Origin of the sequence: Jiangella muralis (assembly GCF_001270745.1) — a bacterium.
Classification (GTDB): domain Bacteria; phylum Actinomycetota; class Actinomycetes; order Jiangellales; family Jiangellaceae; genus Jiangella; species Jiangella muralis.
In genome coordinates this window covers 55,380-236,505 of sequence record NZ_LFXL01000027.1, presented here as the reverse complement: position 1 = coordinate 236,505, position 181,126 = coordinate 55,380, and the positions used below count along the sequence as shown (strand labels likewise).

161 protein-coding genes and 2 riboswitches (1 of these 163 running past the window's edge) are annotated in these 181,126 nt (G+C 72.9%); of the genes, 88 read left to right on the top strand and 73 right to left on the bottom strand.

Features of this window, described 5'->3' with window-relative positions:
* The 6 genes from ACW62_RS23630 to ACW62_RS23605 all read left to right on the top strand — a co-directional run.
* Positions 1–1,629: DUF885 domain-containing protein (locus ACW62_RS23630; protein ID WP_157574939.1), on the top strand; the 1,629-nt coding region annotated here is incomplete at its 5' end.
* Complete coding sequence (locus tag ACW62_RS23625; RefSeq protein ID WP_053206552.1) at positions 1,630–2,721, top strand: winged helix DNA-binding domain-containing protein; 1,092 nt, start codon at positions 1,630–1,632, stop codon at positions 2,719–2,721.
* A complete protein-coding gene (locus tag ACW62_RS23620) occupies positions 2,718–3,212 on the top strand; it encodes a GNAT family N-acetyltransferase (protein ID WP_053206551.1) in 495 nt (164 codons plus the stop codon). The genes ACW62_RS23625 and ACW62_RS23620 overlap by 4 nt, the downstream gene beginning before the upstream one ends.
* A 10-nt stretch (positions 3,213–3,222) precedes the next feature.
* Positions 3,223–3,912 carry an HAD family hydrolase gene (locus ACW62_RS23615; RefSeq protein WP_205629548.1) on the top strand — a complete coding sequence of 230 codons (690 nt, stop codon included), beginning with the start codon at positions 3,223–3,225 and terminating at the stop codon, positions 3,910–3,912.
* Entirely contained in the window at positions 3,909–4,817 is a 909-nt protein-coding gene (locus ACW62_RS23610; RefSeq protein WP_053206550.1) for a serine/threonine dehydratase, read from the top strand. Before ACW62_RS23615 ends, ACW62_RS23610 begins: the two co-directional genes overlap by 4 nt.
* 39 nt (positions 4,818–4,856) lie before the next feature.
* Positions 4,857–5,468, top strand: coding sequence for a DUF6624 domain-containing protein (locus ACW62_RS23605; RefSeq protein ID WP_053206549.1), 612 nt, complete (start codon positions 4,857–4,859; stop codon positions 5,466–5,468).
* Positions 5,469–5,616: 148 nt separating this feature from the next.
* Here the strand turns inward: ACW62_RS23605 and ACW62_RS23600 are convergent, their stop codons facing one another.
* The gene (locus ACW62_RS23600; protein WP_169792115.1) at positions 5,617–7,494 is read right to left on the bottom strand and encodes a beta-propeller domain-containing protein; all 1,878 of its coding nucleotides are present in this window, start codon (positions 7,492–7,494) and stop codon (positions 5,617–5,619) included.
* A gap of 138 nt (positions 7,495–7,632) precedes the next feature.
* On the bottom strand, positions 7,633–8,880 hold the full coding sequence (locus ACW62_RS23595; protein WP_083460083.1) for a D-arabinono-1,4-lactone oxidase: 1,248 nt from the start codon (positions 8,878–8,880) through the stop codon (positions 7,633–7,635).
* Positions 8,881–8,943: 63 nt separating this feature from the next.
* Between ACW62_RS23595 and ACW62_RS23590 the strand changes: the two genes are divergently transcribed.
* Both ACW62_RS23590 and ACW62_RS23585 read left to right on the top strand, forming a co-directional pair.
* Positions 8,944–9,600 carry a DNA methyltransferase gene (locus ACW62_RS23590; protein WP_083460082.1) on the top strand — a complete coding sequence of 219 codons (657 nt, stop codon included), beginning with the start codon at positions 8,944–8,946 and terminating at the stop codon, positions 9,598–9,600.
* 383 nt (positions 9,601–9,983) lie between these two features.
* Positions 9,984–10,244 carry a hypothetical protein gene (locus ACW62_RS23585; protein ID WP_157574938.1) on the top strand — a complete coding sequence of 87 codons (261 nt, stop codon included), beginning with the start codon at positions 9,984–9,986 and terminating at the stop codon, positions 10,242–10,244.
* Here ACW62_RS23585 and ACW62_RS23580 read toward each other — a convergent pair.
* From ACW62_RS23580 to ACW62_RS23570, 3 genes are read right to left on the bottom strand one after another with little or no spacing between them, the layout of a single operon-like run.
* Positions 10,180–10,497 carry a DUF488 domain-containing protein gene (locus ACW62_RS23580; protein WP_053206545.1) on the bottom strand — a complete coding sequence of 106 codons (318 nt, stop codon included), beginning with the start codon at positions 10,495–10,497 and terminating at the stop codon, positions 10,180–10,182. The two genes, ACW62_RS23585 and ACW62_RS23580, sit on opposite strands and share 65 nt — an antisense overlap.
* Before the next feature lie 10 nt (positions 10,498–10,507).
* Complete coding sequence (locus ACW62_RS23575) at positions 10,508–11,260, bottom strand: ABC transporter permease (protein WP_053206544.1); 753 nt, start codon at positions 11,258–11,260, stop codon at positions 10,508–10,510.
* Positions 11,257–12,237, bottom strand: a complete 981-nt coding sequence (locus ACW62_RS23570; protein ID WP_053206570.1) for an ATP-binding cassette domain-containing protein — start codon at positions 12,235–12,237, stop codon at positions 11,257–11,259. Before ACW62_RS23570 ends, ACW62_RS23575 begins: the two co-directional genes overlap by 4 nt.
* A gap of 74 nt (positions 12,238–12,311) precedes the next feature.
* On the opposite strand from ACW62_RS23570, the gene ACW62_RS23565 reads away from it, so the two are divergent.
* Positions 12,312–13,262 (top strand): helix-turn-helix transcriptional regulator, encoded by a 951-nt coding sequence (locus ACW62_RS23565; RefSeq protein ID WP_083460081.1) that lies wholly within the window; start codon positions 12,312–12,314, stop codon positions 13,260–13,262.
* A gap of 3 nt (positions 13,263–13,265) precedes the next feature.
* On the opposite strand, the gene ACW62_RS23560 is transcribed toward ACW62_RS23565, so the two are convergent.
* A complete protein-coding gene (locus ACW62_RS23560; protein WP_053206542.1) occupies positions 13,266–13,928 on the bottom strand; it encodes an O-methyltransferase in 663 nt (220 codons plus the stop codon).
* Positions 13,929–14,043: 115 nt separating this feature from the next.
* On the opposite strand from ACW62_RS23560, the gene ACW62_RS23555 reads away from it, so the two are divergent.
* A complete protein-coding gene (locus ACW62_RS23555) occupies positions 14,044–14,976 on the top strand; it encodes a DNA polymerase beta superfamily protein (RefSeq protein ID WP_157574937.1) in 933 nt (310 codons plus the stop codon).
* Here the strand turns inward: ACW62_RS23555 and ACW62_RS23550 are convergent.
* A complete protein-coding gene (locus tag ACW62_RS23550; protein WP_053206540.1) occupies positions 14,957–15,445 on the bottom strand; it encodes a GNAT family N-acetyltransferase in 489 nt (162 codons plus the stop codon). The two genes, ACW62_RS23555 and ACW62_RS23550, sit on opposite strands and share 20 nt — an antisense overlap.
* An 85-nt stretch (positions 15,446–15,530) precedes the next feature.
* On the opposite strand from ACW62_RS23550, the gene ACW62_RS23545 reads away from it, so the two are divergent.
* Positions 15,531–16,022, top strand: coding sequence for a glutathione peroxidase (locus ACW62_RS23545; protein WP_053206539.1), 492 nt, complete (start codon positions 15,531–15,533; stop codon positions 16,020–16,022).
* Positions 16,023–16,040: 18 nt separating this feature from the next.
* On the opposite strand, the gene ACW62_RS23540 is transcribed toward ACW62_RS23545, so the two are convergent.
* Positions 16,041–16,991: a hypothetical protein gene (locus tag ACW62_RS23540; RefSeq protein ID WP_053206538.1), complete on the bottom strand. Its 951-nt coding sequence runs from the start codon at positions 16,989–16,991 to the stop codon at positions 16,041–16,043.
* Positions 16,992–17,083: 92 nt separating this feature from the next.
* Here ACW62_RS23540 and ACW62_RS23535 point away from each other — a divergent pair, with 92 nt between their 5' ends.
* Together ACW62_RS23535 and ACW62_RS23530 are read left to right on the top strand one after the other, a co-directional pair.
* Positions 17,084–17,635 carry a PH domain-containing protein gene (locus ACW62_RS23535; RefSeq protein ID WP_053206537.1) on the top strand — a complete coding sequence of 184 codons (552 nt, stop codon included), beginning with the start codon at positions 17,084–17,086 and terminating at the stop codon, positions 17,633–17,635.
* 25 nt (positions 17,636–17,660) lie between these two features.
* Entirely contained in the window at positions 17,661–18,113 is a 453-nt protein-coding gene (locus ACW62_RS23530) for a peroxiredoxin (RefSeq protein WP_053206536.1), read from the top strand.
* A 7-nt stretch (positions 18,114–18,120) separates the two neighbouring features.
* On the opposite strand, the gene ACW62_RS23525 is transcribed toward ACW62_RS23530, so the two are convergent.
* A complete protein-coding gene (locus tag ACW62_RS23525; protein ID WP_053206535.1) occupies positions 18,121–19,008 on the bottom strand; it encodes an ABC transporter substrate-binding protein in 888 nt (295 codons plus the stop codon).
* A 40-nt stretch (positions 19,009–19,048) separates the two neighbouring features.
* Here ACW62_RS23525 and ACW62_RS23520 point away from each other — a divergent pair, with 40 nt between their 5' ends.
* A complete protein-coding gene (locus ACW62_RS23520; protein ID WP_157574936.1) occupies positions 19,049–19,921 on the top strand; it encodes an LppM family (lipo)protein in 873 nt (290 codons plus the stop codon).
* 7 nt (positions 19,922–19,928) lie between these two features.
* Here the strand turns inward: ACW62_RS23520 and ACW62_RS23515 are convergent, their stop codons facing one another.
* The 3 genes from ACW62_RS23515 to ACW62_RS23505 all read right to left on the bottom strand — a co-directional run bounded on the left by ACW62_RS23515 (position 19,929) and on the right by ACW62_RS23505 (position 24,353).
* Positions 19,929–20,615, bottom strand: a complete 687-nt coding sequence (locus ACW62_RS23515; protein WP_169792114.1) for a YceI family protein — start codon at positions 20,613–20,615, stop codon at positions 19,929–19,931.
* Positions 20,616–20,693: 78 nt separating this feature from the next.
* The gene (locus ACW62_RS23510) at positions 20,694–21,833 is read right to left on the bottom strand and encodes a winged helix DNA-binding domain-containing protein (RefSeq protein WP_053206532.1); all 1,140 of its coding nucleotides are present in this window, start codon (positions 21,831–21,833) and stop codon (positions 20,694–20,696) included.
* A 39-nt stretch (positions 21,834–21,872) separates the two neighbouring features.
* Positions 21,873–24,353 (bottom strand): phosphoketolase family protein, encoded by a 2,481-nt coding sequence (locus ACW62_RS23505; RefSeq protein ID WP_083460091.1) that lies wholly within the window; start codon positions 24,351–24,353, stop codon positions 21,873–21,875.
* 160 nt (positions 24,354–24,513) lie between these two features.
* Here ACW62_RS23505 and ACW62_RS23500 point away from each other — a divergent pair, with 160 nt between their 5' ends.
* Positions 24,514–24,822, top strand: a complete 309-nt coding sequence (locus tag ACW62_RS23500; RefSeq protein WP_157574935.1) for a hypothetical protein — start codon at positions 24,514–24,516, stop codon at positions 24,820–24,822.
* Position 24,823: 1 nt separating this feature from the next.
* Here the strand turns inward: ACW62_RS23500 and ACW62_RS23495 are convergent, their stop codons facing one another.
* The 6 genes from ACW62_RS23495 to ACW62_RS23470 form a co-directional block, all read right to left on the bottom strand.
* On the bottom strand, positions 24,824–25,702 hold the full coding sequence (locus ACW62_RS23495; protein ID WP_053206530.1) for a proline dehydrogenase family protein: 879 nt from the start codon (positions 25,700–25,702) through the stop codon (positions 24,824–24,826).
* 45 nt (positions 25,703–25,747) lie between these two features.
* Entirely contained in the window at positions 25,748–26,194 is a 447-nt protein-coding gene (locus ACW62_RS23490; protein ID WP_053206529.1) for a carboxymuconolactone decarboxylase family protein, read from the bottom strand.
* A gap of 272 nt (positions 26,195–26,466) precedes the next feature.
* On the bottom strand, positions 26,467–27,090 hold the full coding sequence (locus ACW62_RS23485; RefSeq protein WP_053206528.1) for a superoxide dismutase: 624 nt from the start codon (positions 27,088–27,090) through the stop codon (positions 26,467–26,469).
* A 114-nt stretch (positions 27,091–27,204) separates the two neighbouring features.
* On the bottom strand, positions 27,205–27,861 hold the full coding sequence (locus ACW62_RS23480; RefSeq protein WP_053206527.1) for an acVLRF1 family peptidyl-tRNA hydrolase: 657 nt from the start codon (positions 27,859–27,861) through the stop codon (positions 27,205–27,207).
* Between the two features lie 374 nt (positions 27,862–28,235).
* Positions 28,236–28,793: a Uma2 family endonuclease gene (locus ACW62_RS23475; RefSeq protein WP_083460079.1), complete on the bottom strand. Its 558-nt coding sequence runs from the start codon at positions 28,791–28,793 to the stop codon at positions 28,236–28,238.
* A gap of 116 nt (positions 28,794–28,909) precedes the next feature.
* The gene (locus ACW62_RS23470) at positions 28,910–29,419 is read right to left on the bottom strand and encodes a DUF1990 family protein (protein ID WP_053206525.1); all 510 of its coding nucleotides are present in this window, start codon (positions 29,417–29,419) and stop codon (positions 28,910–28,912) included.
* Between the two features lie 141 nt (positions 29,420–29,560).
* Between ACW62_RS23470 and ACW62_RS23465 the strand changes: the two genes are divergently transcribed.
* Positions 29,561–30,421 (top strand): RNA polymerase sigma-70 factor, encoded by an 861-nt coding sequence (locus tag ACW62_RS23465; RefSeq protein WP_053206524.1) that lies wholly within the window; start codon positions 29,561–29,563, stop codon positions 30,419–30,421.
* A 481-nt stretch (positions 30,422–30,902) separates the two neighbouring features.
* Here ACW62_RS23465 and ACW62_RS23460 read toward each other — a convergent pair whose 3' ends face one another.
* Together ACW62_RS23460 and ACW62_RS23455 are read right to left on the bottom strand one after the other, a co-directional pair.
* A complete protein-coding gene (locus ACW62_RS23460) occupies positions 30,903–31,832 on the bottom strand; it encodes a phosphatase PAP2 family protein (protein WP_053206523.1) in 930 nt (309 codons plus the stop codon).
* 13 nt (positions 31,833–31,845) lie between these two features.
* Positions 31,846–32,991 carry an epoxide hydrolase family protein gene (locus tag ACW62_RS23455; protein ID WP_053206522.1) on the bottom strand — a complete coding sequence of 382 codons (1,146 nt, stop codon included), beginning with the start codon at positions 32,989–32,991 and terminating at the stop codon, positions 31,846–31,848.
* A gap of 63 nt (positions 32,992–33,054) precedes the next feature.
* Here ACW62_RS23455 and ACW62_RS23450 point away from each other — a divergent pair, with 63 nt between their 5' ends.
* The 4 genes from ACW62_RS23450 (at position 33,055) to dgoD (ending at position 36,955) form a co-directional block, all read left to right on the top strand.
* Positions 33,055–34,032, top strand: coding sequence for a helix-turn-helix transcriptional regulator (locus ACW62_RS23450; protein ID WP_053206521.1), 978 nt, complete (start codon positions 33,055–33,057; stop codon positions 34,030–34,032).
* 130 nt (positions 34,033–34,162) lie between these two features.
* On the top strand, positions 34,163–34,957 hold the full coding sequence (locus tag ACW62_RS23445) for an SDR family NAD(P)-dependent oxidoreductase (RefSeq protein WP_240477396.1): 795 nt from the start codon (positions 34,163–34,165) through the stop codon (positions 34,955–34,957).
* Positions 34,958–35,108: 151 nt separating this feature from the next.
* A complete protein-coding gene (locus ACW62_RS23440) occupies positions 35,109–35,813 on the top strand; it encodes a FadR/GntR family transcriptional regulator (protein ID WP_053206520.1) in 705 nt (234 codons plus the stop codon).
* Positions 35,810–36,955 (top strand): galactonate dehydratase, encoded by a 1,146-nt coding sequence (gene dgoD / locus ACW62_RS23435; RefSeq protein ID WP_053206519.1) that lies wholly within the window; start codon positions 35,810–35,812, stop codon positions 36,953–36,955. Before ACW62_RS23440 ends, dgoD begins: the two co-directional genes overlap by 4 nt.
* Positions 36,956–36,964: 9 nt before the next feature.
* On the opposite strand, the gene ACW62_RS36270 is transcribed toward dgoD, so the two are convergent.
* On the bottom strand, positions 36,965–37,096 hold the full coding sequence (locus ACW62_RS36270; RefSeq protein WP_276202965.1) for a hypothetical protein: 132 nt from the start codon (positions 37,094–37,096) through the stop codon (positions 36,965–36,967).
* Between the two features lie 192 nt (positions 37,097–37,288).
* Between ACW62_RS36270 and ACW62_RS23430 the strand changes: the two genes are divergently transcribed.
* The 3 genes from ACW62_RS23430 to ACW62_RS23420 all read left to right on the top strand — a co-directional run bounded on the left by ACW62_RS23430 (position 37,289) and on the right by ACW62_RS23420 (position 40,032).
* Entirely contained in the window at positions 37,289–38,476 is a 1,188-nt protein-coding gene (locus ACW62_RS23430; protein WP_053206518.1) for a winged helix DNA-binding domain-containing protein, read from the top strand.
* A 143-nt stretch (positions 38,477–38,619) separates the two neighbouring features.
* Positions 38,620–39,741, top strand: coding sequence for an erythromycin esterase family protein (locus ACW62_RS23425; protein ID WP_240477400.1), 1,122 nt, complete (start codon positions 38,620–38,622; stop codon positions 39,739–39,741).
* A gap of 9 nt (positions 39,742–39,750) precedes the next feature.
* Positions 39,751–40,032 carry a DUF2277 domain-containing protein gene (locus ACW62_RS23420; RefSeq protein WP_053206516.1) on the top strand — a complete coding sequence of 94 codons (282 nt, stop codon included), beginning with the start codon at positions 39,751–39,753 and terminating at the stop codon, positions 40,030–40,032.
* Here the strand turns inward: ACW62_RS23420 and ACW62_RS23415 are convergent.
* From ACW62_RS23415 to ACW62_RS23390, 6 genes are all read right to left on the bottom strand, one after another.
* Positions 40,029–40,451 carry an OsmC family protein gene (locus tag ACW62_RS23415; RefSeq protein ID WP_053206515.1) on the bottom strand — a complete coding sequence of 141 codons (423 nt, stop codon included), beginning with the start codon at positions 40,449–40,451 and terminating at the stop codon, positions 40,029–40,031. The two genes, ACW62_RS23420 and ACW62_RS23415, sit on opposite strands and share 4 nt — an antisense overlap.
* Positions 40,452–40,481: 30 nt before the next feature.
* Positions 40,482–41,477 (bottom strand): helix-turn-helix transcriptional regulator, encoded by a 996-nt coding sequence (locus ACW62_RS23410; RefSeq protein WP_157574933.1) that lies wholly within the window; start codon positions 41,475–41,477, stop codon positions 40,482–40,484.
* A 3-nt stretch (positions 41,478–41,480) separates the two neighbouring features.
* Complete coding sequence (locus ACW62_RS23405) at positions 41,481–42,395, bottom strand: helix-turn-helix transcriptional regulator (RefSeq protein ID WP_169792112.1); 915 nt, start codon at positions 42,393–42,395, stop codon at positions 41,481–41,483.
* Positions 42,396–42,592: 197 nt separating this feature from the next.
* Complete coding sequence (locus tag ACW62_RS23400) at positions 42,593–44,407, bottom strand: helicase domain-containing protein (protein WP_053206512.1); 1,815 nt, start codon at positions 44,405–44,407, stop codon at positions 42,593–42,595.
* A 155-nt stretch (positions 44,408–44,562) separates the two neighbouring features.
* On the bottom strand, positions 44,563–45,327 hold the full coding sequence (locus ACW62_RS34300) for an 8-oxoguanine DNA glycosylase OGG fold protein (RefSeq protein WP_157574932.1): 765 nt from the start codon (positions 45,325–45,327) through the stop codon (positions 44,563–44,565).
* 63 nt (positions 45,328–45,390) lie between these two features.
* Positions 45,391–46,143 (bottom strand): 8-oxoguanine DNA glycosylase OGG fold protein, encoded by a 753-nt coding sequence (locus ACW62_RS23390; RefSeq protein ID WP_053206510.1) that lies wholly within the window; start codon positions 46,141–46,143, stop codon positions 45,391–45,393.
* A 266-nt stretch (positions 46,144–46,409) separates the two neighbouring features.
* Here ACW62_RS23390 and ACW62_RS23385 point away from each other — a divergent pair, with 266 nt between their 5' ends.
* Both ACW62_RS23385 and ACW62_RS23380 read left to right on the top strand, forming a co-directional pair.
* On the top strand, positions 46,410–47,720 hold the full coding sequence (locus tag ACW62_RS23385) for an AAA family ATPase (RefSeq protein WP_053206509.1): 1,311 nt from the start codon (positions 46,410–46,412) through the stop codon (positions 47,718–47,720).
* A gap of 206 nt (positions 47,721–47,926) precedes the next feature.
* Positions 47,927–49,117: an MFS transporter gene (locus ACW62_RS23380; protein ID WP_053206508.1), complete on the top strand. Its 1,191-nt coding sequence runs from the start codon at positions 47,927–47,929 to the stop codon at positions 49,115–49,117.
* Between the two features lie 7 nt (positions 49,118–49,124).
* Here ACW62_RS23380 and ACW62_RS23375 read toward each other — a convergent pair whose 3' ends face one another.
* The 7 genes from ACW62_RS23375 to ACW62_RS23350 are packed head-to-tail and all read right to left on the bottom strand — an operon-like array spanning position 49,125 to position 55,934.
* Positions 49,125–50,372, bottom strand: coding sequence for a Zn-dependent hydrolase (locus ACW62_RS23375; RefSeq protein WP_053206507.1), 1,248 nt, complete (start codon positions 50,370–50,372; stop codon positions 49,125–49,127).
* Complete coding sequence (locus tag ACW62_RS23370; RefSeq protein WP_053206506.1) at positions 50,369–51,823, bottom strand: sodium:solute symporter family transporter; 1,455 nt, start codon at positions 51,821–51,823, stop codon at positions 50,369–50,371. The genes ACW62_RS23375 and ACW62_RS23370 overlap by 4 nt, the downstream gene beginning before the upstream one ends.
* A gap of 4 nt (positions 51,824–51,827) precedes the next feature.
* Complete coding sequence (locus ACW62_RS34295) at positions 51,828–51,968, bottom strand: hypothetical protein (protein WP_157574931.1); 141 nt, start codon at positions 51,966–51,968, stop codon at positions 51,828–51,830.
* Positions 51,968–52,774, bottom strand: a complete 807-nt coding sequence (locus tag ACW62_RS23365; RefSeq protein WP_053206505.1) for a hypothetical protein — start codon at positions 52,772–52,774, stop codon at positions 51,968–51,970. The genes ACW62_RS34295 and ACW62_RS23365 overlap by 1 nt, the downstream gene beginning before the upstream one ends.
* Positions 52,771–53,583 (bottom strand): aspartate/glutamate racemase family protein, encoded by an 813-nt coding sequence (locus ACW62_RS23360; protein ID WP_053206504.1) that lies wholly within the window; start codon positions 53,581–53,583, stop codon positions 52,771–52,773. Before ACW62_RS23360 ends, ACW62_RS23365 begins: the two co-directional genes overlap by 4 nt.
* Before the next feature lie 24 nt (positions 53,584–53,607).
* The gene (locus tag ACW62_RS23355) at positions 53,608–54,810 is read right to left on the bottom strand and encodes an amidohydrolase family protein (RefSeq protein WP_053206503.1); all 1,203 of its coding nucleotides are present in this window, start codon (positions 54,808–54,810) and stop codon (positions 53,608–53,610) included.
* A complete protein-coding gene (locus ACW62_RS23350; RefSeq protein WP_053206502.1) occupies positions 54,807–55,934 on the bottom strand; it encodes a CapA family protein in 1,128 nt (375 codons plus the stop codon). Before ACW62_RS23350 ends, ACW62_RS23355 begins: the two co-directional genes overlap by 4 nt.
* A 160-nt stretch (positions 55,935–56,094) precedes the next feature.
* Here ACW62_RS23350 and ACW62_RS23345 point away from each other — a divergent pair, with 160 nt between their 5' ends.
* The 4 genes from ACW62_RS23345 (at position 56,095) to ACW62_RS23330 (ending at position 60,539) form a co-directional block, all read left to right on the top strand.
* Positions 56,095–57,141, top strand: a complete 1,047-nt coding sequence (locus ACW62_RS23345; RefSeq protein WP_169792111.1) for an Lrp/AsnC family transcriptional regulator — start codon at positions 56,095–56,097, stop codon at positions 57,139–57,141.
* Between the two features lie 39 nt (positions 57,142–57,180).
* Positions 57,181–58,410, top strand: a complete 1,230-nt coding sequence (locus ACW62_RS23340) for a dipeptidase (protein ID WP_053206500.1) — start codon at positions 57,181–57,183, stop codon at positions 58,408–58,410.
* Positions 58,411–58,417: 7 nt separating this feature from the next.
* Positions 58,418–59,467 (top strand): zinc-binding dehydrogenase, encoded by a 1,050-nt coding sequence (locus ACW62_RS23335; protein ID WP_053206499.1) that lies wholly within the window; start codon positions 58,418–58,420, stop codon positions 59,465–59,467.
* Positions 59,468–59,588: 121 nt separating this feature from the next.
* Entirely contained in the window at positions 59,589–60,539 is a 951-nt protein-coding gene (locus ACW62_RS23330; protein WP_053206498.1) for a DUF4862 family protein, read from the top strand.
* Positions 60,540–60,544: 5 nt separating this feature from the next.
* Here ACW62_RS23330 and ACW62_RS23325 read toward each other — a convergent pair whose 3' ends face one another.
* Complete coding sequence (locus ACW62_RS23325) at positions 60,545–60,886, bottom strand: nucleotide pyrophosphohydrolase (protein WP_053206497.1); 342 nt, start codon at positions 60,884–60,886, stop codon at positions 60,545–60,547.
* Between the two features lie 19 nt (positions 60,887–60,905).
* Here ACW62_RS23325 and ACW62_RS23320 point away from each other — a divergent pair, with 19 nt between their 5' ends.
* The 3 genes from ACW62_RS23320 to ACW62_RS23310 all read left to right on the top strand — a co-directional run bounded on the left by ACW62_RS23320 (position 60,906) and on the right by ACW62_RS23310 (position 66,146).
* Positions 60,906–61,610 carry a sulfite exporter TauE/SafE family protein gene (locus tag ACW62_RS23320; protein ID WP_240477399.1) on the top strand — a complete coding sequence of 235 codons (705 nt, stop codon included), beginning with the start codon at positions 60,906–60,908 and terminating at the stop codon, positions 61,608–61,610.
* A 75-nt stretch (positions 61,611–61,685) separates the two neighbouring features.
* Positions 61,686–65,066 carry a TM0106 family RecB-like putative nuclease gene (locus ACW62_RS23315; protein ID WP_053206496.1) on the top strand — a complete coding sequence of 1,127 codons (3,381 nt, stop codon included), beginning with the start codon at positions 61,686–61,688 and terminating at the stop codon, positions 65,064–65,066.
* 432 nt (positions 65,067–65,498) lie between these two features.
* The gene (locus ACW62_RS23310) at positions 65,499–66,146 is read left to right on the top strand and encodes a nitroreductase family protein (protein WP_053206495.1); all 648 of its coding nucleotides are present in this window, start codon (positions 65,499–65,501) and stop codon (positions 66,144–66,146) included.
* Position 66,147: 1 nt separating this feature from the next.
* Here ACW62_RS23310 and ACW62_RS23305 read toward each other — a convergent pair whose 3' ends face one another.
* On the bottom strand, positions 66,148–66,549 hold the full coding sequence (locus ACW62_RS23305; protein WP_053206494.1) for a cupin domain-containing protein: 402 nt from the start codon (positions 66,547–66,549) through the stop codon (positions 66,148–66,150).
* 51 nt (positions 66,550–66,600) lie between these two features.
* On the opposite strand from ACW62_RS23305, the gene ACW62_RS23300 reads away from it, so the two are divergent.
* The 5 genes from ACW62_RS23300 to ACW62_RS23280 all read left to right on the top strand — a co-directional run bounded on the left by ACW62_RS23300 (position 66,601) and on the right by ACW62_RS23280 (position 80,487).
* A complete protein-coding gene (locus ACW62_RS23300) occupies positions 66,601–67,563 on the top strand; it encodes a GlxA family transcriptional regulator (protein ID WP_053206493.1) in 963 nt (320 codons plus the stop codon).
* Between the two features lie 116 nt (positions 67,564–67,679).
* Positions 67,680–77,009: a carboxypeptidase regulatory-like domain-containing protein gene (locus tag ACW62_RS23295; protein ID WP_157574929.1), complete on the top strand. Its 9,330-nt coding sequence runs from the start codon at positions 67,680–67,682 to the stop codon at positions 77,007–77,009.
* A 10-nt stretch (positions 77,010–77,019) separates the two neighbouring features.
* Positions 77,020–78,486: an NAD-dependent succinate-semialdehyde dehydrogenase gene (locus ACW62_RS23290; protein ID WP_053206491.1), complete on the top strand. Its 1,467-nt coding sequence runs from the start codon at positions 77,020–77,022 to the stop codon at positions 78,484–78,486.
* A gap of 28 nt (positions 78,487–78,514) precedes the next feature.
* Positions 78,515–79,252: an alanyl-tRNA editing protein gene (locus ACW62_RS23285; RefSeq protein WP_053206490.1), complete on the top strand. Its 738-nt coding sequence runs from the start codon at positions 78,515–78,517 to the stop codon at positions 79,250–79,252.
* 80 nt (positions 79,253–79,332) lie between these two features.
* Positions 79,333–80,487, top strand: a complete 1,155-nt coding sequence (locus ACW62_RS23280) for a Fic family protein (protein WP_053206489.1) — start codon at positions 79,333–79,335, stop codon at positions 80,485–80,487.
* Between the two features lie 3 nt (positions 80,488–80,490).
* Here the strand turns inward: ACW62_RS23280 and ACW62_RS23275 are convergent, their stop codons facing one another.
* Positions 80,491–81,009 (bottom strand): DinB family protein, encoded by a 519-nt coding sequence (locus ACW62_RS23275; RefSeq protein WP_053206488.1) that lies wholly within the window; start codon positions 81,007–81,009, stop codon positions 80,491–80,493.
* Positions 81,010–81,124: 115 nt separating this feature from the next.
* Between ACW62_RS23275 and ACW62_RS23270 the strand changes: the two genes are divergently transcribed.
* Positions 81,125–81,466, top strand: coding sequence for an ArsR/SmtB family transcription factor (locus ACW62_RS23270; RefSeq protein WP_053206567.1), 342 nt, complete (start codon positions 81,125–81,127; stop codon positions 81,464–81,466).
* Positions 81,463–83,133, top strand: coding sequence for a SulP family inorganic anion transporter (locus tag ACW62_RS23265; protein WP_053206487.1), 1,671 nt, complete (start codon positions 81,463–81,465; stop codon positions 83,131–83,133). Before ACW62_RS23270 ends, ACW62_RS23265 begins: the two co-directional genes overlap by 4 nt.
* Here ACW62_RS23265 and ACW62_RS23260 read toward each other — a convergent pair.
* From ACW62_RS23260 to thiO, 4 genes are all read right to left on the bottom strand, one after another.
* Positions 83,118–83,708 (bottom strand): HAD-IA family hydrolase, encoded by a 591-nt coding sequence (locus tag ACW62_RS23260; RefSeq protein ID WP_053206486.1) that lies wholly within the window; start codon positions 83,706–83,708, stop codon positions 83,118–83,120. The genes ACW62_RS23265 and ACW62_RS23260 overlap by 16 nt on opposite strands.
* 61 nt (positions 83,709–83,769) lie before the next feature.
* Entirely contained in the window at positions 83,770–84,555 is a 786-nt protein-coding gene (locus ACW62_RS23255) for a thiazole synthase (protein WP_053206485.1), read from the bottom strand.
* 1 nt (position 84,556) lies between these two features.
* Positions 84,557–84,781 (bottom strand): sulfur carrier protein ThiS, encoded by a 225-nt coding sequence (gene thiS, locus ACW62_RS23250; protein ID WP_053206484.1) that lies wholly within the window; start codon positions 84,779–84,781, stop codon positions 84,557–84,559.
* Complete coding sequence (gene thiO, locus ACW62_RS23245; protein ID WP_053206483.1) at positions 84,778–85,941, bottom strand: glycine oxidase ThiO; 1,164 nt, start codon at positions 85,939–85,941, stop codon at positions 84,778–84,780. The genes thiS and thiO overlap by 4 nt, the downstream gene beginning before the upstream one ends.
* Before the next feature lie 124 nt (positions 85,942–86,065).
* Here thiO and thiE point away from each other — a divergent pair, with 124 nt between their 5' ends.
* Entirely contained in the window at positions 86,066–86,710 is a 645-nt protein-coding gene (thiE, locus tag ACW62_RS23240; RefSeq protein ID WP_053206482.1) for a thiamine phosphate synthase, read from the top strand.
* 84 nt (positions 86,711–86,794) lie between these two features.
* Here the strand turns inward: thiE and ACW62_RS23235 are convergent, their stop codons facing one another.
* Positions 86,795–87,070 carry a GNAT family N-acetyltransferase gene (locus ACW62_RS23235; protein WP_205629546.1) on the bottom strand — a complete coding sequence of 92 codons (276 nt, stop codon included), beginning with the start codon at positions 87,068–87,070 and terminating at the stop codon, positions 86,795–86,797.
* Positions 87,071–87,262: 192 nt separating this feature from the next.
* On the opposite strand from ACW62_RS23235, the gene ACW62_RS23230 reads away from it, so the two are divergent.
* Together ACW62_RS23230 and ACW62_RS23225 are read left to right on the top strand one after the other, a co-directional pair.
* On the top strand, positions 87,263–87,898 hold the full coding sequence (locus tag ACW62_RS23230; protein ID WP_053206481.1) for a VOC family protein: 636 nt from the start codon (positions 87,263–87,265) through the stop codon (positions 87,896–87,898).
* Position 87,899: 1 nt separating this feature from the next.
* Positions 87,900–88,562: an SIMPL domain-containing protein gene (locus tag ACW62_RS23225; RefSeq protein WP_053206480.1), complete on the top strand. Its 663-nt coding sequence runs from the start codon at positions 87,900–87,902 to the stop codon at positions 88,560–88,562.
* An 18-nt stretch (positions 88,563–88,580) separates the two neighbouring features.
* Here ACW62_RS23225 and ACW62_RS23220 read toward each other — a convergent pair whose 3' ends face one another.
* The 6 genes from ACW62_RS23220 to ACW62_RS23195 all read right to left on the bottom strand — a co-directional run bounded on the left by ACW62_RS23220 (position 88,581) and on the right by ACW62_RS23195 (position 92,966).
* A complete protein-coding gene (locus ACW62_RS23220; protein WP_053206479.1) occupies positions 88,581–89,360 on the bottom strand; it encodes an ABC-2 family transporter permease in 780 nt (259 codons plus the stop codon).
* On the bottom strand, positions 89,357–90,439 hold the full coding sequence (locus ACW62_RS23215; protein WP_053206478.1) for an ATP-binding cassette domain-containing protein: 1,083 nt from the start codon (positions 90,437–90,439) through the stop codon (positions 89,357–89,359). Before ACW62_RS23215 ends, ACW62_RS23220 begins: the two co-directional genes overlap by 4 nt.
* Positions 90,440–90,562: 123 nt before the next feature.
* A complete protein-coding gene (locus ACW62_RS23210) occupies positions 90,563–91,429 on the bottom strand; it encodes a fructosamine kinase family protein (RefSeq protein WP_205629545.1) in 867 nt (288 codons plus the stop codon).
* Positions 91,410–91,946 (bottom strand): low molecular weight protein-tyrosine-phosphatase, encoded by a 537-nt coding sequence (locus tag ACW62_RS23205; RefSeq protein WP_053206477.1) that lies wholly within the window; start codon positions 91,944–91,946, stop codon positions 91,410–91,412. Before ACW62_RS23205 ends, ACW62_RS23210 begins: the two co-directional genes overlap by 20 nt.
* Positions 91,947–91,957: 11 nt before the next feature.
* On the bottom strand, positions 91,958–92,395 hold the full coding sequence (locus tag ACW62_RS23200) for a hypothetical protein (protein ID WP_053206476.1): 438 nt from the start codon (positions 92,393–92,395) through the stop codon (positions 91,958–91,960).
* Positions 92,396–92,591: 196 nt separating this feature from the next.
* Positions 92,592–92,966, bottom strand: a complete 375-nt coding sequence (locus ACW62_RS23195) for a phage holin family protein (RefSeq protein WP_053206475.1) — start codon at positions 92,964–92,966, stop codon at positions 92,592–92,594.
* 54 nt (positions 92,967–93,020) lie between these two features.
* On the opposite strand from ACW62_RS23195, the gene hisC reads away from it, so the two are divergent.
* Positions 93,021–94,091, top strand: coding sequence for a histidinol-phosphate transaminase (hisC, locus tag ACW62_RS23190; protein ID WP_053206474.1), 1,071 nt, complete (start codon positions 93,021–93,023; stop codon positions 94,089–94,091).
* 301 nt (positions 94,092–94,392) lie between these two features.
* A complete protein-coding gene (locus ACW62_RS23185) occupies positions 94,393–95,802 on the top strand; it encodes a tetratricopeptide repeat protein (RefSeq protein WP_083460072.1) in 1,410 nt (469 codons plus the stop codon).
* A 72-nt stretch (positions 95,803–95,874) separates the two neighbouring features.
* Here the strand turns inward: ACW62_RS23185 and ACW62_RS34290 are convergent, their stop codons facing one another.
* Complete coding sequence (locus tag ACW62_RS34290) at positions 95,875–96,039, bottom strand: hypothetical protein (protein ID WP_157574927.1); 165 nt, start codon at positions 96,037–96,039, stop codon at positions 95,875–95,877.
* Positions 96,040–96,148: 109 nt separating this feature from the next.
* Positions 96,149–97,111, bottom strand: a complete 963-nt coding sequence (locus tag ACW62_RS23180; RefSeq protein WP_053206472.1) for an EamA family transporter — start codon at positions 97,109–97,111, stop codon at positions 96,149–96,151.
* Between the two features lie 183 nt (positions 97,112–97,294).
* Positions 97,295–97,526, top strand: a riboswitch (cobalamin riboswitch).
* Between the two features lie 171 nt (positions 97,527–97,697).
* On the opposite strand from ACW62_RS23180, the gene ACW62_RS23175 reads away from it, so the two are divergent.
* The 3 genes from ACW62_RS23175 to ACW62_RS23165 are packed head-to-tail and all read left to right on the top strand — an operon-like array spanning position 97,698 to position 102,483.
* A complete protein-coding gene (locus ACW62_RS23175) occupies positions 97,698–100,214 on the top strand; it encodes a ribonucleoside-diphosphate reductase subunit alpha (protein WP_053206471.1) in 2,517 nt (838 codons plus the stop codon).
* A gap of 13 nt (positions 100,215–100,227) precedes the next feature.
* A complete protein-coding gene (locus ACW62_RS23170) occupies positions 100,228–101,214 on the top strand; it encodes a ribonucleotide-diphosphate reductase subunit beta (protein WP_053206470.1) in 987 nt (328 codons plus the stop codon).
* A 6-nt stretch (positions 101,215–101,220) separates the two neighbouring features.
* Positions 101,221–102,483, top strand: coding sequence for an Nramp family divalent metal transporter (locus ACW62_RS23165; protein ID WP_083460071.1), 1,263 nt, complete (start codon positions 101,221–101,223; stop codon positions 102,481–102,483).
* Between the two features lie 219 nt (positions 102,484–102,702).
* Here ACW62_RS23165 and ACW62_RS23160 read toward each other — a convergent pair whose 3' ends face one another.
* From ACW62_RS23160 to ACW62_RS23150, 3 genes are read right to left on the bottom strand one after another with little or no spacing between them, the layout of a single operon-like run.
* Positions 102,703–103,308, bottom strand: a complete 606-nt coding sequence (locus tag ACW62_RS23160) for a response regulator transcription factor (protein WP_053206469.1) — start codon at positions 103,306–103,308, stop codon at positions 102,703–102,705.
* The gene (locus ACW62_RS23155; protein WP_053206468.1) at positions 103,305–104,441 is read right to left on the bottom strand and encodes a sensor histidine kinase; all 1,137 of its coding nucleotides are present in this window, start codon (positions 104,439–104,441) and stop codon (positions 103,305–103,307) included. The genes ACW62_RS23160 and ACW62_RS23155 overlap by 4 nt, the downstream gene beginning before the upstream one ends.
* Positions 104,442–104,449: 8 nt before the next feature.
* Positions 104,450–105,247: a thioesterase family protein gene (locus ACW62_RS23150; protein ID WP_053206467.1), complete on the bottom strand. Its 798-nt coding sequence runs from the start codon at positions 105,245–105,247 to the stop codon at positions 104,450–104,452.
* Between the two features lie 156 nt (positions 105,248–105,403).
* Between ACW62_RS23150 and ACW62_RS23145 the strand changes: the two genes are divergently transcribed.
* The 4 genes from ACW62_RS23145 (at position 105,404) to ACW62_RS23130 (ending at position 110,523) form a co-directional block, all read left to right on the top strand.
* Positions 105,404–106,660 (top strand): Cys-Gln thioester bond-forming surface protein, encoded by a 1,257-nt coding sequence (locus ACW62_RS23145; RefSeq protein WP_053206466.1) that lies wholly within the window; start codon positions 105,404–105,406, stop codon positions 106,658–106,660.
* Between the two features lie 361 nt (positions 106,661–107,021).
* Complete coding sequence (gene pdhA, locus ACW62_RS23140) at positions 107,022–108,161, top strand: pyruvate dehydrogenase (acetyl-transferring) E1 component subunit alpha (protein ID WP_053206465.1); 1,140 nt, start codon at positions 107,022–107,024, stop codon at positions 108,159–108,161.
* Positions 108,158–109,135 carry an alpha-ketoacid dehydrogenase subunit beta gene (locus ACW62_RS23135; RefSeq protein WP_053206464.1) on the top strand — a complete coding sequence of 326 codons (978 nt, stop codon included), beginning with the start codon at positions 108,158–108,160 and terminating at the stop codon, positions 109,133–109,135. The genes pdhA and ACW62_RS23135 overlap by 4 nt, the downstream gene beginning before the upstream one ends.
* A gap of 11 nt (positions 109,136–109,146) precedes the next feature.
* Entirely contained in the window at positions 109,147–110,523 is a 1,377-nt protein-coding gene (locus ACW62_RS23130) for a dihydrolipoamide acetyltransferase family protein (protein WP_053206463.1), read from the top strand.
* Positions 110,524–110,526: 3 nt separating this feature from the next.
* Here ACW62_RS23130 and pcaF read toward each other — a convergent pair whose 3' ends face one another.
* Together pcaF and paaI are read right to left on the bottom strand one after the other, a co-directional pair.
* Entirely contained in the window at positions 110,527–111,726 is a 1,200-nt protein-coding gene (pcaF, locus tag ACW62_RS23125) for a 3-oxoadipyl-CoA thiolase (protein ID WP_053206462.1), read from the bottom strand.
* The gene (paaI, locus tag ACW62_RS23120; protein WP_083460070.1) at positions 111,723–113,618 is read right to left on the bottom strand and encodes a hydroxyphenylacetyl-CoA thioesterase PaaI; all 1,896 of its coding nucleotides are present in this window, start codon (positions 113,616–113,618) and stop codon (positions 111,723–111,725) included. The genes pcaF and paaI overlap by 4 nt, the downstream gene beginning before the upstream one ends.
* Before the next feature lie 94 nt (positions 113,619–113,712).
* Here paaI and paaN point away from each other — a divergent pair, with 94 nt between their 5' ends.
* From paaN to ACW62_RS23070, 10 genes are all read left to right on the top strand, one after another.
* Positions 113,713–115,392 carry a phenylacetic acid degradation protein PaaN gene (paaN, locus tag ACW62_RS23115; protein ID WP_157574926.1) on the top strand — a complete coding sequence of 560 codons (1,680 nt, stop codon included), beginning with the start codon at positions 113,713–113,715 and terminating at the stop codon, positions 115,390–115,392.
* A 169-nt stretch (positions 115,393–115,561) separates the two neighbouring features.
* Positions 115,562–116,926: an ABC transporter substrate-binding protein gene (locus tag ACW62_RS23110; RefSeq protein WP_053206460.1), complete on the top strand. Its 1,365-nt coding sequence runs from the start codon at positions 115,562–115,564 to the stop codon at positions 116,924–116,926.
* 118 nt (positions 116,927–117,044) lie between these two features.
* On the top strand, positions 117,045–117,983 hold the full coding sequence (locus tag ACW62_RS23105; protein ID WP_053206563.1) for a carbohydrate ABC transporter permease: 939 nt from the start codon (positions 117,045–117,047) through the stop codon (positions 117,981–117,983).
* Positions 117,980–118,894 carry a carbohydrate ABC transporter permease gene (locus ACW62_RS23100; protein WP_053206459.1) on the top strand — a complete coding sequence of 305 codons (915 nt, stop codon included), beginning with the start codon at positions 117,980–117,982 and terminating at the stop codon, positions 118,892–118,894. Before ACW62_RS23105 ends, ACW62_RS23100 begins: the two co-directional genes overlap by 4 nt.
* 34 nt (positions 118,895–118,928) lie before the next feature.
* Positions 118,929–119,942: a LacI family DNA-binding transcriptional regulator gene (locus ACW62_RS23095; protein WP_053206458.1), complete on the top strand. Its 1,014-nt coding sequence runs from the start codon at positions 118,929–118,931 to the stop codon at positions 119,940–119,942.
* A 40-nt stretch (positions 119,943–119,982) separates the two neighbouring features.
* The gene (locus ACW62_RS23090) at positions 119,983–122,055 is read left to right on the top strand and encodes a S9 family peptidase (protein ID WP_053206457.1); all 2,073 of its coding nucleotides are present in this window, start codon (positions 119,983–119,985) and stop codon (positions 122,053–122,055) included.
* A 23-nt stretch (positions 122,056–122,078) separates the two neighbouring features.
* Positions 122,079–123,908 (top strand): NHL domain-containing thioredoxin family protein, encoded by a 1,830-nt coding sequence (locus tag ACW62_RS23085; protein ID WP_053206456.1) that lies wholly within the window; start codon positions 122,079–122,081, stop codon positions 123,906–123,908.
* A gap of 57 nt (positions 123,909–123,965) precedes the next feature.
* Positions 123,966–124,610: a TetR/AcrR family transcriptional regulator gene (locus tag ACW62_RS23080; protein ID WP_053206455.1), complete on the top strand. Its 645-nt coding sequence runs from the start codon at positions 123,966–123,968 to the stop codon at positions 124,608–124,610.
* Positions 124,603–125,097, top strand: coding sequence for a PH domain-containing protein (locus ACW62_RS23075; RefSeq protein WP_053206454.1), 495 nt, complete (start codon positions 124,603–124,605; stop codon positions 125,095–125,097). The genes ACW62_RS23080 and ACW62_RS23075 overlap by 8 nt, the downstream gene beginning before the upstream one ends.
* On the top strand, positions 125,094–126,692 hold the full coding sequence (locus ACW62_RS23070; RefSeq protein ID WP_083460069.1) for a PH domain-containing protein: 1,599 nt from the start codon (positions 125,094–125,096) through the stop codon (positions 126,690–126,692). Before ACW62_RS23075 ends, ACW62_RS23070 begins: the two co-directional genes overlap by 4 nt.
* Here the strand turns inward: ACW62_RS23070 and ACW62_RS23065 are convergent.
* Entirely contained in the window at positions 126,677–127,096 is a 420-nt protein-coding gene (locus ACW62_RS23065) for a PPOX class F420-dependent oxidoreductase (RefSeq protein WP_053206453.1), read from the bottom strand. The two genes, ACW62_RS23070 and ACW62_RS23065, sit on opposite strands and share 16 nt — an antisense overlap.
* Before the next feature lie 272 nt (positions 127,097–127,368).
* On the opposite strand from ACW62_RS23065, the gene ACW62_RS23060 reads away from it, so the two are divergent.
* The gene (locus ACW62_RS23060) at positions 127,369–128,904 is read left to right on the top strand and encodes a DEAD/DEAH box helicase (RefSeq protein ID WP_053206452.1); all 1,536 of its coding nucleotides are present in this window, start codon (positions 127,369–127,371) and stop codon (positions 128,902–128,904) included.
* Between the two features lie 220 nt (positions 128,905–129,124).
* Here the strand turns inward: ACW62_RS23060 and ACW62_RS23055 are convergent, their stop codons facing one another.
* A complete protein-coding gene (locus tag ACW62_RS23055) occupies positions 129,125–129,811 on the bottom strand; it encodes a GntR family transcriptional regulator (protein ID WP_053206451.1) in 687 nt (228 codons plus the stop codon).
* A gap of 255 nt (positions 129,812–130,066) precedes the next feature.
* Here ACW62_RS23055 and ACW62_RS23050 point away from each other — a divergent pair, with 255 nt between their 5' ends.
* From ACW62_RS23050 to ACW62_RS23040, 3 genes are read left to right on the top strand one after another with little or no spacing between them, the layout of a single operon-like run.
* Positions 130,067–131,509 (top strand): FAD-linked oxidase C-terminal domain-containing protein, encoded by a 1,443-nt coding sequence (locus ACW62_RS23050; RefSeq protein WP_053206450.1) that lies wholly within the window; start codon positions 130,067–130,069, stop codon positions 131,507–131,509.
* On the top strand, positions 131,506–132,633 hold the full coding sequence (locus ACW62_RS23045) for an FAD-binding oxidoreductase (protein ID WP_053206449.1): 1,128 nt from the start codon (positions 131,506–131,508) through the stop codon (positions 132,631–132,633). Before ACW62_RS23050 ends, ACW62_RS23045 begins: the two co-directional genes overlap by 4 nt.
* Positions 132,624–133,943 (top strand): (Fe-S)-binding protein, encoded by a 1,320-nt coding sequence (locus tag ACW62_RS23040; RefSeq protein WP_053206448.1) that lies wholly within the window; start codon positions 132,624–132,626, stop codon positions 133,941–133,943. The genes ACW62_RS23045 and ACW62_RS23040 overlap by 10 nt, the downstream gene beginning before the upstream one ends.
* A gap of 5 nt (positions 133,944–133,948) precedes the next feature.
* Here ACW62_RS23040 and ACW62_RS23035 read toward each other — a convergent pair whose 3' ends face one another.
* Positions 133,949–134,725, bottom strand: coding sequence for an IclR family transcriptional regulator (locus ACW62_RS23035; protein ID WP_053206447.1), 777 nt, complete (start codon positions 134,723–134,725; stop codon positions 133,949–133,951).
* A 47-nt stretch (positions 134,726–134,772) separates the two neighbouring features.
* Here ACW62_RS23035 and ACW62_RS23030 point away from each other — a divergent pair, with 47 nt between their 5' ends.
* Entirely contained in the window at positions 134,773–136,164 is a 1,392-nt protein-coding gene (locus ACW62_RS23030; protein WP_053206446.1) for an NAD-dependent malic enzyme, read from the top strand.
* 278 nt (positions 136,165–136,442) lie between these two features.
* Here ACW62_RS23030 and aceB read toward each other — a convergent pair whose 3' ends face one another.
* From aceB to ACW62_RS22995, 7 genes are all read right to left on the bottom strand, one after another.
* Entirely contained in the window at positions 136,443–138,038 is a 1,596-nt protein-coding gene (gene aceB, locus ACW62_RS23025) for a malate synthase A (protein WP_053206445.1), read from the bottom strand.
* 94 nt (positions 138,039–138,132) lie between these two features.
* Positions 138,133–138,732: a histidine phosphatase family protein gene (locus ACW62_RS23020; protein ID WP_053206444.1), complete on the bottom strand. Its 600-nt coding sequence runs from the start codon at positions 138,730–138,732 to the stop codon at positions 138,133–138,135.
* On the bottom strand, positions 138,729–139,853 hold the full coding sequence (locus ACW62_RS23015) for an ABC transporter ATP-binding protein (RefSeq protein WP_083460068.1): 1,125 nt from the start codon (positions 139,851–139,853) through the stop codon (positions 138,729–138,731). Before ACW62_RS23015 ends, ACW62_RS23020 begins: the two co-directional genes overlap by 4 nt.
* On the bottom strand, positions 139,850–141,655 hold the full coding sequence (locus ACW62_RS23010) for an ABC transporter permease (RefSeq protein WP_083460067.1): 1,806 nt from the start codon (positions 141,653–141,655) through the stop codon (positions 139,850–139,852). Before ACW62_RS23010 ends, ACW62_RS23015 begins: the two co-directional genes overlap by 4 nt.
* A 2-nt stretch (positions 141,656–141,657) precedes the next feature.
* A complete protein-coding gene (locus tag ACW62_RS23005) occupies positions 141,658–142,824 on the bottom strand; it encodes an ABC transporter substrate-binding protein (RefSeq protein ID WP_053206443.1) in 1,167 nt (388 codons plus the stop codon).
* Positions 142,825–142,852: 28 nt separating this feature from the next.
* Complete coding sequence (locus tag ACW62_RS23000) at positions 142,853–143,686, bottom strand: MurR/RpiR family transcriptional regulator (protein ID WP_053206442.1); 834 nt, start codon at positions 143,684–143,686, stop codon at positions 142,853–142,855.
* A gap of 153 nt (positions 143,687–143,839) precedes the next feature.
* Entirely contained in the window at positions 143,840–145,699 is a 1,860-nt protein-coding gene (locus ACW62_RS22995) for an acyl-CoA dehydrogenase (RefSeq protein WP_053206441.1), read from the bottom strand.
* A 108-nt stretch (positions 145,700–145,807) separates the two neighbouring features.
* Between ACW62_RS22995 and ACW62_RS22990 the strand changes: the two genes are divergently transcribed.
* The 5 genes from ACW62_RS22990 (at position 145,808) to ACW62_RS22970 (ending at position 154,369) form a co-directional block, all read left to right on the top strand.
* On the top strand, positions 145,808–146,302 hold the full coding sequence (locus tag ACW62_RS22990) for an META domain-containing protein (protein WP_083460066.1): 495 nt from the start codon (positions 145,808–145,810) through the stop codon (positions 146,300–146,302).
* Position 146,303: 1 nt separating this feature from the next.
* Positions 146,304–147,089, top strand: coding sequence for an META domain-containing protein (locus ACW62_RS22985; RefSeq protein WP_053206439.1), 786 nt, complete (start codon positions 146,304–146,306; stop codon positions 147,087–147,089).
* Positions 147,090–147,391: 302 nt separating this feature from the next.
* Complete coding sequence (locus tag ACW62_RS22980) at positions 147,392–150,910, top strand: hypothetical protein (protein WP_053206438.1); 3,519 nt, start codon at positions 147,392–147,394, stop codon at positions 150,908–150,910.
* Positions 150,911–151,438: 528 nt separating this feature from the next.
* Positions 151,439–152,005, top strand: a complete 567-nt coding sequence (locus ACW62_RS22975; protein WP_053206437.1) for a GNAT family N-acetyltransferase — start codon at positions 151,439–151,441, stop codon at positions 152,003–152,005.
* Between the two features lie 117 nt (positions 152,006–152,122).
* Entirely contained in the window at positions 152,123–154,369 is a 2,247-nt protein-coding gene (locus tag ACW62_RS22970; protein ID WP_053206436.1) for an FtsX-like permease family protein, read from the top strand.
* Here ACW62_RS22970 and ACW62_RS22965 read toward each other — a convergent pair.
* The 5 genes from ACW62_RS22965 to ACW62_RS22945 form a co-directional block, all read right to left on the bottom strand.
* Positions 154,366–154,743 (bottom strand): VOC family protein, encoded by a 378-nt coding sequence (locus ACW62_RS22965; protein ID WP_053206435.1) that lies wholly within the window; start codon positions 154,741–154,743, stop codon positions 154,366–154,368. The two genes, ACW62_RS22970 and ACW62_RS22965, sit on opposite strands and share 4 nt — an antisense overlap.
* A 71-nt stretch (positions 154,744–154,814) precedes the next feature.
* Positions 154,815–154,997, bottom strand: a complete 183-nt coding sequence (locus ACW62_RS22960) for a YegP family protein (protein WP_053206434.1) — start codon at positions 154,995–154,997, stop codon at positions 154,815–154,817.
* Positions 154,998–155,671: 674 nt separating this feature from the next.
* Complete coding sequence (locus tag ACW62_RS22955; protein ID WP_083460065.1) at positions 155,672–156,997, bottom strand: glycoside hydrolase domain-containing protein; 1,326 nt, start codon at positions 156,995–156,997, stop codon at positions 155,672–155,674.
* 130 nt (positions 156,998–157,127) lie between these two features.
* Positions 157,128–157,952: a glycoside hydrolase domain-containing protein gene (locus ACW62_RS22950; RefSeq protein WP_205629543.1), complete on the bottom strand. Its 825-nt coding sequence runs from the start codon at positions 157,950–157,952 to the stop codon at positions 157,128–157,130.
* 62 nt (positions 157,953–158,014) lie between these two features.
* The gene (locus tag ACW62_RS22945) at positions 158,015–159,079 is read right to left on the bottom strand and encodes a zinc-dependent alcohol dehydrogenase family protein (RefSeq protein ID WP_053206433.1); all 1,065 of its coding nucleotides are present in this window, start codon (positions 159,077–159,079) and stop codon (positions 158,015–158,017) included.
* Positions 159,080–159,176: 97 nt separating this feature from the next.
* Between ACW62_RS22945 and ACW62_RS22940 the strand changes: the two genes are divergently transcribed.
* On the top strand, positions 159,177–159,755 hold the full coding sequence (locus tag ACW62_RS22940; RefSeq protein ID WP_053206432.1) for a hypothetical protein: 579 nt from the start codon (positions 159,177–159,179) through the stop codon (positions 159,753–159,755).
* 62 nt (positions 159,756–159,817) lie between these two features.
* Here ACW62_RS22940 and ACW62_RS22935 read toward each other — a convergent pair whose 3' ends face one another.
* On the bottom strand, positions 159,818–160,303 hold the full coding sequence (locus ACW62_RS22935; protein ID WP_053206431.1) for a hypothetical protein: 486 nt from the start codon (positions 160,301–160,303) through the stop codon (positions 159,818–159,820).
* A gap of 277 nt (positions 160,304–160,580) precedes the next feature.
* Positions 160,581–162,938, bottom strand: a complete 2,358-nt coding sequence (locus tag ACW62_RS22930) for a Tex family protein (protein ID WP_053206430.1) — start codon at positions 162,936–162,938, stop codon at positions 160,581–160,583.
* A 147-nt stretch (positions 162,939–163,085) separates the two neighbouring features.
* A riboswitch (SAM riboswitch) is annotated at positions 163,086–163,197 on the top strand.
* Positions 163,198–163,229: 32 nt separating this feature from the next.
* Here ACW62_RS22930 and ACW62_RS22925 point away from each other — a divergent pair.
* From ACW62_RS22925 to ACW62_RS22910, 4 genes are all read left to right on the top strand, one after another.
* A complete protein-coding gene (locus ACW62_RS22925) occupies positions 163,230–164,522 on the top strand; it encodes an aminotransferase class V-fold PLP-dependent enzyme (RefSeq protein WP_420843615.1) in 1,293 nt (430 codons plus the stop codon).
* 81 nt (positions 164,523–164,603) lie between these two features.
* Positions 164,604–165,335 (top strand): CAP domain-containing protein, encoded by a 732-nt coding sequence (locus tag ACW62_RS35365; protein WP_205629541.1) that lies wholly within the window; start codon positions 164,604–164,606, stop codon positions 165,333–165,335.
* A gap of 39 nt (positions 165,336–165,374) precedes the next feature.
* Positions 165,375–165,752, top strand: a complete 378-nt coding sequence (locus ACW62_RS22915) for a MerR family transcriptional regulator (RefSeq protein ID WP_053206429.1) — start codon at positions 165,375–165,377, stop codon at positions 165,750–165,752.
* A gap of 38 nt (positions 165,753–165,790) precedes the next feature.
* Complete coding sequence (locus tag ACW62_RS22910) at positions 165,791–166,783, top strand: aldo/keto reductase (protein WP_053206428.1); 993 nt, start codon at positions 165,791–165,793, stop codon at positions 166,781–166,783.
* Here the strand turns inward: ACW62_RS22910 and ACW62_RS22905 are convergent.
* Positions 166,738–167,595: a YndJ family protein gene (locus tag ACW62_RS22905; protein ID WP_053206427.1), complete on the bottom strand. Its 858-nt coding sequence runs from the start codon at positions 167,593–167,595 to the stop codon at positions 166,738–166,740. The two genes, ACW62_RS22910 and ACW62_RS22905, sit on opposite strands and share 46 nt — an antisense overlap.
* Positions 167,596–167,630: 35 nt before the next feature.
* Here ACW62_RS22905 and ACW62_RS22900 point away from each other — a divergent pair, with 35 nt between their 5' ends.
* The 12 genes from ACW62_RS22900 to ACW62_RS22845 form a co-directional block, all read left to right on the top strand.
* On the top strand, positions 167,631–168,335 hold the full coding sequence (locus ACW62_RS22900; protein ID WP_053206426.1) for a YggS family pyridoxal phosphate-dependent enzyme: 705 nt from the start codon (positions 167,631–167,633) through the stop codon (positions 168,333–168,335).
* A 160-nt stretch (positions 168,336–168,495) separates the two neighbouring features.
* Positions 168,496–171,117, top strand: coding sequence for a type I DNA topoisomerase (gene topA, locus ACW62_RS22895; protein ID WP_083460061.1), 2,622 nt, complete (start codon positions 168,496–168,498; stop codon positions 171,115–171,117).
* 358 nt (positions 171,118–171,475) lie between these two features.
* Positions 171,476–172,417, top strand: a complete 942-nt coding sequence (locus ACW62_RS22890) for an alpha/beta hydrolase (protein WP_053206425.1) — start codon at positions 171,476–171,478, stop codon at positions 172,415–172,417.
* A gap of 1 nt (position 172,418) precedes the next feature.
* The gene (locus tag ACW62_RS22885; RefSeq protein WP_053206424.1) at positions 172,419–173,807 is read left to right on the top strand and encodes a dihydroorotase; all 1,389 of its coding nucleotides are present in this window, start codon (positions 172,419–172,421) and stop codon (positions 173,805–173,807) included.
* A gap of 24 nt (positions 173,808–173,831) precedes the next feature.
* A complete protein-coding gene (locus ACW62_RS22880; protein ID WP_053206423.1) occupies positions 173,832–174,812 on the top strand; it encodes an LLM class flavin-dependent oxidoreductase in 981 nt (326 codons plus the stop codon).
* Positions 174,813–174,828: 16 nt separating this feature from the next.
* On the top strand, positions 174,829–175,290 hold the full coding sequence (locus ACW62_RS22875; protein WP_053206422.1) for an SRPBCC family protein: 462 nt from the start codon (positions 174,829–174,831) through the stop codon (positions 175,288–175,290).
* The gene (locus ACW62_RS22870) at positions 175,287–176,090 is read left to right on the top strand and encodes an FAD binding domain-containing protein (RefSeq protein WP_053206421.1); all 804 of its coding nucleotides are present in this window, start codon (positions 175,287–175,289) and stop codon (positions 176,088–176,090) included. The genes ACW62_RS22875 and ACW62_RS22870 overlap by 4 nt, the downstream gene beginning before the upstream one ends.
* Complete coding sequence (locus tag ACW62_RS22865) at positions 176,087–176,590, top strand: (2Fe-2S)-binding protein (protein ID WP_053206420.1); 504 nt, start codon at positions 176,087–176,089, stop codon at positions 176,588–176,590. Before ACW62_RS22870 ends, ACW62_RS22865 begins: the two co-directional genes overlap by 4 nt.
* On the top strand, positions 176,583–178,862 hold the full coding sequence (locus ACW62_RS22860) for a xanthine dehydrogenase family protein molybdopterin-binding subunit (RefSeq protein WP_053206419.1): 2,280 nt from the start codon (positions 176,583–176,585) through the stop codon (positions 178,860–178,862). Before ACW62_RS22865 ends, ACW62_RS22860 begins: the two co-directional genes overlap by 8 nt.
* A gap of 50 nt (positions 178,863–178,912) precedes the next feature.
* On the top strand, positions 178,913–179,623 hold the full coding sequence (locus tag ACW62_RS22855; RefSeq protein WP_053206418.1) for a GntR family transcriptional regulator: 711 nt from the start codon (positions 178,913–178,915) through the stop codon (positions 179,621–179,623).
* Positions 179,624–179,775: 152 nt separating this feature from the next.
* Positions 179,776–180,561: an ABC transporter ATP-binding protein gene (locus tag ACW62_RS22850; RefSeq protein ID WP_053206417.1), complete on the top strand. Its 786-nt coding sequence runs from the start codon at positions 179,776–179,778 to the stop codon at positions 180,559–180,561.
* On the top strand, positions 180,551–181,126 hold the 5' portion of the coding sequence (locus ACW62_RS22845) for an ABC transporter permease (protein ID WP_053206416.1). 276 nt of this gene lie beyond the right edge of the window; only the first 576 of its 852 coding nucleotides appear in the window; it begins with the start codon at positions 180,551–180,553; its stop codon lies off the right edge, out of view. The genes ACW62_RS22850 and ACW62_RS22845 overlap by 11 nt, the downstream gene beginning before the upstream one ends.

Below are 181,126 nucleotides of genomic sequence, written 5' to 3'. Positions count from 1 at the left end.
GACGCCAACCCGCTGGAGGCCACGCTGCTGGGCTTCCGCGACCGCGAGGATCAGCTCACCGACTACACCGAGGCCGGCGAGGCGGCGGCCGACGCCCGGCTGGCCGGCATCGCGGCGCGCGCCGAGGCCGTCGACCCGGCCGGGCTCGACGACGCCGAGCGCATCACGCGGGCGGTCATCCTGCAGCAGATCGAGACCGAGCGCGACCGCCTCGCCGTCCGCGCCGTCGAGTACACCGTCACCGACTCCTTCTTCGCGCCCGCGCCGGCCACGCTGTCGTTCCTGCCGATGACCGGCATCACCGAGTCCGCGCACGCCGACGGCTACCTCGCCCGGCTGGCCGCGCTGCCGGCCATGCTCGACGCCATCGCCGAACGGCACCGCGCGGGCATCGCCGCCGGCCGGCTGCCGGTGCGCCGGCTGGCCGAGGCCACCACAGAGCACTTCACCCGCTATCTCGCCAGCCCCGGCGACGACCCGCTCCGCCGGCCCGAGCCGGCCGCCGGCAGCGGGGCCGACGCCGCGGCGTTCCGGGCCGAGCGCGACCGCCTGCTCGCGGAGGTCGTCCACCCCGCCGTCGGCCGCTACCGCGACGCCGTCGCCGCCGACGTCGTCCCGCACGGCCGCCCCGACGACCGCGGCGGGCTGTGCTGGCTGCCGGGTGGCGACGAGTTCTACGCGAAGCTCACCAAGGGCCACACCACCACCACGCGCACGCCCGACGAACTGCACCAGACCGGCCTCGACGTGCTGGCCGGGCTCACCGCCGAGTACGCGGCCGTCGGCGGCCGGGCCTTCGGCACCGGCGAGCTGACCGAGATCCTGCAGCGGCTGCGCACCGACCCGGCCATGCGCTGGGGCGACGGCGACGAGCTGCTGCGGGCCGCACGCTCGGCCATCAAGCGGGCCGAGCAGGTCGCGCCGCAGTGGTTCGGCCGGCTGCCGTCGCAGAGCTGCGTCGTCGAGGCGGTGCCCGCGGCCGAGGCACCGGGCGCACCGGGCGCCTACTACATGCAGCCGGCCATGGACGGCAGCCGCCCGGGCACCTACTTCGCCAACACCTACGAGGCCGAGAAGCGCGACCGCTACGCCGCCGAGGCCGTCGCGTTCCACGAGGGCGTGCCCGGCCACCACTTCCAGCTCACCATCGCCCAGGAGCTGACCGACCTCCCGCTGCTGCGCCGGCTGGCCAACGTCACCGCGTTCGACGAGGGCTGGGGCCTCTACGCCGAACGGCTGGCCGACGAGATGGGCCTGTACTCCGACGACACCGCCCTCCTGGGCATGCTCAGCGAAGACTCCATGCGGGCCTGCCGGCTGGTCGTCGACACCGGGCTGCACGCCAAGGGCTGGAGCCGGCAGCAGGCGGTCGACTTCATGGTCGCCAACTCCGCCACCAGCCGGCTCGAGATCGAGACCGAGGTCGACCGCTACATCTCCGCACCCGGCCAGGCGCTCGCGTACATGGTGGGGCGGCTGGAGATCCAGCGCATCCGCGCCGACGCCGCGGCCGCCCTCGGCGACGGCTTCGACCTGCGCGGCTTCCACGACGTCGTGCTGGGCAACGGCCCGCTGCCGATGAGCGTCCTCGACGACGTCGTCCGCGGCTGGGCCGCGCGGCAGGGCTGAGTGGTGGACGACGCCGAGTTGGTCCGCCGCCGACTGCGCACCGTCGGCCTCGGCGGCCCGCTCGACGCGTCCACGCCGGGCGAGGTGGTCGGCTGGTTCGGCGCGGTGCAGTCGCAGGACTACCACCCGGCGAAGTGGGGTGTCGCGCAGCGCCTCGGCGGCGCCGTCACCGACGCCGACCTCGACCGCGCCTTCGCCGACGGCGAGCTGCTGCGCACGCACGTCCTACGGCCGACCTGGCACTTCGTCACGCCGGCCGACATCCGCTGGCTGCTGGCGCTCACCGGCCCACGGGTGCACGTGCTCAACGGCTACCCGTACCGGCGGTTCGAACTGGACGACACCCTGCTGCGACGGGCGGCCGGCCTCGTCGCCGACGCCTTGGCCGGAGGCGTCCACCTGACCCGGCCCGAGATCGGGGCGGTACTGGAACGGCACGGCATCGTCGCCGAGCGGTTCCGGCTGGCCTACATTCTGATGTACGCCGAGCTCGAGCAGGTCGTGTGCAACGGCCCGTTGCGCGGCAAGCAGCACACGTACGCGCTGCTGGACGAGCGAGCGCCGGCCATCGCCCCGCTCGACCGCGACGAGGCGCTGGTCCGGCTGATCGTGAGGTTCTTCACCAGCCACGGCCCGGCCACCGCGAAGGACCTGTCGTGGTGGTCCAGCCTCACGCTCGCCGACATCGCCACCGGCCTGGCCGCGGCCGGCGACGCGCTCGAGAGCATCGACGTCGACGGCGTCACCTACTGGTCCGCGGCCGGCGCCGCCGGCGCCGTCGTCGACGAGACCGCCGTCCACCTGCTGCAGGCCTACGACGAGTACCTCGTCGGCTACACCGAGAGCAAGCGGCTGCTCGACCTCGGCGACGTCACGGCGGGCGCCCGGCTCGACGTCGCCAACGGAGTGCTGCTGCTCGGCACCCAGGTCGCCGGGCGGTGGCGGCGGACGCTGAAGGCGGGCGAGGTGGTCCTCGACGTCGGGCTGTACGAGCCGCTGCGCGCGGCCGCGACGCCCGGATTACAGGCCGCCGCCGACGGCTACGGCGCGTTCGTCGGGCGGCCCGCGACGGTTGTGGCGAGCCGGCTGTGAGCCGCATCGTCGCCGGCCGGTGCGAGCTGGTCCCGCTCACCGTCGACGACGCCGCCGACATGGTCGACGTGCTGAGCGACCCCGCGCTGTACACGTACATCGGCGGTGCGCCGCCGACGCTGCCGTGGCTGCGCGAGCGCTACGCCCGCCTCGTCGCCGGCCGGTCGCCGGACGGCCGGCAGCAGTGGCACAACTGGATCGTCCGCCGCACGCTCGACGCCCACGCCGTCGGCACCGTCCAGGCGACCATCACCGACGAGGGCCGGCAGGCGGAGATCGCCTGGATCGTCGGCGCCGCGTTTCAAGGGCAGGGCTACGCCACCACGGCCGCCGTCGCGCTGGTCCAGTGGCTCGACGCCCGCGGCGTCCAGACCGTCACCGCGCACGTGCACCCCGAGCACCAGGCGTCCATGGCGGTCGCCCGGCGGGCCGGGCTGCACCCGACCGACCGCTACGAGGACGGCGAACGGGTCTGGATCCGGCCCACGTAGGGTGGGAGACGTGGCTCAGCTCGCGGCGGTGGTGTTCGATCTCGACGACACGCTCTTCGATCACTCCGGATCCGCGGCCCGCGGCTTCGGCAGCTGGTTGTCGTCCATCCACGGGCCCGCGACACCCGAGCTGACCGCCGCCTGGTTCGAGCTGCAGGACCGCCACTACAACGCCTGGCGCGACGGCCTGGTCAGCATGGCCGAGCAACGGCGCCGCCGCATCGGCGAGCTGCTGGAGCTGATCGGCCGCCCGCCGGTCGACCAGTCCGGCCTCGACGCGCTGTGGCGCGACTACTTCGCCTCCTACCGCGCCGGCTGGCAGCGCTTCGACGACGCCGAGGTGGCGCTGGAGCTGGTGGCGGCGGCCGGGCTGCGCACCGCCATCCTCACCAACGGCCCCGAGGACATGCAGCACGACAAGGTCGACGTCATCGGGCTGGCCGGTCGGGTCGGGCCGGTGCTCACCGCCGAGGCGGTGGGCAGCGCGAAACCCGACCCAGGCGCCTACGCCGCCCTGTGCGCCGAGCTCGATCTCGACCCCGCCACCATCCTCTACGTCGGTGACGACCACCACCTCGACGTCGTCGCCGCCCGTGCCGCCGGCCTGCGCGCCGTCCACCTCGACCGCCGCGGCACCGGCCCGGCCGGCGAGCCCGACCGCATCGCGTCGCTGCACGAACTGGCCGGGCACCTCGGGTGAGCGAGGCGCCGGCGAAGCCGCCCGGGCCGGCCGCGGTGGCCGCCGCCGCGGCGACCATCGCCCCGTACATCCGGCACACCCCGCTGCTGCGCGCCGAGGTCGACGGCCGGCCGGTGCTGCTGAAGCTCGAACACCTGCAGCGGAGCGGCTCGTTCAAGCTGCGCGGCGCTCTGACGGCGCTGCTCGGCGGCGACCGGCCGGAGCACGTCGTCACGGCGTCGGGCGGCAACCACGGGCTCGGCGTCGCGACGGCGGCGGGGCTGCTCGGGCTGCCGGCGACGGTGTTCGTGCCGGAGGCGGTGCCGGAGACGAAGGCGCGGCGCATCGAGGAGGCCGGCGCCCGGCTGGTCCGGCGCGGCGGCACCTACGCCGAAGCGGCCGCGGCGGCAACGGACGCGGCCGCCGAGCCGGGCGCGCGGTACCTGCCCGCCTACGACCACCCCGACGTCATCGCCGGTCAGGGGACGGTCGCCGCCGAAGTGGTGGCCGAAGCGCCGGACGTCGACGCGGTGGCGGTCGCAGTCGGCGGGGGCGGGCTGGCGGCCGGCACCGTGCTGGCCGCGGGCGGCCGCGTCACCGTCGCCGTCGAGCCGGAGCACTGCTGCGCCCTTCACCACGCGCTGGCCGCGGGCGAGCCGGTCGACGCGGAGGTCGACTCCGTCGCGGCGTCGGCGCTGGGCGCGACGCGGGTGGGCGAGCTGCCGTTCGCGATCCTGACAGCGGCGGACGTTCACTCGGTGCTGGTCACCGACGACGAGCTGCTGGCCGCCCGGGAACGGCTGTGGGACGAGTTCCGGCTGCTGGTCGAGCCGGCGGCCGCGGTGCCGTTCGCCGCCTGGCTGGCCGGCCGTGTCCCGGGCGAGCTGCCGTGCATCGTGCTCTGCGGCGCGAACACCGACCGCTGAGGCATTCCCCGCGGCGGCCCGCGTCGCCATACTGTGCGGATGATCCGGACGGCGCTGCTGGTCCTCGTCCTGCTGGTCACGGCGTGCGGGGGCGATGACGCAGGCCCGTCGCCGTCGCCGTCGCAGCGCGAGCTGGACGACGAGCTGCGCACCGAGCTGCTGGCGATGAAGGAGCAGGACCAGGCCGAGCGCACCGGCGCGGTCGCCGAGTGGAACGACCAGGAGCGCACCGACCGGCTGGCCGAGATCGTCGACGAGCACGGCTGGCCCGGGTCGGACCTGGTCGGCGCGGACGGCGCCAGCGCGGCCTGGGTGATCGCCCAGCACTCCGACCTCGACCCCGAGTTCCAGCAGCGAGCGCTCGAGCTGATGCGACCGGCCGCCGAGGCCGGCCTCGCCGACGCCGGCGAGCTGGCCTACCTGGAGGACCGCGTCGCCCTGAACACCGGCGGCGAGCAGGTCTACGGCACCCAGATCGCCTGCGTCGACGGCGTGCCGGAGCCGGCGCCGCTCGCCGACCCGGAGACGGTCGACGAGCGGCGGGCGGAGGCCGGGCTGGAGCCGCTGGACGAGTACCTCGCCACCCTGAACGAGGCGTGCGCGGCCGAGGCGGCGGCGTCGGCCAGCGCCACCCCTCAAGGGGGTGGCTGACGGATCTTCGGCGGCGCGGATCGACGCCCAGACGCCGACCAGCTGCGTTGTCGTCGTCGGCCGATGGCTCCGCATCGACCTCCTCCTCCGCCTTGCTGGACCGGCCCCTGGACGCCGCCCGCATCCGCCAATATCCGTCAGACACCCCCTACGGCTGACCGAACGCCAGCCAGCCGCGCGGCTCCAGGTCGGCCAGCCCGTTGGCCTGCACGCCGTCCTGCCACACGGTGTAGAGGGTGTCGCCGACGACGACGGTGCGGCGCAGCCACGCCCAGCCGTCGCGGGGCGACTCGGTGCGGGTGACCTGCCCCTGCTCGGTGACGGTGTCGCCGTCCAGCCGGACCACCAGCGCACTGGGCCCGGTCGTCGACTCGATCGGCACGACGACCTGCCCGGTGTCCGCCCAGAACAGGAACGCCTGCGGGTCCCACTCGGTCTGCGACCACGCGCCCGGGACGACGTGGCCGTCCAGCTTGGCCGGCGCCGCGGGATCGGCGACGTCGAACAGCGAGATCTGCGCGCCGAGGACCTGACCGTCCGCGGACGCCTCCTGGCCGACGCCGAGCAGCCGGTCGTCGCCGGCGTCGTGCAGGTAGGCCGAGTACCCGGTGATCTTCAGCTCGCCGGTGACGGCCGGTGCCGCCGGGTCGGACAGGTCGAGCACGTAGAGCGGGTCGACCTGCCGGAACGTCACCACGTAGCCGGTGTCGCCGAAGTACCGGACGGCGTAGATCTGCTCGCCCTTGCCCAGCCCGCCGACCTGCCCGAGCTGAACCAGCTCGCCGTCGCCCTCCTCGAGCGTGTAGAGCACGCTCTCGCTGGTGTCGGTCTCGCCGCTCCGTGAGTCGATGGTCGTGGCGACGCGGAGCACGCCCTCGTGCTCGGACATCGCGTACCGGCCGAGGATGCGGCCCTCGACCTCGCCGGAGGCCAGATACCGCGCGGGAACGTTGCCGGTGATGTCGAACGCGTGGATGCCGGTGGTGACGTCGCCGGACGCGGGCATCGAACGGATCGCGTCGTCGGACGGCGCGAACGGGTCGCCCCACCGCGTCGTCGCGACGTACAGGCGGTCCTGGCTGGCGTAGACGGTGTCGCCGTCGGTCAGCACGCCGACGGAGCCGTCGGCGCCGAGGCCGTCGTCCGGGTCGAAGGTCAGGACGCTGAGCATGGAGAAGCCGGCGAACTCGTCCGGCCGGCTCACCTGCTCGCAGCTCACCAGCTGCCCGGTCTCCGGCTCACTGTCACCGCTGGTGAAGGTGTAGGACGGCAGCCAGTCGGCGATCGTGGACTCCTCGACGATCGCGCGGTTGCGCTCGGTCAGTTCGTCCTCCGGCCGGTTCGCGTCGGCCTCCGTCATCGGGAACTCGATGGTGGGGTAGGAGCTGACGACCAGCCGGACGGTGTCGTCGACCATGCGGGCGTCGAGGTAGTCGCCGTCGACCTGCAGCCTGGACTCGACCACCGGCTCGGCGGGGTCGGAGATGTCGATCAGCAGGACCGCGGTCGTGGACGTCATCCCGCCGGGGGCGTAGCCGGGCATCATGTCGTAGGCGATCATCGGGTTCTGCCGCACGAGGGCGACGACGCGGTCCCCGGCCAGGAACACCGAGGCGTCGACGGTCTCGGGGGCGAACTCCGGGGCGATCGTCTGGCCGGGCGCCGGTTTCGCCGCCGGGTCGGTGAGCGCCAGCCGGCCGACCTCGCGCGGCGCGTCGCCGGTGACGTCGACGATGCGCAGGTCGCCGCCGGTCGTGGTGACCAGCAGCCGCCCGTCGGTCTTGGCGACGTCCGGCTCGTCGACGCCGGCCTCCTGCACGTTCGTGGTGGAGTGCGACTGGGCGCCCCCGCTGTCGTCGCGGCCCGCGTCCTGCGGCGCGGCGAGGGCGGCGGAGTCCTCGGCTGCCCCTTCGGCCGCGTAGGCCTCGGTCACGCCGCCCAGGCCCCACGGCCCGACCCGTTCGCTCGCCTCCGTCTTCAGGTGGTCCAAGACGTCATCGCACGCGTCGAACGACGTCAGCCCCATGACGGCGATCGCACCGTCTTCGTCGTCAGCACCGATCGAGCAACCGGCGACCATGCCCAAAGTGGCAAGGCCGGCAAACCACCGTTTCATGACCGATTCGACGGCGACGGTGTCCCGCCGGTTCCGTGACTGGCGACGTCATCCCAGGTAACGGGCGGTGAAGGCGTTGCCGAAACACCCGTCGGGGTCGTACTCGCCGCGCAGCCGGCGGACGTCGGCCAGCCGCGGATACCGCTCGCGCACCTGCTCGGGCGCGACGGTGAACAGCTTGCCCCAGTGCGGCCGCGGCTCGTACGGCGCCAGCGCGCGCTCGATCCGCGCGAGCACCGGGGCGACGCCCTCGGGGTCCTTCCGCCAGGTGAAGTGGAAGCCCACGACGTCGCGGCCGTAGGACGGGCTGAGCCACAGCTCGTCGGCGGCGACGGTACGCAGCTCGCAGATCTGCAGCACCGGCGCGATGTGCCCGGCCAGCGCCGCGACGGCGCCGAACGCCGCGACGCCGTGGGCGCGCGGGACCAGGAACTCCGACTGCAGCTCGTCGCCGCTGCTCGGGGTGAACTCGAGCCGGAAGTGCGGCAGCCGGTCGTACCACGGGCCGGGCACGCCGAGCTGCTCGGTGCAGTTGACGGCGGGCATGCCGGGGACCGGGTTGCGCGGGCCGTCGGCCGCCCGGGCGCCCATCCACTCCGGGTCCGGCGTCCAGTCGCCGTCGCCGAGGCGGTGCTTGACCCAGCTGCGCGTCGTCGCGGCCCAGTCGGTGAAGACGCTGACGCTGTACGCGGCGGCGAAGATCTCATCGAACCGCTCGCCGACGGTGTCCAGCGCGAGGTCGTCGTAGACCACCTGCCGGACGTCGAACGCGGGCACGACGTCCAGGGTCACCGCGGCCACGACCCCGAGCGCGCCGAACGCCACCACCGCGCCGTCGAAGTCCGGCTCGCCCCGGCGCAGCGTCACCAGCTCGCCGTCGGCCCGCACCAGGTGCAGCGCCGCGACCGCCGTCGCGAGGTTGCCGTTGCCGTCGCCGGAGCCGTGGGTGGCCGTCGCGACCGCGCCGGCGACCGAGATGTGCGGCAGCGAACCGAGGTTGTGCAGCGCCCAGCCCTGCCGGTGCAGCTGTTCGGCGAGGTCGCCGTAGCGCAGCCCGGCCGCGACCGTCACCGTCCGGGCCGCCGCGTCGACGTCGACCCGCGGCGGCAGCCCGGCGACGGACACCAGCTCACCGGTGGTGTCGGCGACGTCGCTGAACGAATGCCGGCTGCCCAGCGCCCGGATGCGCCCGGTGCGCGCGACGACGTCCTGCAGCTCCTCGACCGACGACGGCGTGTGGATGCGGGTCGCGCCGTAGGTGAGGTTGCCCGCCCAATTCGTCCGCTCCGCGCTCACAGCGAGCAGCGTACGGGCCGGGTCCCGGCACCACCGCGCCGGCCGGGTCGGCAAGATATCCGTATGAGGCCCTGGCTGCAGCAGTGGATGGACGACCTCGTCAGCGAGCGCTACGCGGAGGCCGACGAGAACGTCCACTTCACCGAGAACCTGGCCGAGACGGTCATCGCCGAGTACTCCCTGCCCGGCCAGCTGGTGCTCGACCCGTTCGCCGGGTTCGGCACCACGCTGGTCGTCGCGGAGCGGATGGGCCGGTCCGGCCTGGGCGTCGAGCTGCTGCCGGAGCGGGCGGACATGATCCGCCGCCGGCTCGGCGGGGCCGGCGAGGTCATCGACGGCGATGCCCGCGAGGTCGCGGCGCTGGTGGACCGTCCGGTCGACCTGTGCCTGACGTCGCCGCCGTACATGACGCTGAAGAACCACCCGGAGAACCCGCTCAACGCCTACGAGACCCTCGACGGCGACTACCAGACCTACCTCGGCGAGCTGGACCGGATCTTCGGCCAGGTCGCCGGGCTGCTGCGGCCGTGGGGCCACCTCGTCCTCAACGTCGGCAACATGATCGACGACGGCGTCGCCACCACCCTCGCCTGGGACGTCGGCGCCATCGTCGGCCGGCACCTGGCCTTCCGGCAGGAGACGTTCCTGTGCTGGGACGAGCAGCCCGAATGGCTCACCGGCGACTACTGCCTGGTGTTCCAGCGCACCGGTGAGTCCTAGCCCGGCGCAACGATGCGGGGATCGATGTGAGAACACTGTCGTGTCCGCGACAGTGATGCCGCGTCGTTTCCGCAGCGACCTCACTTCGATCCCGGCCGCAACGACTGCGCGCCCTGGCGCGTCACTGGGTGGGATCACTGTGATTGCTGGGTGGCGTCGCTGTTGTCAGGGGAACAGTGATCCGCCCCACCCGGCGCAGCGAATCCACACAGTGGCGTTGGGGATCGCGTAACGGTTCGCCGTTGTCCGCAGTTCGCCGCCTTGCCGCAGTGGGCCGTCCCCTGCTGCCCATGTTCTCAGCCGCGTGCAGTTATCAGGGGCCCTGATCATGGCCGACGTCCGGCAGCTGGGCGGCGCGCTGGCCCGGCCGCCGGAGCAGCCGCGTGCCCTCGACCACGGCGACGCCGCGTTCAGCTTTGGTCGCCGTCGGGCTGGACCCGTCGCCGGGTGAGACGGCGCTGGCCGCGCTGCTGCCCTGGGGCACCGGCCGGCGATTCCTCAACTTCCTCAGCGGACCGGCCGCGGCCACGCTGGGTCGTGAGGCGTTCACGCCTGCGGCGCTGGCGCGGTTGGCCGAGATCAAGCGGGATCGGGACCCGGCCGGGGTGTTCGCGGCGGCGCACCTCGCGGAGACGTCCCACTGAGCACGTCGAGTACGGCCTGGCGGTGGCAGCGCGACTGGTCCGCCTCCAGGCACAGCAGCGCCACCAGCCGGGTCTCGGACTCCTCGGCCAGCAGGGCCAGCGCCTCCTGACCCTCCGGCAGCGCCAGCCGGTCGGCGTAGCGCTGCCGGGCCGCCGGGTCGCCCGCGGCGAACGGCACTCGGTTGTCCTTCGGGTTGCCCAGCGCGGGCAGGTGCACGTAGTCGATGCCGGCCGCCGCCAGCGCCGCCGCCATGGACGTCAGACTAGGACGAGCGGCGCATCGCCCGCGTGCCGACGGCCAGGCCGAGCGCCGCGACCGCGACCGAGGCGACGACGGCGGCCAGGACGGTCGATGCCGGGAACTCGCCGTTGAACAGGGCCCGTTCCGCGTCGACGACGTAGGTCAGCGGGTTCGCGCTGGACAGCGCCCGCAGCCAGCCGGGACCGTCGTCGACCGGGAGCAGGATGCCGGCCAGCAGCAACAGCGGGAACAACACCGTCTGCTGCACGGTCCAGAACAGCCACTCGGTGTTCTTCGACGCCAGCGCCAGCGTGTACGACAACGCGCCCAGCCCGACCGCCATGACGGCCAGGATCGCCACGCCGGCCAGGACGCCCAGGATGTGCAGGTCGAAGCCGAATGGGACGCAGACCAGCACGATGATCAAGGTCTGCACGATCATCGGGACGATCTCCTTGAGCGCCCGCCCGACGATCAGCGCCGGCCGCCGCAGCGGCGTCACCAGCATCCGCTCGTGCGCGCCGGTCTGGATCTCGAACAGCAGGTTCGACCCGGTGAACGACGTGCTGAACAGGCACGACATCACCACGATGCCGGGTACGAACCACTGCAGCGCGGAGCCGCCCTCGACCTCGGGCAGCAGCGGCGCGAACAGCCCGAGGAAGACCAGTGGCTGGATCATGCTGAACACGACGGAGAACGGGTCGCGCAGGACGGGCCGCAGCTCGCGGCTGAAGACGGTGACGGTGTCGGTGATCATGGTGGTGCTGCTCATGCCGCGACCTCCTCGGTCGACGTGGTGACGACGCCCTCGCGCAGGCTGCGCCCGGTGAGGTTGAGGAAGACGTCGTCCAGGGTGGGCCGGTTGACGGTGGTGGACTCGACGGCGATGCCGGCGGCGTCGAGGTCGCGGAGGATGCCTGGGACCAACCGGGGCCCGCCTTGGGCGCGGACCTCGACCTGCACCCCGTCGGAGCTGACGGCGGCGCCGTCCAGCGCGCCGAGTCGCTGAGCCGCGCGCGCCGCGTCCGCCCCGGACGCGAAGCCGAGCGTGATCAGGTCGCCCGCGTGCTCGGCCTTGAGCCCGGCGGGGGTGTCGTCGGCGATGACGGTGCCGTGGTCGACCACGATGACCCGCTCGGCCATCGCGTCGGCCTCGTCGAGGTAGTGCGTCGTCAGCACGATCGTCGTGCCGTGGTCGGCGCGCAGCTTCAGGATGTGCTCCTGCAGGTTGGCGCGGTTCTGCGGGTCCAGCCCGGTGGACGGCTCGTCGAGGAACAGCAGCCGGGGCGCGTGGATGAGGCCCATCGCGATGTCCAGCCGCCGCTTCTGCCCGCCCGACAGCGACGACACCGGCCGGTCCGCGACGGCGGCGAGGTCCAGCGACGCGACCAGTTCGTCCGCGCGCGCCTTCGCGTCGCGCCCGCTCATGCCGTAGGCCCGGCCCTGGCTGACCAGCTCGTCGCGGCCGCGCTGGGCGTGCGCGGCGCCGTTGCCCTGGCCGATGTACCCGATGACCCGGCGCACCTCGCGCTGCTGGTCGACGACGTCGTAGCCGGCCACCGTCGCGGTGCCGGAGGTCGGCGGGATCAGGGTCGTCAGCATGCGCAGCGTCGTCGATTTCCCGGCGCCGTTCGGTCCGAGCAGGGCGACCAGCTCGCCCTCCGCGACGTGCAGGTCGAGCCCGCGCACGGCCTCGACGACATCCTTCTTGACCGTGAAGTGCCTGGTCAAACCGGTGGTCTGGATCATGGTGTCGTTCATGGGAACCACGTTAGAATCCATTCCGGCCACTTTCTGACCTCAATAGCGAGGACCCTGGAGACATGGCGAACACGAGTGCCCGGATGCTGCGGCTGCTGTCGCTGCTGCAGACGCATCGCTACTGGCCGGGGGAGGAGCTGGCGGACCGGCTCGGGGTCAGCCCGCGCACGCTGCGCCGCGACGTCGACCGGCTGCGCGAGCTCGGCTACCCGGTCGACGCGGCGCGTGGTGTGGCCGGCGGCTACCAGCTGCAGGCCGGCGCCGCGCTGCCGCCGCTGCTGCTGGACGACGAGGAGGCGGTGGCCATCGCGGTCAGCCTGCGCACGGCCGCGGGCGGCGGCGTCGGCGGCATCGAGGAGACGTCGGTGCGGGCGCTGGCCAAGGTGGTGCAGGTGCTGCCGCCGCGGCTGCGCCGCCGGGTCGACGCGCTGCACACGTACACCGTCCCGTCGATCCCCGGCGATGGGCCGCGGGTCGACTCGAACGCGCTCACCGTCATCGCGCAGGCCTGCCGCGACGACGAGCGGCTGCGATTCCGGTACCTGTCACGCGACGGCGCCGCGACCGGCCGGCTGGTCGAGCCGTACCGGCTGGTGTCGCGTGGGCGCCGCTGGTACCTCGTGGCGTGGGACGTCGAGCGGCACGACTGGCGCACCTTCCGGGTCGACCGCCTGACCGAGCCGGTCGCGACCGGCGCCCGGTTCCGTCCGCGCGAACTGCCGGCCGCCGACGCCGCGACGTTCGTACACGAGCGGCTGGCCGCGGTGCCGACCCGCTACCGCGTCGTCGTCGACGTCCAGGCGCCGGTCGCGGACGTGGAGAAGCAGGTGTCGACCTGGGGGACGGTCCAGCCGACCGGCCCGGCGTCCTGCCGGCTCAGCATGAACGTCGACACGCTGGACTGGCCGGCCCTCATGCTCGGCTCGATCGCCGCCGACTTCGACGTCGTCGAGCCGGCCGAACTGCGTGGCTACCTGCGCGACATGGGTGAGCGGTTCCTCCGCTCGGCGTGACCCTCAGACATCGGCGGTCACCACGGCGAGCAGGAAGCCGTCGTAGCCCTTGCCGCCGACGGTCTGGACGGCGGTCGCGGAGAGCCGCGGCTCGGTGGCGACGTACTCGAACAGCCGCCGGGTGCCGTCGACCGCCGCGTCGCCGGTGGTGGCGTCGATGACCCGCCCGCCGCGCACGACGTTGTCGACGACGATGACGGTGCCGCGCCGGGAGAGCCGCAGCGCCCAGCCGACGTAGTCGCGGTTGGACGGCTTGTCGGCGTCGATGAAGACGAGATCGAACGGCCCCTGCAGCTGCGGGAGGGTGTCCAGCGCCGGGCCGACCCGCACGTCGACGCGGTCGAGCAACCCGGCGCGGCGCAGGTTGGCCGTCGCCACCTCGGCGTGAGTGGGGTCGGCCTCGAGCGTGACCAGCCGGCCGTCGGCGGGCAGCGCCCGGGCCAGCCAGATGGTGCTGTAGCCGCCGAGCGTCCCGATCTCGAGCACCCGCCGCGCCCCCGCGATCAACGTCAACAGCTGCAGGAACTTGCCCTGGTTGGGTGCGACGTTGATGGCCGGCAGCCCGGCGGCGTCGCTGTCGCGCAGCGCGTCGTCGAGGACGGGGTCGGGGCCGAGCAGGTGTTCGCCGATGTAGCGGTCGACCGCGTTCCACTGCTGCTCGCTCATACGCTCAACCTACCGGCGGCGCGAGTACCTGCCGATCAAAAATGATCCGGTCCAAACGGTTGAAACCCGATGGATCGTCGGACGGGCGGCCGGGTCGCGGGCGAGAATGGGCGGCATGTCTCGCCTGAGCGCCCCTGCGCGAGTCCCGGTCGGCACGCAGGTCGTCGTGCACGGCACCCCGGCCGACGCCGCCGCGCCGGGGACCGGCCGCGGCCTCGCCGGACGCGTCGTCCGCGAGGCCGGCGGCACGTACACCGTCGCGCTGGCCGGCGGCCGGCTGGTCGAGGTCGCGCCCGAGCAGCTCAGCACGCTCGCCGACCCGCCGTCCGAGCTGCCCGAGCCGGTCCGCTCCGGCGCGCCCGACGACCTCGTCGTCGCGCGCACGCTGTTCGCGGCCGTCGTCGGCCACGTGCCCGCCGATCCCGGCGCCGAACTGACGGTGCGCGCCATCTACCAGGCGCCCACGGCCGCGTTCTGGTCGCTGCGCAAGCCGCCCGAGCAGGTCGTCGGGCCGGGGGCGTCGTGGCTGTCGTGGGAGGTCGAGCAGTTCTGCCGGCTGGCCCTCGACGCCGACCCGATCTGCCTGGAGCTGTTGTGGTCGCCGCGCCGGGTGTGGGTCAGCGACCTCGGCCGCGAGCTGCTCGACCTGCGTCCGGCGTTCCTGTCGCAGACCATCTCCGCCGCCTACGCCGACCACGTGCTGGCCGGCTTCACCCGGCTGGCCGGCGACGACGACCCGGACGACGAGCAGGCGGCGGCCGCGGCCGACCTGCTGCGGCTGCTGGTCGACGGGCAGGCGCTGCTGCGCACCGGCGACGTCGGCGTCCCGGCCGAGGAACATCTCGACCGGCTGGCCGCCGTCCGCTCCGGCGCCCTGCCGTGGGACCAGGCCGACGCCTACCGCGTCGAGTTGCAGCAGCAGCTGGACGAGGCCGCCGCCGCGTCGCACCTGTCGCCCGGCCCCGACATCGCGCGGGTCGACGCCTGGCTCAGCGACCTGCGCCGCCGCGACCTGGAACCGTCCGCCGTCACAGCCGCCGGTGCATGATGTGCAACCCGACGTAGCCGTGCACGGGGTGCTGGAAGCCCTCCGGTAGCGTCCCGATGACCTCGAACCCGAGCGAGCGCCACAGCGCGACCGCGCGGGTGTTGGTCTCGACCACCGCGTTGAACTGCATCGCGCGGTACCCGGCGCCGCGGGCCCAGTCGATGACGTACTCGCCCAGCGCCCGCCCGACGCCCTGGCCGGCGTGCTCCGGCGCGACGATGAAGCTGGCGCTGGCGACGTGCGACGCCGGGCCCATGTGGTTGCGGTTCATCTTCGCCGAGCCGAGCACCGTCCCGTCCTCGTCGACGGCGACGACGGTGCGGTCCGGCGGCTCCAGCAGCCAGATCCGCCGCCCCAGCTCCGCGTCGAGGTCGCGCGGCAGTGTGTAGGTCTCGCCGGCCGCGACGATCTGCCGCAGGATCGGCCAGATGGCCGGCCAGTCCTCGGCCCGGGCGTCCCTGATCTCCATGCCGTCAGAGTAGGCGCCGGAAGAACGGCGCCGGCCGTGTGGTTGTCTTCCGAGGGGACACATCAGCCAGGCGTGAGGAGCCCGCGTGACCAGCCTGTACGACATTCCGCTGCACACCATCGACGGCGCCGGCGGTTCGCTCGCCGACCACCGCGGGAACCTCCTGCTGCTGGTCAACGTCGCGTCGAAGTGCGGCCTGACCCCGCAGTACGAGGGCCTCGAGCGGCTGCAGGAGCGCTACGCCGGACGCGGCTTCACCGTGCTCGGCTTCCCGTGCAACCAGTTCGGCGGCCAGGAGCCCGGCACCGCCGACGAGATCCAGGAGTTCTGCTCCACCACCTACGGCGTGACGTTCCCGCTGTACGAGAAGGCCGACGTCAACGGGCCGGGGCAGCAGCCGCTCTACGCCGCGCTGACCCAGGTCGCCGACGCCGGCGGCGAGGCCGGCGACGTCCAGTGGAACTTCGAGAAGTTCCTGGTCTCCGCCGACGGCGACGTGCTCGGCCGGTTCCGCCCGCGGGTCGAGCCCGAGTCCGACGAGCTCGTGGCCGCGATCGAGGCGCACCTGCCGCGCTGATCCCGGCTCGCCGCTGGTTCAGTGCCCCGCCTCGGGCGGGGCCACCCGGGGCGCGAGGTCGAGGAGCTTCGGCGCAAACGCGGCGGCCAGCCCGACCAGCAGGTCGCGGTCGTCGTCGGGGTCGTGCGGACGATGCCGGACGTACATGCCGACCTGCTGGACGCCCATCCAGCAGTAGACGCCGCCGGTGGGCAGGTACACGCCGTTGTCGCGCAGCCCGCCGACGTCGATCGTCTCGGCGCCCGGTAGTTCGGCCGCCCACATGCGGCCCACCTCGTCGCCGTAGCCGCGGACGGTCACGGACACGACCTCGTGCCCAGCGGCCCACTCGCAGCGCAGCTCGTCGACCGTTTGACGGTCGCGCCGCTCCTCCGCCGGCGCGCCCAGCACCGCCTCGGCCTGCGCGGTGACGACGTCGCAGGCGGGCTCGGTGCCCACCTCGGGCGCCGGTGCCAGCTCCGGCAGCCGCGGCAGCACCAGCTCGGCCAGCCGGATGGCGTTCTCGTCGCCGCCGCCCTGGACCCGCAGCACCTTGCCGTCGTCGTAGACCTGCAGGTGGCCGGCCCCGACGACGTGCGCCGCCTCGCCCAGGCCGGGGACCGGCGTGCTGGAGCCCATGCCGTCGGCGACGTACCGGTCCAGCAGCTCCTGGTAGTCGGCGGGCGAGACGGGGTCGATGGAGACCTGGAGCTGGAACGGGATCAGCGGGCTGGTGGTGGTGCCGTGGTCGACGGTGATCTGGCAGCTGTCGAACGACGGGTCACCGACGGGGCCCGCATAGTCCGTCAGGCTGATGCGCATGCCGGCGTAGATCGAGCGCACCTCGTCCGGGTCGAGCAGGTCGCAGACGCGGGTCGCGGCGGGCGCCGCTCCGGTCTTCGTGCCGGACGGTCCGTCGGCGGTGCCGGACGGGCCACCGCAGCAGGTGAGCAGCACGAGGAGGAATGCCGCACCCGCCCGCAGCCGCATCCGTACCACCATCCTGTATCACCGACGCACATAGAGGATGACGCATCGGTCGGTCAGAACGGTTGCACCAGGTCATGTGCCATGATCGACCCGTGACCAACCCGGTGGTGCTCAGGCACGCGCTGGGTCGCGCCGTGGCCGTGGCCGGCTGGGCCGCCGTGCTCGGATGGCTGGTGGCGGCGTGGCCGCCGGGCGGCTCCGGGCTGCTGTTCGCGGCGGCGGCGAGCGGGCTGCTCTGGGTGGTGTGCTGGCGGCCGGCGGTGGTCATCGACGACGCCGCGGTCACCGTCCGCAACCCGCTGCGGAACGTGCGCATCGGCTGGTCGGCGCTCGACGACGCCAGCTTCGGCTGGTCGCTGCGGCTGCGCGCCGGCGACGTCGACTGCCGCGCCGCCGCGGCGCCCGGTCCCGCGTCGATGTCCGCGCTCTACGACCGTCACGTCACGCCCGGCGGCGTGCTGGAGCGCGACGCCGTCGCCCTGGCCGGACGGCGTCCGGCGCCGGCCCTGCTGGCGGTGCGGCAGCGCTGGGAGGCGCGCCGCTTCGAGGCGTCCGGCGGGGTGGTGGCGGTGCCCGCGGTGGCGAGCATCGCGGTGCTGACGGCGTCGGCCGTCCTGCTGATCGCGGCGGCGCTCACGGCCTGATCGTCGGCGATGGCAGGATGACGGCATGGATGTCGGTGACCCCGTCCACGACTTCGTTCTCCCCGACCAGTCCGGCACCCCGCGCCGGCTCAGCGAGCTGCTGGCCGCCGGCCCCGTGGTGCTGTTCTTCTATCCCGCCGCGATGAGCCGCGGCTGCACGGCCGAGGCCTGCCACTTCCGCGACCTCGCCGCCGAGTTCGCCGCCGCCGGCGCCCAGCCGGTCGGCATCAGCGCCGACGCGGTCGAGAAGCAGCAGGCCTTCGCCGCCGGCAACGACCTCGGGTACCCGCTGCTCAGCGACCCCGAGCGCACGGTCGCCGCCCAGTTCGGCGTCAAGCGGCGGCTGGGCGCGCTACCGGTGAAGCGCCAGACCTTCGTCATCGGCGCCGACGCTCGCGTGCTGGGCGTCGTCCGCAGCGAGCTGGCCATGGAGAAGCACGCCGACCAGGCGCTGGACCTCCTGCGCGCCGCCGCCTGACGGCGCGTCAAGCGATACGCCGGGCCAGCGCCGGGGCCGGCTCGCCGGCGGCGCCGGGATGCAGGATGGCCGCCAGTGCCTCGACACCGTCGACGAGGCGGGGTCCGGGGCGGGCGAACGAGGCGTTCGCGTCGACCGCCCACACCGGCACGGCCGGCAGCCCGCCACCGGCGACCAGCTCGGCGGCCAGCCGCGCGGACTCGTCCAGGCCGTAGCCGCACGGCGCGCAGACGATGACGTCGGCGCCGCAGCCGGCCAGTGTCGCGGCGTCGATGCGGTACGAGCGTTCGCCGGCCGTGCCCAGCACCGACGTGCCACCCGCCGCCGTCACCATGTCCGGGACCCAGTGGCCCGGCGCGAACGGCGGATCGGTCCACTCCAGCACCATCGCCGGCACCGGTGTCCGCCCCGCGACCTTCGACCGGACGACGTCGGGTCGCCCGGTCAGGTCCCGGACCAGCTCGTCGGCCCGCTCCCGTGCGCCGACCGCGGCGCCGATGCGCCGGACCGACTCCAGCACCTCGCCGAGATCCTGCGGGTCGATCGTCAGCACGTCGGCCGTGCAGCCCAGGTGCGTCAGCGCGTCGTGCACCTCACTGACGTCGACGGCACACACCGCACAGAGGTCCTGGGTGACGACGAGATCCGCGTCCAGCCCGGCCAGCGCGCCCTCGTCCAGGAGGTAGAGGTCCTCGCCGGCCGCCATGCGCTGCGCCACCAGCCGGTCGATCTCGGCCGGGCCGATGCCCTCGGGCAGGGTGCTGGTCGAGACGATGCGTCTGGACCGGGCCACGGCCGGGTAGTCGCACTCGAACGTCACGCCGACGACGTCGTTGCCGGCGCCGAGCGCGAACAGGATCTCCGTCGTGGACGGGAGCAATGAGACGATGCGCACCCCTTCACGGTAGCCGGATCGTTGTGCCAGGCTGCGCCCCATGAATCGAACGCGACCTGTGCGCGCCCTGGCGGTGGCGGCCACGGCGCTGCTGCTCACCGGGTGCTTCAAGATCGATATGCAGCTCGACGTGTCCTCCGACGACACCGTCGACGGCGAGATGGTCTTCGCCATCAGCCGCGACGTGTCCGCGATGGCCGAGTCGATGGGCGAAGACCCGGAAGACCTGCTCAGCGGTGGGATCGACGACCTCCCCGAGGGCGCCGAGGCCGAGGACTACGAGGACGACGACTTCATCGGCCAGCGCTACGTCTTCGAGGACGTGCCGCTGTCGGAGTTCGCCCAGGACGGGACGTTCAGCATCGCCCACGAGGGCGACGAGATCGTCGTCGGCGGCAATCTCGACCTGACCGACATGGACCCCGAGGCCATGGCGGAGGAGTTCGACAGCGAGGAGATGCCGTTCGGCGACATGAGCGGGCTGATGGACACCATGGAGCTGCGCGTCGCCATCACCTTCCCGGGCGAGGTCACCGAGCACAACGGCGAGCTCGACGGCACCACCGTCACCTGGTCCCCGGTCGCGGGCGAGACCAACGAGATCAGCGCCCGGTCCGCCGACTCCGGCGGCGGCGGTGGCGGCGACGGTATCCCGGTGTGGATCTGGATCCTCGTCGTGGCCGTGGTGCTGGGCCTCGCCGGACTGCTGTTCTTCCTGTCCCGCAACCGCGACCAGGCCCCGCCCGCCGAGACGGCGACGGCCGGTCCGGTCCCCCCGCCGCCGCCCGGTCCTCCGGCGGGAACGGCGCCGGAGGCCGCCGCGCCGGTGCAGCCGACCACGCCGCTCCCGGCCCCGCCGGAGGCCGAGCCGGGCGAGGGCGACCAGCCGGAGCCACCGGCCGCCCCGCGCTGACCCGGCGTCAGCCGCGGCCGAGCGTCAGCAGGAACTCGACCGTGCCGTGGTCCTCGACCTTGACGAAGCCGAGGTCCGGCGGGCTGACCTCGAAGTCGGAGAACTGGATCTCGCCGGAGCCGGCCACCTGGACGCCGTCGCCGGAGCGCTGCAGGTCCAGCTGGATCTCGATCGAGTGGGTGACGTCGCGCACCGTCAGGTCGCCGGTCGCCGTGACGCTGACCGGGCCGCCGGTGTCGAGCCCGGTCAGCGGCACCGGCGACGTCAGCGTGAACGTCGACGTCGGGAACTGGTCGGTCTCCATGATCGGGCCGCGGAACTGGCCGTCGCGGCTGCCGCTGTCGGTCGTCACGGTGGTCATGTCGACGGTGACCTCGCCCTCCGTCACCTCGTCACCGGCCACGGTGACCTGGCCGGTGACGTCGCTGGTGCGGCCGACGACGGTGTTGTCCTGGCCGTTGAGCACCTCGTCGACCCGGTAGCCGGCCTCGGACCCGCCGGCCACCGTCCACGCTCCGTCGAGGTCGCCGGTGGCGCCGGTGGCGGGCGGCGGCGACGTCTCCAGGGCCAGCGGTTCGGGCGCGTCGCCGCTGATGACGTTGACGTAGAGGTAGGTGCCGCCGATGACGATCAGCACGAGGGCGGCCAGCGAGCCGACGCCGATGACCACGCGGCGGCGGGTGAGCAGAGACATCCGGTCGACCTCCATGCAGTGCGGGTACCTGCTTGTAGTACGGGAAACTCGGCGGCCGGGATGGTGGTTCCGGTCACATCAGCGGGGAAGCACCCGGACCTCCGCCGCCGGCAGCCCGGCCCACCAGCGGTCGTAGCGGCGGTACACCGTCGGGTCGCGCTCGGCGAGCAGCGCGGACAGCGCGGCGGCTTCCTTCGCCAGGCCGTCCCACTCGGCGGCTGAGAGCGGCCGGAACGCCGTGGCCTCGATGCCGTCGTCGACCGGCCGCCACACGCCCGCGACGAAGCCGTCGACCAGCAGCGTGGGCAGGGTGTCGCCGTTGCTGCGGGTGATCAGTTTGCGGAACTCGGGTGGGATGACGCGGCCGCGATCGGCGTGCACGAGCAGCACGCTGTCCCACATGGCCAGCAGCCGCGGCGGCGCCGGGACGTCCTCGTCCGGCCGCGGCGCGCCGGGGAGGTCGTAGAGCACCGTGCCGCCGGGGCCGTCGAGCCGGGTCAGCTCATCGGCGACGGCGTCGACGGCGGCCCGGGCCGGTGCGCGGTAGAGCATGGCGAACTGGGCGAAGTCGGGCATGGACACCGGCCCGAAGGCGGCGACGTAGCGGCGGAACAGTGCCGCCAGCGCGGCCGCGGCGGTGTCGTCGTCGGCGATGCCGGGCGGGTCGGCGGCCGCGACGTGGGCCGGGCGGAGGCCGAACGACCACGGCGGGCCGGTGGGCGCGTGCTGCACGGGCGCGAACTGCCGCAACGCCCACCACAGCCCCTTCATCGGCGCGCCGTGCCGCTCGGTGAGCCAGGCCTCGCAGTCGGGCCCGCTGCGGGGCGTGTCGAGGTAGTCGAGCAGCGCCGGGATGGCCGCCTCGGCGTCGGCGTGGCCCAGCCCGGTGACCCGGAACCGGCGGTCGTTGAGCCGCGACGCCCGCAGCGTCGGCTGCATGGCCTGCTGCCAGCGCGGGTAGTCGGCGGCGGGCACGGCGTGCAGGGTGATGCGCATCAGCGTCGCCTTGACCAGCGTGCGCTCGGCGAACGCGGCGTCGAGGTCGGCCGGGTCGAAGCCGTCGAGCCGGTTCCACAGCGCCAGGTACGGCGACGCCGGGTGCTGCGCCTGCAACGCGACCAGCCGCCCGACGGCGTCGACGACGTCGAGCGACGCGCGCTCCAGCAGCAGCTGCCGGGCCAGCGTGGCGCGGCCCAGCGCCCGGACGGTCATCGCCATGGCGGCATTCTGCCCCGCCGCACCGACAGCCGGACGCCGTCAGCCGTCCGTGCGTTCGCCTTGCACCGGCCCGGGCGCGGCCTCGAAGTCGGCGGCGGTGTCGTCGCCCGTGCGCGCCGGCAGCCCGCGGGCGCGCGCGTCGGGCCAGGCCCACTCGGCCACCTCGGGGAGGTCGGTGCCGTGCTCGCGGGTGTACTGCCGGGCCCGCAGCCGGGCGTCGGCCATCCGCTGCCGCAGCACGGCCTGCTCGGCGGCCAGCCCGGGCACGCGGTCGATGACGTCCATGACCAGGTGGTAGCGGTCGAGGTCGTTGAGCATCACCATGTCGAACGGCGTCGTGGTGGTGCCCTCCTCCTTGTAGCCGCGGACGTGGATGTTGTCGTGGTTGGTGCGCCGGTAGGTCAGCCGGTGGATCAGCCACGGGTAGCCGTGGTACGCGAACACCACCGGCTTGTCCGTGGTGAACAGCGCGTCGAACTCGCGGTCGCTCAGCCCGTGCGGGTGCTCGCCCTCGTCCTGCAGCCGCATGAGGTCGACCACGTTGATGACCCGCACCCGCAGCTGCGGCAGGTGCCGGCGGATGAGGTCGACGGCGGCCAGCGTCTCGACGGTGGGGACGTCGCCGGCGCAGGCCAGGACGATGTCCGGCTCGCCCTCGCCGCCGTCGGTGCTGGCCCACTCCCAGATGCCGATGCCGCGCGTGCAGTGGGCGACCGCCTCGTCCATGGTCAGCCACTGCGGGCCGGGCTGCTTGCCGGCGACGACGACGTTGACGTAGTCGCGGCTCTTCAGGCAGTGGTCGTACGTGGACAGCAGCGTGTTCGCGTCCGGCGGCAGGTACACCCGGATGACGTCGGCCTTCTTGTTCACCACGTGGTCGATGAAGCCGGGGTCCTGGTGCGAGAAGCCGTTGTGGTCCTGCCGCCACACGTGCGACGACAGCAGGTAGTTCAGCGACGGGATGGGCGCCCGCCACGGGATCTCGCGAGTCACCTTCAGCCACTTCGCGTGCTGGTTGAACATCGCGTCGATGATGTGGATGAACGCCTCGTAGCAGTTGAACAGCCCATGCCGGCCGGTCAGCAGGTAGCCCTCGAGCCAGCCCTGGCACTGGTGCTCGGACAGCATCTCCAGCACCCGGCCGGTCGGCGACAGCGAGTCGTCCGTCGGCAGCGTCTCGCCCAGCCAGCGCTTGCCGGCGACGTCGACGGCCGCCCCGAGCCGGTTCGACGCCGTCTCGTCCGGCCCCATGATGAGGAAGTTCGAGGGGTTCTCCCGGACGATTCCGGCCAGCCACCCACCCAGCACCCTCGTCGGCTCGGCGACCGCGCCGCCCGGCACCGGCACGTCGACCGCGTAGTCGCGGAAGTCCGGCAGCCGCAGGTCGCGGGTGAGCACGCCGCCGTTCGCGTGCGGGTTCGCGCTCATCCGCCGCGGCCCGGACGGCGACAGCTCGCGCAGGTCGGCGCGGAGCCGGCCGTCGTCGTCGAACAGTTCCCCGGGCCGGTACGAGCGCATCCACTGCTCCAGCAGCCGGGTGTACGCCTCGTTGCCGCGGACGGCGTTCATCGGCACCTGGTGCGCCCGGTAGGTGTTCTCGACCAGATGGCCGTCGACCTCACGCGGGCCGGTCCAGCCCTTCGGCGTCTTGAACACGACGGCGGGCCAGGCCGGCCGGCCCGCCGCGCCGCCCTCGCGCGCGTCGCGCTGGATCGTCGCGACGTGGTCGAGCACCTCGTCCAGCAGCGTGGCGAAGCGGCGGTGCACGGACAGGTGGTCCTCGTCGTCGAAGCCGCCCTCGAACCAGTACGGCGTGTAGCCGTAGCCAGTCAGCAGCGCCTCCAGCTCACCGCGGGGGATGCGGGCCAGCACCGCCGGGTTGGCGATCTTGTACCCGTTGAGGTGCAGGATCGGCAGCACCGCGCCGTCCGTCGCCGGGTTGAGGAACTTGTTGCTGTGCCAGGCGGTGGCCAGCGGGCCGGTCTCGGCTTCGCCGTCGCCGATGCAGGCCGCCACCGTCAGGCCGGGGTTGTCGAACGCGGCGCCGTAGGCGTGCGACAGCACGTAGCCCAGCTCGCCGCCCTCGTGGATCGAGCCCGGCGTCTCGGGCGCGATGTGGCTGGGGATGCCGCCGGGGAAGGAGAACTGGCGGAACAGCTCGCGCAGGCCCTGCTCGTCGTCGCCGACGTTGGAGTAGACCTCGCTGTACGTGCCGTCGAGCCACGCCGCCGACACCAGTGACGGGCCGCCGTGGCCGGGCCCGGACAGGTAGATCATGTCGAGGTCGCGCTGCACGATCGCGCGGTTGAGGTGCGCGTACAGGAAGTTCTGGCCGGGTGAGGTGCCCCAGTGGCCGAGCAGTCGTGGCTTGACGTGCTCGGCGCGCAGCGGCTCGCGCAGCAACGGGTTGTCCAGCAGGTAGATCTGCCCGACGGAGAGGTAGTTGGCCGCCCGCCACCACGCGTCGATGCGGGTGAGCAGGGCGTCGTCGATGGTCCTGGTGCCGGCCTCGTCGAGCATCGTCGCCGCTCCTTCGGTGGGCTGCTCGTCAAGGACCAGCATGTACCCGGGAGGCGCCGACTCATACCCGTTTCTCAGGACCGTCTCCGGATGTTCTCAGGAAGGACCGGAAGGATCACTAGCACGAACGGACTCGAACCCCCAGACGATGGAGACGGCCATGTACGCGATCCCGACGGCGGCACACATCCTCGGCGTCACCCCCGCGGCCCTGGCGGCCGCCCTCGAGCGCGGCGAGACCATCCGCAGCCTGACGATCGCCTGCGGTCACGACCCGGAGCGGATGACCCAAGCCGTCGTCGACGCCGAGACCGCCGACGTCGTCGCGCTGGCCGGCATCGCCGGCTTCGGCCCCGACGCCGTCGCCGAGTTCGTCGGCGAGCTGCGCGCCTACCTCGTCGCGTTCGTGCGCGACGGTCAGCGCGTGGCGGACCGGCTGTTCGAGACCCGCACCCTGCAGGCGGCGTGAGTCAGGCGCCCTGCGCCTCGGCCACCCGGCGCATCCAGTAACGGAACCAGCGGTCGCCGTACGGCGCGTAGATGCGGACGGGGACGCCGCGGGCGGCCAGCTCGCGGGCGTCGTCCTCGCGGACACCCAGCAGCAGCTCGACCCCGGCGCCGGGTAGCGCCTCCAGCAGCGCCTCGCGCAGCACGCGGTCGTGGGTCGCCAGCACCGGCACCGAACCGGCGGCGTGCAACTGGTGGGCCAGCCGGACGAACGCGACGCTGGCCGCCTCGCCCCACGCGTGCGCGACCTCGGCGGACTCGAGGTAGGCGCCCTTGGCCAGTCGCACCGGGACCCCGGCGGCGAGCAGCCGGTCGACGTCGCCGGGACTGCGGCGCAGGTTCGCCTGGACGGTCGCCAGCACCGGCGCGCCCGCCTCGGCCAGCGCGACGGTGAGGTCCATGATGCGCGGCGTGCGGTGGCTCTCCTCGGCGCTGATCTCCAGCCGCGAGTTCGCCGGCAGCAGCTCGACCAGCTGCTCGACGTGCCGGCGGCAGACGTCCAGCCCGAGGTCCAGCCCCAGGTGCGACGGCACGATCTCCAGGCTCACGTCGCCGCCCAGGCCAGCCAGCGCGGCCGCCGCCTCGCGGTAGCCGCGCACCGTCGCGGCCAGCGCCTCCTCGTCGGCGGCGCCCTCACCGAACAGGTCGAGGCTGACCCCCAGGCCGTCGCCGGTCAGCCGGCGCACGGTCTCCAGCGCCTCGTCCAGCGTCGCCCCGGCGACGTAGCGGCGGGCGGCGTTGTAGGCGAGGTCCTGGACCGGCGGGATCGCGCGAACCGCCGACTCGACCTCCGTGCTGGTGGCGAGGGCGTACAGGGCGCGTCGGGCAAGCGAGGCGATCATGTCGCTGACGGTACATTCCGGTCGCCCCCTGGCCGCCGCTGGTCCTCAGGCCGTTGCCGGCGGGGGTGTTCTGGTGGGGACGTTGATGCGGTTCCACACGTTGATGGTCGCGATCGTCAGCAGGAGGTCGGCCAGTTCCTTCTCGGAGAAGTGCTTCGCGGCCGTGTCCCACACGTCGTCGGACACGCCGCCGTCGTCGGCCAGCCGGGTGACGGCGTCGGTGAGCGCCAGCGCCGCCCGCTCCCGCTCGTCGAAGAACGGCGCGTCCTCCCAGGCGCCGACGGCGAACAGCCGCCGGGCGTCCTCGCCGTCGGCCAGCGCGTCACGGCTGTGCATGTCGACGCAGAACGAGCAGCCGTTGATGATCGAGGCGCGCAACTCGACCAGCCACATGAGCCGGTGGTCGACGTTGGCCTTGACGTAGTCGGACAGGGCGTAGACGGCCCGGTAGCCCGCGGGGGTCGTGGCGGGGAAGCTCAGGCGTTGCGTCATGGTGGTCCTCTCGGTGTCGATGAGCGTGACACCAAGACGACCGAGCGGGGGCCCGCGAGCGTGACGGGGGCCGGATGTGAGGCCGCACACAGGCGGCCGGGCTCAGCGGCCGAGCAGGAGTCCGGCGAGCACGGACGCGTAGCCGGCACACAGCGCGACGAGGGCGATGCGGACGGCGGTGCCGCGTCGACTCGGCTGTGGCGGCGGTTTGAACACGCTGGCCTCCGGACGGTCGAGGGCGCCGGCCGGCTGCCGGCGCCCTCACGAGCGGATCAGGGCGTCAGGAGCCCCGAGGTCTTCGACCGGGCCGCCTCGAACCGCGTGGCGACGTCCGGCCAGTTGACGATGTTCCAGAACGCCGCCACGTAGTCGGGCTTCACGTTCTTGTACTGCAGGTAGAACGCGTGCTCCCACATGTCGAGCATGAGCAGCGGGACGGTGCCGGCGGCGAGGTTGCCCTGGTGGTCGTAGAGCTGCTCGATGACCAGCCGCTGACCGAGGCTCTCCCACGCCAGGATGGACCAGCCGGAGCCCTGGATGCCCAGCGCGGCCGCCGTGTAGTGCGCGCGGAAGCCGTCGAAGGAGCCGAAGAACTCGTCGACCGCGGCACCGAGGTCGCCGTCGGGCCGGTCGCCGCCCTCGGGCGACAGGTTGTTCCAGAACACGGTGTGGTTGACGTGGCCGGCGAGGTTGAACGCCAGGTTCTTCTGCAGCTGGTTGACGGTGCCGAGTTTGTTCGTGGCGCGCGCCTCCTCGAGCTGCTCGAGGGCGGTGTTCGTGCCGGCGACGTACGCCTGGTGATGCTTGGAGTGGTGGAGCTCCATGATCTGACCGGCGATGTGCGGCTCGAGCGCACCGTAGTCGTAGGGGAGATCCGGCAGAGAATAGTCGGCCATGGCTTTTGAGCTTCCTCTCGACGACATCGTCAGGCCCGGGACCTGTCACTTGCTAACCTACGCCTGCCCCTCGGGCGCGACCACCGACGGTCCGGACTCGGTGTGTTGGCCTGATCACGGTGTGACCTCCGGCTCCGTGAGGGTGATCCGGATCGCCCGGAAGGTGGCCGGCGTCGCCTCCAGGACGGCCCGCTTCGGGTCCGGGAGGGCGAGGTGCGGCAGCCCCGCGGACCGCTCGCGCAGCTGCGCGAGCGCCGTCAGCCGGCGGTCGGCGAGCACGTGGTCGACGGCGGCACGGTCGCCACCGGTGACGACGGCGTCCAGCTCGGCCGCGTGCGGCAGCAGCACCCGGGCCGCGACGTCGGCGGCGGCCTCGAACGCCTCGCGGGCCTGCTTCTCGCGGCGCCGGGCGAACCGCTGCTGCGACTGCCCGCCGGCCGCCGTCCGGCCCTGCACGTGTCGCGACCCCACCTTCGACGTCACCAGCGTGGCGCCCGCGAAGACGCCGGCCGCGTAGCCGCCCCGGCGGACCAGCAGCACCCCGACCCGGCGGTCGAGCAGTGCGTGTGCCGGCAGCCCGCCGTACGGCGCGGCGTCGTCCGGCCGCAACGGCGGGAACGGGACCGCGCAGCTCGCCACCGCCCCGTCCGCCGCCTCGACCACGACGGCGTCGGGCCCGGCCCGGTGGGTGGTGGCGCCGTGGCGCCGGGCGAAGCCGGCCAGCCAGGTCTCGAGCCGAACCGGTGAGACGGTGAGCACGCGATCGGGCATGCGTACGAGGATGCCCGATGGATCGGAGGTTGCGACCCCGGCCTCCGCAGCGAGCCGGGGCCGCAACCGGTACCCGAACGTTGCCATGGGCCGACGGGTCGGCGGATCCTGCTTGACTCCGCCGGCGTTCTGACTCCACGGCACTCGTCGAATGGACCCGTGATGTGAACTGGTCTGGGACTCCGGGCGCCAACCCGGCGTCGTTGGACCCTTCGGTCCGGTGGTCGACCGCCGGAAGGGCGAGCCCGTGCCGGCGAACAGCACGATCTCACTTCGATACCTACACCATACCGGACGGATCGTCGAGGTCCACGTCACGTTCACCCGCTGATCATCTCGCCCTGCGGACACACCCGGACCAGCGCGGACGCGCCTCAGCCGAGGAGGGCCGACGGCGTGACCGCCACCGGGTACGGCAGCACCAGCCGTACCTCGTCGTCGCCGCTGCCCCGGGCCACCTCCACGTAGTCGCCGTCGACGAGGTCGTAGGCGACGATCGACGGCCCGCCGTCGGGGTCGACGATCCAGTAGGACGCCACGCCGCCCTCGGCGTACTTCGCGAACTTGACCTTGGTGTCGTAGAGCCGGCTACTCGGCGACAGAATCTCGACGGCCAGTCGCAGCGGCGTGGTGAGCGGCCCGTCGCCGACGTCCTTCTTGGGTACGACCAGGAGGTCCGGTTCCAGCGAGTTGCGCTGGTTCGGCTGCCAGTCCAGCGGGGCGTAGAACACCTTCAGTTCGGCCGGACACGCTCGATCGAGCGCCCGGTAGAGCTCGGTGCTGATCCACTGGTGCTTCGGCCGGGGCGAAGGGCTCACGACGAGCGTCCCGTCGACGAGCTCGTAGCGGTTGCCGTCGTTCTCGAGGAACTGGTCGAGGTCGTCGACGGTCCAGGCGTCACTCGCACGGCGCTGCTCCAGCATGGTTGTCATGGTGCCCTCCTCGGGGCTCGGATGTCACCTGAGGATGAGCGCCGCAACCACTCGGAAACCGGTAGGGCTAACTTCCGGGCTAACCTCTAGCCGGTTGCCCGTTTCGTCGCCGCTGGTCAGCCGTCTGACGCCGAGACCGCTAGCCGGCGGGCGGCCGTCACATAGCGGCGGGTGGCGACGGCCTGGGCGGCGCGGGTGAGCGGCCCGCCCAGCCGGGCGTACCACGCGGCCGGCCGGCTGAAGGCCGTCACCGTGAACCAGACGTCGTCGTGGTCGTCGAGCTCGGCGACGAAGGACTCCTCGCCGCGCGCGGGGTGGCCGGGCAGTGTGCCGTAGCCGAACCCGCCGCGGCGCTCGTCGTCGGCGACCCAGACCACCTGGCAGGGGATGCGCAGCAGCCTGGCCATCGTGCTGGTGACCCGGACGCCTTCGGCGGCACGCGGCGCGGACGACGTCACCCGCAGGCCGGCGCCGCGGTGCAGGCGAAACGTCACGACGCCCTCGACGACGGCGGTGAAGGCGGCCCGGCCGTGGCCGACGCGCTCGCGGACGCGCGCGTGGTGATAGCCGGACGGCAGCGGCCCGCCGTCGCGGGTGGCGCCGACCTCGGCGTAGGTGAAGGACATCACGCGCGACTCTGCCACAGCGCCGTGTCACATCCGCGTCCCGGTGCGTGTCTGATGGGCATGGCACGCACGCACCGGCCTCTACACTGCGTTGGAGGCGACGACCACGCCGGAGGTGACCGACGAGATGGCGCCGGCGCCATGACCGACGACCCGTTCCAGCGGCACCGCGGGCTGCTGTTCACCGTCGCGTACGAACTGCTCGGCAGCGTCGCCGACGCCGAGGACGTCGTGCAGGACACCTGGCTGCGGTGGTCCGCCGACGACCGCTCCGACGTCCTCGAGCCGAAGGCGTACCTCGTCCGCATCGCGACCCGGCTGGCGCTGAACCGGCTGCGCGCGCTGCGCACCCGGCGCGAGACCTACGTCGGGCCGTGGCTGCCGGAGCCGCTGGTGACCGGCCCCGACGCGGCCGGCGGCATCGAGCTGGCCGAGGACGTGTCGATGGCGATGCTCGTCGTCCTGGAGACGCTGACGCCGGTCGAGCGGGCGGTGTTCGTGCTGCGCGAGGTGTTCGGTTTCGCGCACACGGAGATCGCGTCGGCGCTGGACCGTAGCGAGGCGTCGGTGCGGCAGGTCGCGCACCGGGCCCGCGAGCACGTCCAGGCGCGACGGCCGCGGTTCGACACCGACCCGGAGCAGCGCCGCGCGGTCACCGAGCGGTTCCTGCGCGCCGCCTCGGAGGGGAACCTGGCCGAGCTGATGGAGGTGCTGGCGCCCGACGTCGTCATGGTGAACGACACCGACGGGAAGGCGCGGGCCGGTCGTCGTCCGATCATCGGCCGGGAGAAGGTGGCCCGGCTGCTCACGGGCGTGGTGGTCCGCAGCGAGCTAGCCGGCTACCGGTTCGAGTACGCCGAGCTGAACGGCGAGCCGGGCGTCATCGGCTGGCTGGACGGCCGGCTGGACGTCGCCGGTCTCATCGAGACGAGGGACGGCCAGGTGGCGCGGCTGCTGGCGTTCCGGAACCCGGATCGGCTGACCGGCCTGCGGCGTCGGTGAAGAGCGCGCCTCGTCCCGGCCGGCCGGCATGGCGGATATTGACACAACCCGCTGCCGGGCGGCCGGATGCCGAGACGTTTCGGTGAGATTTGCGACTATTTTCGAGAAGGCGACGGCTCAGAGCCGGGTGACCTTCGGGTTCGGCAGGGCGATGCGGCGTACCGCGGTGCCGAAATCAACGTGAACTTCGTGGTCGCCGGGGACACTGACGACGCGGCCGAGACCGTGGCGGTCGTGAGTGAGCAGGTCATCGACGGAGAACTTCTGGACGGGGGGAGGAGCGATGGGGCGGAACGGACTCGAAGGAAAAACAGGCCTCGCGGCCGGTGTACGAGAGGTCATTACGTCAGTCTGCCGCTCTGGAGGTCGGTTGTGTAGCCCTCTTTGGAAGACTATGTCAACTCTTGACCATCAGTTCGGCGGGCAGCGTTGAACACCTGTTCCCCCTCGTCCGGCACGCTGCCACGACAGTACCGAAACCCTAGGAGACGCCTGCCGAGACGGATCGCGCCGACGACGTCCGGGCAGCCTGCGCGGGACGGCTGGCGGCCTGATGCGCGACCAGGATCGCGGCGTACGCGAGCGCCGTCACGGCCACCACGCCGAGCGCGGCGCCGACGTACGCCGTCGCCAGGTCGGACCGCTCGGTGACGGCGCCCGCGGTGTTCAGCACGTCGCGGGTGCGCTGCAGCGCCGAGACGGCCATGACGCCGGTGACGCCGGCCACGACGGCGAACAGGCCGGTGACGACGGCCGTCGGAGTATTGCCGGGCGGCGGCGACGGCATCCGCTCGGGGCTGCTGACCGCGGTGAGCACCGTCGTCAGGCCGGCCCACGCCAGCACGACGGTGATGGCGGCGATGACGTCGGACGGCCGGTGCCAGCCGCCGACCATGGTCGAGATGCCGGTGACGGCGGCGTACCCGGCACCGAGGACCGCGACCGCCGGCCGAGCACGTCGCGGCACCACCAGCACCAGCGCGGCCGCCACGCTGGCGGCGACCGTCGTGTGCCCGCTGGGCAGCGAGTTGCCCAGCGGGCCGGTGTCGTCGGCCAGCCGCGGCCGGTCCAGCACCACGTGCTTGAGCACCTGGGTGGTGAGGTTGGCGCCGCCGACCAGCACGATGACCTGCAACGCCAGCAGCCAGCGCTGCCGCATGAGCGCGATCAGTGCGACGGTGCCGAGCACCACCACGACGAACGGCACCGACACGATGTCCAGCACCCGCTCGGCGCCGGACCACAGCGTGGACCGGCCGATGCCGGAGCCGCGGAACGCGACCTGGTCGAGGCGCTGCCCGACGGCGGTGTCGACGAACCACCGCCAGCTCGCCCAGGTGCCGAGGGCGCCGGCCACGAACATCAGCAGGCCGAGGACGACACCTCCGGGCCGGGGCGAGTAGGGGCGCATGTTCCGAGGGTAGTCAGAGTCGCCGAGAATCCCGGACCTTGGCGAAGAACGCCGCGATGTCGGCGACGTGTCCCGCCGGCTGCTCCATCGCGATGAAGTGGTGGCGGCCCGGATTGTCCTCGGGCCAGTGCACGATCGTGTTGTCCCGCTCGGCCAGCCGCCGCATCAGCGCCGAGCCGCCGCCGTAGACGCCCGACGGCACCGCCTTCTGGCCCGTCGGCCACGCGAATCCGGCGCTGCCCAGCCCTTCGTACATGGGCCACGACGACGTCGCCGCGGTCTTCGTGAACCAGTAGACGCTGACGTTGTCGAGGAACGCGTCGCGGTCGATGACGTCGAGCAGCGGCTGGTCGGACATGGAGAACTCCTGGAACTTGTGCGCGTGCCAGGCCAGCAGCGCCACCGGGGAGTCGTGCCAGCCGTGGCCGAACGTCTGCGGCGCGGCCCGCAGCAGCGCGTGGTGGTCGACGCCGCCGGACATCCACTGCTGCATGAGGTCCCACTCGGCCCGCTCGTCCGCCGTCATGCCGGGCACGTCGTCCTCCGTCGGGAAGCCGAAACCGCCGTCGATGTGCACGCCGACGACGCGGTCCGGGTGCCGCCGGGCCAGCTCCGGTGCGACGTACGCGCCGAGGTCGCCGCCCTGCGTCCCGTAGCGGTCGTAGCCGAGCCGCTCCATGAGCGCCGCGAACCTGCCCGCCACGTCCGGGACGCCGAACCCGGTCGTGCGCGGACCGGCCGAGAACCCGAACCCGGGGACGGACGGGACGACGACGTGGAACGCCTGCGCCGGGTCGCCTCCGTGCGCCCGCGGGTCGGTGAGCAGCGGGATCGTCCGGGCGAACTCGACGAACGAGTTCGGCCAGCCGTGCGCGAGGATCAGCGGCAGCGCGTCCGGCTCCGGCGAGCGGACGTGCAGGTAGTGCACCACCAGCCCGTCGATCTCCTCGATGAACTGCGGGAACGCGTTGAGCCGGGCCTCGCGCTCGCGCCAGTCGTAGCCGGTGCGCCAGTACTCGGCGACCTCGCGCAGCCAGTCGGTGGGCACGCCGCGCTCCCACCCGTCGCCGGGCAGCTGCGGCGTCCAGCGGGTGCGGGCCAGCCGCTCGTGCAGGTCGTCGAGGTCGGACTGCGGGATGTCGATGGTGAACGGTGTCATGCCGCTGACGCTAGGAGGGATCTAGGTCTGTTTGTGTCCTAGTTCTGCGGCATCCTGGTTTCCATGAGCGATACCCCTGGGCGGCTGCTCACGCTGCTGTCGCTGTTGCAGACCCCGCGCGAGTGGCCCGGCAGCGAGCTGGCGCAGCGCCTGGGCGTCACCCCGCGCACCGTCCGCCGCGACGTCGACCGGCTGCGCGACCTCGGCTATCCGGTCGAGGCGACCCTGGGCTCGGCCGGCGGCTACCGGCTGGTGGCGGGCGCCGCGCTGCCGCCGTTGCTGCTCGACGACGACGAGGCGGTGGCGATCGCGGTGGGGCTGCGCGCGGCCGCCGGATCCGCCGTCGCCGGCATCGAGGAGGCGTCGGTGCGGGCGCTGGGGAAGCTGGAGCAGGTGCTGCCGTCGCGGTTGCGGCACCGGGTGCGGACGATCGGGGCGGCGACGCTGCCGGTGGGGGCGGACGGCCCGGTGGTCGACCCGGAGGTGCTGACGGCGCTGGCCGCGGCCGCCGCCAACCGCGAGCGGGCGCGGTTCCGCTACACCTCTGGGGACGAGACGGGCTCGAGCCGGCTGGTGGAGCCGCTCGCCCTGGTGCCGTCGGGTCGTCGCTGGTACCTCGTCGCCTGGGACGTCGACCGTGCGGACTGGCGGACGTTCCGGGTCGACCGGATCGCCCGCGTCCAGCCGACCGGGGTCCGGGTGCGCGAGCAGCGGACGCTGCCGGCGGACGACGCGGCGGGGTATGTGGCGGGGCGGCGGACCGATTGGGGCACGCCCGAGCTGCGGGTCGTGGTGTCGTTCGACGCGCCGGTGCGCGAGGTCGCCGGCCGCCTCGGTGATCAGCCCGGTCAGGTGGTGGCGGACGGCGACGCACACTGCCGGCTGGACGCCCGCCGCGACGACTCGATGGAGTGGCTGGCCTCCCGGCTGGTGGCGCTGGGCTGCGCGTTCACCGTCCACGCGCCGACGGAGCTGGCGTCCGCGGTGCGGGCCCTGGGTGAACGCGCCGCGGCCGCCGCCGCCCCCGCTCCCCGGCGTTGATCTTGGAGAAAGCGCGGAATCAATCCGGCATTTCGCCCGGCAATGCTGCCGATACTCCAAGATCAACGCGCTGCGAGGCTCGATGCAGGTAAATAGTCATACAAGATGACTGAATGGTAGGTTGCGGTGCGTGATTGCGAGCGAGACCGTCCTCGCGCCCCGCTACCGCGGCCGGGTGGCGCTGGTCACCGGCGCCGGGTCCGGCATCGGCGCGGCGACCGCGCAGCGGCTGGCCGCCGAGGGTGCGCACGTCCTGCTGGCCGACGTCGACGAGGCATCCCTGGGGCCCGCGGCCGAGGCGGCCACCGACGCCGCGCGGGCGACGGGGTTCGGCGGCGGCGCGGAGACGGCAGCGCTCGACGTCGCGGCCGAGGAGGGGTGGGCGCGCGTCGCGCGGCAGCTGGAGGACGGTCCCGGCCGGCTGGACCTGCTGCACTCGAACGCCGCCATCGCGGTCGTCGAGCCGGCCGACCGCCTGTCCGTCGCCGACTGGCACCGTCAGCTCGACGTCAACCTCACGGCGGCGTTCCTGGCGGTGCGCGCGCTGGCCGGGCTGCTGCGCCGCGCGCGAGGGTCGATCGTCCTCACGTCGTCGGTGCACGCCCTGCGCGGGCTGCCCGGCCGTCCCGCCTACGCGGCGACCAAGGGCGCGCTGCTCTCGCTCGGCCGGCAACTGGCCGCCGACTACGGCCCGGAGGTTCGGGTCAACACCGTCGTCCCCGGCCCGATCATGTCGCCCGCCTGGGACGACGTCAGCGAGCCGGACCGTGAACGGAGCATCCGCGCCACCACGCTGGCCCGGTTCGGCCGGCCGGACGAGGTGGCCGCCGCGGTGGCGTTCCTCGGCTCCGGCGACGCGTCCTACGTCAGCGGTGCCAGCCTGGTCGTCGACGGCGGCTGGAGCGTGACGGCGGACTCGGCATGAGCGCCGCCTTCGCGCCGGTGCTGCCCAGTTCGGCGCGGGTTCGGCCGGGTTCGGTCCCCGCCCGGCTGGGAGGGAGTCCCACCCTACGGGCGGGCGCCGACAACGTCCGCGACGACGATCGCCGCACGGCCGTGGATCGGGGGCCGTCGGCGTGAGCGTGTTCCGCGGCATCCACGGCGCGGTCGTCGCGCACCTCGGCGAGCTGATCGTCCGCGGCGATGTCGCGCCGGGGGCCGCGCTCGACCCGGTCAAGCTCGAGAACGAACTGGGCGTGAGCCGCACGGTCGTCCGCGAGGCGCTGCGCGTCCTGGCCGCCAAGGGCATGGTCGACGCGCGGCCGAAGCGCGGCACCATCGTCCGCCCGCGCGAGGAGTGGGCGCTGCTCGACGCCGACGTGCTGCGGTGGCAGGCGCAGAACCGCGCCGACGACGCGTTCCTGTCCGACCTCGCCGAGGTGCGCGACATCGTCGAGCCGGCCGGCGCCCGGCTGGCGGCGGCCCGGCGGACGGACGCCGACCTCGCCGCGTTGCGCGACGCGGTCGAGCGGATGGCCGATCCGGACGCCACGGTCGACGCCGTCGTCGCGGCCGACCTCGCGTTCCACCGGGCGCTGCTGACCGCCGCGCACAACGCGCTGCTGCGCCAGCTGGAGGAGGTCATCGCGACCGGCCTGCGCGCCCGTGACCTGCTGGTGCACGGCGACAGCCGGCGCGACGACAGCGTGCCCGCGCACCGCGCCGTCCTCGACGCCGTCACGCGTGGGGACGCCGACGCCGCCGAGCGCGCCGTCCGCGACCTGCTGGCGCGAGCCGACCGCGACGTCCGGGCGATCACGTCCGGGAAGGAGCCCGAGTGAAGATCACCGCCATCGAGACGTTCCAGGTCCCGCCGCGCTGGCTGTTCTGCCGCGTCGCCACCGACGAAGGGGTCGTCGGCTGGGGCGAGCCGGTCGTCGAGGGGCGCGCCGACACCGTCCGCGCCGCCGTCCACGAGTTGGCCGACTACCTCGTCGGGCAGGACCCGCTGCGGATCGAGGACCACTGGCAGGTGCTCTCCAAGGGCGGCTTCTACCGCGGCGGGCCGGTGCTCTCCAGCGCCGTCGCCGGGCTGGACCAGGCGCTGTGGGACATCGCCGGCCAGGTGTACGGCGCGCCGGTGCACGCGCTGCTCGGCGGGCCGGTGCGCGACCGCGTCCGCATGTACACCTGGGTCGGCGGCGACGAGCCGGCCGAGGTCGCCGACGCGATCGCGGCGAAGGTGGCCGAGGGGTTCACCGCGGTGAAGATGAACGGCAGCGCGGCGCTCGGCCCGATCGCCACCGCCGCCGAGACCGACGACGTGCTGCGCCGGCTGGCCGCGGCCCGCGAGGTGCTCGGCCCGGACCGCGACGTCGCCGTCGACTTCCACGGCCGGGTCTCGCCGGCCAACGCGCGCCGGCTGCTGCCGCTGATGGCGCCGCTGCATCCGCTGTTCGTCGAGGAGCCGGTGCTGCCGGAGCTGGGCGCGCAGCTGGCGTCGGTGGTCGCGGCGAGTTCGGTGCCGATCGCGACCGGCGAGCGGCTGTTCGGCCGGTCCGAGTTCGTCGCGCCGCTGGCCGCCGGCGTCAGCGTCGTGCAGCCGGACATCTCGCATGCCGGCGGCATCTCCGAGGTCCGCCGCATCGCCGCGCAGGCCGAGGTGACCGGCGCGACCCTGGCGCCGCATTGCCCGCTCGGCCCGATCGCGCTGGCCGCGAGCCTGCAGGTGGCGTTCGCGACGCCGAACTTCCTGATCCAGGAGCAGAGCCTCGGCATCCACTACAACGTCGGCAACGACCTGCTCGACTACCTCGTCGACCCGGCCGTCTTCCGCTTCGTCGACGGGTTCGTCGAGCGGCCGACGGCGCCCGGGCTCGGCATCGCCATCGACGAGGCCGCCGTCCGCCGCGCCGACGAGGTCGGGCACCGCTGGCGCGGCCCGGTCTGGCGGCACGCCGACGGGAGCTTCGCGGAGTGGTGAGGCCGACGTCTACTCGACGTGGGCGGACAGGCCGCCGAACTCCTGCAGGTCGTCGCCCGGCGATCCGCTGAGGACGAGGATCGCGGCGACCGCGGCGGCCGCGACCGCGAGGCCGATGAGGATGACGACCGCCAGTTCCATGCGGTAGCGGCGTTCTTCCGTTGCCTTGTGTTGACTCACGGTGCCCCCGGAGAAGTCCACGGATCGAGAAGAATTGTCCCGAAACAAACCTTAAGGGTGTTGTCAACCGAATCGCGTAGATCGTTCCCTTTCCGTGGTCCAGTGAATCCTGGACATCCCGACCTTGTCGGACCGCCGTGCCAGGATCGGACCGTGCTCACCATCAGCCCCGGCCAACGCCGCCTCCGGTTGCTGCGCCGGCACCACCTCGCCCGCGAGACGCCGGCCGGGTCGGTCGCCGGGGCCGCCGCCGGCATGGTGGTCCTGCACGCCACCGATCCCGCCACGGTGTACGTGTCGGCGCTGGTCAGAGCGCCCGAGGTCACGCTCGACGACGTGTCGGCGGCGCTCTACGACGACCGCTCGGTAGTGAAACTGATCGCCATGCGGCGCACCATGTTCGTCACGCCCACCGCGTTCGCCCCGGTCCTACACAGCGCCGCCGGGCTGGCCATCGCCCAGCGGCTGCGCCGTCAGCTGGTCCAGCACCTCAGCACGCTGCCCACCGAGCCACCCATCGACGGCGACGTCGCCGCCTGGCTGGCCGACGTCGAGACCGCCACCGAGAAGGCGGTCGACGAACGCGGCGAGGCGCTGGCCACCGAGCTGGCGAAGGCCGAGCCGCGGCTGCGCACCGCCATCCTCCCCACCACCGACAAGAAGTGGGACGTCAAGCAGAACATCACCAGCCGCGTGCTCACCCTCATGGGCGCCGACGGCCGGGTCGTGCGCGGACGACCGGCGGGCACGTGGCTGTCGCGCCAGCACCGGTGGGCGTCGGTGCGCGGCCTCTGGCCCGACGGCGTGCCCGACGTGCCCGAGGCCGACGCGCGGGCAGAGCTGGCCCGGCGCTGGCTGCGGGCGTTCGGCCCGGCCACGGTCGCCGACGTGCAGTGGTGGACGGGGTGGACGCTCGGGGTCACGCGCACGGTGCTGGCCGGACTCGACACCGCCGACGTCGACCTCGACGGCGAACCGGGCCTCGTCCTGGCCGACGACACCGAACCCGAGGCCGACGCCGCGCCGGTCGCCACGCTGCTGCCGGCGCTCGACCCCACGCCCATGGGCTGGCAGCGACGCGACTGGTTCCTCGGCCCGCACCGCGACGCGCTGTTCGACCGCAACGGCAACATCGGGCCGACGGTGTGGTGGGGCGGACGGGTGGTGGGCGGGTGGGGTATGAGCAACGGCGCCATCCGGTGGCGGCTGCTCGAAGACACCGGCGTCGAGGCCACGGCGGCCGTCGAACAGGCGGCCGCCGAGTTGGAGCCGCGGCTCGGCGGCGCGTCGATCATCCCGAGCTTCCGCACGCCGCTGGAGCGCGAGCTGGCCGACGGCTGACGCACGGGGGCTGTCCCCACTACGGGTCCACGTGCCTGCCGGATCGCCGCACCCGGCCAAGCAGTGGGATCGTCGAGGGACCAGCCCACTTGGGAGACACGCCCTAGACGAAGGGACCGGCCACCATGCGGTCGTTGCCACGCGTGCTCGCCTTCTCCGCTGCCTCCGCACTCGTCGCCGGCGCCTGCGTGGTGACCGTCGTGGCGACCGCCTTGGCGGCGGCCGGCGACTCCGTCGTGCGCGGCCTCGACCGGCGCGCGCGCCCGCTCACCGACGCACCCGGCGACGGCGACCTGGCCCCGTTCGGCCGCATGATCGGGAGCGCCGACGTCGTGGGCGTCGACGAGGTGGCGCTCGCCACGACCACGCGGCGGCTGCTGCGCTACCTCGCCGAGCACGAGGGCTTCCGCGCGTTCGCCCACGAGATCAGCTGGAGCACCGGCGTGCTGCTCGACGACTACGTCGTGCACGGCGCCGGCGACCCGCGGGCGATCCTGAGCCGCGAGCCGCGGGACGTGGACCGCTTCGGCGACGCCGGGGGACTCCTCGCGCTGATCGAATGGATCCGCGACCACAACGAGACCCACGACGAGAAGATCCGGTTCGTCGGCGCCGGCCCCGGCCATGCCGGGCCGGTCGTGTTCGACCGCGTCGTCGCCTACGCGGCCGGCGTCCACCCGGACCTCGCGGCGCGGCTGACGCAGCTGTACGCCGGGCTGCGGCCCGCCCCGGACACCGGCGCGTACCCGACGGCGCCGCTGGCCGAGCGGGAGCACCGCCGCGACCGCGCGATCACGGCATACGAGCTGGTCGCGGCGCTGCCGGACGACGGCGACGAGCACGTCTGGGCGGTGCAACACGCGCGCAGCATCGTCCAGCACACGACGGCGTTCGCGTTCGACCTGGCGACGCCCGAAGGGCTCGCCGCCCAGAGCGGGTACCGCGACGAGGTGCTGGCCGCGAACGTGGTCTGGTGGCAGCGGCAGACCGGCCACCGCATCGTGCTCTCGGTGCGGAACAGCGACGTCGGCGACGCGGTCCTGCGCGACACTCTCGGCGACGGCTACGTCAGCACCGGTTTCACGGGCGCCGACGACGACGTCCTGGGCCGCGTGCGGTTCGACGAGTACCTGGTCGACCTGCGCCGGGTCACCGGCCCGGCCCGGCGCTGGCTGGCCGAGCAGGGCGCGCTGGGCCGCGGCCACGACCTGCTGATCCACCTGGACGAGCTGCACCAGTCGCGACGGCGACCGTCATCCGCTTAGGCTCGAATCATGTGCCGCAACATCAGACCCCTCAACAACCTGGCCCCGCCTGCCACCAACGACGAGGTGTACGACGCCGCGCTGCAGTACGTGCGCAAGCTGGCCGGCACCCGCAGCCCGTCGCAGGCCAACCGCGAGGCGTTCGACCACGCCGTCGAGGAGATCGCACACTCCACGCGACATCTCCTCGACGCGCTGATCACCAACGCCCCGGCGCGCGACCGCGAGATCGAGGCCGCCAAGGCGCGGGCCCGCTACGAGGCCCGCATCGCGGCGGGCGCGCCGCGCTAGTCCAGCCGCATCGCGATCGGGGTGCCGAGCTCGACGGTCCGGCTGACAGTGCACAGGCGGTCGTGCGACTTCTTGACGGCGTCGGGCAGCACCTCGCGCGCGGCGTCGCCGTCGGCGCCGTCGGGGAACCGGAGCCTGATCGACACCTCGATGTCCTCGAGGCGGTTGCCCTGGTCGTCGCGGATCTTGTTCGCCGTGGTCGTCAGCTCGAACGTCTCGGGCTCGGCGCGGCGTGACGTGATGAAGTCGATGTCGATGGCCGAGCATCCGGCGATTGCGGTCAGCAGCAGCTCGACCGGGGTGAAGTCGCCGTCGTCGCCCTGCCCGAACGGCAGCTCGCCGCCGCGGGCGTTGGTGGCGACGTAGCGGCGCTCGCCGACTCGTCGGAGGGACACCGTGCGTCGTGCGTTCTCAGCCATGCCCCCAGCCTGACATGCGGTGTCCGGCGGTCAGTGGGTGGCGTGGTGGTGCTCCAGCAGGTCGCGCGCGAGCCGGCGCCCGGCGTCGGCCAGCGCGGGCGGGTCGGTGACGAACGCCAGTGGCCCGGCGCTCAGCAGCAGGATGCCCAGCCGCCGTTCCACCGGCGGCAGCAGCCGGACCCGTACCTTCACCGACTCCTCGTCCTCGGCGAGCAGCTCGGAGCTCTCGGCGAACCGGTCCACCGCCCAGCGCGCGGCCTGCGGCACCACCAGCTCGATCTGCTGTTCGCACCGGTGCGCGGCCAGCCGGTCCTCGACCTCCGGCGGCCGCTCGAACGTCTCGTCCAGCAGCGTCGCGTCCCGGATGCCGTTGAGCAGGAAGCTGCCGACCACCCGCCCGTCGGCCGACATGCCCGCGTCGACCTCCCAGCCGCGGCGGGTGCGCAGCAAGCGGTACGGCGCGATGCGGTGCTCCATGCTGTCGTCGTGCCACACCGGCGTGTACTCGACCCGCACCCAGCGCCGCCGCTGGATCGCGTCGACGAGGAGCGCGGCCAGCTCGGCCTTCCAGTGGTCGTCGACCGGGCGGATGCCACGCAGCATGGTGTCGCCGAGCGTCCGCAGCGCGCCGTCGAGCACGTTGTTGTCCGGCTCCAGCGATAGCAGCGCCTGCCCGGCGCGGTAGATGTGCGCGAGGTCGGCCGGCGCCGTGTGCAGCACGCCGATCTCGGCGGCCGGATGGTCGGTCGACGCCCGCACGACCTCGGCGATCGCCGGGTCGACGTCGTCGGTCTCGCCGTCGGCGCCGATGAACTCGATGCGCACCTGGCGCAGCGGGCCGGTGTCGAAGGCCGCGCTGTCGGCGCAGTAGAACGCGACGATCTCGTCGCGCAGCGTCTGCTCGTCGACGTCCAGCTCGGCCGCGAGCCGGCGCAGCGGTACGCCGTCGGGGTGCATGGTGAGGATGCGAAGCGCGTGCGTCACCCGCTCGAAGCGGCGGACGAACACGGGCGGAGGAACGCTCATGGCTCAGTCCAGAAGTGATTCCAGCTCCAGCAGGAGCTCGCTGCGGATGGTCGCGGGCGCCAGCACACGGACCCGCGGCCCGAGCTCGTAGACCCGGTTGCGGAACGCCGCTCGGTGCGTCACCCGGATCGTCAGCCGGACCACGTCGTCGTCGATCTCGTGGTACGACGGCGTGCCCAGCAGCGTCTCGACCTGGTGGCGGTGCGCGGGCGTCGTCTCGACCGTGACGTTGACCGGCTCGTCGACCGCCCACAGCAGCGGATCGACCTCGTCGCGGAACGGCTCGTGCCGTGGATCGGCCGTGCGCGGGAGATCGACCCGCACGTCGGACATGCGGTCCGTGACGAACTGCTTGTCCTTCTCGCTGCCGTCCTCGTGGCCGACCAGATGCCAGCCCGACGTGCCCGGATAGACGAAGTGCGGGTGCACCAGCCGTTGCCGCCGCCGGTAGAGGAACCGCAGCCGGCAGTGCCGCTCCAGCGCGTACAGCACCTTGTTCAGCGCGTCGTCGTTGCGCTCGGCCAGTGGCGCGGTGCGTAACTCCGGAATCGGCGGCGTGTGGGTGCCCTCGATACCGGCCCGTTCCGCGAATGCGGCATTGCCGGCGATCAGTGCCGCCCTCGCCAACTCGGTCTGCTGTTCCGGCGTCAGGGTGAGTCGCAGCCGATTGTCACCGGCGAACGCCCGATAGACCGCGGTCCGTCCGGGCGGCGCGGTGTTGCGAATGTCCCAGCCGACGCCGTTGAGATCCTCGATCAGCCGCTTCAACTGCCGTACATGATGGTCTTCTCCCCCACCGAAGGCCGCGATCTTCAACAATCGCGGCGTCGGGATGCCCTTCGGCTCGGCCGCGACCAGCGCGACCAGCACCCGCGTCACCCTTTCCAACGGACCCAGTTGGTCCCGTCCACCAGCCATGGCGCCCCTCCATAGCAACATCGGACGATCATGCTATGCCCGTGTCATGAGAAAGGCCAGACTAGTTCGTCAATTCTCATTTGGGGAGAATTACGAGGCTGTAGATTGCGGCTAACACCCCTAGACCGCTTGGAATACGTTAGGCACAAGGTGGTGATAGTTTCACTAGGTGAACTATCTGGCCGATGGGGCCCGGCTCAGTCGTCGCGTTCGAGGGAGTCGCGGACGAGCCGGCGGATCAGCACCTCGACCAGCATGCGGTCGTCGTCGCGGAGGAGCTTGAAGAGGTCGTAGAGGTCCTCGGTGCGGGCGGGGCGCGGACGGTGCTCGACTTCGGGCTCGCGCGACGGCGCCGGGCGCTCCAGATGTTCCATGCCAGCCGGCAGCGGCGCGGCGTGGAAGACCGCCAGCGACTGCGTGCACCGCGTCATCGCGACGTAGAGCAGCCGCCGGCCCAGCTCCGTCCCGTCGCCGATCTCGGCCGGCTCGACCAGTGCGATCGCGTCGAACTCGAGCCCGTTGACGAGGTCGGCCGGGAGCACTGTGACCGGCTGGGCGAGGTCGCCGTCGCGGCCGTCGCCGGCCTTGATGCCGGCCGCCTGGCAGTAGCGCAGCGTCTCGTCGTAGCGGGCCGGGGCGACCACGACGCCGACCTTGAACCCCGTCCCGGCCGCGGCCTCACCGGCGGACAGCGCGACCGCGGCCTCGTCGCCGGGCTCGACCCGGCGGACCAGCGGCACCCCGAGGCCGTCGCGCAGCGACTCCGCGACGTCGAGCGTGCCGCCGTCGGGCAGCTGCCGGCGCGACAGCTCGACGACGGGACGGGGCACGCGGTAGCCGATGCCCAGCGTGCCCTGGCCGAAGGAGGACGCGAAGTAGCTGGTCAGCTCGGTCCAGTCGTCGTGCTTCCCGGGGCCGGTCGAGCACTCGAGGTCGCCGGCCAGCGTGACGTCGCGACAGCGGCGGGCGATGGCGCGGGCCTGCATGGGCGACAGGTTCTGCGCCTCGTCGACGACGGCGTGCCCGTAGCGCGGCGCCGCGCGGCCGAGCAGGTGGGACAGCTCGTCGAGCAGCACGAGGTCGTCGACGGTCCACGGCTCGTCGTCGATCGACGCGGCCGGCTCGCGATACAGCACGTCGCGCTGGCCGACCTTGAGGAGGTCGTCGGCCAGCCGCTCCAGCAGCGAGGGGTCGGCGTACAGGCCGCGGAGCAGCTCTTCGGGCGCCGCCGGCGCGTCGGCCGCCTCGACCAGCCGGCGAAGCAGCATCGCCATGACGGCCGAGCCCTTGACCCGCGCGGCATCGGGCCGGGTGTCGCGGCCGTTGCGACGGGCCGGCCCGTCGTACAGCGAGGCGAGGTCGGTGGTGACGGCGTCGGCGCCGAGCCGCGGCAGGACCTCGGCGACGTAACTGCGCAGCGGCGGCGTCGGCGCGACGACCAGCAGGCCGCCCGCCCGTACGGCGTCGTCGTGGGCGGCCAGCCAGGCGGCGCGGTGCAGTGCGGTGATCGTCTTGCCGGTGCCGGGCCCGCCCTGGATGACGAGGATGCCCCGGCCCGGCCGGCGGATGATGTCGTACTGCTCGGGCCGCAGCGTGGCGGTGGCCTCGGCGAGGGTGCCGGTGCGGAACTGCTCGAGCGCCGCGACGACGACCTTCCCGACGACGGGACGGGGGTCGTGTGCGCTGCTGACGTCGCCGGCGGCGCCGCCGGCAATCTCGTCGTGCACGGCGATGACCTGGCGGTCGCTGACCGTGACGACCCGCTTGAGCGTGACGCCGGCCGGATCGGTGCCGCAGGCCTGGTAGAACGCGCCGGCCTCGGGTGAGTGCCAGGCGACGACGACGGGGTCGCCGGACTCGTCGCGGACATCGTCGAAACCCACATAGCGCGAGCCGCCGGCGTCGTCGACCCGGCCGAACAGCGGCGGCAGGTCAGGCGCGTCGTCGCCCAGAAGGGCGTACGAGCGGTCGAGCTGCTGCTGCTCGTCGTCGAGAGCAGGGTGTGTCGTCACGTCTGTCCTTCCACCACCTCGGTGTGCCGGGTTCGATGTCGACAGCTGGCGACCTACCCCGCGGAACCTCCCGCGCCGTTGCGGTATTTGACCATGATTGCGCAGATCCCCGCGTGGGTCAGGCGAACGACCGGAAAGATGCCTTCCAGTTACTTTCAGGGCGTCGGCTTCGCCCCGCCGTCGTGCTGCCCGAGCACGAACACGACGCGCTCCGCGTCCGCGTCGCGCCCCTCCAGCCGGAGCTCGACGGCCCACCGGTGCACGGCGTCGACATAGGCACGGTAGCGGGCCGCGCGGCTGCGCGAGCTGGCCAGCCGGGCAGTGCCGCCGATCTGTAACGTCCGGTTGAGCGACGCGTACACCCGCTCGTCCAGTACCAGCGGCTGCCAGGCCCGTCCCGCGACGTCGCCCGCGGCGGCCCACCACCGGCTGGCCGGCGACTGGCCGACGCCGCGCAGCGACCACGCCCGGTGGTTGGCCTCCAGCGCGCCGTCGTGCAGCGTCTCGGCGGAGCGCAGGCGGCGCACCGAGCCGGCGAGGATCCGGTGCGCGCGGTCCGGGTCGTGCAGCGCCCGCGCCGTCGCCCGCAACGTCGCGTTCCCCGCGCCCGCCGACGCCCAGGCCATCGTCAGGACGAACGCCTGCAGCACCTCGCGCTGGTTGCCGAGGTCCATCGAGTGGCAGGCCACCCGGACGGCGTCGAGCGTCACCGTGCGGTCCTTCGCCTTCGATCCCGCCAGCGGTGTGGTGTGCGCGCGGCTGCGCAGCAACGCCGTCACCTCCAGTTCCGGCGGCACGCGATAGAGCACTGCCGTCCAATTCGGCGGCCGGAACCGCACCGGCGTCGGCTGGACGTGGCGGTACTTGTCGACGAGCGCCGGCAGTGCGGCGGGCAGGCTCGTGCCGCTGATCGTGCGCATCATGGCCACCCCCGTGGTCTGATTGCGACATTACGCCCAAAGGGGGGCCGATGCTCGGGGGTTTCATCCGGCCGGTGGCGCACCTCCGTTGTGGTGGAACAACACGAACTCGATGCGCCGGGCGTCGACGTCGAGGCCGGCGAGCTGGAGGTCGACCGCCCACCGGTGGACGGTCTCGACGTAGGCGCGGTAGCGGTCGGCCCGGCGCCGTGAACCCGCCAGCCGCGTGGTGCCGCCGATGCGCAGGGTGTCGTTGAGCGTGGCGTAGACGTGGTCGTCGAGGACGAGCGGCTGCCACTCGCGGCCCGGCCGATGCCCGGCCAGCGCCCACCACTTGCTCGCGTAGGACTGCCCGACGCCGGGGAGCGACCACCAGCGGTGCACCTCTTCCAACGCGCCGTCGCGCATGGACCCGGCGTGGCGCAGCGCCTTCGCGGCGTCGCCGAGCACCCGGAGCGCCCGGGCGGGGTCGACGACGGCCTTCGCGGTGTTGGCCTGGTAGCGGCCGCCCGTCAGCCCGGACGCCCAGGCCATGACCAGCACGAACGTCTGCACGACCTCCTTGGTGTCGTCGACGTTCATGGCGGCGCAGGCCGCGCGCACGTCGTCGCGGCCGACCGTGCGATCGTGCGTCTTCGACCCCGGCACGGCCTTGGTGAAGCGGCGGCCGGTCAGCAGCGCGGTGGCCTCGAGCGACTCGGGCACCCGGATGAGCGCGTTCTGCCAGGTGCTCGGCCGCAGGCGCACGGGCTGTTCGCGCACGTCGGCGTACCGGTCCAGCAGATCGCGCAGCACCGGCGGCGGCGACGTGCTCATGGGGGTCACGCTACGGGGCGGGACTGACAGGATCGGCTGCCGTGACGGTCATCCGCGCGGCCCGTCCTGCTCGATGACGCCGGGCAGTTGGTGCTGGTCGCGTCCTCCTGGCGTGTACGCCCTTCGCCGACGACGGCTCGCCGCCCAGGCCGGATAAACCGATGGAGTTCGGACGCCGGCCGCCCGTATCGTCGACGCATGGGACCGGGAATGACCAGCGCCGTCACGGGAGGTGTCGCGTTCCGACGCCGGAGGAGGTGACGCCGATGGACGCTGAGGAGTCGTCCGCGCTCATCGACGACGCGTTGCGGCGGATGCCGCCCGGCGTCCGGGACACGCTGTCGTGGCTGGCGCACGTGCTCGACGCGACCGTGCCGTTGCGGACGGCTGAGGACCACGACGAGTTCGCCCGGCGGCAGTTGGGTGGCGGCGCGACGGGGGTCATCGCGGTGCGAGAGCGGCTCGGGCCGTTCACGGCGCCGCTGGTGGCCCGGGTGCTGGCCGAGGACATGCGCGCGCATCCGCCGTCCGACCTCGCCGGGCTGGAGAGCGACGAGAGCCCGCGCTGGGACCGCCTCCAGCTCGACGACACGGTCGAGACGGTGCCGACGTCGCTGGTGGCGGCGTTCGCGCCGGGCACGCTGAGCGCCGCGCCGCTGGTCGTCGCGATCGACGCGCGCTGGGCCGACAAGGAGCTGATCGTGCACGCCCGCGCGGCCGACGTCGAGGCGGCGGAGCGGTACCTGCAGGACGTCGTCTCCAGGGCGCGCGGGCCGCGCAACTACTTCAAGGGCCGTTGCGTGCACATCCGCGCTGTCCGCAGCAGCTTCGAGGTCGTGCCGGTGCCGGTGCCCGGCGAGTCGCGCGACGGCGTCATCGTCCCGGCCGCCGTCTGGGCCGACCTCGACCTCAACGTCGCCGGGTTGTTCCGCCGCCGCGACCTGATGCGGCGGCTCGGCCTGGGCACCAACCGCGGGCTGCTGCTGCACGGCCCGCCGGGCACCGGCAAGTCGGCGCTGTGCCGGGTGCTCGCCGCCGAACTGGCCGGCGACGTGACGGTGGTGTTCTGCGACGCGCGGAGCATCGCCGACACCATCGAGGCGGTGTACGAGGAGCTGACGCGGCTCTCGCCGGCGCTGGTCGTCCTGGAGGACCTCGACCTCGTCATCGGGCGCCGGCGGCACGGCAACGACCTCGGGCTGCACGGCTTCCTCGCCGCGCTGGACGGCGTCATGAGCCGGCACCAGGACGTCGTCACGGTCGCGACGACGAACGATCCGCGCGTGCTCGACGACGCCGCGGTACGGGCCGCCCGGTTCGACCGGACGGTCGAGCTGCCGCTGCCCGACGGGGCACAGCGGCGGGCGATCCTGCGGCGGTACCTGGGACCGCTCGCGGCGGCGGTCGAGGTCGAGGCGATCGTCGACGGCACTGACGGTGCGTCCGGCGCCGACCTGCGTGAACTGGTGCGCCGCTCGGTCCTGGCCGACGGCGACGCGGTGACGACGTCCACCCTGCAGCGTTTCGCCGGCGACGGCACCTGGGCCCCGGCGACGGGCGCCGGCCTGTACGTCTGATCGAGGCGGCTACGGTATCCACTGGCGTGGCATGAAGCCCGCCGCGGCGAGAAGGGGCGGTTGGACTCCGGCCGACCTGCCCGCACCCCCAAGACCGAGCAGGTCGACCAGAGCGAATGGACCGTACGACAACGCCCGGACAGAACGAGGGGGATGCCGGAGCCGATCCGCCGGACACCCTGGGAGGCCGTAGTGCAGGACCGGCGTTGACAGCCCGCCCGCAGGCCGGCATCTGGTCGATCGGTCCGTCGGTGTACCTTCCGTCGCTCCTGTTCGGCATCGGCCAGGGCGCGATCGCTCCGGTCATCCCGCTGTCGGCGCGGGACCTGGGCGGCTCGGTGGCGACGGCCGGACTGATGGTGGCGCTGCTGGGCGTGGGCAGGATCGTCGGCGACCTGCCGGCGGGGATGCTCGCGGTCCGGCTGGGGGAGCGGCGCGCGATGCTGCTCGCACTGGCCATCGCCCTGGCCGGGCTCACCGGCTGCCTGCTGGCGCCGTCCGTGCTCGTCCTGGCGGCGGCGGTGGTGCTGATCGGCATCTCGTCGTCGGTGTTCGGGCTGGCCAGGCACGCGTACGTCACCGAGGTGATCCCGTTCGAGCTGCGCGGCCGGGCGTTGTCGACGCTCGGGGGGATGCAGCGCACCGGGTTGTTCGTAGGCCCGTTCCTCGGCGCGGCGGCGATGAACTGGCTGGGCCTCGGCGGTGCGTACTGGGTGCACGTCGTGGTCTCGGTCGCGGCGGCGATCGTGCTGGTGGTGGTGCCCGAACCGGCACCGGCCGGCGGCGCGAGCGGCCGGGCGGCGCTACCGCGACAGCCGGACGGCACGGCCCGGATCATCCGCCGGCATGTGCCCGTGCTGCGGACGCTGGGCGTCGGGGCGTTGCTGGTGGAGGCGGCGCGGGCGTCGCGTCTGGTGGCGATCCCGCTGTGGGGCGAGCACATCGGCCTGGACCCGGCGACGGTGAGCCTGCTGTTCGGCGTCTCGGGCGCGGTGGAGATGCTGATCTTCTACCCGGCCGGCTACGCGATGGACCGCTTCGGCCGCCGCCGGATCGTCGTCCCGTCGATGCTGCTGCTCGGCCTCTCGCTGGTGTTGCTGCCGCTGACCAGTGGGGCCGGGACGTACACGGCGGTGGCGCTGCTGATGGGGTTCGGCAACGGGCTGGGCAGCGGCATCATCATGACGATCGGTTCGGACCTCTCGCCGGACGCCAGCCGCGCGACGTTCCTGGGGGCGTGGCGGTTGTTCGCCGACGTCGGGAACGGGGTCGGCCCGGTGCTCGTGAGCGTCGTGACGGCAACGGCCACGCTGGGCGCCGCCATCGCGACCGCGGGGGCCGTCGCCTTCGTCGCGGCGGCACTGATGGCCCGCTGGGTGCCCCGGCACACCGTCTGACCTCGGGTCACTCGGTCGCGAGTGCGGCGACGGTCCGCAACAGGACGTTCGCCCCTCGCTCGACGTCCTCCCAGCTGCTGTGCTCGGCCGGTGAGTGGCTGCGCCCGCCGGTGCTCGGGATGAAGATCATCCCGGTGGGCGCGAGCCGGCTCAGGTTCTGCGAGTCGTGGCCGGCCCCGGAAGGCAGCCGCATCGTCGTGTGCCCCAGGGCCGAGCCCACCGACTCGATCAGGTCCTGGAGGCGCGGGTCGAGCGGTGCGGGGTCGGTGATGCTGTCGCGGGTGTACCTGACCTCCAGGTCATGGGTGGCGGCAGCGCGCCGGGCCGCGCCGACCAGTGCCTGCTCCAGGGCCTCGATCGACGAACGCCGCACGTCCCGGAAGTCGAGCTGCAGCCGTGCGACGGACGGGACGACGTTGGCGCCGCCGGGCTCGACGGCGATGATCCCGCAGGTCGCGACGGCGGTGTCGCTGATCGACGCGGTCACGGCCGGCAGCCCGGCCAGGAACTCGCCGGCTCCTCGCAAGGGGTCGCGACGCAGCGTCATCGGAGTGGTGCCGGCGTGGTCGGCCCGGCCCTCGAACTCCAGCGAGCCACCGCCCATCCCGACGATCGACGTCACGACGCCGATGTCCACTCCCGCCGACTCGAGGACGGCGCCCTGTTCGATGTGCAGCTCGACGAAGGCGTGCACGGACCCGGCCGGCACCGCCGTCCTGGTGGCCGCGTCGACGTCCAGGCCGGCGGCCCCGAGCGCGTCGGCCAGCCGGTCTCCGTCGCGGCCGCGGAGCCGCTCCAGCTCGTCGGGCGCATAGGACCGCACGAGCGCGGTGGAGCCGAGGAGATGGTGGTAGCAGCCCTCCTCGTCGGCGAACACCACCATCTCGACCGGCCGGCGCAGCGGGAGCCGCGACTCCGCCAGCCGGCGGGCGACCTCGAGCGCCGCCATGCTGCCCAGTGCGCCGTCGAAGCGGCCGCCGTCGGGGACGCTGTCGATGTGCGAGCCGGTCCACACCGGCGCCGACTCCGGCGCGTCCGGCGCCGGCACGGTCACGAACACGTTGCCGATGCCGTCGGTCCGCAGCCGCAGGCCGGACGCCTCGCACTGGTCGCGCAGCCACGCCCGCGCCGCGGTGTCGGCGGGGGAGAAGCTGGTCCGGGTCACGCCCCCGGATGCCTCGGCGCCGAAGCCGGCCAGGGTCTCCAGCGTCTGGCGCAGGCGCGCGCCGTCGACGCTCAACTCGTCCGCGCTCATGCCCGCCCCCGGGTCTCGGCCGCCGGTTCCGGCACGTCGTCGCTGAAGTACGGGTCGGTGGCGCTGGCCGGAGGGGGCGCCGTGAGCAGACTGACGACCACCATCAGCACCAGCGAGGCGGCGAAGCCGGGTACGACCGGGTCGACGGAGCCGATGTCGCCCCACTGCCGCCAGCCCACCGTGCCGACCAGCCCGCCGAGCATCGCCGCGATGGCGCCCTCGCGGGTGGCGCGCCGCCACAGCACACCGGCGACCACCGGAACCAGGAACACCGCGCCCATGAGCGCGCTGAACAGGGCCACGATGAACTGCACCAGCTCGCCGGTGCCGAAGCCGGTGAGCACCATGATCATCGGCACGATGCCCACGACCACGGTGCCGATGCGCCCGATGAGCACACGTCGCTGCGGCGACCCGCCCGGCCGGATGACGCCGTAGATGTCGTGCGACAGCGCCGTGCCCGCGACCAACAGCACGGACGAGATGGTGGACATCATGGCCGACGCCACCGCGACCAGCAGCATGGTGCCCAGGAAGACCGGGAGCGCGTGCACGGCGAGCACCGGCATCGCCTGGTCGGCGGTGCTGAGCGCCGGGAAGAGGGTCCGGCTGCCCAGCGCGAGCACGAACACCAGCGTGTGGGCGAGCCCGACCAGGACGATGACGAAGCCGATGCCCTTGCGGATGGTGGCCATGTCCTTCATCGCGTAGAAGCGGACCAGCTGTTCCGGCCGGGCCACCGCGCCGAGGAAGAACGCCAACGACAGCGTCAGCAGCAGCGACGGCGCCATCCCGTCCCAGGTGAACGTGACCGGATTGGCGCTGTCGACGAGGGCGAGCATGGAGTTCAGCCCGCCCGTCTGGCCGAGCACCATCGGTATCGCCGCAGCCGCGCCGACGATCATGATCATCATCTGGAGGAAGTCGGTGTAGACGACGGCGAACATGCCGCCGATGGCGGTGTACGCCAGCACGACCACCGTGAATCCGATCATCCCGGACTCCACGGAGACGCCGAACAGCGCGTTGGCGATCAGCCCTCCGGCGATGACCTGCGCGGAGATGTACACGACGAAGGCGACCAGGATGATCAGCGCCGCGACGACGCGGGCACCCCGGCTGTAGTAGCGGGCCTCGATGAAGTCGGGCAGCGAGATCTTGCGCTGCCGGGTGAAGCGGGGCGCGATGACCGCGACCATGATCCAGTAGGCGAGCGGGAAGACGAACACCACCCAGGCGAACGACCAGCCGACCGCGTACATGATGCCGATGGTGCCGATGAACAGTCCGGAGCTCATCTGGGTGGCGGCGATGCTCGCGCCGCCGACGGCCCAGCCCAGCCCGCCGCCGGCGATGTAGAAGTCCTCGTCGTTCTTCGTCATGCGCAGCCCGAAGTAGCCGAGGGCGAGGGTCAGGACGAGATAGCCGAGGAGTACGACCCATTCGGTCATGGCGTCATCCGTTCTCGCTGTGGTCGCGGGACCGCTGCGACTCGCGGCGGTTGAGCGCGGCCATCCAGCCGAAGTAGGCGAGGGTGAGGACGATGTAGATGGCCAGGTAGCCCCAGAAGACGAAGCCGGCCTCGAAGATCGACATCAGTGCCTCCGTCCGGCGGGCTCGGTGGCGGGCGTCGCGGCGTCCTGCTCCTCGGCCGCGCGGGCCCGTCCGCGAAGGAAGGAGAGCGCCAGGGCGGCGCCGCCGGCCAGCAGGGTCAGGAACAGCGCGAGGTTCACCCAGCCGCCCAGGGTCAGCAACGGTGCGTCGCCCGTGGTCCCGACCGAGCGCAGCAGCGACGGCGCCGCCGGCAGGTCGTACGAGAGCTCGGTGCGTCCGCCGGACGCGGACACGCGCTCGGGATTGGCGGGGAAGCCCTCGACGTAGTCGTAGCCGGGCGCCAGCCGCACCGTCGCCGTGAAGACGCCGGGTTCGGTCGTCGCGGCCGGCAGGTCGAAGACCAGCACGGGGACGTCGGTGGTCATCCGGTCGCCGTCCACCACGCCGGCGTCGGGCGCGGTGTAGGCGAGGGTCAGCGTCGTTTCGGCGCCGGCCACGAGCGGTTCGTCCAGGGTCACCGTCACGGTCGTCTTCAGACCGGCGGCCTCGACGGACGTGTCCAGCTGCTCGCCGCCGGCGGACGTGACCTCGAGCTCGTCGATGGGATCGGCGCCGGCGCCGCCGAAGTCGAGCGCCGAGAACGACAGGCTCTCCGTGGCCTCGGGGCCGTCACCGCCGGCGACAACGTAGGTCAGCTCGACCTGCGCCGCACCCTGCTCGTCCACCTCGACCGTCGCCGTGGCCTCGCCGAGGGCCGGGGCACCTGCCGCGACCCCCGAGGCGACCAGGGGCAGCACGACGGCGGCCACGCCGGCCGTGAGGGCGCGCCGGGCGACCCGACGGGTCACGGCCGGCCTCCGTCGCCGCCGAGGAAGAGCTCGCCGAGCTTCGCTCCGGCCGCGATCTTCGGTGGCGTCATGTAGGCGCGCCGGCTGTGGGTCAGGCCCTGCGCCACCGTGGACTCCGCGGCGTGCAGGCCGGCCCGGGACGGGTTGACGACCGGGACGCCGAGCTCTTCGGTCATCTGCTCGGCGACGTCGAGGAAACCCATGCTCATGCACCCGAGCACCAGGACGTCGGCGCCGTCCTGCTCGACCGCCAGCCGGCCCTGCTCGAGCATGCGGCCCAGGGCGGCGCCATGGTCCTTGTTCACGTCGAGGACGGACGTCTCGATGTACCGTACGGACGCGAGCGCGTCGGAGGCGCCGGCCTCCCACGCCAGGCGGCGCAGGGCCGGAACGATGCTGGCGGTCACGGTGACGAAGCTGAAGCGGTGGCCGAGCGTCGTGGCGAGGGCGATGGACGCCGAGGCCGGTCCGACCACGAGCATGTCGCTGATCTCGCGCAGGCCGTCGAGCCCGGGGTCGCCGAAGCAGCCGACGATCGCCGCGTCGAAGCCGTCGGCCGCGGTGGCGACCAGCAGCTCGGCCATGGCGGGGATGCTCAGGTACTCCTCGTACATGGACTCGATGGAGGCCGGGCCGCGGTCGACGGCGCGGACCTCTATCTCGGTGCCGGGGAACGCCCAGCCGCGCAGCTTGTCCTGGCGGCGCTCCAGCTCGGCGGCGCCGAGCTGGGTCCGGTGCATCGGGCCGGGGACGAGATAGGCCAGGCGACGGGTGCGGTCGCGGGCCGGTTCGCTGGTGTTCGGTGTCATGTCTGCTCCTCGCGGGTACGTCGGTCAGGAGGCCGGTGCCGGGCGGGTGAAGCCGTCGGTGTCGACGACGCGGTGGCCGTCGCGGTACACGCCGGCCACCTCGCGGACGGCGTCGATGTCCTGGAGTGGGTCGCGCCTCAGTGCGACGAAGTCGGCGCGGCGCCCGGGCTCGAGCGCCCCGATGTCGGTGACGCCCATCAGGTCGGCGCCGCGGACGGTGCCGGCGAGCAGCGCCTCCTCGGCGGTCCACCCGTGCGCCACCAGCCACTGCAGCTCGTAGCCGAACAGGCCGTGCATGGAGTCGGTGCCCAGGGCGATGGGCAGCCGCGCCGCGCGGATGCGGTCCACGGCGTCCTCCATGGACGCTCGGGCCTGCTGGACCTTGGCCAGGATGGCCGGCTCGGCGGCGTCGCCCTGCTCGATGCCGGTGGGGTGGAACAGGATGGTGTTGGTGAACACCAGCCAGGTGCCGTGGGCGACCAGAGCGGCGATGTTGCGCTCCGTCAGCAGGGCGCCGTGCTCGACCGATCGGACGCCCGCGGCCGCGGCGAGGTCGACCCCGGCGCCGCCGTGGGCGTGCGCGGACACCATGAGCCCGTGCTCGGCAGCGGTGTCGACGATCGCGGAGATCTCGTCGGCGGAGTAGTTCGACTCCTCCAGCGACGTGTCCGTCGAGGACACGCCGCCGGTGGTGAAGATCTTGATGTGGTCGGCGCCCTTCGCGGCGTTGGCCCGGACCGCCGCGCGGGCGCCGTCGACCCCGTCGACGCCGCCGGCCGCGCTGCCGTGCTTGCCGGTGGGGCTGAGCCCCCGGCCGGCGACCCGCAGCCGTGGACCGGCCACCTCACCGGCGGCGACGGCCGCCTTGAAGTGCACGTCGATGTCGTGCTCCTCGGTCATGACGCGAGCGGTCGTGACCCCGGACGCGAGCATGCGGCGCAGGTTGTCGACGCCGCGCACGGTCTGCCACGCGGCCGGGTGCTGCAGCTGGCCGTGCTGGTCGCCCTCGCCCGGCCTGATGGTGACGTGGGTGTGTGCGTCGACGAACCCGGGCACGAGGTAGGCGGCGCCGAGGTCGACCTGATGCGCGCCGGGCGGGCACGCCTCGTCCGGCGGCCCCACGGCGGCGACCCGGCCGTCGCGCACCAGCAGGCCGGCCCCGGCGCGAAGCCCGGGCCGGACGGCGTCGAACACTCCGGCCGCTCGGAAGAACGTCAGGTCGGTCATGGTTCGATCAGCACCTCACCGATCGTCGTGTCGGGCAGCAGGTCGGCCCGGGCGACGACGGGGCCGCCGGCCGCGCCGTCGCTCAGTCGGTCGACGATCGCCTGGGCACGATCGCCGGTGGCCAGGACCGGTTCGCCGCCGACCATGGTGGCCGGGACGAAGCGGACCGTCAGTCCGTCGTCGCCGGGCGGGGAGACGAGGACGAGCACCGAGTCCAGCGTGACGTCGGATCCGAACGCGCTGCGGTACGGCGCGGCCGGTACCCGCATGAAGTCGCCGGCGAGGTCGGACCACGCGTGGAACAGGAAGTTGCCGACGGAGTACGCGATCAGCCCGCCGCGGTGGCGTTCGACCGGATGCAGTTCGTGCGGGTGGTGTCCGACGACCAGGTGGGCGCCTGCCTCGATCAGGGCGTGCCCGGCCGGGCGCTGGTACTGCGCCAGCAGGCCGTAGGACGGCGCCGCGAACCCGTGCGGCACGCCCCAGTGGACCGCGACGACGACGAGGTCGGCGAGCGCGCGGGCCGCCTCGACGACCGCGCAGGCGGCGTCGAGATCGGCGGCGACGACCGACGTGTGCACGAACGGCGCCATCCCCGGCTGCTCCGCCGCCAGGACCGGGTCGATCGACACCTGCTGCCGGACGCGCAGCGGTGCCGCGCCGGGGTGGCCGGGCGCCGCGGCGAACCCGGGCGGGAGTGCGGCGCACAGGCCGATCAGGGCCACGCGGCCGGACGTGGTGGTCCGGACGGCCGGCGCCCGCGCGGCGGTGTCGTCGGAGCCGGCGCCGACCGTGACGATGCCCGCACGGTCCAGTGCGGCCACAGTGTCGTCGAGGCCCTCGGCGCCGAAGTCGAGCACGTGGTTGTTGGCGAGCGTGGCGACGTCGATGCCGAGCGCCGCGAGGTCGGCCGCCCTGGCCGGGTCCGAACGGTGGACGAACGCCTTCTCGGCCGGGACACCGCGGGTCGTCAGCGGGGATTCGACGTTCGCGAAGGCGGTCTCGGCGGCACGGAGCAGCCCGGAGAGCCGCGGGTCGACGCCGGCGGGCGTGTCCATGACGACGACGTCGCCGACGACGGCGAGCCAGGCGGGTCCGAGGACGTGCGTACCGAGATCGGTCACGGCTGCCTCCTCCCGCTGGTGGTGGTGACTGGGGAGCATTGCAAGATTCCGGCGATCTGACAAGTGGTGGTGGGCGATTGCCTCGCAATATTGGTGCTTCTCTCAGACTTCCGCTGATTCACGCTTGCCGGACGGGCGAGTCTTTGCCACCATGAGCGGCATGTCGAATGATTCGCCCGCCTGGCTGCCGGGCCGGTTGCCTTCTCTGTCATCCGGGAGCGGCCGGCTCGACGACCTCGACCGGGCGATCATCGCGTGTCTGCAGCTGAACGGACGGGCGACCTGGCAGCAGATCGCGGCCGTGGCCGGCGCCTCCGAGTCGACGGTGTCCCGCCGTGCCAACCGGCTGCTCGCCAACCGCGTCGTGTGCGTCTCGGCGGTGCCCGATCCCGCGCGTTGCGGCCTCGGCACGCCGGTGCTCATGCAGGTCGAATGCGCCGTAGGCGCCACCACCGCCGTCGCCGGCGTGCTGGCCATGCGCTCCGACGTGCGGTTCCTGGCCCTGCTGACCGGATCCCATGACCTCGTCCTCGAGGTGATCGTCGGGTCCCGGGCGCATCTCGCCGACGTGCTGGTCGACCAGCTCCGTTCGGTGCCGGGCATCACCCACACCAGCACCGAGACCGTCGTACGCAACTTCAAGACGTCCTACGACTGGAGCCGCGATCTCCTCGGCGACCGCGCGGCCCTGCTGGAACGGCCCGCGGCGCCCGGCGGCGGACGGGTGGCGCTCGACGCCACCGACCTGCAGCTGGTCCAGATCCTCGCGGCCGACGGCCGGACGTCGATGTCCGAGGTGGCCGCGCGGGTCGGCATCGGCGAGACCGCCGCCCGCCGTCGCCTCGACACCTTGACCTCGCGCGGCGCGCTCTGGTTCGCCACCTTCGTCGACCCGCAGGCGATGGGCTTCCAGACGGAGATGTTCCTCTGGCTGGGCGTCGACTTCGCCCGGCTCGAGGAGGTCGCGGCCGAGCTCGCCCGGCATCCCGAGGTGCGCTACCTGTCCGCCACGGCGGGCTACAGCGACCTCGCCTGCGAACTCGTGCTGCGTGACCTCGACGACCTCTACCGCTTCAACACCGAGGTGCTGGGTTCACTGCCCGGCATCCGCCGCGTCGAGATGGGCCAGGAGCTGCAGATCGTCAAGCGAGGGTTCCTGACCAGTTCGACCGTGCTTCCCGACATCGCTCCGTACGTGCCGCGCTGACCCCCGGCGGCCAGGGGCGAGAGAGATGAGGTAACCCGTATGACCGACACCGTCAAGCCGGCCACGCCCTATCGGTCCGGCCGCTACACCGGCTACACGTCCTTCTCCTATCTGGAGGAGGGCCGCGACTACGAGGCGTTCGCGCTCGCGCCCGAGCTCGGCCGGGTGCCGGCCTACGAGCTCGGGCTCGACGACGAGCAGGAGGAGCGCACCCGCCGCCTCGTCCAGGACAACATCATCATCAGCCTGCACGACCACCCGCAGGTCTTCCCCGACGACATGAACGAGGTGCGCAGCTACATCCGCACCGGCCGCGAGCGCACCGGCTACCTGGGCCTGTCGCAGTCGGGCATGACGGCCGTCTTCGACAACATGATGGACGGCACGGCCTGCGTCACCAGCAAGTCCGGCTGGAAGTTCGACGACATCGTCTACGACATCGGCATGCGCACGTCCGACATCGCGCATCAGGACTACGTCACCATCGCCCTCGGTCTCGACGACATCCGCTCCGCGCACGAGAACGACCAGCTGGCCATCGTGCTGTGTCTCGAGGCGGCCACCCCCATCGAGAACGAGGTCGACCGCGTCGACCTGCTCTACGGCCTCGGCGTGCGCCAGATGGGGATCGCCTACTCCGAGGCGAACACGCTCGGGTCGGGCCTCAAGGAGGCCGGCGACGGCGGCCTCACGGTGTTCGGTCACCGTGCCGTGGAGCGTATGAACAAGATCGGCATCGCCATCGACGTCTCCCACTCCGGCGACCGGACCTGCATGGACACCTTCGCGGCGTCGACGAAGCCGGTGCTGATCACCCATGCGGGCGCCCGCGCCCTGTGGCCCACGCCGCGGATGAAGCCCGACGAGGTCATCCGCGGCTGCGCCGAGACCGGTGGCGTCATCGGCATCGAGGCGGCGCCGCACACGACCCTGACGCAGGCGCATCTCGAGCACTCCATCGAGTCGGTCATGGAGCACTTCGAGTACTGCGCCGAGCTGGTCGGCATCGAGCACGTCGCCTTCGGCCCCGACACCCTGTACGGCGACCACGTCACGCTGCACGACGTCTTCGCCTCGAACCTCGGTGTGCACGACGCGCACAAGGGGCCGTCCTACCCGAAGATGCCGTACGTCGACGGGCTGGAGAACCCGACGGAGTGCTTCCACAACATCGTCGGCTGGCTGGTGAAGCACGGCTACAGCGACGAGGACATCGCCGCGGTCACCGGCGGCAACATCATGCGCGCGCTCGGCGAGATCTGGGTCTGACCCGCGTATGCGTGCCGTCGTCCTCGACCGCTACGGCGGGCCCGAGGTGCTCGCCGTCCGCGACATCGCCGAGCCCGAGCCCGGCCCGCACCAGGTGGTCGTGCGGATGGCGGCGTCCGGGCTGAACCGCCTCGACGTGTTCGTCCGCCAGGGGCTCACCGGACCGGGCGTGCGGCAACCGCGCGCACTGCCACACGTGATGGGCGCCGAAGGCGCCGGAACCGTGGTCGCGGTGGGGCCGGCGGCACGTACCGACCTCGCGCCGGGCGACGAGGTCATGGTGTTCTCCGGCCTGTCGTGCGGGTCCTGCCGGTTCTGCCGCCGCGGCGAGACCAGCAGGTGCTCGCGGTACGCGATCCTCGGCGAGGACGTGTGGGGCGTGCAGCGCGAGCTGGTCGCCCTCGATCCCGGGAGCCTGCTCCGGGTGCCGGCCGGCATGACGCTGACCGAGGCGGCCGCGGTCCCCACGACCTTCACCACCGCCTGGACCATGCTCATGACGACGGGCCGGCTGCGCATGGGGGAGCGGATCCTCGTGGTCGGCGCCAGCGGCGGCGTCTCGATCGCCGCCATGCAGCTCGCGGCGTGGGCCGGCGCCGAGGTCTGGGCCGCCACCCGCAGCCCGGAGAAGGCCCGGTACCTCGGCGGGCTCCCGTACGTCCACGAGGTGGTCGACAGCAGCGTCCCGGGCTGGTCGGCGCAGGTGCGCGAGCGGACCGGCGGGCTGGGCGTCGACCTGGTCGCCGACGCCGTCGGCGCGCCGACGTGGCCCGACGCCATCCGGTCCCTGGCTACGGGCGGCCGCCTGGTGATCTGCGGGGCGACGGGCGGCGACCGTCCCGAGATCAGCATCCGCGAGCTCTACCAGGCGCACCGGCAGATCCTGGGCGCGCCGTTCGGCGGCTGGAACGACTTCGTCGACGTCGTCGGCGTTATGGAGCGCACCGGGATCCGCCCGCTCGTCCACGCGACCGTGCCGATGGAGCGGACCGGTGACGGCCACCTGATCATCGAGCGCGACGAGCACATCGGCAAGGTGGTCGTGGACCTCACGTGAGGGCCGGCGTGGACACGCCTCCATGGTGCCCCGTTGCCGCCGAGACGACCCGGCATATCGTTCCATGTCGGCCCGACCTACGCTGAGCGCGACTCGGTCCCACAGCAGCGAGGAGATCGGCATGCCCCTCATCGTCGGTGCGTACGCGGCGGCCCCCCGCGGCCTCGAACCCGGCACCCCGTTCCGGACCTTCGTCGACGACGTGCTGGCGGTGCCGGCGGTCGACGGGCTGGAGGTGCCGTTCCAGGACAACGGCTCGCCCTGGAACGACCCGGCCTACCTGCAGGCGACGGGCCCGGCGAGCGAGCACGTGCTGACGATGATCCCGGCCACGATGATGGCGCTGGCCGGGTCGCCGGCGCAGGGGCTCGCGTCGTCAGACGACGGCGGCCGGAAGCAGGCGGTCGAGCAGCTGCGCCGCGCCTACGAGTTCGTCGCCGCCGTCGGCGAGGGCCCGGGCGGCCGGTTCACCGCCGTCGAGCTGCACCCGGCGCCGCGGCACCCGTACACGTCCGCCGACGCGTTCCGGGAGTCGCTGGACGAGGCGCTGACGTGGGACTGGGACGGCGTCCGGCTGCTGATCGAGCACTCCGACGCGCACAGCGACGCGCACGCGCCGTCGAAGGGATTCCTGCCGCTGGCCGACGAGCTGGACGTCGCCGAGGAACGCGGGATCGGCGTCGTGCTGAACTGGGCCCGCTCGGCCATCGAGACCCGCGGCGCCGCCGGCCCGCGCGAGCACCTCGCCGCCGTCGTGGCGCGGGACCGGCTCGGCGGGCTGGTGTTCTCCGGTGTCTCCGACGCCGCCACGCTGGACGGCGCGGCCTGGGCCGACCTGCACCTGCCGATCCGCGGCTGGTCCGGCGCCCCGGTCGCCGCCGACGCCGCGACCAGCCTGCTCACCACCGACGAGGTGACGGCGTGGGTGGCCGCGGCGGGCGCGCCGGAGCTCGTCGGTGTGAAGATCACGTCACCGAGCAACGCGACCCCGGCCGAGTGCCGCGACCTGGTGCGGGCGCACGTCGCGATCGTCGCCGCCGCGGTCGAGGCGGACCGGGGTCGCCGCGGGTGACGCCGTCAGGCGCCGGGCGGGTAGCGCAGCTCCACCTCGTCCAGCTTGTGGTGCGCGTTCGCGACCAGGTCGACGTCGAGCGCCATCGCCAGGTGGACCAGGTAGGCGGTGACGTCGGCCAGCTCGGAGCGGATCCGCGCGGCCGCCTCCGGGTCCGCCGTCACCACGGCGGCGGACTCCTCCGGCGTCAGCCACTGGAACTCGGCCAGCAGCTCGCCGACCTCGCCGGCCAGCGCCATCGCGAGGTTCTTCGGGGTGTGGAACGGCTCCCACTGACGGTCGGCGACGAAGCGCCGCAGCCGCTCGCGCAGGCCGTCCAGGCTCGAGGTGTCGGTCACGGGGGTCATGATGCCGCCCGTTGACGTGATGGTCGTGCTCGCGGTCGCCGTGTTCCTCGGCGCCGCCGTCCAGGGCGCGATCGGGCTCGGGCTGGGACTGCTGGCCGCGCCCGTCGCGGCGCTGGTCGCGCCGGAGCTGGTGCCGGGCACGCTGCTCTGGCTGTCGATGCTGCTACCGGTGTTCACGCTGGCCCGCGAGTGGGCGCACGTCGACTGGTGGGGGCTGCGCTGGGCGTTCGCCGGCCGCGTCCCGGCCACCGTGCTGGGCGCCTGGATCGTCTCCGTCAGCTCGCCGCGGGTGCTGAGCGTGGTCGTCGGGCTGGTGATCCTGGTCGCGGTCGCGCTGACCGTGCGGACGATCCGGCTGCCGATGCGGCGCGGCGTGCTGGCGGTGGCCGGCGCGGTGTCGGGCATCTCCGGGACGGCGACCTCGATCGGCGGGCCGCCGCTGGCGCTGGTGTATCAGGGCGAGCTGGGCCCGCGGGTGCGGTCGACGCTGGGGATGTACTTCCTGATCGGCGCCGGGTTCTCACTGATCGCGCTGACCGTCGTCGGTGAGCTGGGGCGGGCGCAGATCGTCCCGGCGCTGGGGCTGACGCCGCCGCTGGTGGCCGGGTTCGCGGCGGCGTCGGCGCTGCGGGCGTTCGTCGACGGTGGACGGCTGCGGCTGGCGGTCATGGCGGTGTGCACACTGTCGGCCGTCACGCTGATCGTGCGATCGCTCGCCGGTTAGGGGGTACCTGATGTCGCGCCCCGATTCTGTCGGAGGCATGCGGCAGGCTTGGACCCGAGAGAGAGGAGGTGCGCCATGTACGTCACCGACGGCCGGCTGGTCCTGAGCCCCACCGACCTGGTGGGCCACCTGGAGTGTGCGCACCTCACCACGCTGAACCGCGAGGTGGCGCTCGGGCAGCGGCCGCGTCCGTCCGGCGCCGACCCCGGCGCCGACGTCGTCCGCCGTCGCGGCGACGAGCACGAGGCCGCCGTGCTGGCCGAGATGACGGCGGCGCACCGGGTGGTCGAGATCCCGCGCGGCGTCGGCCCGGCCGACGCCGAGGACCGCACGCTCGCGGCCATGAAGGACGGCGCCGACCGCATCTTCCAGGCCACCTTCTTCGACGGCCGGTGGCGCGGGCACGCCGACTTCCTCGTCCGCAACGACCACCGCCCGTCCGGCCTCGGCTCGTGGTCCTACGACATCGCCGACACCAAGCTCGCGCGGCACATCAAGGCGGCGGCGCTGCTGCAGATGGCCGTCTACGCACAGCGGCTGGAAGAACTGCAGGGCGTGCCGCCGCAGACGCTCACCGTCATCCTCGGCGACCGCCAGCAGGTCGCCGTCCCGTACGTCGACGTCGCCGCCTACGCGCGGCACGCCATGCGCCGGTACGGGCAGTGGCTGGCCGAGCCGCCGCCGACGTACCCCATCCGGGTGAGCCACTGCGCCATCTGCCCCTGGAAAGAACCGTGCGCGCAGCGGTGGCAGGCCGACGACGACCTCGTGCTGGTGCCGTTCCTGCGCCGCGACCAGCGCGACGTGCTGCACGCGGCCGGCATCACCACGGTCGAGCAGCTGGCCGCGGCGCCGCCGGCCGAGCTCGACGCCGTCACACGGGTCGGTCCCGGCGCCAGGCGCAAGCTGTCCACCCAGGCCCGGCTGCAGGTCGGCGCGCGCACGCGGGAGCTGCCGCCGTACGAGCTCATCACACCGGTCGAGGCGCGCCGCGGGCTGGCGCTGCTGCCCGCGCCCGACGACGGCGACCTCTTCCTCGACCTCGAAGGCGATCCGTTCTTCGGCGACCACGGCCTGGAATACCTGTGGGGCGTGTCCGACGCGCGCGACGGGTTCACGTCCTGGTGGGCGCACGACCCTCCCGCCGAGCGGCGCGCGTTCGAGCACGTCGTCGACCACCTCATGGCCGCCTGGCGGCAGCGGCCGGGCATGCACGTCTACCACTACGCGCCGTACGAGCCGAGCCGGCTGAAGGGCCTGTCGCAGCGCTACGGCACCCGGGTCGACGAGGTCGACGCGCTGCTGCGGGGCGAGCGGCTGGTCGACCTCTACGCCGTCGTCAAGCAGGGCCTGCTCATCGGGACGGAGTCCTACTCCATCAAGGCGCTGGAGCGGTTCTACTCGCCCGACGGCCGGGCCGGCGCCGCCGTCAAGGACGCCGGGTCCAGCATCGTCGAGTACGAGCGCTGGCTGGCCGAGCACGACCAGCGCATCCTCGACGACATCGAGGCCTACAACCGCGACGACTGCATCAGCACCCGGCGGCTGCGCGACTGGCTGGAGGAGCGCCGCGCCGAGGCGCTGGCCGCCGGGCTCGCCGTCCCCCGTCCCGACGACGCCGACGAGCAAGACGACTACCTGAAGGAACGCGATCCCGAACTGGTCGCGGTGGAACAGCGGCTGCTGCACGACGTCCCGGCCGACCCCGACGCCCGGACCCCCGACCAGCAGGCCCGGGCGCTGCTGGCCGGGCTGCTCGAATGGCATCGGCGCGAGGCGCGGGCGGAGTGGTGGGAGTACTTCCGGCTGCGGCGGCTCAGCTCCGGTGAACTGGTCGACGACCTCTCGCCGCTGGGCGGACTGGCCGACCCGCGGCTGTTGCGCACCGAGCTGCGCTCCGGCGTGTGGCGCTACTCCATCCCGGTGCAGGACTGCCGGGTCCGGGTCGGCGAGCGGGTCGAGCATGCCGGGCAGGAGGGCCGGTCGAGCGTCGTCGTCGGGCTCGACCTCGAGCACGGCCACGTCGACCTCAAGCGTTCGCTGGCCAACGAGCACCCGCACCCCACCGGCGTGCTGAACGTCGGCCCCATCCCGGCCGGGGTGCAGGAGAAGGCGCTGGTCCGGGTCGGCGGCTGGGTCGCGGCGCACGGCTTCGCGGGCGACGGGCCGTTCCGTGGCGTGCGCGACCTCCTGGCCGGCGCGGCGCCGCGGCTGGCCGGCGGGGTGCCGCTGCGGCTGGCCGGCGAGTCCGCGGCCGACGCGCTGCGCCGGGTCGCGCCGTCGCTCGACGGCGGGCTGCCGGTGCAGGGCCCGCCCGGCGCGGGCAAGACGTACGCCGGCTCGCACGCCGTGGTCGAGTTGCTGCGGGCGGGGAAGACGGTCGGCATCACCGCGCTCAGCCACCGGGTCATCACGAACCTGCTCGACGCCGTGCTGGCCGCCGACGACTCCGGGCTGGTCCGGGCGGTCCAGAAGGCCGACGACGGCAACGCCAGCCGGCATCCGTCGGTCCTGGTGACGAACGACAACCGCGAGGTCGAGGCGGCGATTGCGGCCGGTGCCGCCAATCTCGTCGCCGGAACCGGCTGGCTGTTCGCCCGCCCCGACATCCACGTCGACGTGCTGGTGGTCGACGAGGCCGGGCAGTTCTCGCTGGCCAACACCGTCGCCGCGGGCGCCGCCGCCGGCTCCGTCATCCTGCTCGGCGATCCCCGCCAGCTGCCGCAACCGGCCAAGGGCACCCACCCCGACGGCGCCGGCGTCTCCGCGCTCGACCACGTGCTGGGCGAGCACGACACCGTCCCGCCCGAACGCGGCCTGTTCCTCGACACCACGTGGCGCATGCACCCCGACGTGTGCGCGCCGGTGTCCGAGCTCTCCTACGACTCGCTGTTGGTGCCGCGGGAGGGGCTGTCCGCGCAGCTGGTCGGCGGGCCCGGCGAGCTGGCCGGCGCCGGGGTGCGCTGGGTGCCGGTCGAGCACGCCGGCTGCTCCGTCCGCAGCGACGCCGAGGTGGCCGTCGTGTCGGAGCTGGTGGCGGCGCTGACCGGGCGGCCGTGGACGGCGGCCGACGGCTCCACCCGTCCGCTCGGCCCCGACGACCTCCTGGTGGTCGCGCCGTACAACGCGCAGGTCGGCCAGCTGCTCGGCGCCCTCGACGGCCGGGCGCGCGTCGGCACCGTCGACAAGTTCCAGGGCCAGGAGGCCCCGGTCGTCATCGTCTCCCTCACCACGTCGTCGGCCGCCGACGCCCCCCGCGGCGTCGACTTCGTCGCCAACCGCAACCGCCTCAACGTCGCGGTGTCGCGGGCCCGCTCGCTGGCCGTGCTGGTGGGCAGCCCGGCGCTGCTGAGCGCCCCGGTCCGCAGTCTCGACCAGGTCCAGGGCATCAACACACTGTGCCGCCTGGTCGAGTACGCCACCGGCGGCACCCCGGTGCTCCCGGTCCCTGGTTGAGCACGTCGCGTTGCGGCTCGGTGACGAGTGCGCCGGGGCGCGACCTCCCGGGCTGGTGCGAACCATGATCATGGCGCGATTGGTGCTGCTCTGGCGACACCAATAGCGCCATGGGCCGGTTCGACACGTCCGGGACCGTGAAGCCACCCATCCACCCCCACCGCCCCCACCAGCCCCACCGCCCCACGACCCGAGTTGAGCATGGCCATATCGGGGTTCCGGCGCACGGGGAACCTCGATTTCGCCATGATCAACTCGGTGGGTCAAGCGGTCACCCCGGCGCACGGCCGCCAAGCGGCGCACGGCGCGGGGGATGATGGCGACGCGGGCCGGCCGCTCGCCCCCGTCGTCCCCACCGTGGCGCCCAGCACCGGGCGGGTACCACTCGGCCACCCGAGGATCATTCCCACTCAGTCATCCAGGAGACCCGCGATGGACACCGCCGTCACCGATCACCTGCTCAGCACCACGCGCGCGGTCCGGCGCAAGCTCGACCTCGACCGCGAGGTCGAGCCCGAGGTCATCACCGAGTGCCTGCGCCTCGCCGTGCAGGCGCCCACCCCGGGTGCGGCGCAGAGCTGGCGCTGGCTGGTGGTGCGCGACGAGGAGCTGCGCCGTCAGCTCGGCGCGATCTTCCGCGAGGTCGGCTCGGCGTACATGCAGCGGCGACGCGAGGCAGCCGGCGCCGCGGCCGACGAGCAGCCGATGAAGCGCATCCTCGCGTCCGGGCAGTACCTCGTCGACGTCATCGAGCGGGTGCCGGTGTTCGTCATCCCGTGTGTGCAGGGCCGGCCGCACGGCAGCAACGCCGCCGACTCCGTGTTCTACGGCGGCATCTTCCCGGCGGTGTGGAGCTTCCAGCTGGCGCTGCGCTCCCGCGGCCTCGGCTCCACGTTGACGTCGTATCACCTGGTCAGGGAGGCCGAGGCGGCCCGCATCCTCGGCATCCCCGACGACGTCACGCAGGTCGGGCTGTTGCCCGTCGCCTACACGACGACGCAGGACTTCAAGCCCGGCACCCGGCAGCCGGTCGAGGACCTCAGCTACCTCGACCGCTGGGGCGAGCCGCTGACGAGCTGAGCTACAGCGCGCTGCCGGTGGTGCGGGTGATGTGCTCCGGCACGTCGCCCTCGTGGTCGCCGGTGTTGACGGTGCCGGTCGGTTCGAACATGAGGATCGAGGCGCCTTCGGCCGACGACGGACGGTGCTCGGTGCCGCGCGGCACGACGTACACGTCGCCGCGGCGCAGGGTCACGGCCGACTCGCGGCCGTCATCGGCCGGCAGCCGCAGCGCGATGGTCAGCTCGCCGTCCAGGACCAGGAAGAACTCGTCGGTGTCGTCGTGCGCGTGCCAGACGAACTCGCCGGCCACCTTGGCGATGCGGACGTCGTAGTCGTTGACCCGCGTGACGATGCGCGGGCTCCACAGGTCGTCGAACGAGGCGAGGGCGGTGTCGAGGCTGACGGGGCCGGAGAAGGTCATGTGTCCAGGGTCCCTGGCGGCGACCGGCGGCGCGAGTAGTAGGAATGCCATATGTCGCAAGGATTCTCGCACCGCGTCGCGCTGCTGGTCGGGCCGGGCGCGAACCCGCTGGAGATGGCCGTCGGCATGGAGTTGTTCGGCATCCGCCGGCCGGAGCTGGACGTCGGCTGGTACGACTTCGTGGTCTGCTCGGCGGCCGGCGAACTGGACGTCCGCGAAGGGCTGTTCACCATGCGCTGCCCCGGCACGCTGGACGACGTCGCGGCGGCAGACACCGTGATCGCGCCGAACCGGCCCGACCCGGAGCGCGGTTTCGGCGACGAGGTCCACGACGCGCTGCGGACGGCCGCGGCGCGCGGCGCGCGTCTGGTCAGCTTCTGCACCGGCGCGTTCACGCTGGCCGAGGCCGGCCTGCTGGACGGGCGCACCGTCACCACGCACTGGCGCTGGGCCGACCGGTTCCGCCGCCGCTACCCGGCCGTCGACCTGCGGCCGAACGTGCTGTTCGTCGACGACGGCCAGGTGCTGACGGCGGCCGGCAGCGCGGCGGCGATGGACCTCGGCCTGCACATCATCCGGTCCGACCACGGCGCCGCCGTCGCCAGTGCCGTCAGTCGCCGGCTGGTGTTCTCGGCGCACCGGGAGGGCGGCCAGCAGCAGTTCATCGAGCGGCCGGTGCCGCGGCCCGGCGAGGCGACGCTGGCCGGCGCGATGGAGTGGGCGGCGGCTCATCTCGACCGTCCGCTCACCGTCGCCGAGCTGGCCGGCCGTGCCGCGATGAGCCTGAGTACGTTCCACCGCCGCTTCCTCGCCGAGACCGGCACGACGCCGCTGCGCTGGCTGCACCACGAACGCATCGACCACGCCCGGACGCTGCTGGAGACCACCGCCCTGGACGTCGCCGAGATCGCCCGTGCGGCCGGCTTCGGCACCGCCGCCAACCTGCGGCAACACTTCCGCCGGCACACCGGACTCGCGCCGACGGCGTACCGGGCGGCGCACGCTGTCGGGTAGCCGCCAATGGCAGCAACCGGTCACACGATCGTCACGCTGCGTCCTTTACACCCGCTATGACTGGTCTATACCGTTACGCAGCACTATGTCTGACTTCGTGGTGAAGGGCGGTCACCATGGTTGTGCCGACGTTCGCGCGCACGCTCGCCGTGCTCCTCGCTCCGCTGCTGGCCGCCGGGACGCTGCCACCGACGGCGGCGGCCGGTGCGCTGCCGGGACGAGCCGCCGTCACCAAGGCCGCGGCGGCGACTGAGGAGGTTCCGGCCGACCTGACCGCCGGGCTGCCGATCGACCCGGCCGGCTTCGGCGCCGGCCCGGGCAGCGAGAGCCCGCCGAGCGGGGACGGTGCTACGGGCGTCGAGGACGCCGTCCGCACCGCAGTGGCGGACGAGGGCACCGTCCCGGTGATCGTCCGGCTGCGCGACCAGGCCGACCTCGCCGTCGTCGCGCAGCGGGCGGACGACGCCGCCAGCGCGGCCGCGGCCGAGGCACGCGCGAGCCTTCGGAGCACCGGCGACCCGGCCGAGGCCGAGCGCGCCGTCGCCGAGCGGGCCCGGGCCGCGCGCGCCCAGACCGTCGTCACCGAACTGCAGGACACCGCCGACGCCACGCAGCCGGCCGTCCGCGACCTGCTCGCCGGCCGCGACGCCACCGCCGTCACCCCGTACTGGATCTTCAACGGCATCGCCGCCACCGTCGACGCCGCGACGCTGGCCGCACTGGAGAACCATCCCGACGTCCAGAGCGTCGAGCTGGACGAGGAGATCACGCTCGAGCAGCCGATCGAACCCGCCCCCGGCGAGCCGCTGCTGCCGAGTTGGAGCCTGGAGCAGATCCACGCGCCGGACGTCTGGGGCGAGTACGGCGTGCGCGGCGAGGGCGTCGTCGTCGGCATCATGGACGGCGGCGCCGACGGCGGCCACCCGGCGCTCAGCGCGTCGTGGCGAGGCACGACCGGCGACCCGGCCACCAGCTGGTACGCCCCGACCGGCGAGAACTACCCGACCCCCGGCGACGGCCACGGCCACGGCACGCACGTCACCGGCAGCATCGTCGGCACCGCGCCGGGGGAGCTGACGGGGGTCGCGCCGGGCGCCACCTGGATCGCGGCGAAAATCTTCCGCGACTCCGGCAGCACCACCGAGTCGATCATCCACGACGGCTTCCAGTGGATGCTCGCGCCCGGCGGCGACCCGGCCGCCGCGCCCGACGTCGTGAACAACTCGTGGGGCTCCGACGCCGGTGGCGCGACGACGTTCTGGGACGACGTGGCTGCGTGGGAGGCGGCCGGCATCGTGCCGATCTTCGCCAACGGCAACAACGGCCCGGCGCCGGGCACGGTCGGCTCGCCGGGGAGCTTTCCTCACGCGATCGGCATCGGCGCCACCGACGTCAACGACGTGGTCGCGAGCTTCTCCAGCCGCGGGCCGGCCATCTGGGACGGTGAGCGGTACCGGAAACCGCAGGTCAGCGCGCCCGGTGCGCAGATCCGCTCGACGTGGCCGCGGGACCTCCCGGACGGCGAGGACGGCTACCACACCATCTCGGGCACCTCGATGGCCTCACCGCACGCCACCGGCGTGGTCGCGCTGATGCTGTCGGCGAACCCGGACCTCACCATCGACGACATCAGGGCGCTGCTGGAGGACACCGCGCGCACCGAGCCGCACATGGGCGACCTGCCGAACGACACCTACGGCGCCGGCATCGTCGACGCCTTCGCCGCCGTCACCGGGGCGGCCTACTCGGGCACGATCGCCGGGACGGTCACCGACGGCGACGGCGACCCGCTCGGCGGCGTCACGATCACCGCCGGCGACGACACGACCACGACCGCTGACGACGGCACCTACGCGCTGCCCACCGCGGCCGGCGACCACGACGTGACGGCGGCGGCGTACGGGTACGTGACGGCGACCGCACAGGTCACCGTCGCGATCGGCGAGACCACGACGCTCGACCCGCGGCTGGACACCGCCGCGACCCATGGCGTCGCCGGCACCGTCACCGGACCCGGAGGACCGGTCGCGCACGCCCGCGTCACCCTCGGCGGCACCCCGCTCGACCCCGCGACCACCGGTGCCGACGGCGGCTTCGCGTTCGACGACGTCGCGGCCGGCACGTACGCCGTCCGGGTCACCGCCGCCGGCCACCAGCCGCGGACCCAGGAGCTGACCCTCGACGGCGACGTCCGCCTCGACGTCGCCCTCGACGCGCTGGACCAGCCGAGCGACCCGGGCTGGACGCAGTACCAGAACAACGCCGCCCGCAGCGGCATGAGCGGCGACGCCCTGGCCGCGAGCACCTTGCAGCCGAGCTGGACCGCCGCCGCGGGCAGCGCCGTCACGTTCGCGTCACCGGTGATCGCCGGCGGCCGGGTGTTCCTCGGCTCCGACGCCGGCCGGCTGTCCGCCTACGACGCGGGCACCGGCGAGCGGCTGTGGGCGCACCAGACCGGCGACGCGCTGCGCGGGACGCCCGCGGTGGCCGGCGACCTCGTCGTCACCGGCGGCGGGCTCGACGGCGGACTGGTCGCCCTCGACGCGGCCACCGGCGCGCAGCGGTGGTCGGTCCCGACGCCGGACCGGCTCACCGTCTACACCGCGCCGAGCATCGTCGACGGCGTCGTCTACGCGGCCACCGGCCCGTCGCAGGATCGCGAGGACACCGTGTTCGCGCTGGACGCGGCCACCGGCGAGCAGCTGTGGGCCACCGACGTCGGCACCTCGGTGTTCGCCGGACCCGCGGTCAGCGACGGCCTGGCGATCGTCGGGAACGCCGACGACGGCGAGCTGATCGCGCTCGACGCGGCCACCGGCGCGGTCCGCTGGACGCTGGCCCGCGAGCGCGACTATTTCATCGGCGGCGCGAGCATCGTCGACGGCACCGTGTTCGTCCCGACGACGGACGGCGACGGCGGCGGCAGCCTGCTCGCGGTCGACGCCGCCACGGGCACGCTGCGGTGGGAGGCCGCGACGCACGGCGACGGCCAGGGCAGCACGCCCGCGGTCTACGGCGACCTGGTGATCGCCGGGTCGCACGGCCTCGGGCTGGTCGTGGCGTACGACCGTGAGACCGGCGACCAGGTCTGGCAGTACGCGGTGTCCGGCGCGGTGAGCGCGTCGGTCATGGTCACCGACGACGGGTTCGTGGTCGGCGGCTCGCAGCTGGACCACCGCATCTGGGCGCTCGACGCGTCGACCGGCGAACTGGCGTGGGAGGCCGCGGCCGGCGGCAACGTGACGACGTCGCCCGCCTACGCAGACGGGCTGCTGGTCAGCGCGGACGTCCGTGGCACCGTGTTCGCGTTCCACCCGACCGGCACCATCCGCGGCACCGCCACCGGGCCGGACGGGCCGGTCGCCGCGACGGTGCGGATCGAGGAGACCGGCGCCGAGGCGACGGCCGACCCGGACACCGGCGCGTTCGAGCTCACCGAGCCGCCCGGCACCTACACCGTCACCGTCGCGCACTACGGGCTCAGCACGCACACCGAGACGGTCGAGCTGGCCGCCGGCGCTACCGTCACGATCGACGCCGAGCTGACCGCCGTCGAGACCGGCGCCGTCGCCGGGGTCGTCCGCGACGAGGCGGGCGCCGCGCTGGCCGGCGTCACCGTCATCCTCGCCGGCACCCCGCTCGACCCGGCCACCACCCGCGACGACGGCGGCTACGGGTTTGACGACGTCGCGGCCGGCACGTACACCGTCACCGCCGAGCTGCCCGGCTACGCGCCGCTGCGCCAGCGGATCACCGTCGCCGCCGGCCAGACCGCGACCGCCGACCTCACGCTGACGAAGTACGAGGTGGCCGTCATCGGCGACGACCGCGGGCGCATCCTCGCCGTCCTCGAGGACCTCGGCTTCGCCGCGCAGGCGACCGACTACGCCGACGTCACCGCGCGGCCGGCCGACTTCGAGGTGGTCGTGGCGAACGGCGCGGACGGCACCGAACCGGGCCAGGAGGCGTTCGACGCGTTCCTCGCCGCCACCGACGCGGCCGGCACCAGCGTCGTCTGGCTGGACCAGTGGTCGCTGGGCTGGGGCGCGATCAACCACCTCGTCGACTACACCGGCGACCCGCAGGACGCGCCGGACGAGCTCAGCGGCAGCGGCCGGGTGTCGCTGCTGCCGACCGCGGAGCACCCGCTGACCGCCGGGCTTCCGCTCGGTGAGCGGACGGAGCTGCTGGTCACGGGCTCGGCGTGGTCGGCGTTCAGCGGCTACTCCGGCGTGACGGTCGCGGAGCTGCACACCGACGAGACGGGTGCGGCCGGCGGCGGCATCGGCTACGCGCCGCGCGGCACCGGAAGCGCGCACGTGCTGCTCGGCTCGCTGGCCGCGGCCGCCAGCTGGGGCGTCCCGGACGACGACTGGCTGCCGCCCGCGTTCACCGTCCTCGGCAACGCGGTCCGCTACGCCGCCGCCGCCGAGTTCGGCGCGGTCACCGGCACCGTCACCGACGAGACCGGCGCGCCGCTCGCGGGCGTCACCGCCGCGGCCGGCGGGCAGACGACCACGACCGGCGCCGGCGGCGGCTACCGGCTGCTGCTCGAACCCGGCGACCACACCGTCCGGTTCACCCGGCCCGGCAGCACGCCGGTCGAGCAGGCCGTCACCGTCGTGGCCGGCGGCACGCTCACCGTCGACGCGACGCTGGCCGGCTCCGGCCTCGGCGCGGTCCGCGGCACCGTCACCAGCGGGCGCGACGGCGCACCGGTCGCGGGCGCCCAGGTCGTCGTCACCGGCACCGGCCTGACCGCCAGCACCGACGCGGCCGGGACGTACGCGCTGGCCGACGTGCCCGGCGGAACGTACGAGCTGCGGGTGTCCGCCACCGGGCACTTCTCCGCCACGGCTGCCGTCGAGGTCGTCGCCGGTCAGGAGGCCGTCGCGGACGTCGAGCTGGCGCCGTCGCCGCGGGTCGGCGTCATCGGCGACTACGGCAGCGACGGCATCGTCGCCCTGCTCACCGCCGCGGAGATCGCCGCCGAACCGCTCGCGTTCGCCGACGCCGCTCGCGTCGGCGAGTTCGACGTCGTCGTGTTCAACGACCCGCCGGACCCGGGCGCTGCGACGTTCCTCGGCTTCCTCGACGCGATGGACGCCGCGCAGGTCAGCGGCCTGTTCCCGGACGACCGGTTCAGTTCCGACGGCGGCGTCCGGCTGCTGCGCAAGTACCTCGGCGACCCGGCCGGGACCACACCGATCAGTGACGAGGGCCTGGTCTCGTTCGCGCCGACCCGCCCGGACCACCCGCTGTTCGCCGGCCTGCCCGCGCAGCCGGAGATCCTGCTCGCCGACCGGTTCAGCGCCGCCATCGTCGGCTACTCCGGCACGCCTTTGGCGCACACCGTCACCGAGGCGGGCGGCGACCGCGGCATCGGCGTCGCGTTCACCGCGCGCACCCCCGGCAGCGTGCATCTGCTGGTGTCCGGCCTCGCCGCGACCGTGCTGCAGAACCCGGCCGAGGACTGGACCGACGACGGCCGCGCGTTCTACCTCAACGCGGTCCGCTGGGCCGCCGCGCCCGGCCTGGGCAGCGTCGAGGGCACCGTCCGCGGCGTCGACGGCGTGCCGGTCCCGGCCACGATCGAGGTCGCGCAGACCGGCCGGACGGTCTCCGCCGACGCTGCCGGCGCGTACGTCGTCCCGCTGGAGGCCGGCGACTACACGCTGCGGATCAGCGCGTTCGGCTACAAACCGGCCGAGCACGCCGTCACCGTCGCCCGCAACGGCGTCACCACCCTCGACGTCGAGCTGACCCCGGCCGACACCGGGACGATCCGCGGCCGGATCACCGGCGAGCCGGACATCAGCGGGCCGTCGGCGCTGGGCGACCCGATCGCCGGCGCCACGGTCTCGTTGCTCGGCACGCCGCTGACCACCACGACCGCCGACGACGGCACGTACGCGCTGGGCCTGGTCGAGCCGGGTGACTACGAGCTCGAGGTGGTGGCCGGCGGGCACGTGCGCACGCGCGTGGACGTGACGGTCGCGATCGGTGCCGAGACCGGCGCCGACGCCGAGCTGCGGTCGTCGCCGTCGGTCGGTGTGCTGGACGACTACCAGGGCCGGCTGGCCGCGTACCTGACCTACTGGGGGTACCAGCCAAGGGCTCTGACCTGGGCCGACACCGCCGCCGTCGGCGACCTCGACCTCGTGGTCGGCAACTTCGCGTCGTTCTCCGGGTTCGACCCCGGCGCCGCGGGCTGGGCCGCGTTCGACGACGCGCTGACCCGGGCGAGCGTGCCGGCGATCTGGCTGGACCAGTACGGCCGCGGCGCGTTCCGGTACCTGTCCGGCTACGACGGCGACCCGGGCGTCGAAGGCGAGGGCCGCGACGACGGCGCCGTCACGGCCGCGGCCGCGGTGCCCGGGCACCCGCTGCTGGCCGGGCTGCCGGCGTCGTTCCCGCTGATGGACGCGGACGCGGAGTACTCCTGGTTCGACGACTTCAGCGGCACGACGGTCGCGACCGTCCGCGGCGGCGACGGGTCCGGCGGCGGGCTGGCCGGGGTCCGGCACCGCGGCGCGCGGACGGTCGACGTGCTGCTCGGCACGCTCTCGGTGAGCTCGTACGGCTACCCGGCGTACGGCGACGCGGCCGGGCTGGCGTGGGCGCCCGAGGCGGAGCGGCTGCTGCGCAACGCGCTCGGCTACGCGCTGGACGGCGAGCGGCTCGGCGCCGAGGTGCGCGGCACCCTGACCGACGCCGGTGGCACGGCGCTGACCGGCACCGTCACGGTCGCCGAGACCGGCGAGACGGTTCCCGCGCGGGCGGGTGACGGCAGCTTCGTCGTCCCGCTGGCGCCGGGCACGTGGACGCTGCGCGCCGAGAGCTTCGGGCACGTCACGGCGGAGGCGCCCGTCACCGTGGCCGCCGGCCAGGTGCTGACCCGGCCGATCGCGCTGGCCGCCCGGCCGGCCGGCACCGTCGCGGGCACGGTCGTCGGGCCGGACGGCGCGGCGGTCGGCGGCGCGCGGGTGGCGCTGCCCGGGACGCCGCTGGCCACGACGACCGCCGCCGACGGCACCTTCAGCCTGCCCGGTGTGCCGGCCGACGCGTGGACGCTGCGGGTCACGGCCGCCGGGTTCCAGGCGGCGGAGCGGCCGGTCACGGTGCCGGGCGGGGCGACGGTGACCGTCGAGGTCCGGCTGCGGGCATCGCTGCCGATCGCCGTCGTGAAGGACCTCTCGTCGTCGCTCACCGGGCTGCTGCAGGGCGAGGGGTACGCCGTCGAGCAGGTCAGCGGCGCGCAGCTGGCCGGGCTGGCCGCCCGGGTCGGCGACTTCCGGCTGATCGTGTTCAACGGCACCGTCCTGTCGTCCGAGCGGGCGGCGTTCGGGGCCGTCGCCGACGCCGCGGAGGCGGCCGGGGTGTCGGTGATCTACGCCGGGCAGTGGGGCGGGTACGCCATCGGCGCGCTGTCCGGCCTGCGCGGCGACCCGGCCGCGGTGGAGTACGACTTCGTGCCCGAAGCGGTCGAGGTCGTGCCGTCCGCCGCGCACCCGATCTTCGCCGGATATGCGCCCGGCGAGCCGGTCTCGCTGCTGGTCAACCCCGGCGGCAGCCAGCAGTACCTGACCTGGTCCGGATACAGCGGGACGGCGGTGGGGTCGCTGCGGGCGGCCGACGGCACCGCGCTGGGCGACGCGTTCGGCTACCGGTTCACGTCCGGGACCAGCGTCGAGATCCTGCTCGGCGGCCTCGCGGCCAGCTCCTACGGCCGGCCCGGCGACCGGTGGACCGATGCCGCCGCGGACATCTACCTCAACGCCGTCGCGTGGGCGACCGAGGCGCGGCAGGCCCAGGTCACCGGCGTGGTGACGGCGGACGGCGCGCCCGTCAGCGGCGCGACGGTGACGGCGGCCGAGGCCGCGGTGTCGACGACGACGTCGGCGGACGGCGCGTACGTACTCGGGCTGGCGGCGGGGACGCACACGATCCGGGTCGAGGCGTTCGGGTACGCCCCGGCCACGCAGACCGTCGAGGTCCCGGCGTCGGGGGCGGTCACGCTGGACGTCGCGCTGACGCCGCTGCCGCGGGGGAGCGTCGCCGGCACCGTCACGTCCGCCGGCGGCGACCCGCTGGCCGGCGCCGTCCTCACCGGGACCGGGCCGGACGGCTGGACCGCCACGACCGATGGGGCCGGGGCCTACACGGTCGACGGCCTGCTCGAAGGCAGCTATGCGGTGACGGTGACCGCCGCCGGGCACCTGCCCACCACCGCGTCCGTCACCGTGACCGCCGACGCCACCGCCACCCTGGACGTGACGCTGGAGCCGCTGGACGTCGGCGTGCTCGGCGACGTCGGTGGCGCGGTGACCGGCTTCCTGCGCTCGGAAGGTGTGGCGGCGGCGCCGCTGGACTGGACCGTGGCCGCCGGGAGCCTGGACGGCTACGAGGTGGTCGTGGTGAACGGCGGCGAACCGGACCGCGCGACCTTCGACGGCGTGCTGACCGCGGCCGACGCCGCCGAGACCAGCCTCGTCTTCACCGGCACGTGGGGTGTCGACCAGGGCGGCGTCCGGCTGCTGGAGGCGTACACCGACCGCGTCGTGGTCGGGGCGCAGGGCTACGGCGACGGACCGGTGACGATCACCGGCTTCGACCCGGAGCACGACCTGTTCGCCGGCCTGTCCGACCCGGCGACGCTGATCACCGACGGCGGCTACTACAGCGCGCTGGCGTCGTACGCGGGGCGGCCGCTGGCGTCGCTCGCGTCGCCGGTGGGCGGGATCGCCGCCGGGTACGACTGGCGCACCGCCCGCAGCGTCGAGGTCGTGCTGTCGGCCAGCGCGGTCACCGGCGCCGTCGGTCCCGGTCTCGGCTGGACGGAGGACGGCGGGCGGCTGCTGCTCAACGCCGTCGACTGGGCCCGCGACGTGACACTGACGGCGCCCGGCACGCCGTCGCTCACCGCGCCCGCCGTCACGGTGACCGGGACCGTCGAGGCCGGCGGCAGTGCCGACTGGCCGTCGACCGTGACGGTGCTGGCCGGCGGCGAACCGGTCGCGACGGCGGTGACCGCGGCGGACGGCAGCTGGCACGCGGCCGTGCCCGTCCCAGTCGGGGCGACCGAGCTGACCGCCGTCGCCGCCAACGCCGCGGGCGAGTCGGCCGCGTCGACCCCTGCCGCCGTCGAGCGGTGGGAGCCGGAGTGGGCCGTCACCGGCACCGGCCGGGTCCGCCCGGTCACACTGGCCTTCGACGGTCCGTCCGCGACCGGCGCGCCCGCCGACGCCGCCGTCCTCGTCGTCCGCGACGCGACCGGTGCCGAGGTGGCTCGGCACGACCTGCGCTGGGCTGCCGGTCGGTACCTGCACCTGCTGGCCGGCCTGGCCGGCGGCATATACACGCTGAGCGCCGAACTCGACGTCGACGGCCTGTCCCTCGTCGTCGCCGGGCCGAGCCTGTCGATTCCGGGACCGCCACCGGGGTAGGAATGGAGGCATGAGTGCGGACAGAGAGCGTGCCGTGGTGTCCGGGGTGCCGACCGACCTGCTGATCGGCGGGCAGTGGCGGGCCGCGTCGTCGGGTGAGCGGTTCCCCGTCGAGGACCCGTCCACCGGCGAGGTCGTCACCACCGTCGCCGACGCCACCGTCGACGACGGCCTGGCGGCGCTGGCCGCGGCCGCCGAGGCGCAGGCGTCGTGGGCCGCCACCCCGCCCCGCGAGCGCGGCGAGCTGCTGCGCCGCGCGTTCGAGGCCGTCACCGCGCAGTCCGACGACCTCGCGCTGCTCATGACGCTGGAGATGGGCAAGGCGGTCAAGGAGTCGAAGGCCGAGATCGCCTACGCCGCGGAGTTCCTGCGCTGGTTCTCCGAGGAGGCCGTGCGGGTCAGCGGCGGCTACTCCGTCGCGCCCGCGGGCGGCAGCCGGTTGCTCACCCTGAAGCAGCCGGTCGGGCCGTCGTTCTTCATCACGCCGTGGAACTTCCCGATGGCCATGGGCACCCGCAAGATCGCCCCGGCCATCGCGGCCGGCTGCACCATGGTGGTCAAGCCGGCGCACGAGACGCCGCTGTCGATGCTGGCGCTGGCCCGCATCCTGCGCGACGCCGGCCTGCCCGACGGCGTCCTCAACGTCATCCCGACCTCGTCCAGCGGCAAGGTCTCGGAGCCGATCATCCGCGACCCGCGGCTGCGCAAGCTGTCCTTCACCGGTTCCACGGCGGTCGGGCGCACGCTGATCGAGCAGTCCGCGCAGCAGGTGCTCCGGGTCTCGATGGAGCTCGGCGGCAACGCGCCGTTCCTCGTCTTCGCCGACGCCGACCTCGACGCCGCCGTCGACGGCGCCATGCTGGCCAAGATGCGCAACGTCGGCGAGGCGTGCACGTCGGCGAACCGCTTCCACGTCCACGAGTCCGTCGCCGCCGCGTTCACCGACCGGCTGGCCGAGCGGATGAGCGCCCTGCGCGTCGGCCGCGGCACCGACGACGGCGTCGACGTCGGCCCGCTGGTCAGCGAGAAGCAGCGCGGAACCGTCGAGGAGCTGCTCGCCGACGCCGTCGACCGTGGCGCGAAGGTCGTCACCGGCGGTGGCCGGACCGGCGACGCCGGCTACTTCTTCCAGCCCACCGTGCTGGCCGAGGTCCCCGACGACGCCCGGCTGCTGACTGAGGAGATCTTCGGCCCGGTCGCGCCCATCACCACCTTCTCGACCGACGACGAGGCGGTGGCCCGCGCCAACGCGACGGAGTACGGACTGGTCGCGTACGTGTTCACCCGCGACCTGCAGCGGGCCCTGCGGGTCAGCGAAGCACTCGAAGCCGGCATGGTCGGCCTCAACGCCGGCATCGTCTCCAACCCGGCCGCCCCCTTCGGCGGCGTCAAGGCCAGCGGGTTCGGCCGCGAGGGCGGCGCCGAGGGGATCGAGGAGTACCTCGAGACCAAGTACGTGGCGATCAGCCTTCCCTGACGTGCCGGGCGCGAGTACGTTCGCGTAGGTGCGACACGACCACCACGGACGGACCCACCGGCTGGAACTGGACGACCAGACGCTGCGGGAGTGGGACTGCACGGTTCTCGCCAGCGACCCGGAGGAGGGCCTGGTCCTCGACCGGTCCGCGTTCTACCCGGGCGGCGGTGGCCAGCCGCCGGACCACGGGGTGCTGCTCTGGGGCGGCGTCACCACCCGCATCGCCGGCGTCCGCCCGCGCGACGACCTGTGGCTGGTGCCCGAGCCGGGCGACCCGCTGCCGCCGGTCGGCACTCAGGTGCGCGGCGCCGTCGACGACGACCGGCGCAGCCTGCTCATGCGGACGCACTCCGGGCTGCACGTGCTCTGCGGCGTCATGGCCCGCGACTTCGGCGTGCCGGTGACCGGCGGCAACATGGAGCCCGGCCAGGCCCGCCTCGACTTCGACCTCGCCGTGGTGCCGGCCGGGTTCAAGGACGCCCTGACGGAGAAGCTCAACGCCGAGGTGGCCGCCGACCGCGTCATCGACGTCCGGGTGCTGCCGCGCGACGAGGCCTACGCGCTCGGCCCCATCGTCAAGACGGCGACCGACCTGCTGCCGCCGGACCTCCAGGACATCCGCCTGGTCGACATCCGCGGCCTCGACCTCCAGGCCGACGGCGGCACCCACGTCGCGTCGACGCGTCAGATCGGCCGGGTCGAGGTGGCCAAGGTCGAGAACAAGGGCCGCGGCTTCCGCCGCATCCGCCTCAAGCTGGTCGACTGAGCGCTCCAGCAGAAAAACGGCTATGATACTGAAACTGCGGAAAGGTATCACTGGATCGGCTGAGTGATAAGAAGGTATCGATGCGGCTCGACGGCTTCAGCGTGTGGCAGCGCGCCCATGTCGTGCGGACGCAGAGTGGCTACAACGCGTTCGTGCCACCGCCGTTGCCGCCGGTCGTGGAGCTGTCGCCGGCCTTGGTGCGCCGACTCTCCTCAGCCGATCGCGCTCTCGGCGAACTCGCCGGGATGGCGCGGACCGTCGCTCATCCGGCTCTGCTGTCGCAGCCGATGATGCGGCGCGAGGCGGTTCTGTCCAGCCGCATCGAGGGGACCCGTTCGTCGCTGTCGGATCTCGTGCTGTTCGAGGTCGAGCACCCGTCGGGTCCCGCTTCCGACGACGCCCGCGAGGTCTACAACTACCTGGCCGCGCTGGACCACCTCGTTGCGCCTGATCGCCGGTATCCGGTGAGTCTGCCGCTGCTCAAGGAGGCGCACGCGGTCCTGTTCGACGGTGTGCGCGGCGCGGGAGGCGCCACGCCAGGCGAGTTCCGGCGGTCGCAGAACTGGATCGGGGCGCCGGGCTCCCTGCTCGCCGATGCGGCGTACGTACCGCCGCCGGAGGCGGACATGTGGTCGTGCCTGGACGCGTTCGAAAAGTATCTGCACGCCGAGCACGAGCTTCCGCCGCTGCTGACCTTGGCGGCCGTGCACTACCAGTTCGAAGCGATCCACCCGTTCCTCGACGGCAACGGCCGCATCGGACGGCTCCTCGTGATCCTGCTGCTGATGGAGTGGGGCCTGTTGCCGGCTCCGCTGCTGGACCTCTCCGCGTATATCGAGCCGCGGCGGGACCGCTATTACGACTGCCTGCTGCGGGTATCGACCCGAGGCGACTGGCCGGGGTGGTTCGCCTTCTTCCTCGAGATCGTCGAAGAACAGGCGCGCGACGCCGTCCGGAGGGCCGCTCGGCTGCAGGCACTGCGCGACGACTACCGCGCCCGGGTCGCCACCGCACGGTCCTCGGGGTTGCTCGGGCTGCTGGTCGACGAGGTGTTCCGGGTACCCGGCCTGACCATTGGCCGAGCACGGGACGTGCTGGGCGTGACCCACCGTGCTGCCGGGCTGAACATCGACAAGCTGGTGCGGGCGGGGATCCTCACGGAAATCCCCGGTCGTGCGCGGCCGCGGCTGTTCATCGCAACGGGCATCCTCGGCGTGCTCGATGGCTCTGACTGACGGTCACTGGCCGACGGTGCCGTCGATGGCCTCGCGGAGGAGGTCGAGGTGGCCGCAGTGCCGCCCAGTCTCCTCGATCAGGTGGATGAGCGCGTAGCGCAGGTCGAACTCCATGCCCTCGCCGCGGGCGACGTCGTCGAGAGCATGGGCGGCGACGACCTCGTTGGAGAGGGCGCACTCGGCGAGGTAGGAGCGGACGACCGAGGCGAGGGTCTCGTCGGGGGTGAGCTCGAAGCCGCCGATGTCGTGCTCGCCCCACGGATCGGGCACGTCCGGCAGCGCGGCGAAGTCGAGCGCGAACCACCACCGCTCGACGCACATGAGGTGACGGACGATGCCGGCCGGCGTGAGCGTGCTGGGCGGGCTGGGCGCCGTGGTGGCCTGCGCCAGGCTGAGGCCGGCCACCTTGTTGACCACCGTCTCGCGCAGGAAGTCGAGGCGCAGGACCAGCGCCTCGCGCTCACCAGCGCGCAGCGGCGGCACGACGCGCTCGAGCGGCACCACCGAATCGGCATCGGTCATCGGCCTCACCTCGTGGGACGACCGTAGCGGACGTCGGGGACAGAACACCGGTGAAGCGCCGGGCCGGCCAGATCACGATTTGAAGAATTCTTCAATTGCGCAGATGATGTACCTCATGCCGGTCCCGCTGCACCACGCCAAGGCGGAGTTCTTCCGCATGCTCGGCCACCCGGTCCGCATCCGGGTGCTCGAGCTGCTCCAGGACGGGCCCGTGCCAGTGCGCGAGCTGCTCGAGCAGCTCGACGTCGAGCCGTCGAACCTCTCACAGCAGCTGGCCGTGCTCCGCCGCTCGGGCATCGTCACGTCCACCCGCGAGGGCTCCACCGTCGTGTACGCGATGGCCGGGCCGGACGTCGCCGACCTGCTGCGTGCGGCCCGCCGCATCCTCACCGAGCTGCTGGCCGGGCAGCGCGAGCTCCTGCAGGAGCTGGAAGAGGAAGCCGCCACCGCCCGATGAGCCGGGCGTGGTCCCGGCTGCGGTCGGTCCTGCCCACCCGCGCGGACCTCGCCAGCATGCGCCGTCAGCCCCGGCGCGACCTACTGGCCGGCGCCACCGTCGCGATCGTGGCGCTGCCGCTGGCGCTCGGGTTCGGCATCTCGTCCGGGCTGGGCGCGGCCGCCGGCATCGCGACGGCGGTGGTCGCGGGTGCGGTCGCGGCGTTGTGCGGTGGCTCGAACCTGCAGGTCTCCGGGCCGACCGGCGCGATGACGGTGGTGCTGGTGCCGATCGTGCACCAGCACGGCGCCGACGGCGTGCTGATGGTTGGCCTGCTGGCCGGGCTGTTGCTCATGGCGCTGGCGATCGCGCGCGCCGGACGGTACATGGCCTACGTGCCGGCGCCGGTGGTCGAGGGCTTCACCATCGGCATCGCGGCGGTCATCGCGCTGCAGCAGGTGCCGGCCGCGCTCGGGGTGCCGGTGCCGGACGGCGACCGCGTCGTCCTGGTGGCCGTCGAGGCCGTGCGCGACTTCGCCGCCTCGCCTGACTGGGTCGCGGCGGGACTGGCGACCGGCGTCGCGGCGCTCATGCTGGCCGGCGCGCGCTGGCGCCCGTCCGTCCCGTTCTCGCTGCTCGCCGTCGTTGCCGCCACCACGGTGGCCGAGCTGGCCTCGTTCGACGTCGCCCGGATCGGGGCGCTGCCGGCCGGGCTGCCGGCGCCGTCGCTGGGCTTCGCCGACCCGGCGATGCTGCCCGGCCTGCTCGCCCCGGCCGTCGCGGTGGCGGCGCTGGCCGCGCTGGAGTCGCTGCTGTCGGCCACCGTCGCCGACGGCATGAGCGTCGGCCAGCGGCACGACCCGGACAAGGAGCTGTTCGGCCAGGGCCTGGCCAACGTCGCGGCGCCGCTGTTCGGCGGCGTCCCGGCGACGGCCGCCATCGCCCGGACGGCGGTGAACGTGCGCTCCGGCGCGGCGTCGCGGCTGGCGGCTCTCTCGCACGCGGTGCTGCTCGCGGTCGTCGTCTTCGTGGCCGCGTCGGTGGTCGGACGGATCCCGCTGGCCGCGCTCGCCGGAGTGCTGCTCGCGACGGCGGTGCGCATGGTCGAGGTCGGCTCGGTGCGGGCGATGCTGCACGCGACCCGCGCCGACGCCGTCGTGCTGGTGCTGACCGCGGCCGCCACGCTGGCGCTGGATCTCGTGCAGGCGGTCATCCTCGGCCTGGTCGTGGCCGGCGCGCTCGCGCTGCGCGCCGTCGCCCGCAACGTCCGCCTCGACGAGGTCCCGCTGCACGACGACATCCCCGCCGACCACGGCGACGAGGAGCGGGCGCTGCTGACCTCGCACGTCGTCGCGTACCGCCTGGACGGGCCGTTGTTCTTCGCCGCGGCGCACCGGTTCCTGCTGGAGCTGTCCGAGGTCGCCGACGTGCGGGTGGTGATCCTGCGGATGTCGCGGGTGACGACGATCGACGCGACCGGCGCGCTGGTGCTCAAGGACGCGATCGAGCGGCTGGAGCACCGGCACACCGTCGTCCTGGTGTCCGGCCTGCGCGGCGGCCACGCCCGGCCGTTGGACCGGCTGGGCGTCATCACCCGGCTACGCGACCAGGGCCGGGTGTTCGCGACGACGCCCGAGGCGATCGGGTACGCGCACGGACTGCTGGCGGCGGGTCAGAGCAGCCGGTAGGTCTTGCAGGCGTCGGTGAGGTCGCTCGCCGACGTGAACAGGTGCGCCCGCATGCCCACCGCCGCCGCGCCGCGGACGTTCGGCGCGGCGTCGTCGAGGAACAGCACGGACGACCGGTCGACGCCCAGGACCCGCAGCACGTGCATGAACACCCGCAGGTCCGGCTTGGCCACGCCGATCTCGGCGGAGTTGAACACGTGGTCGAAGTCGTCGGCGATGCGCAGTTCGGCCAACTCGGCGCCGACGCGGTCGGTGCCGTTGGTGAGCAGACCGACCCGCAGGCCCGCCACCCGCAGTTTGCGCACGATGCCGAGCACCTGACGGTCGACGGACGGGCGCTGCGTCGACCAGGCGGTGGCGGCGACCGGGCCGATGGTGGCGGCGACGCGGTCGACCCACTGCGCGCGGGTGATGCCGCCGGTGACGACCGACTGCAGCAGTCGCGGCTCGAACGCCGTCTCGTACAGCTTGCCCGGCGGCAGACCGGATCTCTTCTCGATCGCCTCCGTCGCCGCCGGATCGTAGTGGCGCACCACGCCGTCGAGGTCGAGCAGGAGGACGTCGATCAGACCCATGAGGACGAATCGTGCCAGGAACGATCATCCGGCGACAGCCGGACTCCGGCACACGGGACGGTCACATCGCCAGATCCAGGTTGGCCCGGCCGCCGACCGGCGACGATGCCAGCGCGTCCTCGCGCCGCGGAATGCGCCCGGCGAGTGCGGCATCGCGTCCCGCCTCGACCGCCAGCCGCATCGCCCTGGCCATGCGGACGGGGTCGGCGGCCCGGGTGACCGCGGTGGCGAGCAGGACGCCGTCGCAGCCCAGTTCCATCGCCTGCGCCGCCTCGGACGCGGTGCCGATGCCGGCGTCGAGGATCACCGGCACCGATGCGTCGGCGACGATCGCGGCGATGTTGCGCGGGTTGAGGATGCCCAGGCCGGTGCCGATCGGCGCGCCGAGCGGCATCACCGCGGCGCAGCCGGCGTCGGCCAGCTTGCGGGCCAGGATCGGGTCGTCGTTGGTGTACGGCAGCACGGTGAAGCCGTCGTCGACCAGTTGCCGGGCCGCCGTCACCAGCTCGACCGGGTCGGGCAGCAGCGTGACGTCGTCGGCGATGACCTCCAGCTTGACCCAGTCGGTCTCGCACGCCTCGCGGCCCAGCTTCGCCGTCAGGACCGCCTCGGCGGCGGAGAAGCAGCCGGCGGTGTTCGGCAGCACGCGGATGCCGTTGCGCTGCAGCAGCTCCCAGACCGACCCTTCGCCGTTCGCCTGCACGCGGCGCAGCGCCACCGTCGTCAGCTCGGTGCCCGACTCCAGCAGCGCCGCCTCCAGCCCGAGCAGGCTGGGTGCGCCGCCGGTGCCCATGATCAGCCGGGACGACAGCGGCACCCCGGCGATGACGAGGGGGTCGGCGGACATGTCAGCCTCCTTGGACGGCGGTGATGATCTCGATCTTGTCGTCGGGTTGCAGCGGCGTCGCCGCCCAGTCGGCGCGCGGCACGACGATCTGGTTGACGGCGACGGCGATGCCGCGGTCGCTGAACGTGCCGTCGGGCTTGGTCATGGTGCGCAGCACGACGTCGCCCAGCGTCGCGTCGGAGTCGAACGCGACGACGTCACCGTTGATCGTCACCACCGTGGTCATGTGGGTCCTCCCATCACAGTCGCGGCGAACCGGCGCGGGTCCGCGGCCGCGGCCCACTCGGGCACCGTTCCCGCACCGTATCGAGCCGCGAGCGCCGACGCGGTGAGCGGCGCGAGCAGGATCCCGTTCCGATAGTGGCCGGTGGCCAGCAGCAGGCCCGGAATGCCGGAATCGCCGATCAGCGGCAGGTTGTCGGGGCTGCCCGGACGGGCCCGCGCGGTCAGCTCCGTCAGTGGCAGCTCGTCGATGCCGGGGACCAGCGCCCGCGCGTCGCGGAGGACGGCGAACGCGCCGCCGGCCGTGACCTGCCGGTCGTCGGGCTGCTCCTCGCTGGTGGCGCCGACGACGACCTCACCGCCGGGCCGCGGCACCAGGTACACCGGACGGGCCTGCACGAAGCCGCGGACCACCCGGCCGAGCGCGAACCCCGGCTGCCCCGACGCGTCCAGCCGCAGGATCTGGCCCTTGACCGGCCGGGTCGGCACGCCGGCGAGTCCGGGTAGTTCGCGGGCCAGCTCGCGGCTGGCCCAGCCGGCCGCCAGCACGACGGACCCGGCCCGGTGCCGCGTGCCGCGGTCGTCGACCACGCCGTCCACCTCGCCCGACGGTGTCAGGCTCAGCTCGGCGACCCGGCGGCGGACGACCGCCACGCCCCGGTCGGCCAGGACCGTCAGCAACGCCGCGTGCACCCGGCGCGGGTCGGCCTGGTGCTCGTCCGCCGTCCACGTGGCGCCGGCCAGCCGCGGGCCGAGCAACGGCTCCATGCGCCGGGCGTCGTCGACGGTGATCTCCTCGATCGGCAGCCCCAGCCCGCGGCGCAGCGTCAGCAGCCGGCGCAGCTGCTGCCGGTCGCCGGAGTCGTACGCGACGGTCAGCGTGCCGGTGCGCCGGAACGCGAGGTCGGCGCCGGTGGCGTCGGACAACTCGGCGGCGAACTCCGGCCAGGCCCGTGCGGACGCCACGTTCAGCGCCGTCAGGTGGTCCTCGCCGAAGTCGGCCTCGGTGACGTCGGCCAGCATGCCCGCGGCCGCGTACGTGGCGCCGCCGCCGGGCGCGGGGTCGAGGCACGCGACCGCCAGGCCGAGCTGCGACAGCCGCCACGCGACAGCGGCGCCGATGATGCCGCAGCCGACCACGGCGACATCGACGGACGTCCTCACCGGATGCTCCCTCCGCTGGCATGACCCAGTTCAGGTTCGACGGTCGGCCCGCATGGCCCTCTCAGCCCTGCCGCCAGGGCTCCCGTGCCCTTCCACCGTACTCCGCCCGTGGCAGACTCCGGCTGTGACCCCCGACCCGAGACAGCGGCTGGCCGACGCCCGGCTCTACCTGTGCACCGACGCCCGGCGCGACCGCGGCGACCTCGAGTCGTTCCTGCACGCGGCGCTGTCGGGCGGCGTCGACATCGTCCAGCTGCGCGACAAGTCGCTGGACGCGCGCGCCGAGCTGGAGCTGCAACCGCTGGTGGCGCGCGTCGCGGCGGAGCACGGCGCGCTGGTCGCCGTCAACGACCGCGCCGACCTCGCCGAGCTGGCCGGGGCGGCGATCCTGCACACCGGGCAGGAGGACCTGCCGGTTGCCGCGAGCCGGCGGCTGCTCGGGCCGGACGTGCTGCTCGGCCGGTCGACGCACTCCGCCGAGCAGGCCGCGGTGGCCGAGGCCGACCCGGACGTCGACTACTTCTGCGTCGGCCCGGTCTGGCCGACGCCCACCAAGCAGGGCCGCCCGGCGGTCGGCGTCGAGACCGTCCGCGCCGTGGCCGCGACGGCGCCGGCCACGCCCTGGTTCGCCATCGGCGGCATCGACGAGCGCAGCGTCGCCGAGGTGGTCGGCGCGGGCGCTCGCCGGGTGGTGGTCGTGCGGGCCATCACCGCCGCGGACGACCCGGAGGCCGCCGCCCGGCGGCTGCGCGCGGCCCTGAGGGACTAGAGAGCGTCTGACGGTCGGCCATGATCATCCACCTTTTTGGCTGTCATAGCAGCTCAAAAGCTGGATGATCATGTACAGGCTCACCTAGCCCGCCCGCAGGTCGGCGTACTCGGCATGCCGGTCGAGGTAGCCGGCCACGAACGGGCACTGCGGGACGACCTTCAGGCTGCCTTCCCGGGCGTCGTCGAGCAGGGCCCGGGCCAGCGCGCCGCCGACCCCCTTGCCCTCGGCGGCCTCCTCGACCACGGTGTGCAGCGCAACGATCTCGTCGTCGCGGCGGGCGTAGGTGAGTTCGCCGACCCGGAGCCCGTCCAGGTAGGCGGCGTAGCTGCGGGCGGTCCTGGTGATCTCGATGCTCACGCGCAGTCGCCTCCAGGTGCGCTGGATCGATGCCACAGATGCTGCATGATCATGTCTACTCGTGCCGGCGACCCTTCGTACCGATCTTCCCCGATTCGCAGTGATCACCGATCTGCAACGTTAACGCACCCGCCGGGCCACCCGGCGGGCGTCGGCTCGCCAAACCGGTCCGGAGGCTGCCACGATGCACGGATGCGCCTCGATCACGTCTCGTACGCGGCCGGACCGGACGGACTCGACGCCACCGCGCAGCGGCTGGCCGGTGAGCTGGGAGTCGACCTCGTCGACGGCGGTCTGCATCCGCGCTTCGGCACCCGCAACCGGGTGTTGCCGCTGGCCGGCGGCCACTACCTCGAGGTGGTGGCGGCGCTGGACCACCCCGTCGTCGACAAGGTGCCGTTCGGCCAGGCGGTCAAGGCCCGGTCCGAGGCCGGCGGCGGCTGGCTCGGCTGGGTCGTCGCGGTCGACGACCTCGCGCCGATCGAGGAGCGGCTGGGCCGGCCCGCCGTCGGCGGCCACCGGGTGCGGCCCGACGGCTACGACCTCGTGTGGCGCCAGATCGGCGTCATGGGCCTGATGAACGACCCGCAGCTGCCGTTCTTCGTGCACTGGGAGTCCGACGCCGGCGAGCACCCGTCGAAGGGCGGCCACGACGTCGAGCTGCTCAGCCTCGACATCGCCGGCGATCCGCACTTCGTCACGGCGTGGCTGGGCGAGCCCGAGGACCATCCGCTCGACGACGTCGACGTGCGGTGGCTGCCGGTGAACGGTGGCCCGGGCGTGCGCTCGGTGCGGTTCCGCACCGCGCACGGAGAGGTCACGGTCTGAGATGGTCACCATCACCGTCGCCGGAACTGCGCACCGCCTGGTGCCGCCCGAGCGCGGCACCGTCCACCTGCGCGCCACCCGCGAGGCGCGCCGCTCGTCCGACGTCGTCCCGTTCGTCGCCGACCTGCACGCCCAGCTGTCCGCCGACGCCGAGCGGTACGTCACGGCGGGCGCGGCGACCCGGTGGTCGGCCGACCAGGTGTACGTGTCGACGGTGCAGCGGTACCGCCGCGACTCCGACGTCGCCGAGACGTTCCAGGTGGCCGCCGCCGGGGTCGCGGTGCGGTTCGCCGACTTCGCCGCGCTATCCACCTGGGTCACCGACGCCGGCGCGGTCGACGGCGTGGTGGTCGACGGCGTCGACTGGGAGCTGACCGACGACCACCGCTGCGAGATCGAGCGCGAGGTGCGGGCCGAGGCCGTGCGCGACGCCCAGGAGCGGGCGGCCACCTACGCCGCCGCGCTCGGCCTGGACGTGTCCAGTGTCGACGCCCTGTACGAGCCGGGTCTCCGGCCGCACGAGCAGCCCGGCTGGGAGGGCCGCGGGCCGTTCAAGATCACCCAGATGGGCGCCGCCGACCACGGCGGCGGCCCGTCGGTGTCGCTGCGCCCGGAACCGATCGAGGTGTCGGCGACGATCTCCGCCGACTTCACCGCGTCCTGATCCGGGCGCAGCCGGCCGTCAGGCGTCGCGCTTCTTGAAGAGGTACCAGCCGACGGCCAGGATGATCGCGACGAACGCCGCGAACACGCCACCGGACTCCCAGCGGCCCAGGAAGTCGAACTCCGGGCCGCCGTTGGCGTCGTACGGACCGGTGGCGATGAGCCGGGCGCCGGCGCTGAACGGCAGGAACTTCAGCGCGGGCTGCAGCCAGTCGAGGGCCGACCACAACGACAGCGCCGCGATCAGCGTCTCGACGATCAGCGGCACCACCAGCAGGATCACCAGCGCCGACGGGACGCCACGGAAGAGCTGGCCGAGGGCGACGCCGAGGATGGCGTAGAGCACCACGAAGACCACGTAGCCCGGGATCACCTCGCTCAGCGGCTCGGCGCCGAGGTCGGGCGCGTTCTGCCAGTACAGGCTGCCCAGCCCGATGTTGATCGCCACCGAGACGACGGTGATGACCGCCGCGGTGATCGCCACCATGAGCACCTTGGCCAGCAGCAGCCGGGTGCGCTGCGGGATGGCGGTGAGCGTCGGCTGGATGGTGCCGTGCCGGTACTCGTGACCGGTGGCGAAGATCCCGATGATGGCCAGGAAGATCGCCAGGAACGGCGCCAGCTCGGCGCCGCCGGTGACGATGATGCCGGCGTCCTCGGCGGTGATGAGGTCGTTGCGGGTGGCGAACGCGACGCCGAACGCGATGGCCGTGGTCAGCAGCAGGCCGATGCCGATCAGCCAGTAGGTGGAGCGCAGGGTGCGCAGCCGCACCCATTCGAAGCGCAGGGCGCTGCTCATGCGGCACCTCCGGGCGTGGTGTCGCCGGGCTGGGACGGCGGGACGGGTGGCGCGGCGGGTGGTCCGGCCTGCGGGGTGGCGGGCTGGGGCGCGGCGTCGGCCACCCCGGGGACGTCGTGCGCGACGTACTCCTCGGACGCGCCGGTCGCCGTGATGAACGCCGTCTCCAGCGACGCCGTCTGGGTCGCCAGCTCGTGCAGCAGGATGTTGTTCTGGAAGGCCAGCTCGCCGATCGCGGCGGTCTCGATGCCGGACACCCGCAGCGCGGGCGACGGCGCCGGCGTCGCGACGGGCGCATCGGCGCCCTCGACGGTGACGACGGCCCGGGCGTCGACGGGCACGTCGTCGACGGTGACGCCGTCGACGCGGCGGAGGAGCTCGGCCAGCTGGGCGGCCTGCGGGCTGCGCACCAGCACAGTGGACTGGGTGAAGTCGCGGACGAAGCCGTCGACGTCGCCGTTGTAGATCATGGTGCCGCGGCCGATGACGACCAGCTGGTCGGCCATCAGCGCCATCTCGGGCAGCAGGTGGCTGGAGACGAAGATGGTCCGGCCCTGGTCGGCCAGCGACTTGAGGACGGTGCGCAGCCAGTGGATGCCGCTGGGGTCCAGGCCGTTGGCCGGCTCGTCGAGGATGAGCGTCTGAGGGTCGCCGAGCAGCGCCTGCGCCAGGCCCAGCCGCTGCGCCATGCCGAGGGAGAAGTTCTTCGGCTTCTTGTTCTTGACCTCGGTGAGGCCGACGAACTCGAGCACCTCGTCGACCCGGTGGAACGGGATGCCGCTGCCTGCCGCCAGCATGCGCAGGTGGTTGCGGGCGGTGCGGGTCGGGTGGAACGCCTTGGACTCGAGCACGGCGCCGATCTCGCGCATCGGGTGCGCGATGGTGCCGAACTTGCGCCCGTCGAACAGCGTCTCACCACCGCCGTTGTCGAGGTCGAGCATGAGGCGCATGGTGGTGGACTTGCCCGCGCCGTTGGGTCCGAGGAATCCCGTCACCATGCCGGGACGCACCTCGAACGTCAGATGATCGACGGCGGTCTTCGCGCCGTATCGTTTGTACAACCCCTGGGCCGTGATCATGATCTCCCGATCGTTGGACGGTCGCTGCGAACCTACCGGCTCATCGGCGGCGGCCAGCTCATTCGCACTGTGGAAGGTGCGTGTCCGACCTGCGGAGGAGGGGCAAAGCCCGGCGAACCCGGATCAGCCGGCCCGCAGTGCCTGACGGGCCAGCCGGCCGGCCTGGGCGCCGTAGGATCCGCCGAACAGCACGGCGTGGACGAGCACGGGGTGCAGCTGGTGCAGCGGCAGCCGTTCGCGCCAGCCCGCGGCCAGCGGCCAGGCCTCGTCGTAGGCGGCGAGGACGCGGTCGAGGTGCGGCAGGCCGAACAGCGTGAGCATGGCGAGGTCGGTCTCGCGGTGACCGCCGTGCGCGGCGGGGTCGACGAGGTGCGCGCCGGTCTCCGTCCACAGCACGTTACCGGCCCAGAGGTCGCCGTGGATCAGCGCGGGCGGCTCGTCCGGCCCGGCCAGCCGGGGGAGGTCGGCGATCACCTTCTCGACGTCGGCGACGGTGCGCCGGTCGACGGCGCCGGCCTTGCGGGCCGTGCGCAGGTACGGTTCCAGCCGTCCGTACGCCCACAGGTCCGGCCAGCGCTGCCACGGCCCGTGCGGGAGGTCGAGGCTGCCGATCCAGCCGGGGCCGTCGGCCGAGCCGAAGACGTCGGCGCCGTGCCGGTGCGTGGCGGCCAGCGCGCGGCCGAACCGTTCCGCGGCCGTCGCCGACGGGACGCCCGTCGTGACCCATTCGAGGACGAGGCAGCGTTCGTCGTGTGCGAGCACCCGCGGGACGGGGACGCCGCCAGGGGCCGCGGCCAGCCGCGTCAGTCCGAGCGCCTCGGCCGGGAAGAACCCCGGCGGCGCGCCCGCCCGGGTCTTGACGAAGACGGTGCGGCCGTCGCCGAGCCGGGCCTGCCGCGCTTCGCAGATGGAACCGCCGCCGACCGGGGTGAGCGATTCGACGGCGGTGCCCAGCAACGTGTGCAGATGCTCACTGTCGACTGGGCTCACCGCCCGGCGCGTCCAGCTCGATCTCCTCGCGTACCGCCGCGACGAAGCCGTCGGCGGCCCGCTCGATCATCAGCAGCACGTGGTCGAAGGCGGCGTCGTCGCCGTAGTAGGGGTCGGGCACGTCGGTGTCGTCGGTGGTCACGGCGTCGGGGTCGTAGCTGCGCAGCAACTGCACCTTGGCGCGGGTGTCGTCGTCGCGGGCCAGCGTGCTGAGGTCGGCGAAGTTCTCGCGGTCGAGGGCCAGGACGAGGTCGACGTCGGCGAACCACTCGCGGCGGAACTGGCGGGCCCGGTGGGCACCGCCGTCGTAGCCGTGGTGGTGCAGCGCCGTGAGGGCGCGGGAGTCGGCCTGCTGGCCGGCGTGCCAGCCGCCGGTGCCGGCGGAGTCGACGGTGACGAGGTGACCCAGGCCGACCTCCTCGAGTCGGCGGCGCAGCACGAACTCGGCGATGGGCGACCGGCAGATGTTCCCGGCGCAGACGACGCAGACGCGGTATGGGGTGCTGGGATCCGTCACGGCCAGGCGCCTCAGCGGCGCTGGCGCGCGAGCTCCCCGACGGCCAACGCGAGCTCGGTGGCCAGATCGAAGGACCGCTCGTGGTTGGGGTTGCTGCGCATCCACAGGCAGATCGTCTGCACGACCGCACCGGACCAGGCGGGGTCACGGCGCAGCGCGTGGCGGACGGAGACCGGCCGCGGCGCGAAGGACGTGACGTCGAACCACTGCCCGTCGGCGAAGGCGAGCATGGGATTGCCGTGCGGATCGTCGTAGACGACCTCGTAGACCATCGAGCCCACCAGCGCGTGCCGGTTGGAGTCGGGTTCCGGGTATCCCGGCGGAGTCGTGACCGCGAGCGGCACCGGACGCGACGCGGACGTGCCGCGGTCCGGGTGCCGGGCGCGCTGATGGCCCGAAGGAGGTTGCTCGGTCAGGACCGAACCGACGGGGCCGTAGCCGATCGTCATCTGTTCACCATGCCCACACTGAGTTCAGGGCACAACGAACCCCCGTGGCGCCAGCAGAAACGGGCGCCTATCCGTCGTGCAGAGGATGCTAGGCCAAAGGTACGTCAAACATCGGCCCAGCGGAAGAAGGGTCGTATCAAGTAGGCGTTAAGGGCCACGCCGCGACGACGGATGGACGACCCCGTGCAGCCGTTCGTCAGTTCGGCAACAACAGATTCAGGATCCAGCTGACGAACGAGACCACCAGCGCGCCGAGCACGGCCGACCAGAAGAAGTCGTCGACGTGGAAGGGCACGTCCAGGGCGTCGGCGATCCACGAGGTCAGCTCGAACATCAGCGCGTTGACGATCAACGTGAAGAGACCGAGGGTCAAGATCAGCAGTGGTAGAGACAACAACTGGACCACTGGTTTGATGAACGCGTTGATGAGGCCGAAGATCAGGGCCACGACAAGCAAGGTCAGGATCTCGCTTGACGTGCTGTCAGAGCTGATGGTCACGCCGTCGACGATCCGGGTCGCCACCCATAGGGCGAAGCCGTTGACGAGCAGGCGGATGATGAAGGACGTCACGGCTGCCGAGCGTACACATCCGGGGCCGTCCGCGGGAGCGGCTATCGTGCGGACATGGTGCGCATTCGCAAGGCTCTCGACGGCCTGCCGTCCTACAAGCCGGGCCGGCCGGCCGCACCGGCGGCGGGTGCTGAGCAGGCGTTCAAGATCTCCTCGAACGAGAATCCCTACCCGCCGCTGCCCGGCGTCCTCGAGGCCGTCACGGCGACGGCTGGCACGCTGAACCGCTATCCGGACATGTTCGCCACCGAGCTGGTGGCGGCGCTGGCCGACCGCTTCGGCGTGCCGCCCGAGCACATCGCCACCGGCACCGGCAGCGTCGGCGTGCTGCAGCAGATCGTCCAGGCCACGGTCACCGAGGGCGACGAGGTGGTCTACGCGTGGCGCTCGTTCGAGGCGTACCCGATCGTGGTCGGCATCTCCGGCGCCACGGCGGTGCAGGTGCCGCTGGCCGACGGGGCGCGGCACGACCTCGACGCCATGGCCGACGCCATCACCGACCGCACCCGCCTCGTGCTCGTGTGTACGCCGAACAACCCGACCGGACCGGTCGTCGGGCGCGATGAGCTGGCCGCGTTCGTGCGCCGGGTGCCCGAGGACGTCCTGGTGGTCGTCGATGAGGCGTACCGCGAGTTCGTCCGCGACCCCGCAGCCGCCGACGGCCTCGAGCTCTACCGCCAGCACCGCAACGTGTGCGTGCTGCGCACGTTCTCGAAGGCGTACGGGCTGGCCGGACTACGCGTCGGGTTCGCCATCGCGCACGACGACGTCGCTGACGCGCTGCGCAAGACCGCGGTGCCGTTCGGCGTCTCCGGCATCGCCCAGCGGGCCGCCGTCGAGTCGCTGGCCCGCGAGGCGGAGCTGCTGGAGCGGGTCGAGGCCCTGGTCGGCGAGCGCGCCAGGGTGTATGACGCGCTGTCGGCGCAGGGATGGGACATACCTCACACCGAGGCGAACTTCGTGTGGCTGGCCCTGGGCGAGCGGACCCTCGACTTCGCTCGCTTCTGCGAGGACGAAGGGCTGGTCGTACGGCCCTTCGCCGGCGCCGGCTGCCGGGTCACGATCGCCGAGCCGGAGGCCAATGACAGGCTGATCCGACTGGCCGCCGAATGGCAGGAAGGCTAACGCTTTCCAAAAGGCGCATATCCCCGCTTGCTGGGGGAACAAGCACGGACGGCGTCCTGCGTTCGGGGGGCGAGACGCCGGACGCCGTCCGTGCAGTCTGTGGCTACCGCATCAGCAACAGTAGGATCCGGGGTCGGCGGCCGGTGCGAAAGCGGCCGTCGCGGGTGTGCTCACCGTGAACATGAGTGCGAACGATGCGACAACCGCGATCGCCACTCGCTTGGCGCGCCCCATCTAGATCGAACTCCTAAAGTCGGCATTTGGGCTGGCAAAATGTGACTGACTGTAGTCCAATACTGTCATGACAGAAGACCAGCCAGCAACAGTGGACGAGGCGCCGCTACCGACGCCCGTCGGGCAGCGTATCCGATCCCGCCGGTTGGAGCTCGGACTCTCCCAGGCGGAGATCGCCGAGGGCATGTTGTCCCCCAGTTACGTCTCGCTCGTCGAGAGCGGCCGCCGCCAGCCGGCCTCGTCCGCGCTCTCCCACATCGCCGAGCGGCTGCGCATCGACGTCGAGTACCTGCGCGACGGCGTCGACGCCTCTGTCCGCACCAAGGCCCGCCTCGCCCTCGGCCGCGCCGAGATGGCGCTGCGCGAGGGCCGGGCCGGCGAGGCGTACGAGCAGTTCACCGCGCTGGTCGGGGATCCTGGTCTGAACGACGAGCAGAGCCGCGCCGCCCGCCTGGGCCGGGCGCTGGCCCGCGAGCGCACCGGCGACCTCGAGGGCGCCATCGAGGTGCTCAGCGAGCTCGCCGACGAAGCGCGGCAGACGCCCGCGGTGCAGTCCTGGCTCGACGTCGCCATCGCGCTCACCCGGTGCTACGACCGCGCCGGCGACTACGACATGGCCATCCAGGTCGGTGAAGAGGCCCGTCGCGCGGCCCTCGACATCGGGCTGGAGAACACCGACGAGTACATCCGCCTCGGCTGCACGGTCCTCGGGGCCTACGCCGCCCGCGGCGACATCGTGCGGTCCAACGCGCTCGCGGCCGAACTGGTGGCCGCCGCCGACCGCATCGGCACGCCGCACACCCGTGGCGCGGCGTACTGGAACGCCTCGCTCGTCGCCGAGACCCGCGGCGAACTGGCGCTGGCGCTGAACCTGGTCGACCGCGCGCTGGCGATGTTCGGCGAGGGCGACGACCTCCGCAACCTCGCCCGGCTGCGGCTGGCGCACGCCTGGCTGCTGCTGCAGGGCAGCGAGCCCCGGGCGGCGGAGGCGCTGACCATCCTCGACGGTGTCGAGGCGGCCATCCGGCAGCACGGCAGCGCCACCGACATCGCCAGCTTCAGCACCAAGCGGGCCGAGGCGCTGCTGCGGCTCGGCCGGCTCGACGAAGCCCGCGCCTCCGCCGACACCGCGCTGCGCGAGCTGGGCGACCAGCCGTGGATGGGCGGGGCGCTGGCCCGGCTCACCCTCGCCCGGGTGCTCCGGGCTCAGGGCGACGTCGAGCAGAGCATCCGCGAGGCCGCGCTGGCGGCGTCCGCGCTCGAGTCCATGGGGGCCACTCGCGTGGCCGCCCGGGCCTGGCGCGAGCTGGCCGACCTCTACCGCGACCTCGGCCGTACCGACGCCGCGCTCGACGCCTACGACAGCGCTTTGCGCTCGGTGCGGGTGGGCCCGCACATCGCGTCCGGCCTCGCCGACGAATCCGCCGGCGGGAGCCTCGACGGCTCGCTGGGCCTCACCCCGTCGGCCACTGCCTGACGAGCGACGCACTGTCACACAGCGATGCCCCGGCGCCAGTCAGGCGCCGGGGCATCGCTGTGAGTGCGGGAGTCAGCAACAGTAGTCGGAGCCGCCGTCCGGCGTGTCGCGCACGCCGTCGTCGTTCCACGGGGCCACTTCCCCCGGGGCAGCGCCGACGCCGCCGGTGGCGACCACGGTGGTCCCAGCCAGGCCGGCCACGGCGACCAGCGCCGCGAGGACGATCCTTCGCTTCACGTCACTCGCTCCCTTCCAGGGGTAGGACGCGGTGTGCGCGTCCTATCGGAAACCGTGCCGAATCCTTGCAACCTACCCGGCGAAATGTCAACGGTCGAGCGGGACGGAGTCAGGTGAGCGCCTCGTCCGGGGTGCGGTCGGGGGCGGGGTCGGAGCCGCGACCCTTGGCCGCCGTCCGCTCGCCGTTGACGACCAGAACGACGCCGCCGACCACGAGCGCGCCGCCCGCCAGCACGATCGACGTCACCGGCTCGGACAGGATGGCCCAGCCGAGCAGCACCGCGACCACCGGGTTGACGTACGCGTAGGTCCCGATCAGCGACAGCGGCGCCACCGACAGCAGGTACGCGTAGGCGGTGTACCCCAGCAGCGACCCGAACAGGACCAGGTACGCCACCGCCACCCACCCCTCCGCCTGGATCGCCGAGAGGTCCAGGCCGCTGAGCTCACCGCTGGCCACGGACACCGCGAGCATGACCAGCCCGGCGGTGAGCATCTCGTACGCCGACGCGACCAGTGCGTTGCGCGGCAGCCCCAGCCGTGGCGAGAAGTAGGAGCCGAACGCCCAGGAGATGGTGGCGAACAGCAGCAGCCCCACCCCCCACGCCTCGACACCGTCGATGCCACCGCGCGGCAGGCTGATGATGGCCACGCCGGCCAGGCCGACCAGTACGCCGGCCCACGTGAGCAGCGGCGGGCGCTGGCCGCCGGCGACCTGCAGCAGCACGAACCACAGCGAGATCGCCCCGACGATGAGTGCGGCGAGTCCGCTCGGCACCGTCTGCTCGGCGACCGCGACCATCCCATTGCCGAGCACGAGCAGCAGCAGGCCCATGACCGCCGAGCCGCGCAACTCGCGCCGTCCGACCCGGATGCGGGACCGGCCGTGCCGCAGCCACAGGTAGCCGAGCAGCAGCAGCCCGGCGAGGGTGAAGCGCAGCCCCATGCCGAGGAACGGCGGGACGTCGGCCTCGACCATGACCCGGATGCCGAGGTACGTCGAGCCCCAGACCACGTAGACGACGACGAGCGCGGTCCAGATCATCCCCGGCCGGGCCGGAGCCTGGGTCATGAGTGTCTCCTTCGATCAGTACTGACAGCGCCCATTGTGGCGGATCGCCGGCCAGCGGCGACAGCGAGTTTCGGCCATGTCGCTGCGAGATCGGGACAGGTCGCCGCGGCATCTGTCCCGATGTGGGCGCCAGGCGGCGGCGACACTAGATGTAGGTGACTTGCATCTGTGTAACTACCAGATAGTGTGGGTCTTGCAGCTGGTTCCGCCGGTCAGCCAGGCCGGCGGAGGCAACAGGGAACCCGGTGTGAGTCCGGGACTGCCCCGCAGCGGTGAACGGGAACGACCGCCGTCAACGAAGCACTGGGCCGCCACCAGGTGGCCTGGGAAGCGACGGCCAGTAGAAGGAGCGCCATCCGCCAGGTGGCCCTCCGCGCCCGTGAGTCCGAAGACCTGCCAGCGCACCGCACGCCACACGCGTGCGGTGGTCCGCGGCTCCCGAGGGAGGGGCCAGGGGACGATTCGACGACGTACTCACCGCCGCGCTCGCGCCATCAGCGCGCCCGGCGCGGTGTCGGCGACGCATCTCTCCTGACCCCGGCCTCCGAGCCCGCGGGCCGAGCCAGCCGAGCTCGCGAGGAGAGAGATGAGCGTCAACGTCGTCAAACGTGATGGATCGGTCGAGCCCTACGACGGCTACAAGATCGCCCGGGCCATCGAGGCCGCCAGCGTGGGCCTGGACAACCAGGTCGCCCGGGTCACGCAGCTGCAGTCCGAGCTCGAGATCACCCTGTTCGACGGCATCACCAGCCAGCAGCTCGACGAAGCCGTCGTCCAGGTGGCGCTGCAGAACGTCCGCGACGATCCCGCGTTCGACACCGTCGCGGCGCGGGTGCTGCTCAAGACCGTCTACAAGCGGGTCCTGGGTGACTACGAGACCCCTGACCAGCTGGCCGAACTGCATCGGCAGAGGTTTCCCGGCTACGTTGCGGAGGGCGTGGCCGCCGGACTTCTCGACGCACGGCTCACGACGCACTTCGACCTCGACCGGCTGGCCGCGGCGCTGGACCCGGCGCGCGACGACCTGCTGCGCTACATCGGCGCGGTCACCATGAGCAACCGCTACATGATCAACGACCGCGACGGCCACCGGCTCGAGGTGCCGCAGTTCTTCTGGATGCGGGTCTCGATGGGGCTGTCGCTGAACGAGGCCGACCCGACCGCCGCGGCCGTCGAGTTCTACGCCAAGATGTCCCGCCTCGACTACCTCGCCGCCGGGTCCACGCTGGTGAACGCCGGCACGGCGTACTCCCAGCTGTCCAACTGCTTCGTCATGGAGATGCAGGACGACATCGAGCACATCGCCAAGAGCGTGCGCGACGTCATGTGGCTGACCAAGGGGACCGGCGGCATCGGGCTGTCGGTGACGAAGCTGCGCGCCGAGGGCTCGCCCATCCGCAGCAACAACACCGTCTCGACCGGCCCGATCCCGTTCATGCACACCATCGACTCCACGCTGCGGGCGGTGTCGCGCGGCGGCAAGAAGTTCGGCGCGCTGGCCTTCTACATCGAGAACTGGCACCTCGACTTCCCGCAGTTCCTCGACCTCAAGCAGAACGCGGGCGACCCGTACCGCCGGGTCCGCACCGCCAACACCGCGGTCTGGATCTCCGACGAGTTCATGACCCGCGTCGCGAACGACGACGACTGGTACCTGTTCGACCCGCTCGACGTGCCGGACCTACCGGAGCTGTACGGCGCCGCCTTCAGCCGGCGCTACGCCGAGTACGTCGCGGCGGCCGAGGCCGGCGAGCTGCGTGCGTTCACCCGCATCAAGGCGCGCGAGCAGTTCCGGGCCATCCTGGTGGCCCTGCAGACCACGTCGCACCCGTGGCTGACGTGGAAGGACACCATCAACAACCGGGCGCTCAACGACAACACCGGCACGATCCACCTGTCCAACCTGTGCACCGAGATCACCTTGCCGCAGGACCGCGACAACGTCGCCGTCTGCAACCTCGCGTCGATCAACCTGTCCGCTCACCTCGGTCCGGACGGGTGGCAGTGGGACCGGCTGCGCGACAGCGTCCGGCTGGCCGTCCGCCAGCTCGACAACCTCATCGACATCACCATCTCGTCGGTGCCCGAGTCCGAGCGGTCCAACGAGCTGAACCGCGCCGTCGGCCTGGGCGTCATGGGCTTCACCGACGTCGTCGAGCGGCTGGGCTGGTCGTACGAGAGCGAGCAGGCCTACGACCTCATCGACCGGCTGATGGAGTTCATCAGCTACCACGCCATCGACGAGAGCGCCGACCTCGCCCGCGAGCGCGGCTCGTACGCCAACTTCGACGGCTCCGGCTGGAGCCGCGGCCTCGTTCCGATCGACACCGTCGACCGGGCCGAGCGCGAGCGCGGCGTGCCGATCACCGTCACGCGGTCCAGCCGGCTCGACTGGGACGTGCTGCGCGCCAAGGTCCGCGGCGGCATGCGCAACGCCACCCTGATGGCCATCGCCCCGACGGCGTCCATCGGCCTGGTCGCCGGCACCACGCCGGGGCTGGACCCGCAGTTCTCCCAGCTGTTCAGCCGGGCCACCAGCTCCGGCAAGTTCCTGGAGGTCAACCGCAACCTGGTGGCCGACCTCAAGGAGCGCGGGCTGTGGGAGGACGTCCGCGAGGACCTGCTCCGCGCCCAGGGCGACGTGTCGGCGCTGGACGCCGTCCCGGCCGACCTCAAGGCGATCTACCAGACCTCGTTCCAGCTCTCGCCGTACGCGTTCATCGAGGTCGCGGCCCGGGCGCAGAAATGGATCGACCAGGCGATCAGCCGCAACATGTACCTCGAGACCCGCGACATCGACGACATGGTCGACATCTACTCGGCGGCTTGGGCGAAGGGCGTCAAGACCACGTACTACCTGCACGTCAAGCCGCGGCACACGGCCGAGCAGAGCACCGTCCGGGTGAACAAGGCCGAGTCGCTGGCCGGCGCCGGCGCCTCGTCCGGCGGGTCGCGGCGCGGCTTCGGCGCGGCCCGCGCGGCCGCGAGCCCGGCACCCGAGCCGGCGCCGGCGCAGGAGCTGACGGTCGTCGACACCGGCGAGGAGGCGGCCGCCTGCCCCGTCGATCCGCAGGAACGGCTGCAGTGCGAGTCCTGCCAGTAGGGGGAGGAAGACGATGAGCATTCTCGGCACCGGCATCCAGGAGGGCCTGCTGCTCAAGCCGGTCCGCTACCCCTGGGCCTACGAGCTGTACAACCAGGCCGTCGCGAACACGTGGTTTCCGCACGAGGTACAGCTCGGCGAGGACATGGCCGACTTCAAGAAGATGTCCGACGAGGAGCGGCACGCGCTGACGTTCCTGATGAGCTACTTCAACCCGAACGAGCTGCTGGTGAACAAGGCGCTCGCGTTCGGGGTGTACCCGTACCTGAGCGCGGCCGAGGCGCACCTCTACCTCGCCAAGCAGATGTGGGAGGAGGCCAATCACGTCATGGCCTTCGAGTACGTCCTCGAGACGTTCCCCATCGACCGCGAGCAGGCATATGCGGCGCACGCCACCATCCCGTCGATGGTGGCGAAGGAGGAGTTCGAGGTCCGCTACATCAAGCGGATGGCCGAGCAGACGCTCGACATCACCACCGTCGAGGGCAAGCAGGACTTCGTCCGGAACCTGGTCGCCTACAACATCGTGCTGGAGGGCATCTGGTTCTACAGCGGGTTCATGGTGGCGTTGAGCTTCCGGCAGCGGAACCTGCTGCGCAACTTCGCGTCGCTGATCGACTGGATCGTCCGCGACGAGAGCCTGCACCTGAAGTTCGGCATCAACCTCGTCCTCACCGTGCTGGACGAGAACCCGGAGCTGCAGACCCCGGAGTTCGCCGCCGAGATCGAGCAGATGATCATCGACGGCGTCGCCATGGAGGAGCAGTACAACCGCGACCTGCTGCCCACCGGCATCCTGGGGATGAACGCCGAGTACATCAACCAGTACGTGAAGTACCTGGCCGACCGGCGGCTGGAGGAGTTGGGCTTCGAGCCGCACTACAAGGTCGCCAATCCCGCCAAGTGGATGGCGACTGCCAACGACACGCTGCAACTGGTGAACTTCTTCGAGTCCATCAACACCAGCTACGAGGTCGACGCTCGCGCGGGCGGAGGATAGGGACTCATGTACGTACGGGTGCGCCGTCGCCGGCCAGGCCGCGACGGCGCACCGCTGCCGCCGCTGCCCGGCGCGGGGCTGGGCCTGCTCGGCCCCGCGTTCGTGGCGGCGGTCGCCTACGTCGACCCGGGCAACGTCGCGACCAACCTGTCGGCCGGCTCCGGCTACGGCTACCTGCTGGTGTGGGTGCTGGTGCTGGCCACCGCGATGGCCGGGCTGGTGCAGTACCTGTCGGCGAAGCTGGGCGTCGTCACCGGGTCGTCGCTGCCCGAGGTGCTGCGCGACCGGATGCCGCGCGGCGGCCGGCTGGCGTACTGGCTGCAGGCCGAGGTGGTCGCGATGGCCACCGACATCGCCGAGGTGGTCGGCGGCGCCATCGCGCTGAACCTGCTGTTCGGCCTGCCGCTGTGGCTGGGCGGCCTGATCACCGGCGTCGCGTCGATGGCGCTGCTGACGGTGCAGAACGGCCGCGGGCAGCGCGCCTTCGAGCGGGTCGTGACGACGGCGCTGCTGGTCATCGCGGCCGGGTTCGTGGCCGGGCTGTTCGTGCAGCCGCCGTCGGCGTCGGGCATCGTGTCCGGGCTGGTGCCGCGGTTCGAGGGCACCGAGACGGTGTTGCTGGCGGCAGGCATGTTCGGCGCGACCGTCATGCCGCACGTCGTCTACCTGCACTCGGCGCTGGCCCGCGACCGGTTCGGCGCCACGCCGGAGCCCGGGCTGGTCGGCCGGCTGCTGTCGGCCACCCGGGTGGACGTCGGCCTCGCCATGGTCGTGGCGGGCAGCGTGAACATCGCACTGCTGCTGGTCGCGGCCGCCTCGCTGCGCGGTGTCGACGGCACCGACACCATCGCGGGGGCGCACGCCGCCGTCGAGTCCGGCCTGGGGACGGCGATCGGCGTGCTGTTCGCGGTCGGCCTGCTGGTGTCCGGCCTCGCGTCGACGTCGGTGGGCTGCTACGCCGGCGCGGTGATCATGGAAGGGCTGCTGCTGCGGCGCATCCCGCTGCTGGCCAGGCGGCTGGTGACGCTGCTGCCGGCGGTGCTGATCCTGACCACCGGCGCCGAGCCGACGTGGCTGCTGGTGCTCTCGCAGGTGGTGCTGTCGTTCGGCATCCCGTTCGCGATCATCCCGCTGGTCGCCGTCACCGCGAAGTCGTCGGTCATGGGCCGCTGGGCCAACTCGCGCCTGACGACCGTTCTCGCCATCGGCGTCGCCGTCGTCGTGGTCGCCCTGAACGTCGCGCTGCTGACCCTGACGGTGCTCGGCTGAGGGGCTGAGGTGAGGTGCAGCACGGATCGCTCGCCCATCGGCGGCCGGTCAGACGTGGCCGCGTCCGTATCTCGATGGTCGGCGGTGCCTGCACAGGGATGGTGACACCAGCGCCAACGGTTGGCGGCAGCGTCAACATCCGCGTCGGCATGACCATGCCCGCGTCCGCCTCCCGACCGGCCGGCATCGCATGGCTGACGGGTGGGTGGCCGCCCTCGGTCAGAGCCAGCCGTTCTCGTCGGCGATGCGCACGGCCTCGGCCCGGCTCGACGCGCCCAGCTTGGCGACCGCGGCGGCCACGTAGTTGCGGACCGTGCCGGGCGAGAGGTGGGTGCGCCGGGCGATGACGGCGACCGGGGTGTCGTAGCCGGCCAGCCTGAGCACCTCCAGCTCACGCGGCGTCAGCGGGTTGACCGGCGCGGTCAGCGCGTCGGCGGCCAGCCCGGGGTCGACGTAGCGTTCGCCACCGTGGACGCGGCGGATGACGTCGGCCAGCGTGCCACCCGGCGACCCCTTCGGGAGGAAGCCCTTCGCGCCCGCCGTCAGCGCCCGTTGCAGGTGCGGTGGACGGCCGTGGCCGGTGAGGATGACGACGGCGCACGACGGCAGCGCGGTGGCCAGCTCGGCCGCCACCTCCATGCCGGACAGGCGTGGCATCTCCAGGTCGGCGACGACCACGTCGGGACGGTGCGCCAGCGCGGCGTCGACGGCGGCCCGGCCGTCCGGAGCCTGCGCCACCACCTCGAGGTCCGGTTCGAGGCCGAGCAGGGCGGCGACGGCGGTGCGGATCAGCTCCTCGTCGTCGGCCAGCAGCACCCGGATCACGTCGGCACCACCACCGCGAGCGTGAACGTGCCGTCGCCGGACCGGCCGGAACGCAGCGTGCCGCCTGCCTCGGCCAGCCGGTCGGCCAGTCCGCGCAGGCCGGAGCTGTGCGCGTCGGGCCCGTCGCCCGTCGCGCCGTCGTTGACGACCGTCATGCGCACCTCCGCGTCCTCCTGGCCGATGTCGATCGTGCACCATCGGGCCCGGCTGTGTCGCAGGACGTTGGTGCTCGCCTCCCGCAGGACGGGGATCAGCAGCGCGGCGACCGGCTCGGGCGGCGGCACCGACGGGCCGGTGACGGTGCAGCGGACGCCTGAGGATTCCAGCACCCGGCGGATCGCGTCCAGTTGACCGTCGAGGTCGACCGCCCGGTAGCCGTGCACCACCTGACGCAGCTCGGTGAGCGCCGACGCCGCCAGCGACCGCGCTTCCTCCGCCTCGCGCCCGGCACGCTCGCCGTCGGCGGTCGCCAGCCGGGCCGCAAGCTCCGTCTTCAACGCGATCACCGACAGCGTGTGCCCGAGCAGGTCGTGCACGTCGCGGGCAAACCGCAGCCGCTCCTCGGTCGCGGCCAGCCGGGCTTGCGCCAACCGGCCCTCGCGGGCCTCGACCAGCAGGTCCCACAGCCACATCGGCACCCCGCACAGCGCCGCCACCATGACCGCGTTGATCAGTGTGAGCAGGACGTACGTCGGCACCGATCCGCCGGTCCACCAGCCCACCAGGGCGGAGACGCCGACGACGCCGGTGGCCAGCGCCATGCCGGCGACCCGGCCGAGCAGCAGCGGCGCCGACCCGGCCAGCGGACCGCCCAGCCACGCCCACGTCTGCCAGTCGTCCGCGTCGAGCGGTCCGGCCAGCGGCACCGACACCGCCGCCGCGACCAGGAACGCGACCAGCCACCGGTGCCGGGCCGACTCCGTCGCCCACGGCGTGAGCACGGCGTACACCGCGCCGGCCTGCGTCGTGCAGAACAGTGCGACGCCGAGCGCGCCGAGCGCGGCCACCCGGGCGTCGTCCTCGCCCAGCACCCCGATCAGGCCGCCGGTGAGCGCCGTCGCCACCGCCGCGACCAGCGCGAACAGCAGCACCACCCACCGGGCGCGGCGCAGCCGGGCGTCGGGCGCGGTCATGGACGGGCTCAGGTCACCCGGATGCGGGCCAGCTGCCGGGACTGGGCGACCAGGGCGCCGTCGGCGTCGTACACCTCGGCCTCCTCGTCGAACCAGCCGTCGCGGACCAGCCGGCCGCGCAGGTGCACCGTCAGCCAGCCCGGCGCCGGAAGGCTGCGGGTCAGGAGGCTCAGCTGGACGGTGGGCGCCCAGCCGAGTCGGCCCAGACCGAACACCGTCGGCGGCAGGGAGTCGACCGTGAGCGCCAGCACCACCGGGTCGGGCTGGGTGCCGTCGGCCAGCCGGACGTGCCCGCGCATGGACAGTTGGCCCGCCGGGCGGCCGGAGAACCAGCCCAGGGTCTGTGGGTCCAGCCGCAGGTCGACGTGTTCGAGCAGGCCGACGTGGGTGCCGTCGGGGAGGTCGACGACCGCCGGGATGCACTCGTCGACCGGCGCCACCGGCTCCGGCGGCGGGCCGACCCACTCGACCGGCGACGAGCGCGACAGCGCGCTGGTGGTGACCGTGGCCTCGACCCGCGCCTCGTCGTCCTGGACCAGCGTTGCCCGCAGCGTCTCGATGGTCCGCCCGGTGCGCACGACGTCGACGTGCACCTCCGCCGGGCCGCCCGTGGGTGGGGCCACGAAATGCGCGTTGGTGCTCACCGGGTGCGGGTGCGCCGACTCGGCCAGCACCGCCCGCAGGACCAGGGCCAGCAGGTAGCCGCCGTTCGGCACGTCGCCCACCGACCAGGTCCCGTCGATGTCGACGCCGTGGCGCCCTGGCGCCACCCGGCGCGTAGCCGACGCTTCGTCGAAGTCAGGCACGAGTCAAGACCCTATGCGACTCCGCGCGGCACCGACAGTGCCCCGCGGCGCAACGCCGGACATGTCCAAGTTGCGGGGTGTTCTTTCGGTTCATTCCGTTATCCGATAGCCTGCGGCGGTTCTCGGGGGAGTGCGAACATTCACGAAGGAGAACTCTTGTCCACCCATTCCCGTCGGCGCGTTGCAGGCGCCGGCGTCGCGGCCGCGCTCGGCGCGGCCGTCCTGCTTCCCGCATCCGCAACGGCTGCCGACTTCGAGACGGCCGACGCCGAGGCTCGCGCGATCATCCACCCGGACGGCAACGTCGAGGGCTATCGCGTCAACTACGGCGGCGGCTCGGTCCGGGCCATCCTGCTCGGCCTGCTGGCCGACGACGGCGCGCAGCTGAAGACCTACTGTGTCGAGGTCAACGTCCCGATCAACCAGGATCCCGAACTGAACATGGTCGAGGTGCCCTGGGACTCCTACCCGGTCCCGGACGCCCCGTTCACCGACAACGCCGACCGCATCCTCTGGGTGCTGCAGAATTCCTACCCGGTGCTGCCGGCGGCCGACATCGAGACCGCATTGGACGGCGTCGTGGCGTTCAATGACGGGCTCTCCGAGCGCGAGGCGATCACCGCCACGCAGGCCGCCGTCTGGTCGCTCAGCGACGCCGTGCAGCCGAGCCTCGACGACTTCACCAACGAGGGTGACGACGTCGACGCCGACGTGCGGGCCCTGTTCGAGTACCTGACCGGCGAGGACAACACCGGCATCGGCGAGCAGCCGGCGCCGGCGCTGTCGCTGGACCCGTCGTCGATCTCGGGCGAGGCCGGCAACGTCCTCGGCCCGTTCACCGTCAGCACCAACGCCGAGACCGTCGACGTCACGGCCGAGCTGCCCGAGGGCGTCGAGCTGGTCGACGCCGACGGCGCGCCGCTGGGCGACCAGTTGGCCGACGGCGCCACCTTCGGCGTCGACGTGCCGGCCGACGCGGAGGCCGGCGACGGCACCGTCCGGCTGCACGCCGACGCGCACCTCAACATCGGCCGGCTGTTCGTCAGCAACACCGACGAGATCCGCACCCAGTCGCTGATCCTGGCGCAGTCGGAGAAGACCCAGCTGGACGTCGAGGGCACGGTCGACTGGACCGTCGCGACGGAGACGCCGACGCCGACGCCCACGCCGTCCGAGACCCCGTCGGAGACGCCGAGCGAGACGCCGTCCGAGACCCCGTCGGAGACGCCGAGCGAGACGCCGTCCGAGACCCCCTCGGAGACGCCGAGCCAGACCCCGACCCCGAGCGAGACGCCGGACGAGGACCTGCCGGACACCGGCTCCTCGCCGACGCTGCTGCTCGCGGTCGGCCTGAGCCTCGTCGCCGGCGCCGCGTTCCTGCTGCGTCGCCGCTTCGCCGGGGCCGCCGAGTAGAGACGGTCACCACCTGAGCACCGCCACGAGTCGTCTGCCGTCCGTATTACTCGGACGACAGACGACTTGTGCGTTCAGCGCAGGGTCACCGTGAGGAAGTTTGTCCGGAACGACGAGCCTGTGGGCGATCCCGAGCGGGCAGGCTGACATCAGGTGCTGCAGGATGAGCCCCACCTGCCGCCTCGATGCACCCGTCCGACCCCGGATCTGGGTACCGTGGCGGTAGGAGATCGTGACTCCGGTCACGGTCATGCACCGCGGCGAGGGAGGACCCACCCGTAGTCCCCACCCACGCCGCCGGTGGTCACGAGGAGCAGGCTCCCGCGGCAATCCTGCGGGGCCGACGACGTGAAGGAGACACATGACTGTCGAGACGGCGGCCGGGGCGACCTCGCCCGAACCCGAGCTCGTCCAGCTGCTCACCCCCGAGGGTCAGCGCGTTCCGAACGAGCGCTACGACGCCCTCGTCGCCGACATCACCGGCGACGACGTCCGGTCCATGTACCGCGATCTCGTGCTGGGCCGCCGCGTCGACGGCGAGGCCGTCGCGCTGCAGCGGCAGGGTGAGCTGGGCCTGTGGGCCAGCCTGCTGGGCCAGGAGGCCGCGCAGGTCGGGTCGGCCCGGGCAATGCGCCCGCAGGACCACGTCTTCCCGACGTACCGCGAGCACGCGGTCGCGCTGTGCCGCGGCGTCGACCCGCTGCACCTGCTGGCGCTGTTCCGCGGCGTCGACCAAGGCGGCTGGGACACCGTCGGGTCGAACTTCCACCTGTACACCATCGTCATCGGCGCGCAGACGCTGCACGCCACCGGCTACGCCATGGGCATCCAGCGCGACGGCGCCATCGGCACCGGCGACCCCGACCGTGACGCCGCCGTCGTCGCCTACTTCGGCGACGGCGCCACCAGCCAGGGCGACGTCAACGAGGCGTTCATCTGGGCCAGCGTCGTCAACGCCCCGGTGGTGTTCTTCTGCCAGAACAACCAGTGGGCCATCTCCGAGCCGCTGGAGCGGCAGACCCGGGTGCCGCTGTACCGCCGCGCCGCCGGGTTCGGCTTCCCGGGCGTCCGCGTCGACGGCAACGACGTCCTCGCCTGCCTGGCCGTCACCCGCGAGGCGCTGCAGCGGGCCCGCGACGGCGAGGGCCCCACGCTGGTCGAGGCGTTCACCTACCGCATGGGCGCCCACACCACCACCGACGACCCCACCCGGTACCGCCTCAACGCCGAGCTGGAGCACTGGAAGCTCAAGGACCCGATCGAGCGGGTGAAGGCGTACATGGTCCGCGGCGACCTCGCCGACCAAGCGTTCTTCGACGCCGTCGAGGAAGAGGCCGAGGAGCTGGCCGTGCACCTGCGGGCGGCCTGCCGCGCGCTGCCCGACCCCACGCCGACGTCGATCTTCGACCACGTCTACGTCGAGCCGACCCCCGGTCTCGTCGCCCAGCGCGAGGAGATGTCGGCCTACCTCGACAGCTTCGCCGAGGAGGTGGCCCGATGACGAGCCTCAACATCATCAAGGCGGTCAACGCCGGCCTGCGGCGATCCATGGAGAACGACGCCAAGGTCCTCGTCATGGGCGAGGACGTCGGCAAGCTCGGCGGCGTCTTCCGGGTCACCGACGGCCTGCAGAAGGACTTCGGCGAGGACCGCGTCATCGACACCCCGCTGGCCGAGTCCGGCATCATCGGCACCGCGGTCGGGCTGGCGCTGCGCGGCTACCGGCCGGTGTGCGAGATCCAGTTCGACGGCTTCGTGTTCCCCGGCTACGACCAGATCGTCAACCAGGTCGCGAAGATGCACTTCCGCTCCGGCGGCCGGTTGCGGATGCCGATCGTCATCCGCATCCCGTTCGGCGGCGCCATCGGCGCCGTCGAACACCACAGCGAGAGCCCGGAGGCGTACTTCGCGCACACCCCGGGCCTCAAGGTGGTCACCTGCTCCAACCCGCTCGACGCGTACTGGATGATCCAGCAGGCCATCGAGCTGGACGATCCGGTGGTGTTCTTCGAGCCGAAGGGCCGCTACTACACGAAGGGCGAGGTCGACCTCGACGGCGAGCCGGACCTGCCGCTGGAGTCCGCGCGGGTGGCGCTGCCCGGCACCGACGCCACGGTGGTGGCGTACGGCCCCACGGTGAAGACCTGCCTCGACGCCGCGGCAGCCGCCGCCGACGACGGCCGGTCGCTCGAGGTCATCGACCTGCGCACGCTGTCGCCGCTGGACCTGCGCGCGGTGTACGACTCCGTGCGACGCACCGGCCGGCTCGTCGTCGTGCACGAGGCGCAGCGCACGCTCGGCATCGGCGCCGAGGTGGCCGCCCGCGTCACCGAGCAGTGCTTCTACTCGCTGGAGGCGCCGGTCCAGCGCGTCACCGGCTACGACACCCCGTACCCGCCGGCGCGGGTCGAGGAAGAGTACCTGCCCGACCTCGACCGCGTGCTCGACGCCGTCGACCGCACGTTCGCCTACTGAGGAGGGTCTGCATGAGTGTGTCGCAGTTCAACCTCCCCGACGTCGGCGAAGGGCTGACCGAGGCGGAGATCGTGTCCTGGAAGGTCAAGCCGGGCGACGAGGTGAAGGTCAACGACGTCATCGTCGAGATCGAGACCGCCAAGTCGCTGGTCGAGCTGCCCTGCCCGTTCGCCGGCGTGGTCGAGACGCTGCTGGTCGACGAGGGCCAGACGATCGACGTCGGCACCCCGATCATCGCGGTCCGGACGGGCGCCGGTGCGGCCCCGGCCCCGGCACCGGCCGAGGCGCCCGCGCCTGCCGCGCCGGAGCCCGCCGAGCCGGCCGAGGAGCGGCAGGCGGTGCTGGTCGGGTACGGCCCGCGGTCGACGACGGCGAAGCGGCGCCAGCGCAAGGAGCCGGCGGCCACCGCGACTGAACCGGTGGCGCCCGAGCCGGTCGCGCCGGAGCCGGTCGCGCCGGAGCCCGTCGCCGCACCCGTCGCCCGGGTGTCGGTGCTGGCCAAGCCGCCGGTGCGGAAGCTGGCCAAGGACCTCGGCGTCGACCTCGCCGCCGTCGCCCCGTCCGGTCCCAACGGCACCATCACCCGCGACGACGTCCAGGCCGCGGCCGCCGCGCCCACCACGACTGCCGGGGCGCCGGTCGCGGCACCCGCCGCCGTGCCCACCGGCGCCGGCTGGGACGGCCTGCCGCGGCAGGAGCGCGTCGCGATCCGGTCGGTTCGCAAGGCCACGGCGAAGGCGGTCACGGCGTCGGCCTTCACCGCCCCGCACGTCACCGAGTTCGTCACCGTCGACGTCACCCGCACCATGAAGCTGGTCGAGCGGCTGCGCGGCGCCCGCGAGTTCCGCGACGTCAAGCTGTCGCCGCTGGCGGTGCTGGCGAAGGCGGTCTGCATCGCGGCCCGCCGCAATCCCGACGTCAACGCCCGCTGGGACGAGGCGGCCGGCGAGATCGTCGTGCAGCGCTACGTGAACCTCGGCATCGCCGCGGCCACCCCGCGCGGGCTGGTCGTGCCGAACGTCAAGGACGCCGACCGCCTGCCGCTGCGCGAGCTGGCGGTGGCGATCAACCAGCTGGCCGCCACGGCGCGCGAGGGGAAGACGCCGCCCGCCGACATGCTCGGCGGCACCATCTCCATCACCAACGTCGGCGTGTTCGGCGTCGACACCGGCACGCCGATCCTGCCGCCCGGCGAGGCGGCGATCGTCGCGTTCGGCGCCGTGCGCAAGCAGCCGTGGGTGCACAAGGGCGTGGTGAAGCCGCGCTGGGTCACCACACTCGCGCTCTCGTTCGACCACCGGCTGGTCGACGGCGAGCAGGGGTCGCGGTTCCTCGCCGACCTCGCGGCGCTGCTGGAGGACCCCGGCAACGCCCTCGTCTGGTCCTGAGCGTCAGGGGCGGGCCAGGAGGACGGCGATCCCCTGGCCCACCCCGATGCACATCGTCGCCAGCGCGTGCCGTGACTCGCGCCGCCGCAGCTCCAGCGCCGCGGCCAGCGCGAGGCGCGCGCCGCTCATGCCGAGCGGGTGGCCGAGCGCGATGGCGCCGCCATTCGGGTTCACGTGCTCGGCGTCGTCGGACAGGCCGAGCTGGCGCAGGCAGGCCAGCGCCTGTGCGGCGAACGCCTCGTTCAGCTCGACGTTGCCGACGTCGGCCAGCGCGACGCCGGCCCGGGTGAGCAGCTTGCGCGTGGCCGGAACCGGGCCGAGTCCCATGACCCGCGGCTCGACCCCGGCCGTCGCCGCGCCGGTGACGCGGGCCAGCGGCTCGACGCCGTAGCGCTCGACCGCGGCCGCGCTCATGACCAGCAGGGCGGCGGCGCCGTCGTTGATGCCCGACGCGTTGCCGGCGGTGACGGTGCCGTCCGGCCGCACGACCGGCCGCAGCCGGGCCAGCGCCTCCAGCGAGGTCTCGCGCGGGTGCTCGTCGGTGTCGACGACGACCGGCTCGCCCCGCCGCCGCGGCACCGTGACCGGGACGATCTCCGCCGCGAGCTCCTTGCGCCGGCCGGCCGTGCGCTGCTGGCTGCGCAGCGCGAACGCGTCCTGGTCGGCCCGGCTGACGCCGTGCTCGGCGGCGACGTTCTCGGCCGTCTCCGGCATGGAGTCGGTGCCGTACGCCGACTCCAGCGCCGCGTTGACGAACCGCCAGCCGATGGTGGAGTCGTAGACCTGCGCGTTGCCGCGGTCGAACGCGGCCTGCGCCTTCGGCAGCACGAACGGCGCCCGCGACATCGACTCGACCCCGCCGGCCACGACGACGTCCGCCTCGCCGGTGCGCACGGCGCGGGCGGCGGCGGCGAGCGCGTCCAGCCCGGAACCGCACAGCCGGTTCACCGTGACGCCCGGCACCGTCGCCGGGTAGCCGGCCAGCAGCACGGCCATGCGGGCGACGTTGCGGTTGTCCTCGCCGGCCTGGTTGGCGCAGCCCAGCACGACCTCGTCGACGGCGTCGGCCGGCACCGCCGGGTGCCGGGCCAGCAGCTCGCGCAGGACGTGCGCCGCGAGGTCGTCGGGGCGCACCGACGCCAGCGCGCCGCCGTACCGCCCGATCGGCGTCCGCACGCCGTCGACCAGGAACGCCTCGCTCATGTGTCCTCCTCGTGGGGCACCAGCGTGCCGGGGATCTCCCGCGACCGGCCGCGGAACTCCGCGATGGTCGCGCCGTCGCGGTACACGGTGACGTCGTAGATGCCGTTGCGCCCGCCCCGGTGCCGTTCTCCGGCGACGGCGAGCAGCTGGTCGCCCTCGTGTGCCGGCGCGATGAACGTGACGTCGGCGCCGTACGCGACCGTGCGCCGGTTGTGCGTGTTGCAGGCCACCGCGAACGCGCTGTCGGCCAGCGCGAACACCAGGCCACCGTGGCACACGCCGTGACCGTTGACCATGTCCGGCCGGACCCGCATGCTCACCACCGCGTGGCCGGGCGAGACCTGCTCGACCGTCATCCCCAGCGCCTGCGACGCGGCGTCGGCGGCCCACATCGCCGCGGCGGCCCGCCGGGCGAGGTCGTCGCGCCGTTCGTCCTCGGTGCCCGGCGCGCCGGTCTCGGCGCGGTCGCGCAGCCGCGCCGAGACCCGGTACCGGCCCGGGTCGTCGGCAGCGGCGGCCAGCGCGTCCAGCACGCCGGCGACCCAGTCCCAGCCGAGGGCGGCGCCCCACTCGTACGGCCCGCGCGGGTAGTTGGTGCCGAGGCGCATCGCGGTGTCGACGTCATCGGCGGTCGCGACCCCGGAGTCGACGGCGTCGGCGGCCGCGGCGGCCAGCGTCGCCACCGTGCGGGCCACCACCAGGCCGGGGAGGTCCGGCAGGATCGTCACGGCGAAGCCGTGGCCCTGCAGGAACCCGATCGCGGCCTCGACGTGCTCCTTCGGCGCGTGCTCGGGCGCGGCGATGCCCACCCGTGCCGGCGACCCGTCCAGCGCGAGGTCCACCAGCACGACGGTGCGCGGCCCGCCGCCGGTGTGCTGCGCGGCGGTGCGGCCGTCGGCCGGTCGCAGCTCGACGTCGTCGCTGCTCACGCTCCAGCCGCGGGTGGACGGGTCGAACCCGCCGGCTCCGGCCCACGTCGATGGCGCGTCCGTGACCGGGTCGGCGGTCGGCGGCGCCGGCGGCGGCTCGTCGGCCGCGTAGATGCCGCCGCCGCTCTTGCGGCCCAGGCGCCCGTCGGCGACCAGCCGCTCCTGCAGCACCGACGGCGTGAACCGAGGGTCGCGGCCGAACGCCTCCCACACCGACCGGCTGACCGCGAGGTTGACGTCGTGGCCGATGAGGTCGGCCAGCTCGAACGGGCCCATCCGGAAGCCGCCGGACTCGCGCAGCAGCGCGTCGACCGTCGCGGCGTCGACCCGGCCGGACTCCAGCAGCCGGAACGCCTCGCCGTAGAACGGCCGGGCCACCCGGTTGACGATGAAGCCGGGCGTCGACGCGGCCCGCACCGGCGTCTTGCCCCAGGCCCGCGCCGTGGCCACCAGGACGTCGGCCACCGCGGCGTCGGTGTGCGCCGCGCTGACCACCTCGACCAGCGGCAGCAGCGGCGCGGGGTTGAAGAAGTGCAGCCCGGCGAACCGGCCGCCCTGGGCCAGCTCGGCGGCGATGGCGTCGACGGACAGCGACGACGTGTTCGTGGCCAGCACCGCGTCGGGCCCGCAGACCGTCTCCAGCCCGGCGAACAGCGCCCGCTTGACCTCGAGGTCCTCGACGACCGCCTCGACGACCAGGCCGCAGCCGGCGAGATCCTCCAGCGTCGCGACGGCGTGCAACCGGCTCGCGGCGTCCTCGGCCTCCTCGGCGAGCAGCCGGCCCTTGTCGACCGCGCGGGCCAGCCGCTGGAAGACCGCGTCGACGGCGGCCTCGGCGGCTCCGCCGGCCGCGTCGTAGACCCGCACCTCGTGCCCGGCGGCCGCGGCCACCTGGGCGATGCCGGCGCCCATGGTCCCAGCGCCTACCACGCCGACGGGCACCGAACGAGCGATCGCGTCCATGCTTCGAGTGTCTCCCCTCATGGACGACCGGCGGTCACTGTGACAGAGTAGAGCCAACTGGACGATAGTTTGTCACATGCTGTGGAGGTCCGCGATGTCGCTGGGCAGTCTGATCGATCGGCACCGCGACCTCCTCGGCCGGGCCGAGACCGCCATCGGCGAGCGGACGTTCTTCTCCGCCTACCCGGAGTCGCCGAGCCCGCGAGTGTACGGCGAGACCGCCGCCGCCGAGGGCCAGGCCGCGCACGAGGCGCACCTCGGCGCCGACTTCCCGCTGCGCACGCCCGGCGCCACCGGCACCGTCGCCACCGAGACCAGCCCGTTCGGGCCCGATCTCGGCGTCCGCTACCCGCGGGTGCCGGCCACCGACGAGGCGGTGTCGACGCTGCTGGGCGCGGCCCAGGCGGCCATCCCGGCCTGGCGCGACGCCGGCGCCGACGGCCGCGCGGCGATCTGCCTCGAGGTGCTGTCGCGGCTGCACGGGCGCATCTTCGAGCTGGCCCAGGCGGTCATGCACACCTCCGGCCAGGCGTTCGTCATGGCCTTTCAGGCCGGCGGCGCGCACGCGCTGGACCGCGCGCTGGAGGCGGTCGCGTATGCGCACGCCGAGCAGGCCCGCATTCCCGGCGAGGTGCTGTGGGAGAAGCCGGCCAAGGGCGAGCCGCTGCGCATGACGAAGACCTTCCACGTGGTGCCCCGCGGCGTCGCGCTGGTCGTCGGCTGCAACACGTTCCCGACCTGGAACTCCTGGCCCGGCCTGTTCGCGTCGCTGGCCACCGGCAACGCCGTCGTCGTCAAGCCGCACCCGAACGCCGTCCTGCCGCTGGCCATCACCGTGCGGACGATCCGCGAGGTGCTCGAGGAGTACGGCTTCGACCCCGACCTCGTCACGCTGGCCGCCGAGGACCCGGCCGACCGGCTGGCCGCGGTGCTCGCCGTCCGGCCCGAGGTGCGGGTCATCGACTTCACCGGCTCCACGGCGTTCGGCGACTGGCTGGAGCAGCACGCCCGCCAGGCCGTCGTGTTCACCGAGAAGGCCGGGCTGAACACCGTCGTCGTCGACTCCACCGACGACCTCCAGGGCCTGGTGAACAACCTCGCGTTCTCGCTCAGCCTCTACACCGGGCAGATGTGCACGGCGCCGCAGAACGTGTTCGTCCCGCGCGACGGCATCCGCACCGACCAGGGCACGGTGACCTTCGACGGGTTCGGCCAGGCGCTGGCCGGCGCCATCGACAAGCTGCTCGGCGACGACGCCCGCGCGGTCGAGATCCTCGGCGCCGTGGTCAACGACGGCGTCCGCGATCGCGTCGACGCCACGGCCGGCGACACCGATGTCGTCCTCGCCGCTCGCCCGATCCAGCACCCGGCCTGGCCCGACGCCACCGTCCGCACGCCCGCCCTCGTCGCCGTCGACATCGCCGACGAGGACCGCTACTCGGCCGAGTGCTTCGGCCCGGTCTCGTTCCTCATCGCCGCCGACTCCACCGCCCAGGCGCTGGACCGCTTCGCGGCGTCCGTCCGCGAGCACGGCGGCATGACGGCGTCGGTCTACTCCACCGACCCGGCCGTGCTGGACGCCGCCGAACAGGCCGCCGTCGAGGCCGGCGTGCCGCTGTCGATCAACCTCACCGGCGGCGTCTTCGTCAACCAGTCGGCCGCGTTCTCCGACTTCCACGGGACCGGCGCCAACCCCGCCGCCAACGCGAGCCTCACCGACGCCGCGTTCGTGGCCTCGCGGTTCCGGGTGGTCGCCGCACGGCGGCACTCCTGACACCGTCGAGTGTGTGACGCGTCATACCCGCCGGGAGGCGTGACGTAATCGTTACGGCGAAGTTGCCGATGGGCTCTTGCATTTTTCGAGCGAAAACGTTTTCGTTCAGGCACTGAGATCCGAGCGGCAGGTGCTCGGACCGAATCCCTTCTGGGAGGGAGACAAAGACATGGCGATGAGCAGCGCCCGCAAGGGCTGGGCGGCTGTCGGCCTCGCTGCGAGCGTCTCGCTCGTCCTGGCCGCGTGCGGGGGCGACGACGGCGACGACGACACCGCGGGCGGCGGCGAAACGAGCGGAGGCGGTGGCGACTGCGCGTTCGCGGAGGAGTACGGCGATCTCGAAGGTACCGAGGTCACCGTCTACAGCACGATCGTCGCGCCGGAGAACGAGCCGCTCGAGGCGTCCTTCGACGCGTTCGAGGAATGCACCGGACTGACCGTGACCTATGAGGGCTCCGACGAGTTCGAGGCCCAGCTGCCGATCCGCATCCAGGGCGGTTCGCCGCCCGACCTGGCGATCATCCCGCAGCCCGGTCTGCTGGCCACGCTCGTGCGCGACTACGACGCCGTCATCCCGGTGCCGGACGAGGCCCGGACCCTGGTCGAGGCGTCGTTCGACCCGTCCTGGATCGAGTACGGCACGGTCGACGGGACCTACTACGGCACCCCGTTCAGCGGGAACGTGAAGTCGTTCGTCTGGTACTCGCCGTCTGCGTTCGCCGACGCCGGCTACGAGATCCCGGAGACGTGGGACGACATGATGGCGTTGTCGGACCAGATCGTGGCCGACGGCGGGATTCCGTGGTGTGCCGGCTTCGGCTCCGGCGACGCCACCGGCTGGCCGGGCACCGACTGGGTCGAGGAGGTCATGCTCCGCACGGCCGGCCCGGACGTCTACGACCAGTGGTACAAGCACGAGATCCCGTTCAACGACCCGCAGGTCGTCGAGGCGTTCGACACGGTCGGCGAGATCCTCAAGAACGACGAGTTCGTGAACGGTGGTCTGGGTGACCCGGCCAGCATCGCCACCACCCGGTTCGAGGACGGTGGCCTGCCGATCCTCGACGGCAACTGCTGGATGCACCACCAGGCGTCGTTCTACCAGTCCAACTGGGGCGAGGGCGTCGAGGTGGCCGAGGACGGCGACGTGTACGCCTTCTACCTGCCGGGCATCGACCCCGAGCACGGCAACCCGGTACTCGGCGCCGGCGAGTTCGCGGCGGCGTTCACGGAGCGTCCGGAGGTCCAGGCCTTCCAGACGTACCTGTCCAGCGACCACTGGCACGCTCAGCGGGCCGCCAATGGCAACTACGTGTCGCCCAACCGCACCGTCCCGGTCGACGCGTACGACAGCCCGGTAGACCAGCTGTCGGCCGAGATCATCCAGGACGAGGAGGCGGTGTTCCGGTTCGACGCGTCGGACCTGATGCCGGCCGAGGTCGGGACCGTCGCGTTCTGGACCGGCATGGTCGACTGGGTCATCGGCGCCGAGACGCAGGAGACCGTCGACGCCATCGAGGCAGCCTGGCCGTAAGGGGTCAGGCGTAGGCGGGCGGGCTGCGGCTGCGTAGCCCGCCCGCTTGTGCCTTCCCCGGTGCCCCTCCTTCGCATCAAGGTGGTGACACGTGAACAACTTCGAGAAGTTCGGGCAGATGGCGCTGGCCGTGGCGCTGTTCGTCGGGGTGATGGGTCTGATCCTGCTGCTCGTGGGCCGGACCCGGCGGCGGGCCGACGTGTGGCAGTCGCTGGCGTTCGTGCTGCCGGCGCTGCTGCTGCTCGGCGTGGGGCTGATCTATCCCGGCATCCGCACGACGTACCAGTCGCTCTTCGACCGGACCGGTGATGAGTTCATCGGTCTCGACAACTTCACCGAGATCTTCACCAACTCCGACATGCTGATCGTGCTCCGCAACACGGCGGTGTGGGTGATCCTGGCGCCGATCGTGGCGACCTTCATCGGGTTGGTCTACGCGGTCATGGTCGACCGCAGCCGGATCGAGTCGGCCGCCAAGTCGGTCATCTTCCTGCCCATGGCCATCTCGCTGGTCGGCGCGTCGATCATCTGGCGCTACGTCTACGAGTACCGGCCGGACCAGCAGAACATCGACCAGGTCGGCCTGCTCAACCAGCTGCTGGTGTGGGTGGGCCTGGAACCTCGGCAGTTCCTCGTCGACTCACCGCTGAACACGATCTTCCTCATCGTCATCCTGGTGTGGGTGCAGGCCGGGTTCGCCATGACGATCCTGTCGGCGGCCATCAAGGCGATCCCGTCGGACATCACCGAGGCCGCTCAACTGGACGGGCTGACCGGTGTGCGGATGTTCCGCTACATCACCGTGCCGAGCATCCGGCCCGCGCTGGTCGTGGTGCTGACGACGATCTCGATCGGCACGCTCAAGGTGTTCGACATCGTCCGCACGATGACCGGCGGGCAGTTCGACACCAGCGTCGTGGCGAACGAGTTCTACACGCAGGGCTTCCAGCTGGGTGACACGGGGCTGGCGTCCGCGCTGGCCGTCCTGCTGTTCATCCTGGTGATCCCGATCGTGGCCTACAACATCCGACAGCTGCGAAAGGCGGACCTGCGATGACCGCGGCGATTCCGACCCCCGCATTTCAGGAGGAGCTGGCCGAGGTCGAGCCGGCGACGCTCACCGGCCGGACCCGCAAGCGGCTGACGTCGCGCTGGGCCTCGTTGTTCGCGCTGGTCATCGCGGTGCTGTGGACGATTCCCACGTTCGGCCTGCTGCTGACGTCGTTCCGGCCGGAGAAGGACATCCGGACGTCCGGCTGGTGGACCTGGTTCTCCGACCCGCAGCTGACGCTGGCCAACTACGACGAGGTGCTGTACGGCGGGACGTCGCTGTCGACGTACTTCATCAACTCACTGGTGATCACGATCCCGTCGGTGATCATCCCGATCTCCATCGCCTGCCTGGCGTCGTACTCGTTCGCGTGGATGAAGTTCCCGTTCCGCGACACGCTGTTCGTCGCGGTGTTCGCGCTGCAGATCGTGCCGCTGCAGGTGGCGCTGATCCCGCTGCTGCGGATGTTCGTGAACGCGGATCTCAACGGGACATTCTGGCCGCTGTGGATCTCGCACACGATCTTCGCGCTGCCGCTGGCGATCTTCCTGCTGCACAACTTCATGCGGGAGGTGCCGGGCGAACTGATGGAGGCGGCCCGGGTCGACGGCGCCGGTCACGTGACGATCTTCCTGCGGATCATGCTGCCGCTGGTCACGCCGGCGATCGCCGCGATCGCGATCTTCCAGTTCCTCTGGGTCTGGAACGACCTGCTGGTGGCGATCACCATGGCGACGGGCGCCCAGGACATCCAGCCGCTGACCGCGCGGCTGGCCGAGCTGGTCGGCAGCCGGGGCAGCACCTGGCACCTGTTGTCGGCGGGTGCCTTCGTGTCGATCGTGGTCCCGGTGATCGTGTTCCTGTTCCTCCAGCGCTACTTCGTCCGAGGATTGCTCGCGGGTAGCGTCAAGGGGTGACCCTGGACCATTCCGCGGCCGAGAGAACTCAGCGATGACTGGAATCGTCGACGTCGCCGCCAGGGCCGGGGTCTCGGTGGCGACGGTGTCGCGGGCACTGCGCGGGTTGCCGGGGGTGTCCGCCGCCACCCGGCAGCTCGTGCAGGACATCGCGGCCGAGCTGGGCTACGTCGCGTCGCCCAGCGCGGCCGGCCTGCCCACCGGCCGCACGGGCGCCGTCGCCGTCGTGTCGCCGGTGGCCCGCGGCTGGTACTTCACCGCCGTCCTCGAGGGCGCGCAGGAGGTGCTGGCGCAGCACGGCTACGACGTCCTGCGCTACGACCTGTCCGAGGTCGAGACCAACCGGCGCAAGGTCTTCGACACCCAGCTGCTGCGCAAGCGGGCCGACGGCCTGCTCATCCTGAGCCTGCCACTGGATGCCGACGAGGTCGCCGCGCTGCACACCATGCACCGTCCGGTCATGGTGGTCGGGCCGATCGTGCCGGGCATCCCGACCGTCCGCGTCGACGACGTCGAGGTGGGCCGGCAGGCGACCCGGCACCTGGTCGAGCTGGGCCACCGCAGCATCGGCTTCGCCGGCGGCGACCCCGACGACCACCTCGGCTTCCCGGTCTCGCCGGACCGCCGGCTCGGCTACGCCGAGGTGCTCCGCGAGGCCGGCATCGAGCCGGACCCGCGGCTCACGGTGCCGGCCAAGTTCACCGTCGAGGCCGGCATCGCCGCGTACGAGGAGCTGGCCGCCCGCGGCGTCCGGCCGACCGCGCTGTTCGCGGTCTCCGACGAGGTCGCGATGGGCATCATGTACGCCGCCCGCCACGACGGCGTCCGGGTGCCTGAGGACCTCTCCGTCGTCGGCGTCGACGACCACGACCTGTCCTGGCTGTTCGGCCTGTGCACGGTCGCGCAGAACGTCCGCGAGGAGGGCCGGCTGGCGGCGACGGCGCTGGTCGAGCGGCTGCGCTCGGGAATCGACACCGAGCCGACGGTCACCACCGTCCCGACCCGCCTGATCGTCCGCACGAGCACCGCCCCGCCGCTACGTAGGTAGACCTGTCAGGACGCCTCGTTCCCGTGATAGGTAAGAAACCGTGACAGAGACCACGCCGGAGACCCCGGACCTCCCACCCACCCCGTTCCACGACCTGGACGCCTATGTGGCGCTGCCACGCACCGGCGGGCTGGCGCTGTCACCCGACGGCAGCCGCCTGGTGACCTCGGTGTCGACGCTGAACCCCGAGAGCACGAGGTACGTCACCGCGCTGTGGGAGGTCGACCCCGCCGGCGAGCGTCCGGCCCGCCGGCTGACCCGCAGCGCCAAGGGCGAGAGCGGCGCCGCGTTCCTGCCCGACGGCTCGCTGCTGTTCGGCTCCGCGCGCCCCGACCCGTCCGCCTCCGGAGACTCTGCCGACGACTCCGTTCCGCTGTTGTGGCTGCTCTCGGCCGAGGGCGGCGAGGCGCGCGTCGTCGCCAAGCGGCCCGGTGGTGTCGGCGGCGTGGTCGTCGCCCGCGAGTCCGGAACCGTCGTGGTCGCCTCCAGCACCTTCCCCTCGTCGACCGATGCCGAGTCCGAGGAGAAGCGGCGCAAGGAGCGCAAGGAGAAGAAGGTCACCGCGATCCTGCACGAGCGCTACCCGGTGCGTTTCTGGGACCACGACCTCGGGCCCGACGCGCCGCGGCTGTTCGCCGGCGCGCTGCGCGACGGCGAGTCCCCGCTGGACGACCCCGCGGTCGAGCTGCGCGACCTCACCCCCGACGCCGGCCGGTCGCTCGACGCCGCCGACTACGACGTCAGTGCCGACGGCAGCACCGTCGTCACGGTGTGGAACGTGCCCGAGCTCGGCGGGTACCGCAATTCGCTGGCGCTGATCGACGTCGCCACGGGCGAGCGGCGGCTGCTGGCCGACGACGCCGACTTCGACTTCGAGGCGCCGAGGTTCGCGCCCGACGGCGCCAGCGTCGCGGCCGTCAAGGGCCGTCGCTCCACGCCGGACGAGCCGGTCGACCAGGAACTGGTGATCATCACCGTCGCCGACGGCGCCACCCGGTCGCTCACCGCCGACTGGGACCGCTGGCCGGGCGCCCCGGTGTGGACGCCCGACGGCACGGCCATCCTGTTCGTGTCCGACGACGACGGCCGGTCGCCGATCTTCCGGGCCGACCTCGCCGGCGGCGAGATCACCCGTATCACCGCCGACGACTACGCCTACTCCGACCTCGTCGTCTCGCCTGACGGCCAGACCCTCTACGCGCTGCGCACGTCGTACCTCGAGCCGCCGCGCCCGGTCCGGCTGTCCGCGACCGCCGCCCGGCAGGACTCCCAGCCGCTGCCGGCGCCCGCGCCCGTCCCCGAGCTGCCCGGCACCCTCACCGAGGTCGACACCACCGCCGCCGACGGCGTACGCGTCCGGGCCTGGCTGGCGCTGCCCGACGGCGCGTCGGCGACCAGCCCGGCGCCGCTGCTGCTGTGGATCCACGGCGGCCCGCTCGGGTCGTGGAACGCGTGGTCGTGGCGGTGGAACCCGTGGCTCGCGGTCGCCCAGGGCTACGCGGTCCTGCTGCCCGACCCGGCCCTGTCGACCGGCTACGGCCTCGACTTCATCCGCCGCGGCTGGGGCGCCTGGGGCAAGGCCCCGTTCACCGACCTCATGGCCATCACCGACACCGCCGTCGCCCGCGACGACATCGACGACACCCGCACCGCCGCCATGGGCGGCTCGTTCGGCGGCTACATGGCCAACTGGGTGGCCGGCAACACCGACCGTTTCGACGCCATCGTCACCCACGCCAGCCTCTGGGCCCTCGACCAGTTCGGCCCGACCACCGACGCCGCCTTCTACTGGCTCAAGGAGATGTCGGCCGAGATGGCCGCGGCGAACTCGCCGCACCACCACGTCGACTCCATCACCACGCCCATGCTCGTCATCCACGGCGACCGCGACTACCGGGTCCCGATCGGCGAGGCGCTGCGGCTCTGGTTCGAGATCGCCTCCCGGGCCGAGGGCGAGGACGGCGACCTGCCGCACAAGTTCCTCTACTTCCCCGACGAGAACCACTGGATCCTCACGCCGCAGCACGCGAAGATCTGGTACCAGACGGTGTTCGCCTTCCTCGGCCACAACGTGCTGGGCAAGGACTGGGAGACGCCGGCGATCCTCACCTGACGGCACGCGCGCAGAATTGACCCATGGCATCGACTGGACGGGCCCGGGTCCGCGCTCCTGAGCTGGTGGGTCGCGGCGGCTGGCTCAACACCGGGGGCGCGGACCTCAGCCTCGCCGAACTGCGCGGTCGCTGGGTTCTGCTCGACTTCTGGACCTTCTGCTGCGTGAACTGCCTGCACGTGCTCGACGAGCTGCGGCCGCTGGAGGAGCGGTACGGCGACGTGCTGACGGTGGTGGGGGTGCACTCGCCGAAGTTCGTGCACGAGGCCGGCCACGAGGCGGTCGTCGCGGCGGTACAGCGGTACGGGGTGCACCACCCGGTGCTCGACGACCCGGAGCTGACGACGTGGCAGAACTACGCCGTCCGGGCGTGGCCGACGCTGACGCTGGTGGACCCGGAGGGGTACATCGCGGCGCAGTTCTCCGGTGAGGGGCACGCGCACGCGCTCACGGCGATCCTCGACGAGCTGATCCCGGTGCACGAGGCCAAGGGCACGCTGCGCCGCGGCGACGGCCCGTACGTCCCGCCCGAGCCGGAGCCGACGACCTTGCGGTTCCCGGGCAAGGTCGTCGCGCTGCCGGGAGGTACGTTCCTGGTCAGCGACAGCGGCAACCACAGCCTGGTCGAGCTGGCCGACGACCTCGAGACGGTGGTCCGGCGCATCGGCACCGGCGAGCGTGGCCTCGTCGACGGCGGGCCGGGCGAGGCGCGGTTCAGCGAGCCGCAGGGCCTCACCCTGCTGCCGCCGGAGTTCCACTCGTGGACCGGGTACGAGGTGATCGTCGCCGACACCGTCAACCACGTGCTGCGCGGCGTCCGGCTAGCCGACGGCCACGTCACGACCATCGCCGGCACCGGCACGCCGTGGATGCAGGGCGACCCCAACGGCGACGACGTCAGCGGCGACCCGCGCGCCGTCCCGATGTCGTCGCCGTGGGACGTCGCCTGGTCGCCGGCCGGCACCACCGTCGTCGTCGCGATGGCCGGCATCCACCAGCTCTGGGCGTTCGACCCGAAGGAGCCGTCCATCCAAGTGCTGGCCGGCACCACGAACGAGGGGCTGGTCGACGGCAAGCTGCGCGACGCCTGGTTCGCGCAGACGTCGGGGCTGACGGTGACGGCGGACCGTACGCTCTGGCTGGCCGACTCCGAGACATCGGCGCTGCGCGCGGTCCACGACGGCGTCGTCGAGTCCGTCGTCGGCACCGGGCTGTTCGACTTCGGTTTCCGCGACGGCCCGGCCGGCGAGGCGCTGCTGCAGCATCCGCTCGGTGTCACGGCGCTGCCGGACGGCTCGGTGGCCGTCAGCGACACCTACAACAACGCCGTCCGCCGCTACGACCCCGCGACGGGCGAGCTGAGCACGCTCGCCACGGGCCTGCGCGAGCCGAGCGGCGGGGTCGTCGACGGCGACTTCCTGGTGGTGGTCGAGTCGGCCGCGCACCGCCTCACCCGCGTCCCGCTCGGCTCGGCGGCGACGGCGTCCGGCTCGGCGCACCGCACCCAGCGCCCGCCCCTCGACGTCGCGCCGGGCGACGTCGAACTGGTGGTCGTGTTCGACCCGCCGCCCGGCCAGAAGCTGGACGAGCGGTACGGCCCGGCCACACGCCTGACGGTGTCGTCGACGCCCGCGCCGCTGCTGACCGGCGGCGAGGGCCGCGACACCGCGCTCACCCGCCGGCTGACGGTCGCGCCCGGCGGCGACGGCGTGCTGCACGTCGCCGCCATGGCCGCGTCCTGCGACGACGGCGGCGAGAACGCCGCGTGCCACATCCACCAGCAGGACTGGGGCATCCCGGTCCGCGTCGCCGACGGCGGCAGCAGCCGCATCGAGCTCGTGCTGTCAGGCTGACCTGCGGCGACGCACACACCCTTCCGGATGTCTGAAGCTGTGGCTAGAATCTTGGTCATGCGACCAAGAAATGGAGCGACCGACCAGAAATCCCGGTCCTTCATCGAGGCCGCCCGCCGCGGCCAGATCGTCCAGGCCGCCATCGAGACGCTGGCCGACGTCGGCTACGCCAAGGCGTCGTTCGCCCGCATCGCCGAACACGCCGGCATCAGCGCCGGCCTCATCTCGTACCACTTCGGCCACAAGGCCGAGCTGTTCCAGCAGGTGGTCGCAGACGTCAACGCGCTCATGGACGGCTGGCTCACCGAGCACATCGGCGACGCCGGCACCTACCGCGAGGCGCTGCAGCGGCTGATCGAGGGCTTCGTGCTGTTCTGCGACTCCCACCGCGCGCACGTGCTCGCGCTCGGTCAGGTGCTGGCCGGCATCGGCGGGCAGGAGAACGGCGAGCTGGCACGGTCGCAGCGCGAGCAGTCCGTCGGCCAGCTCGAGCAGATGCTGCGCGAGGGCCAGGAGCACGGCGAGTTCCGCGACTTCTCGCCCCGGCTCATGGCGGTCACCCTGCTCGGCAGCATCGAGGCCATCCCCGCCGAGCTGTTCGCCCGTCCCGGCACCGACGTCGCCGCCTACGCGAAGGAGCTGTCCATGACCTACGACATCGCCGTCCGCCGGTCCCGGCTGAGCCGGATCACCCGTGCCTGAGCCCATCGACCTGCGCCCGCCCGAGCACCGGGTCGAGCGCCGCGCCATCGGCCTGTGGGTGCTGCAGTCGGTCATCGGCTTCGGCGTCCTGGCCGGCCTGCTGCTCGCGGCCTACCTGATCGTCGACGGCGCACGGTCCTGGCTCGGCCCGATCCTCGTGGTCGTCGCCGTCTGGGGCGCCGTCGTCACGCTGGTGATGCCGCTCTGGCGGTACGCCGTGCACCGCTGGGAGGTCACCGACGACGCCGTCTACGCGGCCACCGGCTGGATCGTCCGCGAGTGGCGGGTCGCGCCGATCTCCCGCATCCAGACCGTCGACACCACTCGCGGGCCGCTCGAGCAGGCGCTGAAGCTGGCCACCCTGGAGGTCACCACGGCGTCCTCGCGCGGGCCGATCAAGGTGCCCGGCCTGGACGCCACCGTCGCCGCCGAGGTGGCGGCGCGGCTGGCGACGATCACCCAGCGCACCCCCGGCGACGCGACATGACCACCGAGCCGGACGAGCCGGCCCCGGAGTCCGGCGTCCCGTGGCAACGGCTCGACACCCGCGTCGTCTGGGTCGACACCGCGAAGACGGTGCTCTCGATGGTGCCGGCCGGCGTCGCCATCGCGTTCTTCGGCGCCGAGCTCAGCTGGGGCACCATGGGCCCGATCCTGGTCGCCACCGCGGTCGGCGTGCTCGGCGGCCTGGCCGACCTGCTGCGCTGGGTGAAGACGCGCTACCGCATCACCGACGAGCACGTCGAGCGGCGCACCGGACTGCTGGTCCGCCAGCACCGGTCCATCCGCCGCGACCGCATCCGCAGCGTCGACACGTCGGCGAAGTTCCGGCACCGGCTGACCGGGCTGCGCGTCGTCACCGTCGGGGCCGGTCAGCACAGCGCAACCGGTGAGTCGGCGCTGACCCTCGACGCCGTCCGGGTAGAGATCGCCGAACGGCTGCGGCAGGAACTGCTCTACGGCGGGCCGGTCGAGCGCACCGACGCGGCCGAGGCGGAGCCCGCGCCGGCGCCGCGGGACGAGCAGGTGTACGCCCGGCTGCAGCGGTCCTGGGTCTTCTACAACGTGTTCAGCGTCTGGGCGTTCTTCATGGCGGCCGGCCTGCTGTGGGGCACGTACTGGGCGCTGCGGATGTTCGGCCTCGACCTGCGTGGCTTCGTCGAGGGCCTCGCCGACTGGGACGCGGTCGGCACCGGGTGGACCGTCGCCATCGCGGTGGCGACGGTCGGCGTCATCGGCGTCGTCGGCCTGGCGATCAACTTCTTCGCCGAGAACTGGCGGTTCGTGCTGGTCCGGGTCCCCGGCGACCGCGGCACCGTCCTGCGCACCAGCCAGGGGCTGTTCAAGACGCGGGAGGTCAACCGCGACGACAACCGGCTGCGCGGGGTGTCGATCGACGAGCCGCTGCTGTGGCGGTGGATGGGCATGGCCGACACCTCCGTCATCGCCACCGGCCTGACGATGATGAGCATGACGCCGTCGGCGCAGATCCTGCCGCGCGGGCCCATCGACGTCGCCCGCCGGGTGGCCGCGCAGGTGCTCGGCACCGACCGCAGCCCGCTGGACCGGCCGCTGCGCCAGCACCCGCTCCGCGCGCTGCGCCGCCGGGTCGGCTGGGCGCTCATCGTCACGGCGAGCGTCACCGGCCTGCTGGCCTGGCTGACGACGCTGATCGACGCGATGCACGACCGCGTGTGGCTGGCCGGGCTCGGGCTGCTGCCGATCACGCTGGCGCTGGCCGCGGTGGCGTACCGCTCGCTCGGGCACACCGTCGCCGACGGCTATCTCGTCACCCGGTCCGGCGCCTGGAGCCGCACCACCTCGGCGTTGCAGAGCCGGGCCGTCGTCGGCGTGACGTTCCGGCAGTCGCTGCTACAGCGGCGGCTCCGGCTGGCGACGGTCGAGGTGACGACGGCGGCCGGGTACGGCGCCTACCAGGCGGTCGACGTCGAGTCCGCCGAGGCCGTCGACCTCGCCGATCGCGCGGTGCCCGGCCTGCTCACCGAGTTCATGGCGGCGGCGTCGGCCCCGGCCAGGGACGACGCCGCCGCGGAGCCGGCGCGGGTTCAGGCCCAGCCGTAGACGTGGTCGACCGGCAGCCGCAGCAGCAGCCGCTCGTCGCGGACCATCGCGGCGCGGAAGTCGTCCCAGTCGGGGTGCTCGCCGCGGGCGTCCCGGTAGTGCTCGACCAGCGCCTCGACGGTGTCGTCGTGTGGGTCGCGGGCCACCGCGCTGAGCTGCGCCATGCCCTCCGCGGCCGCCCACGATCCGCCGTCCGGGCCGGTCACCTGCAGGGTCACCCGGGGATCGCGGCGCAGGTTACGGGTCTTGGCCAGCGGGTCGCGGGTCGAGACGCGGACGAGGTCGGGGCCGAGGTCGTAGATGTAGGTCACCACGGACACCTGCGGCCGGCCGTCTCGCTTCACGGTCGCCAGCACGCCCAGGCGCTGCGCGGCGAGGAGCTTGCGGAGGGAATCATCGCTCATGTGCCGAGCAACGTGCCGAGCGGCCGGTGGCATTCCTGGGCAGGGTGATGAGCGTCTCCGTCGTCCGAGGTGTCCGGCGGGGCCGGAACCGGTAGACTGAACGCAAGCCAAGGCCTCGTGTTCGAAGCGAGGCCTGATTTGTGCCCGAATTCTGTGACGGTGGAACGTCGAGGGAGAGTCGGGTACCCCGCGCCCTCGAAGGCTCACCGTGCGTCCGCCCGTTTGCGGACGTGCTGGGGGTGCGTGCTCGCGCTCTACCGATTCGGAGCACAGTGACTTCGTACGATCCTGCCGGCACGTCCGGCACCGACTCCCGTCCCTACCGCCAGCGGCCCGAGCGCCGCGACGGCGGCCACCGGCGTGAGGGCGGGTTCCGCCGCGACGGCGACGGCCGCGAGGGTGGCCGCCCCTACGGCCGCCGTCCGTTCCGTGGCGACCGCCGCCAGGGCGGCCGCCCCAACGACCGCCGCTCCTTCGACCCCGCCCGCAGGGCCGCCATCGAGGCGTTCGACCCGGCCGGCTCGGCCTTCTCCACCATGGGTGTGCCCGACCGCGTCGTGAAGATCCTCGGCGTCGACGGCATCGTCGAGCCGACCCCGGTCCAGGCGGCGGTCATCCCCGACGCCCTGGCCGGCCACGACGTGCTCGGCCGCGCCAAGACCGGCTCGGGCAAGACGCTGGCGTTCGGCCTGCCCATCCTCACCCGGCTCGACGGCAAGCGCAGCGAGCCGAACCGCCCGCGCGCGCTGATCGTCGTGCCGACCCGCGAGCTGGCCGGCCAGGTCACCACCGCGCTCGAGCCGCTGGCCGAGGCGCTGCGGCTGCGCATGGTCACCGTCTACGGCGGCGCGCCGTACGACCGGCAGATCCGCCGGCTCGACCGCGGCGCCGACATCGTCGTCGCCACCCCGGGCCGGCTCAGCGACCTCATCGAGAAGGGCGTCTGCAAGCTCGACGACGTCGAGGTCGTCACGCTCGACGAGGCCGACCACCTGTGCGACCTCGGCTTCTTCCCGGTGGTCGACGAGCTGCTCTCGGCCACGCCCGAGGGCGGGCAGCGGATGCTGCTGTCGGCCACGCTCGACGGTGACGTCGACAAGCTGGTCCGGCGGCACCTGAACGCCCCGGCCAAGCATGAGGTCGACCCCGACGCCGGCTCCGTCACGACCATGGACCACCACGTGCTCGTGGTCGGCCCGTACAACAAGCTCGAGGTCATGACCGAGCTGATGCGGGCCAATCCGCGCAGCATCGTCTTCACCCGCACCAAGGACGGCGCCACCAGGCTGGCCGAGGACCTCGAGGACGCCGGCGTCGCCGCCGTCGACCTCCACGGCGACCTGTCGCAGCGGGTCCGCGAGCGCAACCTCGACCGGTTCCGCTCCGGCCGGGCCAAGGTGGTCGTCGCCACCGATGTCGCGGCTCGCGGCATCCACGTCGACGGCGTCGGCATGGTCGTGCACTTCGACCCGGCCGGCGAGCCGAAGTCGTACCTGCACCGGTCCGGCCGCACGGCCCGCGCCGGCGCCACCGGCGCCGTCGTCACCGTCGCCACCCCGCGGCAGGTGCGCGGCCTCGGCGAGCTGTTCCGCCGCGCCGGCGTCACCGCCAAGAACGTCGACGCCCGCTCCGTCGACGGCCCCATCACCCCGACGGCGCTGGCCGACGCCCCGGCCATGGCGCCGGAGCGCGAGCGGCCGCGGTCGACCGGTAACGGCGGCCGCCCGAACCGCTCCGGCTCGGGCCGTCCCTACAAGGGCGCCGGCGCCGGCCGCGGCCGGCCGAGCTACGGTCGCCGCCGCGACTGACCGCCGCCAGCACCACACCTGCAGCACCAGCACGACACCACGCGCCGTCGTGGCCCGCACCAGGGCCACGACGGCGCGTCGTCGTGGCCCTGGTGCGCCCTGCCTCGGCGCGTCATGGATCGTGTCGAGGGTGTTGACACCGGTGCCAACGGTTGGCGCTGGTGTCACCCATGTGGACCCGACCTCCTCGCGGGAGCTGAGCCGGCGCCGAGACCGGGCGTCAGGGCGTGAGTAGCTCGGCGCGGACGTCGCGGCGGGTGGCGGCGACGTGGTCGCGGGCCAGCCGGCCGGCCGCCGCGCTGTCGCGGCGCCGGATCGCGTCGACCAGAGCCTCGTGCTGGCGTCGCGAGCCGTCCTGCCGCCGCGGCGCGACGGTGGAGAAGTAGAACCGGGCCCGCATGCTCAGCGTGCGGACGAACCCGGCCATGAGGGTGTTCTGCGAGCAGTCGGCCATGGCGCTGTGGAACTCGGCGTTGATGCGGGCCAGCTCGATCGGGTCGGAGGACTGCCGCTGCCGGGCGAGGATGTCGTCGAGGATGGCCAGCTGCTCGCCGGTGCGCCGCTCGGCCGCCAGCGTCGCGACCTGCGCCTCGAGGAACGTGCGGCTCTCGAACAGGTCGGCCAGCTCCTGCTCGCTGCGGGCGCGGACGAACGCGCCCTGGTGCGGCCGGAACTCGATCCAGCCGTCGACGCCGAGGGCGCGCAGGGCCTCGCGGACCGGGATGTGGCTGATGCCGAGCTGCTTGGCCAGGCCGTCGGCGTTGAGGTGCGCGCCGGGTGGCAGCACGCCCTGCAGGATGGCCTCTTCCAGCAGGTCGCGGATGTGCGGCGCGGTGCGTCCGGCGCGGTGCGTGCGATTCAGCGGTGCGAGGACGGCGATGCCGGTGGTGACGGCGCCCGTGGACACGATGCGACTCCCTCCGCGCGAACAGCGAGATCCTATCCGATCGGTCGAGTTGGCCAGAGGGTCGTGAGTGGAGAACTCTGCAGATCAGCCGCGGTCCCAGCGGCGTTACCGGCCGGCAATCGCCAGGAAACGCCGACGTGATCCTATAGGGCCGGGCCGGCGGCGGAACGAGCCCCGGCGGAGTTGGTTGACCACTCCGCGCGACCGGATCTAGGGTATCCGTATGGTGAGGTGTTCTCTTCCGGATCGCGGAATATGAGCTGGTCGGCCGAGCTGACCGAGGCGCTGGGCCGCGCGAACGTCATCACCGACCCGGCCCGGCTGCGCACGTACGAGTGCGACGGCCTCACCGGCTACCGCGTCCAGCCGGCCATGGTGGTGCTGCCGCGGTCCGCCGCCGAGGTGGCCGCGGCCGTCCGCGTGTGCGCCCGGCACGGCGTCCCGTTCGTCGCCCGTGGCGCGGGGACGGGGCTGTCCGGCGGCGCGCTGCCGGTGGCCGACGGCATCGTCATCTCGCTGCAGAAGCTGCGCCGCGTCGTCGAGGTCGACCCGGTCAACCTGCGCGCCGTCGTCGAGCCGGGCGTCACGAACCTCGACATCAGCAAGGCCGCGGCGCCGTATGGGCTCTACTACGCGCCGGACCCGTCCAGCCAGCAGGTCTGCACCATCGGCGGCAACGTCGCCGAGAACTCCGGCGGCGCGCACTGCCTGAAGTACGGCTTCACCGTCAACCATGTGCTGGCCGCCGAGGTCGTGCTCGCCGACGGCACCGTCACCACGCTCGGCGGCGACTCCGCGCAGCTGCCCGGCTACGACCTGCTCGGCGCGTTCATCGGCTCCGAGGGCACGCTCGGCATCGTCACGCAGGTGACCGTGCGGCTGCTGGCCAAGCCGGCCGCCGTCCGCACGATGGTGGCCGACTTCGCGACGGTGGCGGGCGCGGGCGACGCCGTCACCGGCATCATCGCGGCGGGCATCGTGCCGGCGGCGGTCGAGATGCTCGACAACCTCGCCATCCAGGCCGTCGCCGCCTCCACCGAGAGCGTCTACACCCCCGACACCGTCGCCGCGCTGGTGGTCGAGCTGGACGGCCCGCCCGACGACGTCGCCGAGCAGTTCGACGAGGTCCAGGAGATCTGCCGCGAGCACGGCTGCACCAAGATCATGGTGGCCGCCGACGCCGAGCAGCGGAGGCTGATCTGGACGGGGCGCAAGGCCGCGTTCGCCGCCGTCGGGCGTATCAGCCCCGACTACTTCGTCCAGGACGGCGTCGTGCCGCGCGGCCGGCTGGCCGAGGTACTCGGCCGCATCGCCGCGATGGCCGACGACGCCGGCATCCGGGTCGCGAACGTCTTCCACGCCGGTGACGGCAACCTGCACCCGCTGGTCCTCTACAGCGAGGCCGACGGCGAGCACGACCGTGCCGAACGACTGTCCACCGAGATCGCCGAGTTGTGCGTCGAGCTGGGCGGGTCGCTGTCCGGCGAGCACGGCATCGGCGCCGACAAGGCCTGCTCGATGCCGCGGATGTTCGGCGAGGACGATCTCGCGACCATGCTCCGGCTGCGGACGGCGTTCGACCCGGACGGCCTGTGCAACCCCGGCAAGGTGTTCCCGACGCCGCGGCTGTGCGGCGAGCGACCCGGCAAGTACCGGCCGCACCCGCTGGAGGAGGCCGGGGTGATCGAACGGCTATGAGCACCGCGACGACGTACCGGCCGGCGACCCTGGCCGAGCTCCGCGACGCGCTCGTCGACAGCGCGGGCGAGCGGCTGGCCGTCGCCGGGACCGGCAGCGCGACGGCGTGGGGCGGCGAGCCAGTGCATGACGCCGTCCTCGACACCACCGCGATGAGCGGCCTGATCAGCTGCAACCCGACGGACCTGACGGTGGCCGTGCAGGCCGGCATGCCGTTCGCGACGCTGCAGGAGACGCTGGCCGAGCACGACCAGTGGGTGGCGCTCGACCCCGCCCGCGCGGGCACCGTCGGCGGCCTGGTGGCGACGGCCGACGCCGGCCCGGTGCGGCACACGTTCGGCAGCCTGCGCGACAGCGTCATCGGCGTGACGGTGGTGCTGGCCGACGCCACGGTGGCGCGTTCCGGCGGCTACGTCATCAAGAACGTCGCCGGCTACGACCTCGCCAAGCTGTTCCACGGCTCGCTCGGCACCCTCGGCGTACTGGCGGAGGTGGTGCTGCGGGTGCGTCCGCGTCCGGCGGCGACGGCGACGCTGGCGGTCCCGTGCGACGCGGCCACGGCGTTCGACCTCGGCGGGCGGTTGATCCACGGGTCGCTGGAGCCTGTGGCGGTCGAGTGGTGCGATGGCACGCTGCTGGCCCGGTTCGACGGCACGTCCGGTGGCGTCGAGGACCGGCTGCGGCGGGCTCGCGCCCTCGCCGGTTCCGATGCGACCGACGCCCCGGCCGACGCCTGGTCCGTCGTCGCCGACCTCGTGAGCGGCGACGACGGCGACACCGTCGTCCGCCTCGGCACGGCCCCGGACCGCACGCCGGAGCTGGCCGCGCTGGTGGCCCGCGAGGCCGCCGCGCACGCCGTCGACGCCGCGATGACCAGCAGCCCGTTCGCCGGCGCGCACACCGTCCGGCTGCGCGGTGGGTCCGCGGCCGCGCACGCCGCCGTCGTCACCGCGCTGCGCACCGAGCAGCCGGCCGTCACCGTCTGCCGGTGGACCGACGGCCTGCGCGCCGAGCTGCCCGCGTGGGGCGAGCCGCCGCCCGCCGTCGCCGTGCTGCGCGCGGTCAAGCGCGCCTTCGACCCCGACGACCGGCTCGGCCGGGGGAGGTTCGCGCCATGGTTCTGATTCCGGGGGACACCGGCTCGTTCGACGCGCACCACCCGCCGCGGCGTGAGCTGCTGGACGACTGCGTGCACTGCGGGTTCTGCCTGCCCACCTGCCCGACGTACGCGGTCGACGGCGAGGAGATGGACTCGCCGCGCGGCCGGATCTACCTGATCGACCTCGCCCAGCGCGGCGAGATCCCGCTGGACCGCACCCTGGCCGGGCACATCGACTCCTGCCTGGGCTGCCTGGCCTGCGTGCCGGCCTGCCCGTCCGGCGTCCAGTACGACCTGCTGCTGGCGGCGACCCGGCCGCAGCTGGAGCGGCACGTCCCGCGCACGCGCCGGGAGCGGCTGGTGCGCCGGGCGATCTTCGCGGTGTTCCCGTACCCCGCGCGGATGCGGGCCGCCGCGCTGCTCGGCGTCCTGTACCGGCGGCTGGGGCTGCGGGCGCTGGCGCACCGGCTCGGCCTCGTGGACCGGCTGCCGGCCGAGCTGCGCGCCGCCGAGGACCTGCTGCCGCCGGTGCCGGTCCGATCGCTGTTCCGCCGGCCGCCGCCGATCGTCCCGGCTGTGGGGGAGCGGCGGCTGCGGGTCGCGCTGCTGGAGGGCTGCGCCCAGCGGGTGCTGTTCGGCGACGTCAACGCGGCGACGGCGCGGGTGCTGGCGGCCGAGGGCTGCGAGGTCGTCGTGCCGCCGGGCCAGCGGTGCTGCGGCGCGCTGAACCTGCACGCCGGACTCGAGGACGACGCCGCGGCCCGGGCCCGGCGGCTGATCGACACCTTCGAGACGGCGCGGGCCGATGTCGTGGTCGTCAACGTCGCCGGTTGTGGCTCGTCGATGAAGGAGTACGACCGCCTGCTGGCCGACGACCCCGCCTACGCCGAGCGGGCCGCGCGCTTCGCCGCGTCCGTCCGCGACGTCAACGAACTGCTGGCCGAGCTGGAGCCGCGGGCGCCCAGGCACCCCGTCCGCGCCAAGGTCGCCTACCACGACGCCTGCCACCTGGCGAACGCGCAACGGATCCGCCGGCAGCCGCGCGACCTGCTGCGCGCCGTCCCCGGGATCGAGCTCACCGACATCCCGGACGCGGAGATCTGCTGCGGGTCGGCCGGCATCTACAACCTGGTCCAGCCGCGTACCGCCGAGGAGCTGGGCCGGCGCAAGGCCGCGAACATCGAGGCGGCCGAGCCCGACGTCGTCGCCACCGCGAACGCCGGCTGCCTGCTGCAGGTGCGCCGCTTCCTCAGCGCGGACCTCCCGCTCGTGCACCCGATCGAGATCCTGGACGCGTCGATCCGCGGCGTCCCGCTGGAGCGGGCGCGACGATGACCGCGTCAGGCCCGGCTCTGCCCGTACAGCTCCGCGGAGAGGTCGCGGGCGGCCTTGGTCAGCAGCGGGACGGCGCGGGTGACGAGGTCGTCGGTGACCCGCGACGACGGACCGGAGATGGACAGGCCCAGCTTCGACGGCGCGTCCGGCACCGCGACCGCGACACAGCGCACGCCGATCTCCTGCTCGCCGTCGTCGACGGCGTAACCGCGGTCCGCCGTCAGCGCGAGCTCGCGGCCGAACACCGCCGCGTCGGTGATGGTGTGCTCGGTCTGCTGCGGCATGCCGGTGCGCTGCAGCATCTCGCGCACCGTCCGCTCCGGCAGCGTGGCCAGCACGGCCTTGCCGACGGCGGTGCAGTGCGGCCAGACCCGGCGGCCGACCTCGGTGAACATCCGCATGGAATGGCGCGACGGCACCTGTGCCACGTATACGATCTGGTCACCGTCGAGCATCGCGAGGTTCGCCGACTCGCCCAGCTCGTCGACCAGGTGAGTGAGCTGCGGCCGTGCCCACGTGCTGAGCATGGTCGAGGAGCTCTCGCCGAGCCTGATCAGGCGCGGCCCGAGGGCGTATCGTCGCGACGGCTCCTGACGCAGGTAGCCGAGGTCGACGAGCGTACGGACGATGCGGTGGATGGTCGGCAGTGGCAGTTGAGCGGCCGTGGCCAGCTGGGACAACCCCATGCTGCCGCCGTGGTCGGCCATGGTTTCGAGCAGGCCGAACGCGCGCTCGACCGACTGCACGCCACCCGAGCGAGCCCGCGACGACTCGGTTTCCACACAGCAGATACTAACGTCCGCAATACAGAATTTTGGAGAGGTACCGCATGGCAACGCCCAGCCCGGGATACGCGATCACGGTCCGCGTCGAGGCGCCGTCCTCGTCGACGGCCACCAGCGGCCTGGCCGCCGCCGTCAGCGCGGCCGGGGGCGCGCTGACCGCCCTCGACGTCGTCGAGTCGTTCGCCGACCGCCTGGTCGTCGACGTCACCTGCGACGCCGTCGACTCCGACCACGCCGAATCGATCACCAAGGCGCTGACGCAGGTCGCCGGCGTCACCGTCCGGAAGGTGAGCGACCGGACCTTCCTCATCCACCTCGGCGGCAAGCTCGAGGTCAACCCGAAGGTCCCGCTCAAGCACCGCGACGACCTCTCCCGCGCCTACACCCCCGGCGTCGCCCGGGTGTGCCTGGCCATCGCCGAGAATCCCGAGGACGCCCGTCGGCTCACCATCAAGCGCAACACCGTCGCCGTCGTCACCGACGGGTCGGCTGTGCTCGGGCTGGGCAACATCGGCCCGGCCGCCGCGCTGCCCGTCATGGAGGGCAAGGCGGCGCTGTTCAAGCAGTTCGGCGGCGTCGACGCCTGGCCGGTCTGCCTCGACACCCAGGACACCGACGAGATCGTCTCGATCGTCAAGGCGCTCGCCCCGGTCTACGGCGGCATCAACCTGGAGGACATCTCCGCGCCGCGCTGCTTCGAGATCGAGGCCCGGCTGCGCGAGCTGCTCGACATCCCCGTCTTCCACGACGACCAGCACGGCACCGCCATCGTCGTGCTGGCCGCGCTCTACAACGCGCTGCGCGTCGTCGGGAAGTCGCTGGACTCCGTCCGCGTCGTCGTCAGCGGCGTCGGCGCGGCCGGGCACGCGATCATCCGGCTGCTCGCCGCCCAAGGCGTCACCGACATCGTCGCCTGCGACCGCCGCGGCGCCGTCCACGCCGAGAACGGCGAGGGCCGCGACGAATTCCGCCGCTGGATCGCGCAGAACACCAACCCGCGCGCTGCGACCGGCTCGCTGCGCGAGGTGCTGGCCGGCGCCGACGTCTTCATCGGCGTCTCCGGCCCGAACCTGCTCACCGGCGAGGACGTCGCCACCATGGCGCCGGACGCCATCGTGTTCGCGCTGGCCAACCCCGACCCCGAGGTCGACCCCATCGCGGCGCGCGAGCACGCCGCCGTCGTCGCGACCGGCCGGTCGGACTTCCCGAACCAGATCAACAACGTGCTCGCCTTCCCCGGCTTCTTCCGCGGCATGCTCGACGCCGGTGCGCACCGCATCACCGACGCCGTCATGCTGGCCGCCGCCCGCGCCATCGCCGAGGCCGTCGGCCCGGAGCAGGTGAACGCCAGCTACATCGTGCCGTCGGTGTTCGACCCCGAGGTCGCCCCCGCCGTCGCCGCGGCCGTCAAGCACGCGGCCCAGTCGAGCGCCTGACCGCCGAATGGTTGAGGGATCCAAGTAGCCAGGGGTACCCGGATCCCTCAACCATCCAGAATCAACGCGCGACCACTGGCAGGCCCGCCGTGGTCAACCTCCCGGGCGTCTCCGCAACGCGCAAGCAGCCGAACGGCCTCGAGTCGCGAACCGTCACGTTTTCCGTGACGTTCTGCAATTCGAAGTCACGGCACCCAACCCGCCCGAACGAGACCGAAACCCACCGGCCAGCACATCCGGACGGCGGGTCTCGCGTTTTGCAATTCGAACGGACGCGATCAGGGCATGCGCTCGTAGGCGGGCAGGGTGAGGAAGTCGGTGTAGTCGTCGGCGAGGGCCAGGTCGGTGAAGGTGGCCCTCGCCTCGGCCCAGTGGCCGCCGGCGAAGGCGTCGGCGCCGACGCGCTGCTCGATGGTTGTGCACTCTTCGTCGATCAGCCGCTCGACCAGTTCGCGGGTGACCTGCTGGCCGTCGGCGAGTTCGACGCCGTTGTGCAGCCATTGCCAGACCTGGCTGCGGCTGATCTCGGCGGTCGCGGCGTCCTCCATGAGGTTGTTGATGCCGACGGCGCCGAGGCCGCCCAGCCAGGCCGCGAGGTACTGGATGCCGACGGAGATGTTGCTGCGCAGGCCGGCCTCCGTCACCGCGCCCGGGGTCGACGCGACGTCGAGGAGTTGGGCGGCGGTGACGTGGACGTCGTCGCGGGTGCGGGAGATCTGGTTCGGCCGGTCGCCGAGGACGGCGGTGAACGCCTCGCGGCAGACCTCGACCATGCCCGGGTGTGCCACCCACGAGCCGTCGAAGCCGTCGCCGGCCTCGCGCGTCTTGTCGTCCTCGACCTTCGCGAATGCCGCCGCGTTGACCTCGGGGTCGCGGCTGGGGATGAACGCCGCCATGCCGCCGATGGCGTGTGCCCCGCGCTTGTGGCAGGTGCGCACCAGCAGCTCCGTGTAGGCGCGCATGAACGGGACCGTCATGGTGACGGAGTTGCGGTCGGGCAGGACGAAGTCGGTGCCGCGGGTGCGGTGCGTCTTGATGACGCTGAACATGTAGTCCCAGCGGCCGGCGTTGAGGCCGGCGGAGTGCTCGCGCAGTTCGTAGAGGATCTCCTCCATCTCGAACGCCGCCGGGTAGGTCTCGATGAGGACGGTCGCGCGGATGGTGCCGCGCGGGATGCCCAGCGCCTCCTGGCCGATGACGAACGCGTCGTTCCACAGCCGCGCCTCGAGGTGGCTCTCCATCTTCGGCAGATAGAAATAGGGCCCCTGGCCGCGGTCGAGCTGCTTCTGTCCGCTGGTGGCGAGGTACAGCGCGAAGTCGACGAGGCTGCCCGACGTCGGCTCGCCGTCGACGGTGATGTGCTTCTCGGGCAGGTGCCAGCCGCGGGGCCGGACGACGATGGTGGCCAGCGGCTGGTCGGTGCGCAGCGCGTAGTGCTTGCCGTCGGGGTTGGTGAACTCGATCGTGCCGTCGATGGCGTCGCTCAGGTTGAGCTGGCCCTGGACGACGTTCTCCCACAGCGGCGTGTTGGCGTCCTCCTGGTCGGCCAGCCACACCTTGGCGCCGGAGTTGAGCGCGTTGATGGTCATCTTGCGGTCGGTGGGACCGGTGATCTCGACCCGGCGGTCCTCCAGGCCCGGCGCCGGCGGCGCGACCCGCCACGAGTCGTCCTCGCGGACGTCCTTGGTCTCGGTGAGGAAGTCGAGGTCCGCGCCGGCGGCGATGGCGGCGGTCCGCTCGGCGCGACGGCGCAGCAGCTCGAGCCGGCGCGGGTTCAGCTCGCGGTGCAGCCGCTCGATCAGCGCCAGCGCGGCCGGCGTGAGCACCTCGTCGAACCGCTCGTGCATCGGACCGGTGACCTCGATACCCGCCATTGTCGCGCTCCTCCAGAATTCCACCATTCGGAAACTGCTATCTGCATTCCAGAATAGGAGGAGTGCGGAGGCGCGGTCAACCGGCACGGGGACGTCAGTCGGTGCTGTCGCCGACCTCCTCCGGGCCGGGTGCGACGTTGAAGGCGCGCAGCCGCGGCCGCGGGCCGCCGAGGTCGAAGACGGTCAGGCTGCCCGGCGGCACCGGCACCAGCGCGGCCGGCTCGAGCGCCACCAGCAGGTGGCAGGCGGCCCGGATCGGACCGCCATGCGTCACGACGAGGTGCACCCCGCCGCCGATGGCGAGGTCGTCGATCGCCGCGGCCACCCGCAGCCGCAGCGCCGTCAGCGGCTCCGCCCCGGGCGGCTGGTAGGACCCGGCGCGCCACGCGGCGTAGCCGCCGTCGCCGGTGGCGACCAGCTCCTCGCGGGTCCGCCCGGTCCAGCTGCCGAGGTCGGCCTCCTGCCAGCGCGGATCCAGGCCGCTGACGGTGACGCCGAGCAGGTGCGCCGTCTGCCGGGTGCGCAGCAGCGGCGAGCACGTGACGTGGTCGGGCCGGTAGCGCGCCACGTACGGCGCGAGCGCCCTGGCCTGGCCGCGTCCGCGCGCCGACAGCGGACGGTCCTCGCGGCCCTGCAGCCGGCGCTCGGCGTTCCAGTCGGTCTCGCCGTGGCGGACCAGCAGCAGCAGCGTCATGCGGCGTCCATCCGCGCACCGTCGGCGTCGAAGACCGCGTCCGGGCGGTCCGGCACGCGCACCCGCGCCGGGCTGCCGAGGACCGGCTCCGGCTCGTCGTCCTCGACGACGGTGACGCGGTCGTCGCCGCTGGTGCCGGACAGCAGCCAGCGCCCGGCCAGCGGGCTGGACTCGATGACCTCGATCTCCAGGGCGCCGGCCGGGTCCAGCGTGAGCGACTCGGCCCGGTACATCAGCCGCACGTCCGTCCCGTCCGGCAGCGGGCTCGGCCCGAGGTCGACGCCGTCGCGGTGGAAACGGCCACGGGTGACGACCGCGGCCAGGACGTTGGCCGGCGGGGTGCCGACGAACGCCGCGACGAACGCGCTGGCCGGCCGGCGCAGCAGGTCGGCCGGCGACCCGAACTGCTCGATCCGGCCGTGCCGCATCAGCGCCACGTGGGTGGCCATCGTCATCGCCTCGACCTGGTCGTGGGTGACGTAGACGCTGGTGGCGCCGGTGGCCCGGTGGATGCGCAGCAGCTCGGCCCGGGTCTCGACCCGCAGCTTGGCGTCCAGGTTGGACAGCGGCTCGTCGAACAGCAGGATGGCCGGCTCCGGCGCCAGCATGCGGGCGATGGCGACCCGTTGCTGCTGGCCGCCGGAGATCTCGCCGGGATAGCGTCCGGCCAGCTCGGCGATGTCGAGCAGGCGCAGGACGTCGGTGGCTCGCGCGGTCCGCCTCGTCTTGTCCAGCTTGGCGATCTTCAGCGGCCATTCGACGTTGCGGCGGACGGTCATGTGCGGCCACAGCGCGTAGCTCTGGAACACCAGGCCGGCGCCGCGCCGGCCCGGCGGGACGGTGACGCCGCGCTGCCCGCTGGCGACGGTGCGGCCGCCGAGCCTGATCTCGCCGCCGGTGGGGCTCTCCAGGCCGGCGAGCATCCGCAGCGTCGTGGTCTTGCCGCAGCCGGACGGGCCGAGCAGTACGAGGAACGAGCCGACCGGCACGGACAGGTCGATGCCGTCGACGGCGGCGGTGTCGCCGTAGTCGCGGCGCAGGCCGATGAGTTCGATCGCCGGGCCGGTGGCCGGGCCGGCCTCGGTGTCCGGTGGCGAGTCGGAGCGCAGCGCGTGGTTCATCGTTCCACCCAGGGTTGGGCCGCCCCTTGCAGGCGGCGGGCGAGCACGGTCGCGCCGACCGAGATGGCGGCGATGATGACGGTGATGGCGTTGGCGAACTGGGCGAAGCCCTCGGAGGCGTAGCGGTACGTGACGACCGACAGCAGCGGCGTCGCGGGGGTCACCAGCAGGACGACCAGCGAGAGGTCGCGGACCATCTTGACGAAGACGAGGACGCCGCCGGCCAGCAGGCCGCGGGCCGCCAGCGGGACCACGATGCGGCCGAGCCGGCGGGTCATGCCCGCGCCGGCCATGACGGCGGACTCCTCCAGCTCGCCGGAGATCTGCCCGACCGACGTGCGGCCGGACTGCGCCGCGAACGGCAGCGTGTAGGCCGCGCCCGCGATGACCAGGATGGCGAACGTGCCGTAGAGCGCCGGCAGCGGCCCGATCGGGCGGCCGAACTGGGCGATGAACGCGGCACCCAGCGCGATGCCCGGGATGAGGAAGGGCAGGAACGACAGCAGTGTCAGCGCCTGGGTGACCAGTGGCGCGCCGCGCAACCGCGTGACGACGTAGCCGACGGCCAGGCCCAGCACGGTCGCGGCCGCGGCGACCGCCAGCCCGAGCAGGACGGTGGTGGCGGCGGCCTCGATCACCTGCGGGTTGCGCAGTACGCCGCGCTGTCCCTGGGCGAACGCCGGATCGGACGCGCCGGTCCAGAAGTGCAGCGTGAACCCGTCGGTGAAGGAGTTGGTGCGCCGGGCGAAACTGGACAGCAGCAGCACGGCGGCCGGCAGCACGGTCGTCAGTGCCACGGCGGTCAGCGCGACGCCGGTCGCCGCCGGGCGGTACCGGCCCAGCTCCAGCGTGCGGCGCCGTCCGCCCTTGCCGGTGATGGTGGCGTACGAGCGTCGCCCGCCCACCAGCCGCGTGCTCAGGAACAGCACGATCGCCGCCACGGCGATCAGCAGCAGGCTCAGCACGTAGCCGCGCTCGACCTGCCCGGTCGAGATGGAGCCGTACAGGCGCGTCGACAGCGTCTGGTAGCGCACCGGCAGCCCGAGCAGGGCCGGGCTGGCGAAGTTGCTGACGCCTTCGGCGAAGGCCAGCAGCGCGGACGACACCAGCGCCGGCATCACCACCGGCAGCGCGATCGACACCGCGACGCGGGCGCGGCTGGCGCCGGCCACCTCGCCGGCCTCCAGCAGGTCACCCTTGACCCCGGCCAGCGCGGCGGCCACCAGGACGAAGGTGAGCGAGTAGTAGTGGGCGATGAGGGTGGCGCTGATCGGCAGCGCCCCCCAGGCGAGCCAGTCCGGGATGTCGAGGCCCATCCCGTGCAGGAGGCCGACCCGCCCGCCGATCCGGTCGTTGCGGAAGACCGTCTCCCACGCCAGCGCCAGCGCGAAGCTGGGCAGGGCGAACGGGATCGCCGCCAGCAGGCCGATGGTCTTCTTGAACCGGACGTCGGTCATGACGACCAGCCAGGCCAGGCCACCACCCAGGAGCATCGAACCGGCGGCGGTGGCGAACCCGATGACCAGCGAGTTCGTCAGGGGCTCGTAGAACAGGTTGCGCGACAGCGGGCTGGCCACGACGTCGCCCCAGGCCGTCAGCCCGTCGGGGCGCAGCGTGGTGGCCACGAGACCGGCCAGCGGCGCCACCACCAGCACGGCGAGGACGAGCGCCGTGACCGCGCCGAGCAGCACGATCGGCGACCGCAGCAGGGTCAGCCCGCGACCGACCCGCCCGCCCGCTCCGCCTCGCCCGCTCGGGCGCGGCGGCCCGGGCGGGGCGGGCGGCCGCGATGTGACCGCCACGGTCAGCCGAGCGTGAGCAGGAAGTCGGCGACCTCGGCGCGGCGTTCGGCCACGGCCGCCGGGTCGATGATCCAGGCGCCGAGGTCGTCCAGCGCGACCGCGTCGGCGGGCGGGACGACGTCGGTGCGGACGGGATAGTCGCCGGCGACGTAGAACGGCTCGAAGCCGGCGCCGCCGGTCTCGGTGTCGTCGCCCATCAGGAAGTCGATCAGCAGCCGGGCCGCGGCCGGGTGCTCGGCGCCGTCGACGATGCCGAGCAGCGCCGGGAAGGCGATGCCGTTGGCCGGTGCGACGTCCGTCGCCACCTGCAGCGCCCACCCCTCGTCCGCGTTGTCGCGCCGGTCGGAGTACGAGGTGAAGCCGACCGGCGGGGCGTCCTGGCCGATCTGGCCGACCGCGGCGTTGACGTTGTCGGTGTCGTCGACCAGGACCACGTCGTTCTCGTAGAGGTCCTTGAGCCACTGGCTGCCGGCGTCGGGCACGCCGTCGTCGAGCTCCAGCTCGGTGCCGGTGAGCTCCTGGTAGGCGGCGGCCATGTCGTCCGACCGGAGCGTCAGCTCGGTCGCGAGGTCGAGGTAGTCGCCGCGCACCGCGGGGTCGACCATGACGACGCGGCCGGTCCACTCCGGCTGGGTGAGCTCCCAGAGGTTGCCGACCGGCGGTCCGTCCGGATGGGCGTCCTCGTTGTACATAAGCACCTTGGTGGACAGCCGCTGGGCCAGCAGCGGCTCGCGGTACCGGTCGGGGACGGTGTCGTCCAGGCGCGGCGGGACGTAGCCGTGCAGCAGCCCCGCCTCGACCAGCTCGGTCAGGACGACGGGCGCGTCGGACAGGTAGGCGACGTCGGCGCCGGGCGTCCCGGCCTGGGCCTCGGCCTTGATGCGGGCGATCTGCTCGGTCGCGGAGATGTCGTTGCCGATCAGGTCGACACCGGGATAGGCGGCCTCGAACGCGGTCTCGACCTCGGCGATCCGCGACGTGAAGGAGTAGACGACGACGCTGCCCTCCTCCTGGGCCTGCTCGTACAGCTCGTCGGCCGAGGCGTCGTCGAGGGCGTCGGCGGTGGCCGGCGCGGCGGGTTCGGCGGAGTCGGGGGTGCCGCCTCCGCAGGCGGTGAGGGCCAGGGCGAGTGGGGTGGCGACGATCAGGGCCATGCGGGTGCGGGGCATCGTTGCTCCTGATGGGACGTGCCGGTGGTCACCCGTCCAGGCGGTCCAGCAGAGACCGGAGGTCTTCCAGGGCCTGGAGCGTGCGGTCGGGTTCCAGCCGGGCGAGGGTGAGGATCAGTGCGTTGGTGACCGCCATGGGCACGGTGAGCGACTGGAACTCGCGCCCGGAGCCGCGCGGCGCGGCGAGGACGTGGTCCGGGCGCTCATCGAGCGTCGTGAGGGTGTCGGTGATCAGCAGCGAGCCTGATCCGGCCGAACGCGCGCGACCCAGCACGGCGGACAGGTGGCGAGGTGGGTTCAGGAAGGCGAAGGCCACGACCACGTCGCCCTCGCGCAGGCCGACCAGGTGTTCGGCGAGGTCCCGGCCGGAGGTCGGCAGCGGTGTCGAGCGCAGGCCGTACCGGCGCAGCCGGCGGTGCAGGAGCTCGACCAGGACCGTGGCGTTGCCACGGCCGTAGATGTAGACGTGACCGGCCCGCAGGATCAGCCTGGCGGCGGCGTCGACGGCGTCCTGCGCCACGTGCCGGGGCAGGTCGTGCAGCGCCGCGATCTCGTCGGCGATCAACGACTCCAGCGGCCCGCCGGTGCCGGCGTGCTCGAGGCGGCGGCGGACCCGTTCGGCCGGCGTGGCGCCGCCCAGCAGGTCGTGCTGGAGCGCCTCACGCAGCGCCGGGTAACCGGGATAGCCCAGCTTCTGGGCCAGCTTGGTGGCGGTGGCCTGATGGACACCCGCCCGCGCGGCGACCTCGCCGGCCGGCAGGAACGCGGCCTCCGTCGGATGCGACAGGACGACCTCGAGCAGCTGCCGGTCGGCCTGGGTCAGGCGGCCGGCGTGCTCGGCGAGGCGCTCCTGAAGCGTCATGGGGACAGCATTCGGCAAGAAGGTTTGCCAGTCAAGAGATAATGGCAAATCTACTTGCCAAGGTGCGCCCGGCATGGCGACGGCCCCCGGACCGTGGGTGGTGCGGTCCGAGGGCCGACGTGCGGGGCGGCGGTCAGCCGCGCGGGCGACGGGTCAGAAGGCGGCCTCGTCGAGGTCCATCAGCGCGTTGTCGGTGGCCTCGGCGACGGCCCGCTCGGCCGCCAGCCGCGGCAGCACCTGCCGGGCGAAGAACTGCGCGGCCGCCACCTTGCCGTCGTAGAACGCCTGGTCCTTGGCCGAGACGTCGCCGTCGAGCCTGGTGAGCGCCACGGCGGCCTGACGCAGCAGCAGCCAGGCCACGACGAGGTCGCCGGCGGCCAGCAGCAGCCGGGTGGTGTTCTGGCCGACCTTGTAGACGTTGCGGACGTCGCCGCCCTCGGTGCGCTCGTCGGCGGACATCAGGAAGCCGACCATGGTGCCGAGGATGCCCTGGACGTCGGCCAGTGCCTTGGCCAGCAGCTCCCGCTCGACCTTCAGCCGCCCGCCGCCCAGCTCGTCGTCGACGGTCTGCTGGATCTGCTGCGACAGCCAGCCGAGGGCCTGCCCGTTGTCGCGGACGATCTTGCGGAAGAAGAAGTCCTGGCCCTGGATGGCTGTGGTGCCCTCGTACAGGGTGTCGATCTTGGCGTCGCGGACGTACTGCTCCAGCGGGTAGTCCTGCAGGAAGCCCGAGCCGCCGAAGGTCTGCAGCGACTCCGAGCCCAGCAGCACCCACGACCGCTCCGACCCGTACCCCTTGACGATCGGCAGCAGCAGGTCGTTGATCCGCTCGGCGTTCGCGTCGGTCTCGCCCCGTGCCGCCGCGGCCGCGACGGCGTCCTGCATGGTGGCGGTGTAGAGCACCAGCGCCCGCATGCCCTCGGCGTACGCCTTCTGCGTCATCAGCGAGCGGCGGACGTCGGGGTGGTGGGTGATGGTGACGCGCGGCGCCGCCTTGTCGGTGGCCCGGGTGAGGTCGGCGCCCTGGACCCGCTCCTTGGCGTAGTCGAGCGCGTTGAGGTAGCCGGACGAGAGGGTGGCGATGGCCTTCGTGCCGACCATCATGCGGGCGTACTCGATGACCTGGAACATCTGCGCGATGCCGTCGTGGACGTCGCCGAGCAGCCAGCCGGTCGCCGGTTCGCCGTCGCCGAACGTCAGCTCGCAGGTGGTCGAGACCTTGAGGCCCATCTTCTTCTCGACGTTGGTGGCGTAGACGCCGTTGCGCTCGCCCAGCTCGCCGGTCTCGGGGTCGAACCGGATCTTCGGGACGACGAACAGCGACAGCCCCTTGGTGCCGGGGCCGCCGGCGCCCTCGACGCCGACCGGCCGGGCCAGCACGAGGTGGACGATGTTCTCGCTCATGTCGTGCTCGCCGGACGTGATGAACCGCTTCACGCCCTCGATGTGCCAGCTGCCGTCCGGCTGCGGCAGCGCCTTGGTGGTGCCGGCGCCGACGTCGGACCCGGCGTCTGGCTCGGTGAGCACCATGGTGGCGGCCCAGCGGCGGTCGATCATGATCTCGGCGATGCGCTTCTGCGCCTCGGTGCCGTTGCGCCAGATGACGCTCGCGAACGACGGGCCGGACGCGTACATCCAGGCGGCGGCGTTGGAGCCGAGGATCAGCTCGGCGGCGCCCCAGAACACCGAGGGCGGCAGCGGCGTGCCGCCCAGGCCCTCGGGCAGCGCGAAGCGCCACAGCTCGGAGTCCATCAGGGTGTCGAAGCTCTTCCGAAACGCGTCGGGGACGGTGACGGTGTGGGCGGCGGGGTCGAAGACCGGCGGTGTGCGGTCGGAGTCGGCGTACGACGCGGCGAGGTCCTCGCGGCTCATGCGGTCGACCTCGGACAGGATGCTGCGCACCGTGTCGGCGTCGAACTCCTCGTAGCGCCCGCTGCCCAACTGCGCGTCGCTGCCGAACACGTCGAACAGCGCGAACTCGATGTCGCGCAGATTGGACCTGTAGTGGCTCATCGCTTCCTCCGTCAGCCTCTTGCTACCAGCCGGTAACCCCATGGTGCTACTTGTCGGTAACTTCGCGCAACCCAGGAACGGCGATGGCCCCGCGTCCGTCTCACTGACATGCGACGACTAGGAACCCTCGCTGCGGTCGCCGGCATCGCCCTGTTGGCGGCCTGCGGCGGTAACGACAGCGGCGACGACACCACCGCCGTCCCTGGCGACTCCGGCTCCGACGGCTCCACCGAACCGGCCGTGCCGATCGTCGGCAGCCGGTGGGTGCTCGAGGAACTGCAGGCCGCCGGCGCGACGATCGCGGGCCCGGCCGACCCGCAGGCCTACTTCGAGATCGGCGAGAACGGCGACGTCACCGGCTCCACGGGCTGCAACGGCTTTAGTGGGTCGGCCGAGGTGAGCGACTCCAGCATCACCTTCCAGCCGCTCATCTCCACCCGTCGCGGCTGCTCCGGCGACCTCGGCCAGATCGACAACTCGATGCTGGCGGTGCTCAGCGGCGAGGTCACCGTCGAGGTGTCCGGCGACGCTCTGACCATCACCAACGCCGAGGGTGAGTCGCTGACCATGCAGGCATCCGACGCCCCGTCGACCGATCTGTGACATGCGACGCCCAGCGGCCGGCCTCGGCCTGCTGGGCGTCCTGCTGACGCCGGCCGCCTGCGGCGACACCGCCACGGGTGACGCCGCGGGTGGTTCCGGCGCGGGCGCCGCGCTGGCCGGCCGCACGTTCGTCTCCACCGAGAACGTCGGCATCCCCGGCGGCGGCCCGCTGACGCTCACCTTCACCGACGACGGCCGGCTGCTCGCCACCGCCGGCTGCAACAGCACGAACGGCCCGGTCGAGCTGGCCGGCGGCCGCATCACCGCCGCCGACCTCGGCATGACGGCGATGGGCTGCGAGCCCGAGGTCATGGCGTCCGACGAGTGGGTCGGCGAGCTGCTGGCCGCCGAGCCCGCCTGGGAGCTGGGCGACGACGGCGTTCTCGTGCTCACCGCCGACGACCGGGGCGTGTCGCTGACCGACCGCGACGTGCTGGACCCGCCGGTCGAGCTGACCGGCCGGCAGTGGAACGTCGACGGCCTCTCCGACGGCCAGACGGCGTCGTCCGTGCCGGTCGGCGTCACGGCGTTCCTGCATATCGACGGCGACGTCCTGAGCGGCAACACCGGCTGCAACGACCTCAGCGGCACCGTCATGATCGACGGCGACGCGCTCACGGTGACCGATCTCGCGATGACGGAGCTGGCCTGCGAGGGCGCGGCGCAGTACGTCCAAGGCGTCGTGCTGGCCGCGCTCGACGGCGACGTCCGGGTCGCCATCACCAGCGACCGGCTGACACTGGAGGCGCCCAGCGGGTTCGGCCTGCAGGCGGTGGCGGCGGGTTGACAGCCCGCGGAGCTGTTTGTCACGGTTCGGCGCGGCTTTCCACAACTGATCCACAACCTGTGGGTCACGCCGGGTATCGGCGCGTACGCTGCCACGTCGGTGCAGGTGAAGACCCCTCGGGCCCTTACTCCGAGGGGTCTTCTGCGATTTCTATCGCATCCGCGGATGACTACCGCGTCACGACACGGCGTATCGCCGCGATCGGTTCGAGTTGGTCCGTCCGCATCCAACCGCTTTGCCGTTGCCGTTACATTGATCACCGACAACGGCGGGGATGAGATTTGGCCGGACCGGGAGGCAGAGTGCGCGACAGGCTCAGCCGCGCCGAGTCGGTGCTGCGGTCCGCCGTGGCTCGCGGCGGCGAGGCGGACCTCGGCCGCGACATCGATCCGCGCTCCGTCGAGTCCGCCGACGCGTGGGACGAGTCGCGCACCGTCCGCGCCCGCATCGTCGACGAGCTGCTGCGCGACGCCGGCGGCGTGCCCGGCGCCGCCGTCCGGCTGACCGGCGCCCGCATCACCGGCGGCCTGCAGCTGCGCGACGGGCGACTGGAGCGGCCGCTGCGGCTGGACATGTGCTGGATCGACGACATCCTCGCGCTCGCCGAGCTGACGGCGGCCGGCGTCGAGCTGGTCCGCTGCCGGGTGCCGGACCTGCGCACCGAATCCGTCGACGTGCAGAACGCGCTGGCCGTGCGCGAGTGCCTCGTCGGCTCGGTCAGCATGGTCGACACCCGCGTGCACCGGTCGGCGTCGTTCGAGGACAGCCGGTTCCAGGGCCGCTCGACGCTGTTCCACGCCCGCAACCTCAGCGTCGGTGGCGACCTCCTGCTCACCCGCGCGCGGCTGTTCGCGGCGTCCGGCGAGGCCATCGATGCCGAGCGGCTGCGGGTCGACGGCGGACTGGGCCTGGTCGGTGCCCGGGTCCGCGGGCCGATCGTGCTGTCCGGTGCGACCGTCGCCGGGAAGCTCGACCTCACCGACGCTGTCCTGCGCAACCGGCACGGCGTCGCGCTGGACGCCCGCCGGCTGGTCGCGGGCGGCGTGCAGGGCAACGGCCTGCGCTGCAGCGGCACCGTCGACCTCGGCCACGCGACGGTAGCCGGCAGCGTCGTGTTCGACGGCGCGGTGCTGGCCAACCCCGGCGGCGACGCCCTGGTGGCCAGCGACATCGAGGCCGACCGGCTGGAGGTCGAGAACGGCGCGCGCATCCTCGGCCGCATGCTGATCCCGCGCGGCGTCGTCCGCGACACCCTCGCGCTGCGCGGCGTCGAGATCAGCAACCCCGGCGGGTACGCGATGGTCGGCATCGGCGCCGCGGTCGGCTCGCTGGTGGCCGACCGCGCCCGGCTGGTCGGCCGGGTCATGCTGGACGAGCTGGAGGCGACGTCGGTCCGCCTCGTCGGCACCCGGGTCACCAACCCGGACGACTCCTGGGCCGTGAGCCTGCAGTCCGCGACCGTCCGGCGCGACCTCAACCTCGAGCGGCTGTCCGCCAAGGGCGGACTGAACATCAAGGGCATCCGGGTCGGCGCGGCGGTCTTCCTCACCGGCGCCAGCCTCGACGGCGGCTACCGCGCGCTGGCCGCGTCGCGGGCCGTCATCGGCGAGCGGCTGGTGCTCGGGCGGCGGTTCCGCTGCCGCGGCGACATCGACCTCGCCCACGCCGACCTCGGCAAGAGCCTGGCCATGGACGGCGTCCGGGTGCAGGGCCAGCTGCGGCTGTTCCAGGCCCGGGTGCGCAGCGACGTGCTGCTGCGCGGCGCCTACATCGAGGCGTCCGGCATGGGCGTCGACGCCATCGGCCTGCGGGTCGACGGCCGGTTCACCGCCCGCGGCATGGTCTGCGACGGCGCCGTCCGGCTCACCGCGGCGGTCGCCGACAGCGTCGTGCTGACCGGCGCACAGATCTACAACCCCGACGGCAACGCGCTCATCGCGCCGCGCATGGAGGTCCGCGGCGACCTCGTCGTCGGCGACGACCCGTACTCGTCCGACCTCGGCGGGTTCTGGGCCGACGGCGGCCTGGTGCTGCGCGACGGCAAGGTCGGCGGCGACGTCGTGTTCGACGGCGCCGTGCTGCGCCGGCCCGACCACCGCGCGCTCGACGGCACCGGCATGCAGGTGGGCGGCAAGGTCTCGTTCGAGCGGGCCGAGATCGAGGGCACCGTCTCGTTCGACCAGGCGCACGTGCGCCGCCGGTTCGTGCTCAGCGGCTCGACGCTGGCCGGGCACGGCGTCGGGTCGGCCGATGGGGCGATCGTCTTCAGCGCGATCCAGACGACGTCCGACGACTTCCTCGTCGACGGCGGGGTGTTCAACGGCGCGCTGCGGCTCACCGGGTCGACGTTCTCGGCCGGGCTGAGCCTGCGGCGCGCGCGGTTCGTCGCACCCGGGCAGACCGCGCTGCTGCTGCCCGAGGTCGGCTGCGGGGTGTTCCGGCTGACCGAGCTGGACGTCGACGGCGCCGTCATCGTCGCGCGGTCCCGGGTCGGCGGCGACCTCCTCGTCGACGGCGGCCGCTATCACCACCCGGGCCGGCTCGCCGTCGACGCCGCGCAGGTCGAGATCGGCGGCTCGTTCCTCGTCCGCGACGCGCAGCTGACCGGTGGCCTCGCGCTGCGACGGGCCGAGGTGGGCTTCAGCGTCATGCTGACGGCGGTACACGGCGAGGTCGGCGAACGGGCCGACGGCCGGGTCGCCGTCGGGGAGATCGTCGCGGCCTCCGGGCTCAAGGTCGAGGGCAACCTGGAGTGCCGTGATGTCGAGCTGACCGGGCAGGTCTCGCTGGCCGAGGCGGTGGTGGCCGGCCGGCTGCTGGTCCGCGGCCGCACGACGCTGACGAACCCGGGCCGCACCGCGGTGTTCGCGCCGAACCTGCGGGTGTCCGGCGCGGTCGAGCTGGGCTCGCGCCGCTCCACCGGCAACGGCCCGCTGATCATCGTCGGCGAGGTGCGGCTGGACCGCGCGCACATCGGCGAGCTGTCGTGCGAGCAGGTGACGATCAGCCAGGAGCACGCCGCCGACTCCCGTGCGGCCGGAACCGAGCAGGAGCGGCCGCTGGTCTCGTTGCACGAGGCCGAGGTGGACCGGCGGATCCTGATGAACGACCTCAGCGTCGCCGCCACGGCCACCGGGCTGCGGGCGCTGATCGACCTCTCCGAGTTGCAGGCCGGCACCGTGGAGCTGCCGGCCGGCGAGATCGCCGTCGACCTGCGCGGGTCCGAGGTCCGCACGCTGGTCATGGACCCCACCGACACCTCGATGGTCATGCTGTCCGGCCTCACCTTCGACGACCCCGGCGACGCCGACACCGACACCGCGCTGGCGTGGCTGCGCCGCGACCCCACCGGCTACCAGCACCAGGTGTACGAGCAGCTGGCCAGCCACTACCGCCGCTCCGGCGACGACGCCGCAGCGCGCACCGTCCTGCTGGCCCGGCTGCGGCACCGCCGCGACCTGCTGCGCACGTCCTCATTCGGCCAGTCGCTGATGAAGGGCTGGGGCTACCTGCAGGACCTCACCGTCGGCTTCGGCTACCGGCCCGGCCTGGCCGCCATCTGGTTCGTCGGCCTGCTGGTGTTCGGGACCGCCTACTTCTGGGACAAGACGCTGGACCCGGTCGAGGTGAACGTCCACCCGACGTTCAACCCGTTCGGCTACACGCTCGACCTGCTGATCCCGATCCTCAGCCTGGGCCAGGACGCCGCCTGGGACCCGCGTGGCCCGGACCTCGTGGTGGCCTACGGGCTCGTCTTCAGCGGCGCCGTGCTCGCCACGACCGTCGTCGCCGCCGTCACCCGGGTGCTGAATCGCCGGTAGTTGTCCACAGATTCTGTGCACAGGGGTGTGGGAAACCGGTGGGCCACGCTCAGCCTCTTGTGGACATCCTTGTGGGCGACGGCCCGGCCCGGAAATGTTCGCCGAACCCTCTTGTGCGACCCCCTCGACAGGACTAGAAATGCTCCATCGTCATCGACGAGATCGGAGCCGGACAGCCGGGGTGACCTGGCCAAAGGCACCGAAGGTAGTCGAGGGCGGGCCGGACGGAGAACGGCAGTTCGCCACGTCGGGGCAACCCGGCGGACCGCACCCCGATGGGCGGGGCGGCTGACGGAGCCGGACGGCAGACCGGAAGGGCAGTGGAGCACGCGGGCGACCGCGAGACCGCCGTTCGAGCCGCCGTCATCGGAGGGGGCGAGCATCCGGCCGGTTCATCCGGACGCGATGGTTCTGGTCGACTGAGAAGGCCCCTCGGACCCTTACTCCGAGGGGCCTTCGCCTGTCCCCAGTGTAAACGTGTTGCGTAAATGCGTTGCCGCGCCCCATGGCGCCAGGTAGACAGGGCGCGTGATCAACGCTGGGGCACTCGCTGCCACCCCCACGCTCACCGGCCCGCGCATCCGGCTGGTCCCGCTCGGCCCCCAGCACGCCGAGGCGGTGTTCGCGTCGCTGCAGGACGCCGAGTTCAACCGCCTCACCGGCACCCACCAGACGTTCACCCGCGCGGCCATCGACGCGTACTGCGCCAGCCGCGCCGACCAGTACGACCGCCTCGACTGGGCCTTCGAGGACACCGCCACCGGCGAGTACGTCGGCGGGCTGGCCGTCAATGAGGTCGACGCCGACAACGAGACCGCCGGCTTCCGCATCGACCTCGTCGAGAGCCACCGCGGCCGTGGGCTCGGGCCCGAGGCGATCGAGCTGATGCTCGCCTACCTGTTCGAGGAGGTGGGCGTGTATCGCGTGGGCCTCGAGGTGTACGCGTTCAACCCGCGGGCGCAGCGCTCGTACGAGAAGTGCGGGTTCGTCGTCGAGGGACGGGAGCGCGGGGCGCTGCTCTGGGACGGCGAGCGCGTCGACGCCGTGCTCATGGGCCTGCTCCGGGCCGACTGGCGGGCCCGCCACAGAATCTGAGGTGGGGCTGGCCCCCGGCTGAAGCCGCCGGTCAGCGCCATGGGACCGACGCCGCCCGCTCCGTAGCGTCGAACCCGAGGTCGCGCACCAGGTGCGACGTGTTCTCGGGAGCAACCGATGTTCGGTCTGGCGGTGCGGACCCTGCGGTATCGCATGGGCGCCTTCGTGGCGGCGTTCGTGGCGATGGTGCTCGGCACCGCGATGGTGATGGCCTGCGGCGGGCTGATGGAGACCGGCATCCGCACGGCGGTGCCGCCGCAGCAGCTGGCCGGCGCGGACGTTGTCGTCGCGGGGGAGCAGCGTTACGACATTCCCGGCACCGACGAGTCCGTGGTGCTGCCCGAGCGGGTGCGCGTCGACGACGAGCTGGTCGCGACGGTCGCCGCGGTCGACGGCGTGGCCGCGGCCGAGGGGCGGGTGCTGGACGAGCCGGCGCCGTCCGGCACGGTCGACGCGATCGCGGTGACGGCCACGCCCGGCGTGGGCGCCGGTGAGCTGCGCGAGCGGATCGCCGCCGCGCTCGACGGCACCGCCACGACGACGCTCACCGGCGACGCGCGTGGCCTGGCCGAGCTGCCCGAGGCGCGGGCCAGCAGCGTGGACCTCATCTCGCTGGCGGGAGTCTTCGGCGGCTGGGCGATCATGGTCTCGATGTTCGGCGTCGCCTCGATGCTGGCGCTGTCCATCCAGCAGCGCGGCCGTGAACTGGCGCTGCTGCGCGCGGTCGGCGGCACGCCCGGCCAGCTGCGCCGCATGGTGCTCGGCGAGACGCTGCTGCTGTCGGTGGTCGCGACCGGGATCGCCCTGGTGCCGGGCCACTACCTGGGCCGGTTCCTGTTCGAGCGGATGACCGACGCCGGCGTCGTGCCCGCCGGGGTGGAGTTCCGGCAGGGCTGGATCCCGATGGTGACGGCGGTCGGCGCGGCGCTGATCGCGGCGGTCGGCGGCGCGCTGGTCGCCGGGCGCCGGGCGGCCGCCGTCCGGCCCACCCAGGCGCTGGCCGAGGCCGCACTGGAGCACCGGACGATGGGCGCGTGGCGCTGGGTGTTCGGCCTGCTGACGCTGAGCGGCGGCATCGCGCTGGGCGTCGTCACGATGACGGTGATGAGCGGGCCGCTGACGACCAGCACGGCGGGCCCGGCGGTGATCCTGTGGGCGATCGGGCTGGCGCTGCTCAGCCCGGTGCTGACCCGCGCCATGACCGCGCTGCTGCAGTGGCCGGTCCGGGCCGTGGCCGGCGTCCCCGGGCACCTGGCCGTGCTCAACGCCCGCGGCCGCACGGCCCGCACGGCCGCCGTCGTCACCCCGATCATCATGCTCACCGGCATCGCCACCGGCACGCTCTACCTGCAGTCCACCGAGGACGCGGTCAACCGCGACGCGTTCACCGCCGGGCTGGTCGCCGACGCCGTCGTCACGTCGTCCGCGCCCGCCGACGCGGCGCTGGTGGACCGCATCGCCGCACTGCCCGGCGTCGCCGGCGCCTCCCAGCTGGTCCGCAGCACCGGCTTCGTCGAGGCGCCGCGCGACGGCTCACAGAGCGACGAGGGCTGGACGCTGCAGGGCGTCACCGCTGCCGGCGCGGAGGCGACCACCCCGGTCACGACGGTGGACGGCGCCCTCACCGGCCTCACCGGCGACACCGTCGCGCTGGACGCCGACCACGCGCGGTCGCTCGGGGTGGGCCTCGGTGACGAGCTGACGCTGCGGCTCGGCGACGGCGCGACGGCGACGGTCCGGGTGGCCGCGACCTTCGACGCCGCCGACGACTACGACACGCTGCTGCTGCCGGCGGACCTGCTGGCGGCGCACACGACCGCCGGCGGGGCGCACGAGATCCTCGTCGCCGCGGACGACGGCGCCGCGTCCGCCGTCGTCGCCGAGCTGCGCGATCTGGCCGCCGCGACGCCCGGGCTGGCCGTCGCCGACCGTGCCGCGCTGTTCGACGAGTACGGCGACCAGCAGCAGACGCTCGCCTTCGCCAACTACACCATCGTCCTCATGATCGTCGCGTACGCCGCGATCTCGGTGATCAACGTGCTGTCGGCCAGCACCGGCGCACGGCGGCGCGAGTTCGGGCTGCAGCGGCTCACCGGCGCGACCCGGTCCCAGGTGCTGCGCATGGTCGGCGCCGAGGGCGTGCTGGTGGCGGCCGTCGGCATCACGCTCGGCACCCTCGCCTCGGTCGCGACGCTGGTCCCGTTCAGCCTCGCGCGGGCCGATCAGCTGACGCCGTCGGGGTCGCCGCTGATCTATCTGGGCGTGGTGGCGGTCGCGCTGGGCCTGACGCTGGCGGCGACGCTGCTGCCGGCCTGGCAGGTGCTGCGGCAGCGGGCCGCCCAGGCCGCGGCGACGGCGGACTAGCCGGCGTCGGTCACGCAGAACTCGTTGCCCTCGGGGTCGAGCATCGTGGTCCACCGCTCGTGGACGCTGTGCACACTGGCCCCGAGGGCGAGCAGCCGGTCGACCTCGGCCTGCCGGTCGGCCGCCTCGACCTCGAGGTGTACGCGGTTCTTCACCGTCTTGCGCTCGGGCACCTGCTGGAAGAACAGCGTCGGGCCGGGGCCGCCGACGGCCACCGTCGGGTCGGTCTCGGGGGTGAGCCCGAGCGCCGCCAGCCGCTCGACCTCGGCGTCGTCGTAGGGCAGGACGTCGTAGTCGTCGAGCACCGCGGCCCAGAACCGGGCCAGGCTCGGCGCGTGCCCGCAGTCGACGACGATCTCGCGCAGGGCGGCCATGCGCCCCCACCCTAGACGAGCGGAGCCCCGGCCCGCGCGTGGCGGAACCGGGGCTCGCGGACGGCCGGACGTCAGCCGGTCTGGTCGTCGATCTCCGCCTCGGCGGCGTTGCGCTTGATGGAGTCGATGCCGTTGAGCGCGCCGCTCTTGCTGCTGTACGCCTCGCCGACGGCGATGACCTCGCCGTTGCCGGCCTTCAGGCGGAAGCGGTACTGGTCGGACTTGTCCTTGTAGAGCTCGAACTTGCCTGCCATGGGTCAGACCTTCCTGTCACGTCGAACACCTGGCAGCAGCGTAGAGGCAGGGCCGGACGTGCGCCGCCCGATCCGGCCCGTGTCTGCGCCCCGGTCGACCCGCTCGACCCGCCGACGCCGCCGGAGACGCCGGGCACGCCGCCTCCGGGTGGCGATGACGACTGATCATCGTCGGCGGGACGGCGCTGGTGGTCACGCGTCGCCGGTCGGGGGCGGGGGGCCTGATCGGCTGACGGGGGAGCGAGCGGGGCCGGCCGGGGTGGCGGTCGGTCCCGTTCGTCGGAAACGGTCGGGTGACCTAGCGCCCCTTCTGGCGGCCGCTTCGTCACCTGATCGTTTCGTGTCCGCATGCTGGAGTTGATCAGGTGACGTTGCGCTGTTCGTGGGCGCGGTTTGGTCACCTGATCGTTTTCCAGGGGTGGATCAGGTGACGAAGCGGCGTGCTGGGGCGGCGTGCGGTCAGGCGCCGGCGCTCGGGCCTTTCGCGCGGTCGACAGGGGTGCACGCCGCCTGGTGCTCTGCCGTCAGATGTGGTGGCAGAGCGCGATCGCGCGATGGAGGTCTGCGGTCAGATGTGACGGCAGAGCACCAGCCGGCGTGCACGGGTCCTTGACCTGTGGCGATGCCCCGGCGTGGTAGGCGGCCCGCAGCGCCAGGCGGGAGCGCGCGTCGGCTCACGGGCAGCGCGGCACCGGCGCGCTCCAGGTGTGGGAGGACTGGTTGCCCACGAAGTAGTCGCTGACCCAGCGCCCGTCGTCCATCCGGTTCCAGACCCGGCTGGTCCCGACCAGCGAGCCGACCGACTGGCACATGACGTATGCGAGGGCTCCGGGCTGCAGTGCGGCGCCGGCGGCGGCGTAGTTCGTGCCCGGCCCGCCCCGCGCGGTCAGCGGCGTCGTGCTCGTCACCTGGCCGGGGTACGTGCACTTGGGCAGCGAGCTGGAGAATGTGGTGCTCGACGGCGTCGAGACGTAGTAGTCGGCCACCCACGCGCCGTCGGTGAGCCGGTCCCACACGCCGCTGCTGCCGACCCGCTGGCCGTGCCCTTGGCACACCACCGCGACGGACGCTCCGGGTGCGATGCTGCGGGCGACGGGGTAGGCCGTCGACGGCCCGGTGCGCGCGTTGAGCGCCGTCGCGCTGGTGACGCGGAACGTCTGGGCGACGGTCGCGACCGGGGCGTCGAGCGCGTCGCTGTCGATGTTCAGCGTGACGCCGCCGTGCGTCTCGGTGTGGTCGCCGCGGTACTGCTTGGCCCGCTGGTGGTTGGCCCACTGGGTGTTGGGTGCGGTGGGCCAGCCGGTGAGCGCGGAGTTGCCGTCCCAGCGCGCCATCCAGACGGCGTCCGGCCGGGCCCAGCTGGCCGAGCCGTACGAGCCGGACAGCGTCGGCAGGCCGGAGTCCTGGTGCACGTAGACGCCGGCCAGGTAGCCGGCCTGGTGGACGGTCACGGTCCAGGCCGAGACATACCGGCGGACCGCGAGCACGCAGTCGGCGTTCGTGCGGTCGAAGTGCTCGACGTCGGCGTAGAGGGCGCTGCCCGGCAGCAGCCCGAGCGCTCGCGCCTGGGCGACGGCGTCCTGCGCGTCCGAGATCCCGTACGAGCCCGCCGTCCCGGACGTGTACCGGTGCGGCTTGGTGCCGAGCAGGCAGAACGGCTGCCGGCCGAAGTAGGTGGGCAGCAGCCGCCAGCCGGCCGCCGTCGCGCCGCGGACCCACGCCGCGGTGAGGTTGGGCTGCGTGCAGCCCCGGTTCACGCCGCCGAAGTAGATGTTGACGGTGCGGAACGGCGACGCGCGCCAGGCCTGCAGCGCGGCCAGCGACGGCGCGGTGCAGGTGTCGAAGCCCCGCCCGGTGGCGACGGTGGCCGACGACCCGCTCGGGTAGTTCCCCGGCGTGGCCGGATACCCCTCGGCCGGCGTGCTGAGCGCGGCGACGACCAGCGCCGCGCCGACGGCGCCAGCGGCCGCCCTGCTGACTGTGCCCGACCAGCGGCTCATGGTGGACCCCCCTGTCCTCCGGTCTGGGCCAGAAGCCGGCCGCGAGGTCCCAGGCGGCGGCGAGTCCCCACGGGAGGAGGGAACCAGTGTGCTCTCGAAAACCGCCGTTGAACAGGGGTTTCGGGCGGCGTTACCGACCTGCGACCGTGGCGATGGGCGCGTCGAGCGAGTCGCTGTCGATGTTGAGCGTGACGCCGCCGTGCGTCTCGTTGTGGTCGCCGAGGTACTGCTTCGCCCGCTGGTGGTTGGCCCACTGGCTGTCCGGCGCGGTCGGCCACCCGGTGAGTGCGGGGTTGCCGTCCCAGCGCGCCATCCAGACGGCGTCCGGGCGGGCGTAGTCTGGGGAGTCGTAGACGGCGGAGAGGTCGCGCAGGCCGGAGTCCTGGTGCACGTACACCCCGGCCAGGTAGCCGGCGTCGTGCAGCGTCGTCGTCCAGGCGGAGACGTAGCGGCGGACCGCGGTGACGCACGAGGTGTCGCGGCGGTCGTAGTGCTCGACGTCGGCGTACAGCGCGCTGCCCGGCAGCAGTCCGAGGTGCTGCGCCTGCGCGACGGCGTCCTGCGCGTTCGCGGTGCCGATGGCGGTGGCGTCGGCCTCGGTGAACCGGTGCTCCTTCGAGCCGAGCATGCAGATCGGCTGGTGGCCCATGTACGTGGGCAGCAGGCCCCAGCCCATGCCGCTGACCGTCTGCACCCACGACGGCGTCAGGTTCGGCTGGCGGCAGCCGCGGTTGACGCCGCCGAAGTAGATGTTGACGGTGGTGTAGGGCGACGTGCCCCACCACGCGTCGAGCGCGGCGACCGACGGCGCGGTGCAGGTGTCGAAGCCCAGGCCGGTGGCGATGGTGGGCTCCGGGACGCGCGCATCGGTGGCGCCCACCGGCGCGGCGGCGGTGACGGAGCTGGCGGCGAACATGACGGTGGCGGCGATGACCGCGTGGCGTCTCCGGGTCATGGAGACAGTCATACCACTGTTCTTCGGGACTGCGTCAGACCTTGCGGTCGGCTGCCACCGCTTCAGGGGCTGGCGGCAGGTCCGTTCGGCCGGAGGATCGTCACCCCGGTCGGCGATCCGTCCGACATCGCCAGCAGCGCGTCGACGCCGTCCTCGAGGGTCAGCTCGCGGCCGAGCAGCAGCTCCGGCCGCAGCGTGCCGGCGGCGATCTCGGCCAGCATCGCCGGGTAGTGGTGGGCGGCCATGCCGTGACTGCCGAGCAGTTCCAGTTCGGTCCCGACCACCGGGCCCATCGCCACCGCCTGCGTCGCGTGCTCGGCGAGCAGCAGCCCGGCCTGGACGTGCCGCCCGCGGCGCCGCAGCCCGCGTACCGAGTTCTGGAACGTCGTGGTGCTGCCGAGTGCGTCGAGCGACAGGTGCGCCCCGCCGCCGGTCGCGTCGCGGACCGCGGCCACCACGTCGGTCCCGTCGCTGGCGTCGACCGTGACCGCGGCGCCCACGCTCCGGGCCAGCTCCAGTGCCGGCGCGGCGACGTCGACGGCGACCACCCGCGCGCCGTGCGCCGCCGCGATCATGACGGCGGACAGTCCCAGCCCGCCGCAGCCGTGCACCGCGACCCACTCGCCGGGTGCGACCCGGCCCTGCTGCACGACCGCTCGGTAAGCCGTGGCGAACCGGCAGCCCAGCCCGGCCGCCGTGGCGAAGCCGACCGCGTCGGGCAGCCGGACGAGGTTGACGGCGGCGTGTTCGATCGCCACGTACTCGGCGAACGAGCCCCAGTGGGTGAAGCCCGGCTGCGTCTGCCGCTCGCAGACCTGGTGGTGACCGGCCCGGCACTGCTCGCACGTGCCGCACGCGCAGACGAACGGGACGGTGACGCGCTCGCCCGGCCGCCAGCCTTGGTCCGGGGTGTCCGGCCCGACCTCCGCGAGCACGCCGGCCAGCTCGTGCCCCGGCACGTGCGGCACGGTGATGTCGTCGTCGTGGCCCATCCAGCCGTGCCAATCGCTGCGGCACAGCCCGGTCGCCTCGACCCGGATGACGGCGCCGCCGGGCGGGCAGACCGGCTCGGCGACGTCGCGGACGACCGGGCGGTCGCGGAACCTCGTGTAGACCATCGCGCGCACCAGCCGACCCTAGTCACCTACCGGAAATCCCCGGTGCGGTGGGCGGTCGCGGCGTTATGCTTCGCGTCGACCACCTGCGCGTTCGGAAGGCTGGACGGTGGCGATCAACGATCTCTTCGACGCTGCCATGACGTTCCCGGTGGTGCCGTTCACGTTCCTCACCGTCGCCGTGGTCGTCTACTGGCTGCTCATCATGGTCGGCGGCAGCGCGCCCGGGGCCGGCGACGGCGTGCCGCTGAACGTCACCGGGTCGGTGTTCCTCGTGTTCGCCTGGCTGGCGACGCTGGCCGGCACGCTCATCCACACCGGCGACGTCGCGGCGCACCCGCCGGGGCTGCCGGCGTCCATCGTGATCGCGGTGGTCGCGCTGGTGGCCGCCGGGCTGGGGACGGCGCTGCTGGCCCGGCCGATCCGCCGGCTGTTCCGCCCCGGACGTCCGGCCGACCCGGCCCGGCTGGTCGGCACCATCTGCGTGGTGCGCACCGGCGAGGTCGGCCCCGACGCCGGCCAGGCCGAGGTCACCGGCCCCGACGGCGCCCCCGTCGTCATCGAGGTGCGCCACGACGGCATCGAGGAGCTGCGGCCCGGCAACACCGCGATGATCCACGACTACGACGTCGAGCACCGGGTGTTCTGGGTGACGGCATTCGACCCCAAGCTCGGCACCACTCCATGACGGCGTGAGAAGGGGGCCGGGCCTGCGGGCCCGACCCCTGGCTGGTCGATCGAACTGTTACGTCACGACGTGACTGGCACGGTCACCACGTCGGAGACCACGCCGTCCTCGAGCAGCGTCAGCGTGGCCTCGGTGAAGGCGACGTCGACGATGTCGGGCGTCCACTGCGCGTTCGGGCAGGTGGGCGTCGGCGGCAGTGGCTCCGGGTCGTCGCTGGTGATGCTGAACACGAACTGCCCGTTGCGCGGCGTCGGCAGCGGTGTCGTCGTGCCGGACACGGTCACTTCGGTGTCCTGCCCGGGGGCGCGGTGGCCGGCCGGGTTGAAGCAGACGACCTCGGCGATTCCGGTCGCCTCAACGGTGATCTCGAAGGTGGTGCCGCCGAGGCCGGCGACCTTGCCGTCGCAGGTCACCTGGGTGCCGATGTCGACACACTCGGGGGCGTTGCCGCCGCCCTCGATGAAGTGGCCGCTCTGGGCGACGGCCGGTGTGCTGGCGAATCCGAGCAGCCCGAATACGGCCACCAGGATGATGATGATGCGTTTCATGTCATCCCCCGTTGGATGTCATGGGAGTTCCACGGTCGTGCTGCGGAGTGAGCACTGCGGATCGATCGTGGATCGCATCGGTGGTGCTCGTGCTCGTGCGTGGAATCTCATGCCCCCCGGGCCGGGTGGGAACACCGGCTCCTCGTGCCCCCTGCGCCGGTCCCTCCGCGGGCGACGCTAGACCCTGCCCGGGCGCATGGGCAAGGGCGTGGTTCGGTCCAATCAGCCGACTTGACCTGCGGTGATGCAGTGGGCAGTGCCAACCATCGACGTGCTGTCAGCGGTCGTAGCCGGCCCGGCGGAACGCGTCGGCGATGGCGCCGCTGGTCGGTGCGGCGTCGCGCTCGCGCTGCGGCCGGCCGCCGCCACCGCCACCGCGGGGCTGGCCGCCACCCCGCTGACCGCCGCGCGGCTGGCCTCCGCCGCGCTGGCCGCCGCGGCCGCCCGCGCCCGGCGCCGGCAGCTCGTCGTCCAGTCGCAGGGTGAGCGAGATGCGCTTGCGGTCGACGTCGACCTCGAGGACCTTGACCTTGACGACGTCGCCGGGCTTGACCACCTCGCGCGGGTCCGAGATGAACCGCTTGGACATCGCCGACACGTGCACCAGTCCGTCCTGGTGCACGCCGACGTCGACGAAGGCGCCGAACGCGGCCACGTTGGTGACGACGCCCTCCAGGCGCATGCCGGGGGTGAGATCGGTGAGCTTCTCGACGCCGTCGCTGAAGGTGGCGGTCTGGAACGACGGGCGGGGGTCACGGCCGGGCTTCTCCAGCTCGCGCAGCACGTCGGTGACGGTCGGCACGCCGAACACGTCGTCGGCGAAGTCGGCGGGCCGGAACTCGCGCAGCGTGCGGGTGTCGCCGAGCAACCCGCCGAGGTCGCGGCCCGAGGTGCCGACGATGCGCCGCACCAGCGGGTACGCCTCGGGGTGCACGCCGGACGCGTCGAGCGGGTCGTCGCCGCCGGGGATGCGCAGGAAGCCGGCGCACTGCTCGAACGCCTTCGGGCCGAGCCGCGTGACCTCCTTGAGCGCGCTGCGGGTGCGGAACGGGCCGTTGGTCTCGCGGTGCGTGACGATGTTCTCGGCCAGCCCGGGCGTGATGCCGGAGACCCGGCTGAGCAGCGGCGTCGACGCGGTGTTGAGGTCGACGCCGACGGCGTTGACGCAGTCCTCGACGACCGCGTCGAGCGAGCGGGACAGCGCGAAGTCGGGGAGGTCGTGCTGGTACTGCCCGACGCCGATGGACTTCGGGTCGATCTTCACCAGCTCGGCCAGCGGGTCCTGCAGCCGCCGCGCGATGGACACCGCGCCGCGCAGCGAGACGTCCATGCCGGGCAGTTCTTGCGACGCGAACGCGGACGCGGAGTACACCGACGCGCCGGCCTCGGAGACCATCACCTTGGTCAGCCCGGGCCGCCGCTTGACGAGGTCGGCGGCCAGCTTGTCGGTCTCGCGAGACGCGGTGCCGTTGCCGATCGCGACCAGGTCGACCTGGTGTTCGCGCGCGAGCCGGTCGAGCGTGGCCAGCGCGTCGTCCCACCGGTTCGCCGGCTGGTGCGGGTAGATGACGTCGGTGGCGACGACCTTCCCGGTGGCGTCGACGACGGCGACCTTGACGCCGGTGCGGAACCCGGGGTCCAGGCCGAGCGTGGCCCGGGTGCCGGCGGGTGCGGCCAGCAGCAGGTCGCGCAGGTTCGTGGCGAACACCCGGATCGCCTCCTCCTCGGCCGCCTCGCGCAGCCGGGTGCGCAGGTCGAGGTCGAGGCGGAGCATGATGCGGGTGCGCCAGGCCCAGCGGACGGTGTCGGCCAGCCAGCCGTCGGCCGGGCGGCCGTCGTTGCGGATGCCGAACCGGTGCGCGATCTCGCCCTCGTACGCCGCGGTGGAGCCGTCGTCGCCGGTGGGGTCGACGGTGAGGTCGAGGATCTCCTCCTTCTCGCCGCGCAGCATGGCCAGCACGCGGTGCGACGGCAGCTTCGTCAGCGGCTCGGCGAACTCGAAGTAGTCGGCGAACTTCGCACCGGCCTGCTCCTTGCCCTCGCGCACCTTCGCCGTCATGCGCCCGGCCGTCCACACCTGCTCGCGCAGCGTGCCGATGAGGTCGGCGTCCTCGGTGAACCGCTCGACCAGGATGGCCCGGGCGCCGGCCAGCGCGGCGGCGGTGTCCTCGACCCCGGCCTCCGGGTTCAGATAGCCGGCGGCGACGGTCTGCGGGTCCTGCGTGGGGTCGGTGAGCAGACCATCGGCCAGCGGCTCCAGCCCGGCCTCGCGGGCGATCTGCGCCTTCGTGCGCCGCTTCGGCTTGTACGGCAGGTAGATGTCCTCGAGCCGGGCCTTGGTGTCGGCCAGCAGGATCTGCGCCTCGAGCGCGTCGTCGAGCTTGCCCTGTTCGCGGACGGACTCGAGCACGGCGGAGCGGCGCTCCTCCAGCTCGCGCAGGTACCGCAGCCGCTCCTCGAGCGTGCGCAGCTGGGTGTCGTCGAGCCCGCCGGTGCGCTCTTTGCGGTACCGCGCGATGAACGGGACGGTGGCGCCCTCGTCGAGCAGGCCGACGGCGGCGCCGACCTGGTGCTCGGGCACGCCGAGCTCGTCGGCGATGCGCTGCTGGACGGACGGCAGGACGGGCTTGGACACGTGGTTCCACTCTCTCGGCAGGACGTCCCCGGCATTCTGCCGCGTCGGCCAGGACCGCGGCGAACTGGACCAGGTTCTCAACTACCGAGACGATTTCGTTCAAGGAGTGGACGATCAAGGGGAGGGCCGTTAGGCTTGCGGTCGAAAGGTCATGAGCGCCAGCGCCAAGCCCCGGCTCGCTGGCCGGCAACCCTCCGCGCGGTGGGGTGCCCCGGGTGACGACCTGGCCGCCTCGGCACCGAGCCGGCAAGCGCGGACCCGGCCCCGGGTCCCTCGACCCGGAGGAACGCCGTGACCGTGACCGACCTGCCTCGCACCACCACCCAGCTCCCCGCCGCGCCGACGCAGCCACTGCTCCCGGTCGTCGGCGCCGACTTGCGGGCGCCGCTGGCCGGTGGCGGCGACGCCCGCTACGTCAACCTCGACTACGCGGCCAGCGCGCCCGCACTGCGCGCCGTCGCCGACCACGTCGCCGAGATCCTGCCGACGTACGCAAGCGTGCACCGCGGCGCCGGGTACCCGTCGCAGCTGTCGACGCAGCGGTATGAGGACGCCCGCGCCACCGTCGCCGGGTTCGTCGGCGCCCGCGAGGACGACGTCGTGGTGTTCGTCCGCAACACCACCGACGCGCTGAACCTGCTGGCCGGCTGCGTGCCCGAGGGCGGCGAGGTGGTGGTCCTCGACCTCGAGCACCACGCCAACCTGCTGCCCTGGCAGCGCGGCCCGCACCGGATCGTCGAGGCCGCGCCGACGCTGGCGCAGACGCTGAGCCGGCTCCAGGTTGAGCTGGCCCGGCGCCCGGCCGCGCTGCTCGCCGTCACCGGCGCCTCGAACGTGACGGGCGAGCAGCTGCCGCTCGGTGCCCTGGCCGGGCTGGCGCATCGCAACGGCGCGCGGATCGCCGTCGACGCCGCGCAGCTCGCCCCGCACCGGCGCATCGACATCGTGGCCGGCGAGCTGGACTACGTCGCGTTCTCCGGGCACAAGCTGTACGCACCGTTCGGCGCCGGCGTGCTGGTCGGGCGGCGCGACTGGCTCGACGCCGCCCCGCCGTATCTCGCCGGCGGCGGCGCCGTCCGCGAGGTCACGACGACGGCGACGCAGTGGGCGCCGGCCCCGGCCCGGCACGAGGGCGGCTCGCCGAACGTCATCGGGGCGGCCGCGCTGGCCGCCGCCTGCGAGGCGGTCGCGGCGCTGCCCGAGGGCTGCGTCGAGGTGCACGAGTCGGCGCTGCGCCGGCGGCTGCTGGCCGGGCTGGACCGCATCGACGGCGTGCGGACGCTGCGGCTGTGGCCGGACAGCGGCTCCGCCGTCGGCGTCGTCGCGTTCACCGTCGACGGCTACTCCGCGCGGCAGGTGGCCGAGTACCTGTCCGCCGAGCACGCCATCGGGGTACGCGACGGCCGGTTCTGCGCGCATCCGCTGCTCGGCCGGCTGGGCGCAGAGGACGGCGCGCTGCGGGCCAGCTTCGGCCTCGGCTCCGCCGCCGCCGACGTCGACCGTCTCCTCGCCGCCCTCGAGCTGTTGCGCAGCGAGGGCACGGCCCGCACCTACGCCGTCAGCGCGGACCGCCCCTGCGACTGACCGCCGGGCCGGAGAACCAGGAGGTTTCGGACACTCCGGGGCGGGGCAAGAATGCCCTCCGTCAAGTGGACGGAGGCGGGCATGCTGCCGAGGCGGGCGAGCATCGCGGCCTGCGCCGCCGCCATCGCCGTCCTGGTGACGTCCGGCTGCGGCGACGAGCCGATGGCGATCCCGCGGACGGAGAGCGCCGAGCTGGTCCCGCAGGAGTCGTCCTCGCCGCCCGCCCAGACGCCCAGCCCGACGCCCACACCGTCCGCGACGCCGACCCCGACACCCACGCCCACTCCGACGCCGACCCCGGAGCCCCAGGAGACCGAGGAGCCGGAGCCCGAGCCGCCGGAGACCGAGCAGCCCGAACCGGAGGAGCCGGCCGAGCCGGAGCCGACCAACCCCGGCACGCCGAATCCGCCGGACGAGCCGGACCCCGAGGGCATGTCCGAGCGGGAGCAGGAGGTCGTCGACCGCACCAACGAGATCCGCGCCGACGAGGGCTGCGGCCCGCTGCGCGCCGACGACCGGCTGCACGAGGCCGCCCTCGCGCACAGCGACGACATGGCCGAGCGCGACTACTTCGACCACGAGACGCCGGAGGGCGTCGGGCCGGGCGAGCGGGCGGAACGGGCCGGCTACGACAGCTGGGGCGGCGAGAACATCGCGTGGGGCTATCAGTCCGCCGAAGCCGTCGTCGACGGCTGGATGGACAGCGACGGTCATCGGGCGAACATCCTGAACTGCGACTTCGAGGCGATCGGCGTCGGCGCGGCGGACAGCTCCGGCGGACCGTACTGGACGCAGACGTTCGGCTACGAGTGACTTGACTTCGAGTGCACTCGAAGCCCTACCGTCGATGACGTGACGACGCTCACCGCACCGTCCGAGACCATCTCCGAGGTGGCCGAGCGCACCGGCGTGACGGCCCACACACTGCGCTACTACGAGCGCGCCGGCCTGCTCGACGTCCCTCGCGACAGCGCCGGGCGGCGGCACTACACCCCCGACGACGTCGACCGGGTCGTGTTCATCACCCGGCTGCGCCAGCTCGACATGCCGATCCGCGACATCCAGCGCTACTTCGAGCTGGCCGCGCTCGGCCCGGCTACTGAGCCGGAACGGCTGGCGCTGCTGGTCGAGCACCGGGAGGCGGTGCGGGTCCGGATGGAGGCGCTGCGCATCGCGCTCGACGTTGTCGACTTCAAGATCGCCAAGTACGGCGGCAGCGCGGCCCCGTAGCCGCACAGCACCCGATACACAGCAACGCGAGGAGCACCATGTCCCTACCCCAACGCGCCCTCGGCCGGTCCGGCCTGACGGTGTCCGCCCTCGGCCTCGGCTGCATGGGCATGAGCCAGTCCTACGGCCCAGGCGACGACATCGAGTCGATCGCCACCATCCACCGTGCGCTCGATCTCGGCGTCACCTTCCTCGACACCGCCGACGTGTACGGCCCCTACGTCAACGAGGAGCTGGTCGGCCGGGCCATCGCCGGCCGCCGCGACGAGGTCGTGCTGGCGACCAAGTTCGGCATCGTCCTCGACCCCGCCGACCCGCTCGCGCGCGGCTTCGACGCGAGCCCGGCCTACGTGCGCGCGTCCATCGACGGGTCGCTGCGCCGCCTCGGCGTCGACCACGTCGACCTCTACTACCTGCACCGGGTCGACCCGAAGACGCCGATCGAGGACACCATCGGCACGATGGCCGAGCTGGTCCGGGCCGGCAAGGTGCGCTACCTCGGGTTGTCCGAGGCCGCCGCCGAGTCGATCCGCCGGGCACATGCCGTTCACCCGATCGCCGCGCTGCAGTCGGAGTGGTCGCTGTGGAGCCGCGACGTCGAGGGCGACATCGTCGGCACCTGCCGCGAGCTCGGCATCGGCCTGGTGCCGTACAGCCCGCTCGGCCGCGGCTTCCTCACCGGCGCGATCACCTCGCCGGACGACTTCACCGACGGCGACTACCGGCGGCACAGCCCGCGGTTCCAGGGCGAGGCGTTCCAGCGCAACCTCGAGCTGGTCGAGACGGTGCGCGAGCTGGCCGCCGGGAAGGGCGCGACGGCCAGCCAGCTGGCGCTGGCCTGGGCGCTGGCGCGGGGCGACGACGTCGTGCCGATCCCGGGCACGAAGCGGCACCGCTACCTGGAGGAGAACGTCGCCGCGCTGGACGTCACGCTGACCGCCGCCGAGCTGGAGCTGCTCGACGCGATCGTGCCGACCGGCGACCGCTACCCGGACATGAGCTTCGTCGAGGGGGTGTCGCCCGCCCGCTGAACCCGGCACCACGCGAGCAGCCCGCACAGCGCGAAGCCGAGCGCGTTCGCCAGGCCGTGGGTCGCGGCCATCCAGGTCAGCGACAGGTGCGGGACGGCGTCCCACACGTGGCCCGCGGCCCAGCTGAGCGCCAGCAGCATCGTCACCGCGAGCACGGCGGCGCTGACGCCGAACAGCGCCCGCGTGAGCCGGTCCCGCGCCGCCCCCGCCACGTCGCGCCACCCGGTCCAGCCGAGCAGCCACATGCCGGCCGTCAGCACGACGGCGCCGGCCAGCTCCACGCCGTCACCGGCGAAGTAGCCGAGGAACACCAGGCCGATCCCCACGGGCACCGTCACCGCGGCCACCGACGACGACGGTGACGGCGCGCGGCTCGCGGTCAGCCCGGCCACGAGCGCCGCCGCGAACCCGGCGTAGTGGAAGTGCGCCACCGTCAGCAGCTGCGTCGTCATACCGAAGCCGAGCAGCTCCCAGCCGCCGCGCTCCGCGATCAGCGAGCTGGCCGCCACGGCCGGCGCGACCATCGCCGTCAGCACCGCGATCTCGACCGGCGCCAGCGACCGCCGGCGCAGCAGCCGCAGCAGCGCCAGCACCGCGAGCCACGCCGCCACGGCCGCGTAGCAGCAGGCCAGCACGTTGGCGAAGGCGTTGCCGCGGTCGAACAGCAGGGACAGCCCGCCGAGCAGCCCGGCGAACGGCCACACCTGGCCGACCGGTCCGAGCCGCCGCCGGTCGTCGTCGATCAGGCGCAGCCCGAGCGGCACCACGACGACCATCCCGAGTGCGAGGATCCAGCCGACCAGTACCGTCACGACTGAGACTCTAAAGGCGACCTGGAAGGGGATCGATGGCGGCCGACGCGGACATCCGGGCCAATCTGGCGGCAGTGCGGGAACGGGTCGACGCCGCATGCGCGGCGGCCGGGCGGGCGCCGGACCAGGTCGAGGTGCTGCTGGCCACGAAGACGCAGCCGGCCGATCGCATCGCCGTCGCCGTCGCGGCCGGAGCCCGCCTGATCGGCGAGAACCGGGTCCAGGAGCTGGCGGCGAAGGACGCCGAACTGTCCGGGCTGCCGTGCGAGCGGCATTTCATCGGCCACCTGCAGTCGAACAAGGTCAACCAGGTGCTGCGCTACGTCAGCTGCGTGCAGACGGTCGACGGCGTCGAGCTGGCCGACCGGCTGCAGCGCCGGCTCGAGGCGCTCGACCGGACGCTCGACGTGCTGGTGCAGGTCAACACGTCCGGCGAGGCCAGCAAGTCCGGCGTCGCGCCGGACGAGGCGGTCGCCGTGGTCAAGGACGTCGCTACCCGCGATCGCCTGCGGGTTCGCGGGCTGATGACGGTCGGGCTGCAGTCGCCGGACGACGCCGCGGTCCGCGCGTCGTACCGCGACCTGCGGGTGCTGCGCGACCGTGCCGCCGACGTCATCGGGGCCGGGCTGCCGGTCCTCTCCATGGGGATGAGCGGTGATCTGGAGGCCGCCGTCGCGGAAGGTGCGACACTGGTCCGGGTCGGCTCCGCGGTGTTCGGCGCGCGCCTCCGGACGGCCTGATGTCGCAGCAGACGGGGGTGTTGATCATTGGCGGCCGGGATCGCCGTCTGGTTATCCTCTTCGCGTCTCGGGAACAACGTCGGATACCGTGCGTTGTCGCAGGGGAGTGTTCGTGAACCGAAGGGGTCGGTTCACCGTGCCCGGGGAGTGAGGAGCATTCATGGCTCGATCCACGAACGGCACGGCCCGACGCCGTCTCGTCGTCGTGGAGTCGCCGGCGAAGGCCAAGACCATCGCCGGCTACCTTGGCGACGGCTACATGGTGGAGTCGTCGTTCGGCCACATCCGCGACCTGCCGTCGAAGAAGACCGAGGTCCCCGCGGCCGAGCGTGAGCGCTACGGCAACCCGGTCGGCGTCGACGTCGACGGCGGGTTCGAGCCGCTGTACATCGTGCCCGCGGGCCGGGCCAAGGACCAGGTCAAGAAGCTCAAGACCATGCTCAAGGATGCCGACGAGCTCCTGCTCGCGACCGATGAGGACCGCGAGGGCGAGGCCATCGCGTGGCACCTGCGCGAGGAGCTGAAGCCGAAGGTCCCGGTCCGCCGCATGGTCTTCCACGAGATCACCCGCGACGCCATCCGGGCCGCCGTGCAGAACCCCCGCGAGATCGACGAAGACCTCGTCGACGCCCAGGAGACCCGGCGCATCGTCGACCGCCTCTACGGCTACCAGGTCTCCCCGGTGCTGTGGCGCAAGGTCATGCAGGGCCTGTCGGCGGGACGGGTCCAGAGCGTGGCGACGCGCCTCGTCGTCGACCGCGAGCGTGAGCGCATGGCGTTCCGCTCGGCCGAGTACTGGGACCTCACAGCCACGCTCGACACCGGCACGTCCGACGACCCGCACGCGTTCGAGGCCCGGCTGGCCACCGTCAACGGCACCAAGGTCGCCACCGGCCGCGACTTCGACGCCCGCGGCGAGGTGAAGGGTCGCGACGTCGTGGTGCTCGACGAGCAGCGCGCCCGTGCCCTGGCCGCCGCGCTCGGCGACGCCGACTACGCCGTCCGCTCGGTCGAGGCCAAGCCGTACACCCGCAAGCCGTACGCGCCGTTCCGCACCACCACCATGCAGCAGGAGGCCTCGCGCAAGCTGGGCTACGGCGCGGCCCGCACCATGCAGGTGGCGCAGCGGCTGTACGAGAACGGCTTCATCACCTATATGCGTACCGACTCCATCACGCTGTCCGACTCCGCGCTGAACGCGGCCCGGGCGCAGGTGGCGGAGCTGTACGGCACCGAGTACCTGCCCGACGCGCCGCGCAAGTACACCAGCAAGGTGAAGAACGCGCAGGAGGCGCACGAGGCCATCCGCCCGGCCGGCGAGTCCTTCCGCACGCCGGCCGAGACCGGCCTGCGCGACGACGAGTACCGCCTGTACGAGCTGATCTGGATGCGCACCGTCGCCTCGCAGATGCGCGACGCCAAGGGTGAGACGCTGACGGTCCGGGTCGGCGCCACGGCGGGCACCGGCGAGGCCGTCGAGTTCACCGCGTCCGGTCGCACCATCACCTTCCACGGCTTCCTCAAGGCCTACGTCGAGGGCGCCGACGACCCCGAGGCCGAGCTCGACGACCGTGAGCGGCGGCTCCCGATCCTCACCGAGGGCCAGGAACTGACGGCCGCCGGCATCGAGCCCGAGGGCCACAGCACCAAGCCGCCGGCCCGCTACACCGAGGCCACGCTGGTCAAGGAGCTGGAAGAGCGCGAGATCGGCCGCCCGTCCACGTACGCGTCGATCATCCGCACCATCCTCGACCGCGGCTACGTGTTCAAGCGCGGCACCGCGCTGGTGCCGGCCTGGCTGGCCTTCGCCGTCGTCCGGTTGCTGGAAGAGCACTTCACCCGGCTGGTCGACTACGAGTTCACCGCCAAGATGGAGGACGTCCTCGACGAGATCGCCGGCGGCCGGGCCGACCGCGCCGCCGAGCTGGCGCAGTTCTGGCACGGCGACGACAGCGTCGACGGCCTGAAGAAGCTGGCCGACAACCTCGGCGAGATCGACGCCCGCGAGATCTCGTCGTTCCCCATCGGCGAGGGCTTCACGGTGCGGGTCGGCCGCTACGGGCCGTACCTCGAGGACATCGAGGGCAACCGCGGCAGCATCCCCGAGGACCTCCCGCCCGACGAGCTGACCGTCGAGCTGGCCGGCGAACTGGTGGCTCGCGGCAACGGCGACCGCGAGCTGGGCGAGAACCCGGCCACCGGGCGCACCGTCGTCGCGAAGTCCGGCCGGTACGGGCCGTACGTCACCGAGCTGCTGCCCGACGACGCGCCGAAGAACGAGCGGCCGCCCACGGCGTCGCTGTTCAGCAGCATGTCGGTCGACACCGTCTCGCTCGACGAGGCGCTGCAGCTGCTCACGCTGCCGCGGGTGGTCGGCAAGGACGCCGAGGGCGCCGAGATCGTCGCGACGAACGGCCGCTACGGCCCGTACGTCAAGAAGGGCACCGACTCCCGCTCGCTTCCCGACGAGGCGTCGCTGTTCACCGTCACCGTCGAGGAGGCCGAGAAGCTGTTCGCGCAGCCGAAGGGCCGCCGCGGCGCACGGGCGGCCACGCCGCCGCTGCGCGAGCTGGGCACCGACCCCGCGTCGGGCAAGCCGCTCGTGGTCAAGGACGGCCGGTTCGGCCCGTACATCACCGACGGCGAGATCAACGTGACGGTGCCGCGGGGCACCGACATCGAGCAGCTCACCACCGAGCGGGCGGTCGAGCTGATCGCCGAGAAACGGGCGAAGGGCCCGGCGCCGAAGAAGCGGGCCGCGCGGGCGAAGTCGCGCAGCTGATCCCCAGCGGGCCGGCGTCGGGCCAAGGCCAGTCGCCGGCCGGCCGTGTCGCCGGGCTGGGCCGGTCGCGGGTCGGCCGGGTCTGCCGGGCTGGGTGAGTCGCCGGCTTGCGGCGTCGGCCGTCCGCCGGGCTCGCTTCCCTTGGGTCGGCCGGGCCGTAGGTGATGTTCCGGCGCGTGTTGACCTGAGCGCCAACTGTTGGCGTTCCTGTCACCCGACGCCAACGACACCGATGCCCGTCGAGGCAGCCCGCCCGGCGTTGGATACAACATAAGATAGCCGTCAGCGCGGTCCAGCATCTTGCCCAGGAGGGCCCTGCACTTTAGACTCTGTATCAATTATCCAAAATGGAGGTTCGATGCGGAGCGAAGACGTCGTCTTCTATAGCGAGGGCAGCCGGATCTCGGCGTCCTGGCGCACGCCGGATCAGTCCGACGGGCCGCTGCGGGCCATCGTGCAGGGGCCGGGCTGGCTCGGCCTGAAGGACGCCAAGCTGTACGTCCGGTACCACGAGGCGCTCACCGCCGCGGGCTTCGGCGTGCTGATCCTCGACTACCGGGGCTTCGGCGACTCCGAGGGTGAGAAGAAGCTCTCCCCGGCCGTCCAGCTGCAGGACCTGCGCAACGCCGTCACCTACCTGACCACGCGCGACGACGTCGACGCCGACCGCATCGGCGTGTTCGGCTCCGGCGGCACCGGCGGCGGCAACGCCGTCCTGCTGGCCGCCGTCGACGACCGCGTCCGGGCCGCCGTCAGCCAGCTCCCCGTCGCGAACGGACGCGACTGGCTGCACCGCATGCGCTCGGAGTACGAGTGGCTCGACTTCCTCCAGGGCCTCGACGACGACCGCCGCGAGCGGGTCACCACGGGCAAGGGACGGCTGGTCCACCCGCGCGAGGAGATCATGGTCCCGACGCCGGAGCGGCGGGCCACGAAGGTCAAGGCCGACGTCGACGGCCGCATCCCGACCGCAGTCTCGCTGGCCGCGGCCGACGAGATCCTCGAGTACGACCCGCTGGCCGCGGCCCGCACGCTGACCACGCCGCTCATGGTCATCGGCATCGAGGGCGACGCCACCACGCCGACCGACCACGCCGTCGCGATCTACGAGGCCGCCAAGGGCCCGCGCAGCCTGATCATGCAGCGGCACACCACGCACTACGCGGCCTACGACAAGTACTGGGAGAAGGTCACCCCGGCGATCGTGGGCTGGTTCGACACCTACCTGAGCAACGGCGACGTCGTCATCACCACCCAGGACGGCCCGGCCGAGTCGGTTACCTACCTGGAGGGGCAGTGACATGGCAGTGACGACCCGGATCAGCGGAGGCGACGTCGTCACTCCGGACGGCACGATCCGCGCCGACGTCCTGATCGGCGCCGACGGCACCATCGCCGGGCTGGTCTCGCCCGGCACCGCCATCGGCGACGACGCGACCGTCGTCGACGCCACCGGCCGGCTGGTGCTGCCCGGCATGGTCGACGTCCACGTGCACACCCGCGAGCCCGGGTACACGCACAAGGAAGACATCATCACCACCACCGAACAGGCTGCGGTGGGCGGCGTCACGACGATCTTCGGCATGCCGAACCTGGACCCGCCGACGACCGACCGCAAGACGCTCGACGAGGTCATGGCGCTGTACGCGGAGAAGTCGATCGTCGACTACAACCACAACCCGGCGCCGACGAACTTCGACGACATCGCGTCGATGGCCGAGGCCGGCATCAACGCCTACAAGATCTACATGGTGGTCGACACCGGCCGCACCTACCCGCACCCGGCCGGCACCGGCATGCACGACCACGGCCACCTGCTGCAGATGATGGACCGGATCAAGCCCACCGGGAAGCGGTTCATCATCCACCCGCACGACCAGGCGCTGATGGACTACATCGAGGGCGAGGTGCTGGCCCGCGGCGACAACACCCCGCAGGGCTACGCCAGCGCCTACGCGGCCCGCGACGGCGTCATCTGGGACACCGCCATCGACGTGGTGCTGCGGCTGTCCGAGGCGTCGGGCTGCCCCATCCACATCGCGCACATGCAGACCGCCCGCTCCATCGACGCGGTCCGCCGGGCCAAGGCCCGCGGCGTGGACGTCACCGGCGAGGTGAACCACTGGGCGCTGTTCCTGTCGACGTGGAGCGACGTCGAGACGCAGGGCCCGTACGTGCTGTCGTACTGGGTGCCCGACAACCACCGGGCGGCCGTGTGGGAGGGCCTGCTCGACGGCACCATCGACATGATCTCCTCCGACCACGCGCCGCACACGCGCGAGGAGAAGGAGATCGGCTGGACGAAGATGTGGAGCTCCCACACCGGCACGCCGGGCATCCAGTACTACTACCCGCTGCTGCTCGACGCGGTCCGCCAGGGCAAGCTCCCGCTGGAGCGCGCCGTCGAGGCCGCCGCCCGCCGCCCGGCCGACGCGTTCGGCCTCACCGGCCGGAAGGGCCGCATCGCCGTCGGCTACGACGCCGACCTGGTCGTCGCGAACCTCGACAGCCCGTGGACCATCACGAACGATGACGTCCTCTCCCGCATCGGGTGGACGCCGTACGACGGCCGGAGCCTCGGCGTCCGGTTCGAACGCACTCTCGTCCGCGGTACGGACGTGTTCGCCGACGGCGCCGTCGTCGGGAAGCCCGGCCACGGCCGGCTCGCCACCGCCCACCCCGCTGCGTAACCCGACCCGCGAAGGACGTCACGAATGAAATATGGACTGTTGCTGCCGCATTTCGGTGAGCAGGCCGACCGCGACAAGCTGCTGCGCGGCTCCCAGCGGGCCGAGGAACTCGGTTTCGACTCCGTGTGGGTGCGCGACCACCTCGTGTTCGAGCCGCACGGCGAGATGGAGAAGCCGAACCGCACCTTCTACGACGCGCTGACCACGCTCACCGCGATCGGCGCCGTCACCGAGCGGATCCAGCTGGGCACCGGCTCGCTGATCCCGTTCCGGCACCCGCTGACCACCGCGCTGATGGCCGGCACCATGTCGCACCTGCTGGGCGCCGACCGGCTGATCCTCGGCTTCGGCGCCGGCACGTTCGACCACGAGTTCGAGGCCATCGGCTGGGGTGACCGCGACCGCGTCGAGCTGGTCCGCTCCAACGCGGAGATCCTCAAGCGGGTCTTCACCGAGAACGAGGTCTCCTACAAGGACGACAACTTCTCCTTCGAAGACATCACCATCGAGCCGAAGCCGCTGGGCGGGCGCATCCCGTTCTGGTACTGCGGCGCCACACCGCGCTCGGCCCGGCTCGCGGTGGAGTTCTGCGACGGCTGGATGCCCGGCCGCATCGCGATGGCCACGCTGAAGAAGCGGGTCGAGACGATCGAGGAGCTGTCGGCAGCGGCCGGCAAGCCGCGCCCCACGATCGCCGTCATCCCGCCGACCTCGATCGAGCGCACCCGCGAGGAGGCGCTCCAGCACGTCAACATTCCCGGCCTGCTGGCCTGGGCGAACAAGTCCAAGTGGGCGGTCAAGCCGCCGTCGGGCTCGTTCGAGACGGTCGACGATCTCGAGGGCCAGCTGATCGCGGGCGACGTCGACGGCGCCGTCGAGGAATGCCGTAAGTTCGAGGCGGCCGGCGTCGAGCACCTGGTCTTCGACTTCCGCTTCAAGTTCGACAAGTGGTTCGACCAGATCGAGCTGCTCGGCAACGAGGTTCTGCCCAAGCTCAAGGGCTGACGAGAAGGGGGCCCGCATGCCTCGAAGTGAGTTCGGTCGTGAGCTGGCGGTGTCCGCGGCGCCGTCGCAGGCGTGGGCGACGCTGATCGACGTGCCGGTGCTGGTGTCGTGGATCAGCGTGCTGGAGCAGGCCGAGGAGCTGGCGCACCTGGAGCGGTACTCGGCGGTGCTCCTGGACCGCCTCGGACCGTTCAAGCTGCGCGCCGACCTCGCCATCACGCTCAGCGACGTCCGCACCGAGGAGCACGTCACGGTGCACGCCGAGGGCGAGGACCGCCAGGTCGGCTCCCGGCTCGTGGTCGACGCGACGCTCGACCTCGCCCCGTCCGGCGACGGCGGCACCGCGGTGCGCGTGGCCGGCGTCTACGAGGTGAGCGGCAAGGTCGCGGCCATGGGCGGCGGGACCATCAACAAGAAGGCCGAGAAGATCATCGGCGAGTTCTTCGCCAATGCCGAGAAGGCGCTGGGAGCCACATGACGCTGCCGCCGTTCGCGCTGCGGCGTCCCGCCACGCTCGACGAGGCGCTGCGCGAGCTGTCCGAGGACTCGGTGCCGTACTGCGGCGGCACCGAGCTCCTCCTCGCCATGCGGGCCGGGCTGCACCGGCCCGACGCGCTGGTCGACCTCAAGCGGGTGGCGGAGCTGTCCGGTGTCCGCGTCGACGACGGCGTGCTGGTCATCGGCGCCACCGAGCGGCACGCCGACCTCGCCGCGCACCCCGTCATCCAGGAGCGGCTGCCGGTCTTCGCCCGCATGGAGAAGCACATCGGCAACGCCCGGGTGCGCAACCAGGGCTCCATCGGCGGCAACCTGTGCTTCGCCGAACCGAAGTCCGACGTCGCGACGGTGCTGATGGCGCTGGGCGCGTCGGTCACGCTGGCCGCACCCGCCGGGCGGCGCACCGTCGCGGTCGAGGAGTTCGTGGCCGGCCCGTACTACGCGGAGAAGGAGCCCGACGAGCTGCTGGTCGACGTGCGCATCCCGCTGCGCGACGGCCTGCGCGGCGCGTACGTGAAGTTCCAGACCATGGAGCGGCCGACGGTCGGGGTCGCGGTGCTGGCCGACGACGCCACCGGGTGGTACCGGCTGGGCGTCGGCGCGGTCGGCGAGGTGCCGATGGCGTGGTCGTTCGGGTCGCTCGGCGAGATCGACCCCGACGCCGTCGCCGGCTGGGTCGACCCGACGCCGGACCTGTCCGGGTCCGAGGAGTACAAGCGGCACGTCACGGGTGTCTACGTGCGGCGTGCCCTGGCCAAGCTGGAGCAGGTGAGCGCATGACCGAACGTTCTGGTCCGGCCCGCGTCCCGGTGAGCGTCGACGTCAACGGCGTCAGCGTCAGCCGGCAGGTGGAGCCGCGGTCGCTGCTGGTCGACTTCCTGCGCGAAGACCTCGGCCTCACCGGCACCAAGGTGAGTTGCGAGCTGCAGGTGTGCGGCGTGTGCACCGTGCTGGTCGACGGCCGGCCGGTCAGCTCGTGCACGTTCCTCACCGCCGACGCCGACGGCGCCGACGTCACCACCGTCGAAGGGCTCTCCGACGGACAGACGCTGCACCCGCTGCAGGAGTCGTTCGTCGAGAACTTCGCGCTGCAGTGCGGGTTCTGCACGCCCGGGTTCCTGATGATGTCGAAGGCGCTGCTCGACGGCGACGACGTGCCCGACCGCGAGGCGATCGTCGAGCACCTCGAGGGCAACATCTGCCGGTGCACCGGCTACGAGCCGATCGTCGAGGCGGTCGAGCAGGTCGCCGAGCGGCTGCGGGGCGGCGTGCATGGGTGAGAACGTCGTCGGGCGGTCGGTGCGCCGGCCCGACCTCATCGAGAAGGTCACCGGCGCGGCGGAGTACTGCGTCGACGTGACGATGCCCGGCATGGCGCACGCGAAGGTCGTGCGCTCCGACCGCGCGCACGCCCGCATCACCGGCATCGACGTCGCGGCGGCGCTGGCCGGCCCCGGCGTCGTCGCGGTGGTGACGGCCGACGACATCTCGGCCCTGTACGCGCGGTTCGGCCACATCGTGTCCGACCACTGGATCCTGGCGACCGGGAAGGTGCGCTACTACGGCGAGCCGGTCGCCATCGTGGTCGCCGAGACCGTCGCGGCCGCCGCCGACGCCGTCGAGCTGGTCCGGGTGTCCTACGCCGACCTGCCGTCCGTCATGGACATCGACGCCGCGCTGGCCGACGCCGCGCCGCTGGTGCACGAGCAGTCCTACGACGCCACCGGCGACGAGTCGTTCAAGAACCTGTCGCACGTCGACGACCCCGCCGAGGAGGCGCTGTCGAACGTCGCGCACGAGGTCACGGTCGGCTGGGGTGACGTCGACGCCGCGTTCGCCGAGGCCGCCGTCGTCGTCGAGAACACCGTGCACTTCCCGATGCTCTACGCGTACGCCATGGAGCCGTACAACGCCGTCGCGTCGTACCACGAGGGCGCGCTGACCGTCGTCTCGACGGCGCAGCACCCGTACATGGTCCGCGACGACCTCGCCCGGGTGTTCTCGCTGCCGCTGTCGCGGGTCCGGGTCACGTCGCCGTACCTCGGCGGCGGCTACGGATCGAAGTCGTACACGAAGGTCGAGCCGCTGGCGTCGGTGGCGTCGTGGGTCACCGGGCGGCCGGTGAAGCTCACGCTGACCGTCGAGGAGTCGATCTACACCACCCGCGTCGACTCCGCGCGCATCTGGGTGAAGAGCGGGTTCGCCGCCGACGGGACCATCCTGGCGCGCGAGTTCGACATCGTCATGGACTCCGGCGCGTACGCCGACAACAGCCCGCTGGTCATGGCGAAGTCGGTGAACCGCTGCTTCGGTCCGTACCGGGTGCCGCACCTGCGCGCCCACGGCCGCTCCGTCTACACGAACACGTCGCCGGCGTCGTCGTACCGCGGGTTCGGCGCGCCGCAGGGCAACCTCGCCGGCGAGACCAACCTCGACCAGGCGGCCGAGCGGCTGGGCATCTCCGGCGCGGACATCCGCCGGCGTAACCTCGTGCGCAAGGGCGAGGAGATCCTGCCCGGCAAGCGTGGCATCGACGCCGACATCCCGGCCGACCTCGAGATGGTGGTCGAGTCGCTGGAGCGCGACCGCAAGGACGTCCCCTACTACGGCATCGGCTTCGGCTGCTCCGCGTCCGACGCCGGCGCCTACCCGATCTCGACCGCCCAGGTGCGCATCCAGGCCGACGGCTCGGTCCTGGTGCTCAGCGGCTCGACGGAGATGGGCCAGGGCAGCCGGTCGCTGCTCGCGCAGGTCGCCGCCGAGGAGCTGGGCGTCGACCTGTCCGTCGTCAAGGTCGTGCAGTCCGACACGTCCGTCACGCCGTACGAGCGGACCACCGGCGCCAGCCGCACCAGCACGCTGGTCGGTCTCGCGCTGCAGCGGGCCTGCGCCGACGCGCGATCACGGCTGCGCGACATGGCCGCCGAGCTGTACTCCTGCGCGGCCGGCGACGTGCGCGACCTCCCCGGCGGCGTCGCCGGCCCGGACGGGCGCGAGCTCGACTTCGGCGCCGTCGTCCGGCAGTGGTTCGGCGGCTCGGCCGGCGAGGTCACCGGCGTCGGACTGCTCCGCCGCGACGGCGCGACGCAGCAGATGCCGCCGTTCTGGGAGGTCGGCATGGTCGGCGTCGCGGTGGAGATCGACCCCGAGACCGGCGTCGTCGCCGTCGACCAGCTGGTCACCGTCGCCGACGTCGGCTTCGCGATCAACCCGCGTGCCGTCGAGGGACAGGACCTCGGCGCCGCGACGCAGGGCCTGGGCAGCGCGCTGCACGAGGAACTCGTCTACGACGGCCCCCAGCTCGCCAACGCCAACGTCGTCGACTACCGCGTGCCCCGCATGAAGGACCTCCCACGCAAGATCGACCTGATGATTGCCGAGCGCAGGGACGGTGTGGGACCGTATGGCGCCAAAGGCGCGGGGGAGGGCACGCTCAACCCGATCGGCGGGGCGGTGGCGGCGGCCGTGGCGCGGGCGACGGGCCGCTGGCCCGACCGGCTTCCGCTCACTCCCGAGCGCGTGTGGCGCCTGATCAATGGACGTACGTCGTGATCCACAGTTGAATGTATTCTTGATAACCCCTTCAAGGCAGAGGAACGTGCATGGGTAGGACGAGCGCGCGCAATGGCGGGACGGCCGCGGCCGACGACGAGACGCTCGACGTCATCGCCAAGTCCGTGCGCGGCACGTTCATGACCGTCGAGGAGATGACCCAGGCGTTCATCCGCGAGGCCATCCTGCAGGGCGCCTTCCCGCCCGGCCACCGCCTCAACCTCGACGCCATCGCGGCCCATCTCGGCGTGAGCCGGATGCCGGTGCGGGCCAGCCTCCGCCAGCTGGAGGGCGAGGGCCTGGTGCGCATCCACACCCACCGCGGCGTCACCGTGTCGGTGCTCAGCCCGTCGGAGATCGCCGAGATCTACGAGCTGCGCATCCTGCTCGAGGGCCATCTGATCGAGCTGTCCATCCCCAAGCTCACGCCCGAGGTGCTCGACGACCTCAAGCGGCTCGCGGTCCAGCTCGACGACACCACCGACCTCGCCACCGGGCTGGACCTGCGCAAGCAGTTCTACGAGCGGCTCTACGCGCTGGCCGACCGGCCGCGCACGCTCGCCTCGGCGAAGAACCTGCGCGACTCCGTCGGCCGGTACCTGCTGCTGCGCCGCGTCCCCGAGCGCGGCGGGCACCCCGGTCTCATCGCCCACCTCGAGGCCGGCGACGTCGAGAAGGCCAAGGCGTGGCTGGCCACGCACCTCAACCGGGTCTCCGGCGAACTGCAGGCGCTGGTCGAAGCGGAAACCGAGACCGGCTAAGGGGTGTCCCCACCGGGCGCCTCCGGGCGCTCGTGTTTCGATCGGATCTCAGCCTCGGAAAACTCGTTCGCCGCTGTTGACGCCTTCACGCACCACACCTAGTGTATCCAAAATCATGTAGACGACTGTCCCATCATGAACGGACGGATCTGATGAGCGTCCTCACCATCGAGAACGTGTCCAAGACCTTCACGACCAAGCGCGGCCGTGTCGTGCAGGAGACACACGCCCTTGCGGACGTCAGCCTGTCCATCGACGAAGGCGAGTTCTGCGTCATCATCGGAGCCAGCGGGTGCGGCAAGTCCACCCTGCTGCGCATGATCGACGGCCTGACCGCGCCGTCGTCGGGCCAGATCCTGCTGAAGGGCCGCCCGATCACCGGCCCCGGGCCCGACCGCGGCGTCGTCTTCCAGCACGCGCACCTGCTGCCCTGGCGGACGGTCCGGAAGAACGTCGAGTTCGGGCTGGAGTGTCTGGGCGTCGGCCAGCGGGAGCGACGCGAGCGTGCCGCCACCTACATCGACATGGTCGGGCTGTCCGGCTTCGAGGACCACTACCCGGCCCAGCTCTCCGGCGGCATGCAGCAGCGCGTCGGCCTGGCCCGCGCGTTCGCCGTCGAGCCCGAGATGCTGCTGCTGGACGAGCCGTTCGGCGCCCTGGACGCGCAGACCAAGCTCGTCATGCAGGGCGAGCTGGAGCGGATCTGGGGCGTGCGCCGCAGCACCGCGCTGCTCATCACGCACGACATCGAGGAGGCGCTGTTCCTCGCCGACCGCATCATCGTGATGAGCAACCGGCCCGGCCGGGTGGCCCAGATCGTCGACGTGCCGTTCGCACGGCCGCGCCGCGACGACCTGCGCAGCGACCCGGAGTTCGCGAAGATGAAGTTCCAGCTCTGGGACGCCCTCAAGTCGGGGACGGCCGGCCGTGCGGCCTGAGCCGGCGGCGCAGGTCGCCGAGCCCGTCGCTCCGCCCGCTCCCGTCGCGCCGGCCGCCCGCGACCGCCTGCCGCTGCACCAGCGGGTGTGGTTCCAGCGGACCGTCACCTGGGGCCTGCTGCTCGTGGTGTGGGAGGTGTTCGCGCGGCAGGTCGGGCCGTTCTTCTTTCCCAGCCTCAGCGACGTCGCGGACGGCTTCCGGACGATCGTCGGTGACGGCTCGCTCAGCCTCGTCGCCGAGAGCTTCACCCAGATGCTGGTCGGCTTCGGCATCGCCGTGCTCATCGGGGTGCCCGTCGGCCTGCTGATGGGGACGTTCCGCCCGGTCGAGTTCCTGCTCGGGCCGTACGTCAACGCCCTGTTCGTGACGTCGCTGGCGGCGATGCTGCCGTTCATCATCTTGGTGTTCGGCACCGGCTTCGAGTTCCGGGTCGCCGTGGTCGCGCTGTTCGCGATCTTCTACGTCACCATCAACCCCGCGAACGGCGTCCGGTCCATCGACCCGGCCGTGCTGGAGATGGCGCGGTCGTTCAACATCGGCCCGGTCAAACGGTTCCTCTCGATC

Coding starts and splice junctions, on each gene's coding strand:
- ACW62_RS23200 (WP_053206476.1), bottom strand. CDS start 92,395: ATGACGATCGGCTACGGCCCCGTCGGTTCGGTCCTGACCGAGCAACCT.
- ACW62_RS23280 (WP_053206489.1), top strand. CDS start 79,333: ATGCGGCTCGACGGCTTCAGCGTGTGGCAGCGCGCCCATGTCGTGCGG.
- ACW62_RS23455 (WP_053206522.1), bottom strand. CDS start 32,991: ATGACACCGTTCACCATCGACATCCCGCAGTCCGACCTCGACGACCTG.
- ACW62_RS35365 (WP_205629541.1), top strand. CDS start 164,604: ATGCTGCCGAGGCGGGCGAGCATCGCGGCCTGCGCCGCCGCCATCGCC.
- ACW62_RS23510 (WP_053206532.1), bottom strand. CDS start 21,833: ATGGCGATGACCGTCCGGGCGCTGGGCCGCGCCACGCTGGCCCGGCAG.
- ACW62_RS23275 (WP_053206488.1), bottom strand. CDS start 81,009: ATGACCGATGCCGATTCGGTGGTGCCGCTCGAGCGCGTCGTGCCGCCG.
- ACW62_RS23470 (WP_053206525.1), bottom strand. CDS start 29,419: ATGTCCTTCACCTACGCCGAGGTCGGCGCCACCCGCGACGGCGGGCCG.
- ACW62_RS34295 (WP_157574931.1), bottom strand. CDS start 51,968: ATGTCGATCTTCGAGGCCGGCTTCGTCTTCTGGGGCTACCTGGCCATC.
- ACW62_RS23020 (WP_053206444.1), bottom strand. CDS start 138,732: ATGACGCTGCTGCTGCTGGTCCGCCACGGCGAGACCGACTGGAACGCC.
- ACW62_RS22910 (WP_053206428.1), top strand. CDS start 165,791: ATGTCCCTACCCCAACGCGCCCTCGGCCGGTCCGGCCTGACGGTGTCC.
- ACW62_RS23165 (WP_083460071.1), top strand. CDS start 101,221: ATGTACGTACGGGTGCGCCGTCGCCGGCCAGGCCGCGACGGCGCACCG.
- ACW62_RS23185 (WP_083460072.1), top strand. CDS start 94,393: ATGACAGAAGACCAGCCAGCAACAGTGGACGAGGCGCCGCTACCGACG.
- ACW62_RS22950 (WP_205629543.1), bottom strand. CDS start 157,952: ATGACCCGGAGACGCCACGCGGTCATCGCCGCCACCGTCATGTTCGCC.
- ACW62_RS23270 (WP_053206567.1), top strand. CDS start 81,125: ATGCCGGTCCCGCTGCACCACGCCAAGGCGGAGTTCTTCCGCATGCTC.
- topA (WP_083460061.1), top strand. CDS start 168,496: ATGGCTCGATCCACGAACGGCACGGCCCGACGCCGTCTCGTCGTCGTG.
- ACW62_RS23550 (WP_053206540.1), bottom strand. CDS start 15,445: ATGGAGATCAGGGACGCCCGGGCCGAGGACTGGCCGGCCATCTGGCCG.
- ACW62_RS22960 (WP_053206434.1), bottom strand. CDS start 154,997: ATGGCAGGCAAGTTCGAGCTCTACAAGGACAAGTCCGACCAGTACCGC.
- ACW62_RS23330 (WP_053206498.1), top strand. CDS start 59,589: ATGCCCCTCATCGTCGGTGCGTACGCGGCGGCCCCCCGCGGCCTCGAA.
- ACW62_RS23385 (WP_053206509.1), top strand. CDS start 46,410: ATGGACGCTGAGGAGTCGTCCGCGCTCATCGACGACGCGTTGCGGCGG.
- ACW62_RS23600 (WP_169792115.1), bottom strand. CDS start 7,494: ATGGGGCTGACGTCGTTCGACGCGTGCGATGACGTCTTGGACCACCTG.
- ACW62_RS23045 (WP_053206449.1), top strand. CDS start 131,506: ATGAGCACCGCGACGACGTACCGGCCGGCGACCCTGGCCGAGCTCCGC.
- ACW62_RS23530 (WP_053206536.1), top strand. CDS start 17,661: ATGGATGTCGGTGACCCCGTCCACGACTTCGTTCTCCCCGACCAGTCC.
- ACW62_RS23495 (WP_053206530.1), bottom strand. CDS start 25,702: ATGATCGCCTCGCTTGCCCGACGCGCCCTGTACGCCCTCGCCACCAGC.
- ACW62_RS23175 (WP_053206471.1), top strand. CDS start 97,698: ATGAGCGTCAACGTCGTCAAACGTGATGGATCGGTCGAGCCCTACGAC.
- ACW62_RS23465 (WP_053206524.1), top strand. CDS start 29,561: ATGACCGACGACCCGTTCCAGCGGCACCGCGGGCTGCTGTTCACCGTC.
- ACW62_RS23320 (WP_240477399.1), top strand. CDS start 60,906: ATGGTCGTGCTCGCGGTCGCCGTGTTCCTCGGCGCCGCCGTCCAGGGC.
- ACW62_RS23415 (WP_053206515.1), bottom strand. CDS start 40,451: ATGGCTGAGAACGCACGACGCACGGTGTCCCTCCGACGAGTCGGCGAG.
- ACW62_RS23085 (WP_053206456.1), top strand. CDS start 122,079: ATGGCATCGACTGGACGGGCCCGGGTCCGCGCTCCTGAGCTGGTGGGT.
- ACW62_RS23180 (WP_053206472.1), bottom strand. CDS start 97,111: ATGACCCAGGCTCCGGCCCGGCCGGGGATGATCTGGACCGCGCTCGTC.
- pcaF (WP_053206462.1), bottom strand. CDS start 111,726: ATGAGCGAGGCGTTCCTGGTCGACGGCGTGCGGACGCCGATCGGGCGG.
- thiS (WP_053206484.1), bottom strand. CDS start 84,781: ATGACCACGGTGGTGACGATCAACGGTGACGTCGTCGCGTTCGACTCC.
- ACW62_RS23310 (WP_053206495.1), top strand. CDS start 65,499: ATGGACACCGCCGTCACCGATCACCTGCTCAGCACCACGCGCGCGGTC.
- ACW62_RS23340 (WP_053206500.1), top strand. CDS start 57,181: ATGACCGACACCGTCAAGCCGGCCACGCCCTATCGGTCCGGCCGCTAC.
- ACW62_RS22890 (WP_053206425.1), top strand. CDS start 171,476: ATGCGGAGCGAAGACGTCGTCTTCTATAGCGAGGGCAGCCGGATCTCG.
- ACW62_RS23030 (WP_053206446.1), top strand. CDS start 134,773: ATGGCAACGCCCAGCCCGGGATACGCGATCACGGTCCGCGTCGAGGCG.
- ACW62_RS22965 (WP_053206435.1), bottom strand. CDS start 154,743: ATGGCCGCCCTGCGCGAGATCGTCGTCGACTGCGGGCACGCGCCGAGC.
- ACW62_RS23105 (WP_053206563.1), top strand. CDS start 117,045: ATGGCGCTGGCCGTGGCGCTGTTCGTCGGGGTGATGGGTCTGATCCTG.
- ACW62_RS23590 (WP_083460082.1), top strand. CDS start 8,944: ATGAGGCCCTGGCTGCAGCAGTGGATGGACGACCTCGTCAGCGAGCGC.
- ACW62_RS22970 (WP_053206436.1), top strand. CDS start 152,123: ATGTTCGGTCTGGCGGTGCGGACCCTGCGGTATCGCATGGGCGCCTTC.
- ACW62_RS23405 (WP_169792112.1), bottom strand. CDS start 42,395: ATGGCTGGTGGACGGGACCAACTGGGTCCGTTGGAAAGGGTGACGCGG.
- ACW62_RS23065 (WP_053206453.1), bottom strand. CDS start 127,096: ATGAGCGATGATTCCCTCCGCAAGCTCCTCGCCGCGCAGCGCCTGGGC.
- paaI (WP_083460070.1), bottom strand. CDS start 113,618: ATGGACGCGATCGCTCGTTCGGTGCCCGTCGGCGTGGTAGGCGCTGGG.
- aceB (WP_053206445.1), bottom strand. CDS start 138,038: ATGGCGGGTATCGAGGTCACCGGTCCGATGCACGAGCGGTTCGACGAG.
- ACW62_RS23000 (WP_053206442.1), bottom strand. CDS start 143,686: ATGACGCTTCAGGAGCGCCTCGCCGAGCACGCCGGCCGCCTGACCCAG.
- ACW62_RS23225 (WP_053206480.1), top strand. CDS start 87,900: ATGGTCACCATCACCGTCGCCGGAACTGCGCACCGCCTGGTGCCGCCC.
- ACW62_RS23135 (WP_053206464.1), top strand. CDS start 108,158: ATGACGAGCCTCAACATCATCAAGGCGGTCAACGCCGGCCTGCGGCGA.
- ACW62_RS22855 (WP_053206418.1), top strand. CDS start 178,913: ATGGGTAGGACGAGCGCGCGCAATGGCGGGACGGCCGCGGCCGACGAC.
- ACW62_RS23420 (WP_053206516.1), top strand. CDS start 39,751: ATGTGCCGCAACATCAGACCCCTCAACAACCTGGCCCCGCCTGCCACC.
- ACW62_RS22865 (WP_053206420.1), top strand. CDS start 176,087: ATGACCGAACGTTCTGGTCCGGCCCGCGTCCCGGTGAGCGTCGACGTC.
- ACW62_RS23540 (WP_053206538.1), bottom strand. CDS start 16,991: ATGCGGCTGCGGGCGGGTGCGGCATTCCTCCTCGTGCTGCTCACCTGC.
- ACW62_RS23460 (WP_053206523.1), bottom strand. CDS start 31,832: ATGCGCCCCTACTCGCCCCGGCCCGGAGGTGTCGTCCTCGGCCTGCTG.
- ACW62_RS23605 (WP_053206549.1), top strand. CDS start 4,857: ATGATCCGGACGGCGCTGCTGGTCCTCGTCCTGCTGGTCACGGCGTGC.
- ACW62_RS22935 (WP_053206431.1), bottom strand. CDS start 160,303: ATGAAACGCATCATCATCATCCTGGTGGCCGTATTCGGGCTGCTCGGA.
- ACW62_RS23500 (WP_157574935.1), top strand. CDS start 24,514: ATGTACGCGATCCCGACGGCGGCACACATCCTCGGCGTCACCCCCGCG.
- ACW62_RS23485 (WP_053206528.1), bottom strand. CDS start 27,090: ATGGCCGACTATTCTCTGCCGGATCTCCCCTACGACTACGGTGCGCTC.
- ACW62_RS23080 (WP_053206455.1), top strand. CDS start 123,966: ATGCGACCAAGAAATGGAGCGACCGACCAGAAATCCCGGTCCTTCATC.
- ACW62_RS22850 (WP_053206417.1), top strand. CDS start 179,776: ATGAGCGTCCTCACCATCGAGAACGTGTCCAAGACCTTCACGACCAAG.
- ACW62_RS22995 (WP_053206441.1), bottom strand. CDS start 145,699: ATGAGCCACTACAGGTCCAATCTGCGCGACATCGAGTTCGCGCTGTTC.
- ACW62_RS23050 (WP_053206450.1), top strand. CDS start 130,067: ATGAGCTGGTCGGCCGAGCTGACCGAGGCGCTGGGCCGCGCGAACGTC.
- ACW62_RS23480 (WP_053206527.1), bottom strand. CDS start 27,861: ATGCCCGATCGCGTGCTCACCGTCTCACCGGTTCGGCTCGAGACCTGG.
- ACW62_RS23110 (WP_053206460.1), top strand. CDS start 115,562: ATGGCGATGAGCAGCGCCCGCAAGGGCTGGGCGGCTGTCGGCCTCGCT.
- ACW62_RS23575 (WP_053206544.1), bottom strand. CDS start 11,260: ATGAGCAGCACCACCATGATCACCGACACCGTCACCGTCTTCAGCCGC.
- ACW62_RS23390 (WP_053206510.1), bottom strand. CDS start 46,143: ATGAGCACGTCGCCGCCGCCGGTGCTGCGCGATCTGCTGGACCGGTAC.
- ACW62_RS23255 (WP_053206485.1), bottom strand. CDS start 84,555: ATGTCCGCCGACCCCCTCGTCATCGCCGGGGTGCCGCTGTCGTCCCGG.
- ACW62_RS23355 (WP_053206503.1), bottom strand. CDS start 54,810: ATGACCGACCTGACGTTCTTCCGAGCGGCCGGAGTGTTCGACGCCGTC.
- ACW62_RS23520 (WP_157574936.1), top strand. CDS start 19,049: ATGAATCGAACGCGACCTGTGCGCGCCCTGGCGGTGGCGGCCACGGCG.
- ACW62_RS22955 (WP_083460065.1), bottom strand. CDS start 156,997: ATGAGCCGCTGGTCGGGCACAGTCAGCAGGGCGGCCGCTGGCGCCGTC.
- ACW62_RS23130 (WP_053206463.1), top strand. CDS start 109,147: ATGAGTGTGTCGCAGTTCAACCTCCCCGACGTCGGCGAAGGGCTGACC.
- ACW62_RS23220 (WP_053206479.1), bottom strand. CDS start 89,360: ATGAGCAGCGCCCTGCGCTTCGAATGGGTGCGGCTGCGCACCCTGCGC.
- ACW62_RS23345 (WP_169792111.1), top strand. CDS start 56,095: ATGTCGAATGATTCGCCCGCCTGGCTGCCGGGCCGGTTGCCTTCTCTG.
- ACW62_RS22900 (WP_053206426.1), top strand. CDS start 167,631: ATGGCGGCCGACGCGGACATCCGGGCCAATCTGGCGGCAGTGCGGGAA.
- ACW62_RS23015 (WP_083460068.1), bottom strand. CDS start 139,853: ATGAACCACGCGCTGCGCTCCGACTCGCCACCGGACACCGAGGCCGGC.
- ACW62_RS23005 (WP_053206443.1), bottom strand. CDS start 142,824: ATGCCCCGCACCCGCATGGCCCTGATCGTCGCCACCCCACTCGCCCTG.
- ACW62_RS23325 (WP_053206497.1), bottom strand. CDS start 60,886: ATGACCCCCGTGACCGACACCTCGAGCCTGGACGGCCTGCGCGAGCGG.
- ACW62_RS23170 (WP_053206470.1), top strand. CDS start 100,228: ATGAGCATTCTCGGCACCGGCATCCAGGAGGGCCTGCTGCTCAAGCCG.
- pdhA (WP_053206465.1), top strand. CDS start 107,022: ATGACTGTCGAGACGGCGGCCGGGGCGACCTCGCCCGAACCCGAGCTC.
- ACW62_RS23565 (WP_083460081.1), top strand. CDS start 12,312: ATGGCGAACACGAGTGCCCGGATGCTGCGGCTGCTGTCGCTGCTGCAG.
- ACW62_RS22870 (WP_053206421.1), top strand. CDS start 175,287: ATGACGCTGCCGCCGTTCGCGCTGCGGCGTCCCGCCACGCTCGACGAG.
- ACW62_RS23370 (WP_053206506.1), bottom strand. CDS start 51,823: ATGACCGAATGGGTCGTACTCCTCGGCTATCTCGTCCTGACCCTCGCC.
- ACW62_RS23230 (WP_053206481.1), top strand. CDS start 87,263: ATGCGCCTCGATCACGTCTCGTACGCGGCCGGACCGGACGGACTCGAC.
- ACW62_RS23070 (WP_083460069.1), top strand. CDS start 125,094: ATGACCACCGAGCCGGACGAGCCGGCCCCGGAGTCCGGCGTCCCGTGG.
- ACW62_RS23295 (WP_157574929.1), top strand. CDS start 67,680: ATGGTTGTGCCGACGTTCGCGCGCACGCTCGCCGTGCTCCTCGCTCCG.
- ACW62_RS23260 (WP_053206486.1), bottom strand. CDS start 83,708: ATGGGTCTGATCGACGTCCTCCTGCTCGACCTCGACGGCGTGGTGCGC.
- ACW62_RS23555 (WP_157574937.1), top strand. CDS start 14,044: ATGTCTCGCCTGAGCGCCCCTGCGCGAGTCCCGGTCGGCACGCAGGTC.
- ACW62_RS23300 (WP_053206493.1), top strand. CDS start 66,601: ATGTCGCAAGGATTCTCGCACCGCGTCGCGCTGCTGGTCGGGCCGGGC.
- ACW62_RS23290 (WP_053206491.1), top strand. CDS start 77,020: ATGAGTGCGGACAGAGAGCGTGCCGTGGTGTCCGGGGTGCCGACCGAC.
- ACW62_RS22875 (WP_053206422.1), top strand. CDS start 174,829: ATGCCTCGAAGTGAGTTCGGTCGTGAGCTGGCGGTGTCCGCGGCGCCG.
- ACW62_RS23305 (WP_053206494.1), bottom strand. CDS start 66,549: ATGACCTTCTCCGGCCCCGTCAGCCTCGACACCGCCCTCGCCTCGTTC.
- ACW62_RS23560 (WP_053206542.1), bottom strand. CDS start 13,928: ATGAGCGAGCAGCAGTGGAACGCGGTCGACCGCTACATCGGCGAACAC.
- ACW62_RS22985 (WP_053206439.1), top strand. CDS start 146,304: ATGCGACGCCCAGCGGCCGGCCTCGGCCTGCTGGGCGTCCTGCTGACG.
- ACW62_RS23490 (WP_053206529.1), bottom strand. CDS start 26,194: ATGACGCAACGCCTGAGCTTCCCCGCCACGACCCCCGCGGGCTACCGG.
- ACW62_RS23375 (WP_053206507.1), bottom strand. CDS start 50,372: ATGAGCGCGGACGAGTTGAGCGTCGACGGCGCGCGCCTGCGCCAGACG.
- ACW62_RS22860 (WP_053206419.1), top strand. CDS start 176,583: ATGGGTGAGAACGTCGTCGGGCGGTCGGTGCGCCGGCCCGACCTCATC.
- ACW62_RS36270 (WP_276202965.1), bottom strand. CDS start 37,096: ATGGAACTGGCGGTCGTCATCCTCATCGGCCTCGCGGTCGCGGCCGCC.
- ACW62_RS22990 (WP_083460066.1), top strand. CDS start 145,808: ATGCGACGACTAGGAACCCTCGCTGCGGTCGCCGGCATCGCCCTGTTG.
- hisC (WP_053206474.1), top strand. CDS start 93,021: ATGGTGCGCATTCGCAAGGCTCTCGACGGCCTGCCGTCCTACAAGCCG.
- ACW62_RS23570 (WP_053206570.1), bottom strand. CDS start 12,237: ATGATCCAGACCACCGGTTTGACCAGGCACTTCACGGTCAAGAAGGAT.
- ACW62_RS23265 (WP_053206487.1), top strand. CDS start 81,463: ATGAGCCGGGCGTGGTCCCGGCTGCGGTCGGTCCTGCCCACCCGCGCG.
- ACW62_RS23475 (WP_083460079.1), bottom strand. CDS start 28,793: ATGACAACCATGCTGGAGCAGCGCCGTGCGAGTGACGCCTGGACCGTC.
- ACW62_RS23095 (WP_053206458.1), top strand. CDS start 118,929: ATGACTGGAATCGTCGACGTCGCCGCCAGGGCCGGGGTCTCGGTGGCG.
- ACW62_RS23040 (WP_053206448.1), top strand. CDS start 132,624: ATGGTTCTGATTCCGGGGGACACCGGCTCGTTCGACGCGCACCACCCG.
- paaN (WP_157574926.1), top strand. CDS start 113,713: ATGTCGCTGGGCAGTCTGATCGATCGGCACCGCGACCTCCTCGGCCGG.
- ACW62_RS23360 (WP_053206504.1), bottom strand. CDS start 53,583: ATGACACCGAACACCAGCGAACCGGCCCGCGACCGCACCCGTCGCCTG.
- ACW62_RS23215 (WP_053206478.1), bottom strand. CDS start 90,439: ATGATCACGGCCCAGGGGTTGTACAAACGATACGGCGCGAAGACCGCC.
- ACW62_RS23450 (WP_053206521.1), top strand. CDS start 33,055: ATGAGCGATACCCCTGGGCGGCTGCTCACGCTGCTGTCGCTGTTGCAG.
- ACW62_RS23410 (WP_157574933.1), bottom strand. CDS start 41,477: ATGAGCGTTCCTCCGCCCGTGTTCGTCCGCCGCTTCGAGCGGGTGACG.
- ACW62_RS23155 (WP_053206468.1), bottom strand. CDS start 104,441: ATGACCGCGCCCGACGCCCGGCTGCGCCGCGCCCGGTGGGTGGTGCTG.
- ACW62_RS23580 (WP_053206545.1), bottom strand. CDS start 10,497: ATGGCGGCGGCGCTGGCGGCGGCCGGCATCGACTACGTGCACCTGCCC.
- ACW62_RS23100 (WP_053206459.1), top strand. CDS start 117,980: ATGACCGCGGCGATTCCGACCCCCGCATTTCAGGAGGAGCTGGCCGAG.
- ACW62_RS22885 (WP_053206424.1), top strand. CDS start 172,419: ATGGCAGTGACGACCCGGATCAGCGGAGGCGACGTCGTCACTCCGGAC.
- ACW62_RS23335 (WP_053206499.1), top strand. CDS start 58,418: ATGCGTGCCGTCGTCCTCGACCGCTACGGCGGGCCCGAGGTGCTCGCC.
- ACW62_RS34300 (WP_157574932.1), bottom strand. CDS start 45,327: ATGCGCACGATCAGCGGCACGAGCCTGCCCGCCGCACTGCCGGCGCTC.
- ACW62_RS22880 (WP_053206423.1), top strand. CDS start 173,832: ATGAAATATGGACTGTTGCTGCCGCATTTCGGTGAGCAGGCCGACCGC.
- ACW62_RS23505 (WP_083460091.1), bottom strand. CDS start 24,353: ATGCTCGACGAGGCCGGCACCAGGACCATCGACGACGCCCTGCTCACC.
- ACW62_RS23515 (WP_169792114.1), bottom strand. CDS start 20,615: ATGTCTCTGCTCACCCGCCGCCGCGTGGTCATCGGCGTCGGCTCGCTG.
- ACW62_RS23315 (WP_053206496.1), top strand. CDS start 61,686: ATGTACGTCACCGACGGCCGGCTGGTCCTGAGCCCCACCGACCTGGTG.